Annotated in this window: 209 protein-coding genes, 4 tRNA genes and 3 pseudogenes (1 of these 216 running past the window's edge); 132 read left to right on the forward strand and 84 right to left on the reverse strand. The window is 67.1% G+C overall.

Features of this window, described 5'->3' with window-relative positions:
* From AC5WS7_RS30395 to AC5WS7_RS30405, 3 genes are all read right to left on the reverse strand, one after another.
* Window positions 1-1,052: the 5' portion of a saccharopine dehydrogenase family protein gene (locus tag AC5WS7_RS30395; RefSeq protein WP_495958039.1), read on the reverse strand. The gene continues 226 nt to the left of window position 1, outside the view; 1,052 of the gene's 1,278 nt are visible here — the first part of the coding sequence; its start codon is at window positions 1,050-1,052; its stop codon lies off the left edge, out of view.
* A 13-nt stretch (window positions 1,053-1,065) separates the two neighbouring features.
* On the reverse strand, window positions 1,066-2,598 hold the full coding sequence (locus AC5WS7_RS30400; protein ID WP_495958040.1) for an ABC1 kinase family protein: 1,533 nt from the start codon (window positions 2,596-2,598) through the stop codon (window positions 1,066-1,068).
* A 406-nt stretch (window positions 2,599-3,004) separates the two neighbouring features.
* On the reverse strand, window positions 3,005-3,745 hold the full coding sequence (locus AC5WS7_RS30405) for a TetR/AcrR family transcriptional regulator (RefSeq protein ID WP_495958041.1): 741 nt from the start codon (window positions 3,743-3,745) through the stop codon (window positions 3,005-3,007).
* Window positions 3,746-4,071: 326 nt separating this feature from the next.
* Between AC5WS7_RS30405 and AC5WS7_RS30410 the strand changes: the two genes are divergently transcribed.
* From AC5WS7_RS30410 to AC5WS7_RS30435, 6 genes are all read left to right on the forward strand, one after another.
* The gene (locus AC5WS7_RS30410; RefSeq protein WP_495958225.1) at window positions 4,072-5,334 is read left to right on the forward strand and encodes a DUF445 domain-containing protein; all 1,263 of its coding nucleotides are present in this window, start codon (window positions 4,072-4,074) and stop codon (window positions 5,332-5,334) included.
* Window positions 5,335-5,426: 92 nt separating this feature from the next.
* On the forward strand, window positions 5,427-5,963 hold the full coding sequence (locus tag AC5WS7_RS30415) for a helix-turn-helix domain-containing protein (RefSeq protein ID WP_495958042.1): 537 nt from the start codon (window positions 5,427-5,429) through the stop codon (window positions 5,961-5,963).
* On the forward strand, window positions 5,960-6,631 hold the full coding sequence (locus tag AC5WS7_RS30420; RefSeq protein ID WP_495958043.1) for a heparin-binding hemagglutinin: 672 nt from the start codon (window positions 5,960-5,962) through the stop codon (window positions 6,629-6,631). The genes AC5WS7_RS30415 and AC5WS7_RS30420 overlap by 4 nt, the downstream gene beginning before the upstream one ends.
* A gap of 93 nt (window positions 6,632-6,724) precedes the next feature.
* Window positions 6,725-7,006 (forward strand): DUF2516 family protein, encoded by a 282-nt coding sequence (locus AC5WS7_RS30425; RefSeq protein WP_067896437.1) that lies wholly within the window; start codon window positions 6,725-6,727, stop codon window positions 7,004-7,006.
* A 72-nt stretch (window positions 7,007-7,078) separates the two neighbouring features.
* The gene (locus AC5WS7_RS30430; protein ID WP_495958044.1) at window positions 7,079-8,098 is read left to right on the forward strand and encodes an alpha/beta fold hydrolase; all 1,020 of its coding nucleotides are present in this window, start codon (window positions 7,079-7,081) and stop codon (window positions 8,096-8,098) included.
* 213 nt (window positions 8,099-8,311) lie between these two features.
* The gene (locus AC5WS7_RS30435; protein ID WP_495958045.1) at window positions 8,312-9,328 is read left to right on the forward strand and encodes an alpha/beta fold hydrolase; all 1,017 of its coding nucleotides are present in this window, start codon (window positions 8,312-8,314) and stop codon (window positions 9,326-9,328) included.
* A 209-nt stretch (window positions 9,329-9,537) separates the two neighbouring features.
* Here the strand turns inward: AC5WS7_RS30435 and AC5WS7_RS30440 are convergent, their stop codons facing one another.
* From AC5WS7_RS30440 to AC5WS7_RS30455, 4 genes are all read right to left on the reverse strand, one after another.
* Complete coding sequence (locus AC5WS7_RS30440) at window positions 9,538-9,771, reverse strand: DUF4351 domain-containing protein (protein WP_495958046.1); 234 nt, start codon at window positions 9,769-9,771, stop codon at window positions 9,538-9,540.
* Between the two features lie 9 nt (window positions 9,772-9,780).
* Window positions 9,781-10,755: an Rpn family recombination-promoting nuclease/putative transposase gene (locus tag AC5WS7_RS30445; RefSeq protein WP_495958047.1), complete on the reverse strand. Its 975-nt coding sequence runs from the start codon at window positions 10,753-10,755 to the stop codon at window positions 9,781-9,783.
* Window positions 10,756-10,979: 224 nt separating this feature from the next.
* Entirely contained in the window at window positions 10,980-11,861 is an 882-nt protein-coding gene (purU, locus tag AC5WS7_RS30450) for a formyltetrahydrofolate deformylase (RefSeq protein WP_495958048.1), read from the reverse strand.
* Between the two features lie 150 nt (window positions 11,862-12,011).
* Window positions 12,012-12,527 (reverse strand): GNAT family N-acetyltransferase, encoded by a 516-nt coding sequence (locus AC5WS7_RS30455; RefSeq protein ID WP_495958049.1) that lies wholly within the window; start codon window positions 12,525-12,527, stop codon window positions 12,012-12,014.
* A gap of 204 nt (window positions 12,528-12,731) precedes the next feature.
* Here AC5WS7_RS30455 and deoC point away from each other — a divergent pair, with 204 nt between their 5' ends.
* Entirely contained in the window at window positions 12,732-13,418 is a 687-nt protein-coding gene (gene deoC / locus AC5WS7_RS30460; RefSeq protein ID WP_495958050.1) for a deoxyribose-phosphate aldolase, read from the forward strand.
* 9 nt (window positions 13,419-13,427) lie between these two features.
* On the opposite strand, the gene AC5WS7_RS30465 is transcribed toward deoC, so the two are convergent.
* Window positions 13,428-14,162: an LmeA family phospholipid-binding protein gene (locus tag AC5WS7_RS30465; RefSeq protein WP_495958051.1), complete on the reverse strand. Its 735-nt coding sequence runs from the start codon at window positions 14,160-14,162 to the stop codon at window positions 13,428-13,430.
* A 115-nt stretch (window positions 14,163-14,277) separates the two neighbouring features.
* Between AC5WS7_RS30465 and AC5WS7_RS30470 the strand changes: the two genes are divergently transcribed.
* Entirely contained in the window at window positions 14,278-14,961 is a 684-nt protein-coding gene (locus AC5WS7_RS30470) for a type IV toxin-antitoxin system AbiEi family antitoxin (RefSeq protein ID WP_495958052.1), read from the forward strand.
* Between the two features lie 106 nt (window positions 14,962-15,067).
* Here the strand turns inward: AC5WS7_RS30470 and AC5WS7_RS30475 are convergent, their stop codons facing one another.
* The 3 genes from AC5WS7_RS30475 to AC5WS7_RS30485 form a co-directional block, all read right to left on the reverse strand.
* Window positions 15,068-15,802: a class I SAM-dependent methyltransferase gene (locus AC5WS7_RS30475; protein ID WP_495958226.1), complete on the reverse strand. Its 735-nt coding sequence runs from the start codon at window positions 15,800-15,802 to the stop codon at window positions 15,068-15,070.
* A 176-nt stretch (window positions 15,803-15,978) separates the two neighbouring features.
* Complete coding sequence (locus AC5WS7_RS30480) at window positions 15,979-16,494, reverse strand: DUF2505 domain-containing protein (RefSeq protein WP_495958053.1); 516 nt, start codon at window positions 16,492-16,494, stop codon at window positions 15,979-15,981.
* 22 nt (window positions 16,495-16,516) lie between these two features.
* Window positions 16,517-17,008 carry a DUF2505 domain-containing protein gene (locus AC5WS7_RS30485; protein ID WP_495958054.1) on the reverse strand — a complete coding sequence of 164 codons (492 nt, stop codon included), beginning with the start codon at window positions 17,006-17,008 and terminating at the stop codon, window positions 16,517-16,519.
* A 26-nt stretch (window positions 17,009-17,034) separates the two neighbouring features.
* On the opposite strand from AC5WS7_RS30485, the gene AC5WS7_RS30490 reads away from it, so the two are divergent.
* Together AC5WS7_RS30490 and AC5WS7_RS30495 are read left to right on the forward strand one after the other, a co-directional pair.
* Window positions 17,035-18,141 carry a UDP-N-acetylmuramate dehydrogenase gene (locus AC5WS7_RS30490; protein ID WP_495958055.1) on the forward strand — a complete coding sequence of 369 codons (1,107 nt, stop codon included), beginning with the start codon at window positions 17,035-17,037 and terminating at the stop codon, window positions 18,139-18,141.
* Between the two features lie 110 nt (window positions 18,142-18,251).
* The gene (locus AC5WS7_RS30495) at window positions 18,252-19,448 is read left to right on the forward strand and encodes a L,D-transpeptidase (protein ID WP_495958227.1); all 1,197 of its coding nucleotides are present in this window, start codon (window positions 18,252-18,254) and stop codon (window positions 19,446-19,448) included.
* A 506-nt stretch (window positions 19,449-19,954) separates the two neighbouring features.
* Here the strand turns inward: AC5WS7_RS30495 and AC5WS7_RS30500 are convergent.
* Window positions 19,955-20,689, reverse strand: a complete 735-nt coding sequence (locus tag AC5WS7_RS30500; protein WP_495958056.1) for an SDR family NAD(P)-dependent oxidoreductase — start codon at window positions 20,687-20,689, stop codon at window positions 19,955-19,957.
* Window positions 20,690-20,904: 215 nt separating this feature from the next.
* On the opposite strand from AC5WS7_RS30500, the gene AC5WS7_RS30505 reads away from it, so the two are divergent.
* The 9 genes from AC5WS7_RS30505 to AC5WS7_RS30545 all read left to right on the forward strand — a co-directional run bounded on the left by AC5WS7_RS30505 (window position 20,905) and on the right by AC5WS7_RS30545 (window position 31,273).
* Window positions 20,905-21,729, forward strand: coding sequence for an alpha/beta fold hydrolase (locus tag AC5WS7_RS30505; protein WP_495958057.1), 825 nt, complete (start codon window positions 20,905-20,907; stop codon window positions 21,727-21,729).
* 399 nt (window positions 21,730-22,128) lie between these two features.
* Complete coding sequence (gene mshA / locus AC5WS7_RS30510; protein ID WP_495958228.1) at window positions 22,129-23,499, forward strand: D-inositol-3-phosphate glycosyltransferase; 1,371 nt, start codon at window positions 22,129-22,131, stop codon at window positions 23,497-23,499.
* Window positions 23,496-23,993, forward strand: coding sequence for a type III secretion system chaperone family protein (locus AC5WS7_RS30515; RefSeq protein ID WP_495958058.1), 498 nt, complete (start codon window positions 23,496-23,498; stop codon window positions 23,991-23,993). Before mshA ends, AC5WS7_RS30515 begins: the two co-directional genes overlap by 4 nt.
* A 162-nt stretch (window positions 23,994-24,155) precedes the next feature.
* Window positions 24,156-24,833 (forward strand): nitroreductase family protein, encoded by a 678-nt coding sequence (locus AC5WS7_RS30520; protein ID WP_495958059.1) that lies wholly within the window; start codon window positions 24,156-24,158, stop codon window positions 24,831-24,833.
* Between the two features lie 209 nt (window positions 24,834-25,042).
* Complete coding sequence (locus AC5WS7_RS30525) at window positions 25,043-25,954, forward strand: ROK family protein (protein ID WP_495958060.1); 912 nt, start codon at window positions 25,043-25,045, stop codon at window positions 25,952-25,954.
* 174 nt (window positions 25,955-26,128) lie between these two features.
* Window positions 26,129-26,869, forward strand: a complete 741-nt coding sequence (locus tag AC5WS7_RS30530; RefSeq protein ID WP_495958061.1) for a phosphoglyceromutase — start codon at window positions 26,129-26,131, stop codon at window positions 26,867-26,869.
* A gap of 82 nt (window positions 26,870-26,951) precedes the next feature.
* Window positions 26,952-29,003: a CocE/NonD family hydrolase gene (locus AC5WS7_RS30535; RefSeq protein ID WP_495958062.1), complete on the forward strand. Its 2,052-nt coding sequence runs from the start codon at window positions 26,952-26,954 to the stop codon at window positions 29,001-29,003.
* Window positions 29,004-29,312: 309 nt separating this feature from the next.
* Complete coding sequence (locus AC5WS7_RS30540) at window positions 29,313-30,587, forward strand: sensor histidine kinase (RefSeq protein ID WP_495958063.1); 1,275 nt, start codon at window positions 29,313-29,315, stop codon at window positions 30,585-30,587.
* The gene (locus tag AC5WS7_RS30545) at window positions 30,584-31,273 is read left to right on the forward strand and encodes a winged helix-turn-helix domain-containing protein (protein ID WP_495958064.1); all 690 of its coding nucleotides are present in this window, start codon (window positions 30,584-30,586) and stop codon (window positions 31,271-31,273) included. The genes AC5WS7_RS30540 and AC5WS7_RS30545 overlap by 4 nt, the downstream gene beginning before the upstream one ends.
* On the opposite strand, the gene AC5WS7_RS30550 is transcribed toward AC5WS7_RS30545, so the two are convergent.
* From AC5WS7_RS30550 to AC5WS7_RS30570, 5 genes are all read right to left on the reverse strand, one after another.
* Complete coding sequence (locus AC5WS7_RS30550; RefSeq protein WP_495958065.1) at window positions 31,255-32,496, reverse strand: acyltransferase family protein; 1,242 nt, start codon at window positions 32,494-32,496, stop codon at window positions 31,255-31,257. The genes AC5WS7_RS30545 and AC5WS7_RS30550 overlap by 19 nt on opposite strands.
* The gene (locus AC5WS7_RS30555; RefSeq protein ID WP_495958066.1) at window positions 32,493-33,443 is read right to left on the reverse strand and encodes an SGNH/GDSL hydrolase family protein; all 951 of its coding nucleotides are present in this window, start codon (window positions 33,441-33,443) and stop codon (window positions 32,493-32,495) included. The genes AC5WS7_RS30550 and AC5WS7_RS30555 overlap by 4 nt, the downstream gene beginning before the upstream one ends.
* 13 nt (window positions 33,444-33,456) lie before the next feature.
* Window positions 33,457-33,831, reverse strand: a complete 375-nt coding sequence (locus tag AC5WS7_RS30560) for a hypothetical protein (RefSeq protein WP_495958067.1) — start codon at window positions 33,829-33,831, stop codon at window positions 33,457-33,459.
* Window positions 33,832-34,013: 182 nt separating this feature from the next.
* Window positions 34,014-34,340 carry a hypothetical protein gene (locus tag AC5WS7_RS30565; protein WP_495958068.1) on the reverse strand — a complete coding sequence of 109 codons (327 nt, stop codon included), beginning with the start codon at window positions 34,338-34,340 and terminating at the stop codon, window positions 34,014-34,016.
* Window positions 34,341-34,540: 200 nt separating this feature from the next.
* The gene (locus AC5WS7_RS30570; protein ID WP_495958069.1) at window positions 34,541-35,407 is read right to left on the reverse strand and encodes a DUF3109 family protein; all 867 of its coding nucleotides are present in this window, start codon (window positions 35,405-35,407) and stop codon (window positions 34,541-34,543) included.
* Between the two features lie 104 nt (window positions 35,408-35,511).
* Here AC5WS7_RS30570 and AC5WS7_RS30575 point away from each other — a divergent pair, with 104 nt between their 5' ends.
* The 9 genes and pseudogenes from AC5WS7_RS30575 (at window position 35,512) to AC5WS7_RS30615 (ending at window position 44,172) form a co-directional block, all read left to right on the forward strand.
* Window positions 35,512-36,507, forward strand: coding sequence for a Ppx/GppA family phosphatase (locus AC5WS7_RS30575; RefSeq protein ID WP_495958070.1), 996 nt, complete (start codon window positions 35,512-35,514; stop codon window positions 36,505-36,507).
* Window positions 36,508-38,081: 1,574 nt separating this feature from the next.
* Window positions 38,082-38,336 (forward strand): annotated as a pseudogene (locus AC5WS7_RS30580) (Rv0497 family membrane protein); the annotation flags it as partial.
* A 15-nt stretch (window positions 38,337-38,351) separates the two neighbouring features.
* Window positions 38,352-39,257: a sugar phosphate isomerase/epimerase family protein gene (locus tag AC5WS7_RS30585; RefSeq protein WP_495958071.1), complete on the forward strand. Its 906-nt coding sequence runs from the start codon at window positions 38,352-38,354 to the stop codon at window positions 39,255-39,257.
* A 192-nt stretch (window positions 39,258-39,449) separates the two neighbouring features.
* Window positions 39,450-40,265: a thioesterase family protein gene (locus AC5WS7_RS30590; protein WP_495958229.1), complete on the forward strand. Its 816-nt coding sequence runs from the start codon at window positions 39,450-39,452 to the stop codon at window positions 40,263-40,265.
* 50 nt (window positions 40,266-40,315) lie between these two features.
* Window positions 40,316-41,125, forward strand: coding sequence for a pyrroline-5-carboxylate reductase (gene proC, locus AC5WS7_RS30595; protein WP_495958072.1), 810 nt, complete (start codon window positions 40,316-40,318; stop codon window positions 41,123-41,125).
* A gap of 192 nt (window positions 41,126-41,317) precedes the next feature.
* Window positions 41,318-41,542, forward strand: a complete 225-nt coding sequence (locus AC5WS7_RS30600) for a helix-turn-helix domain-containing protein (protein ID WP_051193761.1) — start codon at window positions 41,318-41,320, stop codon at window positions 41,540-41,542.
* Between the two features lie 275 nt (window positions 41,543-41,817).
* The gene (locus tag AC5WS7_RS30605; protein WP_003402602.1) at window positions 41,818-41,919 is read left to right on the forward strand and encodes a 30S ribosomal protein bS22; all 102 of its coding nucleotides are present in this window, start codon (window positions 41,818-41,820) and stop codon (window positions 41,917-41,919) included.
* 166 nt (window positions 41,920-42,085) lie between these two features.
* Window positions 42,086-43,159 (forward strand): NAD-dependent epimerase/dehydratase family protein, encoded by a 1,074-nt coding sequence (locus AC5WS7_RS30610; protein ID WP_495958073.1) that lies wholly within the window; start codon window positions 42,086-42,088, stop codon window positions 43,157-43,159.
* A complete protein-coding gene (locus AC5WS7_RS30615; protein ID WP_495958074.1) occupies window positions 43,156-44,172 on the forward strand; it encodes a lysophospholipid acyltransferase family protein in 1,017 nt (338 codons plus the stop codon). Before AC5WS7_RS30610 ends, AC5WS7_RS30615 begins: the two co-directional genes overlap by 4 nt.
* Window positions 44,173-44,473: 301 nt before the next feature.
* On the opposite strand, the gene AC5WS7_RS30620 is transcribed toward AC5WS7_RS30615, so the two are convergent.
* Entirely contained in the window at window positions 44,474-45,508 is a 1,035-nt protein-coding gene (locus AC5WS7_RS30620; protein WP_495958075.1) for an HAD family hydrolase, read from the reverse strand.
* A gap of 95 nt (window positions 45,509-45,603) precedes the next feature.
* Window positions 45,604-45,861: a glutaredoxin family protein gene (locus AC5WS7_RS30625; RefSeq protein ID WP_495958076.1), complete on the reverse strand. Its 258-nt coding sequence runs from the start codon at window positions 45,859-45,861 to the stop codon at window positions 45,604-45,606.
* A gap of 566 nt (window positions 45,862-46,427) precedes the next feature.
* On the opposite strand from AC5WS7_RS30625, the gene AC5WS7_RS30630 reads away from it, so the two are divergent.
* The 5 genes from AC5WS7_RS30630 (at window position 46,428) to AC5WS7_RS30650 (ending at window position 51,682) form a co-directional block, all read left to right on the forward strand.
* On the forward strand, window positions 46,428-47,321 hold the full coding sequence (locus tag AC5WS7_RS30630) for a redox-sensing transcriptional repressor Rex (RefSeq protein WP_495958077.1): 894 nt from the start codon (window positions 46,428-46,430) through the stop codon (window positions 47,319-47,321).
* Window positions 47,318-48,682: a glutamyl-tRNA reductase gene (locus AC5WS7_RS30635; protein WP_495958078.1), complete on the forward strand. Its 1,365-nt coding sequence runs from the start codon at window positions 47,318-47,320 to the stop codon at window positions 48,680-48,682. The genes AC5WS7_RS30630 and AC5WS7_RS30635 overlap by 4 nt, the downstream gene beginning before the upstream one ends.
* A 14-nt stretch (window positions 48,683-48,696) precedes the next feature.
* Window positions 48,697-49,713: a hydroxymethylbilane synthase gene (gene hemC / locus AC5WS7_RS30640; RefSeq protein WP_495958230.1), complete on the forward strand. Its 1,017-nt coding sequence runs from the start codon at window positions 48,697-48,699 to the stop codon at window positions 49,711-49,713.
* A complete protein-coding gene (locus AC5WS7_RS30645; protein WP_495958079.1) occupies window positions 49,714-51,279 on the forward strand; it encodes a bifunctional uroporphyrinogen-III C-methyltransferase/uroporphyrinogen-III synthase in 1,566 nt (521 codons plus the stop codon).
* 241 nt (window positions 51,280-51,520) lie between these two features.
* Window positions 51,521-51,682 carry a hypothetical protein gene (locus tag AC5WS7_RS30650; protein WP_495958080.1) on the forward strand — a complete coding sequence of 54 codons (162 nt, stop codon included), beginning with the start codon at window positions 51,521-51,523 and terminating at the stop codon, window positions 51,680-51,682.
* Between the two features lie 727 nt (window positions 51,683-52,409).
* On the opposite strand, the gene AC5WS7_RS30655 is transcribed toward AC5WS7_RS30650, so the two are convergent.
* Together AC5WS7_RS30655 and AC5WS7_RS30660 are read right to left on the reverse strand one after the other, a co-directional pair.
* The gene (locus AC5WS7_RS30655) at window positions 52,410-52,682 is read right to left on the reverse strand and encodes a hypothetical protein (RefSeq protein WP_495958081.1); all 273 of its coding nucleotides are present in this window, start codon (window positions 52,680-52,682) and stop codon (window positions 52,410-52,412) included.
* A gap of 135 nt (window positions 52,683-52,817) precedes the next feature.
* Window positions 52,818-53,987: an alpha/beta hydrolase family protein gene (locus AC5WS7_RS30660; protein WP_495958082.1), complete on the reverse strand. Its 1,170-nt coding sequence runs from the start codon at window positions 53,985-53,987 to the stop codon at window positions 52,818-52,820.
* A 107-nt stretch (window positions 53,988-54,094) separates the two neighbouring features.
* Here AC5WS7_RS30660 and AC5WS7_RS30665 point away from each other — a divergent pair, with 107 nt between their 5' ends.
* The 6 genes and pseudogenes from AC5WS7_RS30665 to AC5WS7_RS30690 all read left to right on the forward strand — a co-directional run bounded on the left by AC5WS7_RS30665 (window position 54,095) and on the right by AC5WS7_RS30690 (window position 58,373).
* Window positions 54,095-54,814, forward strand: coding sequence for a TetR/AcrR family transcriptional regulator (locus AC5WS7_RS30665; RefSeq protein ID WP_495958083.1), 720 nt, complete (start codon window positions 54,095-54,097; stop codon window positions 54,812-54,814).
* Window positions 54,815-55,377: 563 nt separating this feature from the next.
* Window positions 55,378-56,349: pseudogene (hemB, locus tag AC5WS7_RS30670) on the forward strand (porphobilinogen synthase); the annotation flags it as partial.
* A gap of 104 nt (window positions 56,350-56,453) precedes the next feature.
* The gene (locus tag AC5WS7_RS30675; protein WP_495958084.1) at window positions 56,454-56,942 is read left to right on the forward strand and encodes a hypothetical protein; all 489 of its coding nucleotides are present in this window, start codon (window positions 56,454-56,456) and stop codon (window positions 56,940-56,942) included.
* Between the two features lie 298 nt (window positions 56,943-57,240).
* Window positions 57,241-57,834, forward strand: coding sequence for a transport-regulating membrane protein Mce1N (mce1N, locus tag AC5WS7_RS30680; RefSeq protein WP_495958085.1), 594 nt, complete (start codon window positions 57,241-57,243; stop codon window positions 57,832-57,834).
* Window positions 57,831-58,076: a hypothetical protein gene (locus tag AC5WS7_RS30685; protein ID WP_495958086.1), complete on the forward strand. Its 246-nt coding sequence runs from the start codon at window positions 57,831-57,833 to the stop codon at window positions 58,074-58,076. Before mce1N ends, AC5WS7_RS30685 begins: the two co-directional genes overlap by 4 nt.
* A gap of 75 nt (window positions 58,077-58,151) precedes the next feature.
* A complete protein-coding gene (locus AC5WS7_RS30690; protein ID WP_495958087.1) occupies window positions 58,152-58,373 on the forward strand; it encodes a hypothetical protein in 222 nt (73 codons plus the stop codon).
* A gap of 4 nt (window positions 58,374-58,377) precedes the next feature.
* Here the strand turns inward: AC5WS7_RS30690 and AC5WS7_RS30695 are convergent, their stop codons facing one another.
* Complete coding sequence (locus AC5WS7_RS30695) at window positions 58,378-58,764, reverse strand: hypothetical protein (protein ID WP_495958088.1); 387 nt, start codon at window positions 58,762-58,764, stop codon at window positions 58,378-58,380.
* Between the two features lie 176 nt (window positions 58,765-58,940).
* Between AC5WS7_RS30695 and hemL the strand changes: the two genes are divergently transcribed.
* From hemL to ccsB, 6 genes are all read left to right on the forward strand, one after another.
* Window positions 58,941-60,263 carry a glutamate-1-semialdehyde 2,1-aminomutase gene (gene hemL, locus AC5WS7_RS30700; protein WP_495958231.1) on the forward strand — a complete coding sequence of 441 codons (1,323 nt, stop codon included), beginning with the start codon at window positions 58,941-58,943 and terminating at the stop codon, window positions 60,261-60,263.
* Between the two features lie 134 nt (window positions 60,264-60,397).
* The gene (locus AC5WS7_RS30705) at window positions 60,398-61,003 is read left to right on the forward strand and encodes a histidine phosphatase family protein (protein ID WP_495958232.1); all 606 of its coding nucleotides are present in this window, start codon (window positions 60,398-60,400) and stop codon (window positions 61,001-61,003) included.
* A gap of 422 nt (window positions 61,004-61,425) precedes the next feature.
* Window positions 61,426-62,013, forward strand: a complete 588-nt coding sequence (locus AC5WS7_RS30710) for a TlpA disulfide reductase family protein (protein ID WP_495958233.1) — start codon at window positions 61,426-61,428, stop codon at window positions 62,011-62,013.
* Between the two features lie 76 nt (window positions 62,014-62,089).
* The gene (locus AC5WS7_RS30715; RefSeq protein ID WP_495958089.1) at window positions 62,090-62,926 is read left to right on the forward strand and encodes a cytochrome c biogenesis CcdA family protein; all 837 of its coding nucleotides are present in this window, start codon (window positions 62,090-62,092) and stop codon (window positions 62,924-62,926) included.
* Window positions 62,927-62,928: 2 nt separating this feature from the next.
* Window positions 62,929-64,581, forward strand: a complete 1,653-nt coding sequence (gene resB, locus AC5WS7_RS30720; RefSeq protein WP_495958090.1) for a cytochrome c biogenesis protein ResB — start codon at window positions 62,929-62,931, stop codon at window positions 64,579-64,581.
* Window positions 64,581-65,552, forward strand: coding sequence for a c-type cytochrome biogenesis protein CcsB (gene ccsB / locus AC5WS7_RS30725; RefSeq protein WP_495958091.1), 972 nt, complete (start codon window positions 64,581-64,583; stop codon window positions 65,550-65,552). Before resB ends, ccsB begins: the two co-directional genes overlap by 1 nt.
* Here ccsB and AC5WS7_RS30730 read toward each other — a convergent pair.
* The 7 genes from AC5WS7_RS30730 to AC5WS7_RS30760 form a co-directional block, all read right to left on the reverse strand.
* A complete protein-coding gene (locus AC5WS7_RS30730; RefSeq protein ID WP_495958092.1) occupies window positions 65,545-66,765 on the reverse strand; it encodes a tyrosine-type recombinase/integrase in 1,221 nt (406 codons plus the stop codon). The genes ccsB and AC5WS7_RS30730 overlap by 8 nt on opposite strands.
* A gap of 2 nt (window positions 66,766-66,767) precedes the next feature.
* Window positions 66,768-66,983, reverse strand: a complete 216-nt coding sequence (locus AC5WS7_RS30735) for a helix-turn-helix transcriptional regulator (protein WP_495958093.1) — start codon at window positions 66,981-66,983, stop codon at window positions 66,768-66,770.
* Window positions 66,984-66,994: 11 nt separating this feature from the next.
* The gene (locus AC5WS7_RS30740; protein WP_495958094.1) at window positions 66,995-67,894 is read right to left on the reverse strand and encodes a DUF2637 domain-containing protein; all 900 of its coding nucleotides are present in this window, start codon (window positions 67,892-67,894) and stop codon (window positions 66,995-66,997) included.
* Window positions 67,891-69,003 (reverse strand): hypothetical protein, encoded by a 1,113-nt coding sequence (locus AC5WS7_RS30745; protein ID WP_495958095.1) that lies wholly within the window; start codon window positions 69,001-69,003, stop codon window positions 67,891-67,893. The genes AC5WS7_RS30740 and AC5WS7_RS30745 overlap by 4 nt, the downstream gene beginning before the upstream one ends.
* Before the next feature lie 109 nt (window positions 69,004-69,112).
* Entirely contained in the window at window positions 69,113-69,850 is a 738-nt protein-coding gene (locus AC5WS7_RS30750; protein ID WP_495958096.1) for a hypothetical protein, read from the reverse strand.
* Entirely contained in the window at window positions 69,847-70,326 is a 480-nt protein-coding gene (locus AC5WS7_RS30755) for a hypothetical protein (RefSeq protein WP_495958097.1), read from the reverse strand. The genes AC5WS7_RS30750 and AC5WS7_RS30755 overlap by 4 nt, the downstream gene beginning before the upstream one ends.
* The gene (locus tag AC5WS7_RS30760) at window positions 70,323-70,559 is read right to left on the reverse strand and encodes a hypothetical protein (protein WP_495958098.1); all 237 of its coding nucleotides are present in this window, start codon (window positions 70,557-70,559) and stop codon (window positions 70,323-70,325) included. Before AC5WS7_RS30760 ends, AC5WS7_RS30755 begins: the two co-directional genes overlap by 4 nt.
* Before the next feature lie 331 nt (window positions 70,560-70,890).
* Between AC5WS7_RS30760 and AC5WS7_RS30765 the strand changes: the two genes are divergently transcribed.
* A complete protein-coding gene (locus AC5WS7_RS30765; RefSeq protein ID WP_495958099.1) occupies window positions 70,891-71,583 on the forward strand; it encodes a GntR family transcriptional regulator in 693 nt (230 codons plus the stop codon).
* A 14-nt stretch (window positions 71,584-71,597) separates the two neighbouring features.
* Here AC5WS7_RS30765 and AC5WS7_RS30770 read toward each other — a convergent pair whose 3' ends face one another.
* Complete coding sequence (locus AC5WS7_RS30770) at window positions 71,598-72,434, reverse strand: hypothetical protein (RefSeq protein WP_495958100.1); 837 nt, start codon at window positions 72,432-72,434, stop codon at window positions 71,598-71,600.
* 845 nt (window positions 72,435-73,279) lie between these two features.
* Here AC5WS7_RS30770 and AC5WS7_RS30775 point away from each other — a divergent pair.
* Both AC5WS7_RS30775 and AC5WS7_RS30780 read left to right on the forward strand, forming a co-directional pair.
* A complete protein-coding gene (locus AC5WS7_RS30775; RefSeq protein ID WP_495958101.1) occupies window positions 73,280-73,567 on the forward strand; it encodes a hypothetical protein in 288 nt (95 codons plus the stop codon).
* A 290-nt stretch (window positions 73,568-73,857) separates the two neighbouring features.
* Window positions 73,858-75,339, forward strand: a complete 1,482-nt coding sequence (locus tag AC5WS7_RS30780; protein ID WP_495958102.1) for an ATP-binding protein — start codon at window positions 73,858-73,860, stop codon at window positions 75,337-75,339.
* Between the two features lie 623 nt (window positions 75,340-75,962).
* Here AC5WS7_RS30780 and AC5WS7_RS30785 read toward each other — a convergent pair.
* Window positions 75,963-76,661 (reverse strand): hypothetical protein, encoded by a 699-nt coding sequence (locus tag AC5WS7_RS30785; RefSeq protein WP_495958103.1) that lies wholly within the window; start codon window positions 76,659-76,661, stop codon window positions 75,963-75,965.
* Between the two features lie 432 nt (window positions 76,662-77,093).
* On the opposite strand from AC5WS7_RS30785, the gene AC5WS7_RS30790 reads away from it, so the two are divergent.
* The 3 genes from AC5WS7_RS30790 (at window position 77,094) to AC5WS7_RS30800 (ending at window position 77,982) form a co-directional block, all read left to right on the forward strand.
* On the forward strand, window positions 77,094-77,303 hold the full coding sequence (locus AC5WS7_RS30790; RefSeq protein ID WP_495958104.1) for a hypothetical protein: 210 nt from the start codon (window positions 77,094-77,096) through the stop codon (window positions 77,301-77,303).
* An 88-nt stretch (window positions 77,304-77,391) separates the two neighbouring features.
* Entirely contained in the window at window positions 77,392-77,700 is a 309-nt protein-coding gene (locus AC5WS7_RS30795; RefSeq protein WP_495958234.1) for a type II toxin-antitoxin system VapC family toxin, read from the forward strand.
* 96 nt (window positions 77,701-77,796) lie between these two features.
* Window positions 77,797-77,982: a hypothetical protein gene (locus tag AC5WS7_RS30800; protein ID WP_495958105.1), complete on the forward strand. Its 186-nt coding sequence runs from the start codon at window positions 77,797-77,799 to the stop codon at window positions 77,980-77,982.
* A 125-nt stretch (window positions 77,983-78,107) separates the two neighbouring features.
* On the opposite strand, the gene AC5WS7_RS30805 is transcribed toward AC5WS7_RS30800, so the two are convergent.
* Complete coding sequence (locus tag AC5WS7_RS30805) at window positions 78,108-78,305, reverse strand: hypothetical protein (RefSeq protein ID WP_495958106.1); 198 nt, start codon at window positions 78,303-78,305, stop codon at window positions 78,108-78,110.
* Complete coding sequence (locus tag AC5WS7_RS30810; protein WP_495958107.1) at window positions 78,302-78,610, reverse strand: hypothetical protein; 309 nt, start codon at window positions 78,608-78,610, stop codon at window positions 78,302-78,304. Before AC5WS7_RS30810 ends, AC5WS7_RS30805 begins: the two co-directional genes overlap by 4 nt.
* Before the next feature lie 181 nt (window positions 78,611-78,791).
* Here AC5WS7_RS30810 and AC5WS7_RS30815 point away from each other — a divergent pair, with 181 nt between their 5' ends.
* Window positions 78,792-79,952 carry a helix-turn-helix domain-containing protein gene (locus AC5WS7_RS30815; protein WP_495958108.1) on the forward strand — a complete coding sequence of 387 codons (1,161 nt, stop codon included), beginning with the start codon at window positions 78,792-78,794 and terminating at the stop codon, window positions 79,950-79,952.
* 46 nt (window positions 79,953-79,998) lie between these two features.
* Complete coding sequence (locus tag AC5WS7_RS30820; protein ID WP_495958109.1) at window positions 79,999-80,565, forward strand: flavoprotein; 567 nt, start codon at window positions 79,999-80,001, stop codon at window positions 80,563-80,565.
* Window positions 80,566-80,593: 28 nt separating this feature from the next.
* On the opposite strand, the gene AC5WS7_RS30825 is transcribed toward AC5WS7_RS30820, so the two are convergent.
* Together AC5WS7_RS30825 and AC5WS7_RS30830 are read right to left on the reverse strand one after the other, a co-directional pair.
* Complete coding sequence (locus AC5WS7_RS30825; RefSeq protein ID WP_495958110.1) at window positions 80,594-80,899, reverse strand: helix-turn-helix domain-containing protein; 306 nt, start codon at window positions 80,897-80,899, stop codon at window positions 80,594-80,596.
* The gene (locus AC5WS7_RS30830; protein WP_495958111.1) at window positions 80,896-81,228 is read right to left on the reverse strand and encodes a type II toxin-antitoxin system RelE/ParE family toxin; all 333 of its coding nucleotides are present in this window, start codon (window positions 81,226-81,228) and stop codon (window positions 80,896-80,898) included. Before AC5WS7_RS30830 ends, AC5WS7_RS30825 begins: the two co-directional genes overlap by 4 nt.
* Before the next feature lie 391 nt (window positions 81,229-81,619).
* On the opposite strand from AC5WS7_RS30830, the gene AC5WS7_RS30835 reads away from it, so the two are divergent.
* Window positions 81,620-82,027 carry a hypothetical protein gene (locus AC5WS7_RS30835; protein WP_495958112.1) on the forward strand — a complete coding sequence of 136 codons (408 nt, stop codon included), beginning with the start codon at window positions 81,620-81,622 and terminating at the stop codon, window positions 82,025-82,027.
* Between the two features lie 55 nt (window positions 82,028-82,082).
* Here the strand turns inward: AC5WS7_RS30835 and AC5WS7_RS30840 are convergent, their stop codons facing one another.
* Window positions 82,083-83,009 (reverse strand): LysR family transcriptional regulator, encoded by a 927-nt coding sequence (locus AC5WS7_RS30840; RefSeq protein ID WP_495958113.1) that lies wholly within the window; start codon window positions 83,007-83,009, stop codon window positions 82,083-82,085.
* A gap of 70 nt (window positions 83,010-83,079) precedes the next feature.
* Here AC5WS7_RS30840 and dapA point away from each other — a divergent pair, with 70 nt between their 5' ends.
* Window positions 83,080-84,042 (forward strand): 4-hydroxy-tetrahydrodipicolinate synthase, encoded by a 963-nt coding sequence (gene dapA / locus AC5WS7_RS30845; RefSeq protein WP_495958114.1) that lies wholly within the window; start codon window positions 83,080-83,082, stop codon window positions 84,040-84,042.
* Here dapA and AC5WS7_RS30850 read toward each other — a convergent pair.
* Together AC5WS7_RS30850 and AC5WS7_RS30855 are read right to left on the reverse strand one after the other, a co-directional pair.
* Entirely contained in the window at window positions 84,006-84,209 is a 204-nt protein-coding gene (locus AC5WS7_RS30850) for a hypothetical protein (protein ID WP_495958235.1), read from the reverse strand. The two genes, dapA and AC5WS7_RS30850, sit on opposite strands and share 37 nt — an antisense overlap.
* Window positions 84,210-84,278: 69 nt before the next feature.
* Window positions 84,279-84,512: a BldC family transcriptional regulator gene (locus AC5WS7_RS30855; RefSeq protein ID WP_040828156.1), complete on the reverse strand. Its 234-nt coding sequence runs from the start codon at window positions 84,510-84,512 to the stop codon at window positions 84,279-84,281.
* 234 nt (window positions 84,513-84,746) lie between these two features.
* Here AC5WS7_RS30855 and AC5WS7_RS30860 point away from each other — a divergent pair, with 234 nt between their 5' ends.
* From AC5WS7_RS30860 to AC5WS7_RS30875, 4 genes are all read left to right on the forward strand, one after another.
* Entirely contained in the window at window positions 84,747-85,079 is a 333-nt protein-coding gene (locus AC5WS7_RS30860) for a DUF4229 domain-containing protein (protein ID WP_495958115.1), read from the forward strand.
* 146 nt (window positions 85,080-85,225) lie between these two features.
* The gene (locus AC5WS7_RS30865) at window positions 85,226-85,447 is read left to right on the forward strand and encodes a helix-turn-helix domain-containing protein (RefSeq protein ID WP_495958116.1); all 222 of its coding nucleotides are present in this window, start codon (window positions 85,226-85,228) and stop codon (window positions 85,445-85,447) included.
* The gene (locus AC5WS7_RS30870; RefSeq protein WP_495958117.1) at window positions 85,447-86,037 is read left to right on the forward strand and encodes a Clp protease N-terminal domain-containing protein; all 591 of its coding nucleotides are present in this window, start codon (window positions 85,447-85,449) and stop codon (window positions 86,035-86,037) included. The genes AC5WS7_RS30865 and AC5WS7_RS30870 overlap by 1 nt, the downstream gene beginning before the upstream one ends.
* Window positions 86,038-86,101: 64 nt before the next feature.
* The gene (locus tag AC5WS7_RS30875; RefSeq protein WP_495958118.1) at window positions 86,102-86,491 is read left to right on the forward strand and encodes a phage holin family protein; all 390 of its coding nucleotides are present in this window, start codon (window positions 86,102-86,104) and stop codon (window positions 86,489-86,491) included.
* A 17-nt stretch (window positions 86,492-86,508) separates the two neighbouring features.
* Here AC5WS7_RS30875 and AC5WS7_RS30880 read toward each other — a convergent pair whose 3' ends face one another.
* Window positions 86,509-87,378, reverse strand: a complete 870-nt coding sequence (locus AC5WS7_RS30880; protein WP_495958119.1) for a 1,4-dihydroxy-2-naphthoate polyprenyltransferase — start codon at window positions 87,376-87,378, stop codon at window positions 86,509-86,511.
* A gap of 284 nt (window positions 87,379-87,662) precedes the next feature.
* Between AC5WS7_RS30880 and AC5WS7_RS30885 the strand changes: the two genes are divergently transcribed.
* Window positions 87,663-90,968 carry an AfsR/SARP family transcriptional regulator gene (locus AC5WS7_RS30885; RefSeq protein ID WP_495958120.1) on the forward strand — a complete coding sequence of 1,102 codons (3,306 nt, stop codon included), beginning with the start codon at window positions 87,663-87,665 and terminating at the stop codon, window positions 90,966-90,968.
* Between the two features lie 76 nt (window positions 90,969-91,044).
* Here the strand turns inward: AC5WS7_RS30885 and AC5WS7_RS30890 are convergent, their stop codons facing one another.
* The 5 genes and pseudogenes from AC5WS7_RS30890 to AC5WS7_RS30910 all read right to left on the reverse strand — a co-directional run bounded on the left by AC5WS7_RS30890 (window position 91,045) and on the right by AC5WS7_RS30910 (window position 95,557).
* On the reverse strand, window positions 91,045-91,887 hold the full coding sequence (locus AC5WS7_RS30890) for an ABC transporter permease (protein WP_495958121.1): 843 nt from the start codon (window positions 91,885-91,887) through the stop codon (window positions 91,045-91,047).
* Window positions 91,884-92,900: an ATP-binding cassette domain-containing protein gene (locus AC5WS7_RS30895; protein ID WP_495958122.1), complete on the reverse strand. Its 1,017-nt coding sequence runs from the start codon at window positions 92,898-92,900 to the stop codon at window positions 91,884-91,886. The genes AC5WS7_RS30890 and AC5WS7_RS30895 overlap by 4 nt, the downstream gene beginning before the upstream one ends.
* A 153-nt stretch (window positions 92,901-93,053) precedes the next feature.
* The gene (gene menE / locus AC5WS7_RS30900; protein WP_495958123.1) at window positions 93,054-94,244 is read right to left on the reverse strand and encodes an o-succinylbenzoate--CoA ligase; all 1,191 of its coding nucleotides are present in this window, start codon (window positions 94,242-94,244) and stop codon (window positions 93,054-93,056) included.
* 65 nt (window positions 94,245-94,309) lie between these two features.
* Window positions 94,310-95,038, reverse strand: a pseudogene (locus AC5WS7_RS30905) (inorganic phosphate transporter); the annotation flags it as partial.
* Window positions 95,039-95,161: 123 nt separating this feature from the next.
* On the reverse strand, window positions 95,162-95,557 hold the full coding sequence (locus AC5WS7_RS30910) for a VOC family protein (protein WP_495958124.1): 396 nt from the start codon (window positions 95,555-95,557) through the stop codon (window positions 95,162-95,164).
* A gap of 101 nt (window positions 95,558-95,658) precedes the next feature.
* On the opposite strand from AC5WS7_RS30910, the gene AC5WS7_RS30915 reads away from it, so the two are divergent.
* The 4 genes from AC5WS7_RS30915 (at window position 95,659) to menD (ending at window position 99,580) form a co-directional block, all read left to right on the forward strand.
* Window positions 95,659-96,570: a 1,4-dihydroxy-2-naphthoyl-CoA synthase gene (locus AC5WS7_RS30915; RefSeq protein WP_495958236.1), complete on the forward strand. Its 912-nt coding sequence runs from the start codon at window positions 95,659-95,661 to the stop codon at window positions 96,568-96,570.
* Between the two features lie 84 nt (window positions 96,571-96,654).
* The gene (locus tag AC5WS7_RS30920; protein WP_495958125.1) at window positions 96,655-97,311 is read left to right on the forward strand and encodes a PaaI family thioesterase; all 657 of its coding nucleotides are present in this window, start codon (window positions 96,655-96,657) and stop codon (window positions 97,309-97,311) included.
* Between the two features lie 86 nt (window positions 97,312-97,397).
* Window positions 97,398-97,844, forward strand: a complete 447-nt coding sequence (locus AC5WS7_RS30925) for a DUF6918 family protein (protein WP_495958126.1) — start codon at window positions 97,398-97,400, stop codon at window positions 97,842-97,844.
* Between the two features lie 110 nt (window positions 97,845-97,954).
* Window positions 97,955-99,580 (forward strand): 2-succinyl-5-enolpyruvyl-6-hydroxy-3-cyclohexene-1-carboxylic-acid synthase, encoded by a 1,626-nt coding sequence (gene menD / locus AC5WS7_RS30930; RefSeq protein ID WP_495958127.1) that lies wholly within the window; start codon window positions 97,955-97,957, stop codon window positions 99,578-99,580.
* Between the two features lie 11 nt (window positions 99,581-99,591).
* Here the strand turns inward: menD and AC5WS7_RS30935 are convergent, their stop codons facing one another.
* Together AC5WS7_RS30935 and AC5WS7_RS30940 are read right to left on the reverse strand one after the other, a co-directional pair.
* The gene (locus AC5WS7_RS30935) at window positions 99,592-99,801 is read right to left on the reverse strand and encodes an Rv3202a family protein (protein WP_495958128.1); all 210 of its coding nucleotides are present in this window, start codon (window positions 99,799-99,801) and stop codon (window positions 99,592-99,594) included.
* Window positions 99,802-99,954: 153 nt separating this feature from the next.
* Window positions 99,955-100,188, reverse strand: coding sequence for a DUF8836 family protein (locus AC5WS7_RS30940; RefSeq protein WP_067896564.1), 234 nt, complete (start codon window positions 100,186-100,188; stop codon window positions 99,955-99,957).
* Between the two features lie 160 nt (window positions 100,189-100,348).
* Here AC5WS7_RS30940 and AC5WS7_RS30945 point away from each other — a divergent pair, with 160 nt between their 5' ends.
* Window positions 100,349-100,924, forward strand: a complete 576-nt coding sequence (locus AC5WS7_RS30945; RefSeq protein ID WP_495958129.1) for a TIGR03086 family metal-binding protein — start codon at window positions 100,349-100,351, stop codon at window positions 100,922-100,924.
* Window positions 100,925-101,136: 212 nt separating this feature from the next.
* On the opposite strand, the gene AC5WS7_RS30950 is transcribed toward AC5WS7_RS30945, so the two are convergent.
* A complete protein-coding gene (locus tag AC5WS7_RS30950; RefSeq protein WP_495958130.1) occupies window positions 101,137-101,742 on the reverse strand; it encodes a TetR/AcrR family transcriptional regulator in 606 nt (201 codons plus the stop codon).
* Window positions 101,743-101,825: 83 nt separating this feature from the next.
* Here AC5WS7_RS30950 and AC5WS7_RS30955 point away from each other — a divergent pair, with 83 nt between their 5' ends.
* Window positions 101,826-102,860: an aldo/keto reductase gene (locus AC5WS7_RS30955; RefSeq protein ID WP_495958131.1), complete on the forward strand. Its 1,035-nt coding sequence runs from the start codon at window positions 101,826-101,828 to the stop codon at window positions 102,858-102,860.
* A 196-nt stretch (window positions 102,861-103,056) separates the two neighbouring features.
* Here AC5WS7_RS30955 and AC5WS7_RS30960 read toward each other — a convergent pair whose 3' ends face one another.
* From AC5WS7_RS30960 to AC5WS7_RS30975, 4 genes are all read right to left on the reverse strand, one after another.
* The gene (locus tag AC5WS7_RS30960; protein ID WP_495958132.1) at window positions 103,057-107,154 is read right to left on the reverse strand and encodes a bifunctional nitrate reductase/sulfite reductase flavoprotein subunit alpha; all 4,098 of its coding nucleotides are present in this window, start codon (window positions 107,152-107,154) and stop codon (window positions 103,057-103,059) included.
* Window positions 107,155-107,273: 119 nt separating this feature from the next.
* On the reverse strand, window positions 107,274-107,978 hold the full coding sequence (locus AC5WS7_RS30965) for a demethylmenaquinone methyltransferase (protein WP_495958133.1): 705 nt from the start codon (window positions 107,976-107,978) through the stop codon (window positions 107,274-107,276).
* A gap of 68 nt (window positions 107,979-108,046) precedes the next feature.
* Window positions 108,047-109,189 carry a glycosyltransferase family 4 protein gene (locus AC5WS7_RS30970; protein ID WP_495958134.1) on the reverse strand — a complete coding sequence of 381 codons (1,143 nt, stop codon included), beginning with the start codon at window positions 109,187-109,189 and terminating at the stop codon, window positions 108,047-108,049.
* Between the two features lie 83 nt (window positions 109,190-109,272).
* Window positions 109,273-109,749, reverse strand: coding sequence for a DUF3592 domain-containing protein (locus AC5WS7_RS30975; protein ID WP_495958135.1), 477 nt, complete (start codon window positions 109,747-109,749; stop codon window positions 109,273-109,275).
* A 40-nt stretch (window positions 109,750-109,789) separates the two neighbouring features.
* Here AC5WS7_RS30975 and AC5WS7_RS30980 point away from each other — a divergent pair, with 40 nt between their 5' ends.
* The gene (locus AC5WS7_RS30980; protein WP_495958136.1) at window positions 109,790-110,296 is read left to right on the forward strand and encodes a DUF2505 domain-containing protein; all 507 of its coding nucleotides are present in this window, start codon (window positions 109,790-109,792) and stop codon (window positions 110,294-110,296) included.
* A 62-nt stretch (window positions 110,297-110,358) separates the two neighbouring features.
* Here the strand turns inward: AC5WS7_RS30980 and AC5WS7_RS30985 are convergent, their stop codons facing one another.
* From AC5WS7_RS30985 to AC5WS7_RS30995, 3 genes are all read right to left on the reverse strand, one after another.
* On the reverse strand, window positions 110,359-110,808 hold the full coding sequence (locus AC5WS7_RS30985; protein WP_495958137.1) for a VOC family protein: 450 nt from the start codon (window positions 110,806-110,808) through the stop codon (window positions 110,359-110,361).
* 684 nt (window positions 110,809-111,492) lie between these two features.
* Window positions 111,493-111,918 (reverse strand): helix-turn-helix domain-containing protein, encoded by a 426-nt coding sequence (locus AC5WS7_RS30990; RefSeq protein ID WP_495958138.1) that lies wholly within the window; start codon window positions 111,916-111,918, stop codon window positions 111,493-111,495.
* A 19-nt stretch (window positions 111,919-111,937) separates the two neighbouring features.
* The gene (locus AC5WS7_RS30995) at window positions 111,938-113,212 is read right to left on the reverse strand and encodes a geranylgeranyl reductase family protein (protein WP_495958139.1); all 1,275 of its coding nucleotides are present in this window, start codon (window positions 113,210-113,212) and stop codon (window positions 111,938-111,940) included.
* 181 nt (window positions 113,213-113,393) lie between these two features.
* Here AC5WS7_RS30995 and AC5WS7_RS31000 point away from each other — a divergent pair, with 181 nt between their 5' ends.
* Both AC5WS7_RS31000 and htpX read left to right on the forward strand, forming a co-directional pair.
* Window positions 113,394-114,416 carry a polyprenyl synthetase family protein gene (locus AC5WS7_RS31000; protein ID WP_495958140.1) on the forward strand — a complete coding sequence of 341 codons (1,023 nt, stop codon included), beginning with the start codon at window positions 113,394-113,396 and terminating at the stop codon, window positions 114,414-114,416.
* 350 nt (window positions 114,417-114,766) lie between these two features.
* Window positions 114,767-115,648 carry a zinc metalloprotease HtpX gene (gene htpX / locus AC5WS7_RS31005; protein WP_495958141.1) on the forward strand — a complete coding sequence of 294 codons (882 nt, stop codon included), beginning with the start codon at window positions 114,767-114,769 and terminating at the stop codon, window positions 115,646-115,648.
* A 30-nt stretch (window positions 115,649-115,678) separates the two neighbouring features.
* Here htpX and AC5WS7_RS31010 read toward each other — a convergent pair whose 3' ends face one another.
* On the reverse strand, window positions 115,679-116,170 hold the full coding sequence (locus AC5WS7_RS31010; protein WP_495958142.1) for a YajQ family cyclic di-GMP-binding protein: 492 nt from the start codon (window positions 116,168-116,170) through the stop codon (window positions 115,679-115,681).
* 160 nt (window positions 116,171-116,330) lie between these two features.
* Between AC5WS7_RS31010 and AC5WS7_RS31015 the strand changes: the two genes are divergently transcribed.
* From AC5WS7_RS31015 to AC5WS7_RS31145, 27 genes are all read left to right on the forward strand, one after another.
* Window positions 116,331-116,411, forward strand: a tRNA-Tyr gene (locus tag AC5WS7_RS31015).
* A gap of 260 nt (window positions 116,412-116,671) precedes the next feature.
* Window positions 116,672-116,744, forward strand: a tRNA-Thr gene (locus AC5WS7_RS31020).
* Window positions 116,745-116,810: 66 nt separating this feature from the next.
* Window positions 116,811-116,883, forward strand: a tRNA-Met gene (locus tag AC5WS7_RS31025).
* Between the two features lie 45 nt (window positions 116,884-116,928).
* Window positions 116,929-117,099 (forward strand): 50S ribosomal protein L33, encoded by a 171-nt coding sequence (gene rpmG, locus AC5WS7_RS31030; protein WP_011211653.1) that lies wholly within the window; start codon window positions 116,929-116,931, stop codon window positions 117,097-117,099.
* Window positions 117,100-117,379: 280 nt separating this feature from the next.
* On the forward strand, window positions 117,380-118,372 hold the full coding sequence (locus AC5WS7_RS31035; protein ID WP_495958237.1) for a fused (3R)-hydroxyacyl-ACP dehydratase subunits HadA/HadB: 993 nt from the start codon (window positions 117,380-117,382) through the stop codon (window positions 118,370-118,372).
* 238 nt (window positions 118,373-118,610) lie between these two features.
* Window positions 118,611-118,683, forward strand: a tRNA-Trp gene (locus AC5WS7_RS31040).
* A gap of 25 nt (window positions 118,684-118,708) precedes the next feature.
* Window positions 118,709-119,086, forward strand: a complete 378-nt coding sequence (secE, locus tag AC5WS7_RS31045; protein ID WP_495958238.1) for a preprotein translocase subunit SecE — start codon at window positions 118,709-118,711, stop codon at window positions 119,084-119,086.
* Between the two features lie 112 nt (window positions 119,087-119,198).
* Complete coding sequence (nusG, locus tag AC5WS7_RS31050; RefSeq protein WP_495958143.1) at window positions 119,199-119,984, forward strand: transcription termination/antitermination protein NusG; 786 nt, start codon at window positions 119,199-119,201, stop codon at window positions 119,982-119,984.
* Between the two features lie 170 nt (window positions 119,985-120,154).
* The gene (gene rplK / locus AC5WS7_RS31055) at window positions 120,155-120,589 is read left to right on the forward strand and encodes a 50S ribosomal protein L11 (protein WP_040828125.1); all 435 of its coding nucleotides are present in this window, start codon (window positions 120,155-120,157) and stop codon (window positions 120,587-120,589) included.
* 73 nt (window positions 120,590-120,662) lie between these two features.
* Window positions 120,663-121,376: a 50S ribosomal protein L1 gene (gene rplA, locus AC5WS7_RS31060; RefSeq protein ID WP_495958144.1), complete on the forward strand. Its 714-nt coding sequence runs from the start codon at window positions 120,663-120,665 to the stop codon at window positions 121,374-121,376.
* Window positions 121,377-121,791: 415 nt separating this feature from the next.
* The gene (gene rplJ, locus AC5WS7_RS31065; protein ID WP_495958145.1) at window positions 121,792-122,328 is read left to right on the forward strand and encodes a 50S ribosomal protein L10; all 537 of its coding nucleotides are present in this window, start codon (window positions 121,792-121,794) and stop codon (window positions 122,326-122,328) included.
* A 94-nt stretch (window positions 122,329-122,422) separates the two neighbouring features.
* Entirely contained in the window at window positions 122,423-122,809 is a 387-nt protein-coding gene (gene rplL, locus AC5WS7_RS31070; protein ID WP_067896649.1) for a 50S ribosomal protein L7/L12, read from the forward strand.
* Window positions 122,810-123,311: 502 nt separating this feature from the next.
* Complete coding sequence (locus tag AC5WS7_RS31075) at window positions 123,312-124,427, forward strand: ABC transporter ATP-binding protein (protein WP_495958146.1); 1,116 nt, start codon at window positions 123,312-123,314, stop codon at window positions 124,425-124,427.
* 11 nt (window positions 124,428-124,438) lie between these two features.
* Window positions 124,439-125,233, forward strand: a complete 795-nt coding sequence (locus AC5WS7_RS31080; protein WP_495958147.1) for an MlaE family ABC transporter permease — start codon at window positions 124,439-124,441, stop codon at window positions 125,231-125,233.
* A gap of 2 nt (window positions 125,234-125,235) precedes the next feature.
* Window positions 125,236-126,093: an MlaE family ABC transporter permease gene (locus AC5WS7_RS31085; protein WP_495958148.1), complete on the forward strand. Its 858-nt coding sequence runs from the start codon at window positions 125,236-125,238 to the stop codon at window positions 126,091-126,093.
* Complete coding sequence (locus tag AC5WS7_RS31090) at window positions 126,090-127,439, forward strand: MCE family protein (protein ID WP_495958149.1); 1,350 nt, start codon at window positions 126,090-126,092, stop codon at window positions 127,437-127,439. The genes AC5WS7_RS31085 and AC5WS7_RS31090 overlap by 4 nt, the downstream gene beginning before the upstream one ends.
* Before the next feature lie 8 nt (window positions 127,440-127,447).
* Complete coding sequence (locus tag AC5WS7_RS31095) at window positions 127,448-128,515, forward strand: MCE family protein (RefSeq protein ID WP_495958239.1); 1,068 nt, start codon at window positions 127,448-127,450, stop codon at window positions 128,513-128,515.
* Entirely contained in the window at window positions 128,515-129,525 is a 1,011-nt protein-coding gene (locus AC5WS7_RS31100; protein ID WP_495958150.1) for an MCE family protein, read from the forward strand. The genes AC5WS7_RS31095 and AC5WS7_RS31100 overlap by 1 nt, the downstream gene beginning before the upstream one ends.
* 338 nt (window positions 129,526-129,863) lie before the next feature.
* A complete protein-coding gene (locus AC5WS7_RS31105) occupies window positions 129,864-131,102 on the forward strand; it encodes an MCE family protein (protein WP_495958240.1) in 1,239 nt (412 codons plus the stop codon).
* 11 nt (window positions 131,103-131,113) lie between these two features.
* Window positions 131,114-132,319, forward strand: coding sequence for an MCE family protein (locus AC5WS7_RS31110; RefSeq protein ID WP_495958241.1), 1,206 nt, complete (start codon window positions 131,114-131,116; stop codon window positions 132,317-132,319).
* On the forward strand, window positions 132,316-133,557 hold the full coding sequence (locus AC5WS7_RS31115) for an MCE family protein (protein ID WP_495958151.1): 1,242 nt from the start codon (window positions 132,316-132,318) through the stop codon (window positions 133,555-133,557). The genes AC5WS7_RS31110 and AC5WS7_RS31115 overlap by 4 nt, the downstream gene beginning before the upstream one ends.
* A 52-nt stretch (window positions 133,558-133,609) precedes the next feature.
* Window positions 133,610-134,329 (forward strand): hypothetical protein, encoded by a 720-nt coding sequence (locus tag AC5WS7_RS31120; RefSeq protein WP_495958152.1) that lies wholly within the window; start codon window positions 133,610-133,612, stop codon window positions 134,327-134,329.
* Window positions 134,330-134,342: 13 nt separating this feature from the next.
* Window positions 134,343-135,101, forward strand: a complete 759-nt coding sequence (locus AC5WS7_RS31125; protein WP_495958153.1) for a hypothetical protein — start codon at window positions 134,343-134,345, stop codon at window positions 135,099-135,101.
* Between the two features lie 392 nt (window positions 135,102-135,493).
* Window positions 135,494-139,084, forward strand: a complete 3,591-nt coding sequence (rpoB, locus tag AC5WS7_RS31130) for a DNA-directed RNA polymerase subunit beta (RefSeq protein ID WP_495958154.1) — start codon at window positions 135,494-135,496, stop codon at window positions 139,082-139,084.
* 121 nt (window positions 139,085-139,205) lie between these two features.
* Window positions 139,206-143,168, forward strand: a complete 3,963-nt coding sequence (locus tag AC5WS7_RS31135) for a DNA-directed RNA polymerase subunit beta' (protein ID WP_495958155.1) — start codon at window positions 139,206-139,208, stop codon at window positions 143,166-143,168.
* Between the two features lie 300 nt (window positions 143,169-143,468).
* Window positions 143,469-144,167, forward strand: coding sequence for a Uma2 family endonuclease (locus AC5WS7_RS31140; protein WP_495958156.1), 699 nt, complete (start codon window positions 143,469-143,471; stop codon window positions 144,165-144,167).
* Window positions 144,168-144,582: 415 nt separating this feature from the next.
* Window positions 144,583-145,050 (forward strand): PaaI family thioesterase, encoded by a 468-nt coding sequence (locus AC5WS7_RS31145; protein ID WP_495958157.1) that lies wholly within the window; start codon window positions 144,583-144,585, stop codon window positions 145,048-145,050.
* A 65-nt stretch (window positions 145,051-145,115) separates the two neighbouring features.
* Here the strand turns inward: AC5WS7_RS31145 and AC5WS7_RS31150 are convergent, their stop codons facing one another.
* On the reverse strand, window positions 145,116-146,120 hold the full coding sequence (locus tag AC5WS7_RS31150) for an aldo/keto reductase (protein WP_495958158.1): 1,005 nt from the start codon (window positions 146,118-146,120) through the stop codon (window positions 145,116-145,118).
* Window positions 146,121-146,222: 102 nt separating this feature from the next.
* Between AC5WS7_RS31150 and AC5WS7_RS31155 the strand changes: the two genes are divergently transcribed.
* Complete coding sequence (locus AC5WS7_RS31155) at window positions 146,223-147,101, forward strand: helix-turn-helix transcriptional regulator (RefSeq protein WP_495958159.1); 879 nt, start codon at window positions 146,223-146,225, stop codon at window positions 147,099-147,101.
* A gap of 157 nt (window positions 147,102-147,258) precedes the next feature.
* Here the strand turns inward: AC5WS7_RS31155 and AC5WS7_RS31160 are convergent, their stop codons facing one another.
* The 4 genes from AC5WS7_RS31160 to AC5WS7_RS31175 form a co-directional block, all read right to left on the reverse strand.
* A complete protein-coding gene (locus tag AC5WS7_RS31160) occupies window positions 147,259-148,233 on the reverse strand; it encodes a pirin family protein (protein WP_495958160.1) in 975 nt (324 codons plus the stop codon).
* On the reverse strand, window positions 148,230-148,541 hold the full coding sequence (locus AC5WS7_RS31165) for a GNAT family N-acetyltransferase (RefSeq protein WP_495958161.1): 312 nt from the start codon (window positions 148,539-148,541) through the stop codon (window positions 148,230-148,232). The genes AC5WS7_RS31160 and AC5WS7_RS31165 overlap by 4 nt, the downstream gene beginning before the upstream one ends.
* On the reverse strand, window positions 148,542-149,018 hold the full coding sequence (locus AC5WS7_RS31170; RefSeq protein ID WP_495958162.1) for a carboxymuconolactone decarboxylase family protein: 477 nt from the start codon (window positions 149,016-149,018) through the stop codon (window positions 148,542-148,544). It abuts the gene before it with no gap.
* A 61-nt stretch (window positions 149,019-149,079) separates the two neighbouring features.
* The gene (locus AC5WS7_RS31175) at window positions 149,080-149,541 is read right to left on the reverse strand and encodes a MarR family winged helix-turn-helix transcriptional regulator (protein WP_495958163.1); all 462 of its coding nucleotides are present in this window, start codon (window positions 149,539-149,541) and stop codon (window positions 149,080-149,082) included.
* Window positions 149,542-149,636: 95 nt separating this feature from the next.
* On the opposite strand from AC5WS7_RS31175, the gene AC5WS7_RS31180 reads away from it, so the two are divergent.
* Together AC5WS7_RS31180 and AC5WS7_RS31185 are read left to right on the forward strand one after the other, a co-directional pair.
* Entirely contained in the window at window positions 149,637-150,266 is a 630-nt protein-coding gene (locus AC5WS7_RS31180) for a GTP cyclohydrolase II (RefSeq protein WP_495958164.1), read from the forward strand.
* An 11-nt stretch (window positions 150,267-150,277) separates the two neighbouring features.
* Window positions 150,278-151,063 carry a dioxygenase family protein gene (locus tag AC5WS7_RS31185; RefSeq protein WP_495958165.1) on the forward strand — a complete coding sequence of 262 codons (786 nt, stop codon included), beginning with the start codon at window positions 150,278-150,280 and terminating at the stop codon, window positions 151,061-151,063.
* 218 nt (window positions 151,064-151,281) lie between these two features.
* On the opposite strand, the gene AC5WS7_RS31190 is transcribed toward AC5WS7_RS31185, so the two are convergent.
* Both AC5WS7_RS31190 and AC5WS7_RS31195 read right to left on the reverse strand, forming a co-directional pair.
* Window positions 151,282-152,025: an MBL fold metallo-hydrolase gene (locus tag AC5WS7_RS31190; RefSeq protein WP_495958166.1), complete on the reverse strand. Its 744-nt coding sequence runs from the start codon at window positions 152,023-152,025 to the stop codon at window positions 151,282-151,284.
* 10 nt (window positions 152,026-152,035) lie between these two features.
* Window positions 152,036-152,341 carry a hypothetical protein gene (locus AC5WS7_RS31195; RefSeq protein ID WP_495958167.1) on the reverse strand — a complete coding sequence of 102 codons (306 nt, stop codon included), beginning with the start codon at window positions 152,339-152,341 and terminating at the stop codon, window positions 152,036-152,038.
* Window positions 152,342-152,500: 159 nt separating this feature from the next.
* Here AC5WS7_RS31195 and AC5WS7_RS31200 point away from each other — a divergent pair, with 159 nt between their 5' ends.
* The 4 genes from AC5WS7_RS31200 to AC5WS7_RS31215 all read left to right on the forward strand — a co-directional run bounded on the left by AC5WS7_RS31200 (window position 152,501) and on the right by AC5WS7_RS31215 (window position 154,980).
* A complete protein-coding gene (locus tag AC5WS7_RS31200; protein WP_495958168.1) occupies window positions 152,501-152,935 on the forward strand; it encodes a hypothetical protein in 435 nt (144 codons plus the stop codon).
* 79 nt (window positions 152,936-153,014) lie between these two features.
* Complete coding sequence (locus AC5WS7_RS31205; RefSeq protein WP_495958169.1) at window positions 153,015-154,097, forward strand: LpqN/LpqT family lipoprotein; 1,083 nt, start codon at window positions 153,015-153,017, stop codon at window positions 154,095-154,097.
* Window positions 154,098-154,240: 143 nt separating this feature from the next.
* Window positions 154,241-154,558 (forward strand): NIPSNAP family protein, encoded by a 318-nt coding sequence (locus AC5WS7_RS31210; RefSeq protein WP_495958170.1) that lies wholly within the window; start codon window positions 154,241-154,243, stop codon window positions 154,556-154,558.
* A gap of 230 nt (window positions 154,559-154,788) precedes the next feature.
* Complete coding sequence (locus AC5WS7_RS31215; RefSeq protein ID WP_495958171.1) at window positions 154,789-154,980, forward strand: hypothetical protein; 192 nt, start codon at window positions 154,789-154,791, stop codon at window positions 154,978-154,980.
* A 33-nt stretch (window positions 154,981-155,013) separates the two neighbouring features.
* On the opposite strand, the gene AC5WS7_RS31220 is transcribed toward AC5WS7_RS31215, so the two are convergent.
* The 5 genes from AC5WS7_RS31220 to AC5WS7_RS31240 all read right to left on the reverse strand — a co-directional run bounded on the left by AC5WS7_RS31220 (window position 155,014) and on the right by AC5WS7_RS31240 (window position 158,500).
* Complete coding sequence (locus tag AC5WS7_RS31220) at window positions 155,014-155,793, reverse strand: ESX secretion-associated protein EspG (protein WP_495958172.1); 780 nt, start codon at window positions 155,791-155,793, stop codon at window positions 155,014-155,016.
* Complete coding sequence (locus AC5WS7_RS31225) at window positions 155,783-156,529, reverse strand: hypothetical protein (RefSeq protein WP_495958173.1); 747 nt, start codon at window positions 156,527-156,529, stop codon at window positions 155,783-155,785. Before AC5WS7_RS31225 ends, AC5WS7_RS31220 begins: the two co-directional genes overlap by 11 nt.
* Window positions 156,529-156,900 (reverse strand): hypothetical protein, encoded by a 372-nt coding sequence (locus AC5WS7_RS31230; RefSeq protein WP_495958174.1) that lies wholly within the window; start codon window positions 156,898-156,900, stop codon window positions 156,529-156,531. The genes AC5WS7_RS31225 and AC5WS7_RS31230 overlap by 1 nt, the downstream gene beginning before the upstream one ends.
* 512 nt (window positions 156,901-157,412) lie before the next feature.
* Window positions 157,413-157,619: a DUF397 domain-containing protein gene (locus AC5WS7_RS31235; RefSeq protein ID WP_495958175.1), complete on the reverse strand. Its 207-nt coding sequence runs from the start codon at window positions 157,617-157,619 to the stop codon at window positions 157,413-157,415.
* Window positions 157,616-158,500, reverse strand: a complete 885-nt coding sequence (locus tag AC5WS7_RS31240; RefSeq protein WP_495958176.1) for a helix-turn-helix domain-containing protein — start codon at window positions 158,498-158,500, stop codon at window positions 157,616-157,618. Before AC5WS7_RS31240 ends, AC5WS7_RS31235 begins: the two co-directional genes overlap by 4 nt.
* On the opposite strand from AC5WS7_RS31240, the gene AC5WS7_RS31245 reads away from it, so the two are divergent.
* Window positions 158,499-158,654, forward strand: a complete 156-nt coding sequence (locus tag AC5WS7_RS31245; protein WP_495958177.1) for a hypothetical protein — start codon at window positions 158,499-158,501, stop codon at window positions 158,652-158,654. The genes AC5WS7_RS31240 and AC5WS7_RS31245 overlap by 2 nt on opposite strands.
* Before the next feature lie 565 nt (window positions 158,655-159,219).
* Here the strand turns inward: AC5WS7_RS31245 and AC5WS7_RS31250 are convergent.
* From AC5WS7_RS31250 to AC5WS7_RS31260, 3 genes are all read right to left on the reverse strand, one after another.
* On the reverse strand, window positions 159,220-159,972 hold the full coding sequence (locus AC5WS7_RS31250) for an isocitrate lyase/PEP mutase family protein (protein ID WP_495958178.1): 753 nt from the start codon (window positions 159,970-159,972) through the stop codon (window positions 159,220-159,222).
* Between the two features lie 85 nt (window positions 159,973-160,057).
* Entirely contained in the window at window positions 160,058-160,213 is a 156-nt protein-coding gene (locus AC5WS7_RS31255) for a hypothetical protein (RefSeq protein WP_495958179.1), read from the reverse strand.
* 52 nt (window positions 160,214-160,265) lie between these two features.
* A complete protein-coding gene (locus AC5WS7_RS31260) occupies window positions 160,266-160,766 on the reverse strand; it encodes a hypothetical protein (RefSeq protein WP_495958180.1) in 501 nt (166 codons plus the stop codon).
* Window positions 160,767-161,326: 560 nt separating this feature from the next.
* Here AC5WS7_RS31260 and AC5WS7_RS31265 point away from each other — a divergent pair.
* From AC5WS7_RS31265 to AC5WS7_RS31285, 5 genes are all read left to right on the forward strand, one after another.
* The gene (locus AC5WS7_RS31265; protein ID WP_495958181.1) at window positions 161,327-161,872 is read left to right on the forward strand and encodes an MspA family porin; all 546 of its coding nucleotides are present in this window, start codon (window positions 161,327-161,329) and stop codon (window positions 161,870-161,872) included.
* 57 nt (window positions 161,873-161,929) lie between these two features.
* Window positions 161,930-162,625, forward strand: a complete 696-nt coding sequence (locus tag AC5WS7_RS31270) for an MspA family porin (protein WP_495958182.1) — start codon at window positions 161,930-161,932, stop codon at window positions 162,623-162,625.
* A gap of 240 nt (window positions 162,626-162,865) precedes the next feature.
* Window positions 162,866-163,747, forward strand: a complete 882-nt coding sequence (locus tag AC5WS7_RS31275) for an IclR family transcriptional regulator (RefSeq protein WP_495958183.1) — start codon at window positions 162,866-162,868, stop codon at window positions 163,745-163,747.
* Between the two features lie 218 nt (window positions 163,748-163,965).
* On the forward strand, window positions 163,966-165,933 hold the full coding sequence (locus AC5WS7_RS31280; protein ID WP_495958184.1) for a glycosyltransferase family 39 protein: 1,968 nt from the start codon (window positions 163,966-163,968) through the stop codon (window positions 165,931-165,933).
* A 277-nt stretch (window positions 165,934-166,210) separates the two neighbouring features.
* Window positions 166,211-167,074 carry a P1 family peptidase gene (locus AC5WS7_RS31285; RefSeq protein ID WP_495958185.1) on the forward strand — a complete coding sequence of 288 codons (864 nt, stop codon included), beginning with the start codon at window positions 166,211-166,213 and terminating at the stop codon, window positions 167,072-167,074.
* Window positions 167,075-167,279: 205 nt separating this feature from the next.
* Here the strand turns inward: AC5WS7_RS31285 and AC5WS7_RS31290 are convergent, their stop codons facing one another.
* Window positions 167,280-167,891, reverse strand: coding sequence for a TetR/AcrR family transcriptional regulator (locus AC5WS7_RS31290; protein ID WP_495958186.1), 612 nt, complete (start codon window positions 167,889-167,891; stop codon window positions 167,280-167,282).
* Between the two features lie 97 nt (window positions 167,892-167,988).
* Here AC5WS7_RS31290 and AC5WS7_RS31295 point away from each other — a divergent pair, with 97 nt between their 5' ends.
* The 6 genes from AC5WS7_RS31295 to fadD11 are packed head-to-tail and all read left to right on the forward strand — an operon-like array spanning window position 167,989 to window position 174,642.
* On the forward strand, window positions 167,989-168,870 hold the full coding sequence (locus tag AC5WS7_RS31295; protein WP_495958187.1) for a metal-dependent hydrolase: 882 nt from the start codon (window positions 167,989-167,991) through the stop codon (window positions 168,868-168,870).
* Window positions 168,867-169,979 carry a PDR/VanB family oxidoreductase gene (locus AC5WS7_RS31300; RefSeq protein WP_495958188.1) on the forward strand — a complete coding sequence of 371 codons (1,113 nt, stop codon included), beginning with the start codon at window positions 168,867-168,869 and terminating at the stop codon, window positions 169,977-169,979. The genes AC5WS7_RS31295 and AC5WS7_RS31300 overlap by 4 nt, the downstream gene beginning before the upstream one ends.
* 22 nt (window positions 169,980-170,001) lie before the next feature.
* Entirely contained in the window at window positions 170,002-170,502 is a 501-nt protein-coding gene (locus AC5WS7_RS31305) for an SRPBCC family protein (RefSeq protein ID WP_495958189.1), read from the forward strand.
* Complete coding sequence (locus AC5WS7_RS31310) at window positions 170,499-171,953, forward strand: flavin-containing monooxygenase (protein WP_495958190.1); 1,455 nt, start codon at window positions 170,499-170,501, stop codon at window positions 171,951-171,953. Before AC5WS7_RS31305 ends, AC5WS7_RS31310 begins: the two co-directional genes overlap by 4 nt.
* The gene (locus tag AC5WS7_RS31315) at window positions 171,953-172,822 is read left to right on the forward strand and encodes a short-chain dehydrogenase/reductase (protein WP_495958191.1); all 870 of its coding nucleotides are present in this window, start codon (window positions 171,953-171,955) and stop codon (window positions 172,820-172,822) included. Before AC5WS7_RS31310 ends, AC5WS7_RS31315 begins: the two co-directional genes overlap by 1 nt.
* The gene (fadD11, locus tag AC5WS7_RS31320) at window positions 172,819-174,642 is read left to right on the forward strand and encodes a fatty acid--CoA ligase FadD11 (protein ID WP_495958192.1); all 1,824 of its coding nucleotides are present in this window, start codon (window positions 172,819-172,821) and stop codon (window positions 174,640-174,642) included. The genes AC5WS7_RS31315 and fadD11 overlap by 4 nt, the downstream gene beginning before the upstream one ends.
* 221 nt (window positions 174,643-174,863) lie before the next feature.
* On the opposite strand, the gene AC5WS7_RS31325 is transcribed toward fadD11, so the two are convergent.
* Window positions 174,864-175,754, reverse strand: a complete 891-nt coding sequence (locus AC5WS7_RS31325; RefSeq protein WP_495958193.1) for a Sco1979 family transcriptional regulator — start codon at window positions 175,752-175,754, stop codon at window positions 174,864-174,866.
* A 359-nt stretch (window positions 175,755-176,113) separates the two neighbouring features.
* Window positions 176,114-177,016, reverse strand: coding sequence for an alpha/beta fold hydrolase (locus AC5WS7_RS31330; RefSeq protein WP_495958194.1), 903 nt, complete (start codon window positions 177,014-177,016; stop codon window positions 176,114-176,116).
* Between the two features lie 404 nt (window positions 177,017-177,420).
* On the opposite strand from AC5WS7_RS31330, the gene AC5WS7_RS31335 reads away from it, so the two are divergent.
* A complete protein-coding gene (locus AC5WS7_RS31335) occupies window positions 177,421-178,014 on the forward strand; it encodes a hypothetical protein (RefSeq protein WP_495958195.1) in 594 nt (197 codons plus the stop codon).
* Between the two features lie 12 nt (window positions 178,015-178,026).
* Here AC5WS7_RS31335 and AC5WS7_RS31340 read toward each other — a convergent pair whose 3' ends face one another.
* The 4 genes from AC5WS7_RS31340 to AC5WS7_RS31355 form a co-directional block, all read right to left on the reverse strand.
* Entirely contained in the window at window positions 178,027-178,839 is an 813-nt protein-coding gene (locus tag AC5WS7_RS31340) for an SAM-dependent methyltransferase (RefSeq protein ID WP_495958196.1), read from the reverse strand.
* A 155-nt stretch (window positions 178,840-178,994) separates the two neighbouring features.
* Window positions 178,995-179,240 carry a hypothetical protein gene (locus AC5WS7_RS31345; protein WP_495958197.1) on the reverse strand — a complete coding sequence of 82 codons (246 nt, stop codon included), beginning with the start codon at window positions 179,238-179,240 and terminating at the stop codon, window positions 178,995-178,997.
* A 217-nt stretch (window positions 179,241-179,457) separates the two neighbouring features.
* Window positions 179,458-179,643, reverse strand: coding sequence for a hypothetical protein (locus AC5WS7_RS31350; RefSeq protein WP_495958198.1), 186 nt, complete (start codon window positions 179,641-179,643; stop codon window positions 179,458-179,460).
* Between the two features lie 138 nt (window positions 179,644-179,781).
* Entirely contained in the window at window positions 179,782-182,259 is a 2,478-nt protein-coding gene (locus AC5WS7_RS31355; protein ID WP_495958199.1) for a 2Fe-2S iron-sulfur cluster-binding protein, read from the reverse strand.
* Window positions 182,260-182,412: 153 nt separating this feature from the next.
* On the opposite strand from AC5WS7_RS31355, the gene AC5WS7_RS31360 reads away from it, so the two are divergent.
* The 5 genes from AC5WS7_RS31360 to AC5WS7_RS31380 all read left to right on the forward strand — a co-directional run bounded on the left by AC5WS7_RS31360 (window position 182,413) and on the right by AC5WS7_RS31380 (window position 188,358).
* Entirely contained in the window at window positions 182,413-182,985 is a 573-nt protein-coding gene (locus AC5WS7_RS31360; protein WP_495958200.1) for a TetR/AcrR family transcriptional regulator, read from the forward strand.
* A 263-nt stretch (window positions 182,986-183,248) separates the two neighbouring features.
* Entirely contained in the window at window positions 183,249-184,769 is a 1,521-nt protein-coding gene (locus AC5WS7_RS31365; protein ID WP_495958201.1) for a serine/threonine-protein kinase, read from the forward strand.
* Window positions 184,770-184,806: 37 nt separating this feature from the next.
* Window positions 184,807-186,024: a DUF7373 family lipoprotein gene (locus AC5WS7_RS31370; RefSeq protein ID WP_495958202.1), complete on the forward strand. Its 1,218-nt coding sequence runs from the start codon at window positions 184,807-184,809 to the stop codon at window positions 186,022-186,024.
* A gap of 4 nt (window positions 186,025-186,028) precedes the next feature.
* Window positions 186,029-187,501, forward strand: a complete 1,473-nt coding sequence (locus AC5WS7_RS31375) for a serine/threonine-protein kinase (RefSeq protein WP_495958203.1) — start codon at window positions 186,029-186,031, stop codon at window positions 187,499-187,501.
* Between the two features lie 134 nt (window positions 187,502-187,635).
* Window positions 187,636-188,358, forward strand: coding sequence for a class I SAM-dependent methyltransferase (locus AC5WS7_RS31380; protein WP_495958204.1), 723 nt, complete (start codon window positions 187,636-187,638; stop codon window positions 188,356-188,358).
* Window positions 188,359-188,379: 21 nt separating this feature from the next.
* Here the strand turns inward: AC5WS7_RS31380 and AC5WS7_RS31385 are convergent, their stop codons facing one another.
* From AC5WS7_RS31385 to AC5WS7_RS31400, 4 genes are all read right to left on the reverse strand, one after another.
* Entirely contained in the window at window positions 188,380-189,834 is a 1,455-nt protein-coding gene (locus AC5WS7_RS31385; RefSeq protein WP_495958205.1) for an amidase, read from the reverse strand.
* A 160-nt stretch (window positions 189,835-189,994) separates the two neighbouring features.
* Entirely contained in the window at window positions 189,995-190,738 is a 744-nt protein-coding gene (locus AC5WS7_RS31390) for an SGNH/GDSL hydrolase family protein (protein ID WP_495958206.1), read from the reverse strand.
* 145 nt (window positions 190,739-190,883) lie between these two features.
* Entirely contained in the window at window positions 190,884-191,015 is a 132-nt protein-coding gene (locus AC5WS7_RS31395) for a hypothetical protein (RefSeq protein ID WP_495958207.1), read from the reverse strand.
* A 96-nt stretch (window positions 191,016-191,111) separates the two neighbouring features.
* Window positions 191,112-192,047 (reverse strand): NADP-dependent oxidoreductase, encoded by a 936-nt coding sequence (locus AC5WS7_RS31400; RefSeq protein ID WP_495958208.1) that lies wholly within the window; start codon window positions 192,045-192,047, stop codon window positions 191,112-191,114.
* Window positions 192,048-192,123: 76 nt separating this feature from the next.
* Between AC5WS7_RS31400 and AC5WS7_RS31405 the strand changes: the two genes are divergently transcribed.
* From AC5WS7_RS31405 to AC5WS7_RS31415, 3 genes are all read left to right on the forward strand, one after another.
* Entirely contained in the window at window positions 192,124-192,558 is a 435-nt protein-coding gene (locus tag AC5WS7_RS31405) for a winged helix-turn-helix transcriptional regulator (protein ID WP_495958209.1), read from the forward strand.
* Window positions 192,540-193,016 (forward strand): FAD-dependent oxidoreductase, encoded by a 477-nt coding sequence (locus tag AC5WS7_RS31410; protein WP_495958210.1) that lies wholly within the window; start codon window positions 192,540-192,542, stop codon window positions 193,014-193,016. Before AC5WS7_RS31405 ends, AC5WS7_RS31410 begins: the two co-directional genes overlap by 19 nt.
* 535 nt (window positions 193,017-193,551) lie before the next feature.
* Entirely contained in the window at window positions 193,552-195,009 is a 1,458-nt protein-coding gene (locus AC5WS7_RS31415) for an adenylate/guanylate cyclase domain-containing protein (RefSeq protein ID WP_495958211.1), read from the forward strand.
* 40 nt (window positions 195,010-195,049) lie between these two features.
* On the opposite strand, the gene AC5WS7_RS31420 is transcribed toward AC5WS7_RS31415, so the two are convergent.
* Window positions 195,050-195,379, reverse strand: a complete 330-nt coding sequence (locus tag AC5WS7_RS31420) for a hypothetical protein (RefSeq protein ID WP_495958212.1) — start codon at window positions 195,377-195,379, stop codon at window positions 195,050-195,052.
* Window positions 195,380-195,576: 197 nt separating this feature from the next.
* On the opposite strand from AC5WS7_RS31420, the gene AC5WS7_RS31425 reads away from it, so the two are divergent.
* The 3 genes from AC5WS7_RS31425 to AC5WS7_RS31435 all read left to right on the forward strand — a co-directional run bounded on the left by AC5WS7_RS31425 (window position 195,577) and on the right by AC5WS7_RS31435 (window position 197,684).
* Window positions 195,577-195,900 carry a Smr/MutS family protein gene (locus tag AC5WS7_RS31425; protein WP_495958213.1) on the forward strand — a complete coding sequence of 108 codons (324 nt, stop codon included), beginning with the start codon at window positions 195,577-195,579 and terminating at the stop codon, window positions 195,898-195,900.
* An 81-nt stretch (window positions 195,901-195,981) separates the two neighbouring features.
* Complete coding sequence (locus tag AC5WS7_RS31430) at window positions 195,982-196,926, forward strand: ATP-binding cassette domain-containing protein (RefSeq protein ID WP_495958214.1); 945 nt, start codon at window positions 195,982-195,984, stop codon at window positions 196,924-196,926.
* A complete protein-coding gene (locus AC5WS7_RS31435) occupies window positions 196,923-197,684 on the forward strand; it encodes an ABC transporter permease (protein WP_495958215.1) in 762 nt (253 codons plus the stop codon). The genes AC5WS7_RS31430 and AC5WS7_RS31435 overlap by 4 nt, the downstream gene beginning before the upstream one ends.
* Here AC5WS7_RS31435 and AC5WS7_RS31440 read toward each other — a convergent pair.
* The gene (locus tag AC5WS7_RS31440) at window positions 197,668-200,892 is read right to left on the reverse strand and encodes an ATP-binding protein (RefSeq protein WP_495958216.1); all 3,225 of its coding nucleotides are present in this window, start codon (window positions 200,890-200,892) and stop codon (window positions 197,668-197,670) included. The genes AC5WS7_RS31435 and AC5WS7_RS31440 overlap by 17 nt on opposite strands.
* Before the next feature lie 157 nt (window positions 200,893-201,049).
* Here AC5WS7_RS31440 and AC5WS7_RS31445 point away from each other — a divergent pair, with 157 nt between their 5' ends.
* The 4 genes from AC5WS7_RS31445 (at window position 201,050) to AC5WS7_RS31460 (ending at window position 205,140) form a co-directional block, all read left to right on the forward strand.
* Window positions 201,050-201,694, forward strand: coding sequence for a DUF4097 family beta strand repeat-containing protein (locus AC5WS7_RS31445; RefSeq protein WP_495958217.1), 645 nt, complete (start codon window positions 201,050-201,052; stop codon window positions 201,692-201,694).
* Window positions 201,695-201,872: 178 nt separating this feature from the next.
* Complete coding sequence (locus AC5WS7_RS31450) at window positions 201,873-203,099, forward strand: cytochrome P450 (protein ID WP_495958218.1); 1,227 nt, start codon at window positions 201,873-201,875, stop codon at window positions 203,097-203,099.
* 349 nt (window positions 203,100-203,448) lie between these two features.
* The gene (locus AC5WS7_RS31455; RefSeq protein WP_495958219.1) at window positions 203,449-203,940 is read left to right on the forward strand and encodes a DUF2231 domain-containing protein; all 492 of its coding nucleotides are present in this window, start codon (window positions 203,449-203,451) and stop codon (window positions 203,938-203,940) included.
* Between the two features lie 204 nt (window positions 203,941-204,144).
* Complete coding sequence (locus tag AC5WS7_RS31460; RefSeq protein WP_495958220.1) at window positions 204,145-205,140, forward strand: helix-turn-helix transcriptional regulator; 996 nt, start codon at window positions 204,145-204,147, stop codon at window positions 205,138-205,140.
* Here the strand turns inward: AC5WS7_RS31460 and AC5WS7_RS31465 are convergent.
* Window positions 205,088-206,293 carry a cytochrome P450 family protein gene (locus AC5WS7_RS31465; protein ID WP_495958221.1) on the reverse strand — a complete coding sequence of 402 codons (1,206 nt, stop codon included), beginning with the start codon at window positions 206,291-206,293 and terminating at the stop codon, window positions 205,088-205,090. The two genes, AC5WS7_RS31460 and AC5WS7_RS31465, sit on opposite strands and share 53 nt — an antisense overlap.
* Window positions 206,294-206,750: 457 nt before the next feature.
* Between AC5WS7_RS31465 and AC5WS7_RS31470 the strand changes: the two genes are divergently transcribed.
* Window positions 206,751-207,503 carry a Mut7-C RNAse domain-containing protein gene (locus AC5WS7_RS31470; protein ID WP_495958222.1) on the forward strand — a complete coding sequence of 251 codons (753 nt, stop codon included), beginning with the start codon at window positions 206,751-206,753 and terminating at the stop codon, window positions 207,501-207,503.
* The last annotated feature ends 498 nt before the right edge of the window (window positions 207,504-208,001 follow it).

A 208,001-nucleotide genomic window follows, 5' to 3' on the forward strand; every position in this document is an offset into this window, starting at 1 on the left:
GTTTTCATGGTGAACCAGCCGCTGTTGCGGGCTTTCTCGTCCGGCCCGGTGCCCGGCGCGGGCAGCAGGCGGTCCAGCAGCCGACGGCCCAGCGGAATGCGCGACAGCAGCGCACCGGCCACCATCGTGACGGCCACGCCGCCGGAGATGCCCGCCGCCAGCAGCGGGGACAGCGCTGAGCTGCCCGCGCTCATCACCTCGCGGTACCGGAAGTTCTTGCCGTACACCCAACCCAGCAGGCCGTTGGTGCGACGCACGATCTTGGTGTTGTGACTGGCCATGACGAAGGTCGCGACCCAGCCGCGCAGACTCGGATCGATCGCCGAGGCGCGCTGCAGCGCCTGATCGGTCTGCCGGCCCACATCCGGTTCCCTCGCCTTGTCCGGGCTGAGTGAATACGGGTGGGACAGAATGGATCCCCGGGAGGGGTCCTGGACGATCTCCTCCATCATGGCCCGTCCGGAATCGATCGTGCCGCCGCTCGCGCCGCCCTTGAGCCAGGCGACCAGCGTGGTGTCGGTGAGCTCGCCGGCGTTGTCCTCGACGCTGCGCCGGTACAGCCGGTACACGCTCAGATCCGACGGAATCGAGTCGTAGCCACAGGAATTCACGATCTTCGCGCCCGTCTCCGCGGCGGTGTCGTGGAATTGGTCGATGCAGTCGCGAATGAACAGCGGCTCACCGGTCAGATCGGCGTAGTGGGTGCCCGCCGCGGCGCACGCGCGCACCAGCCCCTTGCCGTAGCGCAGATACGGGCCGACGGTGGTGACCACGACCCTGGTCCGGGCGGCGAGTGCGTCCAGCGCGTCTTCGTCGGTCGAATCCGCCACCAGCAGTTGCCAATTCGCGGCGACCGGGCCTAGTTCCGCACGCGTGGCGGCCAATTTCTCCGCCGAACGCCCGGCCAGTGCGATGCGCGCGCCCGCGGGGGCCGCCTCGGTCAGGTACCGCGCGGTCAGTGCGCCGACGAAACCCGTCGCGCCGTACAGGACGAGGTCGAATTCCCGGTCGGCGTCGTTCTCGGTGTTCTCCGGGGTCATGGACATTCCCATCTGATGAGGCGAATCATGCCTTGCCGTGCCGTTTTCCGGACTTCGGCACGGATACCTTCGGGTTCGGCGCGGGTGCGGGCCGCTGGGCCAGCCAGGCCTGATGGGCTTTGCCCAACTCGGTGACCGGTGCGTCGCCGTAGATCCACTCCCGTGCGATCCGATGCCAGTTGTTCGTGGCCCGCAACTGACCCAGCACCCCGAACGTCATGAAATCCGCGCGCCGGGAGAACAGGTGTTCCGGGGGCAGGGTCTGCTGCTTCATCCCGGCGTGCTCGGTGGCGCGCGGGTCGATCGCCAGCACGGCCGCACCGCTGGCCAGTTCGGGGGTGATGGTCAGATCCTCGTCCAGCAGTGCCCACTCGATCGCGGACAGGCAGTACTCCAGACATTCCTCGGCCGTCACCTCCTCGGGCGAATCGATGATGCCGTGATCGATCATCAGCGTACGCAGATCCTCCGCTCGGTCCTCGGCGGCGGCCCGGATGCAGGTCAGCTCGAACTGCACGTCCTGCGGACGCATCCGGTTGTAGAGCCCGAAGTCCAGGAAGGCCACCCGCCCGTCCGCGCCGAGCAGGATATTGCCCGGATGGGGGTCGCCGCAGAATTCGCCGAAGGTGTAAAGCGAACCCACGTAGAAGCGGTAGATGATCTCGCCGACCCGGTCGCGTTCGGCCGCGGGCAGTTCCCGGATCTCCTCGAATCCGCGGCCGGGGAAGAACTCGCTCACCAGCACGTGGGTGCTGGACAGCTCCGGCATGCTGGCCGGGATCGCGATGAACGGGTGGTCGGCGTAGAGCTCGGCGATCTGACGCTGGGTGGCCGCCTCGGTGGTGTAGTCGAGTTCGCTCTCCAGGTGCAATCGCAATTCGTCCAGCACGGCCGGGGTCACCCACGGCATCGCCGAGGCCAGGATGCGCCGGAACATGGCCAGATTCTTCAGGTCCGCGCGCACGGCGGCGTCGATGCCCGGATACTGCACCTTCACCGCGACCTCGCGCCCGTCGTGCAGGCGAGCGCGATACACCTGGCCGATGGAGGCCGCGGCGATCGGCTCGGGTTCGAATTCGGCGAACAGTTCGTTCAGCGGGCGGCCGTAATCGCTCTCGATGAGTTCGCGCATCGTCTCGAAGGAGACCTTGGGCGCGCTGTCGCGCAGCACCGCGAGCCGATGCTGGAACCGTTCCCGGTGCTGGGTCGGCACGACGTCCATGTCCAGGACCGACAGGATCTGACCGAGCTTCATTGCGACACCCTTCATGGTGCCCAGCACGATGACGAGCTGCTCGGTCGCGCGGATCGTGGACTCCTCGGCCATACGGGCGCGCACCTCTTCGGAGCGGCCGCGCATCGAACGCCGAGTCTTCTGCGCGCGCAACACATTTCCGGCGACAGCGACACCGAGCTTGGTTCCCCGCGCGATCCTGGAGGTGGGGATCTCCTTGCCGCGCTTGCGGGCCTTGGCCCCCTTCGCTTCGGAAGAATCCACATCGTCCGCGGCCACCACGGTCTCCACCTGCTCCTCGGGTTCACCGGCTGAATTACCCATGTGCTCGTCCGCCTCTCCGCGACGTCGGCGTGCCGTGGGGTGCGGCGAGATTCGTGTTCCGGGCCGACGGCCGGGTTGCCGCTCGAGTTTCGGGCGTTCCCGGTGAGTTATCCATGTGCTTGCCCGCCTCTTCGCGACGTCGGCGTGCCGTGGGGTGTCGCGAGATTCGCGTTTCGGGCCGACATCCGGGTGCCCGCTCGAGTTTCGGGCGTTCCCCAGGAGTTACCCATGTTCTCCCTGTTGCTGCACGTCTTTTTACACCGGTCGTGGGGTGCGCGGCTGGTTTGCTGCCGGGCTGGCGGCACCCGGAGGTCCGGGTCTCGGAATGCTCGCAGCTCACCTTCGGCAGTCGGTGGGCTGATGGCGCGGCCTCCCGACATCAGATTTGCCGATGTCGGGGGCTGGGTCAAGCGTCGCCGGGTTCGGGCAGGCTGTGCGGGGCGGAGTTGAAGCGTTCCGGGGAGCCGCCCGCGCGGACCATGCCCTCGATCGCGCTCCACGCCATCATGGTCATGTGGTCGAGCATGGTGTCCGCCGACATGCCGCGATTGCCGATCCACCAGTCCGTCGCCAGTTGGACGCCGCCGACCAGGACGTAGGAGTACAGCTCGATGCCCTCGGTCTCGATGTGGCGGCCGAATGCCTTGTCGCGCAGGACCGCGGCGACGATATCGGCGAAGAGCTTCTCGAAGTCCGCCAGCGTGGATTTGTCGGTGGAGGAGCCGTAACCCATGATGAACCGGTACACGTCGGTATCGGCGTCGACGGTGTGCACGTACGCGGCCAGGGTGTTGCGGACCAGCTGATACTCGTCCAGATCGTCGCTGATCGCGTCGTAGATGCGCGGCATCAGCGTGGTCTCGATGAACCGCTCCATGGTGGCGCGGGTCAGATCGTTCTTGTCCGAAAAGTACCGATACAGAACGGTTTTGGACACGCCGATCTCGCCCGCGATCTCGTCCATGCCGACATCGCCACCCCGCTTGCGAATCGCTGCCAGGGTGCCGTCGACCAATTCCTCGCGCCGGTCGATCTTGTGCTGATGCCAGCGCCGCTTGCGACCGTCCACCCGGACCGTACGCGCCGGGCTGGTTTTGGGGGCGGCTTCGGTGGACAGGGTGACTCCTCGTGTCGGGTACGGGGCCACTCCAGCTTAGGTCCTTCCGATCGGCGATGTTCCGAGTTCGTGGAGGCCACTTCGAGCGGGTATCGAACGCAGCCCGAACCGTACGAGTCGGAACAGCGGATCAGAATGGAAATATGGAGCAATCTCCCGGCAGTGCCTCACGCGGGGCCGATGCAGTGTCGACGGGCCCGGATCCGGTGCGGACAGGCGTTACCGGCACGACGCTCGCTATGCCCGAATCGCCCGTTCCGAACGGTTCGGACGGCCGACCCGGACCGTCCCGGGGAGTGGGAAATACCACAGGTGGGCCGGTCCGGCGGGACCCGCCCGGCTCCTTCGCCGAGCTGATGGACGATTCGGGTAAACGTCGCGATCTGCGCCGGATGAAGTTCGTCGCCACGGCCTTCCTGGCCGCCGCGACGATCATCTATCTGGTGTGCTGCTGGATCGCCTCGCGCGGTGCGGGCGGCAACTGGGTGGGGTACGTGCGCGCGGCCTCGGAAGCGGGCATGGTCGGCGCGCTCGCGGACTGGTTCGCGGTGACCGCGCTGTTCCGGCATCCGCTCGGGCTGCCCATTCCGCACACCGCGATCATCCGGAAGAAGAAGGATCAGCTCGGCGAGAGCCTCGGCAATTTCGTGCGGACGAATTTCCTGTCCCCGGAAACCGTTGTGGCCAAGGTGGATTCGGCGCAGATCTCACTGCGGGTGGGGCGTTGGATGGCCGATCCGGTGCACGCGGCGCGGGTGTCGGAGGAATCGTCCACGATTCTGCGCGCGGTGATCGACGCGCTGCGCGACGAGGACGTCGAGCAGATCATCGACCAAACCATCGTCAAACGCATCGCCGAACCGCTGTGGGGTCCGCCGATCGGCCGGGTGCTGACCGAGTTGCTGTCCGAGAACCGGCAGGCCCCGCTGCTGGACCTGCTGGCCGAGCGCGCGCATCAGTGGGCGCTGAACAGTCAGGAGACCCTCGACCGGATCGTGACCACCGAGGCGCCGTCCTGGGCCCCGAAATTCGTCAATGTGATGCTGGCCGAACGGGTTTACCGGGAATTGGTCGAGTTCACCTGGAAGATCCGCTCGCAGCCGGATCACGAGGTGCGGCTGGCGGCCAATCGCTTCCTCGAGCAGTTCGCCGACGATCTGCAACACGACGAGGCGATGATCGCCAAGGCCGAACGGATCAAGGCCGAGATCATGGGCCGCGAGGAGATCACCGGGATGGCTCGCGCGACGTGGCGCGCGGCCAAGCGGCTGGTGCTGGAGTCGGCCGACGATCCGAACAGCACGTTGCGGCGCAAGATCACCGAGAACGTGCAGCAGCTCGGGCAGCGGCTGGTCCGCGAGACCGAGATGCGCGAGAAGGTGGACGGCTGGCTCGAGCGCGGTGTGCGCTATCTGGTGGCCAACTACGGGTCCGAGATCGCGACGTTGATCAGCGATACCGTGGCCCGGTGGGACGCCGACGAGGCGAGTCGCAAGATCGAATTGCAGGCCGGGCGCGATCTGCAGTTCATCCGGATCAACGGCACGGTGGTCGGCTCGCTCGCCGGGCTGGTGATCTACGCCGCCTCGCATCTGCTGTTCCCCGGCTGGTCGGGGTAGTTCCGACACGCTCGAAAGAAGTGCTAACAGGGTGCTTGCAAGAGCTAGCACCCTGCCCTAGAATTGATCGCACAACCGCCGGAAGGTGAGTGATGGCACAGGATCCCGAGGGTCCCGAGCAGAACGTCGAGCAATCCGCGCAACCATCCGCGGATCTCGGCGAGAAGGTGGCCCGCGTAGCCAACGCGGCGCACGACATCGGGAGCTTCATCCGGTCGCAGCGAGAGGCCGCGCAGGTCTCGCTGCGACAGCTCGCACAGCTGGCGGGGGTGAGCAATCCGTATCTCAGTCAGATCGAGCGTGGACTGCGAAACCCGTCCGCCGAGGTACTCGCGCAGATCGCCAAGGGTCTGCGGGTGTCCTCGGAGGTCTTGTACATACGGGCCGGCTACCTCGAGCAGAGGCCGCACAGCCCGGTCCGGGACGCGCTGCTGGCCGATTCGGTGATCACCGAACGGCAGAAGCAGGTGCTGCTGGACATCTACGAATCGTTCCGCCGTGAGAATGCGGGGAACGAATTCGCAGGGGACGCAACGGAATCCGAAGGGGGCGTTCCCGGGGGGACCAGGGACAACGCCGTTCCGAGCACTACCACCGACGTTCCGCCACGCCAGGAGAACGAACCATGACCGAAGCAACACTCACCGTGACCAAACCGCTCTACGCGACCGTCGGCGCCGGGGATGCCCTCTACGCCGCCGTCAACGACCTGGTGGGCAAGGTGCGCGAGCGCGCCGCCACCGTCGATGTCACCGGCCGCGTGGACGAGGCCCGCGAGCGCATCGCGAACCTGCCCGCCGACGCGCAGGAGCAGTTCGAGACGCTGCGTCAGCGGCTCAGCGGCCTGCCCAACGAGCTCCCCGAGGATCTGGCCGATCTGCGTGACCGGCTCAGCCCCGAGGAACTGCGCAAGGTCGCCGACCAGTACTACCGCCAGCTGGTGGATCTGTACCAGGATCTGGCCTCGCGCGGCGAGGAGACCGTCGACCGGCTGCGCGCCAACCCGGCCTTCGAGGAGCGTTTCGAGAAGGTCGAGGGCATCTACACCGACGTCGTCACCCGTGCCGAGGACGTCATCGGCAAGGTGTCCGACCAGGCCCGCGGCCTGCTGGGCACCGTCGAGGAGCGGGTCGAGTCCGAGCCGGTCGTCGACGCCGAGGTCGTTCAGGTGACGCACGAGCCCGCCCCGGCCGAGGAGGCGCCGCTCGACGACGTCCAGGCCAAGAAGGCCGCGGCCAAGAAGGCTCCGGCCAAGAAGGCGCCCGCGAAGAAGGCCACCACCACGGCCAAGCAGTAATCTCGGCTCCTGGTTCGAGAGCACGCCCCCGCGCACCATCCGGCTGCGCGGGGGCGTTTCTCCTATCATTGGGGTGTGTACTCCCTGATCGGCATGACCATGTTGGTGATTCAGATCGCCGCACTGGGTGCCTGCCTGTTCGCGTTGGTCCACGCCATCCGTCAGCGTCGTGACGCGTTCACGGCGGTCGACAAACTCACCAAGCCGATCTGGATCTCGATTCTGGCCGTCGCCACGGCGGTGGTCGGGCTGCCGCTGCTGGGCTGGTTCAGCCTCGGGATGTTCGGGCTCATCGCGGGTGTCGTCGCGACCGGCGTCTACCTGGCCGATGTCCGCCCGAAGGTCGATGAGGTGCAGCGCGGTCCGCGCTGGTAGAGCGCTTGCACTAGCAAGCACCCCCTGAGTGGCGTTACTGTATCGGTAAGTAACACACAAGGGAGTGTCCCGATGCAGGCAACGTTGCCTACTTGGATCGCTGGTTCGCTGGAGTTCGTCCGCGACCGGATGCGCGCCCATCGCACCGGCCTGCGCACCCGGACCTATGCCGATGAACGGTTCAATCCGCCGACCGCGCCGTGCGCGGTCGTGCCGGTGACCACGTCCGACGGCACCACATTGCGGGTACACGCCTACGGTCCCGACAGCCGAGACGTCATCGTGCTCGTGCACGGGTGGACCTGCTGTATCGAGTATTGGAATCCGCAGATCAACGCCTTCGCCGGGCGGTATCGCGTCATCGCCTACGATCAGCGCGGCCACGGCGGAAGCGAATTGGGTCACAGCCCCCTCACGACCGATCTGCTCGCCGAGGATCTTTCCGCGGTGCTGGCCGCCACCCTGCGTCCCGGTCAGCGGGCCGTGCTGGTCGGGCACAGCCTCGGCGGAATGACGATCCAGGCGTGGGCCGGCCGGTATCCCGATCAGGTGGCCGCTCGCGCGGTTGCGGTGGTGCTGACCAATACCGCCGCCGGTGATCTGGTCGTGGAGACCAGCGTCGTCCCGCCGCTGCGCGGGTTGCCGGTGCCGCTGCTGCTTCCGCTCGGGAAGTTCCTACTCGGCGCGCCGCTGGTGTTCCCGCCGATCGGGCCGGTGCGGTGGATCTTCCGGCGGCAGGTGATGAGTCTGGCTTCCACCGGAGACGTCGCAGATTTCGCGTTGTCCATCGTGCGGTCCTGCCCGGCTCGGGTGCGGGCGTTGTTCGGGGTGCTGCTGGCGGACCTGGCGCTGCACCGTTCGGCGGCGTCGCTGCGGGTGCCGACAACCGTGATCGCCGGCAGCGCCGACGATCTGACGCCTCCGGTGCATGCCGAGCGGATCGCGGCGATCCTGGACGAGATCGGTTCGCTCGATCGCCTCGCGGTCCTGCCGACCGGGCATCTGGGCAACGTCGAGGCGGTCGAGGCGTTCAACGGCGAACTCGCCCGCGTGCTGGGTACCGCGTTCCCGAGGCGGTCGGCCACGGCGTAGAGATCGCGCCGAGGTGTTCCGATGACCGATTCGTGGGTAATTCATTACCAGTGATAACGGTAGCGCTCGCCGGGACCGCCGCGATATCCAGAGCAGAGAGGTGAATGTTCGAGTTCGGAGTGCTGCCGAATACTCGCCGCCGAGGCGGCGGTGCTTGCACTAGCAAGCACTGTGTTAGCGCGGTAATGTGCGAGAGGACACAAAGGAGTGCTCATGCTGGCGAAGTTGCCCGAGGTGGTGACCGGATTTCGCTCCGGTGCCGACGCACTGGCCGCGGCCCATCGCGGACGTCTGCGTGGCCGGAAGTATCGGACCGCATCGTTTAATTCGCATCCGTCGGCCGAGGAGATTTCGGTCGTCACCGAGGACGGCGCCCGGCTGCGAGTGCACGCCTACGGTCCCGAACAGGGCGATGTGATCGTGCTGATCCATGGCTGGTCGTGCTGCGTCGAGTACTGGAATCCGCAGATCAACGAGTTCGCCGGCGAGTTCCGGGTCATCGCCTACGATCAGCGCGGTCACGGTGAAAGTGAATGGGGCACAAAGCCTTTCGGTGCGGAGCAGCTGGCCGGCGATTTGTCCGCGGTGCTGGACGCGGTGTTGCGTCCAGCTCAGCGGGCCGTACTCGTCGGGCACAGCATGGGCGGGATGACTATTCAGGCCTGGGCGCAGCACTATCCGAAGCAGGTCGCCCAGCGGGCCTCGGCGATCGTGCTGGCCACGACCGCCGCGCGGCAGATCCCCGGCCGCGCCACCATCATTCCGATGCTCGGCGGCGGGCACCTTCCGGCCCCGGTCTGGGTGGCGCGAAGCGTCTTCGGCGCACCGGTACCGCTGCCGGGATTCGCTGTCGCCCGCAAACTGTTCCAGTCCCGCATCATGACTCCCGATTGCGATCCCGAGCTGGTCGAGTTCGCCCTCTCCATCGTCCGAGGCTGTTCCCCGACCGTCCGCGGCGCGGTGGCCCGCGACCTGTCCGTCATCGACCTCGGCGAGGCGGCGTCGCATATCACCGTCCCCACCAGCGTCATCGCCGGTGAATACGACAAACTCCTGCCCACCCTGCACTCGATCGAGATCGCCGACCTCCTCGCCGAGAAGGGTTCCCTCGACCGTCTCCTCACCCTCCCCACCGGCCACCTGGTCAACCTCGAGGCGCCCGCGGAATTCAACGCCGAAATCCGCCGCATGATCCACGTAGGCCGCCGTAAGTCTTCGCTGGCCAGTTAGAGAAGCCGTCGCCGAGAGCGACGGCCCGCAGGAAAAGCCGGTGGCGGGGCCCAGCTCCACCACCCGCCAAGGCCGGTCAAGGGCGCCCGGTCTTGGCCCTGAGGCCCGGCCGATCAGTCCAGCGCCAGAACCTCACTCGAGCGGCCCATCCACCCAACCGCTTGCGCGGCCTGCTGCTCGGTACCCGTCGGCTGTTGTCATGACGTGTCTTATGCGAGCGCTTCATCGATGGTGGATGCGGTGAGTATCTGTTCGGCCCAGGTGTCGATTTGGTCGGTGTCTGCTGCGCGGATCTTTCGCTCGATCGCAGGGCTTATCGGGCCGAATTTATGGGTCAACTGCTTGAGCAGGAGCTCGGCCCCTCCTTCTGCGCGTCCCTCTGCCCGTCCTTCTGCCCGTCTGAGTGCTTTGCCCTCTGCTCGGTACCTGTCAGCGGTTGTCATGAAGGGGCCTTATGCGAGCGCTTCATCGATGGTGGATGCGGTGAGTATCTGTTCGGCCCAGGTGTCGACTTGGTCGGTGTCTGCTGCGCGGATCTTTCGCTCGATCGCAGGGCTTATCGGGCCGAACTTGCGAGTCAAAAGCTTGAGCAGCAGCTCTGCTCGTCCTTCTGTGCGGTATCGCTCAGCGGTTGTCATGAGGATCTCCTTGGCGACGGGGCCGAGTTGGTCGGCGAGGGCTGCGAGTTCGTCTGTTGTCAGATCGCCTACGCCGTCAATATACGTGACCAGGGTTTCGAAATCCTCCTTGCCGTTGGGGCCGTCGAGGATCTCGCGGATGTCGTCGACCAGGGAGAACAGGATGTCCGGCAGGGACTTTCGGCCTTGGCCGGCGGTCTTGACGAGGATCATGCTGAGTCGGCTGCGGGGAGTGCCGCGGCGGGCCAGCAGGGCGGACGTGTCGATCTGGTTGGTGTCGTCCAGCAGGTAGCGCATACGGGGGAGGTAGTCCCGCATCGCGGTATGCGTCTCGGGATCCAGATCGAACAGGTCGCCGACTTCCAGCGGTGCGTTCCACCGCAGCCCCTTCGGGCCGGCATGGATGACAAGCGGCAATACGGCGGGGATACGCTTCACCTTCTGGCCTTGTTTCGCGCAGTCCCGCAGATGTTTCCGGATGATCGAGACCTGATACTCCAGGATGCGGAAGGCCATCAGCGCATCCGGGCTGCTCTGGTGTTCGATCAGCAGGTAGACGTATGCCGCTCGCGGTTCGCGCGTGAGATTGGTGCGGAACAGCAGATCGCTGTAGCGCGTAGAGAGATCGGCCGAGACGAAAGAGGCGTCGACCCGTTTCATGGCTTCCCAATCCAGGCTGCGCTCAATATCTTCCGGCACAACCGCACGAATCGCGGCCGCGGCGTCATCCGGGTCGGAAAGCAATTTCCGCACCAGTACGTCATGTGGATTGGATGGGTTGGATGTCATGTTTCGACACCGTACTCGAAATTCACGAAAAACGCCCAAATATGGTGTGCGACAACAATATTGGTACTCTGCAAATTTGAATTGTTTTTAATGGATCAATATCGGAAGTGCGCTTTCTTAAAATGAATTTCGCTCATAACGGTTCATCTCTGAATGGAGCTGTTCCGTTTGTATGAGATAGGTGTGCGCCCAGAACCCTTGGTGCGGTCAGGGTTTCGGCAGGGTCAGTTGAAGACGACGGTGCGGCGCCCGTGGACCAGGACACGACCTTCGAGGTGCCAGCGCAGGCCGCGGGCCAGGACGACGCGTTCGATATCGCGGCCCTGGCGGACCATGTCGCGGACCTCGTCGCCGTGATCGATACGGATGACGTCCTGTTCGATGATGGGTCCGGCGTCGAGTTCGGCGGTGACGTAGTGGCAGGTCGCGCCGATCAGTTTGACGCCGCGGGCGAAGGCCTGGTGGTAGGGGCGGGCGCCGACGAACGACGGCAGGAAGCTGTGGTGGATGTTGATCGCGCGGCCTGCCCAGTGTTCGCACAGGTCCGGCGGCATGACCTGCATGAATCTGGCCAGCACCACGGCATGGGGATCGTGGGCGTCGACGAGTTCGCGCACCCGGGCGAAGGACGGGCCGCGTTCGGCCGGGTCCTTCGGGAACGGTACGTAGTGGAATTCCACGCCGTGCGCCCTGGTCAGGTCGGCCAGGTCGGGATGGTTGCCGATCACCGTCTCGATGGTCGCGGGCAGCTCACCGCTCGTCGCGCGGCCCAGCAGATCGTGCAGGCAGTGCGCATCCCGGCTGACCAGTAGCACCGCGCGCCTGCGTACCCCGGAATCGAGCAGCTGCCAATCGGTCTCCGGCCCGAATTCCGTCGCGACGTCGCCGAACCGCGCGCGCAACTCGTCCAGCCCGAACGGCACGGTCGCCGCCTTGATCGCCTGCCGCGTGAAGAACCACCCGGACTCGATATCCGAGTGATATCCGGCTTCCATGATCGATCCGCCGAACCCGGCGATGAACGAGGTGATCCGGGCGATGATTCCCGGCCGGTCCGGACATCCCAGCGTCAACACGAAACGCCGATCCTCATCCGCCGCGCTCATGCCGCGACTCCTCGACGGCCGGATTCGCTCGTGCACACGACCACGTTTGCCGCGGATCCACGTGTGCACGCGCGCGCCCTTCGTTCCGGCAGATGACTCAGACGCTCGCACATGGCCCCCATCCTCGCAGGCGGCGAGGACTCCTCGAGTTCAGAGTGCGTGGAACGGCTCCGGATAGCGGAATTCGCCGGTGATGCCGGACTCGTAGGCGGTGAGGAGGCGGACCTGGAAATGGGCGGTCCAGGAGGGTTCTTCGGGGACGATGCCCACCTGGGAGCCGGGCTGGAAACCGAAGCGGGGGTAATACTCCAGGCTGCCGAGCAGTCCGACCAGCGGTTCGTCGAGAGCGTCGGCCGCGCCGAGGGCGGCATGCATGAGCGCCGAGCCGACGCGGTTGCGCTGGTGTTCGGGCAGGACGCCGATCGGGCCCAGCGCCAGCACCGGATAGGGCCCCACACCGGCGCGGGTGAGGCAGACATGCCCGACCACCCGGTTGACGACCTGTGCGACCAGCGACAACGTCGGCATCCAGCCCGAATCGGTGCGCAAGCGATGGACCAGGCCGACTTCGGCAGGATCGGCATCTGCCCCGGACCGTGCGAACGCGGCTCGATGCACCGCATCGATCGCGGGAATGTCGCCGGTCCGTTCACGACGGATCAGCACGCTGACCGCTCCTCCCCTTCGACTGAGCCCGGCCGCATCCGTGGTGATACGACACTGCCCGCACGACCGGCCATCACGAGTGTGCGGGACGGGCGGTCCCGAACGCAACGAAATTCGTTCCGTCCCAGGCGCGTGCGGAAGGCGGGTAGCCGTCGGCCCGCACGCGCGGAACGCCTCGCGGGCGATGTGCCAGACTCTGTGCCCATGGCCGAAACCTCGCCGCAGTCCGGAGATCGTGTGCTCACTCGCGCGGAGGTGGCCGCGATGATCGACCACACCCTGCTCGCCCCGGGGGCGAGCGCCGCCGACGTCGCCGCGACCATCGATGAGGCGCGCGAACTGGGCGTCTACGCGGTATGCCTGTCGCCGTCGATGCTGCCGGTGCGCGCGCCCGGACTCGTCGTGGCGACCGTCGCGGGATTCCCTTCGGGTAAACATCATTCGCTGATCAAGGGCAGTGAGGCGCGGCTGGCGGTGGAGCAGGGCGCGGCCGAGGTCGACATGGTCATCGACGTCGGCGCGGCGCTGGCGGCGGATTACAACGCGGTGCTCGCCGATATCGTCACCGTGCGCGAGGGAGTCGGTGACGACACCGTGCTGAAGGTGATCATCGAATCCGCGGCCCTGCCCGATGCGACGATCGCCGAGGTGTGCCGCGCCGCCGAACGCGCCGGCGCCGATTTCGTGAAGACCTCCACCGGTTTTCATCCCGCGGGCGGCGCCGAGGTGCGTGCGGTCCGGATCATGGCCGACACGGTCGGCGGGCGACTGGGCATCAAGGCCAGCGGCGGCATCCGCACCGCCGAATTCGCGGCCGAGCTGATCGCCGCGGGGGCGACCAGGCTCGGTATGTCCGCGTCTCGCGCTGTGCTGCAGGGATTTCCGGAATAGGTACCGGGCTCAGCAGCTCACCTGGGAGTTGGGGTCGCCCTGCATGGTGCTCGCGCCGCCGGCGAGTTTCACATCGATACCCGAATCGGTGACGGTCACCTGCTTCGGATGCATGTCGAGCGGATAGTTCTGCAGACTCTGGGTCATCGACTTGACGATGTTGTCGACCAGATCGTTGGGTATGCCGATCACGCCGAGCAGTGTGGCCTTGTTGGTGTCGACCTGGATCTGATCGCCCACGATGTGCGGGGTCAGCTCCAGATCCGCCAGTCCGCCGAGCACCTTCACATCCAGGGTGCCCGCGCTCGGATTCGAGGTCACACCCGAGACCAGGCCCTGCAGCGTCTGGGCGATCCCGTCGTCGCTCCAGTTGGCCTCCGCATCGGACCTGGCGACGGTGGCGCTGTTGCCGTTCATCGTGACGTCGTGAATCGTGGCGCGCACCTTCATATCGACCGCCGGGCCGAACTTGGCGTCGTCACTGGACACCGTGACCGAGCCGACCTTGTGGTCGAGGTAGGTCAGCAACAGTGGTTTCGCGCCGAAGCTCACCGAAACCCTGGTGCCCAGGCTCTTTTCGAGCTGGGTCGCGATACATTGCGAAAAGTGTTTGCGGGCATAGGTTTCGAAGCCGACCGCGGTGCCGACGACAGCCAGCACGATCACGATTCCGACGATCAGCACAATCCTGCGCACGTTCCGGCCGCGGCGCGGCGCGGCGGTCGCGGTTTCTGGAAGGCTCATGGGTGCGATTCTTCCCGAACTTTCTGAGTTCGTTCTGTGGAACGGTTGAAGGAGCGATTGCGAGTCGCGGCCGATTGTGACGTAAGGCACACGCTCCGGGCGTAGCCTGGATCGCATGTCCAGGGAAGCCGGCGCCGCCAGTAGCGGGCCCGGAGGCCGTAATCCGCGCAACAACGCCGGCCCGCGCGAACGTCGGCAGACCAGTGTGGGCGGCCGGGTGCGCGATCCGGAGCAGGCGTGGTCGGTGTTGCGGCGGCTGGCGGGCCGGTACGCCGGTTACTTCACCACCCGCACGGTGGTCCGGGCCGGATGTGAGGAGCTGATCCGCGCGGCGCTGGTCGAGGGGCGGGCGATGCGGGTCGGCGTCGGGCTGATGCGGCTCGGCGATTGGCCGCCGGGGCCGCTGGACGATTACGCGAAGTGGTCGGCATGGTTCGACGGCGCGGCCGCGGTCTCCCACCACAGCGCGGCCGAACTGCACGGCCTGGGCCGGTTGCGCCCGCGTTTCGTGCACCTGTCCGTCAGCGGCGGGCGGCTGCCCAGCTCGGCCGGACTTGTCGTGCTGCGCCGGACGCTGCGCCGCGACGACGTCGAATCGGCGGGCGCGTTCCTGGTGACCACGCCGCTGCGCACCGTCCTGGATCTGGCCGAATCCGGTATCGGCCAGATCGCCCTGGATGAACTGGTCGCCGACGCGGTCGCCATCCACCGCTGCGACGGCGACGAAATCCGCACCGCCGCAGCGTCTTTGCCTTCTCACGCGGCCGAACGGCTCAGGCGGTCGGTGAACCGAGCCTGAACGTCATCGCGTTTGGCCGGACACTCCGGCGCCTGCCGCAGCCGACACCCTGCCCGTCCGCCTTGCCGCTCACAGCTGGTCGGCGAAGCGCGAGTATCACTGTGAGTCAACGGTTTACGGGAGCGACCGTGCTCCACGGGACCGACAGTACGCAGTCGCGCATCCGGCGGCGGTAGGGCCGGACCGGAAATCCGTTCTCGCGCAGGATCTTCGCGGTCTCGCGCCAGCGGATCCGCGGGCCGTAGGGCGCGTGCGGGGCGGCCCGGGCCCACGCCCGGTCGGCAGCGGTGAGCAGGGTGTGGATCGGCTCGCCGGGGATGTTGCGGTGGATCAGCGCCTTGGGCAGGCGTTCGGCCAGGTCCGAGGGCCGGTCGACGGTGAACGGATCCCAGGCCAGCGTGAGGGACAGCGGGCCGGAACGGTCCAGCAGAATCCAGGCGCAGCGGCGGCCGAGTTCGTCGCAGGTGCCCTCGAGCAGCAGTCCGCCGGGTGCCAGCCCGCCCAGCACTGTGGCCCACGCCGAGGCGACGGCGTCCTCCGGATATTGCCGCAGTACATTGAACGCGCGCACCAGGACCGGGCGCAGACCCGCGAGTTCGAAACCGCCGCGGGCGAATCGCACACCGTCGCGGCCGGGGACGACGCGTTCGGGATCGATCTCGAGTCCGACCACCCGCACGTCGGGGCGCACCCGGCGCAGCCGAGCGGCCAGCTCCAGCGTCGTCACGGGGCTCGCGCCGTAACCGAGGTCGACCACGAGCGGATCGGCAGCCTCGCGCAGCCGGGTGCGGATCAGTTCGTTGTGGACCAGCCATCGATCGCTGCGCCGTAAGCGGTTGATGCCGGTCGTTCCCCGGGTGATCGAGCCGACCGGCTTACCTGATGTACCGGGCGGTCTGCCGGACCTGCCGAGCGGCTGGCCGGACGTGCCTGGGGGCTTATCGGACGTGCTGGGCGGTTCGCCGGATGCGCTGAGCGGGTTGCCAGGGATGAGCGGACTATCCGATCCGGCGCCCCTCAGCTCGTCGGGTTCTGCTCTTCCAGCCATTGCGTGGTGAATTCGGCCTCCGCGCGCAGCAGATCGATCAGATTGATCAGCATCAGCTGTTCGAGTCGGGCTCCGAGCAGGGGGATGGTCACCCGTGCGGTCGGCGTGGTGCGCAGCGTGCAGCCGGTGTCGGTGGGGAACAGGTGCATCTTGCCGGACAGGGTGCCGGGGGCGGACGGAATCGTCGCGTCGAATGTGCCGGTGACCTCGGGGCCGTACGGCCCGTAGGACTCGGTGCGGGTGATGATCATGTCCTTGCGCATCACGGTCTGCGCCAGATCGGGCAGCATGTGCCGCGGCAGGACGTGCTCGAGCACCACCTCGATACCGCCGTCGCCCGCCTCCAGTGAGATCACCTCGTTGGGTGAGTACTCGCGCATCTTGGCCATCCGCGCATCCCAGTAGGCGCGATCGCCCAGCGCCGCGTACACCTCCTTGGTGGTGTGCAGCGGATAGCGGGCTGAGTAGGCGAGTCGGCGGGGCATGGGGAGTTAGGTTACTGCCCGATCAGCGGTTGGCGATCCAGGTGCTGGTGAATTCCGCCTCCGCGGCGAGCAGCTCTAGCAACTTTTCGGCTACAACGGCCTCGATCTTCTTGCCGAACAGCGGGACGCTCACCGCGACGGTGCCCTCGACCACAGCCTGCACATGGGTGTCGTCACCGCTGAGGGTGACCGTGCCGCGCACCTCCGCCGGCGCGCCCTCCACATGGGCCTCGAAGACGCCGGCCTCGCGGGATTCGGAGTACGTCTCGGTGCGCGGGATAATCAGATCGCCGGGCCGGACCGAGGTCAGCGCACTGGGCAGTTCGGCCTCGGGGATGGACTGCACCATCGCCACCCGCAGCTGTTCACCGTCGTAGTGGAAAGATTCCAGGCGTGCCTCCGGGCCGCCGACCTCGGCGAGACGGTCCTTCCAGTACTGTTCCTCCGCGAACGCCGCGCGTACGGCCGCGGTCGAGAATTGGTAGTTCGCGGTGAAGGCCAGAGGTGTCGCCATGGTCGAACAGGCTACCGTCTGTGGCTGTGCGTACATCTCAGGTGGTGCCGTTCGAGGACGTGACCGAACTGCTGGCCGCAACCGGTGCGCGGGTGCGCAATTCGGTCCGGCTGGCCGAGCTGACCACGCTGCGGGTCGGCGGTCCGGCGACGGTCGCGGACTGTGGCACCGTCGAGGCGCTGGTCTCGACGGTGCGCACCCTGGACGCGGCCGGGATTCCGGTGCTGCTGCTGGCAGGCGGGTCGAACCTGCTGATCGCGGACGCGGGCTTCGGCGGGGTCGTGGTCCGGATCGCCACGCGCGGAGTCGAATTCGGCCCGGACGGGGTCGTGGCCGAGGCGGGCGCCGTCTGGGACGAGGTGGTCGCGGCCAGTGTCGCGGCCGGATTCGGCGGACTGGAATGTCTGTCCGGAATTCCCGGTTCGGCCGGTGCGACGCCGGTGCAGAACGTCGGCGCGTACGGCGTGGAGGTCGCGCAGCTGTTGCGGCGGGTGCGGCTGCTGGATCGGGCGTCCGGCGAGACCCGCTGGGCCGCACCGGAGGAGCTGGGCTTCGGCTATCGGACCTCGGTGCTCAGGCACAGTGACCGGTCGGTGGTGCTGGCAGTCGAGTTCGCCCTGCATCCCGACGGGCGCAGCGCACCGCTGAACTATCGCGAGCTGGCCGCCGCGCTCGAGGCCGCCGAGGGGCAGACCCGGCCGGCGGATCAGGTGCGTGAGGCGGTGCTGCGGTTGCGCGCGGGCAAGGGCATGGTGCTCGACGCCGCGGATCACGACACCTGGAGCGCGGGATCGTTCTTCACCAACCCGGTGGTGCCGCCGGAGCGGGAGGACGAGGTGCGCGCGGCCATCGCACGTCATGTGGGCGATGTCACAGTGCCTTCCTACCCATCGGTAACAGGGGTGAAGTTCTCCGCGGGCTGGCTGATCGAGCGGGCCGGATTCGGCAAGGGGTACCCGGGTGAGTCCGCCCGCGCCCGGCTGTCCACGAAACATACGTTGGCACTGACGAACAGGGGTGATGCCGGTGCCGAGGACCTGCTCGAGCTGGCTCGTACCGTGCGCGACGGCGTCGCGGAACGCTTCGGGATCCGCCTGGAACCCGAGCCGGTCATCGTCGGCTCGACACTCTGAGGGCGTGGCGCGCGGCACCGGAAAGTCGGTCGGAGCCGGAAAACTTACGCGGTAGATTCGCGGAAGTGAGCATTCGAAGGGTTACCAGCCGCCGCGCCGCGCTCGCGGGGATGGCTCAGCTGGCGGCGGCCGCGTTCGTGGCCGGATGTTCGAGCGGCAGCGGTGGCGGTGGTTCCGCGCAGCAGAAGGCTCCGGTCGCCAAGGTGACCTTCGAGCCGGGCGCCGGCACCACCGATGTGAATCCGGTCGCGCCGATCTCGGCCAAGGTCGCCAACGGCACGATCAAACAGATCGCGTTGAGCAATGCCGGCGGTAAGCAGGTCACCGGCACGCTCTCCCCGGACAAGACCAGTTACAAGATCGGCGAACCGCTGGGCTACGGCGCGACCTACACCTGGTCGGGCACCGCGGTCGGCACGGACGGCAAACCCGTCGCGATCGACGGCAAGTTCACCACGGTGTCGCCGAAGCAGACCGTGCCCGCGACGGTGAATGTCGGCGACGGCCAGGAGGTCGGCATCGCCGCGCCGATCATGCTGCAGTTCAAGAGTCATGTGACGGACAAGGCCGCGGTGGAGAAGTCGTTCACCGTCACCACCACTCCGCCCACCGAGGGCGGCTGGGCGTGGCTGCCGGACGACAACGGCGGTTCGCGGGCGCACTGGCGGCCCAAGGAGTACTGGGCGCCGGGGACGACGGTCGAATTCGCGGCCAAGCTGTACGGGCTGGACATGGGCGGCGGCAACTACGGCGACTCCGATCTGACCTCCTCGTTCAAGATCGGCCGCAGTCAGATCGTCCGGGGCGCCGCGCAGACGCACCGGGTGCAGGTGATCCGCGACGGTTCGACGCTGTTCGATTTCGCCTGCAGTTACGGCGAGGGCAACGAGAAGCGCAACGTGACCCGCTCGGGCATCCACGTGGTGACCGAGAAGTACGAGGATTTCACGATGTCGAATCCGCCGTTCTACACCAATGCCCGCGAGCGCTGGGCCGTGCGCATCTCGAACAACGGCGAGTTCATCCACGCCAACCCCATGTCGGCTGGCGCACAAGGTAATTCGAACGTCACCAACGGCTGCATCAACCTCAGCACCGCCGATGCCCAGAAGTACTTCCCGACCGCCCTCTACGGCGATCCGGTCGAGGTCACCGGCACCTCCATCGCGCTGTCGGCCGCGGACGGCGACATCTACGACTGGACGATCTCCTGGGACAAGTGGCAGTCGATGTCGGCGCTGCACGGCCAGCCCGCGCCCGTCGTCTCGGCAACGCCGGTCGCTCCCGGGCCGCCGGGAGGGAACTGAGTTTCTGGGGCGGAGCATTACCTGGGTTGCGAAGGCCGATGTGCGCCAAAGGTATTCGCCGGCGAAGCGCCGACCGACAGGTCCGGCCTTGCGAGTCGGCGGGGCGCCCCGCCGGTGAGCAGGGCCTGTAGCCCCCGGCGCGGTCTCCAGCGCAAGCCGCGCACTACGCGTCACCAGATCGGCGGGGGCAGGCCGCATCGTGTCGAGTACCGACGGTTCCAGTGCGCGGATTCCCTTGTGTCGGTAGCTGATAATGTTGCGCGCCAACGGTATTCGTTTCGGACGAGGCCCGCGGCGTTCGGAATGTGGCGGGATCACCCTGCTCATGATCATCACGATGCGCGGATTCGGCTGACCACCCGCGACTCGGCGGCGCGAAGCTGGTAATAGACGGTGAGCCGGCGCGAACGCTCGCTGGGTTCGCTCTGGCGAGTGTGCGGGCCCCGCCGGCCGGCGTCGACCGGCGGGCGAGCCGGTCAGCGAATTATATTGTGCTGCTGTGGAATTCAGGCGCGGCGGGCGAAGCGCCCCGGCCCGGCCTGATCGCGCGGCTTGACCACGATGGTGTCCAGATCGACGTGCGGCGGACGGCCGGCGGCGAAGGCGATGATCTCGGCGATGTCCTGCGCGAGTAGCGGATCGATGCCCTCGTAGACCTTGGCGGCGCGCTCGGCGTCGCCGTCGAAGCGGACCAGGGAGAATTCGGTTTCCACTGCGCCCGGGGCGATTTCGGTGAGCCGCACCGGCTGCCCGAGCAACTCGCCGCGCAGGGTGCGGTGCAGCACGCCCTGGGCGTGTTTGGCCGAGGTGTAGCCCGAGCCGTTGTCGTAGGTCTCGAGGGCGGCGATCGAGGTGACGGTGACGATCAGTCCGTCACCCGAGGCGATCAGTTTCGGCAGCAGCGCCTTGGTCAGCCGCAACGTGCCAAGCACGTTGGTCTCCCACATCCACCGCCAGTCGTCCAGGTCCGCCTCGGCCACCGGGGCCAGCCCCTTGGCCCCGCCGGCGTTGTTGACCAGCACGTCGACCCGCTCCACCGCATCGCAGAACGTCCGCACCGACTCGTCGTCGGTCACGTCCAGCGCCAGCGCCGTCCCCCCGATCTCCTGTGCGAGCCGCTCGAGCCGATCCACCCGTCGCGCTCCCACGTAGACGTGGAACCCTTGTTTCGCCAGCTCACGCGCGGTGGCTTCACCGATCCCCGAACTGGCGCCGGTGACAACAGCGCTACGACTACTCATATCCGAAGCTTATGTGCCCGGGATCGGCCACGCTGCGCGGCCACCACCGCGGTGCGCGCGGACCTCGGTGTCGACTCGGCGGCTGCGTACCGGGCCGCCGCAGCGGATGCCGGGCGCGTCGGCCCGGCGCGATCCGGTGCAGCACGTGTTTCGATCCGGGACGCGACGGGCAACCGGGAAATTTCGGGCGGCGACGGGCTGGCTAACCTCGCCGCATGGGTATTCGGGAAGTGGTCAGTGCCGACGGTGTCGGAATCGTCTACCGGGTGAGCGGGCCCGCGGACGGGCAGCCGCTGGTGCTGCTGCACGGGTGGGCGGGCAATCTGCGGAACTGGGGGACGGCCGGACAGGAGCTGGCTCGGCGGTTTCGGGTGATAGCGGTGGATCTGCGAGGACACGGATATTCCGACGCACCGGAGGACGGTTATGACGATCCGGCGAACTGGGCCGCCGATGTCGCCGCAGTGCTGGCGGCGGAGGGTGTCGAGACCGGGGCGGTGCTGCTCGGGTGGTCCTACGGCGGAATCGTGCTCAGCGACTATCTCGCGGCGAACGGCACGGGGGCGGTCGCGGGGGTGGTGTATTGCGGGTCGCAGGCCGGGATCGGGCGCGGGGTGCCCGGCGCGGAACCCGGTCCGGCCATGCAGAAGGCCATTCCCGACGTGTTCTCCGAGAGCGCGGGCCGGGCGATGCGCGGATTCGCCGCCTTCGGCAGCGCGAACACCGGTACCGCGCGGGACAAGGGCGGTGATGCGCAACGCCTGTTCGGCGGCAGCCTGTCCACCCCGCCTCAGGTGCGCAAGGCGCTGTTCTACCGCACCGTCGACAACACCGCGATGTTGCGCGCCCTGGACGTCCCGGTGCTGGTCCTGCACGGAACCGCCGATCCGGTGGTGCCGATCGACAACGGCCGCTACATCGCCGAGGCCGCACCGGACGTGCGCACTTCTTATTGGGAAGGCGCGCAGCACGGGCTGTTCATCGAGGATCCGGACCGTTTCGTGGCCGAGGTCACCGAGTTCATCGATTCGCTCGACTGAAGTTTCACCGCGCCGATCGTCGCGAATGGACGAAAGTCCAACCGTAGCAAGGGCTTTCGTGCCAATCGAATGCGCTCGGGCGATCTGCGCGAATGTCCGGTTCGGTGCTGGTGTGCCGGATGTTGCGGATGTCGCGGATTTGAACCCTGCGGTGCGCGGCCGCGTCGGTCTGGTGTGGGTGAGCGCATATTCATGCCGGGCGCACAGGCCGCGCTGCGACCGGGTAGGCGAACCAGGTTCGCGATGGCGGTGAAACCGTTTGCGCGACTGGGGATCCGCCGTGGTCGGTGGCGTGCGGACCCAGCGGCCGCACCGGTTCGCCGCGCCCTGCGTACCGGGAAACGCATTGTGACGACTCTCACTTGGTGGTCCGGCCCGCATCGGCATGCGGTGCCGGACGTGCACACTGGAAAGGTGGTGAGTCAACGTGCGGACCTACGGCCGAATCGGATAGCCGTGTTGTCGGTGCATACCTCGCCGCTGGCGCAGCCGGGTACCGGCGACGCGGGTGGGATGAACGTCTACGTGCTGCAGACCGCGATTCAGCTGGCCCGCCGCGGGGTCGAGGTGGAGATCTTCACCCGCGCGACCTCCTCGAGCGACGAACCGGTGGTCGAGGCCGCGCCGGGCGTTCTGGTGCGCAATGTGGTGGCGGGGCCCTTCGAGGGCCTGGACAAACATGATCTGCCGACGCAGCTGTGCCCGTTCGCGGCCGAGGTGCTGCGGCAGGAGGCCCGGCAGTTGCCCGGCCACTACGACCTCATCCACTCGCACTACTGGCTGTCCGGGCAGGTCGGCTGGTTGGCGCGGGATCGCTGGCGGGTGCCGCAGGTGCACACCGCGCACACCCTCGCCGCGGTCAAGAACGCCTATCTCGCCGAGGGCGACGCACCCGAACCGAAGGCCCGGGAGCTCGGCGAACGTCAGCTCGTCGAGGAGACCGACCGGCTGATCGCCAATACCGCCGAGGAGGCCCGGCAACTGGTCGAGCTGTACGGCGCGGAACCCGAGCGCATCGACGTGGTGCTGCCGGGCGCGGACCTGGCGCGTTATCGTCCCGGCGACAAGGCCGCCGCCCGCGCCGAGCTGGGTATCTCACCCGACGAGCAGGTGGTCGCCTTCGTCGGCCGGATCCAGCCGCTCAAGGCTCCCGACGTGCTGGTGCACGCCGCCGCGCAGGTGTTGCGCGCGGAACCCGGGCGCGCGCTGCGGGTGCTGATCGTCGGCGGCCCGTCCGGATCCGGACTCGAACGTCCCGACGCGCTGATCGAACTCGCCGCCTCCCTCGGTATCGCCGACCGGGTCACCTTCCTGCCGCCGCAGGCCCCGCAGCGGCTGGTCCAGGTCTACCGGGCCGCGGATGTGGTCGCGGTGCCCAGCCACAACGAATCGTTCGGCCTGGTCGCGATCGAGGCGCAGGCCAGTGGGACGCCGGTGCTGGCAGCGCATGTCGGCGGGCTGGGAACCGCTGTGCGCGACGGGGTTTCGGGCCTGCTGGTATCCGGTCACCGGATCGGCGACTGGGCCGGATCGCTGCGCTCGATGTTGGACGATCCGCGGCGTCTGCACCGGATGGGCATCGCGGCCACCGCGCATGCCGCCGAATTCTCCTGGGAACATACCGCCGAGGGTCTGCTGGACAGTTACGGCGAGGCGCTGTGGAGTCATCGGGGTGTGCGCTCTCGGCACGCGGGTAGCCTACTGTTCGAGGGCAATCAGACCAGGTCGCGCGCCTTGTGGCGGCGACGGACGGGAGTGGTGCACAGGTGAGCGCCGTCGAGACCGCGGAGCTGATCGAACGGACGCTGCGCGATCGCGAGGTGGAGTACACCCGCAACGGGGAACAGACGTTCGTCGTGGTGCTGCCCGGTGAACGCAAGCTGAAGACCTCGGTCATGCTCACCGTCGGCAGGCACGGGGTGCGCACCGAATCCTTCGTCTGCCGCAAGCCGGACGAGAATTTCGAGGGCGTCTACAAATTCCTGCTCCGCCGCAACCGGCGGCTCTACGGCGTCGCCTACACCCTCGATCGAGTGGGCGACATCTATCTCGTCGGCCGGATCGCGACGCACGCGGTGACCGAGGACGAGCTGGACCGGATCTTCGGCCAGATCCTCGAGGCCGTGGACGCGGACTTCAACGTCCTGCTCGAACTCGGCTTCGCGGAATCCATTCGGCGGGAATGGAAATGGCGGGTGTCGCGGGGCGAGTCGCTGAAGAACCTGCGTGCCTTCGAACATCTGGTGGACGCGGACGAGTCCTGAGACCGCCGAGTTCGGGACCGAGTATCCGCGGCTAGTCGAATTTCTTCTCGTCGCACGTATTACGGACTTCCGCCTTCCCGCAGGCTGTGGTTCGCGGGGTAACCGATGTGAATCCGAGGGGCGGTCGGCCGATGGTGGCTCGCCGCGGCCGACAATGGCCGTATGGAGCTCAGAGATGCGATGCGGAGTACGGGAGCGGTCCGGGAATTCACCGATGAGGTGGTGGACGATCGCACGGTCTACGAAATTCTCGATGACGCCCGGTTCGCGCCCAGTGGCGGTAATCGACAGGGTTGGCGGGCCGTCGTGGTGCGGGATCCGCAGCTGCGGCTCGGCCTGCGGGATCTCTATCTGCCGGGGTGGGACGAATATCTCGCGATGGGCCGGGCCGGTCTGGTGGCGTGGGCGCCGGTCACCGATCGGGAGGCCGAGGCCCGGGCGCTGCAGGATGCCCCCGCCAGTGCGGCGAGGCGGGGTGCGTTCGCCGAACATCTGCATGAAGTGCCCGTCCTGATCGTGCTGCTGGCCGATCTGCGCGCCCTCGCCGCCTCCGACCGCGACCTGGAGCGGTACACCCTGGTCGGCGGCGCATCGGTCTACCCGTTCGCCTGGAACATTTTGCTGGCCGCGCGCGACCGCGGTCTCGGCGGCGTCATGACCACGATGCTCACCCGGCAGGAGGCACAGGTCCGCGCTCTGCTCGGCGTTCCGGACCAATTCGCGGTGGCCGCGGCCCTTGCCCTCGGCCACCCTGTGCGGCGCCCGACCAAACTGCGCCGCGCCGCGGTCGAGGATTTCACCACCCTCGACCGCTTCGACGGCCCGGAGTTCACCGGCTGATCCATGCCGTAGTGGGCCGTGCGTCGGCGGCCGACCTCGTGGTGCTCCGCCGGGCGACGGAGCGGCTTTCCCCTTCGGGAACAACGTATTTCGATGATCGTTGGTGGTGGTCACGCCACTGGTGCGCGCTGTGCCGCGGGCGGGCGACGGGACGGCAAGGCTCCGGTTCCGATGCGGTGAATGGGTCCGGGATGCGAGGATTTCGGGCTGTGATCGGTGTGGCTTTGGATATCGGGGCGACGAAATTCGCCGCGGGGGTTGTGGGCGCGGGGCAGCAGGTGCTCGATGTGCGGCAGATCGCGGTGCCGAAGCAGGGCGTGTGGGATGCGTGCCGGGAGTTGCTGCTCGAGGTGGCGGGCCAGGAGCGGGTCGCCGCGGTCGGGATCGGGGCCGCGGGCCCGGTGGATGTGCGGGCCGGGACGACCTCCCCGTTCAACATCCCGGCGTGGAGTTCCGGATTCGCGCTGGTGGACGCGGTGCGGGAGCTGTTTCCGGGCGCCGGGGTCCGGCTCGCGGTGGACGGCGCCTGCTTGGCGCTGGCCGAACATCACATCGGCGGGTTGCGCGGGGTGCGCGACGGCCTGGCCATGACGGTGTCCTCTGGGATCGGCGGCGGCTTCATCATCGACGGGAAGGTCGCGCTCGGCCGCACCGGAAACGCCGGACACGTCGGACACATCGTCGTCCCCGGCTCGACCGAACGCTGCGGCTGCGGCGGTACCGGCTGCGTCGAGGCGGTGGCCAGCGGTATGTCCTCGGTGCGCTGGGCCCGCGACCACGGCTGGACCGGCCGCTCGGGCATCGAACTCGCCCTGGCCGCCCAGGGCGGCGACACGATCGCGCTCGCGGCCTTGGAACGCGCGGGAACCGCTCTGGGCCAAGCGATTTCGTCCGCCGCCGCACTGCTGGACATCGACCGCGTCGTCATCGGCGGCGGCTTCGCCGAATCCGGTGAGCCCCTGTGGAATCCGATGCGCGCCGCCATCGCCGAACACGCCCGCCTCGGCTTCCTACGCGACCTGCGCGTCGTCCACTCCCAAATCGCCAACGGCGCAACACTTGTCGGCGCGGCAGTCCTGGCCACCGAACAACTCGGCACAACGGCAGAACTGTCGAAGTAAATCCCGAGAATGGACCACTGATTCAGCAAAGGCATGGACAACTCGCCGGAAATCTCCAACCCCGAACCGAAGGAACGACGCTCAAATCTCCCCGCGCCCGACTCGCACGCTGAAGGCGCGTAGAGGCGGACGATGCCCCGAGAGGCGGACGAGCACCCCCGCTACGATGGCCGCATGACGTACACCCTCGTGTTGCTGCGCCACGGCGAGAGCGAATGGAATGCCCTGAATCTGTTCACCGGCTGGGTGGATGTGCACCTGACCGAGAAGGGTGCGGCCGAGGGACGGCGGGCCGGGGAACTGCTGGCCGAGCGGGGGATTCTGCCCGATATCGTGTTCACTTCGCTGCTGCGCCGGGCGATCGGCACCGCCAATCTGGCGCTGGACGCGGCCGATCGGCACTGGATTCCGGTGATCCGGGACTGGCGGCTCAACGAGCGGCACTACGGCGCGTTGCAGGGCAAGAACAAGGCCGAGATCCGGGACAAGTACGGCGACGACCAGTTCATGCTGTGGCGGCGCAGCTACGACACCCCGCCACCGCCGATCGAGGCGGGCAGCGAATTCAGCCAGGACAACGATCCGCGCTATGCCGGTATCGAGGCCCCGGCCACCGAATGCCTGAAGGACGTGGTGGCCCGGATGGTGCCCTACTGGGAGTCGGACATCGCCCCGCAGTTGCGCACGGGCAAGACGGTTCTCGTTGCGGCACATGGCAATTCGCTGCGCGCGTTGGTCAAGCACCTGGAGGACATCTCGGACGAGGACATCGCCGGGCTGAACATCCCGACCGGCATTCCGCTGCGTTACGAGCTGGACGAGAACCTGCGTCCGATCGGTCCGGGGGAGTACCTGGATCCGGAGGCGGCCGCGGCGGGCGCGGCGGCGGTGGCGAACCAGGGCGGCTCGAAATAAGGGGTTACCGGTTGTTTGCAACTTACTGACCGGTAGCTAAACTCTCGATCGTTTCGCTCGATCGAGAGGTGGATCACGTCCGATGAAGTACGCGCTCCGCGCTGCGGCGGTGCTGACCGCGGCGACCCTGGCCCTTCCGTTCTTCGCCGGAACGTCCTCGGCGGCGCCCGAACCGACCGGGCCCGACGGCGGCGCCGCGGGCGCCGCCTGGACGGCCACCGAGGACGGTCCACAGCAGTATCCGAACATCCACATCGACTGGGATGTGCCGATCACCATGAGTGACGGCACGGTGCTGAAGGGCAATGTGTACCGTCCCGCCGATCCGGCCGGACGCCCGATCGACGTGCGAACGCCGGTCGTGCTCAACATGACTCCGTACACCAAACTGGTGTCGAATCTGGCCGATCACGCGGGCTCGGTTCCGGGACTGTCCGATGCCCTGCTGAACCTGTTCCGGCAGATCGATCTGTCCGGTACCCCGCTGTCCGGCGTCACCGATCTGACCAAGGCGTTCGGCGGCGGCGAACTGCGCAACTTCTCGGTCGACCGGAAACTGGTCGAGAGCGGTTACACGCAGGTTGTGGTCGATGTGCGCGGAACCGGTTTCTCCCAAGGGAATTGGGACATGCTGCGTCAACGCGAGCAGCAGGACACCGTCGAGACGATCGATTGGGCTTCGCGCCAGCCCTGGTCCGACGGCAAGGTCGGGATGAACGGGCTGTCGTACTCCGGTATCAACCAGGTGCAGGCCGCCGAACAGCATCCACCCGCGCTGAAGGCGATCTTCCCGGTGGTGCCCGGCAGCGATCTGGTCGATGACGTGCTCGCGCCCGGCGGCGGCTTCGGCTTCAACTTCATTCCGTTGTGGCTCAGCGCGATCAACGGCCTCAAATGGGTGCCGGATCTGCAGTCGCTGGTGACCGGCAAGTTCGATACGACGTGGCTCGACGATCGCATCGACGACCCGTTCACCTATATGGACGTGCTGGTCAGCGCCTACACCCGAACTCGCATGCAGGATCTGGATCCCCGGGTGCGGCAGATGCTCACCGACATGTCCGCCGAACGTCGAGCGTGGCTGGGGGATCCGAGCCGGATCACGATCCCAACCTTCGTCACCGGCGGCTGGCACGACCTGTTCACGTATTCGGAATCCAAGATCTACAACGAGATTCCGCTCGCGCCGGGACACAAGCAGTTGCTGATGGGCAACACCTACCACCTCAACTCGGGGAGCGAATCCGGGAAGCCGGGCCTGCCGCCGCGCTTGGACGTGTTGCAGCGCGCGTGGTTCGACAAGTGGCTGAAGGGAATCGACAACGGCATCGATCGGTACGGTCCGGTGACGTTGCGCGAACAGGGCGGGGGCTGGGTCACCCAGGGCGGTTTCGGTCCGTCGGCGCCGGCCGAGGAGGCCGCGAAGTATCGCCGAATGTACTTGTCCGCCAATCGGAGTGGGACCGCCGCCAGTGTGTACGACGGATCGCTGAGCGGTACACCCACCGGCGAGTCCGCCCGGCTGACCGTCGCGCCCGGCCTGACCACGCTGTGTTCCAACGACGCCGCACAGGCCACCGCGGGCGTGCTCGCGGTCATCGACGCGTGCGGTGAGGACGCCAGAATCGCCGAGACCGGCGCGCTCACCTTCACCACTGCGCCGGTGCCGGGTACGACCACGATCTCCGGACCGGTCGCGGTCCACCTCGAGACCGTGCAGGACGCCGCGGACGGGTACTGGGTGGCGACGCTGAACGACGTCGCCCCCGACGGGCAGTCGACGGTGCTGTCCTCGGGCCAGCTGATGGCCTCGCTGCGGCAGGTGGACGAGGCACACAGCTCGCGCTCGGCCAACGGCGACTACACCGACCCGCGCGCCTACACCTCGCTGGACCGGCGGCAGCCGACCGTGCCGGGGGTGCCGACCACCCTGGATATCGCGCTGCCCGCCACCCGGGCGGTACTTGCCCCCGGACATCGCCTGCGCGTCGACGTGTTCGCCGGAAATTTCCCCAAGGGCCTGCCGATCCTGCCGATGCTCGTCGACACCGGCGTGAAACCCGAACATGTCCAGCTCGATCCGCGTAATCCGAGTTTCGTGAACGTTCCCGTGCGCGGCGACGACGGTTGGTGACCGACTCCGTTTCGCGGTAAAAGAGGCAAACTTCACATATGACACAACCAGCCGGACGCGTCACAGCCGCCGGCCGCGCCGCCGGACGAGTTCACGTGTGCTTCGCGCGTTCTCCAGATGTGCGGCGTCGCAACGCAATGTCGTCGCGGGATCGTCGAGGGGTGCGGGGAGCGGCGCGGCCGGTGCGGGCCGACTCGCCGATAAACACCGCGTGAACGGCTGGCTAACACCGCCGTAATGCCCTGCGACCTGCGTGAAACTTCGCCGTCCGGCACTCGCCGTGTCGGTCCGCGATCGTACGATTCACCTGTGAGCGTTCCCCAGGCCGTGCTGCTGGCAGTTCTCGCGGCCATCGTCGGGCTGGCCGTGGGCGGGCTGCTCATTCCGTATGTGAATGCTCGCCAGGCGCAGCGGCGCGAGGCCGAGAGCGGCCTGACCATGTCCCAGGTGCTCGATCTGATCGTGCTCACCTCCGAGAGCGGTATCGCGGTCGTGGACGAATATCGCGACGTGGTGCTGGTCAATCCGCGTGCCGAGGAATTGGGCGTGGTCCGCAATCGCCTGCTGGACGAGCGTGCCTGGGCGGCGGTGGAGAAGGTCATCTCCAGCGGCGAGGACGTCGAATTCGATCTGACGCTGAAGAATCCGGTACCCGGCCGCGGTCGCATCGCCGTGCGCGGTATGGCCCGGCCGCTCTCGCGCGGGGAATCCAATTTCGTCGTGCTGTTCGCCGACGACGATTCCGAGACCGCCCGCATGGAGGCCACCCGCCGCGACTTCGTCGCCAATGTGAGCCATGAACTCAAAACGCCGGTCGGCGCGATGAGCCTGCTCGCCGAGGCGTTGCTGGAATCGGCCGACGATCCGGATTCGGTGCGGCACTTCGGCAATCGGCTGCTGGCCGAATCCGGGCGGATGGGCAAGATGGTGACCGAGCTGATCGCGCTGTCGCGGTTGCAGGGCGCGGAGAAGCTGCCGCAGCTCGAGGCCGTGGAGGTGGACGTCGTGGTGAACGCCGCGATCGAACGCTCCCGGACCGCCGCGGAGGCCGCCGGAATCACCGTCAGCACCGATTCCAACAGCGGGCTGGAAATTCTCGGCGACGAGACGCTGCTGATCACGGCGTTGTCGAATCTGGTGGAGAACGCCATCAACTACTCCCCGCGCGGCTCGCACGTGTCCGTGAGCCGCGCGCTGCGCAACGGCCACGTCAACATCGCGGTCACCGATCGCGGCATCGGCATCGCCAAGGAGGACCAGGAGCGGGTCTTCGAGCGGTTCTTCCGCGCCGACAAGGCTCGTTCGCGCGCCACGGGCGGCACCGGGCTGGGACTGGCTATCGTCAAACACGTGGCGGCCAATCACAACGGCGAGATCACGCTGTGGAGCAAGCTGGGCACGGGTTCGACGTTCACACTGCGCATTCCCGCGGTCGAGACCGAGGATCACGGTGCCCGCGGCGCGGCGGGAGCGACCGTCGCCGCGGACAAGAGAATCCCGCCGGGATCTCCGGCGGGCAAGAAGGAAACCGGCTCACGCCCCCCGGGGCGAGCCAGACCAAACGGTGTGGAGGCAACCCGATGACGAGTGTGCTGATCGTCGAGGACGAGGAGTCGCTGGCCGATCCGCTCGCCTTTCTGCTGCGCAAGGAGGGGTTCGAGGTGACCGTCGTCGGCGACGGACCTTCCGCGCTGGCCGAGTTCGACCGCTCCGGTGCGGATATCGTCCTGCTGGACCTGATGCTGCCCGGAATGAGCGGCACCGACGTCTGCAAGCAGCTGCGCATCCGCAGCAGTGTGCCGGTGATCATGGTGACCGCCCGTGACAGCGAGATCGATAAGGTCGTCGGCCTGGAACTCGGCGCGGACGACTACGTGACCAAGCCGTATTCCTCCCGGGAGCTGATCGCCCGGATCCGGGCCGTGCTGCGGCGCGGTGCGGGCGAGGAGATGGACGGCGGCAGCGAGAACGCCGTGCTCGAGGCGGGCCCGGTGCGGATGGACGTGGACCGGCACACCGTGCAGGTCAACGGCAAGCCGGTGACTCTGCCGCTCAAGGAGTTCGATCTGCTCGAATACCTGCTGCGCAACTCCGGTCGGGTGCTCACCCGCGGGCAGCTCATCGACCGGGTCTGGGGCGCGGATTACGTCGGCGACACCAAAACTCTCGACGTGCACGTCAAGCGTTTGCGTTCGAAGATCGAGACGGATCCGGCGAAACCGGAACATCTGGTGACCGTCCGCGGCCTCGGCTACAAACTGGAGGCGTGAGTCCTGCGCCGCGCGAAGCGGCGCATCACCGGCTGATCGACGAATCGGTAGATCGCGGCCGCGGCCACGATCGAGCCGATCAGGCACAGCCCCGCGCAGCCCAGCCAGCCCCACAGGCCGAACCGGCGCCCGCCGATCACGAATCTGGTCACCAGCACCATGACCGGGAACTGGATCAGGTAGAAGGCGTAGGAGATCTCGCCGAGCCACACCATCGGCCGGGACGGGGTGCGAGCGGACGGTCCGCGCTGATCTCGCGCGGCCATCGTCGCGATCAGCGCGGCCATCGGCCCCACTTCCAGCGCCGACATCTTGAAGTCCACCGGGACCACCCAGGTGGCCAGATAGGACAGCGTCACCGCGAGCAGCGGCAGCGTCAGCCGGGTGTTGCGCCAGCGGCCTTCGATCACCATTCGAGCGGTAAGCACGCCGACGTAGAACTCCGGCAGGCGCGAGAGCGGGAAGTTGTAGCTGAACCAGTACGAGCGCAACACCGGAATATCCGGCTGCTGGAACCATATCCGCGAGGCGTGCAGCTCGGCGTGCGGTGAGACATCACCGGCGACCAGCCGGGGCGCGAAGACGTTGCCGATCGCGGTGGGGCCGTCGAAGGCGATCAGGTATCCCGCGTGCAGCGCGAGGACGAGCACGAGCGAACCCGCGATCCACCACGCCAGCCGAGCCGGCGGAATGCGCCGCACGAGCGGCAAGAACAGCGGAAAGCTCAGGTAGAACAGCATTTCCGAGCACAACGACCAGGACGGAACGTTGAGCCCGCCGACCGTGGTCCACTTCGGCACCCAGTTGTGAACCAGCAGCAGGTTCGGCAGCCACACCACCAGCCGGTGCAGGGGCACGCTCGCGGCGAGGATGAACACCGCCGCGGCGATCAGGTGCGTCGGATAGATCTTGAGCACCCGGCGGCGGTAGAAGGCCAGCGCCGAACCCCCTTGTCCGGCAGACCAATAGATGATGAATCCGGACAGCACGAAGAAGAAGGTCACCCCGGCCGCGCCGAACTGCATCGGCACGAAGTCCTGATGGATCCGCCGGAACAGCTCGGTCTTCTGAAAGGGGTAGGCGGGCAACAGGATCAGGGCGTGCGCGGCGAACACCGCACAGGCGGCCCACCAGCGAGCCGCGGTCAGCGACGGCAGACGCCCCGAATGCCGTCGCTGACCCGCCGCGGGATTGTCCACAGCCGGTGACTGCAGCTGGGTCATTGTGAGATCCGGCGGTACAGTGCCTGCGCCGTCACCGAATCCCCCTGTGCGCTCGGGTGGAACGGGATGCCGATGAAGTCGGCGCGCGGGTCGAAGAACCCGTTGAGCCACGGCTGCGGTGAGCACAGGCCGTGTCCGGCCGTGATCGCGCGGACGTCGAGGAACTCGATGTCCATCAGCTTCGCGGCCTCGATCTGGGCCTGCTGCAACTGGTCCAGGTAGTCCACGACGCCCGCGCCGCGGTCCTGGATGATGTTGCCGACACCGAGGACGCTGGTGCAGACCGTCCCGGAGTGCGGCGGGAACAGTTCCGGGTATCCGACCAGGAGGATGCGCGCGTTCGGCGCGTAGTAGCGGACGTAGTCGACGACATTGCGGATCCGGTCGGCGTACGCCTGCCCGGTCATCGCTCGGAAATCGGCGAGCCGGCCCTGCGCCGCCGCCTCGGGGCCGCAGCCGTCGCGGAAGTTGAATACGCACGGTCCCATCGAGGTCCACAGCATCGTCTTGCTCGAACCCCAGGTGTCGTTCATACCGAACTGCAGGGCCACCGCCTTGGTTCGCGGACCGAACGCGCCCGCGGCCGCCGCGATCCGTGCCTCGGACACGATGTCGTACGCGGTGCGGCTCTGCAGTGACGCCCCGGAACACGAGACGTCCTCGAAGTCCGGCGTACCCGCGATCTTCAGCAGCCGGCTCAGCTGAATCGGCCACGCGGTCGGACCGTGGTTGCAGTCTCGCGAATCACCGTCCAGGCGAATGCCGTTCGCGGTGTACGAGTCGCCCATCACGACCAGTTCACTGCCCGAGGGGTGCGCCGTGGAGCCGCCGGCGGGCGAGTCGGCACGGGCCGGGCCGCTCACGGCGACGGCGAACAACGTTGCGCAGGCGGCCAATACGGCACCGCCGAGGCGGCCGCGGACCGCGGTGAAGATATTCGTTCGCATCGTTCGTGGCGCCTCAGTAACCCGCTCGCGGAGTGAAACCGGGATCGGACAGTGTCGGTGGGGGTTTCGGCGCAGCGGTCTGCGGATGAGTCTGCGGCGCTTGGGGTTGCGGGGTCTGAGGCGGTGCTGCCTGGGGTTCGGTGACCTGGGGCTGCGCGGTCTCCGGCGGCGGCGCGACGACCGGGGCCGACGAGACCGGGACCGGGGGCGCGGTGGTCGCGGTGGTGCTCGTGGGGACTGCCGAGGAAGTCACCGGCGGCGCCACGGTGGTCGTGCTGCCCGGCGCGGTTCCGTGCCCGGAATTGTCGCAGCCGGTGAGCGCACCCACTCCGATGATCGCCGAAGCGGCGAACAACAGTGCGCTGGAAGCCTTTTTCAACGTGCTCATAGTCCATCTATCGAATCGCAGAACCTTGATCGCTACAAGCCAGCGGTTCGGGGGTCCGGGAAATGGGTTCGATGATGGAATGTGTTGTCGGTAACGATCTTCCGCGTCCGCGCGACACACGAACACCCGACGCTCCGCGGATCATCGGGAGCGCCGGGTGTCGCGGATCTCACAGCGGCGTACTAGGTCAGGTGAACCCAGACGGTGCCGATCTGGGGCAGCTGGGTCTGGTTGAGGTGGAACCAGCCGAACTCGTCGTGCTGCATGCAGTCGGTGAAGGGGCCCTTGGGGAACGCGCCCTTGCAGTAGATCGGGTGGCTGGTGCCGTAGATGCTGGCGACGACCTGCTTGCCGTTGGCCTTGGCGTTGATCGCGGCCGGGTCGGTGTACAGCACGAAGTTCGAGGTGGCGTCGTTGTAGTCGCGGTAGTCGTCGGCGTGGGCGGTCGGGGCGACGATCGCGGCGCCGGCGACGGTGAGCAGAGCGGTGGTGATCAGTTTCCTCATCATGGCGGAGGTTTCTAACATTGAAAGATGACATCCGCATGGCGAAAGGGTGTCGCGCAGGGTTCGCTCGGGGCCTTGCCGATCCGGCCGCGGATGCCGGGAACAGCTGATCGGCCATCCAGCAGCTCCTTAGCCGGGCGATTGCTGAATCGAATTGATTTACCCGATCCGATGTCCCGCTCCGCATCGGCCGCCGGACCGGTTCAGGCGGTGCGCTCGTCGGCCCCGTGCTGTGCCCGCGCCGTGGCCGGATGTACCGCGATCAGGCCCAGGCCCTCGCGGCGCTTGCAGTGCCGGGCCAGTTCGTCGTAGGCCGGCCGGCCGATCAGCTCGATCAGTTCCGGTGCGTAGGACTGCCAAACCGGTCGCGTGCCGACGTGCGCGTCGGGCGAGCCGGAGCAGTACCAGTTCAGGTCCTCGCCGCCGGGCCCCCAGCCGCGGCGGTCGTATTCGGTGAGCGTGGTGCGCAGGATCTGCACGCCGTCCGGGCGGTCCACCCAGTCCTGCGTGCGGCGAATCGGCAACTGCCAGCACACTTCCGGTTTGACCGTCAGCGGTTCCACACCGGTGCGCAAAGCCATCGAATGCAGCGCGCAGCCGATCCCGCCCTCGAAGCCCGGCCGGTTGAGGAAGATGCACGCGCCCTCGTAGCGACGGGTCCGCAGCGCCGGCTCGTCGTCCAGTTCGTCCTCTTCCAGATACAGCTTCTTGCGCACCTTGCCCTCGGCGTCGGTGGCCTCGCTCATCAGCTGCCAGTCCTGAGGTGTGAGCTTTTTCACAGCTTTGGCGAGCTTCTTGCGATCGTCGTCGTCGCACAGGAACGCGCCGTGCGAACAGCAGCCGTCGTCCGGGCGGCCCTCGATGATGCCCTGGCAGGCGGGCGTGCCGAAGACGCACGTCCAGCGCGACAGCAACCAGGTCAGGTCGGCCGCGATGGTGTGCTCGTCGTTCGCCGGATCGGTGAATTCGATCCACTCGCGCGGGAAGTCGAGGCCGACCTCGGGGCTGGGGTCGATCTTCGTCGCTGGTCGCAGCCCTGTCGGGGCGCTCGCGGAAGCTCCTGCCGTCACAGATGTGAGTGTATTGCTCCTGCGGGGATCCGCGCGGACCGGCCGGGTAACCGAGTACCAGCCGTATTCCGACACGTCACAGCGCCACCCAGTACCGTGTTGTTGTGCGGCTCGGTGTGCTCGATGTGGGAAGTAATACCGTCCACCTGCTCGTGGTGGACGCGCATCGGGGTGGGCACCCGATGCCGATGAGTTCGACCAAGGCGACCTTGCGCATGTCGGAGAATATGGACGACAACGGTCGCATCACCGGCCAGGGCGCGGATCGGCTGATCGCCACGGTGGCCGAATTCGCAAGCATCGCAAAGACTTCCGGTTGCATTCAGCTGATGCCGTTCGCCACCTCGGCGGTGCGCGAGGCGACCAATTCCGAAGAGGTGCTGCTGCGCGTGCGCCGGGAGACCGGCGTCGAGTTGCGGGTGTTGTCCGGTGTCGACGAGGCTCGGCTGACGTTCCTGGCCGTGCGCCGCTGGTACGGCTGGAGCGCGGGGCGCATCCTGAACCTCGACATCGGCGGCGGCTCGCTCGAATTGAGCAACGGCGCGGACGAGGCGCCGGATGTCGCGCTGTCGCTGCAATTGGGCGCGGGCCGGCTGACCCGGGAGTGGCTGCGCGAGGACCCGCCGGGTAAGCGTCGCGTCGCGGTGCTGCGCGACTGGCTCGAGGCCGAAATGGTGGCCCCGGCGAAACAGCTGCTCGAGCCCGGTCGACCGGATCTGGCGGTGGGCACCTCGAAGACGTTCCGCTCGCTGGCCCGGCTCACCGGTGCGGCCCCCTCTGCCGCGGGACCCCGGGAGAGGCGTATTCTCACCATCTCCGGTCTGCGGCAGCTGATCGCGTTCATCTCCAGAATGACCGCCTCGGACCGGGCAGAATTGGAGGGCGTCAGCTCCGATCGGTCACAGCAACTGGTGGCCGGCGCACTGGTCGCGGAGGCGAGTATGCGTGCGTTATCGCTGGATACTCTCGAGATTTGCCCATGGGCGCTGCGGGAGGGATTGATCCTGCGCAAACTAGATACCGACCTGGACAGCGATCCGTCGACCGGTAACGGCCGGTCCTCGGATGTGCCGGGCCCGACGGAAACGGTTTTGCGATGAGTGAAGATTCGACTCAGCTCTCGGTCGCCGAGCTGCTGGCCCGCAACGGTCAAGGCGCGCCCGCGTCCGGCGGGGGCGGGCGCCGGCGGCGCGGCGGCCGCGGTGTCTCGGTCAACGAGTTCACCGGCGATATGCCTGTGGTGCGGGCGGGCGGTTCCTCCCATGCCGCCCCCGAGGAGCCCGCCGGGTACGAGGCGCCGCCGTCTCCGGACCCCGCGCTCGCCTACTCCGCGACGCCGGAATCGGACTATTCGCCGCTGTCGGGGCCGATCGCCTACTACGACCCGCTCGCGCCGAGCGGGACCTCGCCGAGTGAGCCGTCCGGATACTCCTCGGCCGGTTTCGGGGCCGGCTCCTTCGGTTCCGGCGGTTACGGGTCCGGCTCGTCGGACCTCGGTTCAGGTTATGGCGCAACCGATTTCGGCAGTTCCCGTGCCGCCCCACCGACGCCGGGCGGTCGCCGGGCCCGTCGCGAACTCGCCGAATCGCTTGCCGCGCAAGATGAGCCGTCCGCCGATCCATTCGGTTCGGCGCCGATGCCGGAAGTGCCCTCGTCGGGTGGCGGCGGGCGCAGGCGTCGTCGCGAACCCGATGAACAACTGACCGAGGTGCAGCCGTTCCGCGGGCCGCAGGGGCCGGACGCCTACGCGCCGGGCCCCGACTCCCGCGGGGTCAACGGTTTCGCGCCGGGCCCGGATTCTCGTGGGCCGGGCGCGAATCCGTTCGGGCCGGATTCGCGCGGGCCGGGCCCGAATTCGTTCGGGCCGGATTCGCGCGGGCCCGGCGGCGCGCCCTTCGGTCCCGGTGCGGACTCCCGCGGACCGGGCGTCAACGCGTTCGCGCCCGGCCCGAACGCTCCTGCCCCGAACGGTAATTCGTTCCCTCCGGGCCCGGAGGGGTGGGGGCAGCCGCGCGGTCCCGAGCCGATGGCGCAGCCGGGCCGCGGACCCGGCCTCGATCGCGGCGAGTCCGGCCCGCCGCCGCGGATGGGGCGGCGCAACGGCGCCGACGGTCCGCCCCCGCCCGGTGGCCTGCCGGCCTGGTCCGCGCGTCGGCGTGCGCCCGCCGACTTCCCGCCGCCTCCGGAACGCAACGGCGGCGAGCCGCCCCGCAACGGTTCGGAGGTCCCGGCGACCGCGGTGTGGTCCCTGGCCGATCAGGCCAAGCCGGGCCCCGGCCCCGGCGGCGATCCGCGCGAGGATTTCGACTACCGCCGCGGCGGGCGGCCGCTGCCCTCCGATCCGCTGCCTCGCGACGTCCGGCCGGTGACCGATCTGCTGGCCGTGGACGCGCACGGCCGCACCGAGATCTACCCCGCGGTCGGCCCGGATTTCGATCCCGTCGAGGACGACGATCTCGACCTCGACTACGACGAGGACGAGGAGGACCTGCTCGACTTCGACGAGGACGAGGACGAGGAGGACGACGATTTCGACGAGCGTCCGGCCCGCCGGTCCCGTCGCGCGCCGGGCCGCTCCTCGCGCGACCGGTCGCTGAGCTCTCGCTCCAAGGCGTTGTTGCAGGGCGATCGGCCGCAGTGGCTGAGTTTCGGCGGCGGTCAGGAGTCCGGCCGTCGGCAGTGGCTGGTGCTGGCCGGTCAGGTCGTCGGCGCGGCGGTGGCCGGAATGCTGCTGTTCAAGGGCTTCGAGAAGATGTGGGATCTGCTGCCCTTCGTCGCACTGGCGCTGGCGGTGGTGGTGATCCTGGGATTGGTGGCCCTGGTACGGGTGCTGCGTCGCACCGACGATATGTACAGCACGGTGATCGCGGTCGTCGTCGGCATCTTCGTGACGCTCGGGCCATTGGCTTTCCTGCTCAGTACGAACTGATCCGGGGGTGGGCACGTGGGGAACAGCGACTCACCGGTGACCGGGGTCAAGGTCGGATTGTCGACCGCGTCGGTCTATCCGGAGAACACCGAGGCGGCCTTTCGCTATGCGGCCGAAATCGGTTATGACGGTGTGGAATTGATGGTCTGGGCCGAGCCGGCCAGTCAGAACATCGCCACCGTGCGGGAGTACGCGCGGCGTTATGCGATGCCGGTGCTGGCCGTGCACGCGCCGTGTCTGCTGATCTCCCAGCGGGTTTGGGGTGCGGACCCGGTCGCGAAACTCGAGCGCAGCGTGCGCGCAGCGGAGACGCTGGGTGCGGCGACCGTGGTGGTGCATCCTCCGTTCCGCTGGCAGCGCCGGTACGCCGAGGGATTCGCCGCGCAGGTCGCCGAGTTGGAGCAGGACAGTCAGGTGGCCGTCGCGGTGGAGAATATGTTCCCGATGCGTGCGGATACTCTGTTCGGGCGGCGCGCGGGGTCGGCGCGGCGGCTCGAGCGCCGGGGCGGGCCGGGACTGTCGGTGACGGCGTTCAGCCCGTCCTACGACCCGACCGACACCGGTTTCCAGCACTACACCCTGGACCTGTCACACACGGCGACCGCGGGTATGGATGCGATGCGGTTGGCCGCGCGCATGGGCGAGGGGCTGACCCATCTGCATCTGGCCGACGGACGTGGTGCCGCGCACGATGAGCACCTGATTCCGGGCGATGGCACGCAGCCGTGTGCGCTGGTCTGTGAAACATTGGCGCGCAACGGTTTTCGCGGTCAGGTCGTCATCGAGGCGAATACCCAGAACGCTCGCACGACCGCAGCCCGCGCGGCCATGCTGGCGCGGGCGCTGCATTTCGCGCACACCCACCTGAACCGGCACGAACCGGCGTCCTCGCCGGAACCCAGCGGCGTCGGGGGAAAATAGGGCGCCGATGCGGCGCTGGCGAGTTGGTCACATCCGGTTCGGGAATCGCGGCGGCCGCGCTATTCGTTGTACGGTGTAAGAGCCACGTGGCGGGAAGGAGCGGCGGTGACGGAACTGGCCATCGATGCCCAACGATCGGACAGCGGAGCTGTGCCGGAATCCGATGACGCACCCTTCAGCCGGGTGTGCGCACTGACCGACCTGCCCGGCCGGGACCCGGACATCGGCCGTTACCGCGGCACGATCGAGCCGATCTGGACCATCGGCAGGAAACTGCACGGCGGCACCATGGTCGCCGCGAGCGCCGCGGCCGCCACCCGGCGGCTTCGCGCCACCGCGCCCGATCTGTCCGAGATGTTCCCGATCGCGGCCAGCACCGACTTCCTCGGCGCGCCCGAGGCGGGCGAGGTCGAGTACGAGGTCCGCATCCGCAAGACCGGCCGGCAGATCTGCCTGGTCGACACCGGTCTGGTCCAGGGTGGGCGGACGCTGGTGCACACCGCGTTCACCTTCGGTCACCTCGACGACGACGCCCCGGCCTACACCGCCGACCGCCATACCGACATGCCCGCCGAACCGCCCGCCGCCGCGGCGATCTACACGCCCGATTCGCCGATGGGCCGCCTGGTGCACGTCTCCGAGGGCGCCGCGGTGGCGCTGGACCCCGAATGGGCCCGGTTCCTCGAGCAGGAGCAGGGCGAGCCGCGGCTGCGGCTGTGGATCCGCGCCCGCGAGGGCGACCAGCAGGATCCGGACGTCGCGGCCTATTTCGCGATGATGGCCGGGGATATGAGCCCGCCGGTGCCCATGAATCTTGGCCGCTTCGGCTGGGCTCCGACCGTGCAGATGACCACTTATCTGCGCCGCCGCCCGGCGCCGGGCTGGCTGCGCGTCATCGCCACCGCCCACGAGATCGGCGAGCGGATGTTCGACGAGGATCAGCTGGTTCTGGACGCCACCGGTGCGGTCGTGGCGCAGTCGCGTCAGCTCGCGCTCATCCCGCGCTGATCGTCGGCGTGCCCGGAACCGGATCGCGCGGCACCGATAGCCTTGACCCCATGACGAGAATTGCGGTGATCGGTGGCGGACGGATCGGCGAGGCGTTGCTCGCCGGTTTGATCGAATCCGGCTGGGCGAGTAAGGATTTGGTCGTCGTCGAGTCGATGGCCTCGCGTGCGGAATTCCTGAGCGAGCGCCTGGGCATCCGGGTCACCGACGCCGTCACCGACGCCGCGAGCGGTGCGGATCTGCTGGTCGTCGCCGTGAAGCCCGGCGATGTGGACGGCGTGCTCGCCGAGGTGAGCAAGGTCGATCTGGACGACGCCCGCGATCGCGTCCTGGTCTCGCTGGCCGCCGGGGTGACCACCGCGCGTCTCGAGGCGAAGCTGCCCGCCGGATTCCCGGTGGTCCGCGTGATGCCCAATACGCCGATGCTGGTCGGGCAGGGCATGAGCGCGATCGCGGCCGGCCGGCACGCCGACGCGGCGCAACTCGAGCAGGTGTCCGAGCTGCTGTCCGCGGTCGGCAAGGTGGTCACCGTCAACGAATCCCAGATGGACGCGGTGACCGCGGTGTCGGGTTCGGGTCCGGCCTACTTCTTCCTGGTGGTCGAGGCCATGGTCGAGGCGGGCGTCGGGATGGGCCTGAGCCGCGACGTGGCCACCCGGCTCGTGGTGCAGACGATGCTCGGTTCGGCGGCGCTGCTGGACGAGTCCGGTCAGGACGCGGCCGAACTGCGCGCCGCGGTCACCTCGCCGGCGGGCACCACGGCCGCGGCGGTGCGTGAGCTCGAACGCGCCGGAGTACGCTCGGCGTTCATCGAGGGGCTCAACGCGGCGCGCGACCGCTCGGCGGCACACGACGGGTGACCCCTGATTCGCGCAGGTAATTGAACACCGCGCGTCCGTAGCCTGACCGGCCGGTTATCTGCCCGGCAAATCCGATTTCTCACACCCGTCGCAGCAATCCCACTGGTCCCGCTAAGCTTCAAGGAGCACGTGCGTGTCTGTTCCGCCGGTGGGGAAGCCGGCGGCGCGGACGTGCCGGAGGTCGGTGACGCAATGATGTCTGGAAACAGCTCTGCGAGTACGGGACCCGTGGTCGGTGGAGGAACGCAGTTCCTCACCGTCGCCGAGGTGGCGAATCTGATGCGGGTATCCAAGATGACGGTGTATCGGTTGGTGCACTCGGGCGAGTTGCCCGCGGTGCGAGTCGGCAGATCGTTCCGGGTGCACGCCAAGGCGGTGCACGACTATCTGCAGACCTCCTACTTCGATGCGGGGTGAGAAGCCCGCGGCTGGATTCGAAGCCCCGGTGACCGGGGCCGGGTAGACCTCGCGGTTCGCGCGGCGAAGCGGAGGCCGGAAACATCGCCGGGCAGCGGCCCGGTACGATGAATCACCGTCGTGTTCGCCTGCCGGTGCCCGAGAGCCGAGGTAGCGGTGAGCGCGAATACCGGTAGCGCGGAAACCGGGAGCCATGCGGGCCGGGCGACCCGGGAAGAGAGCGTACGTGAACCGGCGTGCGCGCCGAGTAGAGAGAGAACGCGAGGAACAACCCTATGGGTTCTGTGATCAAGAAGCGCCGTAAGCGGATGTCGAAGAAGAAGCACCGCAAGCTGCTTCGCCGCACCCGAGTGCAGCGTCGCAAACTCGGCAAGTAGGCCGTAGCCGCGGACAGGCCCGTCATCGACAGATGGCGGGTTCTTTCGTTTCCGGTGGCGAAAGTCATCGTTAGATCCTGGTAAATACCCTCTCCAGGCGCCTGTGGAACCCGTTACTCTGGAGCGCGGGGACAGGCCGCAAAGGGGTTCAGTTGGGATTTTCGGCGTGAGCCAGAACGAGCGCGACGGGCACCGTGCGAGAGTTGTGCTGGTCACCGGTGCCAGTCGATTCTTCGGCGGCAACGTGGTTGCCGCCCTAGCCGCCGACCCCGCTGTCGAGCGGATCATCGCGGTGGACGCCCGCCAACCCGGCCGGGAGCTGCTGCGTCGTATGGGCCGCGCCGAATTCGTCCGGGCCGATATTCGTAATCCGTTGATACGCAAGATCGTCGACGGTAACGAGGTGGATACGGTCGTACATCCCGCGGTACTGTCCCGGCCGCCGTCCAGTGGCGGGCGCGCGGCGATGAAGGATTTCAACGTACTCGGCGCGATGCAACTGTTCGCGGTCTGCCAGAAATCCCCGAGCGTGCGCCGGGTGGTCGTGCGCTCCTCCTCGGCGGTCTACGGATGCAGCGCGAAGGATCCGGCGAAATTCACCGAGGAAATGAGTGCGAGAACCCCGCCGAGTGGGTATTTCGCGCGCGACATGATCGAGATGGAAGGCTATGTGCGAGGGCTCGCCCGGCGACGCCCGGATATCGCCACGGCAATTCTGCGTTTCCCGCCGATCGTCGGAGCTCGGCTGGCCGACCGTGGCGTGCAGTATTTCCGGTCTCCGGTGACGCCGACGGTTCTCGGCCGCGACCCGCGGATGCAGTTGTTGCACGAACAGGATTCGATCTCCGCTCTGGTGCATGCCGCTCTGGCCGCGCCGGGCGGGACGTTCAACGTCGCCGGTGACGGTTCGTTGACGTTGTCCCAAGCGATCCGCCGAGCCGGGCGGATCGCGATGCCCATTCCGTTCGCGCTGTTCCGCACCGTCGGCCGCAGTTTCATGGGCCCGGTGATGCAGGAGTTCACGTCCGAGCAGATCGACTACTTCCATTTCGGGTGCGGTCTGGATACCACCCGAATGCGCGCCGAACTCGGGTTCGAGCCGCGCTGGACCACGATGCAGGCCTTCGACGATTTCGTCGGGGGTACGGCGTTGCGGCCCGTCCTGGATCCGCGTTGGATCGACGCCGCTGAAACGAGACTTCTCGGCCTCGTCGGGGCCGAAGAGGGAGCACACCGATGAACGACGTGGCCAAGGTCATTCAGCTGAACGACATCGACTTCGAAGCCCGGCAGCGTGCCGCGTCGCGGCGCTGGCCGCAGGAGAGTGTGGCCAAACCGGTGACCTCGCTCACCGAACGCCTGGCCGAGACCACGCCACCGCCGCCGCGCTCCCTGGGCGATCTGGTGCGCGATACCGTCGCCGACGGTATCCGCGGCACAGCCGATTTCGCCCGCCGCCGACTCACCGGCGACTACCAGGTCGACGAGTTCGGTCTCGACGAACACCTGCTGGAATCGGTGTTGCTGCCCGCGTTGCGGCCGCTGGCCGAACAGTGGTTCCGCGTGGAGGTCAACGGAATCGAGCAGCTGCCCGAATCCGGTGGCGCGCTGATCGTCGCCAATCACGCGGGCGTTCTGCCGCTGGACGGACTGATGTTGCAGGTGGCCGTGCACGACCGGCAGCCCGCGCGGCGCGTGGTGCGCCTGCTGGCCGCCGACCTGGTCTTCGAGACGCCGGTCCTGGGCGGATTGGCGCGCAAGGCCGGACATACACTGGCCTGCCCAGCCGATGCCGAGCGGTTGTTGCGCGGCGGCGAGCTGGCCGGAGTATTTCCCGAGGGCTTCAAGGGCATCGGGAAGTCCTACGGGGATCGGTACAAGCTGCAGCGGTTCGGGCGCGGAGGTTTCGTCTCCGCGGCGGTGCGCACCGGGGTGCCGATCATCCCGTGCTCGATCGTGGGTTCGGAGGAGATCTATCCGAAACTCGCCGACCTCAAGCCGCTGGCGCGATTGCTCGGCCTGCCGTATTTCCCTGTGACGCCGCTGTTTCCGCATCTGGGCGTGCTGGGAATGATGCCGCTGCCGTCGAAGTGGTACATCGAATTCGGCGAGCCCATCCCGACCGGCGGATACGATCCCGAGGCCGCCGACGACGCGATGACGATGTTCGACATCACCGACCAGGTCCGGGAGACCATCCAGCAGACGCTGTACAAGCGTTTGGCCAAGCGCCGCAACGCTTTCAGCGGCTAGCTGGATTTTTGGCCTCCGCTTCGCTCCGGCGGGGTTTTCGGCGCTGTAAGGCTCGTCGTTCAGCCCTCGAGACTCGGCCTTCGGCCATGCGCTTCGAGGGCTGAACGACGAGTCCGCGCCGAAAACCTTGGGGGTTGGTGTTGCTGAACCTATCGCTTCGCGGGCGACTCCCAGCCCGACAGAGACGCTTCGCCGCTGGGCACGTCAGCCTTTCGCCTCGCTTCGCATCGGTGGGGTTGGTGCGGCCCACGTCGGGGACCTTTGTCGCTCTGGAGGCACCGGACCGCCGCCTTTTGCGGCGCTAGTTCGCACCTCGTTTGCGGGTGAGGACTGCCGCCGCGGCGCCGCCGGCCGCGCCGAGGGCGAGGGCGGTGGGGACGCCGATCTTGGCCGCCTTGCGGCCGGTGCGGAAATCGCGGATCTCCCAGCCTCGGTTCTTGGCCACCTCGCGCAGGTCCGAGTCGGGGTTGATGGCGACAGCGGTACCGGTGAGCGAGAGCATCGGGATGTCGTTGTGGCTGTCGGAATACGCGGTGCAGCGCTTCAGATTCAGGCCCTCGCGGATGGCGAGGGTACGCACCGCGTGCGCCTTGCCGAGGCCGTGCAGGATATCGCCGACGAGGCGGCCGGTGAACACGCCGTCCTCGCTTTCCGCGACCGTGCCCAGCGCGCCGGTGAGGCCCAGTCGCTTGGCGATGACCTGAGCGAGTTCGACCGGAGTGGCGGTGACCAGCCAGACCTGCTGACCCGCGTCCAGGTGCATCTGCGCCAGTGCGCGAGTGCCGGGCCAGATCTTGTCGGCGATGATCTCGTCGTAGATCTCCTCACCCAGTTCGGCCAGCTCGGCGGTGGAGCGGCCCGCGATGAAGGCCAGCGCCTTCTCCTTGCCACTGGCCATATCGCCCTGGCTCTCCCTGCCGGTGACCCGGAACTTGACCTGCTTCCAGGCCATATCGGCCAGATCCGAGGTCTTGAAGTACTTGCGCGCGGCCAGGCCGCGGGCGAAGTGCACGATCGAGGCGCCCTGCACCATCGTGTTGTCCACGTCGAAGAATGCCGCCGCGGTCAGGTCGCGGGGCGGGCGCACCTGTTCGGGAGGCTGCGAAACATCTTCCGCCGCAACCGATTCCGCCAGCTCCGCATCGTGCAGAGCGAGCGCCGCGTCGGCGCTGGCCTCACCCGCGACGTTGGCGCGCAACTCCTCCTCGCTCGGCCCGAACGGGCTGCGAGTGATGCGAGTGAGCTGATCGGACAGACCCTGCCCCCACCGTGCCGGGAATTCTCCGAATCTGCCCGCGATGAAACCTGTCCTCGCATCTTTGGATCGTTCCGGCACCGCTAACCTCCGCCCGTCGCGCGAACATCCCAACATTAACCGAGTGGGGTGACCTGTTGCCGAACGTAACGACGAGGCGCTGCCCACACCGGCGCTCAGCGGTTCAGATCGGCCCGCAACCGCAATTCGTCGACGTCGAAATAGCTGTGTTCCTTGCCGTCGAGCAGCACCACCGGCAATCGGTCGCCGTATTCGGCCCGCAGCCCCGGATCGGTCGCCGCGGCGCGGTCCACGTCGACCGATCCGGGTTCGATTCCGAAATCCGCACAAATCGAACGCAGCTGCTCCCAGGCGACGGTGCACAGCCCGCAACCCGCTCTGGTCAGCAACGTCACCGCATGTCGATCACTCATAAGCACATTAAAGCTGTCAGGATGCCTGTGTGTTCCCCCACATCTGTACGGTAACGCCGAGACGGGTCGATCACACTGAACTCCCGGGATCACCTGGTCCAGTTGACCCCGGGCAACGCCGCCTCCGATGGCCGCGGCCCGGTGCGCGCAGCCGGTAATGCAGCACAACCGCCGGGCCACCCATTTCCGTTCACTCCGGATATACCACTGGGCTGACCTAGGCCCGGTCACCTTGGAAAACGCCGACAGCGAGGCCGCGGCCCGGGTCGATTCCGGACCGACCGGAGCGCCAGGAGCGAAGCGGGGCAGCGGAGGGCGGGAAGAATCGGCCCTCGGGGGTCGTGGCCTCGCCGGAGCGAAGCGGAGGCCGATAAACACAGTGACTGAATTCACCGACTTTGTGCAGGGCTTCACAAGCGGTTACGGTGGTGGCACGTAAGCCGCGCGCTTCCGGCAGCGGAAGCAGCCGACAACCCCCGATGGACGCCCGGCGGCGCTGGCCGCAGGCGTCGGCGGCGGAGAGACACCGGATACCTGACCCCCGGCCGGACGAGGAGCCGAACGACGTGACAGAGCAGCATGAGACGCCCGAAGGCGTCTCCGGCAGGGCTCTGCGATCGAACGCACCGTACAAGGACATTCCGCAGGCTACGGTCACGCGGCTGGCGACCTATCTCCGGGTCCTCGCCGTCCTGGCCGACGAGGGCGTGCTCATCGTATCGAGTGAGGAACTGGCTGTCGCGGCGGGTGTCGGTTCGGCGAAGCTGCGCAAGGATCTGTCCTTCCTCGGCCCCAACGGTGTGCGCGGCGTCGGCTACGACGTGGCCAAGTTGCATGCCCGCATCGAGGATGTGCTCGGGCTGTCCGAAGGACATCGGGTGATCCTGGTCGGAGCCGGCAATCTGGGTCGTGCGCTGGCCGGATACGGCGGTTTCCGCCGTCGCGGATTCGCCATGGTCGGCATCTTCGACCGGGATCCGGGGGTCATCGGCACAACGATCAGCGGCCTGCCGGTGCGCGATGTGGCCGAACTGCACGACGCCGTCGCCGAACTCGAGCCGACCATCGCGGTCATCACCGTGCCGGACGCGGCCGCGCAGGCGGTCTGTGATCGGCTGGTGGCCGCCGGGATGCAGTGCGTTCTGAGCTTCTCCCCGATCGCGCTGGACGCGCCGCCGTCGGTGGAGGTGCGCCGGGTCGATCTGGCCGTGGAGATGCAGATGCTCTCGTTCGAGCGCGCGCGCAGCGCCGAGGCGGCGACCGAGGACGACCGGGAGATCGGGCGTCGCCCCGCGTCCGCGGCGATACACACATCAGCGTCCGCGATCCGCCCAGCGGGGGTCGTGGTTTCGGCAATGGAGCCAAACAGCCGCGGCGGGTCCGGGGGAGGCAGTCTGCGCAACCGCGCGGGGGCCTCGGACACACCGCATATGAGTAACGGATCGGTGGTCGCGCAATGAGCATCCTTCTAGTCGGAATTTCGCACCGCAGCGCTCCGGTCGCGGTGCTGGAGAAGGTTGCCGTCACCGAGGACGATCGGCCCAAGCTGCTCGACCGGATCCTGAAGTCCCAACACGTCTCGGAGGCGATGATCGTCTCCACCTGCAACCGCGTCGAGGTCTACGCGGTGGTCGACGCCTTCCACGGCGGTCTTGCCGAGATCGGCGACCTGCTGGCCACGCACGCTGATCTGCCGCTTCCGGAACTGACCAGACACGCCTACGTGCGCTACAGCGAGGCCGCGGCGGAGCATCTGTTCGCGGTGGCCAGCGGCCTGGATTCGATGGTGGTCGGCGAGCAGCAGGTGCTCAGCCAGATCCGTGCCGCCTACGCGGCCTCGGACGCGCAGCAGGCCGCCGGACGCACCCTGCACGAGCTGGCGCAGAACGCGCTGCGCGTGGGCAAGCGGGTGCATTCGGAGACGGGAATCGATCGCGCGGGCGCGTCGGTGGTGTCGGTCGCGCTGGACCGGGCGCGGGCCGAACTCGGTGATCTGACCGGACGAACGGGTGTCGTGGTCGGCGCGGGCGCGATGGGCGGGCTGTCGGTGGCGCATCTGGCGCGCGCCGGGATCGGCCGCATCATCGTGGTGAACCGGACCCTGGAACGCGCGCAGCGGCTGGCGCGCACCGCCGAGAGCATGCACGGCGTCGCGGCGACCGCGCAAGACCTGTCCGACCTGGTCGGCGCGCTGGCCGCCGCCGATATCGTCATCACCAGTACCGGCGCGGTCGGTGCGGTGGTGACGCTCGCCGATGCGCACCGGGCGCTGAATTCGGCTCCGGCCGGACATCGGATGGTCGTCTGCGATCTCGGCCTGCCGCGCGACGTGGATCCCGCCGTCGCCGGGCTGCCCGATGTCACGGTGATCGACATGGAGACGTTGCAGCGTGATCCGGCGGCCGGCGCGGCCGCCGACGACACCTCCGCAGCGCGTGCCATCGTCGCCGACGAACTTTCCAAATACCTTGCGAGCCAACGGGTTGCGGAGGTCACCCCGACGGTGGCGGCGCTGCGGCAGCGCGCGGCCGACGTGGTCGAGGCCGAGCTGATGCGGCTCGAGTCGCGGCTGCCGGGGCTGGCCGACCCCGAACGCGCCGAGGTCGCCCGCACGGTGCGCCGGGTGGTCGACAAGCTGCTGCACGCACCGACGGTGCGGGTCAAGCAACTGGCCTCCGCGCCCGGCGGCGGCACCTACGCCGAGGCGCTGCGCGAACTGTTCGAACTCAAACCCGGTGCGGCACAAGCTGTTGCGGTGCCGATGGAGATCGCCACCCTCGGCGACGACCGGACAACAGGTAATGAAGGGGCGCCAGCGTGACCGCAACCGATGCCATGGTGCACGAGAACGACACGACACGTCGGGGTACCGCCGACGCGCCGTGGCGGATCGGCACTCGCGGCAGCCTGCTGGCGCTGACCCAGGCCGGAACCATCCGGGACGCGCTGATCGCGAGCGGACAGCAGGCCGAACTCGTCGTGGTGAAGACCGCCGGGGACAAATCCTCCGAACCGGTGGAGAAGATCGGCGTCGGGGTGTTCACCGCCGCGCTGCGCAACGAACTGGCCCTCCGCACCGTCGACATCGCCGTGCACTCCTACAAGGATCTGCCCACCGCGCCGGACCCGCGCTTCGTCATCGCGGCCATTCCGCCGCGCGCGGATCCGCGCGACGCGCTCATCGCCCGCGACGGTTTGGTCCTGGGCGAACTGCCCGCCGGTTCGCGGGTCGGCACCTCCGCCGCGCGCCGGGCCGCGCAGCTGCGCGCGCTCGGTCTCGGCCTCGAGATCCTGCCGCTGCGCGGCAATATCGACACCAGAATTCGTAAGGTCGCCGACGGTGAACTCGACGCGGTGGTGATCGCCCGGGCCGGAGTCGCCCGTATCGACCGCCTCGACGAGATCAGCGAATCGCTCGAGCCGGTGCAGATGTTGTCCGCCCCGGCGCAGGGAGCGCTCGCGGTCGAGTGCCGCGCCGACGACCCGGATCTCGTGACCATCCTTTCCGCCCTGGACGATGCGGGCACACGCGCCGCGATCGAAGCCGAGCGGGCGTTGCTGGCCGCACTGGAGGCCGGATGCACCGCCCCGATCGGCGCGTTGGCCGAGGTCGTCGAATCGCTCGACGACGACGGCCGGGTGGTCGAGGAATTGTCGCTGCGCGGTTGCGTGGCGGCGATCGACGGCTCGGACGTGCTCCGGGCATCGGCGGTCGGTTCGCCCGACGAGGCCGAGGAACTCGGCCGCGCACTGGCCCGCGAGCTGGTCGAGCTGGGCGCGCGCGAGCTGCTCGGCGCCGACCGCGAGGGCAGCACAGACTTTCACCCATCCCAGCCCAATGGAGAACGATAAATGAGCCGAGCCACTAAGAAGCATCCTGGTCGGATTCTCTTTGTCGGGTCCGGCCCCGGTGACCCGGCGCTACTGACCGTTCGGGCCCGCGAGGTGCTCGGCCGGGCGACGCTGGCTTTCACCGACCCCGATGTGGACAAGGGTGTGCTCGCCCTGATCGGTATCGCGGTGGAGCCGAATCCGGACGGAGAACGCCCGGTCGACGTGCGCCCGGCCCTGGGCGAGCCCGCCGAGGTGGCCAAGACCCTGGTCGCCGAGGCGCGCAACGGTCACGATGTGGTGCGGCTGGTCTCCGGTGACCCGCTGACCACCGATTCGGTGATCGCCGAGGTCAACGCCGTCACCCGATCGCACATGGTGTTCGAGGTGCTGCCCGGACTGCCGTCCGGTGCGACGGTGCCCGCCTACGCGGGGATCGCACTGGGCTCGAGTCATACCGAGGTCGATGTGCGCGGTGAGGTGGACTGGGCCTCCGTCGCGGCCGCACCCGGCCCGCTGGTGCTGCACGCGACGTCCGGACATCTGGCCGAGACCGCCAGCGCCCTCACCGAGCACGGCCTCGCGGCGCAGACCCCGGTCGCGGTGACCGTTCGCGGCACGACTCGCCAGCAGCGGACCATCGAGGCCACCCTGGCGACGTTGAACAGCGCCGCCTCGGAGCTGGTCGGGCCGCTGGTGGTCACGGTCGGTAAAGAGGTCGAGAAGCGTTCGAAGATGTCCTGGTGGGAGTCGCGTTCGCTGTACGGCTGGACCGTTCTGGTGCCGCGCACCAAGGAGCAGGCCGGTGAGATGAGCGAGAAGCTCGTCACCCACGGCGCGATCCCGATGGAGGTGCCGACGATCGCGGTCGAGCCGCCGCGCAGCCCCGCGCAGATGGAGCGCGCGGTCAAGGGCCTGGTCGACGGCCGCTACCAGTGGGTGGTGTTCACCTCCACGAACGCGGTGCGCGCGGTGTGGGAGAAGTTCGCCGAATTCGGCTTGGACGCGCGGGCGTTCTCCGGGGTGAAGATCGCCTGCGTCGGCGAGGCCACCGCGGAGCGGGTGCGTTCGTTCGGCATCAATCCGGAACTGGTGCCCAGCGGGGAGCAGTCCTCGGAGGGTCTGCTGGCCGACTTCCCGCCCTACGACGACGTTTTCGATCCGGTCAACCGGGTGCTGTTGCCGCGCGCGGACATCGCGACCGAAACCCTCGCCGAGGGCCTGCGCGACCGCGGCTGGGAGATCGACGACGTCACGGCCTATCGCACGGTGCGCGCCTCGCCGCCGCCCGCGGAGACCCGCGAGATGATCAAGACCGGCGGTTTCGACGCGGTCCTGTTCACCTCCTCCTCCACGGTGCGGAACCTGGTCGGCATCGCGGGCAAACCGCATGCCCGCACCATCGTCGCCTGCATCGGCCCCAAGACCGCCGAGACCGCCATCGAATTCGGCCTGCGCGTGGACGTGCAGCCCGAACTCGCCCAGGTGGGCCCCCTGGTCGAGGCCCTCGCCGAACACGCCGCCCACCTGCGCGCCGAGGGCCTGCTGCCTCCGCCGCGCAAGAAGAGCCGCCGCGGCCGAGCCTGAGGCTGCATCTCCGCACTCCCGCTCCGGCGAGCCCGCAACCATGCGTGTCTCACTGTTCGGTCCCCGTCCGTGTCGGGTACTTGTTGCTCGTACTCGCCACGCGTCCGGCCGCCGAGGCCGCCGGGTATGTGCAGATTGCCTCTGCCGCGCTCCGGCGCGTTCGCTGTCCCTGAAGTCTCGCTGTTCGGTCCCGTGTCGGGCACTCGTTGCTCGCACTCGCGCCACTCGTCCGGTCGGCGAGATGTGTCGCGAACAACTGCGCGCCGCCACCGCGGCGCCGCTGCGCCAAGTCGAACTCGCCCCGCAGTACGCCGGTTCGCCCCTGGCGCAGATCGAGCGAGGAATGCATCTGGGCATGGTGCCGACCGCCGCTGCCGTTCTGTCCGCACCACTGCTGCCGTGAGGTGTATTGCGGATTGCCTCTGCTGCGCTCCGCCGGGTTCACGGTGCCCCGGAAGCTTCGCTGTTCAGTCCTGTGCCGGGTACTTGTTCCTCGTGCCCGGCAGCGTTCGGCCGGCGCTGGTCCCGAACTGTGTGAGATTGCCTCCGCTTCGCTCCGGTTCGCGGCCCCGAAGTCTCATCGTTTGGTCCTGTGTCGGGCATTCGTTCCTCGTACTCGCCGTGCGTTCGGCTGGCGATGCGTGCCGCGAGCCGTGTTCGATTGTCTCCGCTTCGCTCCGGCGTGTGCGCGGCCTTCTGAGGTCTCACCGGTCGGTCCCGTTTCGGGGGCTTGTTGCTCGCACGTGCCACGCGTCTGGGCGGTGAGACGGGCCGCGAACCTGGTGGCGGCGTAGTCCAGGGTGTCGGAACAGGTGCGAGGTCGGCGTTCGGCGAGTGCGAGACGGCTTGTGTATCAGCGTGACTCGTCTGCAACGTGGCAAGCGGCAGCTGGCTCGCGTTGAGCGCGGGCCAGTTCGGCACGGGTTCTTCGCATCTGCCACGTGTCCGGATGGCGAAATAGATCGCGGACTCCAGGTGTGCGTCGGTGCGCTTGCCTGATGTGAAATAGGCTGTGCCTCAGCACGATTCGCCCCTGCTGCGGGCGCGGAAATGAATCGTGCCGAGGACAGGCCGGATCGGCGCGCTCGTTCCGGCTGCTCGATGGGCGTTCGGAACGCGCCTGCGTGACCTCAGCGGCGGTTGCGCATGAGGTCTCGGACGAGGCGGCAGGTTTTGTCGGAGGGCGGGCGAATGCCGACGAGATCTGCTGTGTGGCGGATCTTTTCGTTGTCGGCGAGGTCGGCTCGGTAGACGCCGGAATCCAGCAGGGCGATGGCCAGGCGCATCGCCTTGAGGCGGCGATTGTGGGTGACGTACCACGAGCGCGGGCGGCCCGCGGGCAGACGGCGTTTGGTCAGCGGAGCGTACGGCTGGACGATGCTGAACGATGAATCTGTGGCCACGAGACCCTCCCCGTCGGTGGTGGAAACGAGTGATCGAGGGCCCGCGAGACTCTCGAACACACCTTCGATTATAGCGCTCGGCACCGACAAGAACCGCCGGTCGCTTTGTGCGACCGGCGATTCCGCTGCGCTGGGTCAACGGCCGAGGACGCCGTCCAGCCAGTCGAATGTGCGCTGGTGGAACAGGGCCGTCGCGCCCTCGTGGCAGTGTTCGCCGCCGCCTTCGTTCTCGCGGAAGACGATCAATTCCTTCGGGCAGGTCAGCGCGTCGAAGATCTGTTGCGGTTGCCCGGCGAAGAACTGGTCGTTCTCGGCCTCGAGTACCAGCGTCGGGCAACTGACCCGATCCGCGATGCCCGCCATCGTGTACGACTCGATCGCCTTCAGCAATTCCTCGGGACCGGATACCCCGAAAGTCCACAGTCCGTTGCGAATTCCCCAGCGCGCCTGGGTGTTCTGCGTCATCAGGCCGTCGAGCCCGCCGGGCAGCTGCTCGGCCGAATCGCCGATGGCCGCGAAGGGTGCGTGGAAGTCGAAGACCCCGTCGTGCAGTACGCATGCGGCGATCCGGTGTTCGAAGGCGGCGGCCCGCGCGGCGAGGTAGCCGCCCAGGCTGGTGCCGACCAGTGCGAGCCGGTCCGCATCCACCTCGGCCAGGCCGAGTGCGAAATCCACGACCGGGGTGACGACCGCCTCCCAGTCCGGCCGGAAGTGCAGACCCTGATCCCGGACGGTGCTGCCCTGGCCGGGACCGTCGAATGCGAGCACGTGGTAGTCGCGACGCAGTGCCCCCGCGGCGATCGCGAAGTAGGCCTCTTCCAGCGTGGAGTCGTATCCGCCGTGGTAGATCAGGGTCGGGCGGGGTGTGCCGGAATCGTCTGCGAGGAAAAGATAGCCGGGCAGGGTGGTGTCTTCGTACGGAATCCGCACCTTGCGGGCAGGGGTGTCGAGCAGAGCGGCGGCTTCGGCGAAGGTCTGCTGGGACGCGCGGGCGAGGCGAGCGGATTCGGGGTCGTGCGCCGGGTCGTCACGGCGGTAGAAATCGGCGGTCCGGTAGTAGTTCGACGCGCGCAGCAGCGCTTCCCGCGCGCTCACCCGATGGCCGGCGGCCAGGGCGTCGCGGCCGATGCGCTCGACTCGGGTGGCCGTGGCGGCCCACTGCGCCGACCAGGCGTCCTCGTCGCCCTCCGGGATCTGCCGGCACGTCACCAGGACCTCCCCGAGTTCCGCGCCGCCGTAGGTGGCATAACCCGCGGCGCGCAATGCCTCGAAGGAGAAGGACTCGTCGTCGTAGAGGAATTTCATGATCGAACACACCTTCCGTGAAGAACGATACAGTTCCGTTCCGTTGAACCGACGCTAACACCGGACACAATGGAACGCAACGGTTCCGTTTCGGTTAGTCTCGATGCATGGCAAAGGAGCGGACAGTGCCCCGGCCCGCCACCGGCGGGGCCGCCCTGCGACAGCGCGTCACCGACGCGATCACCCGGGCGGCCTTCGCCGAACTCGCCGAATCCGGCTTTGCGCGGCTGTCCATGGAGGCCGTCGCCCGCCGCGCCGGAGTCGGCAAGGCCGCGCTGTATCGACGCTGGCCGTCCAAGGAGGGGATGCTCACCGAGTTGATCCGCCAGGCCGTCCGCGACACTCTGCCCCCGATCCCGGACACCGGAGCCCTGCGCTCCGATCTGCGCCGGCTCCTGGACACATTCCGGGAGCAGTTGTCGAATCCGACCGTCCGGAATATCGGCGCGAGCCTGTTGGCCGAGGCCCACCACAACGAATCCCTCGCCGAAGTCCTGCGCACCACCGTCGCGGCGCCGCGCCGCGACAACGCCCACCTGGTCCTGCGCGCCGCCATCGACCGCGGCGAGCTCCCCGCCGACCTCGATCTCGAACTCGCCTCGGATCTGCTCATCGCCCCCTTGGGCTTCCGCATCCTCGTGCTGTCCGGCGACAGCGACGACGCGTACCTCGAAACACTCACCGCCGCACTCGAAGCCGCCTTGCAGGCCGCCCGCCCCCGTCCATCGGCGGGCTCGGCGAGCGGCGGCGCGCCGGACGCAATGTCGGGCGCGCGCACGCGCCATGGGGTGCGGCATCCCGACCATGACAGCGGTGCGGCCCGGTAGGGATGCGCTCCTGACGGGGACCTCGATGCCGCGCAGGAAGGTGACGACGGTTCCGTGCGGGAACACGCGGTCAGGCCTAGGCGGGTACGGAGCCGCGCGCGGCTGCGGTGAGATGTCGACGGTGTGACATCCGCAGACGGTCGCTGGGAGGCACTGGCATATTCGCGGCCAGGGGTCCCGCTGTCCGGCCGACGGCCGAGCGGTAGCTGAGTCCGGTGGTGACAATCGACCCCCTTCAAACGTTCCTGTTCGCACATACGAGCCGGCTGCGCCGCACTGTCGCCGAGCCGGTCGTGAAGGTCGCGCTGTGCGGCCGGATCGGCCGCGTCGGTGTGTGATTGGTCATAGTTGTGCGGGTGTGCCGCGCGCGGCGGAGTACGCGCGGGCATGTCTCGATCGCATCGGCCCGCAGAGGCGTCCCGTCGTCGCGCGCATGTCCTGTGTTGCCCGGTGTATGCCTGGTCACGGGGCGGCGACGGTTGTTCCGGGGCCCTCGCGCGGGGCGGCGGTCCGGTGCGGAGGCGGTGCGGCACAGGCCCGGACCGGGGCGTATCGTGCGCATCATGACCGGAATGGACCGCCCGCGGCGGTTGCGTCGTACCCCTGCTCTACGGCGTCTCGTTGCCGAAACCACTTTGGAACCAAGGCATTTGGTGCTCCCCATGTTCGTCGCCGACGGGCTCGGCGAACCGCGCGAGATCGGCTCGATGCCGGGCGTGCACCAGCATTCGATGGATTCACTGCGCAAGGCCGCCGTAGAGGCGGTCACCGCCGGCGTCGGCGGGCTGATGCTGTTCGGAGTGCCGCGTCCGGAGGACAAGGACGCGGTCGGCAGCCTCGCCAGCGACCCCGAGGGCATCCTGAACCGCGGTCTGCGCGCGCTGTCCGAGGAGGTCGGCGACGCGACGGTGGTCATGGCCGACACCTGCCTGGACGAATTCACCGATCACGGCCACTGCGGGGTGCTGTCCGCGGACGGCGCGGTCGACAACGACGCGACCCTCGACCGCTACGTCGAGATGGCGCTGGCCCAGGCCGAGGCGGGTGCGGACCTGCTCGGCACCAGCGGCATGATGGACGGTCAGGTGGGCGCGATCCGCGACGCGCTGGACGAGGCCGGCCGCATCGACACCGGCATCCTGGCCTACGCCGCGAAGTACGCCTCCGCGTTCTACGGTCCGTTCCGCGAGGCGGTCTCCTCCTCCTTGCAGGGCGATCGCCGCACCTACCAACAGGATTCGGCCAATCGCCGCGAGGCGATCCGGGAGCTGGAACTGGACCTGGCCGAGGGCGCGGATCTGGTGATGGTCAAACCCGCGATGTCCTACCTGGACATCCTGCGCGATGTCGCCGACCGTTCCACCGTGCCGGTGGCCGCGTACCAGATCTCCGGTGAGTACGCGATGATCACCGCCGCCGCCGCGAACGGCTGGATCGACCGTCGCGGCGCGATTCTGGAATCGCTGATGGGGATCCGGCGGGCGGGTGCGGATATCGTGCTCACCTACTGGGCGACCGAAGTCGCGCAGTGGCTGTCGCACGGCAGGCAGATCGCGGTCCGGCCCGGGGCGACCGAGGTCGCGCACCCGCTGTCGTGAACCAGTGGACTCCGCCGGTCCCGCCGGCTCCTGATCGGCCGATGCCCGACGACGTTCGTACCGCGTCCCAATTATGGTGGGGCGCGGTAATTTTGGGCGTGGTACGGCTGTTCGCCGGGATGTGGACGCGGTTCGAGCATCGGCACACGATCGCCCGGAACATCTACGACCAGTTGCGTGCCCAGGAACCGCAGACCCCGATCGCGACCTACGACCTGATGGTCACCATGTTGATCGTGCTCGGCGTGGTGTTCGGGCTGGCGCTCGCGGCCGCGGCGCTGGCCGTGGCGCATCAGCTGCGCCGGGGTAAACCATGGGCGCGCACGCTGTTCGACGTGGCAGCGGTGGTCCTGGTGATCGGCGGGGTGAATTCGATGTTCGGTCTCGGTGCGATCTCCGGCACCGGTGAGATGCTCGCCGGGGCCGCGGCCATCCTCCAGGGCGTTCTGGCCGCCGGAGCCGTATTCCTTTGCCACCGAAGCGAATCCAACGCCTACTTCGTCGTGAACGGCGGTCGGCCGCCCCGGTGAGTTTGTTACCGGCGGGTCAACATGTATGGTGAGGGTTGTCACAGAGGACCTGGGAACCGGATGTCGTGGGTCGTGCGTTCCGCATCGGATCGCGCGAGGCGTTCCGGAGAAGCGGAGGCAATGATGCGAGTGGTGATTCAACAGCCGCAGAGCCTTCGGCGAGACGTTCTGATGATGGGCCTGGTTCTCGTTCTGGGTCTGCTCACTCTGGCCGTTCTGTTGCTGCCCGGTATGGTCGGCTGATCGTTCGCCGCTTCCGGAGAATCACGCGGGCGGGCGAGACAGCCTGGAGGTTTCCGTGACCGATACCCGAGCCCCGGCCGACGTGCGGTTCGCCGAGCCCGGTGCGCATTGGCGTGCCGTCACATACGGCCCGCTGATCTGCCTGATCGTGTTGATTCTGGAACTGACGCTCGGTCACGGCCCGGTGCACTGGTTCGGTCTGGCCTTCTGCGCGCTGCTGCTCGCCGGATTCGTCTCGTTGCAGGTCGTCGCGGGAAAGCGGCACGTCAGCGTGGAACTGACCGGTACTTCGCTGCGTGAGGGCACCGAGACGCTGGACCTGGACCGGATCGCGGCGATCCTGCCCGAACCCGACGAGGAGTCCTGGGACGACGAGGACTGGCAGTCCGCACGTGCCCTCGGCGAGCTGGCCGGGGTGCCACGACGGCGCAAGGGCATCGGTTTGAAACTGCGCGACGGCGGTCTGGTGCAGGCGTGGGCGCGCGATCATCGGGGTCTGCGCGAGCAGCTCACCGCTGCGGTCGAGGAACGCGCGGTCGGTGCTTCGAAGCAGAGCGGTTCCGGCGCTGATGCCGCCGGACGCGAGGTCACCTCCGGCGAGGGCGCCGCGCTCGAAGGCACTCGCGACGCCGGGGAGGACGCTCGATGACGCACCGGCTGTGGCTCGCCGTCGACGTGGTCGTTCTGGTGCTCTGCCTCGCCGCGATCGTGCCTGCCTGGCACGCCGGAATCGAGTCGGTTTCGTTCGCCGCGTCCGGTGACCTGCCCGCCTTCGAGGCGACCCGCTACAGCGGGCCCTGGATCGGCCTGGCCGCGCTGCTGGCGGCGGTGGCCGGATTGGCCCTGATCGATCTGGTCGCGCGGGCCGTCGAGCGATACCGGCGGGTCTGACCGGCCTGGCCTGTGGATCGCGGCCAACTTTCGGCAATCGGTGCCAACCCGGCGATCGGTGCGGACACTGGAGGTATGTCCCGCACGTCTCCCGTGCAGCGCCGAGTGATGGTGATGCTGGCCATCGCGATCATCGGGCTGGCCACCGTGGCCTTGGACGTGGTCACGGCGATGGATGCCGGCCCCGCTCCGGAACCGGTGACCCGCTCCCGGCTGGTCGACGGGCTTCCCGGCCCGATGGGTTGCCTGGTCAGGACCGGGTTCTCGCTGTCGTGTCTGCGGCCCTCGCGCTGGTAGCGGGTCAGTTCCAGTGCTCGTAGATGTCGAGCAGGCGAGAACCGTGCGTGCCCGGGGCGTCGAGGAAGACGACCACGTTCCCGTTCGGATGTGCGGCCGATTCGAGCAGCAGCTCGCGTGGTGAGGCGTGCACGCCGCCGTGCGGGTCCCGGTAGATCTGGCTGCCCGGATGCAGGCCCGCGCCCATGCGATTCAGCGGCACGACCTTGCTGATCAGCGCGGGAAGCGGACCGTCCGCCAGGGCGGCGGTCTCGGCGTGCGACAGGCTGATCCCGATCCGCCCCTGATCGGGCTGGGCGACGATCTCACCCGCCGAGGCCGCGGTCGCGGCGCAGGTCAGTGCGGTGCCCGCGAGTGCGGTGAGGGTGGCGCCGACAATCAAGGTTCGCATGCGTCTCTCCCGGCCGGATTGCGGATGATGGACCGAGGGTACGCAGTAGCAATCATCGAGCGACCGAATTGGGCGGGAACGGCGCTCCGGCGTGTTGCGACGAATCCGGACATAGGGTGTGGGGTGGCTCACCCCACTACACCCTGTCGTCGACCGGTGCGGACCGGGCTGCGACACTGGAGGCCGTGAGTTCTTCTCCGGCCTCCGCGCACCTTTTCGATCGCGCCGCTGCGATCATTCCCGGCGGCGTGAATTCGCCTGTGCGAGCGTTCCGTTCGGTCGGCGGTACGCCGCGGTTCATCACTTCCGCACGCGGGTGCACGCTCACCGACGCCGACGGCGCCGAATATGTGGACCTGGTGTGTTCGTGGGGACCGATGATTCTGGGCCACGCGCATCCGGCCGTCGTGGAGGCGGTGCGCAAGGTCGCGGTCGACGGCCTGTCCTTCGGTGCGCCGACCGAGGCGGAGATCGAACTGGCCGAGGAGATCGCCGCGCGGGTGGAACCCGTGGAACGGGTGCGGTTGGTCAACTCCGGCACCGAGGCCACCATGAGCGCGGTGCGGCTGGCCCGCGGCTTCACCGGCCGCAGCAAGATCATCAAGTTCGCCGGGTGCTATCACGGGCACGTCGACGCGCTGCTGGCCGACGCGGGTTCGGGCGTCGCCACGCTCGGCCTGCCGACTTCGCCCGGCGTCACCGGCGCGCAGGCGGCCGACACGATCGTGCTGCCCTACAACGATCTGGACGCGGTGGCCGCCGCGTTCGCCGCGCATCCCGGGCAGATCGCCTGCGTCATCACCGAGGCCGCGGCGGGCAACATGGGCACGGTCGCCCCGCAGCCGGGTTACAACGCGGGCCTGCGGCGGTTGACCTCCGAGAACGGCGCGCTGCTCATCATGGACGAGGTGATGACCGGATTCCGGGTGAGCCGCTCCGGATGGTTCGGGCGCGACGGCGTGGCGGGCGATCTGTACACCTTCGGCAAGGTGATGAGCGGCGGGCTGCCCGCGGCGGCGTTCGGCGGCCGCGCCGAGGTGATGAACCGGCTCGCTCCGATCGGGCCGGTCTATCAGGCCGGGACGCTGTCGGGTAATCCGGTCGCGGTCGCGGCCGGACTGGCCTCGCTGCGCGCGGCCGACGCGGAGGTCTACGCCGCACTCGATCGCAACGCCGAACAACTCGGGAAGCTGTTGAGCGGCGCCCTCGATACGGCGGGCCTGGCTCATCAGGTGCAATTCGCGGGCAATATGGTGAGCGTGTTCTTCGCCGACCGCCCGGTTACCGACTACGCCGCCGCGAAGGCCAGCCAGACCTGGCGTTTCCCGGCATTCTTCCACGCTCTGCTCGATCGCGGCGTCTACGCGCCGCCGAGTCCGTTCGAGACGTGGTTCGTCTCCGCCGCGCTCGACGAGGACGCATTCGACCGCATCGCCGCCGCCCTGCCCGCCGCTGCCGCGGCCGCGGCGGCCGCCACACCCGAAGGATCCGACGCGTGAACGAGCGCACCGAGCCAGCCGACGAGACGACGCCGCACACACCGCAGGACATCACGTCCGAGGCGGTCGCCGACATCCCCGACGAGCACGCCGAACTATCCGGCGTCGCGGACACCGAGACGATCGTGCACGTGATGCGGCACGGAGAAGTGCACAACCCCAAGGGCATCCTCTACGGCCGGCTACCCGGCTTCGGCCTGTCGGTGACCGGCCGGTCCCAGGCCGCGGCGGTCGGCCGCGCGCTCGCCGATCACGACATCACCCTGGTGGTCGCCTCCCCGCTGCAACGCGCGCAGGAGACCGCCGGTGCGATCGCCGGGCCGCACGAGCTGATCGTGCGCACCGACGACAATCTCATCGAGGCGGGCAATACCTTCGAGGGCCTGCGCGTCGCGGTCGGCGACGGCGCGCTGCGCAAGCCCCGGCACTGGTGGAAGCTGCGCGACCCGTTCACCCCGTCCTGGGGCGAGCCGTACCTGCAGATCGCGCACCGCATGCTGGCCGCGGTGAACAAGGCGCGGGTGGAGGCGGCCGGTCACGAGGCCGTCGTGGTCTCCCATCAGCTGCCGGTGTGGACGCTGCGCCGCTTCCTCGAGGGCAAACGCCTCTGGCACGACCCGCGCCACCGCCAGTGCTCCCTCGCCTCCCTGACATCCCTTGTCTACCAAGGGGATACGTTGATCGACATCGTCTATTCCGAACCCGCGGGGGAGTCGGATCCGCGGGTGACCGGAGCGTGAACGGCTCGGCACACGAGAGAACCGGTGGGCACCCGGACGCTCCTGCCGGCGATGTTCGCGCGCGCCGCCACGGTCACATCGCCCAGGATGCGGCGCATGTGAAGTTCACCGCGCCGGCACAGCACGGCGTACGGGACAGGCCGGGACGATTCGGCGGTGATCGCCTGTTCCGCGGTTCCGCTGGGCGTCCTGAGTTCGCCCGCCGCGGTGCGGGTTTGGCCTTCGAGCGCCGAGGCGAGCGTTGCTCGGCCGAAGTCTCGGCGGAAAGGCGGGCGCCCGGCCGTTTCGGCGAGCTTGGTACGGCCGCCGGCTCCGGTGAGCGCCCCTCGCACGATCGCGGTATCCCGGCTCGTTCCGGCGCGGGGCGACTCGGGAGATGGTTCCGTACGCGTCGCGCGCCGGGTGAGCGCACGCCGGTGCGGATCGTGGCGCTGGTATTGATCGCATGCGCGGCGCTGGCCGCGGCGCTCGCCGGATGTTCGACCGGCAGCGATGCCGTGGCACAGGGCGGGACGTTCCAGTTCGTCTCGCCGGGAGGCAAGACCGACATCTTCTACGATCCGGCGGACAAGCGCGGGACGATCGGGAAGCTGTCGGGGCCGAATCTGCTGACGAACAAGACCGTTTCGGTGAACGATTTCTCGAATCAGGTTGTGGTGCTGAATGTCTGGGGGCAGTGGTGCGGGCCCTGCCGGGCCGAGGCGCCCGAACTCGAGAAGGTCTACGAGCAGTCGAAGGCGCGCGGGGTCGCCTTCCTGGGGATCAATGTGCGTGATCCGGAGCAGGACAAGGCGCAGGATTTCGTCAGCACCAACCACATCCAGTATCCGTCGATCTACGATCCGGAATTCCGTAGCCTGCTCGCCCTGGGCGGAAAGTTCCCGACCAGCGTCATCCCCACCACGCTGGTGCTGGATCGCCACCATCGGGTGGCGGCGGTATTCCTGCGTTCGCTGCTGGCCACCGATCTACAGCCGGTGGTCGATCGTCTCGCCGCGGAGAGTGCGTAGTGAGCGGTGAGGGTGGCGCCGGGCTTTCGCGGTCCACGCGGTGTCGTGCGCGGCCGGGTGCGCTAGGTCGGTCGACATGCAGGTGAGTGTGCTCGCGTCGGTGGGAGATTCGTTCCAGCAGACCGCCGCATCCGGTCCGCTGCTGCTGGCCCTCGGGGCCTGTCTGCTCGCGGGTCTGGTGTCGTTCGCCTCGCCGTGCGTGGTGCCGCTGGTGCCGGGATATCTGTCCTACCTGGCCGGGCTGGTCGGCGCGGAGGCGCCGCCGGTGACCGTGACGCAGGCCCGGGAGACCAGGCGCTCGGATTCCGCGACGCTCGCCAAGGCCGGCCGGATGCGGGTGGCGGGAGCGGCGGGTCTGTTCGTGTCGGGATTCACCGTCGTATTCGTGCTGGCCTCGGCGACGGTGTTCGGGCTCATCCAGACCTTGAACGTGAACCGCGAACTGCTGCAACGTCTCGGCGGCGTGGTCACCGTCGTGATGGGACTGGTGTTCCTGGGCCTGGTCCCGGCGTTGCAGCGGGACACCCGGATGCATCCGCGGCGATTGACCGGTCTGATCGGCGCGCCGCTGCTGGGCGCGGTGTTCGCGCTCGGCTGGACGCCCTGTCTCGGGCCGACGCTGTCCGGGGTGATGGCCGTGTCCGCCGGGACCGAAGGGACCACGGCCGTGCGCGGGGTGGTGCTGATCGTGGCGTACTGCCTGGGTCTGGGCCTGCCGTTCGTGATCCTGGCCTTCGGGTCGGCCAGCGCGTTGCGCGGGGTCGGCTGGCTGCGTCGCCATTCGCGCACCATTCAGGTGATCGGCGGCATTCTGCTCGTCGCCGTCGGTATCGCGCTGGTGACCGGTATGTGGGACCAATTCGTGGGGTGGGTCCGCAATATGTTCGTCTCCCGAGTGACTCTCCCGATCTGACTATGACTGCAACCATGACGGCCCCCGCGGCCCCCGCCCGTCCCCCTCGCCAGTCGCCGCTGCGCAGGATTGTCGCGTTCATCCGGAACACCTGGCGCGGGCTGACCAGTATGCGCACCGCGCTGATGCTGCTGTTCCTGCTGGCGCTCGCGGCGATTCCGGGCGCACTGCTGCCGCAGCGCAGCCTCAACGCGCAGAAGGTCGACAAGTACATCGCCGACCGGCCCACCCTCGGACATCTGATGGACCGGGTGCAGCTGTTCGACGTGTTCTCCAGCTTCTGGTTCACCGCGATCTACGCGCTGCTGTTCATCTCGCTGATCGGCTGCATCGTGCCGCGGGTGTTCGACCACTACAAGGCATTGCGCACGCCGCCGGTCGCCGTGCCGCGCCGGCTGTCCCGGCTGCCGCACCACTATTCGACCGAGGTCGAGCAGAGCCCGGAAGATGTTGTCGCGCAAGCGCGTAAGCAGTTGCGCGGCTGGCGGGTGATCGAGCGTCCGGCCGACAACGGGGTCACCCTGTCGGCGGAGAAGGGGTATTTCCGCGAGTTCGGCAATCTGGTCTTCCATCTGGCGCTGGTCGGTCTGCTGGTGGCGATCGCGGTCGGCAAGATGTTCGGCTACGAGGGCAACGTCATCGTCATCGCCGACGGCGGTCCGGGATTCTGCACGAGTTCGATCTCCGCCTTCGATTCGTTCCGCGCGGGCAATCTGATCGACGGCACCGGACTGACCCCGCTGTGCGTGCGCGTCAAGGATTTCCGGGCCGACTATCTGCCCAACGGCGAGGCGCAGATGTTCACCGCGGACGTCTCGTATCAGACCGCGCAGAACATCGCCGACGACACCTGGCGCGATACGACCGTGCAGGTGAACCATCCGCTGCGCGTCGAGGGCGACCGGGTGTACGTGCAGGGCCACGGTTACGCGCCGACGTTCACCGTCACCTATCCGAACGGGCAGACCCGCACCCAGACGGTGCAGTGGGAGCCGACGGGTGGTGCGACGTTCCTGTCCAGCGGCGTGATGCGCTTCGATCCGCCCGGCGGGATGTATTCGTCGGAGGCGGAGAACCGCAAGCAGCAGATCGCCATCGAAGGGCTGTTCGCGCCGACCGCTTTCATGCACGGGACCTTGCTGAGCTCGTCGTATCCGGCGTTGACCGATCCGGCCGTTGCCATCGACATCTATCGCGGCGAGACGGGTCTGGACACCGGTCGCAGCCAGTCGGTGTTCTCGCTGGACCCGGAGATGATCAAGCAGGGCCGGCTGGTCAAGCAGACGCGGGTGAATCTGCGGCCCGGTGAGTCCTCGACGCTCTCCGACGGGACGAAGGTGCGGTTCGACGGGGCCAAGCAGTGGGCGAATCTGCAGGTCTCGCACGATCCCGCGCAACAGTGGGTGCTGGTCTGCGCGATCACGATGATGGCCGGGCTGCTGGTTTCGCTGTTGGTCAAGCGCCGCCGGATCTGGTTGCGGGCGTATCCCGCCGATGAGCGGGACCCGGGGGAGACTCCGGACGACAAACGACGTACCGTAGTAGAAATGGGCGGTCTGGCCCGTACCGACCAGGCCGGGTGGGGCGGTGAGTTCGACCGCCTGCGCGTTCGCCTGCTGGGCGGGTCGCCGACCGAGAGTACGGGAGAGAAGTAATGCCGATCGACGAGAACATCGCCTCCTACAGCGATCTCGCGTTCAAGTCGGCGATCGTGGTGTACGTCCTGGTCTTCGTGATGCTGCTGGTGCAGTACGCCATGGCCTACACCCGCAAGGCCGAGCAGCGCGAACTCGTTGCGGTGGGCGCGGATTCACCCACGAGGCCACAGGGCCCGGGGCGGATCGTCGAGCCCGCGGGCAAACCGGCGTCGGAGCGGATCGGCAATATGGCCTTCGCCGTGCTGCACGTCGCGCTCGGACTGCACATCATCTCGATCGTGTTGCGCGGCTTCGCGACTCATCGTTTCCCGCTCGGCAACATGTACGAGTTCGTGACGATGGCGACCGGTGCTGCCATCGCGCTGGGCGTGGTGCTGCTGCGGCAGGAACGTTATCGCGGGATGTGGGCGTTCCTGCTGGTTCCCGTGCTGATCCTGATGTTCCTGGCCGGCACGGTGCTGTATGCCGATGCGGCGCCGGTGGTTCCGGCGCTCAAGTCCTATTGGCTGCCCATCCACGTCACGGTCGTCAGCATCGGCAGCGGCGTCTTCCTGGTCGCGGGCATGTCGAGCCTGCTGTTCCTGCTGCGCCTGGCCCAGCCCGCGGGCGAGGAATCCGACAACCTCCTCGGCGCGATCGCCCGCCGCCTCCCCGACGCCCGCTCCCTGGACCGCCTCGCCTACCGCACCACCATCATCGGCTTCCCGATCTTCGGCACCGGCATCATCCTCGGCGCCATCTGGGCCGAATCCGCCTGGGGCCGCTTCTGGGGCTGGGACCCGAAGGAAACGGTCTCCTTCATCGCCTGGGTGATCTACGCGGCGTACCTGCACGCTCGTGCGACGTCGGGTTGGCGCGAAACCAAGGCCGCCTGGATCAACCTGGCCGGGTTCGTGGCGATGTTGTTCAACCTGTTCATCATCAACATCGTGGTGAGCGGTCTGCACTCGTACGCGGGGCTCAATTAACATCGTCTACCTGTGCTTTCTCTGATTTATCTGGTACGGCTGTTTCGGAATCGGGTCCGCCGGTACGCAGTGGGTACGCAGTAGCATCGAGTCGTTCCTTCAGGACAGCTCCGATCGCAGTGCGCGTGGTCTTGTCGGCATCGGGCCACAGATGCGCGTAGTACCGCAGCGTGGTCACCGCGCTACCGTGTCGGACGCGGGTCTGCACGGTCTTGATATCGGCGCCCTGGCGGATCAGCAGGGACGCGTAGTAGTGCCGTAGGTCCTGGAAGCTGAAACCCGCGGGCAGGCCGGGGATTTCGTTTCTCACTTCGCGTAGCGTCCAGCCGATCACCCACGGCGACGCGGCCACGCCCAGCTCGTCACAGACGACATGTTTGCCGGGCCGTTCGGTGATCGAGATCTTCAGCATCTCGCGCAGCTCAGGCGGAATCGGTACAGGCGTATCGCTGGCCTTCGTCTTGAGCGGCCGGTCCGGCCACTGGCGCTGCGGGAACACCATGTCGTCGACCAGGTCGAGGTCTTCCACCCGCAGACCGGCGGCCTCAGAGATCCGCAGGCCGACAAAGGCACCCAGCAGAATGGAGACCCGAAGCCGCGCGGGCATCGCGTCGTACAGCGCCCATACCTGCTCGGTGGTAGCCACGTAGACCTTCTGCTGCCCGGAACTCGGCGATGTTTTGCGCGAGCACGGGTTTCGGCTCAGTAGGTTGTCGTGGACGGCGTCACCGAAGATCTGAGACAGCCGTGAATGCAGCGCGTAGACGTAGCTGTCGGCGAGCCCTTCCTTCTTCAGCTCGACCATCCAGGTCTTCACCCCGGACGGCCGGACCGAAGGTAGCGGCTGGTTGCCGAACTTCGCCTTGATCTTCTTGACGTGCCACGTCGCCAGCTGAACGGTCTTCTCTCGCTTCGCATAGCCCGTCAGCCATTCATCGCACCACTCGCCGACTGTGCGCTGTGCATCGCGCGGCGCGATATGGGTTCCCTGCACGAGCGCCGACAGTTGGTTGTCCAGCCAGGTCTGGGCATCGGTCTTGCGGGTGAACCGCTTTGAGTGCTCCTTGCCTGCGTCGTCGACGTACCGGGCGCGCCAGCGCTTGCCGATGCCGTGCAGCTTCGATGGAACGCGGCTTTCCGTGCCGTCGCTGGCGCGGACGGTCTTGGACCAGAGGTCTTCGACACTGCCGCGCCGGTTCCGGTGGCCGGCCATTGTCAGGCCACCTCCCCATCTGCGGCGGCCTCCTGGGCAGCGATCCACGCCTGCACGACGCTCTCGCGCCAGACCCGGCGGCGGCCGAGTTTGAAGCTGGTGGGCTTGGACTTGTCGCCGATGTGCGCCCAGTACCGCCACGTCGAGGCAGGGATACCAGTCAGCGCCTCGCAGTCGGGGGCCTGCAGGAGACGGTCGTTTGCGGTGGTGGTGTTCATGGCGCGGTACCTCACTTCTGTTCGATGCTGGGAGTGGCGATTTCGCGGGCGGCTGTGACGGTGCGGGTGACCGCCGAGGAGGACATTTCGACGTGTTCGGCAATGCGGGAGTGCGACCAGTTTTGGTCGAATTTGAGGTGCAGGATCGTGGCGACCTTGTTCGGATCGCGGCGCCCGGACGGGTCCGCACCGCACACTGATTCAGCGATCTGCACCCAGCGGTCGTGCGCACCGCGCACCTCGATCGGTGCGTATCGGGCCGCTTCGATCTCGGTTGTCGGCTCGGTCGCGGCCAGTTCCGCCGCCGCGGAGAACGTTTCGGTCCGGACCTCGCGCACCGACACGGTGCGTACGGGTTCCTCGCTGCGCACCGGCTCCGGATCGGTGCGCACCACCGGATCGGGGCCGGTGCGGTCGGTGCGCGCGAGCACGAGCAGCGCGATCGTGGCCTGTCCGATCGCTCCGTCCACGATCAACGGGAACAGCCACGCCAGATCTTTGCTCATCCCCACCTGCACCGACAGTTGACTCAGGGCGTTGAACGACAGACTGAACGCGACCCCGGCGATAGCCGCTGTAAGTGCGACAACGACCCAGTACGCGAGCTTCGCTTTGTTCTGCGCCCGCACCAGCAGCCCGACGCCGTGGGTTGCTGCGAGCAACGCGATCGGCGGGAAGCAGGCCACGAACGCGGCGATCCAGCGCTTGTCGTGCGGTGCGTTGATCCAGGCGTGGATGATGTTGCCCGCGATCGACATCGCCGCGACCAACAACAACTCGCCCCAGAAGAACCGGATCGCGGTGACCTCGTCGGGGGTCCGCGCACCGGTCTGCGCACCGGGCGGTGCGTGGCGGTGCGCAGGCTCACCGCTGCGCACCGAGTTCGGTTCGACGGTGTTCAAGGTGTTCATCGGGTGCGCCCTCCTGCGCCTTGATGGTCTAGAGATGGCTCCGGCGCGGCCGTGCGCCGGAGCGGGTTGTTGCGCATGCGTTCGCGTCTCTGTGCCTCGCGCATGGCGTTGTAGTCCGCCAGGAACTGGGTCCAGTGCCCGTCGAAGTCGGCGATCTCGACCTTGAAGTTGGTGATGTTCTTGAGTTCGCCTGGAAGCCGTTCGCGCGCTGCGTGCACGGCTCGATAGACCTCACTGCCCCGGCACAGGTACAGCAGTCCGACCATCGGACCGGACTCGACATCGCGGGCGGCCCGGATCGCGCCCTGAAGGGCGCTGTCCAGGTTCTTGGCCGACTTGGCGGTCAGCTCGACTTCCAGGGCCCACCAGCCGAATCGCCCTTCGACTACGCCGTGGAACCGGCCGTCGTGGATGTGCACGCCACCGCCACCCGCGTCACCGCCCCGCCCGCGGCGAGATCGGCTTTGGCGGGCCCGGGCTGCGGCATCGTGGCGTAGCTGGCGCTCGGACACCCACGCCTCCCGCTCGGTGGCGCCCACGATCAGGCGGGCCTGGGCGACGGCACGGTAGTGGCCGGCGTCCTTCTCTCGCGGACGCCACACGGTATGGGGCTGCCAGCCCAGATACGATGCCGCGGCCTCGCCGGTGGGGACCACCCACTTGTCGCCCAGCTGGACTGGGATCAACGGCATGATGAGGCGATCGCGGTGCAGGGTGCGAATCAGCGGGTAGACACGCTTGCGGTCGGTGCCCAGGAACATCGCCAGCAGATCCACCTGCAGCCCGTACGAATCGGCCAGCAGCGTCATCGCCTGAGTGGTCCGCGGCGCGGCCGTGACCACCCGGCGACGAGTGCCACCATCGGGAGCCGACAGGCGTTGCACTGACGAGCGCGGCAACCCGACCCGTTCGGCGATATCCCTGACCCGGCACCCGGCCGCACGCAACGCGGTGACTTCACCCAGAACCGCCTCCACCTCGCGAGCAGTGATGCGCAGACGATCGGCGATGTCGCGGTAACCCGCACCGTCCTCACGCAATCCCACAACGACCTGCCGGAAAGCCTCGGACCCCAGATCGGCTCGGGAACCTCCACCTTTGTGGTCCATCAAAACCTCCATGATGTGCGAAATACATTGCTCCCCAGCAAAACTCGCTCGACCTGGCATCGGTAGCGCACAACCGGGGGGACATTGACGCACCGGGGGGCACATCGGCTCATCGCGACCGCCGATGGTCCGCCGGGGGCACTGCGCTGCGCCGCCAGGGATGGCCCGCTGCGGGCCCGGACTGCTGCGGCGTGGTCGCCGAATCCGTTCGTGCAGCGCCTGTTTCGGGTGTGCCCGGAACCGAGTGGTGGACCTTGATCACGCGGTCACCCACCACGAAGTTCTCTTGGACGAGCCCGTCATTGCCGAACACGCGCAGCCCGCGCCGGACCTGCTGTGGCTGTTCGGCCTGCGGGACTGTCGGGGCCCGGTCGATGTCGCGTTCCCTGACCGGCGCACCCTGATCGACCCAGGACATCAGCGCCCGCATCCGGGCCGTGGGATCGCCGGACTCGGCAGCCGGAACAGCCACCGGAGTTTCGTAACCGCTGACTGCCATCGCCGCGGTGGTGTTACGAAACTCCGGCGTGCGCGCGGGTGCGGCCTCACGCTCGGCCGGGGCCGGTTCCTGGCGCTGCCGAATCGAGTCGACCTGCTCGAACAGTTCCTCAACGGTGTAGCCGGGCAACATCGCTTCCAGAACCTGGCAGTGATGCGGATACGGCAACTCTTTGATCTGGCCGTTGAGCCACCGATAGAACTGCGCCTTTTTCGGCCCTTGCCCGACCAGATCGGGATCGATACTGGCTGCGACCCGGTCGTACTCACGATTGAACGTGGACACCGTCTGCCAATGCTTCTCCCGCAGCAACGATTTCAGCTGCGTCCCGCTCAGATTCCTAGTCATCGCGCCCGCCGCCGATCCGACACTGGCTCGCGGTCCTGCGCGAGTTCCGTTACACCGGCGTGGATGTCGCGTTCCTTCACCGGGGAATTCACCTCGACCCACGACATCAGCGCACGCATCCGGCCCGGGGCCTCGCTGGTCCGGTTGAATGTCGGCTGATGACGGGTCGGCTCGTATCCCGGCTGCGGTTCGGGAATCCCGGCAGTCGGATCGAACGCGGAGAACAACTGCTCGGCCCGGTAACCCGGGTACATGTTCTCAATCACGTAGCAGTTCTCCGGATGCGGTCGTTCGCTGTCGCCAGCGAACCAACGCCGCACAGTACGAACACCAGGCGGCAGTCCGGCCCGGTCGCCGTACAGGCTTTCGGCGGTCTTGCCGTACTCGGCCGAGAACCGCGCCTGTGTCCACCGATCCCGACGCGCGATCGCCCGCAGCACCGTCCCGTGCTCGGGGTTTCCTCCGGGGCGGCTCATCGCGACCGCCACCGATCCGCACGAGCCGAACGGATCTGTTCCGCTTCGGCCGCGTGGCCGAGGTCCTGGAAGTGGTACGACGCGGCCTGCCGGATCTGGTGTTCCTTGACCGGCGCGGTCTCATCGACCCATGCGAGAACCTTCGACAGGTCGACACCCGCGGCATCTGCCACCCATCGGGCCGTCGCCTCACGCTCACTACGAGCGCCGACATTGCGTTCTACACTGGACATGCTTCAGGGACCTTCCTCAATGGGTCTGAAGTGCAGGAATGCCGGAAGCAGCTGGACACTGCTTCGGGCGCTCACTCCCCGGTAGCTGGACACTGCCGGGGAGTTCTTCGTTTTGCGGGGCGGCGTAACCAACGCCACCAACCTCACTGTATATGTACAACTGGATATGTACAAGCTTTGTATATGTCCAGCATCTTGACCGAAGCTTCGATGCGTGAGAATGGCCTGGTCAGCCGAGTTTGCTCAAGCATCTAACGTGTGCATATACAGTTGTGTATAGTAAGAATGGTTTTCAATAAGGGACGGCTCGAGTCTTGGAGGGACCTGGTTCATGCCTGAACCCGCCTACGTTGCAATCGCTGCGGACTACGCTCGCCAGATCCGAAGTGGTCGACTCTCCGCTGGTACTCAGCTGCGGAGTCTGAACGAACTGGTAGCCCGACACGGCGTATCGAAGATCGTGATCATTCAGGCCATCGAGCTGCTTGAGCGCCAGGGACTCGTGCGGACAGTTCCGCGACGAGGGACTTTCGTGACGGATCATCCGAACCTGGTTCGTGTTGCACCCGAGCGTCAGATGGAAGATCCGGAAGAAACATTCGGTCACGAGTCTGACCAGGATGTTCAAATCGACCGCGACACCCAGGAGTTGGCTGCTTCGGAGGAGCTGGCGGAAGCCCTTGGTATCGCTGTTGGAGATCGAATTCTCTACACGGTCACGCGGGCACGGGAAGGCGATCGGCCAATCTCGATCTCCGACACCTATCAGCCGATAGGTCGTCCCGACATCACGGCCGCGACTGCACTTGAGGAGACGGTGGCCGATCGCCTTCCGTTGGACACGCATGGTGACTGGCTGGGTATACCAGCGGGGGATCTGGTCAAGGAGGTATCGCAGCGGTATCTGGGACCGGATGACGCAGTTCTGATGCTCTCGCGGATCTCGTATCCGCGAGATCGCTACGACGCCTTCGTGTTTCGGATGGAACTCAAGCAGCAGTTGAAGCAGTCGCCGACCGAGTAGTTACTTTCTGCGGCCTATCTGCGGACCCAGCCTTGCGCGACATCGTTGAGGTTCCACCATGAGACGTACTGCGCATCTTCGGTCTGAAGTTTCCATCCGTGCTGCAAGGCATCGAAAAAGGCGTCATCGCCAGTCTTGCCGCCCTTGGGCTCACCGACGAAGATCAGCCGCTCGCCTCCTGCAAGCTCGAAGTCGCGAAGTGCAGTCGATGCCATCGCGTTGCCCCATCCAGGCGGCCAGCAAAGAAACAAGGTGTGGTCTGATCGTCCACGAACGCGCTCGGCGTACGAGGCCAGATCGTTGACCGTGTACCAGACATCACGTTGCCCGGAAGCGCCTGGAAACGAAACGTTCTCGGTCGTGTCTGGTGGTTCGGAGTCGTATGCATCGACCTTCAAGCCAGCATTCGCCAGCTGCGCGGCCCAGTAGCCGCGGCCGGCACCGAGTTCGACCACCGGTGCCTCGGCGGCAAATTCTGCGATCCAGGCAACCGTCTGTGGCGACGGAATCGCATAGGCGTAGGCCGCTTGCAGGATGGTTTGCGCGAACCCGAGCCGCGCACTGCCATTAGACCGTCCGCCATCGACCACTCGGCGCCCGTCGCGTTCCGAGACCGAAGGACTCAGGATCTCCCAGTAGGGGTTTCGGCTTTGGTGGTCACCGCCGGTCATGTAGTTGACGAACCTGAGATCGAATGCCGCATCTGCCTGATCGTCCCCAGTGCCCAGCAGCATCGGAGCTGTGTCCAGGTACTCCGCAGTCTTCGGATACTCGGCTTGTAGACGATCAGCGTCGCCGAGAAGAGCGGCAAGTTGATCGCGACGTTCGGGTGTCAGTACCAAGTCGGCCATGGCTCGATTCTCCCGTGTGCGAGGCAGGCTCGGCGAGGTATTACCGAAAATCGTGTTCAGTAACCGTGGTCGGTCGTGCCTGGGACACGCGGGTTGTCCTGCGGTTGTCCTGCGGACTGTGATTCCGATCAGATTCCGATTCGTTCACGTTGAAAACCTGTCCTGATCTGCGCCTTCGGCGCAGGCTCTTGCTCTCCCCCCGCCCCCGATTATCTACCACCACGGAGAGCGTGTGGTTGCAGATAATCGGGGGCGGGGGGAGAGCAAGAGCCAGTAGGGGGACAGGTAGGTGTGAAAAGTGAGAGATGACCATAAGGGGGAGGACCACAAAAGAGGGGTTGGGAGCGTACGTCACCTTGGTAGAGCTGGGCGCGTCAGGCAGGACCACAAGAGGGGTTGGGAGCGCATGTTGCGTCGGTAGAGCTGAGCACGCTGGGCAGTGGCGTGGTTAGGTTTTACCGCTTGGGCGGCAGTTAGGTAGAGCGGTTTCCGCTTGGGAGGTAAGCGGCGCGTCCGAGGTGGTTCAGGGCGATGAAGTGTCCAGTTTTCTAGACAGTTGGCAGAGGAGATGGACCACAAGAAGAGGGTTGTCTCTGGACAGCATTACCGCTTGGGAGGTAGGTGGTTGCTACCGCTTGGGTGGGAAATTACTGCTTGGAACCGGGCTACCGCGCGCACACCCTCAGCATGTGTGTCCGGCCGGACGAACCCTGCGGGGGAGGGGCACTGGATGTGCGTCGGTGTAACGGGGGCGGGCCCCACGGTATAAGGCATGTGCATCAACGTGGTTGCGACCCCGATGCACTGCACTCTCTGTTGCTCAGCTGCCAAAGGAAGGCTATCCAGTGGCCCCGTTTTTCACCCAACTGCCGACGGCGATCCATCGGGAGACTGTTCCGGTCGGGCATACGTTCGATCCCAACGACCACCGGCCGTTGTTCATCGAGGTCGACGTAGCCGAAGTTCGAGGGCGCAAGTACCAGCGTGCGATGCAAGTGAAGCGCGTTGAGATGGTGGACCCTTCGGAGCGGTCCGACGATCGCTTTTGGATGGTTCACTTCACGGATGGTTCTGTGGAGCCGCGGTACTACGGGATCGCTGAAGACGTGGTAGCGCTCCATCTCGTGCCCTGAAGGAGGATTGGGTCGGTACCTCGTGAGGTACCGACCCCGATGGTGCTCCTGGTGATGACGGGTGGAGTCTCCCGGGAGGTGTTACCGCTTGTGAGGTGAGTCCGTAAGTACCGCTTGGGCGGAGACTGTGCCTCACCGTCGTTCCGGCCAGTGTCGTCCTCTCGGGGGCGGCTGGGCCCGCCCGCTTTGTGTGCAGTTCAGGCGATGGGGGAGTATTCAGCCTCAACTAGAGGGCTCCTCAAGGCACGTGACTGTGCTCTCAGACCTGACCGCAAGGTAGCTTAGGGCCTGTGAGAACCAGTCGAACCAGTGCGGCTGAATTCGTTCAGCTCGTTGAGACGCTGCGAGCGCAGCCGGTCGAGCGTGAGTGGTTGGAGTTTAAAACCAACCTTGCCGACCCTGACCAAATTGGCGAATACGTTTCTGCACTGTCAAATTCGGCCGCTCTCTGTGGTGAGACTCGGGCGTATCTTGTGTGGGGAATAGAAGACGAAACGCATGAGATAATTGGAACAACTATTGACCTTGAAGAAAAGAAGGTTGGTAACCAATCGTTTTGGCTCTGGCTCCTCGCTTTGCTTGTTCCAGATATGGGAATCAATTTTAGGGCAGAGCAGGTTCAAGGTAAGCGCGTCGCAATCCTTGAGATCCCAGCTGCTAGCCACTATCCGGTGCAGTTCAAAGGTGTAGAGTATATCCGCATCGGCAGCCACAAGAAGAAGCTGCGTGAGCACACGGCGCAGGCCAAGCAGCTCTACAAGATACTCGATGAAAATCCTTTTGAGTACCGTTCTGCTGAAGTCGCTCTGAGCGAGACGCAGGTTCTAGCTGAACTGGACTACGGTGCATACTTCCAGCTCCAGGGTAGGATGGTTCCTCGATCTCCGCTGGAGGTCTTGAACAGTCTTGAATCCGATATGATCGTTCTCAAACAGAATTCAAGCCTGTATGACATAACCAATCTTGGCGCACTGCTATTTGCGAAAAATCTGCATAGCTTCGACTCCTTGTCGCGTAAGGCTCCGCGTGTAATTAAGTATCGCGGCAATAGCAAGGTCTTCGCAGAGCGTGAGCAGGAGGGGCAGTATGGATATGCCAGTGGGTTCGAGGGATTGATCCAATTCATTGACAACCTTCTTCCAAGGAATGAAGTCATAGGTGAGGTTTTTCGTGCCAACGAAAGCATTTATCCACCTCTCGTTATTCGAGAAGTAATTGCAAATGCACTTATTCATCAAGACTTCTCGGTGAGCGGCGCAGGGCCGTTGATTGAAATATTCGATAATAGAATGACGGTGACCAATCCTGGAGTTCCACTCGTTGAACCTTCGCGGTTTGTTGACGCACCACCGAGGTCCCGAAACGAGAAGCTCGCTAGCCTGATGCGCCGATGCCATCTGTGCGAAGAACGGGGAAGTGGTTGGGATCGCATAGCGTTCGAGATCGAACTCGCTCAGCTCCCGGCTCCACTCGTGCGCATCGTCGAAGGGCAGACGGAGGTGACGCTGTTCGCCCATCGCAAGCTGGAGGACATGGACCGAAACGACCGAGTTCGAGCTACCTACCTGCATGCATGCCTGCGGTACGTCATGAACGAGAAACTAACGAACAGTAGCGTTCGTGAAAGGTTTGGGCTCGGTAACAAGGCATCGTCGACGGCTTCAAGGATCATCGCAGAGACAGTCGATGCTGGACTGATCACACTGTATGACCCAGCGGCCGGCAAGAAGGCGATGCAGTACGTTCCGATCTGGGCGAAGGTTGACGAATAGCGTCCCTGCGTACAGCTCGGCGTTTCTTTGCAAAGTAACTGGCTTGACAGGCGGAACAGTGCTCTGACCTGCGGATCTCTTTTTCCACTGTAAATTCTGCTGGCGTGTACTGGCATGGCCTTACGTGTCCGCTGCTGAACATCCTTCACGAGCAGCAGCGGTCCTGCCTTCTCAAGCGGCAGTCGTGAACCCTGACAACACAGTCCATGCGACGTACCTGCGTCGCTGTCTGCCTTCAGGTCCTGGCCAAGCAGTCAAAATTTCTTTGCAGCTCGCATGCGAAAGCTTGCAGAGTACGCGCCTGACCTGCGGTTTCCTTTTTCCACTGTAAATTCCAGGGCTAGCCACTCGGTCCGACAAAGACGTCCCAGACGTTACAGACGGGGCGAACCTGCTTGGGAGGGTGGCGCCGCTCGTGCGACCTGCTTCGAAGTCCCGTTTCTGGCAAAGGCTGCGGCGACACGCCGGGAAGCATGGCTCGAAATGCGAGGTCGGTGCACTATGCTCGCACGCATCTTCCTCATTTGCGAGGCGCGAGCATAGTGCACCGAGGGTGCAATGATGGTCATCATTGCAGGTCAGAGCTTGTTTCTTGCGAAGCTTAGCGAATTCGATCCTTACATCTAGCCACAGTTGACGGTGGCTGTGAACGGACCTTTGCACACCCCACACAGGATCGAGCCGCCTTCGATGATCTTCTTGTGGGCTCGGATTCGGCGGGGTGGCGTGCAGCTGCACGCGAGCGGCTGGCCGTTCCGGCTGCGGGACTTGCGGCCCGGCTCGGATTCGGCGTCACCGCCGTCGCTGTCGTCGTCACTGCCGGATTCTGGGTCGGCCTGGTCGACGGGCCGCCGGTGCGCCACGATCGCCCGCGTCAACGTACCGATCTGATCGGTGTATCGGGCTGCGGTCTCGTCCGGCAGTGCGGTGAGCGACCACCCGAACCGCTGATGTCGTTCCGGGGTGAGGCCCACCTCTTCGGCGAGGGCCTTGTACTTCTTGTTGTGATACCGGCCGTTGTCGCTGGCCTCGGCGATTTCCCGCGAGGAGGCGAGGCCATGCGCGGCTTCATGCAGGAGGGTGCCGAGCACCTCGCGACCGCCGTCCGCGAGACCTTCGGCGCCGACGAACAACTCGGGCAGCCACAGGCCGCCGGCGCGTTCCCACCGATCGGGCCCGAACTGCCCCAACCGGGGTGCGCGACCGCGGCCCATCGATCCGGACGCCATCGTCACGACGACATCTGGGATCTCTGGGTGCTGGACGCGGATGTTCTCCCACACCGAATCAATCGCCGTCGCCAATGGCCCGCCGATACCCATCACAGAACCTCCGTTCCCAGTGCGCACGGAGATCCGAGGCGAGGCCACAATGAGGTGAGAGAGTTCGAGGTGTCTCCGGCCGTCAGGCTCGCAACGAGAGCACCCGTTCGGTACGCAGTGAGTACGCAGCAGGGCTCAGAACACCTATCATTCGCCCAACCGTGCCAACACGAAAGTTGCAGGTAGATACGTTGTTCGTCATCTGCTCTGCATTGCAAACAGCGGGATCGCTTTTCATCATCAACATCGTTGTGAGCGGGTTACACAGCTACGCGGGCTTGAACTAGGCGGGACATCTCTAGATCCGGTACGCCCAGTCTGCCGGGGAGCGCCGGTCCCCGACAATGGATGTGTGGACCGGCCGACCTGGCGACCGGATAGGGCTGCGCGCTGGTGATTCGTATGGCTCACCGCAATGCCTACACTGTACGTATGAGTGTCACTCATGAGGAATTGATGAGGCTGGCCGAGGCCGTGCCTGATGATCAGGTGCCGGCCGCGGCCGCGCTGCTGCGTCAGCTGGTCAGGAAGTCGGGTCGGCGGACGTTCCGTAGTGAGGGGATAATTTCGGCCGAACCCGACTTGGGTATGCGGGCGAAGGAGATCGTTCGGGAATCTCTCGACCAGGACGCGGCTGAGTGATCGTTGTAGATACGGGGCCGATTGTCGCCTTGACCGAGACAACTATCACGTCGCATGTCGAGATCTGCTGAGGAATGCTCCGGGGCCGCTGCTCGTGCCCGCGCCGGTATTCACCGAAGCGGCGATGCTGCTGGAACGGCGCGCCGGCCCAGCAGCCGAGCTGGCGTTTCTGCAGGACGTGGCTGACGGGGCATACACCGTGGTCGACACAACCGCAGAAGATCTCGAGCGCATCTGCGACCTTGTGGACAAGTACTCTGATCTACCGCTCGGCACAGTGGACGCGTCCGTAGTCGCTGTCGCCGAACGCTTTCCGGTGACCGCTGTGGCTACGTTGGACCGCAAGCACTTCTCGATCGTGCGATCCAAGGCCGGTCGGCTTGTGCTTGTGCCATAGCCGATCGAGAGTGTGCCGACAGCTACGCGGGACTCGGGGGAGGGCCGGAAGACGGCCAATGCTGGCTGGGAAACGCTGTAGGAAGGTGGGTGAACGATGCGCAAGGGCAAGGAACACAAGCTACTGCCAGGGGACCGTGTCCGTGTACAGTTCGGGCACCGCATCGTTGAAGGCACTGTGACCAGTGTGGATGGTGGCCGGGTTCATGTCGCGCTCGACATCGACGGTACCGACGAACCGGTAGCCGGACTGTATCGCGAAAGCGAACTCTTATCCGCATAGACCCGCGTCTAACCTAGTTGTAGCTCGTTCCATGTGCGTCTGAACTATTTGCGTGGCATCCACTCGTGTGGGCTGAACTAGGGTTTGCGTCGAAGTGCGGTGAGGGCGGGCCGAACGGCCCGCCCTCACTCATGCCGTAGCCATTGGTTGATGGCGTCTTTCGGGATCGGCTTTCGGCGTTGTCGTGGTGAGTTGTTCGGCTCGGGCCAGACGACGGCGGCTACCAGTACCGCCAGGGGTATGCCGGTCGCCAGTAGTAGGCCCAGGGCTTGTGGGACGGTGATGAATCGGTTCGGGATGAGGTCGGTGCAGTATGTCGTCATCCGATTCCGCCCGATGGGTGTGCCCAGCGGGCGAAAGTGAGGCGGGGACAGACGGTTTCGACGTCGACCACCGACATGATCGCGTTGAGTGTGATCGCGTCGAGGTGGTTCGGTGCGGGAGTTATTACGATGTCGACTTCGGCGGCGCGGACCTGGTCTACCAGGGGGACCACGGATTCGATGCGGGGCCAGGTCAGGGTGTAGCCCAGGTGGCGGGCCAATCGTTGGATCCGGGCGCGGTCCCATTCCGGAGCGATGCTCGTTTCCGGGTTGATCCAGGCGAGTGCTGTCGGTTCGAATCTCATTGTCGCCCATCCCCTCTGCGTTCACGGATTGCGCCCACGGCCGCGGATCCGGGTGTGGGATCGACGCGGCTGGTGGGGCCTGCACCTACGTTCGTTGTCGGCAAGCCGCTCGGGGGCCAGTCCAGGGACAGTGCTGCCGAACAGGGATCGCGGAGGGCCGCAATCGAATTACCATTGCGACATGGGCCGGCACCTCGGTGAACGCATCGCGAACGAGCGCAAGATCGCTGGACTGACGCAGCTCGCGCTGGCGGCACGCACCAACTACTCGCTGTCGATGGTCAAGGCCGTTGAGCAGGGACGAGAACCGGCGGGACCCGGATTCATCTCCGCGGTCGCCAAAGCCATGCGCATCACGCCGGAGCAGCTCACCGGTGCGCCCTATGACGACGGCAAGCCGCTGTCGGATGCCGTGAATGCGCTCTCGATTCTTTTGACGGAAGGGCGATTCGCCCGTGCCGTCGAACCGGGCGCCCTGGCGGAAATCGAATCCGAACTTCGAGCCGCGCAACATCTCTACCGCTCCGATCGCACGCGGCAGGCCATCGAAGTGCTACCCGGCATCATCCGCCGGGCGCACGGCGCTGTCCGCGAGACGACCGGCGACGACAAAGCTCGTGCCTACACCCTTCTGACCTCGGCCTACGTGTTGGCGGAATGGTCGGCCCGCCGCACCGGCCATCTGATGCTCGCCCTCCCCGCACTGGACCTGGCCGACACCTACGCGCCCATGGCCGACGATCCGAACTACGGTGCGTTTTCCGCACTCGCCCGCGCCCGCGTGCTCACCCACTACGGCGAAAGCGAGGTGGCCGCTCAGCTGATCGATTCGGCGATCTCCACTGCCGACGACACTCGCGCGGGGATCGTCATGGCGGGGTATTCGCATCTGGCCGCAGCGGTCAACGAAGCCCGCCAACTGAATCATGCGGGTGCCGTCGAACATATCGGTGAAGCTCGCGAATTGGCCTCCCGCACAGAGGAAACCGATCTCTACATGACTGCGTTCGGCCCGCTGAACGTCGAAATTCATGCGCACGCAGTCGAACTCGAATCCGGCGATCCCAACAAAGCGGCGATCGCGGGCTCGCAACTGACGTATTCGGCCGGTGCGCCGCCGACGCGAATCGGTCACCACTGGCAGGACAACGCACGTGCGTGGCTGATGTCCGGAAAGCCGGACCGGGCACTGACCGCGCTCAACAAGGCTCGCGCCGCGGCACCTCAACAGACCCGTCTGCATCCCGCGGTCCGGGAGACCGTGTACGGCATCGCCGCAGCACAGCGCCGCCAGTCGGACAGCCTGCTCGGGTTCGCGTCCTGGTTGGGTGCATCGCTGTGAACTCCGGTGCCGTGCCCCGACGGCGTTCGGCTGGGACGATGAACCCGTGAACGACAACGGCCGTCCCGTCCTGTACGCGCTCGTCACCGGTACGCAGGTGTCCCACGATGTCGGCGTTCTGGTCGATTTGGCCCAGGCCGATGGTTGGGACGTGTGTGTGATCAGTTCACCGGCCGGTCGCCGGTTCATCGACGTCGATGCCCTGGCGGCCAAGACCGGTAATCCGGTGCGCAGCGAGTACAAGGACCCCGCGGCTCCCGACGCGCTACCTCGCGCCGACGGCATCATCGTCGCACCGATCACCTCCAACTCGCTCGCGAAATGGGCCGCCGGAATCTCCGACACCTTGCCGCTCGGGCTGTTGATCGAAGGTCTCGGGCTGGGCCTTCCGGTCGTGGCCGTACCGTTCGCGAACCGGGCTCTGATGAGCTTTCCGCCCATCGGTGCGGCGATCCGCGACCTGTCGCAGTGGGGCGTCACGGTGGTCGCGGAGGACGTGCCACACGAACCGAGGTCGGGAGGTGCTGCGCGCGAACACTTTCCATGGGCAAAGGCGTGGCGTGCCCTGCTCGATCATCCCCGGCTCGAACTGCCGCGATCGCTGCAGTCGTGATGGCTGGGCCGCGAGCCTGACTACCAGATCACGCGACCGGCGCGAGCGAGATGTCGAGGTGACGGCCAACCGCCACGGCCAACCGCTCCAGCATGTCCAAGGTGGGCATGCGGCCGCCGCCCTCGATCCGGGCGATGGTGGGTTGAGTCGTGTGCATCCGGCGGGCGAGTTCGGTCTGAGTCAGACCCGCCGCGGTGCGAGCGTCGTAGAACAGTTCGGCCAAGCGCAGCGCCAGCCCGGCGCGTTCATACGCCGCGTCATGCTCGGCACGCTGTTCGGGGCTCATCTCCGACAAACGGTCAGCAACGATGTCCTGGTATTTCGTGGTCTTCATCGGTCGCTCTCCTTGCCGTCACGGTAACGCTGCAACACGCGTCGGGCGCGGGTTACTTCGCGGGCCTCGTTCTGCCGTTGCTTGCGAAAGGTCGTCAAGGTGATCACCTTCGTGCCCTCGTCGAATGTGTACGTGATCCGCCGGTTTACGCTCTCCAATGCGAACCGCAGTTCGTACAACTTCTGGCCGAGATACTTCGCGTGCGGCATTCGAAGCATCGGCCCCTCGGTGGCGAGCAGGTCGAGTTTGCGGCGAGCGGCAACGAAATCCGTGTCGTTGAGCGCGGACAGCCATTCGGCTACCTCCTCCGATAACTCGATCTGCCACATATCAACACTATATCGCCGCAGGAATATTCCCGGGGCGATATAGTGGCAGCTGGTCGGTTCCAGCCCGGGATGCCATGCGCGAGTTGTCCCAGTGGGTGTTGCGGGGCGCGACGTCGAGTCGACAAGGAGCCCACGGTGAGCAAGTTTCGGGGAGGTGGGGGCTGACTTGGGGCGTATTTGGTACGCGGCGTACGGGTCGAATCTGTTTGCGGCGCGGTTCGATTGCTATCGCGCGGGTGGGCGGCCGCCGGGGGCCGCACGGATGTATCCGGGGTTCCGGGATCGCACGCCGCCTCGGGAGGTTCGGGGGTTGTGGTTGCCGGGGACGGTGTATTTCGCTTGCGAAAGTCCGGTGTGGACGGGCGGGGTCTCGTTCTATTCACCTCGGCCGTTGGCGGGTTGGCCGCAGCGGGCGGCTTCGCGCGGGTACCTGCTCGAGGTCGGGCAGTTCGAAGACCTTGTCGCACAGGAGATGCACCGGGAGCCGGGGACCTCGGAGCGGATCGATCCGGATGCCGTTGTGCGCGATGGGTCGGTTCGATTGGGGGAGGGGCGATACGAGACGTTGGTGTATCTCGGTGAGTGTGACGGATTTCCGGTGCTGACCTGTACCGCTCCCGACGATCCCGCGGCCGTCGAAGTGCGTCCTCCCGCACCGTCGTACCTGAAGATGCTGGCCGAAGGGCTGCGGGAGTCGCACGGGTGGTCGGGGGAACAAATTCATGCGTATCTCGGTGAGCTGCCGGGGGTTCGGGGCCTCTGGGACGTCGGCGAGCTTCGTGCGCTGATCGACGCCTGATCGGCGTCGCGGCGCGCCCGTCGGTCGCGAACGCGTGCAGGGGCCATTGTGCCGGTCAGCGGCGACTCCGGCCCGCGGCGAGAAGATCGGTTCGGCGGGGCGATCCGATCCTGTCCAGACCTCTTGCGGCAGAGTGCAAGGCGGTGCGTGCGGCGGCGATGACGGGGTGGTCGCCGTGGCCTCGCCGGTACGCCAGGTGGGTGCGGCGGCGGGTGGGCAGCGGGGTGAGGTGGACGGCCGGTGGGGCGGTCAGGAGGCCCAGTTCGGGGACGAAGGCCACGCCCTGCCCGGCGGCGACCAGGGCCAGGACGGTGCCGAAATCGTCGGCGTGGTGGCGGATGCGCGGAGTGAAACCTGCCGCCTGGCAGACTCGTTGGGTCATTACGTGGCAGAGCGTGCCGGGCGTCCCGGCGATCCAGGTCGAATTGCGTTGTGCGGGAAGTGGTTCGGTGTCCGGAGCCGCGAGGTAGACGGTTTCGGTGAGGAATTCCTCGGTATCCAAACCGGTTTCGGGTTCACGCGGGACGTAGTCGTATTCCTGGACCAGGGCGATGTCCAGGCTGTGCGCGTGCAGGGCCGAGGGGGCTCCGGCCGGATCCAGTTCGGTGACGGACAGTTCCAGCCCGGGGTGTTCGCGGCTGAGGGCGACCAGTGCGGGAGACAGGATCGCGTGCACCGCGCTCGGGAACGCGCCGATGCGAAGCGTACCGGTGAGTTCGGTTCGGGCCGTGGCCAGTTCGGCGGCGGCCTGTTCCAGAACCGCGAGCACCGTGTCGGCATGTTCGACCAGACGTTGTGCGGCGGGCGTGAGAGTCACGCTGCGACCGGTCCGTTCGAGCAATGCCACCCCGGCCTGGCGTTCGAGTGCGGACAGTTGCTGAGAGACCGCGGACGGGGTGTAGGACAGCGCCTCGGCCACCCCGGCGATGGTGCCGCGCCGGGCCAACTCGCGCAGTAATCGCAGTCTTCGGACGTCGAGCATCAGTTCAGCTTACGTTCGCCAGCAGAAATGTGTAATAGACGTAACGGATTGATTCCGCGATGCTGGGCTCATGCGACTCACCGGCCTGTTCGTCCCACTGATCACGCCCTTCACCGCGGCGGGCGAACTCGCCGGCGACGCGCTGGAGGGACTGGCCCATCACGTTCTCGACGAGGGCGCGACCGGACTCGTCGCACTCGGTACTACGGGTGAGCCCGCGACGCTCACGAATGCCGAGCGCCGCAGGGTGCTCGACATCTGCGCGAATGTGTGCCGGACTCGCGGCGTCCCGCTGATCGCCGGGGCCGGATCCAATTCGACCGAGGATTCGGCCAACGCGCTGGCCGAACTGCCCGCCGAGGTTTTGGCCGCGCTGGTGGTGGTCCCGTATTACACCCGCCCCTGCGAGGACGGCGTGGTGGAACATTTCCGCCGGATCGCAGCGGCCGCACCGGTTCCCGTGCTGGTCTACAACGTTCCGCAGCGCACCGGCCGCCCGCTCGGCGCGCGAACACTGTGCAGGCTGGCCGAACTGCCGAACGTCGCCGGATTCAAACACGCTGTCGGCGGCATCGACGAGGCCACGATCGGCTTCCTGAGCCGCGTGCGCGGCCGAGTGTCCGTACTGTCCGGTGACGATCTGTTCGCCGCGCCGCTACTGGCTCTCGGCGCACAAGGGGCAATCCTGGCATGCGGAAATGTCGCCCCGGCGGGCTATTCGAAACTGATCGGGTGCTGGCGTGCGGGCGCGATCGAGCAGGCTCGTGATCTGGGGAATCGTCTCGCACCCCTGGCCTCGGCATTGTTCGCCGAGCCGAATCCCGTTGTGCTCAAAGCGGTTCTGGCGGCACAGGGCAGAATTCCGAGTGCGGCGGTGCGACTGCCGCTGCTCGCGGCGAATGATGCGGCGGTGCATGCCGCTCTGGAGGCATACGATCTGGTCGGGAAAATCAACCGATACCCGGCATGCCTCGGAAAGAGTCGGACGGGCGAGGTCTACTCGCCCGATCCGGCGTCGCCGTCGCGTCCCTGATGTGAGATCCGCCAGAGGAATTCTGGGTCGTCATCAGGGCCGATGGCGCGTTTGCGTTGGGAACCCGCACGGCCGGCACCGATACGGTTCGTTTGCTGCGGTCCGAATGCCTTCCAGCACAGCATCGCAACGGCAATCACTGCGATGAGTGCCAACAGGTACGTCACGTCGCTCACCTCCTGTATCGAGGGTAATCCCGTCAACGTACCTGCGGCACCGCGGACATCGAAATGAGGTTAAACGCGGGTAGCCTCAGTGGTCAGCGACCTCAGCAACTGCATCACCTCGGTCTCGCGAAAGCGCCGGTGGCCACCCGGCGTGCGCAGTGAGCCCAGTCGCCCGGCATGTGCCCAGCGGGTGACCGTCTTCGGATCGACGTGGAACAACGCCGCAACTTGGCCTGGGGTCAGGAGGGCCTCCTGGCCGTTGACGGAACCAAACGTGCGGCTCGCCGCGGTGATCGCAGTCATTCGCAAACCTTTCCGTAATCGACAGTTCCCTCATCAGATAGCGACATCGTTGCACCGGACCCCCCACGTACTCGAATGATCTAACGTTGGTAAAGGGGAAGTAATAGACAAATCGGATAAGCGTACGGCTTTATCGTTTGGAACGTTTCACTCTTCTGGCGAATCCGCAGCGATCGCTCTGGGTGAGCCGTGGCCGATCGAGCGGGTTCGGGCGCGTCGCCTAGGCTGGGGGGCGTGAGTGATGCAGCATCCCGGTCGGACGACGCGCCCGCCGGTGGGGTCTCCGGGTCGCCGGGGCGGCGGCTGGCGCGCAATCTGGCGCTGTACACCGTGGCCCGATTGGCGCTGGTCGCGATCATCGCCGCCGTCATCGTGCTGGTGGCGCACGCGGTGCGGGTCGATATTCCGGTGATCGTCGCGCTGCTGTTCGCGTTGATCGTCGCCATGCCGCTGTCGCTGCTGCTGTTCAAGCGGCTGCGCTCGCGGGTGAACCAGGATATCGCCGCGGTCGACGAGCGTCGCCGCACCGACAAGGCGCAGCTGCGCGCCCGCATGCGCGGCGAGTAGCACCCGCTCACGCCGGCTCCCTCGAACGCGGCGTCCGGGCCGCGCACCCTCGCCATATTTCGCTATCGGTGAACGAGTTTCCAACGAGTTTCCTGTGATGTCAATTTTTATTGACGCGCCCGGCGCGTCAACGTAAATTGACGTCCATGAGTGAAGCGACAACCTTGGCGGCCGCCGCGGGCAGTCCCGACCCCACGGTCGGCCTGCGCGCGGTTCTGGCGTTGCGCCGGTTGCTCGAGCGGCTCGAAGCGATCCAGGTGGGCAACGCCCGCGCCCAGGGATGGTCCTGGCAGGCGATCGCGGAGGCGCTCGAGGTCAGCCGGCAGGCGGTCCATCAGAAGTACAACCGGAGAGGCGGAATCGGCTGATGTTCGAGAAATTCGGCAGGGCGGCGCGATATGTGGTCGTACTCGCGCAGGAGGAGGCGCGCATGCTGCGGGCGCCGAACATCGACGTCGAACATCTGCTGTTGGGGCTCGCGGCGGGTCCCGACGACGGAATTCGGAAAGTTCTGGCGGACGGTGGAATTACCGCAGCAACGATCCGGGAATCGCTGTCCGCCAAGCGTTCCGCCGAGCCGTTGGGTGAAGATGACGCTGCCGCACTGCGATCCATCGGCATAGATCTGGACGCCGTGCGCGAAAGTCTGGAGGCCACCTTCGGCGCGGATGCGCTCGATCGCGCGGCCGTACCGGAAAAACCGCGTGGGCGTTTCGGTTTCGGTGGAAATGGTGGGACGAATTTCGGGCACATTCCGTTCACCAAGCAGGCGAAGAAGGTGATCGAATTGTCGTTGCGGGAGGCAATCGCCCGCAGCGACAACCGAATCGAGGCCGCGCATATTCTGCTCGGGGTGCTGCGTGCGCCCAACCCGCGCACCGTCGAATTGCTCGGGGGTGACCAGGGAACCGAGGCGGTGCGCCGCGCGGTACACGATCTGCTGGATCGGGTCGCCTGAGCCGAGGGGGCCCGATTGTTTCGCGCACCCGGTGGCCGGGCGTCGTGCCGGTTAGCATGGCGCCATGGCCCTCTTGCTACGCCTGATCATCAACGCCATCGCGATCTGGGTCGCGTCCGCCCTGGTGAGCAATATTCAGCTGATCAGCCCCGCAGACAAGGGCACCACCGGCAAGGTGATCGTGGTGCTGATCGTCGCGGTCATCTTCGGATTGGTGAACGCGCTGGTCAAGCCGATCGTCAAACTGCTGTCCCTGCCGCTGGTGATCATCACCCTCGGTCTGTTCCTGCTGATCATCAACGCCCTGATGCTGTGGCTGACCGCCGCGATCACCGCCACCACCGATTACGGTCTGCGCGTGCACGGCGTCTTCGCGGCGGTGGTCGGGGCCATCATCATCACGGTGGTCAACTGGGTGCTGGGCATCTTCGTGCCCGAGGGCGGGCGGGACTGAGCTGCGGGCCGCCGCTGTCAGCCGACTGCGAGCGCGATTCCCGTCAGGATCGACCACAGCAGCATCGCCAGGCCCGTATCGCGCAGCGAGGGAATGAGCCCCGGGCCCTGCTCGCCGCCGCGCACCGGGTTGTTGGAGCGCACCGCGAGCGGCACGGCCAACAGGCCCAGCAGGGTCCACGGGGTGCGCGCGGCCAGCGCCAGCGAGGCGATGAACGGCACCACCATCAGCACCAGGTGCAATGTGCGGGTGCGGGTGTCGCCCAGCCGGACGGCGAGTGTCGTCTTACCGGTCACCGAATCGGTGGGGATGTCGCGCAGATTGTTGGTGACCAGTACCGCGCTGGAGAACGCGCCGACGGCGACCGCGCCGACCGCACCGGCCCAGTCGATCCGGTGCGCCTGTACGAATTGGGTGCCGAGCACCGCGACCAGACCGAAGAAGACGAATACCGCGATCTCGCCGAAACCGCTGTAGCCGTACGGTTTCCGGCCGCCGGTGTAGAACCAGGCTCCGGCCAGGCAGCCCGCGCCGATCAACAGCAGCCACCACGCGGTGGTGAACACCAGCACCAGTCCGACGACCGCTCCGACGCTCAGGCTCGCGATCGCCGCCGCGCGCACCGCGCCCGGCGTGGCCACGCCCGAGCCGACCAGGCGCAGCGGCCCGACCCGCTCGTCGTCGGTGCCGCGGATGCCGTCGGAGTAGTCGTTGGCGTAGTTCACGCCGATGATCAGGGCCAGCGAGACCACCAGGGCCAGCAGGGCCTTCCACCAGACCGCCGCATCCAGGGATGCGGCCGCACCCGTGCCGACCAGGACCGGGGCGATCGCGTTGGGGAGGGTTCGCGGTCGCGCTCCTTCGAGCCACTGTGCTGCACTAGCCATGGGTCGAAGCCTATGCGCATCGCGGTGCCGATGACGGACCACGGGTGGGATGGCAATGGCGTCCCTATCGGTAGCGTTATTTCGATATATCGGAGTATGATGGCGAAGTTCGCGGCGCATGCTGCTTGGGGGTGGTCCCGGCGCTGTGAGCCGAATAACCGGTGGACCGCTCACATACGATGGTGAACGGCATGATTCCTGATCAGAGTGGCCCCGCGGGCGCCGGGACGACGAACACCCGATCGGGTCGAGACCGGGCCGGCGGGCTACCCGGGGGCGCCTCGGTGCGAGTATCGGTCCTGGGTGAGATTGCCCTGTGCCGCGCCGATTCCGGCCTGGCCGCGGTGCCCGGCGCTCGCGCCAGGCTGCTGCTGGCCGCGCTTGCCCTGCATCCGGGCCGCAGCCGCAGCGCGCAGGGGCTGATCGGGGACGTCTGGGGTGAGCAGCCGCCGCGCGCCCCGATGAACGCCCTGCACACTCAGATCTCCCGGTTGCGTTCGGCGCTGCCGGACGGCGCGCTCGAGGTCGGTCCGGCGGGTTATCGGCTGGCCCTCGGCGAGGAGCAGGTCGATCTGACCCTGGCCCGCCGTCTCGAACGGCAGGCCCGGGAGATGCACGCCGCCGGCAGAGACGACCACTGCCTCGATCTGGTCGCGCGCGCCCGCGGGCTGTGGCGCGGTGAGCCGGGTGCGGATCTGCCGCCCGGACCCGTCGCCGACGAACTGGCCGAACTGGCCGCGACCCGCTGGCACGCCCTGGACGGGCTGGAACTCGCCTCGCGGGAGGCCTCCGGGGATCTGGACGGCGCGGTGCGGATCTCCCGGCGGATCGCCGCGGCGCGGCCGCTGGACGAACCCGCGCACGGCACGCTGATGCGGCTGCTCGCCGCGGCCGGACGGGCCAACGAGGCGCTGGAGGTCTTCGCAACCCTGCGGGCGGGCCTGGTGGACGAACTCGGCGCGGATCCGGGGCCGGCGCTGGTCGAGCTGAACGCGGCGATCCTGCGCGGTGAGCCGATGACCGGAACCCAGCACTCGCCCGCGCTTCGGACCGAACCCGTGCCGAACGTCGAACCCGGTGTCGCACAAGAGAATTACGGCCCGCACGGCACGGCGATCGGGTTGCGTGCCGCGCCGAATCAACTGCTGGGCCGCACGGTGGATCTGGGCGCGCTGCAGGATCTGCTCGGCGCGTCGCGGGTGACGACCGTGCTCGGTCCGGGCGGCACCGGAAAAACCAGGGTGGCGAACGAATTGGGCCTGCGGATGACCGCGGTCCTGCCGGTGGCGCTGATCGAGCTGGCCTCGGTGCGGGCCACGCCCGAGGAGGCGCGCGCCGAGGTGGAGGCCGCGATCAGCGCGGCGCTCGGCGTGGCAGAGGCGGCCCGGGACGCATCGGGCCTGTTGCCGGGTCGCAAGGTCGATGCCCGCCGGCGTCTTCGGGACGCGGTCGCAGCGCGGCCGATGCTGCTGATCCTGGACAATTGCGAACATCTCATCGACGCCGTCGCCGAGGTGGTCGCCGACCTGGTCGGCGCCTGTGACCGGCTCACCGTGCTCACCACCAGCCGCGCGCCACTGGAGATCACCGCGGAGACGGTATATCCGTTGCCGCCCTTGGCGATCGACGCGCACGGCTCACCGGCCACCGAACTGTTCGCCACCCGCGCGCGGGCGGTCCGGCCGTCGGTGCGACTTGCCCCGGAGGTGGTCGCGCGGCTGTGCCGCACGCTCGACGGGCTGCCGCTGGCGATCGAACTGGCCGCGGCGCGGGTGCGCACCATGAGCGTCGAGGAGATCGACGCGCGCCTGGAACACCGATTCACCTTGTTGCGCAGCGGAGATCGCACCTCGCCGCAACGTCATCGCACGCTGCACGCGGTGATCGAGTGGAGCTGGAATCTGCTCGACGAGCCGCAGCGGATCGCGCTGCGGCGGCTGTGCCGGTTCCCGGCCGGATTCACCTTCGGCGCGGCGGAGATCGTCGCCGCCGGGCCCGAAATCGGCGATATCGCCGCCGCCGTGGACGGTCTGGTGAGTCAGTCGCTGCTGTCGGTGCTGGACGACGAGGGCGGCGGGATCCGCTACCGAATGCTCGAAACCGTCCGGGAATTCGGCGAGGAGCAGTTGGGCATCGCCGGTGAAGCCGATCCGGTGATGGACCGGATGTCCGAGTGGGCCAGGGAATTCGCGAGCGCGGTGCTGACGAATTACGCCGCCGAGCAGCAGGTTCGGATGGTGGGGCGGGTGAGCACCGAACTGGACAACCTGCTCGCGGTGCTGCGCCACGCCGGCGAAATCGGCGACGCGGCGACCGTCTACACGGTGTTCCCGCTGCCCGGCATGCTGTGGGTGATGCGCGGGGCGCACGGGGAATTCACGGGCTGGTCGGCCCGGGTGCTGGCCGTTCCGCCGCCTCCCGCCGCCGGAACGACGGCCGATGATCTGCAGGTGATCGCGCATGCGCTGGTGGGGATGCACCTGGTGTTCGGCGATACCCGGCTGCGCGATGCGGCGTTGCTGCGAATCCGGTTGCGGCGCTTGCTGCGATCCCCGGCCGCGGTGGTGTCGCCGAGCGCCCGCTTCATCGCGGAGCTGATCTGCGAGCGCCCGACCGCGGTCCGCGTGGCGCGCCGGCTCACCATGGGCGTGCGCTCCACGGACCGCGAGATTCGTTGGGCAGCACGGTTGTTGCGCGCGAACGTGCGAGAGAACGCCGGTGACGTGACCGGGTCGATGCGGGATGCCCAGGGCGCCCTGCGGGATCTGTCTCCCGGTGACGTGTGGGGCTCGGCGATGCTGTATCAGCATCTGGCCCAGTTGATGTCGCAGACCGCGCGATACGGCGAGGCGGCGGTGAACTACCGGCGTTCGGTCGAGGCGCTGCGGCAGTTGCACTCGTTCGACGAGGTCGCCGAGATAGCCAGTTACCTCGCCGTCGTGCTGGTCGGTACGGGCGATCTGGAACGGGCCCGGTGGGAGCTGGAGATGGCGGCCGGATTCGTCGAGGGTGGTGCGGGCCCCGACGATCCGGTCCCGCGCCCGAATCATCGCCGGGCGACCGTTCAGGTCGGTTGGTCCGAACTCGCTCTGGCACAGGGTGATCGGGAGGCCGGGCTGCGGCGCTCGCGCAGTGTGCTGGAGATGCACGGCTGGCCGGACATGCCCATGCGGGGCGGTCCGGGCGCGATCGCCGTTGCCGCCGGAGTACTGGACGCGCACGTGCTGTACGACGCCCTGGACGCGGTGCCCACCCTGGCACAGGAATTGATCGACAACGGCCGCGAACATCTGGGCCACTACATCGATATTCCGCAGATCGGCTCGGTCGCGTTGGCGATCGGCTCGTATCTGCTTGCTGTACAACGTTTTCCGGACACCGCGCGAGAACTGATCGCCCTCGCCCCGAAGGCGATGGCCCGCCAGGACACTCCCAGTATGCGCATCGACCGGCACCTGGCTCACCACGCCGCGGCGACCGCACCGGACCTGATGGCCGAACCGGCCGGCCGCGCCGCGCGGATGGGACGCCGTACGGCCGCCCGGCGCATCCTGGCTCTGCTGGAAGAGGTTTCGGGCAAGGTCTGCTGAAATACCGCTCGGCAGACCCGCGATCGCCCGCCGGAAGGAGCAAAGCCCTTCCGGCGGGCGGTTATTCGGGGAGTCATCACGCTTTGCGCATGTACATCCGCACTGTCAGTGGCGCGAAGACCAGCACCACGACCACCGCGCCGAGCAGCGACCAGGCCAGATGCGGACTGGTGAAGTTGCCGTTGTTCATCAGTTCCCGGCAGGCGTACACCAGATGGGTGACCGGGTTGACGTTCACGAAGCCCTGCAACCAGCCCGGCATGGTCTTGACCGGGACGAACGCGCTGGACATGAACGTCAGCGGGAACAGAATCAGCATCGACACGCCCTGCACCGACGAGGCGCTGTTCATCAGCACGCCCATCAGGGCGAAAATCCAGCTGACCGCGAACGAGCAGGCGACGATCACCACGGCCGCGGTGACGACCCCGAGTACGCCGCCGCCGGGCCGGTAACCCATGATCAGGCCCATCACGATGGTGAGCACGGTGGCGATGCCGTAGCGGACCATATCGGCGGTCAGCGCGCCGGCCAGGGCCGCGATCCGTGCGATCGGCAGTGACTTGAACCGGTCGAATACGCCCTTGTCCATGTCCTCGCGCAGCTGGGTGCCGGTGACGATCGAGGTGGTGATCACCGTCTGCACCAGGATGCCGGGGATGATGACCGGCAGGTAGGAATGCACGTCACCGGAGATCGCCCCGCCGAAGATGTAGGTGAACATCAGCGTGAAGATGATCGGTTGCAGCGTCACGTCGAACAACTGCTCGGGGTTGTGCTTGATCTTCAGGATTCCGCGGTAGGCCATGGTGAGCGAATTCGCCACCGCCTGACGGATCGGAATGTGGTTGCTGACGGCGGGTATGGCGGCACGGGCCGCGCGCCCGCCGACCGCGGGGGAAGCGACAGTGGTGGTCACGCCGCGCTCCTCTCGGAATCGGTTTCGGTGGTATCGGATTCGGCGCCGTGCCCGGTGAGCGCGAAGAACACCTCGTCCAGGCTCGGCTTGCTGACGTTGATCTCCTCGACGCGAATATCGTTGTCCCGCAGCCAGATCAACAGGTCTGCGGTGATGCTCGCATCGTGCAGCGGGGTGGTGATCCGTCCGGCTTCCGGGCTGACGGCGGTTTCGACCGGCTTGCCGCTGGAGCGGGTGAGGAACTCGTCGATCAGCTCGCCCGCCCTGGTGAGCAGTGCACGATCGGACAGGGTCAATTGCAGTGTGGACAGACCGACCGACGCCTTCAGCTCGTCGGAGGTGCCGTCGGCGATCAATCGGCCGTGGTCGATGACCGCGATCCGGTCGGCGAGCTGATCGGCCTCGTCCAGGTATTGGGTGGTCAGCAGCACCGTCGCGCCCTCGCGGACCAGCCGCCGGATGGTCTCCCACATCTGCGCGCGGGTGCGCGGATCCAGGCCGGTGGTGGGCTCGTCCAGGAACAGCAGCGGCGGGGTCGAGATCAGACTCGCGGCCAGATCGAGCCGCCGCCGCATACCGCCGGAGAAGTTCTCCAGCGGTTTGGTCGCGGCGTCGGTCAGCCCGAATTCCTCGAGCAGATCGGCCGAACGACGTCGCGCCTCGGACCGGCTCAGCCCCAGCAGCCGGGAGAAGATGATCAAATTCTCTGTGGCACTGAGCTTTTCGTCCACCGAAGCGTACTGCCCGGTGACGCCGATCAGTGAGCGGACCGCGGTGGGCTCGGCGACGACGTCGTGGCCGAAGATCCGGGCGCTGCCCCCGTCCGGGCGCAGCAGGGTGGCGAGCATGCGGATGGTGGTGGTCTTACCGGCTCCGTTGGGTCCGAGCACGCCGTACACGGCGCCCTGCGGCACCGCCAGGCTCACGCCGTCGACGGCCCGCTGTTCCCCGAAGACCTTGACCAGCCCGTCCGCCTCGATAGCGAGTGCATCAGCAGGTGCGTAGGAAGTCATGGCACCACTGTGCGGGGCCGGTCTTGCATACCCCTTGCGTGCATATTGCGTGAGCGCCACGTTGCGGCGATAACGCCGACCTCGAGAGTCGGGGCCCGGGTCGATTCTGGACTGACGGAGCGGGGGCGAAGCGGAGAAGGGCGGAATCGGCCCTCAGGGGGCCCCGACTCCGCCGGAGCGAAGCGGAGGCCGAATATCAGTGCTGAGCAGTCGTTCGCGCAGTGCCGCGCGGTCGGGTTTGCCCGGTCCGCGCATCGGGATCTCTTCCAGCAGCGCCAGCTCGCGCGGCGCGGCCGTGGCATCGAGTTCGGCGATCACGAAATCGCGGATCTCCTCGAGCGTCGGGGCCGCGCCCGGCACCGGAACCACCGCCACGGCCACTCGCTGGCCGAGGCGCTCGTCCGGAAGGCCCAGGATCACACATTCGGCGATGGCCGGATGGTGCGCCAGTACGGCCTCCACGACCTGCGGAATGACCAGCAGGCCGCCGGTGGTGATGGCCTCGTCCAGGCGTCCGGTGATGGTGAGCACGCCGTCGGTGAACGTGCCGGCGTCGTCGGTGCGGAACCAGCCCGGTTCGGCGAAGGCGGGATGGTCCGGGATACCGCGATACCCCTTGGCGAGCATCGCGCCGCCCAGCAGTACCCGACCGTCCTGGATGCGCACGTTCATCCCGGTCAGCGGAACCCCGTCGTAGACGCAGCCGCCGCAGGTCTCACTCGAACCGTAGGTGCGCACGACGGTGATTCCGGCGGCCCGGGCTCGTTCGAGCACCGGACGCGGGGTCGCCGCGCCGCCGACCAGAACAGCGTCCAGGGTGGCCAGGGCCGCCGCGCACGCCGGATCGTCCAGGGCCTTGATCAGCTGCGTCGGGACCAGGGATGTGTAGCGGCGCTCGCCGGTCATCCCGGCGATGGCGCTGGCCAGACCGCCGGGCAGGAATCCGTCCGAGACGTCCAGGACAGCGGGTTCGGTGCCGGCCTGGATGCCGCGCATCAGCACCTGCAGTCCGGCGATGTGATGGGTGGGCAGCGCCAGCAGCCACTGGCCCGGTCCGCCCAGACGTTCGTGCGTGGCTTCGCCGCTCGCGCGCAGCGCCGAGGCGGTGAGCATGGCGCCCTTGGGCACGCCGGTGGTGCCGGACGTGGTCACCACCAGGGCGACGTCGTCATCGATCGGTTCGCCCGGGCTCAGGGCGCTGGACAGCCGGGTGGTCTCCCGCCGGTCGCCGCCCGGTACGGGCAGCCATGCCGGACCGCTGCCCGCCAGGGCGTCGCGCAGATGCGGCAGGACATCGCCGACCGCGGCTCCGGTAGGCATGGGGAGGGTCCGCAGAGTGCTCACGTTCGCGATGGTGTCATGTCGGGGCCGACGACCCGGTCAGGGGTCCCCGCCTCCCTTCGGTTAACTCAGGGGTCGAGGGGGCAGTCCGACGTCGGTGTCGCCAGTGGCCAGCCGCCGGCTTCGAGCCGGGAGGTCACTCGTGCGTTATCGTCCTCGCCCGGCAGCTCTTTGGCAACTCGGCCGATCGCGTCCCCGATCTCGTGCGGGGCGATCCAACGGTCGTTGACGTTGCGCGCGTGCACCGGATCACGGCGCGAACGCGGATACATGTATCCCGACAGCAACACCAGCAGCGCGAACACCACCGCCACGCCGGGCAGACCGCCGATGACCTGGGCCAGCGCCCAGCAGGTCGCCCCCGCCACCCCGGCCAGCGGCAGGGTGGACAACCAGGCCACCACCATGCGGCCCAGGACGTTCCAGCGCACCTCGGCCTCCGGACGGCCCAGTCCGGTACCCAGGATCGCGCCGGTGACGGTCTGCGTCGTCGACAGCGGCAGCCCGAAGTGCGCGGAGGTGAGGATGATCGCCGCACTGGTCGATTCCGCGGCCAGACCCTGGGGCGGGCTGATGTCGACCAGACCTTTGCCCAGGGTGCGGATGATTCGCCAGCCGCCCAGGGCGGTTCCGGCCGAGATGGCCACCGCGCACGCGACGATGACCCACAGCGGCAGCGAATCCGACGGCGTGCGCGAGCCGTAGGCGATCAGGGCGAGAAAGATGATGCCCATCGTCTTCTGCGCGTCGTTGGTGCCGTGGGCGAGTGACACCAGTGACGCCGAACCGATCTGACCCAGCGGAATCCGCGATTCACCACCCCAACGTGCGCTACGGCGATCGGAACCGACCATCGGGTCTGTTCGGCCGAGATTCTTCGAGTCGACGTCCAGCGCTGATTGCCAATAATTAGCTGCCATTCAGTCCTTCTGCGGCCGCGTGTCCCGCCGCAGTGGATGGTCCGCCGGCACCTCGACCAGCACGATCGGCACGTCGTCCGGATCGTGCAACCACATCTCGATCAGGCCCCACGGTTCCCGCACCGGTTCGCGGTCGAGCGCGACGCCTCGCCCGGCCAGTGCGGCCGCCGTCTCCTTCGCGTCGCGCACCTGCAACCACAGCGCACCGGCGAATCCGGTGCGCGCATCGGCGGCGCGTGCGTGGCCGGCCACCTCGATCAACGACTGTCCCGCGAAGAACACCGTCCCGCCCGGATACTCCCGCGCGACCGCCAACTCCAGCCCGTCCCGATAGAACCGTACGGTTCGCTCGTAATCCACCGGCCGCAGAATGACGCGACTGCTCAGTATGTCCACTCTTGAAGCGTAGGGGCGAGTTGCCCGGCGCGAACCGCCTTTCGCCCTCGCCCGGCAGCGATCCGCGAGGCGTGTCGGCGGGTGCGGGCCGCGGCGCGGTGATGCGGGGGCAAGATGGCGATGTGTTCAATGCGAAGCTGTGGGAGCCCGTGGAGGGGTTCGAGGATCTGACCGACATCACGTATCACCGGCATATCGAGCAGGGGACCGTGCGGGTGGCGTTCGACCGGCCCGAGGTGCGCAACGCGTTTCGGCCGCACACCGTGGACGAGCTGTATCGGGCGCTGGACCACGCGCGAATGACCTCGGACGTGGGCGCGGTGCTGCTGACCGGCAACGGGCCGAGCCCCAAGGACGGTGGCTGGGCGTTCTGTTCGGGCGGAGATCAGCGGATCCGGGGACGTAGCGGATATCAGTACGCGTCGGGGGAGACCGCGGAGACCGTGGACAAGGCCCGGGCCGGGCGGTTGCACATCCTGGAGGTGCAGCGGCTGATCCGGTTCATGCCCAAGGTGGTCATCGCGCTGGTGAACGGATGGGCCGCGGGCGGCGGGCACAGTCTGCACGTGGTGTGCGATCTGACCCTGGCCAGCCGCGAGCACGCCCGGTTCAAGCAGACCGACGCGGATGTGGGCAGTTTCGACGCCGGGTACGGCAGTGCGTATCTGGCGAAGATGGTGGGGCAGAAGTTCGCGCGGGAGATCTTCTTCCTCGGCCGTGCGTACACCGCGGAGGAGATGCACCACATGGGTGCGGTCAACGCGGTGGTCGACCACGATCGGCTCGAGGACGAGGCACTGGAGTGGACCGCGCGGATTCTCGGCAAGTCGCCGCAGGCCCAGCGGATGTTGAAGTACGCGTTCAATCTGACCGATGACGGGCTGGTCGGTCAGCAATTGTTCGCCGGTGAGGCAACCCGCCTGGGATACATGACCGACGAGGCCGTCGAGGGCCGTGACGCGTTCCTGGAGAAGCGCGCACCCGACTGGTCGCCGTATCCCTGGTACTTCTGAAATCCCAGTTCAGCCGTCTGTCTGATGGATCACCTACCGGCCAGTTCGATTGGACGGTGTAAGAATGCGAGCTACCGTGCAGATATGAGTGAACGCACCGAGCCGTTGATCGACAGGAGTGCGATCGATCCGGATCGTTACGCCGAGCACGGCGGATTTCCCAAGGTCGCCGAGGCCGAGCCGGGCCCGAACTTCGCGCCGTTCGTGGACGCCATGCGTACGCTGCAGGATCTCGCGGTCTCGGTGGACTGCCCGGACGAGGTGTTCGGCGAGGCGCTCGAGCGAGTGCGCCGGCTCAACGATCTGCTCGAGCCGTATCGCGCGCCGGAGACCGTCGGCCCGGCCGGACGGGTGAGCACTTTGCCAGGGCGGGGAAGTCTGCTCATGCCGCCGTGGCAGATCGTCGAGGCGGGCCCGACCGGCGTGTCGATGCGCGGCGAATTTCGTCGCTACCACCTCGGCGGCAACAGCGCCGTGCACGGCGGCGTCCTGCCGCTGCTGTTCGACGATCTGTTCGGCTCGCTCGTGCACTACGCCGGGCGGCCGATCAGCCGCACGGCGTTTCTGCACGTCAACTACCGCAAGGTCACGCCGCTGCACACTCCGCTGACGGTCGAGGGAACGATCGATCGGGCCGAGGGACGCAAGAGTTTCGTCAGCGCGCGGCTGCGTGACGAATCCGATAACTTGCTCGCGGAATGTGAAGGGCTGATGGTGCAATTGCTGCCCTGGCAGCCATAGTTGGTGCAGGACAGTGTGCCTGGATCGTCCGGTGCGTATAGTTGCGTGCGCTCGCTCATCGAAAATCAATCCGGAGGAACCTGAAAGTGGTTGCAGCACTGTCTGAATCCCTGCTCGACGACGCCAAGCGTCCGGCATTCCTGGCCGACGCCAAAGAGGTGCTGGACGCAGAGGTGTCGGATAAGGGTGGCGCCTCGGGCCTCGCCGTCAAGGGCGGATACGCCGCGGTGAAGAAGGTCAGCCCGACGATCGTCTCGGATGCGCTGGAATCGTTCGTGCCCAAGTTCGTCGAGAAGCTCGAGCCGTACTGGGCCGAATTCCAGAACAACGGCGGCGGCAGCTTTGCCGATCTGCTCGTCGCCAAGCAGGACGAGGTCGCCGAGGCACTGCTGGCAGTGACCGACGCGCGGGCCGAGAGCTCTTCGCGTCCGGCGCTGCAGAAGGTCTACTCCTCGCTGCGGTCCTCGGCCAAGAAGAATGTCGTCGAGGCGCTTCCGCGGGTCGGCGACCTGGTTCAGCGTCACGCTGGCTGATCGGCGCACAGCCTTCGGTGTCCGCTTCCCGGCGGCCCGAAGGCTCACCCCTGGCCCGCTGTGAGCGGGTCCACGCACCACGACCGGGAACAGTCTGACAGGGTGGTGGTGTGAATCCTTCGACAGCGCAGGCCCAGGTCGTCGTCGACGAATTGGCGCGCGGTGGCGTGCGGGACGTCGTGCTGTGTCCGGGCTCGCGCAACGCGCCGCTGGCTTTCGCTCTGCAAGCAGCCGATGCCGCGGGCCGGCTGCGGCTGCACATGCGCATCGACGAACGCACCGCCGGATTCTTGGCGATCGGCCTGGCGGTGGCCAGCGGCTGTCCCGTGCCGGTGGTGATGACCTCGGGCACCGCGGTGGCCAATCTGGGCCCGGCCGTATTGGAGGCCAATTACGCGCGCCAGCCGCTGATCGTGCTCAGCGCCAACCGTCCCTACGAGATGCTGGGCAGCGGGGCCAATCAGACCGTCGAGCAGTTCGGCCTGTTCGGCTCGCAGGTGCGGTTGTCGAACAGTCTGGGGCTGGCCGAGCAGGAGGACGGCTATCGGCGGCAGAACAGCGTCTGGCGGGCGGCGGTGTGCCGGGTTCTGGCCGCGGCGCGCGGCACTCGTTCGGGCAATGCCGGTCCGGTGCAGCTCGATATCCCGCTCCGGGAGCCGCTGGTTCCCGATCTCGCGCCGGGCGAACTCGTCCCGCCCGGACGCCCCGACGGGTCCGCTTGGACCGCAACGCAATACGCGACACTCGACGTTCCGCTGGAACTCGATCTGACCCCGGACACCGTGGTCATCTCCGGGCACGGCGCGGGCCTTCGCCCCGAACTCGCCGATCTGCCGACCGTGGCCGAGCCGACCGCCCCGCGGCACGGCCCGGCTCTGCATCCGCTGGCGTTGCCGCTGCTGAAGCCGCGTCAGGCGATCATCACCGGGCGGCCGACCCTGCATCGGCAGGTGTCCCGGGTGCTCGCCGATCCGGAGGTCGACGTGTTCGCGCTGACCACGGGTCCGCGCTGGCCCGACGTGTCCGGCAATGTGATCGGCACCGGGACCCGCGCGATCACCCGCGGCGCACCCGATCCGGCATGGCTGGAACGCTGCCGCACGCTCAACGCCAAGGCCGCCGGCGTGGTGCGCGACGAGCTGGCCCGCCACCCCAAGCCGACGGGCCTGCACGTTGCCGCGGTCGTGATGGACGGGCTGCGCGAGGGTGATCAGCTCCTGCTGGGCGCGTCGAATCCGGTACGGGACGCGGCGCTGGTCTCCCATCCGCGGCCCGGGATCACGGTGATGTCCAATCGCGGCGTCGCGGGTATCGACGGCACGGTGTCGACTGCGGTCGGCGCGGCGCTGAGCCATCCCGGCCGCACCATCGCCCTGATCGGCGACCTGACCTTCCTGCACGATGCCTCGGGCCTGCTCATCGGTCCCGGCGAGCCCCGTCCGGAAGACCTCACCATCGTGGTCGCCAACGATGACGGCGGTGGCATCTTCGAACTCCTCGAACAGGGCGACCCGCAATACGCGGGCGTATTCGAGCGCGTCTTCGGCACGCCGCACGGCATGGATCTGGCGGCCATGTGCGCGGCCTACCGCGTCCCGCATCGCCAGGTCGACCCGGCCGAACTCGCGGTCGAGCTGACCGGGCACGCACACGGGATGCGGGTGCTAGAGGTGGCTACCGAACGGTCGAGCCTGCGCGAGTTGCACGCGACCGTGCGTTCGGGCATCGACGGGTAGGCCCGCCGCGGTCAGTACTCGCTGTCGGATTCCTCCACGTAGTCGTCGTCGAGCGGCACTTCCAGGGCCTGCTCGATGACGTCGGCCTCGGCGGCCTCGCGGTCGGCTGCGGTCGAAGGGAGTTCGGGCGCGGACTCCTCATCCTCGCGGTATGCCGGGGCGGACTGCTCGGCGAGATCGGCTTCGGGAACGTCGTCGATGGCGGCGATGTGATCGGTCATCGGGGTGCTCCTGTCCGTCGTGGGCTGTTCGCCCGCAATTGCGGTACCTACGAGAATCCTCCGTTCGGGAGAAGCTGGCAACCAGCGGGCGATCCGGCGTGGTCCGCGCAGGGCCGTCCTCAGCGCTGGTCGGGACGGATTTCCGCGGGCCCGTCATTCGCCCGGCATCGGTCCCGCCTCGGCCGGATATTCCACCAGTGCGAGCGTGCGGCCGGCCATGAATCGCGCCGTCCGCACGGGCACGCCGGTGCGTGTCACCTCGCTGACCTCGACCACGCCGCGCGCGATCCGCACCTCGACCCGCCGACCCGCCCGGGTGGCGGCCACCTCGTAGTTTCGAGAACCGCCGCCGATATCGACGACGATCTCCACGCGATCACCCTTCATCCTCCAATTCTCCTCGCTACCAGGGGTTTCCGCGCTAACGAGTGTGTTGCGGGATGGTGCTGCACGCACATTCACGCCCGCACCGATGAAATCGGCCCCGGCGGTTCGTCTGCATTGCCGAGGGCCCGGTGCGTCCGGGCCGACGCACGCGAGGAGAGCCATGACCACACCGATGTTCGATCTGGAGCATGCCGCGACACTGCTGGGGCAGGTGGTGGCCGGTATCGACGACGATCAGCTCAGCGCCCGCACGCCCACCGCGATGACGGTCGGCGAGATGGTGCAGCACGTGCTCGGATTCACCGAGGGGTTCCGGCAGGGAGCTACGAAGGAGAGCGTCGGCGCGTCGGTGCCGCCTTCACAGGCCGCCCCGCAAACTCTGCCGCAGGATTGGCGCTCCCGGGTCCCGGCGCAGTCGAAGGCGCTGGTCGCGGCGTGGCGTGAACCGGCTGCCTGGGAGGGCGAGACCGAGGTCGGCGGCGCCACCGCTCCCGCGCCGCAGATGGCTCGTTTCGCCTTGGACGAGCTGATCGTGCACGGCTGGGATCTGGCCAGAGCCACCGGACAAGGTTTCGCGCCCGCCGAGCAGGACCTGGTGATCCTGCTCGAAATGCTCGGCGACACTCCGCCCGAGGGCGTCCCCGGCCTGTTCGGTCCCAGAGTCCCCGTCCCCCCGGACGCCGCACTGCTGGACCGCGTGATCGGACTCACCGGCCGCGACCCGGCCTGGCACTGAACTCCGCCCGGCCGATCTTCGCACCCGACCGCGCCAACGTCGTCGGCCCGTCGCGCTGCAGACTCGTGACGCGTTGGCGCACAGGGCAGATCGAGTTAGGCAGCGGGCTCGCTCACCGAGGCGCGGTGACGACTACATCCGGGGCGCAGGCAGCCGCCATGCCGCGGCTGTGAGCGCTCCCGTCCGCGGCTGGATAGCTGCCCGAAGCGCGGTCAGTGAATGAACAGTCCGGCGCGGGCGGCGAGGGTTGCTGCTTCGGCGGCGGTTGTGGCGGCGGCGTCGTCGATGGGGTCGCCGGTGGTCAGGAGGCGGTAGTACAGCGGGGCGGAGACCGCGGAAAGTACTGCGCGGGGGTTGGTTTCGGGAGGGATCTCTCCGCGGGACACCGCCGCGGCGATGCAGGGAGACCATTCGGCGAGGCGGGTGTCGTAGAAGTGGCGCAGGGCCGCGGCGGTACCGGGGTCGGCCGTGGCGGCGGCGATGAGCGAGGCGAACAGCCTTCCCTGGCGGGGGTCGTCGAGGGTGTGCGCGACCAGGCGCGCGTTGGCGAGTAGATCCTCGCGCAGGGATCCGGTGTCGGCGTGGGGGAGCGAGGTTTCGGCCATCTCGGCGAGTAGATCGGCGACCAGGCCCGCGGGGGTGCGCCAGCGCCGATAGACGGTGGTCTTGCCGACGCCCGCGCGGGCGGCGACCTCGGCCGGGTCCAGACCGGCGAATCCGTGCTCGGCCAGCAGATCGCCCGCCGCTCGCAGAACCGATTCGCGGACTCGGGCGGTGCGGCCGCCCGGACGCACCGAGCCGGGGGTGTCCTGATTCATAACGGTTCTCCAGTTCCATTAGTCACGAATCGAGTGTAGCGTTGGCGATGTTAATGAAACTCAGGTCCCGTTAGGAGATGGACATGGAGTATCGGCGGTTGGGCGCTTCCGGATTGACGGTTCCCGCGCTCAGTTTCGGTGCGGGCACCTTCGGTGGTCGCGGTGAGCTGTTCGGTGCCTGGGGTGACACCGATGCCCGGCAGGCGCGCCGGATGGTGGACGTCGCGCTCGACGCGGGTGTCACGATGTTCGACACCGCGGACGTGTACTCCGAGGGTGCGTCGGAACAAGTTCTGGGCGAGGCGATCCGGGGCCGGCGGGACCGAGTGCTGCTGTCCACCAAGGCGTCTCTGCCGACCGGCCCTGGCGCGCAGGAGGCCGGTTCCGGCCGGTCCCGGTTGATCGGCGCGGTGGAGGGCGCATTGCGTCGTCTCGGCACCGACCACATCGACCTGTTCCAGCTGCACGCCTTCGACGCGGGCACGCCGGTCGAGGAGGTACTCGCGGCACTGGACGATCTGGTGCGCAGCGGCAAGGTGCGTTACCTGGGCGCCTCCAATTTCGCCGGGTGGCAGCTGATGAAATCCCTTGCGGCGGCGGATCGGCACGGCCGGGCGCGCTATGTCGCGCACCAGGTGTACTACTCGCTGGTCGGCCGCGATTACGAGTGGGAGCTGATGCCGCTGGGCCTGGACCAGGGTGTCGGCGCGGTCGTGTGGAGTCCGCTGGGCTGGGGACGGTTGACCGGGAAAATCCGTCGCGGACAACCACTTCCGGACACCAGCCGACTGCACAAGACCGCCGGCGCCGGTCCGCCCGTGGACGACGAACTGCTGTACGCGGTGGTCGACGTCCTCGACGATCTGGCTGCCGAGACCGGCCGCACGGTTCCGCAGATCGCGTTGAACTGGTTGCTGTCCCGGCCCACCGTCTCGACCGTGATCGTCGGCGCGCGCACCGAGGAGCAGCTGCGCCAGAACCTGGGGGCGGTCGGCTGGCGACTCGACGACGATCAGATCGCCCGGCTGGACAAGGTCAGCTCGCGCACCCCGCCGTACCCGTACTATCCCTACTACCGGCTGCCGGACTTCGCCCGTCTGAACCCGCCCGTCGTGTAGGCAGCGCGGTATTCGCCAGGTTTCCGTGCTCGGGCGCCGAGCGCCGGTGAAGTGAATCTCGTTGTGCGCCAGGGCCTGCCGCCGCCGTCCGTCCGCCGAAGCTCGACGGCTTCGCGGTCGAGTAGTGCGAAACCTGTTGTGTCGAGGTACTTTCACCGTGCGGTTGCAATCGGGGGCGCCGATCGGTACGCGCCGCTCAGTAGACGTCGCGAACGTAGCGCTTCTCGGTCGTGAGTTGTTTCTTGTACGCGGTGGCGGCCTCGGGGGTCAGGTTGCCGTGGATCTGGGCGATGGTGAGGAGGGTCTGGTCGACGTCGCGGGCCATGCGGCTGGCGTCGCCGCAGACGTAGATGTGCGCGCCGGACTGGAGCCAGGACCACAGCTCCGCGCCGTGCTCGAGCATGCGGTGCTGGACGTAGATCCGTTCTCGCTGATCACGGGAGAAGGCCAGGTCGAGCCGGGTCAGGAAGCCGTCACGGAACATGTCCTCGAGTTCGGTGCGGTAGTAGAAGTTGTCCGCGGCGTGCTGGTCGCCGAACAGCAGCCAGTTGCGGCCGCGGCAACCCAGCGCGCGGCGTTCGTGCAGGAAGCCGCGGAAGGGGGCGATACCGGTGCCGGGGCCGATCATGATCATCGGGGTGTTCGGGTCCAGCGGCGGCCGGAAATGCGGTGCGCGCTGCAGGAAAATGGGGATCTGCGCATCCGCGCCGCGGTCGGCCAGGAAGGTCGAACAGACGCCGCCGCGCGGTGCGGCCGGATCGCCGTAACGCACCACCCCGACGGTCAGCTGCACCTCGTGCGGATCGACCAGCGGGCTGGACGAGATCGAATACTGCCGTGGCTGAAGCTTTTTCAGCACGCCCAGCCAGTCCACCGGATGAGCGCGGACCGGGAAGTCGCGCAGCACGTCCACGGCCTGCCGGTCCCACAGGTAGCCGTCGAGTTCGGTGCGGTTGTCGCGGCGCAGCAGTTTGGCCAGTTGCGGGTTGGGATTGCGTGCGGCGACGAAATTCAGCAGGTCGCCACTGATCCGGGTGATGTCGTAGTGGGTGCGCAGGGCCTGTTCGAGCGGCACTTCCCGGCCGTCGATCTCGGTCGCGTGGCGTGGGTCCAGTCCGGTGGCGTCGAGCCATTGCGCGACCGATAACTCGTCGTTGGTGGGCCAGACGCCGAGGGAATCGCCGACCTCGTAGGCGGCGTCGTGGTCGCGCAGGTCGAATCCGAAGTGCCGCACCTCTTTCGGCGACCCGGGGCGGGAGAGGAGTTCGTTGCGGACGAGGGCCGCCGGAGTGGGCGCGCTGCGGGTGAAGGCGGGCGCCGGCCGGCTCGTCTTCGGTGCGGGCGTCGAAACGGTCTCGGTGCGAGCGGGAGCGCCGAGCACCCCGACCACCTTCTCGATCCACTGCGCGGAGAGTTCGGCGTGATCGGGCTCGCTGTCCACCCGCGCGAGCAGTCGGGTGGCGCCGCAACGCGCGAACAATTCATCGAGCTTGCGGCCGTGACCGCAGAAATCGTCATAGGAGGAATCGCCGATCGCGAACACCGCGTACCGCAATCGGTTCAGCCGGGCGGTGCTGTCGGACAGCGCATCCCAGAACTCCGCACCGTTGTCCGGAGGTCCGCCGTCGCCGAACGTGCTGGTGATCACCAGCACGTCACCGGTGAGGTCGGCGGGCTCACAGGCATTCATCTCCAGCAATCTGGGCGCACAACCGGATTCGGTCAACCGCTGGGCGGCCTCGGCGGCGAACTCCTCGGCGGTGCCGGTCTGCGAAGCCCACAACACGGTGACGGCGTGCGGTTCGGGCTGGGCCGCAGCCGGTTCCGATTCGCCGGCGCCGCCGCCCGCGGCGCGCGAGTACATTCCCGCCAGCAATCCGTCGATCCACAGCCTGCTGTTGCGAGCCAGCGGTGCGGATTCGGGCAACACCGGCTGCCCCTGTACCGGAAGGGAATCCAGTGCCGCGAGATATCCGCTCAGATAGATCCGTTCGGTATCGCTCAGCGTCGGCGCGGCGGTGGTATCCAAGCCGAGCATGCGAGCCAGCGGATGCCCGCCCGCCGAGACCGCGGGCGCGGCGAGCGTCGGCGTTCGCTCGGGTGCGGCGGGCTCGGCAGCGATACGGCGCAGGGCTACCGCGCACGCCTTGAACTCCGGTTGCAGCGACGCATCGTCCACCGCGTCGTTGGTGACCGCGTTCACCGTCAGGTATTCGCCCTGTTCGTCGTTCCAATGGAACGGCGCGAAGCAGTTGCCCGGCCGCACCCGGTCACTGATCTGCACCGGCAGCACAGCACGACCACGGCGAGAGGTGATTTCGAGGTGATCCTCCGGCCGCACGCCCAATCGCCCGGCGTCCTCGGGATGCACCTCGACGAACGGTTGGCCGTTCAACTTGGTCAGTTTGGCGACCTTGCCGGTCTTGGTCATGGTGTGCCACTGATGCGGCAGACGCCCGGTGTTGAGCACGAAAGGGTAATCGTCGTCGGGCATTTCGCGCGGTTCCATATGCGGCCGCGGCCAGAACACCGCGCGGCGGCTCGGCGTGGCGAAGGCCAGCTCCGGAGTATTCCCCGATTCGTCGGTGAACAAATCCTGGCTCACTCCGTCGTTGCGATAGCGAATCGGGTTGCGGCGCTGCGCGGGATCCGGACACGGCCACTGCATCGGCCCGGAACGCAATCGTTCGTAATCGATCCCGCGCAGGTCGTATCCGGTGGCGGGATTGGCGAATCGCTTGATCTCCTCGAAAACCGCGGCACTGGAATCGAATTCGAACCCCGCGAAACCCATCGCCGTGGCCACCTGCGCGATCAGCGACCAATCCGGCCGCGCGTCACCGACCGGATCGATCGACCGCTGCAGCAGGCTGACGTCGCGCTCGGAATTCACCATGACGCCGTCGGCCTCGGCCCACAGCGTCGCGGGCAGCAGCACATCGGCATAGGCGTTGGTGGCCGTCTCCGCGTAGACGTCCTGTGTGACGACCAGTTCGGCCGCTTCCAGCCCGGAGATGACGGTCTTCCGGTTCGCCACGGACGCAACGGGATTACTGCAGATGATCCAGCACGCGCGGACCTTCCCATCGGCCAGTTCCCGGAACATCTCGATGGTGCCCGGCCCGGATGCGGTGCGAATCGTTCCCGGCTCGAGCTGCCAGGCGGTTTCGACGAACGTGCGATCTGCCTCGGACAGCACACTGCGCTGTCCGGGCAGGCCGGGGCCCATGTAGCCCATCTCCCTGCCGCCCATGGCATTCGGCTGCCCGGTCAGCGAGAACGGCCCGCTACCGGTGCGGCAGATCGCGCCGGTGGCCAGATGCAGATTGCACAGCGCGTTGGTATTCCAGGTGCCGTGTGTGGACTGGTTCAGGCCCATCGTCCACAGCGACATCCATTCGCCCGCTTCGCCGATCCACCGTGCGGCGGTGCGGATGTCCTCCTCGGCGAGACCGGTGATCTCCACGACGCGGTCCGGGGGATAGTCGGCGAGGAATTCGCCCATCGCCTCCCATCCCTCGGTGTGCGCGGCGATGAAATCGGCGTCCACAGCATCATTTTCGACCAGCAGATGCAGCAGGCCGTTGAGCAGCGCGAGGTCGGTGCCGGGAGTGATCTGCAGGAAAAGGTCCGCGTTGCGGGCGGTTTCGGTGCGACGGGGATCGACGACGATGAGTTTGGCGCCCGCGCTCTTGCGGCGGTCGGCCAGACGCAGATACAGAATCGGATGGCAGTCGGCCATATTCGCGCCGATCACCAGGAACAGATCGGCGTGGTCGATGTCGTCGTAGGAGCCCGGCGGCCCGTCCGCGCCGAGGGACTGCTTGTAACCGGTGCCCGCGCTGGCCATGCACAGCCGCGAATTCGATTCGATGTGTACGGTCCGCAGATATCCTTTCGCCAGTTTGGTGGCCAGGTACTGCGCTTCCAGGGACATCTGCCCCGAAACGTAGAGCGCGATGGCATCCGGGCCGTGCGTGTCCAGAATGGCCCGCAGCCGCCCGGCGACCTCGCGAACCGCGTCGTCCACGGCGATCGGGACCGGTTCGTGCCCACGCTCCGCGCGGCGCAGGGCGGTGGTCATCCGGCCCGGCGCGCGCATCAGCTCGGCGTGGGTGGCCCCCTTCGTACACAGCCGTCCGGCGTTGACCGGATGCAGTTTGTTACCGCGCACGGCCGCGATGACGGGCGCGCCGGATTCGTCCACGCTGGTCTCCACCGTGATCCCGCACCCCACGCCGCAGTACGAACACGTGGTGTCGACATTCGTCCGGTCGGAGGGAGAAGGGGACATGAGTCGATCATCGCCACCGGCGATTGCGCCGGATTTACCGCACGTTATCGGCGAGTGACAAAGGTCCGCACGGCCCGAAGTCGATCTTGTGAGGAGTGGAGAGATCACCCCGCCGGGATTCAACCGAGGTTGTAGCCGCGATGCAGGGCGACGATGCCGCCGGTGAGGTTGCGCCATTTGACCGCGGACCAACCCGCGTCGGCCATCCGCAGCGCGAGTTGGCGCTGGTTCGGCCAGGCGCGGATGGATTCGGCGAGGTAGACGTACGCGTCCGGATTACTGCTGACCGCGCGGGCCACCCGGGGCAGCGCCTTCATCAGATATTCCATGTACAAGGTGCGGAACGGACCGAACACCGGGGTGGAGAACTCCGCGATCACCAGGCGTCCGCCCGGTTTGGTGACGCGCAACATCTCGCGCATCGCCAGATCCGGCTCGGAGAAGTTGCGCAGCCCGTAGGAAATGGTGACCGCGTCGAACGAATCGTCGGCGAACGGCAGTCGGGTGCCGTCCGCGGCGACCATCGGCACCTTGCGGAAACGGCCCGCGTCCAACATGCCCCGGGAGAAGTCCGCCGCGACGCACCAGGCTCCGGACTTGCCGAACTCCAGGGTGGACACCCCGGTCCCGGCCGCCAGATCCAGCACTCGCTCACCGGGCCGCAGCGCCAGCGCCTGACGGGTCGCCCAGCGCCAATACCTGTCCTGTCCCGCGGAGATCACGGTATTGGTCAGGTCGTACCGCTTCGCGACCCCATCGAACATCGACGCGACCTCGTGCGGTTCCTTGTCCAGCGAGGCGCGGAACGAGTCAGTTTTCGCCACATCTGCGACCCTAGCGTGATCCGCGCGAGGGGCCGAGGCGGGCCGGATCTCCGCCGGCGGGAGCGAAGTTACGCGCTACGGCAGATGTGATCGGTGGTGGTGTCGAGCACATCCGCGTAATGCCCCATCAGCTCGGTGCAGATCGCGGGCCAGGTGCGGTGCAGCACGGATTTGCGCGCGGCGGCGGCGAATCGGGCGCGGTGCGCCGGATCCTGCAGGGCTCCCACGGCGCTGGGCAGCAGTTCGCCGAAACGGTCCACCGGCAGCAGATAGCCGTTGCGGCAGTGCGCGATCAGATCGCGCGGACCGCCCGCATCGGGTCCGACGACCGGCAGGCCACTGGCCAGCGCCTCCTGCACGCCCTGGCAGAACGTCTCGTGCTCACCGGCGTGCACCATCACGTCCAGGCTCGCGTAGGCCCGGCCCAATTCGTCACCGCCCAGTTCACCGGTGAAGATCGCCGAGGGCATCAGCTCGGCCAGGCGTTTGCGTTCCGGGCCCTCACCCACGATGACCAGTTGGATCTCCGGATCGCCGTCCAGCACGGCGAGGCGTTCGACATGCTTTTCCGGGGCGAGCCGCCCGACGAAACCCACCACCAGACGCTCGTGCGCCGACCACGCCTCGCGCAGCCGCGCCGAGCGCGCCGAGGGGGTGAAGCGCGCGATGTCCACGCCGCGCGCCCACCGGTGAACTCGCGGAATCCCATGCCGCGCAAGATCTTCCGCGGCCGCCGAGGACGGAGCGAGAGTGCGGGCGGCGCGTTGGTGGATGCGCCGTGTCCACGCCCACGCCGCCCGCCGGGCCGGGCCGAGCCCGTAGCTCTGTGCGAATCCTGCGACATCGGTCTGGTACACCGCCACCGCGGGCAGATCCAGTCGCAGCGCTGCCGACATGCCACCCGCTCCGAGTAGGAACGGCGAGGCCAGATGCACGATATCGGCGTCGAATTCCCTGATCGCCGCGGTGATTCCGGGCTGCGGCAGCCCGACCGGCAGCGAACTGATCTTCGGCACCATCACCGCGGGCACCCGTACCACCGGAAACCGGCCGTACGAACGCGGCGCGGGCGCCTGTCCGCGCAGGGTGTCGGGGGCGATGACCAGCGCGTCGTGGCCGTGCCGCTCCAGATGCCCGAGCACCTGCAGCACGGAGTTGACGACGCCGTTCATATTCGGCAGGAACGACTCCGCGACAATCGCTACACGCACACCCCGAGTGTGTTCGATCGGCGACGCCACGCCGCCAAGACCGTGTGACACGTATGCGAAGTTCCGGCGAACATCTGCGGTCGTCAGGCCGATCGGGCGACTTCGACGCGCTGCCGCGGTTCGCGCCGCCGGAACCGGCGCACCAGCCACAACGACGGCAGCGCGATCAGCCACACCACCACGATCACCGACAACGCGGGCACGATCGCGACCCGCGCGTCGCGGCCGGCCACCCGCACGAGTTCCGGATCGGCCCGGCTGTACTCGACGTTGATGCGCTCACCGGCGGTCAGCTTGGTCGGGTACAGCACACCCAGCCGCGGATTGCGAGTGACGCCGTCGGGGGTGACGAACGTCACCGCGGAACGCAATCGACCGGCCGAGAGCACCTCCGCGCTGGCCACGCCCCTGTTCGAGCTGATCAGCAGGTCGTCGCGCCAGGCCGCCAGGACCAGCAGTACCGCGAGGGCGCTGATGGCTGTCGCGGCGATGAGCACACCGATTCGAATCCGTCGCAGACGCCGCGTACGCCGATGTGCGGGCTGACTGTTGTCCGACACGGCTTCAGGCTATTGCATCGCTCCGATAGCGTGTGCGCCCATGTCCCGAAAATTCAGCTTCACCGTGTCATACAGCGTCCCGGTCGAGGAGCTCCACCGGGCGATCATCAGCGACGAGTTGTGGCGGGACCGTTTCGACGGCGCGACCACGGCCACCCTCGACCTGTCCCACGACGACGGTCCCGGCACCATCCGCGTGCACATGACCGAAAAGGCGCGGCCGGACAAGATTCCGGCGCTCGTGCGCAAGGTGCTCAAGAACGATCTCGTCGTCGAGCGCACCGACAACTGGGGTCCGCTCGACGGTGACACCGCCCGGGGCGTGTTCACCGGCACGTCGCAGGGCATCACCAGCAAGATGTCGGGAACCTATGAGATGCGCCCCGCCGCAACGGGTTCGGAGATCGTGGTCGCGGGCACGGTCGCGGTGAAGGTGCCGCTGGTCGGCGGTGCGATCGAGCCGCTGGCCGAACAGTTGCAGCACCGCGTCGTCGAGAGCGAACGCAAGTTCATCGAGAAGTGGTTCGCCGACAAGGCCGGCGCCTGAGCTGAATACCTTGCATGCGAGCAGATTTCGAGCAGCTCGCATGCAAGGGACCGGGCGGCCCGCTACTGTGCTCCGGGCCCGAAATCGCCGCCCTCGAACTCCTTCGGTTCGACCAGGACCAGCCAGTTTCCGGAATTGTCGCGGATGATCGCCTCGACACCGTACGGCCGGTCCGACGGCGGCTGCACGAATTCCACCCCCTTGGCGGTCAATTCCTCGTAAGCCTTGTGGCAGTCGTCGGTCCGCAGCCCGAGCCCGCCGTTCGTGCCGTTCGCAAGCGCCCGCCGAATCGCCTCCGCCACGTCCTCGGCCAGCGGCGGCCCCGGCACCATCAGGGTGATCTCCAGCTCCCGGTGGTCCGGATGCGCGATGGAAACCCAGCGGAACCCGTTGTCCCCCATGGTGATATCGGTCATCTCCACGAAGCCCAGCTTCTCGATGTACCAGTTCTTCGCCGCCGTCTGATCGGTGACGTGGACAGTGACCAGAGACACATTGGTAATGGTTGTCATGCCCTCAGGCTATTGGGGCGAAACCGCTGAGCGCTTCTTCGAAATTGCTCTATCTTTGGTCTCCGCTCCGCTCCGACGGGTTTTCGGCGCTGTAAGGCTCGTCGTTCAGCCCTCGAGACTCGGCCTTCGGCCATGCGCTTCGAGGGCTGAACGACGAGCCCGCGCCGAAAACCTTGCAGGTCTTGTTGCTGAGCCTTTCGCTTCGCGGGCGACTCCCAGCGGACAGAGACGATTCGCCGCTGGATGCGTCAGGCTTCGTCTCGCTTCGCTTCGGCCGGTTTCGGTGGCTGGAGGGAAGCGTCGCGCGGGTCGGGATTCGGTTTTCGGCTGTGCGCTTCGATAGCTGAGCTATGAGTCCGCGCCGCAAACCTTCGCGGTTGGCGTTGCTGAACCTTTCGCTTCGTGGGCGAGTCCCAGCGCGACGTAGACGCTTCGACGCTGGGCACGTTGATTTTTCGCCTCGCTTCGCTCCGGCCGGTTTTCGGTCAGCGGAGGGAAGCGTCGCGCGGGTCGGCGCCCGGCTTCGGCCAGGCGCTTGGTGGGCCGAACGACGAGCCCGCGGAGAACCTTTCAGGTTGGAGTTGCCGAACCTTTTGCTTCGTGGGCGAGTTCCAGCGGGACGGAGACGCTTCGCCGCTGGGTGCGTGGTGTTTCCTCTGGAACGTGCCGTTGCCTTTGCGTGCTTCAGGTGTGCTTCCGGTCGGAGAGGCCGTGCATGAAGATGTAGCAGCCCGGGATGCGGGGTGTGCCCTCGGCGGCGAATTTCGCCTGGTAGGCCGAGGGGGACATGCCGACCAGGTCGGTGAATTTGCGGCTGAACGAGCCGAGGCTGCTGTAGCCGACGAGCACGCACGCCTCGGTGACGGTGACGTTGGTCGCACGCAGCAGATCCTGGGCGCGCTCGATCCGGCGTTCGGCCAGGTACAGGGCCGGTGTCTTGCCGTAGGTCGCGGCGAAACACCGCAGGAAGTGGTACTTCGACACCCCGGCCGCGGCGGCCAGGCCGTCCAGGTCCAGCGGTTCGGCATAGTTCCGGTCGGCCAGGTCGCGTGCCCGGCGCAGGTGCGGCAGCAGGTCCTCGGGGACCGGTCGCGGCGGGGGTGGGGCCATACCGTCTCCTCGTCGCCGGTCAGCTGAACGGGGTCAGGTCGTCGAATCGCATGGAGACGCGCCCCGCGGTGCGCCACAGCCGGGCGGTCAGATCCGCGTCCTCCTCGGTGACCAGATTGCCCATCACCCGAACGGCAGTGTGCTGCAACAACTTCGAACGCATCATCGGCGGGCCGCCGGTCGGCACCATGCGCGGGTGGGTGGCCAGCGCCGCGATCCGGCGCGCGACCGAGAAGGTGCGGCCGTAGCGGGCCCGCAGCAGATCCGGCCACAGCGCGGTCAGATCCGGTTCGTCGAGCAGCCCGGCCAGCAGATGCCCGCCCTCGAGGCCGTAATCGATACCCTCGCCGTTGAGCGGGTTGACGCAGCCGGCCGCATCGCCCACCAGTGCCCAGTTGCGTCCGCTCACACCGGAGACCGCGCCGCCCATCGGCAGCAGCGCCGAGGCGACCGCGCGAGCCTCGCCCTCGAACTCCCACTCCTCCCGGCGCAGCGAAACATAATGCTGCAGAAGGGGTTTCAGGGAAATGTGCGAGGGGCGCCGTTCGGTGGCCAGCGAGCCGACGCCGATGTTCACCTCGCCGTTGCCCAACGGGAACACCCAGCCGTACCCGGGCACCAGCGTCCCGTCGGCATCACGCAACTCCAGATGGGAGGTGATCCACTCGTCCTCGCTGCGCGCGGAGCGGATGTAGGCGCGCGCGGCAACCCCGTAGGCGAATCGGCGATGCCAGGTGCGCCCGAGCAGTTTGCCCACCGGCGACCGCACGCCGTCGGCGACGATCAATGTCCGGCAAGTGATTTCCTGCACACCCGCGTCGGTGCGCACGCTGACGCCGGTGACCCGGTCGCCCTCGCGCGAGACCTCGACGACCCGCGCCCCGTCGACCATCCGGGCGCCCCACTTGACCGCGGTCTCGCGCAACTTGTCGTCGAGTTCGAGCCGGGGAACGGCACTTCCGTAGGCGGGGAACGACCCGACCGGCCACGGCAGCAGCGCCTCGCGGCCGAATCCGCCCATCCGCAGACCGCGGTTGACCGTATGCGCACGCAGCCATTCGCCCAGCCCCAGATGTTCCATCTCCGCGGTGGCGCGCGGGGTCAGCCCGTCGCCGCAGGTCTTGTCGCGCGGGAAGACCGCGGCGTCGGTGAGCAGCACGTCGCGCCCGGCGCGCGCGGCCCAGGCCGCCGCCGCCGACCCCGCCGGTCCCGCGCCCACGACCAGCACGTCGGCATGTGCGGGCAGCGCGTGCGGCTCGCGCTCGCTCCCGATGGCGGCATCCGGTGAACCCATGCACCCCATCCTCGCAGGGCTGTGCGGAGGGTGTCGACGCGGCGGTAGGGGCGACCTGCGGAGGCTGCGCCGGTGTCGGATTCGTCCCACAATGGCGATGTTGGGATGGTGTTCACGGGACCCCGGGACCCGACACGCTAGGTTGTGGGGCGTGGGGACGGACGCGGCATTGGGAGACGACATGAGTGCATCGGCGATCAGCGATGAGAGCACGGTGGTGGCCGGGGTCGACCTCGGCGACCACGAGCTCGCGTCGACCGTGCGCAACGGTCTGGTCGAGGTCGAGAAACTGCTGATCGCCGAGCTGTCCGACGGGGAGGAATTCCTCCAGGAGGCGGCGCTGCACCTGGCTCGCGCGGGCGGTAAGCGGTTCCGGCCGCTGTTCACCATCCTGACCGGACAGCTGGGCCCGCGCCCGACCGATCCGGATCTGATCACCGCGGGCACCGTGATCGAACTTGTGCATCTGGCCACGCTGTACCACGACGACGTCATGGACGAGGCCCCCATGCGCCGCGGCGCGCCGAGCGTGAACTCGCGCTGGGGCAACAGTGTGGCCATCCTGTCCGGGGACTACCTGTTCGCACACGCCTCACGGCTGGTGTCCACCCTCGGCCCCGGCGCGGTGCGGATCATCGCGGAGACCTTCGCCGAGCTGGTCACCGGTCAGATGCGAGAGACGTTGGGCGCCAAGCAATCCCAGGACCCGGTCGAACACTACCTGCGCGTGGTGTGGGAGAAGACCGGATCGCTGATCGCCGCCTCGGGGCGTTTCGGCGGCACCTTCTCCGGCGCGGATCGCGATCACGTCGAGCGCCTGGCCCGGCTTGGCGATCTGGTGGGTACCGCCTTCCAGATCTCCGACGACATCATCGATATCTCCTCGGCCTCGGAACAGTCCGGGAAGACGCCGGGCACCGACCTGCGCGAGGGCGTGCACACCCTGCCCGTGCTGTACGCCCTGCGCGACGAGGGCGTCGAGGGCGATCGCCTGCGCACCCTGCTGGCCCGCCCCCTGGAGACGGACGAGGAGGTCGACGAGGCACTCGATCTGCTGTCCCGCTCCCGAGGCATGGTCCTGGCGAAGGAGAAGCTGCAGAGCTACGCCGACCTCGCCCACGCCGAACTCTCCGCGCTCCCCTCGGGCCCGGCCAACGCCGCCCTCGAACACCTGGTCCGATACACCATCGAACGGTCGGTGTAATCCCGGCTCGCGCATGCGGCGAACGGGCTCGATTCTCGACTTCGCTGGCTGCGAATCACGTGAGTTCGACCGGTAGGGCAGGTCGCGGCGGCCCGTACCCGGCCTTGCCTTCGAATCGCGCGGCTCGTCCGCACCTGGAGACGCCGGCTCCAAGGCCGCGGCCCGGGTCGATTCCGGAGCGGGGGAGCGAAGCGGAGTAGCCCCAGGAGGGAAGAATCGCCCTCGAGGGGCCGCGGCCCCGCCGGAGCGGAGCGGAGGTCAAAGATACAGCGGAACTCGGGGCGGGACCTCACTCGTTGACCTGGTGTAACAGATAATCGATCACGGGGTGCTGAAATGGAGGTCCGATCATGCACGGCGGGTATGCCAACGGGCTGAAGACGTTCGGGCTGATGGTCGGCATGTCGGCGCTGATCGTGTTCATCGGCGCGCTGTTCCGAAACCCCACGATTCTGGTGATCGCCATTCTGCTGGCCGTGGGCATGAACGCCTACGCCTACTTCAACAGCGATCGGCTGGCGCTGCGGGCGATGCACGCGCAGCCGGTCTCCGAACTCGAGGCCCCGGTGATCTACCGGATCGTGCGCGAGCTGGCCACCGCGGCGCGCCAGCCCATGCCGCGGCTGTACATCAGCCCCACGGCCGCACCCAACGCCTTTGCTACCGGCCGCAACCCCCGGCACGCCGCGGTGTGCTGCACCAGCGGCATCCTGCAGCTGCTCGACGAACGCGAGTTGCGTGCGGTCCTGGGCCATGAGCTATCGCACGTCTACAACCGCGACATCCTGATCTCCTCGGTGGCCGGCGCGCTGGCCGCGGTGATCTCCGGCCTGGCCAATCTGGCCTTCTTCGCGGGCCTCGGCGGTGGCGGCAACCGCGATGGCGAAGGTCCGAACATCCTTGGCGTACTTCTGATTTCGCTACTCGGACCGATCGCGGCGACGCTGATCAAACTGGCTGTATCGCGGTCCCGGGAGTACCAGGCCGACCAGGACGGCGCCCAGCTCACCGGCGACCCGCTGGCCCTGGCCTCGGCGCTGCGCAAACTCGAACGCGGTGTGGCGGCCGCTCCGCTCCCGCCGGATCCGAAGCTGACCGCGCAATCCCATCTGATGATCGCCAACCCGTTCCGGGCCGGCGACAAGATGGCCCGCTGGTTCTCCACCCACCCGCCCATGGCCGAGCGGATCGCCCGCCTCGAACACATGGCGGGCGGCCCCCGCCGCTACTGACAGCACCGGCATGAATGGGCATAAATGAGCCTACCGGTAGTTGACGAACTGCAGCGCCAGGTCGAAATCGCCGGCCTTGAGCAGGGCGATGACGGCCTGCAGATCGTCCCGCTTCTTACTGCTCACCCGCAGCTCGTCGCCCTGGATCTGAGCCTTGACGCCCTTGGGACCCTCGTCGCGGATCTTCTTGGCGATCTTCTTCGCATTCTCGGTGGAGATGCCCTGAACCAGGGTTCCTGTGATCTTGTACACCTTCCCGGACGCCTGCGGCTCACCGGCGTCGAACGCCTTGAGCGAGATGTCGCGGCGGATCAGCTTTTCCTTGAACACGTCCAGCGCGGCCTTGACCCGGTCCTCGGACTCCGCGGACAGCACGATCTTCTCCTCACCGGACCATTCGATGCTCGCGCCGGTGCCGCGGAAGTCGTATCGGGTCGAGAGCTCCTTGACCGTCTGGTTGAGGGCGTTGTCGACCTCTTGACGGTCGACCTTGCTGACGACATCGAATGACGAATCGGCCACACTGCGCTCCTGTCTCGCGATTTCCGGCTTCGACGCTAGCCTCGTGGGCACCGGCCCGCCACTAGCCGCCGAGGGCCCGACGCTACCCCGCTGGCCTGCCGGTTTGCATCCAGGGGCCCTGATCGTTGTATTCTGCTCACCGCGCTTACTCAGCGTGTCCGGCGGATTGCCCGAGCGGCCAAAGGGAGCTGACTGTAAATCAGCCGCGCAAGCTTCGGAGGTTCGAATCCTTCATCCGCCACCCTCGCAGGGCCCTTCCCAATCGGGAAGGGCCCTTTCGGTATGCGCGGGTGCCGTGGAGGCCGCGCTGCCGCCGCCGGAGGTCTTCGCCCCCGCCCTCGCTTCCGGTCGGCGGTCATGCCATTCGCCGGCAGCGTATCGAGGTTTGAAAAATCTGCCCTGAACAGCCAGTTTGGTAAGTCTTCGGTGTAGTGTGTAACCTCGTTCAAGGCTTCGGCGCCCCGGGTGCGAGCGATCGTGATCAGGAGCGCGTGTAGTCATGCCCCCTTAGCTCAGTCGGCAGAGCGTTTCCATGGTAAGGAAAAGGTCAACGGTTCGATTCCGTTAGGGGGCTCGCCGGATTGCCGGTGGTGACCGACGGCATCTCCAGGGTCAGGCACCATCGCAAGCCGACCCTTATGGCGGTGTAGCTCAGTCGGTAGAGCAAACGACTCATAATCGTTGTGTCGCCGGTTCAAGTCCGGCCATCGCTACAAAGACCGATACCTCCCGTCAGGTAGACCGAAAGAAGGCATATCGTGGCCGCGAAGTCCACTGATGTCCGGCCAAAGATCACCTTGGCCTGCGAGCAGTGCAAGCACCGCAACTACATCACCAAGAAGAACCGGCGCAACGACCCGGATCGGCTGGAGCTGAAGAAGTTCTGCCCGAACTGCGGTACTCACCGGGCGCACCGCGAATCTCGCTAGTACTCCACGTGTGCCACTGCCGCACGCGACGTCGGTGAGATCGAGGCGGAAGTTTGCGTAACTGCCAGGTCCAGCGCGTGTCGCAACTCGAGTCAGCCTTCGGTGCCGGAGCAGGGTGTCAACCCTCTCCGGCATTTGGTGTATCCGCGGCAGTGTGTGCTTCGGCAGATCCCGTAGCGGGGTCAGATAGGGACATTCTTCCGTGACTACACAAGCCGCGACCACCGATACCGGAACCGGCTCCGTCGAGGATTTCGACGCGGCCGCGCACGCACGTGACATGGTCGGTCATCATTATCGGGTGGACGACTACTACGAGGTCGGCCGCGAGAAGGTGCGCGAATACGCGCGCGCGGTGCAGGACTACCACCCGGTGCACTGGGACGAGGACGTCGCCCGAGAATACGGCTACGACGGCCTGGTCGCCCCGGTGACCTTCATCTCGCTCGTCGGCATCCTGGCTCAGCGCAAGCTGTTCGAGCAGGTCGTCACGGGTTACGACCTGAGCCAGATCATGCAGACCGATCAGATCCTGGAATTCCACCGGCCGATCGAGGTCGGCGACCAGCTGGTCTGCGACGTGTATCTGCACTCGTTCCGGCAGGCGTTCGGCGGCGACATCATCGTGACGAAGAACATCGTCACCTCGCGGGACGAATTGGTGCTCACCACGTACACCACCCTGGTCGGCCGCAGTGGCGGCGACGTCGACCCGAACATCGCCGAGGCCGTGCGCAACGTGCTGATGCACGGAATCGGCGAGGCTCCCGGACAGCACCCGCGCACCACGCCGCCGGTCACCGAACCGCCCGTGCCGGTCGCCACCGTGCCCGAGCTGCCGGTCAGCACGCATGCGCTGCGTTTCGAGGACGTCAGCGCAGGTGACGAACTGCCCGCGCGCACGGTCCGGCTCACCCGCGGCGATCTGGTCAACTACGCCGGCGTCTCGGGCGACGCGAACCCGATCCACTGGAGCGACGAGATGGTCAAGCTCGCCGGCCTGGACAACGTCGTCGCGCACGGCATGCTCACGATGGGCCTCGGCGGCGGCTTCGTCAGCTCGTGGCTGGGCGATCCGGGCGCGATCAAGGAGTACAACGTCCGGTTCACCAGCCCCGTCTACGTCGCGGCCGACGAGCCCGCCGAGATCGAGTACACCGGCAAGGTGAAGTCGGTGGATCCGCAGGCCCGCACCGCGGTCGTCGCGATGGTCGCCAAGTCCGCCGGACGCAAGATCTTCGGTCGCGCGACGGCCACGGTCCAGCTGGCCTGAGCCGCGCGTCGCGGCGCGGACCCGGCGGTTTCGTGTCCGCCGGGCCCGGATTGGCGGTGCGAGGGGGGCGTACCGTACACTCGGGAACCTGGGGTCACCAGCCGCTGCGCGCTGCTCCGAAGGGGCCGGTTCCGGGTGGATTTCCGCCGGTGCCGGAACACCGCAGGGGCGGCGCGTGTGTTGTGTGGCGACCCGAGTACAACTGAACAGCACCGTGCTGGATCCCGAGTCCAGCCGAAGGGGTGTAGCTCAATTGGCAGAGCAGCGGTCTCCAAAACCGCAGGTTGCAGGTTCAAGTCCTGTCACCCCTGCAAGGATGCCCAGCGACGAGAGAGGATCGACGTGTCCGATGACGATGACACCCGCGCGGTGAGTCGTCCGACCGGCAAACGGTCGTCTCGGCGAGCTCGTTCCGATTCGTCGGATCACGAGACGGGTTCTGTCGCGACGATCGAGCGGGACGACGCTGGATCGCGCAAGACGTCCAAGTCTTCCGGTAAGAAGAAGGCCGGTGGCGGTAAGGGTAATCCCCTCAAGCGCCTGGTGAAGTTCCTGAAAGAGGTTGTTCAGGAACTGCGCAAGGTGATCTGGCCCAACCGCAAGCAGATGGTCACCTATACGAGCGTGGTCCTGGTGTTCGTGATCTTCACGGTCGGGTTCATCTTCTTGTTGGATATGGCGTTCATCAAGGGCGTCAACTGGCTGTTCGGCTAGCTGGCCGTCGGCGCCGGTGACCATTCCGCACGGATGGGTGCTGGATCCATCCGCCGGAATCGACGTCCGGAACGCAGAGGAAGTTAGTGACGACACAGGAAGCGAGTGCCCAGTGAGCACCCCGGAGAACGGCACAACCGAGGAATTCCCGGTCGACGACGTGGCAGACGAGAGCGCCGCGCCGGAGGTCGAGGAGTCCGCGGATTCCGCGCCGATCGCGGAGTCCGCCCCTGGCGACGCGCCTGCCGAGGAGGCCTCCGCCGACGACGAGGTCGACCCCGTCGCCGCGATGAAGGCCGCGCTGCGCCGCGCCCCCGGCGACTGGTACGTCATCCACTCCTATGCCGGTTACGAGAACAAGGTCAAGGCCAACCTCGAGACCCGCGTGCAGAACCTCGGACTCGAGGACTACATCTTCCAGGTCGAGGTTCCGACCGAGCAGGTCACCGAGATCAAGAACGGCCAGCGCAAGAACGTGCAGCGCAAGGTGCTGCCCGGCTACATCCTGGTCCGGATGGATCTCAACGACGAGTCGTGGGGCGCGGTGCGCAACACCCCGGGCGTCACCGGGTTCGTCGGCGCCACCTCGCGGCCGTCGCCGCTGTCCATCAACGACGTGGTGAAGTTCCTGGTCCCCGCCGACCAGCAGCAGCGCAAGCCCGCCGCCGCGGCCGCCGCCAGCACCGAGACCGCCGCCGCCGAGCCGCTGACCAAGCCCGCCATCGAGGTCGACTTCGAGGTCGGCGAGTCGGTGACCGTGATGGACGGCCCGTTCGCCACGCTGCCGGCCAGCATCTCCGAGGTCAACGCCGAGCAGCAGAAGCTCAAGGTGCTGGTGTCGATCTTCGGCCGCGAGACCCCGGTCGAGCTCGCGTTCACGCAGGTCGCGAAGATCTGATTCGGCCGGGGGCGATTTCGGGCCCCCGACTGCGTTCGACTACACTTGCCGGGTTGCGCCTCGGCCGACCGTATTCGTCGTGCGGTCGATTCTGGCCGGGGCGTCATCCGGAGAAGGCTTACGGGAATCCGTAATGACCGAAACAAGGAAGCCCTAACCAAGGAAGAAAGATGCCCCCCAAGAAGAAGAAGGTCGCTGGGCTCATCAAGCTCCAGATCCAGGCCGGCGCCGCGAACCCGGCTCCGCCGGTCGGTCCCGCGCTGGGTCAGCACGGCGTCAACATCATGGAGTTCTGCAAGGCGTACAACGCCGCGACCGAGTCGCAGCGCGGCAACGTCATCCCGGTCGAGATCACGGTCTACGAGGACCGCTCGTTCGACTTCAAGCTGAAGACCCCGCCCGCCGCCAAGCTGCTGCTCAAGGCCGCCGGTGTGCAGAAGGGTTCGCCCGAGCCGCACCGCAACAAGGTCGCCACGGTCTCCATGGACCAGATCCGTGAGATCGCCAAGACCAAGCAGGAAGACCTGAACGCCAACGACATCGACGCCGCGGCGAAGATCATCGCGGGCACCGCCCGTTCGATGGGGATCACCGTCTCGGACTAGTCGCGGCTCTCGCGCAGTGGGAGGGATGGCCAGTCCCGCTACCACTTCTGACTCCAGAACAGGACAGATAATCATGGCAAAACGAAGCAAGGCTTATCTCGAGGCGGCGGCCAAGGTCGACCGTTCTCAGCTGTACTCCCCGCTGACCGCCGCGCGGCTGGCGAAGGAGACCGCCACCAAGAAGACCGACGCCACGGTCGAGGTCGCCGTGCGCCTGGGTGTGGACCCGCGCAAGGCCGACCAGATGGTCCGCGGCACCGTCAACCTGCCGCACGGCACCGGTAAGACCGCTCGCGTCATCGTGTTCGCGGTCGGCGACAAGGCCGCCGAGGCCGAGGCCGCCGGTGCGGACGCCGTGGGCGCCGAGGATCTGATCGAGCGCATCCAGGGCGGCTGGCTGGACTTCGACGCCGCGATCGCCACCCCGGACCAGATGGCCAAGGTCGGCCGCATCGCGCGCGTGCTGGGCCCCCGCGGCCTGATGCCGAACCCGAAGACGGGCACGGTCACCCCCGATGTGACCAAGGCCGTCAACGACATCAAGGGCGGCAAGATCAACTTCCGCGTCGACAAGCAGGCCAACCTGCACTTCGTGATCGGCAAGGCGTCCTTCGACGACGCCAAGCTGGTGGAGAACTACGGCGCCGCGCTCGAGGAGATCATGCGTGTGAAGCCCTCGACCGCGAAGGGCCGCTACGTCAAGAAGGTGACGATTTCGACGAACACCGGCCCGGGCATCCCGGTGGACCCGAACCGCACCCGCAACCTCACCGAAGAGGACGCGTAGTCGCAAGCCGAATCATCAACGGCCGGTACGGATTTCCGTACCGGCCGTTGGTGTATCCACGTCGCGATCGATTGATGATCGTCTGTCGCGGTCGGCGATATTACGTGTTGAGTAGTGGTTATGCTATCGTGGTCGATGGTCACTGACGAGTTCAGTGATCACCCCAAATCGTTCTACCGAAGACCGTTGGTCGCTGTCCGTGTTCTTGTGAGCGCAGGCAGCTGAAGGTCCGGCGATATTGCCGGCGGCCCACGCAGGGAGAGCCGAGGTCGGGAAGCCGTGAGTCCCTTTGGGATTCGCGATGTTTCTTGTGCGCCCCGGAACGCTCTGCGTCCGGGGCGTTTGCTTTGTCACCTCACCTCTGCGGACTTCGGTCGTTCATCAACGAACCGATACCCCTGAGAGGAGGCGAAGTATGGCAATCCAGTGGAAGCACGACCAGGTCGAGGCGATCACCAAGCAGTTCCAGGACGCGACCGCCACCGTGATCACGGAATATCGTGGTCTGTCCGTCGGTAAGCTCACCGAGCTGCGGCGTGCTCTCGGCGACAACGCCACCTACTCCGTCGCCAAGAACACCCTCGTCAAGCGCGCTGCCGCCGACGCGGGCGTCGAGGGCCTGGACGAGCTGTTCGTCGGGCCGACCGCGATCACCTTCATCAATGGTGAGCCGGTCGACGCGGCCAAGGCGCTGAAGACCTTTGCCAAGGACAACAAGTCGCTGGTCATCAAGGGCGGCTACATGGACGGCGCGCCGCTGTCCGTGTCCGAGGTCGAGAAGATCGCCGACCTGGAGTCCCGCGAGGTGCTGCTGGCCAAGCTGGCCGGTGCCATGAAGGGCAACCTCACCAAGGCCGCGGGCCTGTTCGCCGCGCCCGCCGGACAGGTCGCGCGCCTGTTCGCCGCGCTCGAGGACAAGCAGCGTGCCGCCGGCGGCGAAGCCGCCGAATAAGGCACTGCTGGCGCGTCCGTTGAGTCGCCGAATAACCAACCACCCCAACACTTTTCCCGCCTGTGCGGGGAGACCCCACTGAAAGGAGGCCATCATGGCCAACGTTGACGAGCTGCTGGAGACCATCGGCGGCATGACCCTGCTCGAGCTGTCGGACTTCGTCAAGAAGTTCGAGGAGAAGTTCGAGGTCACCGCTGCTGCTCCGGTCGCCGTGGCCGCCGTTGCCGGTGCCCCCGGCGCCGGTGCCGCCGAGGCCGCCGAGGAGCAGGACGAGTTCGACGTCGTCCTCGAGGGCGCCGGTGACAAGAAGATCCAGGTCATCAAGGTCGTCCGCGAAATCGTCTCCGGCCTGGGCCTGAAGGAGGCCAAGGACCTCGTCGAGTCCGCGCCGAAGCCGATCCTGGAGAAGGTCGCCAAGGAGGCCGCCGAGGCCGCCAAGGCGAAGCTGGAAGAGGCCGGCGCCAAGGTCTCGGTCAAGTAAGCAGGCTGAGTCTGCGGCCTCCGCTCCGCTCCGGCGGGTTTGCTGAGTCTGCGGCCTCCGCTCCGCTCCGGCGGGTTTGCGGCGCTGTAAGGCTTACCGCCCGGCCCCGTGTCGGGCACTCGTTCCTCGCACCCGCCACGCGTCCGGGCGGCAAGCCCGCGCCGCAAACCAGGTTGGCGTTGCCCAGGGTTGGCGGACCGAGGTGATGAGGCGCTTTTCCGGCCGGTGTGGCGGTTCGCTTGCGAGCGGGCGGTTCCCTTTGCGGGAGCCGCCCGCTTCGTCTTTCCGAAGCCGGAGAGGTTTTTCACCTCTGGGAGGTTTGCCCAGGTGGGGAAGTGCGTCCGAATAAACCGGAACGTATTACTTCTTACTCTCCGGTAGGGAGGGATGGGAATGCCGGTTTACATGCGATACAGTGACCGCACCCAGTGTGACGCGTCACATCGTGCTGTGTTGTATCGGCCCAGCGCTGGAGCGGTTTCGCACCGAGCGGTGACACGGCATGGGACGGCTCGTTGCAAAGATTATTGTGGAGGTAGGCGTGGGCGTCGAGGTCCGGACCGAAGGTGTCACCAAATCCTTCGGGTCTCAGCGTATTTGGCAGGATGTCACCTTGACTCTGCCCACGGGGGAAGTCAGCGCCCTGCTCGGCCCCTCCGGTACCGGTAAGTCCGTATTCCTGAAGTCGTTGATCGGTCTGCTGCGCCCGGAGCGCGGTTCGATCTTCATCGATGGCACGGACATCACCACCTGCTCCAACAAGGAGCTGTACGAGATCCGCAAGCTGTTCGGCGTCCTGTTCCAGGACGGCGCGCTGTTCGGTTCGATGAACCTGTTCGACAACACCGCGTTCCCGCTGCGTGAGCACACCAAGAAGAGCGAATCCGAGATCAAGAAGATCGTCATGGAGAAGCTCGAGCTCACCGGTCTGCTCGGCGCGGAATCCAAACTGCCCGGCGAGATCTCCGGCGGTATGCGCAAGCGCGCCGGTCTGGCTCGCGCGCTGGTGCTCGATCCGCAGATCATCCTCGTCGACGAGCCGGACTCGGGTCTGGACCCGGTCCGCACCACCTACCTGTCGCAGCTGTTGATCGATATCAACGCGCAGATCGACGCGACGATCCTGATCGTCACGCACAACATCAACCTGGCCCGTACCGTGCCCGACAACATCGGCATGCTGTTCCGCCGCCAGTTGGTCATGTTCGGCCCGCGTGAGGTCCTGCTGACCTCCGAGGAGCCGGTGGTGAAGCAGTTCCTCAACGGCCGCATGGTCGGTCCGATCGGCATGTCCGAGGAGAAGGACGAGGCGCAGATGGCTCGCGAGCAGGCGCTCGCGGAGGCCGGGCACTACGACAACGGCACCGAAGAGGTCGAGGGCATCATCCCGCAGATGAAGGCCACCCCCGGTATGCCCGTGCGCCAGGCCGTGGAGCGTCGTCGTCGCCGGGTCCTGGAAATCATGCACACCCTGCCGCATTCGGCTCAGGTGGCGATCCAGGAATCGATGCAGGAGAACGGCGATACACAAGTTCTCCCGGCCTATACGGGTAATCAGAAGGAATACCCGGGCAACGCGTACGACGCCACCGCTAGACACAACCCAACCAACGGGTAACATACGCTCCCGTGAATCTAACCCTGACGCGGCTGCGCACCCCGGTCGAGTCGGGTTTTGCTCAGGCGGGCAATATCTTTGCGCTGCTCATCAGCGTTGCGCGTAAGACATTCGTCCGGCCGTTCCAATGGCGCGAATTCATCGAACAGTCGTGGTTCATCGCGAGTGTGTCGATCCTTCCCGCGTCCCTGGTGGCAATCCCGTTCGGTGCCGTTGTGGCGTTGCAGACCGGTTCACTGATCAAGCAACTCGGTGCCGAGTCCTTCACCGGCGCAACCAGTGTGCTGGCCACCGTCCAACAGGCCGCCCCCGTCGTCACCGCGCTCATCATCGCCGGTGCGGCGGGTTCGGCCGTCGCCGCGGATCTGGGCTCGCGGACCATCCGCGAGGAGATCGACGCCATGGAGGTGCTGGGCATCGACCCGGTGCAGCGCCTGGTCGTTCCCCGCGTGCTCGGCATGATGCTGGTCGCCCTGCTGCTCAACGGCCTGGTCTCGGTCGTGGGCATCTGCGGCGGCTACTTCTTCAACGTGCTGTTGCAGGGCGGCACGCCGGGTGCGTACCTGGCGTCGTTCTCGGCGCTGGCCCAGCTGCCGGACCTGTGGATCGGCGAAATCAAGGCGCTGTTGTTCGGCCTGCTCGCGGGCGTCATCGCCGCGTACAAGGGGCTGAATCCGAAGGGGGGACCGAAAGGAGTGGGTGACGCGGTGAACCAATCCGTGGTGATCACCTTCCTGGTGCTCTTCTTCGTCAATCTCGTGCTGACGTTGGTGTACCTGCAGATCGTCCCGGCCAAGGGCGCCTGACCATGGTTGTTTCGCAGCGATCCACCAAGAATTTGCGCCGGATCGGCGGTGCCCTGCGGGCTCCCGTCGATGTGATCGATCGCGCCGGCGATCAGATGTCCTTCTACTCCAAGGCGATTGCCTGGATTCCCCGTACCGTCGTGCACTACCGCAAGGAGGTCATGCGGCTGCTGGCCGAGGTGACCTTCGGCTCGGGCGCGCTGGCGGTCATCGGCGGAACCATCGGCGTGGTCGTGATGATGTCGGCCTCGGTCGGTGTCGTGGTCGGCCTGCAGGGCTTCAAGGCCCTCGACGCCCTGGGCTCCTCGGTCCTGACCGGATTCCTCACCGGGTACATCAACACTCGCGAGCTGGCCCCGCTGGTCGCGGCGCTGGCCTTGTCCGCGACGGTCGGGTGTGGTTTCACCGCGCAATTGGGCGCCATGCGGATCTCCGAGGAGATCGATGCGCTCGAGGTGATGGCGGTGCCGGGCGTGCCTTTCCTGGTGACCACGCGCGTGATCGCCGGATTCGTGGCGGTGATTCCGCTCTACATCGTCGGTCTGCTGGGCACGTTCGTGGCCTCGCGGCAGATCAGCGTGTGGTTCGAGGGGCAATCCACCGGCTCCTACGACCACTATTTCAATTTGTTCCTGCCACCACAGGACGTGCTGTATTCGTTCCTGAAGGTGCTGATATTCGCCTTCGTGATCATCCTGATCCACTGCTACTACGGATTCAACGCCTCCGGCGGTCCGGCGGGCGTGGGCGTGGCGGTGGGCCGTGCGGTCCGTGCCTCGATCGTGTTGATCAACATTCTCGATTTCTTTCTGAGCCTGGCTATCTGGGGGACGACGACCACCGTGCGAGTAGCCGGATGAGCGCGGCCGGAATTCAGTTCTGGCGATCGACGGAGAAATTGCGCACGCGCACGCTCGGTGTGCTGTTCTTCGTGGTGATGGCCCTGTTCCTGGGAACGACGGTCGCCATGTACAACAAGGCGTTCACCCCTGTGGTGAAGGTCGATCTGATCACCGACACGGTCGGAAACGCGTTGACGCGCAATGCCGATGTGAAGGTTCGCGGCATCACCGTCGGCGAGGTCCGGTCGAGCCAGCCGCAGGGCAGCAAGGTCACCCTGCATCTGGCGTTGGATCCGGACAAGGCGAAGAGGATCCCGTCCAATGTCACCGCGCGGCTGCTGCCCAAGACGTTGTTCGGCGAGCGGTACGTCGATCTGGTCTGGCCGCAGGATCCCAGCGGACATCTGACCGCGGGACAGACCCTGTACCAGGACGCCAGCGGTAACGCCATCGAGGTCAGCCAGTTGCTGGACAGTGTGCTGCCGCTGCTGCAGGCGATTCCGCCGCAGTATCTGGCCTCCACGCTGGGCGCGCTGTCGCAGGCGCTGGGTGGACAGGGCGCCGAGCTGGGGCGCACGGTGGACCGGCTGGACACGATCTTCCGCGGGCTCAACGGCGTCATGCCGGCCTTGCAGGACGACATCCACAATTTCGCCACCGTCGCGGACACCTACTCCGACGCGCTGCCGCAGCTGGTGGACGCGTTCAACGATCTGCGCACGCTCAACGCCACGATCGTGCAGAAGCGTTCGCAGATCGACACGCTCTACTCGACGCTGACCCCGACCTCCTCGCGGCTGGCCGATTTCCTGACGGCCAACCACGACAACATCATCGACGTCGCCGCCGATTCGCGGCCGGCGTTGCAGTTGCTGGCCACCTATTCCCCTTCATATGCCTGCACCATGCGGAATTTCGCGCAGCAGAAGCCGCGGATCGACCAGATCTTCGGTAAGGGAACCGATCTGCCCGGCTCGCGGGTGTCGATCAAGCTGATCAACCCGCGCGGCCGGTACCTGCCGAATCAGGACGAGCCGCGCTGGTTCGACACCCGGCCGCCGGTGTGTTTCCCGGAATATCCGCTGGGCACCGACGCCGGCCAGTATCCGACCGGTTCGGCCAACGACGGTTCCTACCAGCCGCCGACCCGCAATCCGGGTGATCAGAACATCGGCAAACTGCCGCCGGCGCAGTTCTCGGTCTTCGGCGCGCAGCCGGCCTCGCTGGCCGGTTCACCGTCCGAGGAGCACGCGCTGGGCGCGATCTACGCCGCGGCGAACGGGGTTTCGCCGGACAAGGTACCCAGCTGGGTGAGCCGGATCGGCGCGCCCGCGCTGCGCGGAAGCGAGGTGAGTGTGAAGTGAGCGGCACATTGCGCGGACTGGGTGGGTCGCTGACCAAACTCCTCATCTTCGTCCTGGTCACCGTTCTGGCGACGGTTCTGCTCGGCTTGACGATCGCCAACTATTCCGGCGGCGGTACCGGATTCAAGGCGCGCTTCAGCGATGTGACCTCGCTCAATCCGGGCGACGAGGTGCGCATCGCGGGTGTGCGCGTGGGCAAGGTCACCAAGGTGTCGGTCGTGGATCACGACCAGGCGATGGTGGATTTCCAACTGACCGACCGGGATTGGCTGCCGGCCTCGGTGACCGCGACCATCCGCTACCGGAACCTGGTCGGCGAGCGCTACATCTCGCTCGAGCAGGGCACCGGCCAGCAGGGCCGAAAACTCAACGCGGGCGGCACGATCGGCTTGGACCACACGCGTCCGGCGCTGAATCTGACGACGCTGTTCAACGGGTTCCGCCCGCTGTTCCAGACCCTGACCGCGGACGACGTGAACAAGTTGTCCTACGAGATCATTCAGGTGTTCCAGGGTGAGAAGGGCACCATCAGCGATCTGGTGAGCAATACCGCCGGCTTGACGAACAAGATCGCCGACAAGGATGCGGTGATCGGTCAGATCGTCAAGAACCTCAACGCGATTCTGGATTCGGTGAACAAGAAGAACGGCGCGCTCAACGATCTGATCGTCAACACCGAAGCGCTGGTGAGCGGACTGAACGCCGAACGCGGCACGATCGGCTCGGCGGTCAGCTCGCTGGGTAATCTCGCCTCGGCAACCTCGGATCTGCTGGTGCCGACGGTGCCGACGCTGCAGGGTTCGATCGCGGGATTGAACCAGCTCACCGGCACGCTGAACGACCGGTCGCCCGAGGTGAACGAGGCGCTGACGAATCTGCCGATCAAGATGGAGAAGCTGGGCCGCGCCGCCAGTTACGGCTCCTGGTTCCAGTTCTATCTGTGCGGTATCGACATCGTCGCCGGCCCGGGGATGAAGGACGGCCAGAATCTGAACCTCCCGGCGAATATGCCGACGGTGAATCAGCCGGTCTACACCAATCCCGCGCCGCGGTGCCATGGGAAGGGTGGTCGCTGATGGATGAGCGCAAGCTCCTGGGCCGGCGCAGTCCCGCGTTCATGGGTGCGCTGGGCCTGTTCCTGGTGCTGTTGGTCGCGGTGTCGACGTTCTACCTGGATCGATTGCCGATCATCGGCGCGGGCACCAAGTACACCGCCGAATTCTCCGAGGCCGCCGGGCTGAAGAAGGGCAACGAGGTGCGCATCGCCGGCGTGAAGGTCGGTGATGTGACCGACGTCGGGCTCGACGGCGATCGGGTGCTGGTCTCCTTCCGCACCAAGGACGCCTGGGTCGGTAACGACACCACCGCCTCGATCCAGATCAAGACCGTGCTCGGGCAGAAATATCTGGCACTGGATCCCAAGGGCACCCGCCCGGCTGATCCGTCCATGCGGATTCCGTTGTCGCGCACCGTTTCTCCCTACGACGTGACCGAGGCGTTCCAGGACGCGGCGAAGGATCTCGAGCAGACCGACACCGCGCAACTGGCCAAGAGCATGCAGGTGCTCTCGGACGCGTTCTCCGAGACGCCACCGGAGATCCGCAGCTCGATCGACGGTGTCGCGCGGCTGTCGGAGACGCTGGCCAAACGTGACGAGCAGCTCAAACAGCTGTTCGCGGCGACCAACAAGACCACCAAGGTGCTCGCCGATCGCAATGTCCAGTTCGAGCGGCTGCTGGCCAACGGCGGTCAGCTGCTCGCCGAGCTGAACGTTCGCCAGCAGGCGATCGCGCAGCTGCTGACCGGCGCGAAAACCATTGCGACGGAACTGACCACGCTGGTGCACGACAACGAGAAGCAGATCGGCCCGGCGTTGACCAACCTGCAGAAGTCCATCGACATGCTCAACGACAACCAGCAGAACATCTCCAAGACCCTCACGCTGGCCGCGCCGTTCTACGGGCTCTACGCCAACGTTCTGGGTAACGGCCGCTGGTTCGACGCGGTCATCGTCAACCTGATTCCACCGGCTCTGCCGGACGTCCCGGGCAACCGTCCGCCCATCCGGACCCTGGGAGGCCGCTGATGGAACCCGAGTTCGGGAACGATTCCCCGACCGAGAAAGTCCCGGGGCGCAATGCCGCGCCGGACAAGAAAGACGTTGCGGGAGGCGGTGATTCGCCGACCGAGCAGTTGCCCGTGCAGCAGGCGGGGACGGAAAGCGCCGCGGCCGATGGTGATTCGCCGACCGAGCAGATTCCGGCCCAGTCGGCGAAGGGATCGCCGTCCGGCTCCGCCGCCGGTGGGCGCGAGTCGTCGAAGGGCGAGTCGGCCGAGGCCGCTGCCGGAGCATCCGGCGCGGCGGCGGGCGGATCCGCGGCCGCGGCGTCGTCGGGCGGCGGCCGGCGCGATCCGCTGGGCGCGCTGCGTAAATTCAGCGGTCCCACGAAGATTCTGATCTCCCTGGTAACCGTCGTGGCGGTCGTGGCGGCCGGAGTCGTCTGGTGGCTGTTCGACAGTTTCGACAAGACTCGGATCACCGCGTACTTCGACAAGTCGATCGGCATCTACCAGGGTTCGGATGTGCGCATCCTGGGCGTGCCGGTGGGCAAGGTGGATTCGATCACGCCGATGGGTGATCGGGTGAAGGTCGTCATGTCGGTCGACCGGAAGTACGACATACCGGCCGACGCCTCGGCCGCGCAGATCACCCCCTCGGTGGTCTCGGACCGGTACATCCAGCTCAGCCCGGTCTACAAGGGCGGGCCGAAGATGGCCCGCGAGGCGACCATCCCGAAGGAGCGCACCGCGACGCCGGTCGAGGTGGACCGGCTCTACAAATCCATCGCGCAGCTGTCCGACGAGCTGGGCCCCAACGGCGCCAACAAGAACGGCGCGGTCAACCAGCTGGTCGAGACAGGCGCGAAGAATCTGGCCGGGAACGGTGACGCGCTGGCGAACAGCCTCACCCAGCTCTCGCACGCGGCCAGTTATCTGTCCGACGCGCGCGGTGACATCTTCGGCACGATCAAGAATCTGCAGATCTTCGTGCACACCCTCGCGGTGAACGACGCACAGGTGCGGCAGTTCAACACGCAGCTCGCGGATCTGGCCGGATTCCTCTCCAACGAGCGGCACGATCTGGGGCAGGCGCTGAATCTGCTGTCGGTCGCGCTCGGGGATGTGGCCCGGTTCATCGACGACAACCGCGAGTTGGTCGCGAGCAACGCCGCGTCGCTGACCAAGCTGACCCAGACCCTGGCCGATCAGCGCAACGATGTGGCCAACCTGCTGCCGGTGCTGCCGCTGGCGCTGAGCAACCTGATCAACGTGCACAACGGTGAGACCGGCACGCTGGACATGCGGGCCAACTTCACCGATCTGCAGAATCCGTTCGGGACGATCTGCAAGCTGCTCGATCTGGGGCAGTTGCGCCCGGGTGACCCGAAATTCGACGCGATCAGCCGTCAGATGCGGCCGATCCTGGACAAGTGCAAGACGATCACCGACCAGATCAAGGCGGGCGTGGTGACGCCGACGCTGAACCTGCCGTTCGGCATCCTGAGCGGTGAGAACCAGCAGCGCGCACCGGTGCCGGGGACCGTGCCCGGGACGCCGTCGAATCAGCAGCCGCCCTCGCAGAAGCCGGGAGGCCAGAGGTGAAGTCGCTCAAGATGGCCTGTGCCGCAACGGTTCTGGGCGTCACAACGTTGCTGGTGAGCTCCTGTGGTTCGGCCGGGATCTACAGCGTTCCGCTGCCCGGCGGTGCGAACGTCGGCGATCATCCGCTGCATCTGGACATCCGCTTCGACGACGTGCTGGATCTGGTCCCGCAGTCCGCGGTGAAGGTGGACGGCATTCCGGTGGGCCGGGTGGACAAGATCCAGGTGGCGCCGGACGGCTGGACCGCGAGTGTGCGTGTCGTGGTGAACAATTCGGTGAAACTTCCGTCGAACGCGCACGCCGAGGTGAAACAGACGAATCTGCTGGGCGAGAAGTTCATCGAACTGACCCGGCCCCCGTCGGACGCCTCGGCGAAGCCGTTGCACGACGGCGAGGTGATCCCGGTGCAGAACACCCGGCACGCCACCGAGGTGGAACAGGTCCTGGGCGCATTGTCGTTGCTGCTCAACGGCGGTGGCGTCGCGCAGCTGCAGCCGATCGTCACCGAGCTGAACAAGACTCTCGGTGGTCGCGAGGACCGGGTCCGCTCCCTGCTGAACCAGGCCGACACGCTGATCAAGGGCCTGAACGATCAGGTCGGCGATATCCAGCACGCCCTGGACGGGCTGGGCACGCTGTCCGAGCGGGTCGGTCAGCAGAACGATCAGATCGCCAAGATCCTGGACGAGCTGCCCGCGGGCATCCACATCCTGGATCAGCAGCGTCCCGAACTGATCGGGCTGTTGCAGCAGCTGAATCGGGTCGGCACGGCCGGAATCTCGGTGCTCGACAGGTCCAAGGACAACCTGATCGACGATCTGACCGCGTTGCGCCCGACACTGCAGGAACTGGGACGCTCCGCGCCGGATCTGGTGACGGCCTTCCCGCTGATCCCGACCTATCCGTTCCCCGACGAGGCGATCAAATCCGAATTCGGCGGCTCGGTGAACACCTGGTTGTCGGTGGATCTGCAGATCGGAACCATGTTGAAGGGGCTCGGTGTGGGCGAACCCAATCCGGTCTACATTCCGCCGAAATGGGGTCGTCCGGTACCGGTCGATCCGACGAACCCCTACTACAACGGCAACGGCCCGCGGCCGGCCTGGCCCACGGTTTCGCTGCTCCCGCTGCCGCCGACCGTGGTGGCCCCCGCCAACGCCAAGCCGGGTGATCCGATCGGTTCGATTCTGAATCAGTTGGGAGTGAAGCCGAGATGAGCAAACTCGTCCGCTATCAGCTGATCGCGTTCGGCCTGATCGCCGTGCTCGGCGTGGTCTTCGTCGGCGCGAAGTACGTGCACCTGGACCACATGCTGGGCTTCGGCCAGTATCAGGTGCGGTTGAAGATGGCGACCACCGGAGACGTTTCCAAGGGCTCGGAGGTCACCTACCGCGGCGTGCCGGTCGGCACGGTCGGCGCGCAGGACATCACTCCGGACGGTGTGGTCGTCTACCTGCAGATGGATTCCGGTAAGCCGAAGGTGCCCGCGAACGCCAAGGCGGTCGTGGCCAACCGGTCGGCGATCGGTGAGCAGTACGTGGATCTGGTGCCCTCCAGCGCGGGCGGGCCCTATCTGCGGGACGGTTCGATCATCGTCGGCGGCGAGACGCCGCTTCCGGTGCAGGACCTGTTGGCGAGTGTGAACACCCTGGCCAGCACCACGGATCTGAAGGCGTTGAGCACGACGGTCACCGAGCTGGGCAAGGCGTTCGACGGCCAGGGCGACAATCTGCGCGTCCTGATCGATTCGCTGAACAAGTTCTCCGTGACCGGAGCGGACGCGCTGCCGCAGACGGTGGAGCTGATCAAGGACGCACAGACGGTCCTGCAGACCCAGGTCGATCAGGGCAGTGACATCCGGCAGTTCAGCGACGGCCTGGACAAGGTGGCCGCGCAGCTGCGCGCCAACGATCCCGATATCCGCCGCCTGATCGGCACCGGCACCGACGCCGGTAACGCGGTCGGCAAACTGCTGCAGGAGAGCGGCGCTCCGCTGACCAAGGATCTGGCGAATCTGCGGACGGTGCTGCTGGCGGTCTCGCCGAAGTACTTCGCCCTCAAACCGCTGCTGCAGATGCTGCCGCTGCTGTCGATCGGCGGTTCGGCCACCGCGCCCGGTGACGGGACCACCCACTTCGGGCTGGTGCTGGAAACCAACAATCCGCCGGCCTGTACTCTCGGGTACGAGGGCACGCAGAAGATTCTCGCGCAGATGAAGGCGCAGAATCCGAACTTCGACGACACCCGCGACGATTTCCCGTTCAACAAGGACGCGAAATGCACTGTGCCGCAAGGTAATCCGACGGACGTGCGGGGCGGGGCCCGGGCCCAACTGGCCGATCCGAGCGTTCCACAGCCGTGGGACAACAAGCCCAAGACCGATCCGGACAAGCTGAACCTGACTCCGGTCGCCACCCAGCTGGCCACTCTCATCGGAGTGACGCCGAAGCGGTGACGGCCGGGCAGGGGTGGCAAGTCCGGGAAAATAACGACGCTAGGGTGTCGCTGTGAGTACTGACCTGTCCAATGTCGCGCCGGAAGCTGCGCAGATACCGCCCGAAGAGGACGGCTCGAAGGTTGCCGGAACCTCGCTGACGCTGCGAACGGTGCTCACCTGCGTGGCCGCCGTCTGGCTGGTCGCGGCGGTGGTCGCGGCCGCCTGGTTCGGCGTCGGGTGGGTGCGCGCCGGATTCTTCACCGACGGGCCCCGGACCGAGGCCCGCGACAGCGCGTTGGACGCCGCGCGGCAGGCGGCGCTCAACCTGAGCTCGATGAATCCCGACGACGTGGACGGCTCGATCAAGCTGATGCAGTCCTCGATGACCGGGCAGATGCTGGACGAGTTCAACCAGAACCACGACCGCATCAAGCAGACCGCGCAGCAGGCCAAGACGCGGTTGGACGCCAAGATTCTCGGCGCCTCGCTGACCTCGCTGGACAGCGAGCGGGACAAGGCCGCGGCGATCGTGGTCGTCCAGCAGACCCAGACCGCGCCGAATGTTCCGGTGCAGTCGTTCCGGGCCACCTGGACCCTGGACCTGACGAAGGTCGGGGACCTGTGGAAGACCGATCAGGCCAATTCGCTGGGACAGCTGGTTCCGCTGGACAACGCGGGTTCGGCCGCATCGCCGCAGGCCAACCCGCCGGCCCAGCCGGGGCCGTCGACGCCGGCGCCCGCACCGAGCGGTACTCCCGCGCCCGCGCCGCAGAGCCAACCGGGTTCGTAGGAGGTACCCGTCAATGACTTCACGTCGTCCCGTCAACAGGATCTCCTCGCGGATGCGGCCGGCGCAGCGCGCCGTTGAGAACACCCCGCGCAAGCGGACCTCGCGCGTCACCGCTCGCGCACCGCGTTCGGACGCGTCCTCGGGCAATATTCCCGCGAGCGAGACGCCGGTCGCAGGCTCCGGCCCTGCCGAATCCGTCGCGAGCGCGGGCCGGTCGCTGCGGCTGCCGACTGTGCGGATGCCCGCACTGCCGCCGCGGATGCCCACATTTCCGCGAGCGCGCGTGTCCGGCTGGGGCGCGGGGGCGGGCATGCTGGTCGCCGCGATCGTGCTGACGGCGTTCGCGGTGGTGGCCTTCCTGCGGCCGGGAGTGGGCGACGGCAACGCGGCATTCGTGAACACCGCGGCCACCCAGCAGGTCACCGCCGCCGCCGACAACGCGCTGAAAACGATCTACTCGTACGACGTCAAGAACATCGACGGCTACAAGGACACGGTGCACAAGGTGGTCACCGGCAAGATGCTGGGCGATTTCGACAAATTCGCCGACACCACCGTCTCGGCGGTGAAACAGGCGCAGTCGACCGCGACGGCGACTCCGGACCCGATCGGTGTGACTTTGCTCACCGACGATCGCGCCGAGCTTTTGGTAGATCTCACAGTCGCCGCGACCAAGAACGGCGTACCGCAGGAGAGCGCCTCGGGCCCGATCGTGCTGCGCATGCAGAAGATCAACGGACGCTGGCTGGCCAGCGAAATCGCCGACCGCTGAGCCGTCCCGCGCGGCGGAGCCGCTGTTCAGGGCACGATTATCGCGGTCGAACGGCGTCGGTATCGCGTGAACGTCCAGCGCCCCAGGCGATCTCGCGGGTACCGGGGCGGCCCCGCCACTTGACGAGTTCCGTCCGAACCGTCACGCTATTCACAACAGCGGCAGCTGTCACAGGGTCCAGGACCCGAGGTGATCAGGCAGCCGCCGACCCTGACGCAGCCAGCGAACACGGGTACGGCGCGCCGATACCCCGAAGCTGGGCCTTGGTGGTACTTTGACACCCCTGCTTCGGGGGTGTACGTTTGGACTTTGCGCTGGCTGCCTCCTGTCCACACCTTTGATCGCACACTACGAAAGTTCCACCGTCAGGTGTTACTTCCGTTGTCTGCTGTATGGGGCTCGTTCGGGTTGCGACCAGCGGGAATCTCACACAACGAAGCAGACAAGCGACGGTCGCAGGCCCACCGTGCGACTCGCGTGAGGTGCTGGAAGGACGCATCTTGGCAGTCTCCACCCAGACCAAGGCCGGAATCCCCGGAGCCCCGAAGCGGGTGTCTTTCGCGAAGATCCGCGAGCCTCTCGAGGTTCCGGGGCTTCTCGATCTACAAACCGATTCGTTCGCCTGGTTGGTCGGCTCCCCGCAGTGGCGGGAGAAGGCGATCGCCCGTGGTGAGGTCACCCCATACGGCGGGCTCGAGGAGGTGCTCGAGGAGCTCTCGCCGATCGAGGACTTCTCCGGGTCCATGTCACTGTCCTTCTCCGATCCGCGCTTCGAAGAGGTCAAGGCCTCCATCGAGGAGTGCAAGGACAAGGACATGACCTACGCGGCGCCGCTGTTCGTCACCGCGGAGTTCATCAACAACAACACCGGTGAGATCAAGTCCCAGACGGTCTTCATGGGTGATTTCCCGATGATGACCGACAAGGGCACGTTCATCATCAACGGCACCGAGCGCGTGGTCGTCTCGCAGCTGGTGCGTTCGCCCGGCGTGTACTTCGACGAGTCCATCGACAAGGCCACCGAGAAGACGCTGCACAGCGTGCGCGTCATCCCGAGTCGCGGCGCGTGGCTGGAGTTCGACGTGGACAAGCGCGACACCGTCGGCGTCCGCATCGACCGCAAGCGTCGTCAGCCGGTCACGGTGCTGCTCAAGGCGCTGGGGCTGACCGCCGAGGAGATCACCGAGCGCTTCGGTTTCTCCGAGATCATGATGTCCACCCTGGAGAAGGACAACACCGCCGGTCAGGACGAGGCGCTGCTGGACATCTACCGCAAGCTGCGCCCGGGCGAGCCGCCGACGAAGGAATCGGCGCAGACCCTGCTGGAGAACCTGTTCTTCAAGGACAAGCGTTACGACCTGGCTCGCGTCGGCCGCTACAAGGTCAACAAGAAGCTGGGCCTGAACCTGGGCGAGCCGGTGATCGGTTCGGTGCTCACCCGTGAGGACATCGTCACCACGATCGAGTACCTGGTCCGCCTGCACCAGGGCGACAAGCTGATGACCGCCCCCGGCGGCACCGAGGTCGTCGTCGAGGTGGACGATATCGACCACTTCGGCAACCGTCGTCTGCGCACCGTCGGCGAGCTGATCCAGAACCAGATCCGGGTCGGCCTCTCGCGTATGGAGCGTGTCGTGCGCGAGCGCATGACCACCCAGGACGTCGAGGCGATCACCCCGCAGACCTTGATCAACATCCGCCCGGTCGTGGCGGCGATCAAGGAGTTCTTCGGCACTTCGCAGCTGTCGCAGTTCATGGACCAGAACAACCCGCTCTCGGGCCTGACCCACAAGCGCCGCCTCTCGGCGCTGGGCCCGGGTGGTCTGTCCCGTGAGCGTGCCGGCCTGGAAGTGCGCGACGTGCACCCCTCGCACTACGGCCGTATGTGCCCGATCGAGACCCCGGAAGGCCCGAACATCGGCCTGATCGGTTCGCTGTCGGTGTACGCGCGGGTCAACCCGTTCGGTTTCATCGAAACCCCGTACCGCAAGGTGGAGAACGGCCGCGTCACCGATGAGGTCAAGTACCTCACCGCCGACGAGGAGGACCGCGAGGTCCGCGCGCAGGCCAACTCGCCCGTCGCCGCCGACGGCACCTTCCTCGAGGACCGGGTGCTCGCGCGCCGCGGCAACGAGGAGATGGAGTTCGTCTCGCCCAACGAGGTCACCTACATGGACGTCTCGCCGCGCCAGATGGTGTCGGTCGCGACGGCGATGATCCCGTTCCTCGAGCACGACGACGCGAACCGCGCGCTGATGGGCGCGAACATGCAGCGTCAGGCCGTGCCGCTGATCCGTTCCGAGTCGCCGCTGGTCGGCACCGGCATGGAACTGCGCGCCGCGGTGGACGCCGGCGATGTCGTGGTGAACGAGAAACCCGGTGTGGTGGAAGAGGTTTCGGCGGACTACGTCACCGTGATGCACGATGACGGCACGCGCCGCAGCTACCGGATGCGCAAGTTCAACCGGTCCAACCAGGGCACCTGCTCCAACCAGCGTCCGATCGTGGACGAGGGCCAGCGGGTCGAGCACGGCCAGGTCCTGGCCGACGGCCCCTGCACCGAGAACGGTGAGATGGCTCTCGGCAAGAACCTGCTCGTCGCGATCATGCCGTGGGAAGGTCACAACTACGAGGACGCGATCATCCTGTCGCAGCGCCTCGTGGAAGAGGACGTCCTCACCTCGATCCACATCGAGGAGCACGAGATCGATGCCCGCGACACCAAGCTCGGCGCCGAGGAGATCACCCGCGATATCCCGAATGTGTCCGATGAGGTTCTGGCCGATCTCGACGAGCGTGGCATCGTGCGGATCGGTGCGGAGGTTCGTGACGGCGACATCCTGGTCGGCAAGGTCACTCCGAAGGGTGAGACCGAGCTGACGCCGGAGGAGCGCCTGCTGCGGGCGATTTTCGGTGAGAAGGCGCGTGAGGTGCGTGATACCTCGCTGAAGGTGCCGCACGGTGAGTCGGGCAAGGTCATCGGTATCCGGGTGTTCTCGCGGGATGACGACGACGATCTGCCTCCCGGCGTGAACGAGCTGGTGCGTGTCTACGTTGCGCAGAAGCGCAAGATTCAGGACGGCGACAAGCTGGCGGGTCGGCACGGTAACAAGGGCGTGATCGGCAAGATCCTGCCGAAGGAGGACATGCCGTTCCTGCCGGATGGGACTCCGGTCGACATCATCCTGAACACGCACGGTGTGCCGCGCCGTATGAACATCGGCCAGGTGCTCGAAACCCATCTGGGCTGGATCGCCAAGGCCGGCTGGAAGGTCGAGGGCTCCGACACGGGCAGCATGCCCGAGTGGGCGCAGGCGCTGCCGGAGGAGATGTGGGGTCAGGAATCCGACACCAACATCGCCACCCCGGTGTTCGACGGCGCCCGCGAGGAGGAGCTGACCGGTCTGCTCGGTTCGACCCTGCCCAACCGCGACGGCGAGACCATGGTCAACGCCGACGGTAAGGCGGTCCTGCTGGACGGTCGCTCCGGTGAGCCCTTCCCGTACCCGGTCGCGGTCGGTTACATGTACATCCTGAAGCTGCACCACCTGGTGGACGACAAGATCCACGCGCGGTCGACGGGTCCGTACTCGATGATCACCCAGCAGCCCCTCGGTGGTAAGGCGCAGTTCGGTGGTCAGCGTTTCGGTGAGATGGAGTGCTGGGCCATGCAGGCCTACGGTGCGGCGTACACGCTGCAGGAGTTGCTGACCATCAAGTCCGATGACGTGGTGGGCCGGGTGAAGGTGTACGAGGCGATCGTCAAGGGCGAGAACATCCCCGAGCCGGGTATCCCGGAGTCGTTCAAGGTTCTGCTCAAGGAACTGCAGTCGTTGTGCCTGAACGTGGAGGTGCTGTCCTCGGACGGCGCGGCCATCGAGATGCGCGACGGCGACGACGAGGACCTGGAACGGGCCGCCGCGAACCTGGGCATCAACCTGTCCCGCAACGAAGCCGCCACGGTAGACGATCTGGCGCAGTGATTTTGGTCCCGTTCGCCCTGCTCACCCGGCCGCGCGCCGGGCGGGCAGGGCGCGCGGGGCACCTGTTCACGACGATTGAGAACTTGCTCGAAATCAATCCCGACAGGGGAAAGGAAGTTACGTGCTAGACGTCAACTTCTTCGATGAACTCCGGATCGGCCTGGCTACCGCCGAAGACATTCGCAACTGGTCTTACGGCGAGGTCAAGAAGCCGGAGACCATCAACTATCGCACGCTCAAGCCGGAGAAGGACGGCTTGTTCTGCGAGAAGATCTTCGGTCCCACCCGGGACTGGGAGTGCTACTGCGGTAAGTACAAGCGGGTCCGCTTCAAGGGCATCATCTGTGAGCGCTGTGGCGTCGAGGTGACTCGCGCCAAGGTGCGCCGTGAGCGGATGGGCCACATCGAGCTGGCCGCCCCGGTCACCCACATCTGGTACTTCAAGGGCGTGCCCTCGCGTCTGGGCTACCTGCTGGACCTGGCGCCGAAGGATCTCGAGAAGATCATCTACTTCGCCGCCTACGTCATCACCGCTGTCGACAACGATCTGCGCCACAACGAGCTGTCGACGCTCGAGGCGGAGATGGAGGTCGAGAAGAAGGCCGTCGCCGATCAGCGCGACGCCGATCTCGAGGCCCGCGCGCAGAAGCTCGAGGGCGACCTGGCCGAGCTGGAGGCCGAGGGCGCCAAGTCCGACGTGCGCCGCAAGGTCAAGGACGGCGGCGAGCGTGAGATGCGTCAGCTGCGCGACCGCGCCCAGCGCGAGCTGGACCGGTTGGACGAGATCTGGACCACGTTCACCAAGCTGGCCCCCAAGCAGCTGATCGTGGACGAGGTGCTCTACCGCGAGCTGCAGGACCGCTACGGCGAGTACTTCACCGGTGCGATGGGCGCCGAGGCGATCCAGAAGCTGATGGAGACCTTCGACATCGCGGCCGAGGCCGAGAATCTGCGCGAGACCATTCGCACGGGTAAGGGCCAGAAGAAGCTGCGCGCGCTCAAGCGCCTGAAGGTCGTCGCGGCGTTCCAGACCAACGGCAACTCGCCGATGGGCATGGTTCTGGACGCGGTTCCGGTCATCCCGCCGGAGCTGCGCCCGATGGTTCAGCTCGACGGTGGCCGTTTCGCCACCTCCGACCTGAACGACCTGTACCGTCGCGTGATCAACCGCAACAACCGCCTCAAGCGACTGATCGATCTGGGCGCGCCCGAGATCATCGTCAACAACGAGAAGCGGATGCTGCAGGAGTCCGTGGACGCGCTGTTCGACAACGGCCGTCGCGGCCGCCCGGTGACCGGTCCCGGTAACCGCCCGCTGAAGTCCCTGAGCGATCTGCTCAAGGGTAAACAGGGTCGTTTCCGGCAGAACCTGCTCGGTAAGCGCGTCGACTACTCCGGCCGTTCGGTCATCGTCGTCGGTCCGCAGCTGAAGCTGCACCAGTGCGGTCTGCCCAAGCTGATGGCGCTGGAGCTGTTCAAGCCGTTCGTGATGAAGCGCCTGGTCGATCTGAACCACGCGCAGAACATCAAGTCCGCCAAGCGGATGGTGGAGCGGCAGCGGCCGCAGGTGTGGGATGTCCTGGAAGAGGTCATCGCCGAGCACCCCGTGCTGCTGAACCGCGCGCCCACCCTGCACCGGCTGGGTATCCAGGCCTTCGAACCGCTTCTGGTGGAAGGCAAGGCAATTCAGCTGCACCCGTTGGTGTGTGAGGCGTTCAACGCCGACTTCGACGGTGACCAGATGGCCGTGCACCTGCCGCTGTCGGCGGAGGCGCAGGCCGAGGCCCGCATCCTGATGCTGTCCTCGAACAACATCCTGTCCCCGGCCTCGGGTCGTCCGCTGGCCATGCCCCGTCTGGACATGGTCACCGGCCTGTACTACCTGACCCGCCGTGTCGAGGGCGCGAAGGGCGAGTACCGCGCGGCCACCAACGACGAGCCGGAGTTCGGCGTGTACTCCTCGCCGGCCGAGGCGCAGATGGCGGTCGACCGCGGTGAGCTGACCGTGCAGTCGCAGATCAAGGTGCGGCTGACCGATCAGCGTCCGCCGCGGGCGCTCGAGGCGGAGCTGTTCCCGCAGGGCTGGCAGCCCGGTGACGCGTGGACCGCCGAGACCACCCTGGGTCGTGTGCTGTTCAACGACCTGCTCCCCGCGGACTACGCGTTCATCAACGAGCCGATGCCGAAGAAGCGGCAGGCCACGATCATCAACGATCTGGCCGAGCGCTATCCGATGATCGTGGTCGCGCAGACCGTCGACAAGCTCAAGGACGCCGGGTTCTACTGGGCCACGCGTTCGGGTGTGACGGTCTCGATGTCCGACGTGCTGGTGCCGCCGGAGAAGGCCGACATCATGGAGCGCTACGAGGGTCTGGCCGACGGGATCGAGAAGAAGTACCAGCGTGGTGCTCTCGATCACCAGGAGCGGAACAACGCGCTGGTCAAGATCTGGCAGGAGGCCACCGAAGAGGTCGGCGCCGCGCTGCGCCGCCACTACCCGGCCGACAACCCGATCATCACGATCGTCGACTCGGGCGCCACGGGTAACTTCACCCAGACCCGTACCCTCGCCGGTATGAAGGGCCTGGTGACGAACCCGAAGGGTGAGTTCATCCCGCGGCCGATCAAGTCCTCCTTCCGTGAGGGCCTGACGGTTCTGGAGTACTTCATCAACACCCACGGTGCGCGAAAGGGTCTGGCCGACACCGCGCTTCGCACCGCCGACTCGGGTTACCTGACCCGTCGTCTGGTGGACGTGTCGCAGGACGTCATCGTGCGCGAGACCGACTGTGGCACCGAGCGCGGTATCACCGTCGCGATCGCGGAGAAGCAGGCCGACGGCTCGATCATCCGCGACGCTCACGTCGAGACCAGCACCTACGCCCGGACGCTGGCCGCGGACGCGCTCGACGCGAATGGCAACGTCGTGGTGGAGAAGGGTCACGATCTCGGCGACCCGGCCATCGAGGCGCTGCTGGAGGCGGGGGTCACCGAGGTGAAGGTCCGCTCCGTGCTGACCTGCACCACCGGCACCGGCGTGTGTGCGACCTGCTACGGACGTTCGATGGCGACCGGCAAGCTGGTCGACATCGGTGAGGCCGTCGGTATCGTCGCCGCGCAGTCCATCGGTGAGCCCGGTACCCAGCTGACCATGCGTACCTTCCACCAGGGTGGTGTCGCGGGTGACGACATCACCGGCGGTCTGCCCCGAGTGCAGGAGCTGTTCGAGGCTCGCGTGCCCAAGGGCAAGGCGCCGATCGCGGAGGTCTCGGGCCGGATCCGGCTCGAGGACGACGACCGGTTCTACAAGATCACCATCATCCCGGACGACGGTTCGGACGAGGTGGTCTACGACAAGTTGTCGAAGCGTCAGCGTCTGCGGGTGTTCAAGCACGACGACGGCTCCGAGCGTCTGCTCGCCGACGGCGATCACGTCGAGGTCGGCCAGCAGCTGCTGGAGGGCTCGGCCGATCCGCACGAGGTGCTGCGCGTGATGGGTCCGCGTCAGGTGCAGGTCCACCTGGTCCACGAGGTCCAGGAGGTGTACCGGTCGCAGGGTGTGTCCATCCACGACAAGCACATCGAGGTCATCGTCCGGCAGATGCTGCGGCGCGTCACGATCATCGATTCGGGTGCGACGGAGTTCCTGCCCGGTTCGCTGGTGGAGCGTTCGGAGTTCGAGGCGGTCAACCGCCGCGTCATGGCCGAGCACGGCGATGCCGCGTCGACCGCGTCGGGCCGCCCGGTGCTGATGGGTATCACGAAGGCGTCGCTCGCGACCGATTCGTGGCTGTCGGCGGCCTCCTTCCAGGAGACCACCCGCGTGCTCACCGATGCCGCGATCAACTGCCGCTCCGACAAGCTGATCGGCCTGAAGGAGAACGTGATCATCGGTAAGTTGATCCCGGCCGGTACCGGTATCAACCGCTACCGCAACATCCAGGTGCAGCCGACCGAGGAGGCCCGCGCGGCCGCCTACGCGGTGCCGTCCTACGACGACACCTACTACACCCCGGAGGGCTTCGGCCAGACCACGGGTGCGGCGGTTCCGCTGGACGATTACGGTTTCAGCGACTACCGGTAATCCGGTAGGAGACAACGCAATCCGCCCCGCCTCGGGTTATCCGAGGCGGGGCGGTTGTCGTATGCGTGGGGTTGTAGGCCTGTGTGGTTCGGTAGTTACGCATTGGACCAATGCCACTGTGCCCCTGTGTATTTTGATACCGCTTTAAGGTAATCCATTGTGTCGCATCAGCATTCGAATTCCTAGGGTGGACTCTCGATGAGTGTGGCTGTATGCTTCGGAACTGCTTGCCGACACGATGCGATCGCGTCGGGAGCCCGAGATGGACTGCCGTGAGATCGTCGAGCAGCTACGTGAGGGGTGGCCAAGTTGGCGGCGAATCCTGATTCATTCCGCGGCTATCCTCGTGAAGACTTGTTGCGGGAGGTTTCTTTCGACCGGCACTCTGCTGCTATGGCCGTCGCCGCGCACTGTCGATCCGAAGAGCCGATCCGGTCTCGGTTGGTGTCGGTGCCGGTGCCTCCGCCCGAAGGGTTTACCGCCGCAGACCTGCCTCGCCTGACGGAAGTGGTCGACGGAAGCTTCGCGTTGGAGGATGGGCAAGTCGTGATGATGATGCCTGCGACACCTTGGCACGGTGAGGTGGCCCATACGGTCAAATATGCGTTGCGGGCGATCGCCCCTCGTGAGTTTGTCATCGCGACAGGAAAAGGCATCGATCTTGTCGAAAGCGTGCCGACGCCCGACGTGCTCGTTGTATCTCGCGAGGCGGTTACCGGCAGCAGCCTGATGTTCGATCCTTCGGATGTGCACCTCGCCGTCGAGATCGTCTCACCCAATACGAAGACCAAGGACCGCAAACTCCGGCCGGTGCAATACGCCGAAGCGGGCATCAAATGCTTCTGGCGGGTGGAGAACGAGGACGATGAAATGGTCGTCTACACCTTCGAATTGCTTCCCGAGGGTGGGCAGTACACGCCCAGCGGTGTCTTCCGCAAGCAACTGCGCCTCGACCGCCCGTTCCCGATCGATGTCGAGCTACCCGAAATCACCTGGTGACCGAAGGTTGCCCGGCAGGGCATATCGGTAAATGGAAAGGCTCCGGCACGCAAGGGGTTCAGACGCGAATCGCTCGAGCGTGCGCTGCGATCTGAACGCCCGCAAGGGTTTCGGCGCGTCGGAGGGTTTCGTAGATCGAACTCGCAACGGCGTGAATGCACTCGCGCCATGTGGTCCAAGGTGAAAATGCCGCGGATAGGCCATCTTTCGTATCCGGCGACGACCACTCGATGAAAGCCGGAGCGGATTCGGCATCAGTTCGTGGGGCCGAGGCCAGGGCACTCGGCGGAGCCCACGGCCCCTGCTTGCACTCGGTTTTGGCGGAACCGAGTGGAGAACCAGCTTCACCCATGGACAACGTTCCGCATTCACTGTATGAAAAGTAGAACGTGTTTCAGTCGGGATGGGAGTGGTCGTGGACAGTGCCGTGGGTGAGCTGGTGTGGGGCGGGTTTCAGAAGTTGGGGTTTATCCGGTACGCGGGGATGGAGAACGTCGAGTATCGGGAGGGGCGCAATGTCGTGCAGATGGCGCCCAAGCCGGAGCATTTGAACCACAACGGTGATCTGCACGCGGCGATGCTGTTCGGGCTGGCCGAGACCGCGGCCATGGGGGCGTCGATCTCCGGGATCGTGGACCTGATGGGGGACGCCTTCATCGTCGCGCGGGACGGGCGCATCGAATACCTGGCGCGCGCCAAGGGGGAGGCGGGGCCGATCCGCGCCACCTCCGAATTGAACGCGGAGGAGTTGAAACAGCTGCGCGAGGACATTCTGGCCGGCGCACCGGTCGAGCTATCGGTGCCGGTGGACATCACCGACAACACCGGAAAGTCCGTCGCCGCAGCGGCTTTCACCGCCGTCATCCGCCCGCGCCGGAAATAGCGGCTTGCTCGGTCCTTGCCCGATCGTCCAGGCGAGGGCCGAGCACAACCTACGACGGCCGAGACTCAGCTCTCGCTGTCCAGCAGCGCCATCTGCGCGGCCGCGTACCGATCACCGGCGACCTGATCGGCGGGTACGGCTGCCTCGATCGCGGCGAGTTCGTCGGGCGACAGGCTGATGTCGAGTGCGCCGAGCGATTCGGTGAGGCGGTCGCGCCGACGCGCGCCGATCACGGGCACGATATCGCGGCCTTGTGCCAGCACCCACGCGATGGCCAGTTGCGCGACGCTCACCCCGCGGCGTTCCGCGATGGCGGCCAGCGCGTCGACCAGACGCAGATTCGCCGTGAGATTCTCGCCCTGGAACCGGGGGCTGAACGCACGGAAGTCACCCGCGCCGAAGGTCCGGTTCCCGCGCAGCGAATCGCTCAGCAGTCCGCGCGACAGGACGCCGTACGCGGTGATCGAGGTGCCGAGTTCACGGGCGGTCGGCAGGATCGACTGTTCGATACCCCGCGAGATCAGCGAATATTCGATCTGCAGATCCGCGATCGGATGTACGGCCGCCGCCCGGCGCAACGTATCGGCCCCGACCTCGGACAGCCCGATATGCCGCACGAATCCGGCCTGAACCATCTCCGCGATCGCCCCGACGGTGTCCTCGATCGGCACGTTCGGATCCAGCCGGGCGGGCCGGTAGATATCGATATGGTCTACGCCGAGACGTTGCAGGGAGTATCCCAGGAAGTTGCGGACCGCCTCGGGCCGCGCGTCGGTGCCACCCCAGCTGTTGTCGGGCCCGCGCAACGCGCCGAATTTCACGCTGAGCAGGTAGTCCTCGCGCTTGTGATCGGCGAGGGCGCGTCCGATCAGCATTTCGTTGTGGCCCATGGCGTAGAAGTCGCCGGTGTCGATGAGGTTGACGCCCGCGTCGAGGGCGGCGTGGACGGTGGCGACGGATTCCTTCTCGTCCGCGTGGCCGTAGGAACCGGACATCCCCATACCGCCGAGGGCGATGCGCCCGACCGACGGTCCGGTGGCGCCGAGCTGAACTTCTTCGATCGTGGTCATGGCACTCATCGTGCGGGCGGATCCAGGGATCGGGGAGGGACGACACATCGGGGGATCGGCGATCCCTGGCTGCGCGCCCGGTGACAGGGCACAGTGGAACTCATGGACCGCGACGAACTGGCCGACTTCCTGCGACGCCGCCGCGACCAGTTGCAGCCCGCCGAGGTGGGTTTGCTGCCCGGTCACCGGCGGCGCACGCCGGGACTGCGCCGGGACGAGGTCGCGCTGCTGGCGGGTATGTCCACCGACTACTACACCCGCTTGGAACAAGCGCGCGGTCCGCGGCCGTCGGAGCAGGTGCTCGGTGCGCTGGCCCGGGCGCTGCGCTTCACCGACGACGAGCGCGACTACCTGTTCCACCTGTGCGGGCATACCGCACCGCATCGCGGCGGCGGCAACCGGCACGTCGGTCCGGGCCTGCTGTATCTGCTGTCCAAACTCGAGGACACCCCTGCGGCGGTGTGCTCGGACCTCGGCGAGGTACTGGCGCAGAACCGAATGCACGTCCTGCTGATGGGCGACCACACCGGATTCACGGGCCTGTCGCGGTATCTGCTGTGGCGCTGGTTCACCGACCCGGAGGAAGTCCGCCACAAATTCCCCGAGGAGGACCGAGAGCGCCTGACCCGCAAGCACATCGCCGATCTTCGCGCCACGGCCGCACGCCGTTCCGGGGATGCGGACGTGGTCGAGCTGATATCGCGATTGCGTTCGGCAAGTGCGGAATTCGAGACGTTGTGGACCGAACACGAAGTCGCGGTGCGGCTTTCGGATTCCAAGCGGATGATCCACCCGCGGGTCGGCTTGATGGATATGGTGTGCGAAACGCTGGTCACCCCGAACATCACCCAGAAACTGCTGGTCTACTATCCTCGCCCCGGGAGTGACGCCCAAGAGAAACTGGACCTCTTGCGCGTCATCGGCGTTCAGTCCATGGATTCCGAATCCGATATCGGTACAACAATATTCGGTACGCCCTGAGCTTTACCTCGCTCGGATGACGCTCCGCCAGGTAGCCGCGTCCGAATTGGCGCCGGTAACGAGCTGCACCGCAATCGGACCGACATTGGGTGTGCCGAGCTGTGCCGCGCGGTGGCAGCGCACGACCGGCGTGTGACAACCTTGGCAGAAGCCGCGGCTAACCGGCCCGGCGCTTGCGCGGCTTCAAGCGGAGGTTGGGCAGGGGCGGCGCCGGAATGCGTTGTTCGGGAGGATGTCCCGCGATATCGGCGAAGCGATCCAGATCTCGCTTCTCCCAATCGTTTCGAGCCTGCTGGATCTCATCGTGGCTGCGGGCCACGAAATTCCACCACATCACCAGATCCTCGCCGAACGGTTCGCCGCCGATCAGGATCGCATGTGCGCCGGCGCTGCTGGACAGCGACAGGTCGGCGCGGTCGCTGCCCAGATACAGCAGCGGTCCGGCGGGCGCGGGGACGCCCGCGGCGGTCAGCTCGCCGTCGATCACCAGCAGCGCGTGCTCGAATTCCGTTGCCAGCGGCAGATTCACCGCACTGCCGGGTTCGATGCGCAGATCAGCGCCGACGATCGGGCTGTAGACCGTCGCCGGGGAACGTGCCCCGGCGAGGGATCCGATCAGCACGGTCGCCCGCAAGCCGGGAAGTTCCACGACGGGCAGTTCGCGATGCTGATCGAAATGCGGCGCGATCTGCCGGTCACCTTCGGGCAGGGCGATCCAGAACTGGATGCCGTGTCCGGCGGGCGCGCCCGGCACCGTGTATTCCGAATGGGCGATGCCGTGTCCGGACGTCATCAGGTTCAGCTGACCGGGCTCGATCTCGACATCGGAGCCGATGCTGTCACGATGCCGGATCCGCCCCTCGAACGGCCAGGTCACCGTCTGCAGTCCGATATGCGGATGCGGATCGATATCCGGCGGCAGGTCCGGGCTCGGTGCGGTGGAGCCGAAATGGTCGAGGAAGCACCACGCGCCGACGGTCGGCAGATCCCGCTGGGGCAGGACGCGATGCACGGTCACTCCGCGCACGCCGCCCAGCGGCACCTCCCGAGACGGATAGCTGTCGGTTCGCGGTCCGGGGCCGGGGGTGGCTTCACAGATCGCGGCCTCGGGGTGCGCCTCGAGGTCGCTCAACGCTGGATGCCTTTACCTACCACGTGATCATCGTATTCCGGATGCTTGTCCAGCCAGCCCTTGATGAACGGGCAGCGCGGAACGATGGCCCGCCCACGCTCCACGACATCCTTGATCGCGGCCTCGGCCAGCACCCCGCCGAGGCCCTTACCCGCGTATTCGGTGTCGACCTCGGTGTGGATGAAGACCGTGTCGTTCCCGCGCTCGCGGTACTCGGCGAATCCGGCCAGCCTGTCCTGGTACCAGATCTCGTAACGCAACTGCGCGTCGTTGCGCACAACCGATGCCGGTGTGGCCTGCTCGCTCACTCAGTTCTCCTTCCGCACTCGCACCGGATGCCTGCTCATGATCGACACGCGATTGAAGGCACCGATGGTCGTCGCGGCCCAGATGACCACGGATACTTGGTCGTCCGACATGTGTTGTCGCGCAAGAGCATACTCACGCGTCAGGTTTTCCTCATCCGGGAGAGCGGTGGTCGTCTCGGCCAGGACGAGGGCTGCTCGCTGCACCGGTGTGAACAGGTCGCTGCGCCGCCACGCGGGCAGCACGTCGAGTTGCTGCTGAGTCACTCCGGCCGCGATCGCGGCGCGCGAATGCAGGTTGAGGCAGAACGGGCAACCGTTGAGCTGCGAGACGCGGACGTTCACCAGTTCCATCACGTCCCGATTCAGGCCCGCGGCCTCGGCGGCGTGCTGCACGGCGAGAGCTACCGTGCCGAGTGCGTGGAACGGCTCGGGGGTCTGCTTATCGATCCAGATGCGGGCTTCGGGTCCAGGTTGCATAGCGGTCGAATCGTAACCGCGCCCGGCGTCGAGCGCTCACCGCCCGAGTCGCCGGCGGTGCTCAGTGCTCGCCGCGGAGTTTGCGGCCGACCTCGCCCAGGCCCTCGGCGATGGCGGTGAGTTGTTCGGGAGTCAACGGATCGAGGAACATCTCCCGTACCGCTGCGACATGTCCGGGCGCGGCTCGTTCCAGAGCGTGCAGCCCGGATTCGGTGAGCACGGCGTAGACCGCGCGCATATCGGTCGGGCAGGAGCGCCGGCGCACCAGTCCGGCCTGTTCGAGCCGGTCGATCTGATAGGTGAGTTTGCTCTTGGAATCCAGCAGCGCACCGGCCAGTTCGCTCATCCTCAGTTCGTGGTCGGGGGCGGCGGACAGGCGCACCAGGATCTCGTACTGCAGATGTGAGAGCCCGGAGTCGCGTTCGAGTTGCTGATCGAGGCGGCGGTTCAGCAGGGCGGCAGTGGTGAGGAACGTCAGCCAGGCGTTCTGCTCCTGCTGGTCGAGCCAGCGCGGACCACTCATTATCCCAGGTTACCGGCCGATCGTTCGAAGTGGAATAACCTCGCGGCTCCTGATGTTCAAATTTGAACGGAACAGTTACCGGACCCGGAGCAGCTATGACATCCATCCTCGCAGGCGACAATGCCGCGGCCGCGGTGCGGACCCGGGTGCGCATCCCGCTCACCTTCGCCGACGGGTACTCGACCTCCGCCGAGGCGGTCACCTTCGACGGATTGGCCGACGGCCGCGAACATCTGGCGCTGATCCTGGGCGATCCCGGCCCGACGCCGCTGGTGCGACTGCATTCGGAATGTTTGACCGGGGATGTATTCGGTTCGGCGCGTTGCGATTGCGGGCCGCAGCTGCGCGAGGCGGTACAACTGATCGCCGAGGCCGGCGGATACCTGCTCTACCTGCGGCAGGAGGGTCGCGATATCGGGCTGTACAACAAGCTCGACGCCTATGCGCTGCAGGATCGGGGGCTGGACACCTACCAGGCCAACGTCGCGCTGGGCCTGCCCGAGGACGCCCGTGACTACACCGCCGCCGCGCAGATGCTGCACGCGCTGGAGGTCGGCGCGATCGAGCTGCTCACCAACAACCCGGACAAGCCGCGGCAGCTGCGCGCGCTCGGTGTCGACGTGCGCGTCACGGTGCCGACGGGGGTGCACTCCACGACGCACAACCTTCGCTATTTGCGCGCCAAGGCCCAGCACACCGGACATACCATTCGATTGATCGGTTGAAAGGGTTCGCCATGTCCACCGCCGAGACCTCCGGGCGGATGCCCGCGTTGTATCTGAGCCACGGCGCTCCGCCGCTGGCCGACGATCCGCTGTGGCCGGGGCAGCTGGCTGCCTGGTCGGCCGAATTGCCCAGGCCCACAGCGATTCTCGTGGTATCCGCGCACTGGGAGGACGCGCCGGTGACGCTCGGCGCGACCGCGACCGTGCCGCTGGTCTACGACTTCTGGGGTTTTCCGGAGCACTACTACTCGGTGTTGTACCCCGCGCCCGGCGCGCCCGAGCTGGCCGCGAAAGTGCGTGCGCTGCTGGGAGACTCGGTGCACGAGGCGCCCGATCGAGGCCTGGATCACGGAGCGTACGTGCCGTTGGTGGAGATGTTCCCCGAGGCCGATGTCCCGGTGCTGCAAATGTCGATGCCGACATTGGATCCGGTCGGCCTGTTCGATCTCGGGCGTCGCCTCGCACCGCTGCGAGACGAGGGTGTGCTGATCATCGGCAGCGGATTCTTCACCCACAACCTGCGCGAGATGACGCCCGGGGCCGGGGACGGCGAGGCCCCTGCCTGGTCGCGCGAATTCGACGCGTGGGGCCGGGAAATGCTGGATGCGGGGGATGTCGACGCTCTGCTGAACTTCCGCCACACCGCACCTGCCGCGCGCCTGGCCCATCCCCGGATCGAGCATTTCGCCCCGCTTTTCGTCACTCTCGGCGCGGGCGAAGCCGACCTCGATGCCCGCCGCACGCCGATCGAAGGATTCTGGCTGGGTCTGGCGAAGCGGTCGATTCAGCTCGGTTGATCGCGGGTTCGGTCTGTTTCGACGCGGTGCGTGTGGCGTGGCCGCGGATCGGGGTCATCGGACGACCTCGGGATGCGGCGGCCCGGTCGAGACGGAATCGCGCATCCGCCGCCGAGTTCGCGCACGGCTCGTAGCCGCGGCAGGTCTCAATGGTTCGCCGAACGTGTGCCGCGCGATTGCCGTGCAGTTACCAACCGAACTCGGGCATGCGGCCCCTGTTATTCGGCCGCCGAGCCGAACAGGCGGGTGAGGTCCGCAGGATCGTATTCGGCGGGTTCGCCGTGACCGGGGACGAGGATGTGCGCCGGTTGAGCTGCCAGTGCGGCGGCGCTGGCCCGGGTGCCGGATTCGTTGTGGTTGAAGAAGCTCGGCAGCAGTTGCAGGCCGGTGCGCCGGGACAGCGGGTGGCCGGTGACGAGAGTGTCGCCGGAGAACAGTACGCCCTCCGAAGGCAGCAGGTAGGCGGTGTGGCCGTCGGTGTGGCCGGGGGTCGGAATCGCGACGATGCCGCCCGGCAGGGCCGCGAGAGTCGCCTCGTCGGCGGTGGCGGCCGACGGGACCGAGGCGTTGACGTGGCCGTAGACCGCGCGGACGGTCTGTGCCACCCAGCGGCGGCCCCTGCCGCTGAGCAATTGCGCGGCCATCTGGGTCGGTGAAATCTGTTGCAGATATTCGCGTTTCGCGTGCCGGACTTCCTCGGCGCCGGTGTAGACGGGCACCCCGAGACGTTCGACCAGGGTCGGGATCGCCCCGATGTGATCGAGATGGGCGTGGGTGAGCAGGACCGCGGCGATATCGGTGAGCTGATGCCCGATCTGCTGGACCGATTTCAGCACGTCCGCGGTATCGCCGGCGTATCCGGCGTCGATTACGGTGACGCCCGAACCATCGCTGACCAGCGCCCAGTTGACATTCGTCCCGGCGACGACGTGGACGGAGCCGGAAACCTGCTCGATCTTCACCCGCGCAACGCTAGCGCGCCTGATCGGCGCGCTGGAACTCGCGCCACGCCTTCTGCGTCTCGGTCAGTTTCGGGCGCGGGGTGCGGTTGCGGAAGAAGTTCACCACCATCAGCATCGGCAGCAGGAACGCCTGGAAGAAGATCAGGTACGAGCCGCCGTCGAAGAGGAAGCCGAGATAGATCGCGTAACCGAGGTAGACGGCACCGAAGATGCCGTTGATCGAGCGCGAGACGACGCTTTGCCCCTGTTTCAGCGCGGCCATCGCGAGCATGACGATGCCGCTGATCGCGAGCAGGGCTACATACCAGTTGAACATCAGAATCCCCCGAGGTCGCATCCGGTCGTTCCGGTTGGTGCGAAACCATAGCATCCGTTGTGGCGGTGCGCGATCGAGAATACGACGCTCGGCGCGCGCACCGCTCGCGGGCCAGTTACGCTGTGCGCGAGGACAAGTCGTTGAGGGAGGCGACGGGGTATGGGGCTGTTCTTCGAACATCCAGCGCAGCGGGTTCCCGCGGACGTGGTGTGCGCCGAGATCCGGCGCGCGCTACTGGATTCCGGGGCGGGCGATGCGGCCGCGGTGGCGGGGCAACGCATGAGCATGCTCGGGGTAGAGGATCCGCGGCTGAAATCGGCGATCAGCACCGCGCTGCAGATCTCGCCGCCGTCCGAATCCGATGCCGACGCACAGGCCCGCGCGGCGGCCGCGACGCTCGCGACTCCGCCGCCGTCGCAGTTCTTCTGGGGGCGTGCGTCATTGGCGATCATGCTGTTCGCCGTGCTCGCTGCCATGGGGTTCTGCTCGGACGCCACCCGTCACCCGATGTCCGCCACCGCGTTCTTCGGCTTCGCCGGTGCGGTGTTCGGCGTCGTGACCGCGCTGCTGTCCGCGGAGAAGGCGCGCTCCTGAGATATCCGTCCGGCGGAGGATGGGCGTGCCGGATATGTGCGGTACGGTCGGGTGCGCGAGAAGGAGGGGATTCGGCGCGATGAACGTGATTTCACCAGACGAGATTCCGTGGGAGCAGGACTCGGACGGCCAAGCGCAGCTCGAGCAGACATTGCCCACGATCGGGGAGTTTCTGGCTGCCGTCGGCGCGACGCCGGTCGTGGTCCATACCGAGTATCCCGGAGTTCCCGTCGTGCTGCTGGATATTCCGGGAGATTGGCACGAGGTGGTGCGCGAGGTGCTGCCGAATGCCTTCGGGGCGTGGGCATTACCGGCCGAGGCGGGGAGTGTTTCGGAGGAGTCCGGGTGGGTCGAGAACGCGGTGCTGATGGTGTGGCGGTTGTCGCTGCCGGTCGATCCGCGTGCGGTGATGCGTTGTGCGTACACCGATTCGCGGCGCCTGCCGGATTGGGTGGAACTCGGCAGCGATGCCGAGGATTACGACGGTTTTCCCTCCGCGGCGATCTGGGGTACGTATTCCTATGCGGGACTGAGCCTGTGGATGTCCACGCGGTATCTCGTGGCGAGTACTCCCACCGGTCAGTATCTGCTGCAATTGACCGTGACGACCTTCGCCGAAGAGATCTCCGAAGGGGTGTTCATCGCCGAATCCTTCACGGTGCAGGTGCCGCCCGCGCGTCCCGGGCCGGGTGCGCACGAACAGCGGTTCGAGCCGGACACCGCACCGCAGGCGCCGGTGGATGACGGTGCCGCCGAATTCCGGTCCGGAATGTATGACCCGGAGCCCGAATCGCGCTGGCGGCAGGCGGATTCCGGTGCAGCGGTCGAGTCTTTCGCGCCGCAGGCGGCTGCGCGGCCGTACGAATTCGAGCATTTCACGGAGCCTGATTCGCCGGGCACCGGTTCGCATTCGGTGGTGCGAGAGTTCGAATCGGTGGTTTTCGTGCAGGAAACGAGCGTCGGATTCGACACTGCTACAGAGGGTTACGAGTCTTTCGGCGGGCAGCTGGATTCGACCGCGCACGAGCGCGAATCGCGGGATCCCGATGCCTATTCGGCTATCATGGGTATCGAACCGCCACCCGCGGATAGCGATCCGCGTGAGCCCTATGGCCGAGAACCCGATGCTCCGAGCACCGGGAATATGGAATTTCGTATCTGAGTCGCTGGGGCACAGATACTTTCGCTCACCTGCGACTTCGCGAATGAATATGACTGTCCGGCAATGAAGCCGGGTCGAATGTGGAAGTATGGGGCCGATTGTCGGCGGAACGACCGGTTGGATGGGGCGTTGTGATCTATCGGATGCAGATCTATCAGGCGGTGGGGGATAATCTGGCGATCTTCCACGACTATTTCCGGATACATCTGCTGCCGGTGGAGCTGCGGCACGGGGCGCGGTTGGTGGGCCGATGGGAGACCGAGGACGGTCGCGTGGTCGCGGTGTGGGAGTACGACGATCGCGAATCCTACGAGCACATTCAGGCCGAGGTGGCGGCCGACCCGGCTACCCGATGGGCGGAGGAGCTGCGGCGAGAGCTACCGCCGTTCTTCACCCAGCGCGACGAGGTCTTCATGCACGCCGCACCCGCTTCGGATGCACCGCGAGATCCGGCCGGGTGAGCCCGAGTCGGGTTCGTCGACATGGGTGATGGAGAGCCTGGCCAGGGGGTATCGGTGGTGACTCGGATCAGGCTGCGATATCGGGGTTGGCGGGGGCGTCGAACGGGTAACGTTCGGAACAACCGAGCACGATTCTCGGCCTGCGCACGGTGTAGCGGGTCGTGGTCGAGTAACGGTCCTCGATCGCGGGCATCAGGCATTTCGGTCGAGGCTACCCGCAAGGAGCCTTCATGACCTCGGCCCATAACACTCGTGTCGTCGACCCGGCAGTCGCATTCGCGGACATCCGTGCCGCTGAGAAAGCAGCGCACCTCGAGCGGAACGCGCTGGCCGCGAAAACCGTCGCGGTTTACGCGCACGACGCCGCCGAGTGCGTGGACCTGCTGGCCATGCTCGGGCTCGATCTCTCCGAGTTGAAGTAGCCGAAGAGGTACGCGCCGCGGCCCGCGGCCGGGTCAGGGGCGGCGGGTGCGGAGGTGGGCCTCGTGTTCGCGGTCGGCGCGGTAGTGGGCGGCGGTCAGGGCGGTCAGGCGATTGATCTCCGCGGCAAGGGCTTTCGGGGCCATCGGTTTGGCTGTTATGGGGTCCGTGGTGCGCACCTGGTAGCGGCCGTCGGGGTAGTCCATCCACCAGAGGGAGCGGCCGGGGGAGCGGCGGGCGTCCAGTGCCGGGCCGGGGAAGATCATCACTTCGCCGTAGGCGGTCCGGGGGCGGTCGAAGACGCGGGCGAGGCGGTCGGTGAGGGAGGGGCCGTGATGGACCGGCTCGAGGCGGTCGCGCTCGAGGTCGTCGCGGTGGATTTCCAGCGGCGGCAGAGTTCCGGGTTTGCGTTTGGGCAGGGATGCTACCGCGTACTCGCCGATTCGAGTTGCGGTGCAATACTTTACGGTCACATCGCCGCCGGAGTCGGGGGCGGCGCCGGGGAGTTGCACCACGACCGCGCCGCCGTTGTCGCGAACCGCGCCGTGGAAGCGGTAGATCCGGTCGTGGTCGGGACCACCGAAACCCTTGGCCTCCACGCGCGCATCGGGACCGATCAGGATGGCCAGGGCGCGATCGAGGTCCGGATGGTACTTGGTGAGCAGCGCGTCGACCGCTGCCTCGCGCGCCCGCTTCAGCGCGTCGAAATCCGCTATGTCGGTGCGGTATTGCAGCGGATAGGGCAGCCGGTCGCGACCGTATGCGGCCCAGAGGATCTCGAATTCCAGGCCGGTGAATCTGGTGCTACGGGACATCGTGCTCTCCCGGTCCGGATGCCGCCGGAGTCGGGCCCGAGGCGATCCGCGGGGCCCTGGGCAGATACGGGACGCCGGTGTCGGTTCGACTGGCCGCGGGTCCGTAGACGGTGTTGAGGATGCGTCGGGCCTCTTGCGTGGCCTCGTCCCGGTTGTGGTCGTTCGCCTTCATCACGCCGTCGGTGGGGAGGGCCTTTCCGGCCGGTGTCGTCATCGCGGTGACGCCGGGCATCAGCTTCCGCGTCTCTTCGAGGCCCGTTGTCATCTCGGCGAGTGCGAGGCCGATCAGAGTCGTGGCTTCGGCCAGTTGTTCGGCTTCGGTGGAATAGTCGGTGACCGCGTCGACCGCTGCCTTCGCGGCGGCTCCGCGCCAACCGGAATGCCGGCCCCGGCCGTTGATCGTGCGGGCGAACTCCTGCCCGAACCGAGCGAATGTGGCGGTCAGGGTCGTGCCGATATTCGCCCAGGCCGTGGCGGCCTCGTGCACGGTCGAGGGGTTCATCTTGTCCACCGACTTCTGCATGGTGGCCAGATCCATACTGTCGAAATTGTCGGGCGAGGTCAGTTTCCGAGGTTGAATGTCACCGCTGAATCCGGAGCGGAAATCACCCCGCTGCTCGGCCTGGTGGATCCAGTCCCGGTCTCGGTGCCATTGCTCCTGGGCCCGTACGACCTTGCGCTTGTATGCGTCATAACTGTCGCCGAAGAGATGCTGGAGGTCCTGAATGCTTTCCATTACGGCTTCAACTTCTCGATCTCCGCGCGCTGCTCGTCATCGAGTGCGACATAGTTTGCAATCGCCTTGGCGACTACTTCCTTCGTGATATTGATGGCCTCGATGTGCTGCTCGAGCACGGTATCGAGAGCACGATCGTCGCCCGAGGCCAGCGCGGAAAACTTCTTCTCCAGTATGCGGCCGGAGTCGAAATCGCCGAAGCCGGTTATGCGGCTGAGGAATCGAGCGGACCGCAGGACGGACTCGAGTTTCCGAACGTGATCGTCGCATACCTTGTCGAGCCCTTTGCCGGTCTCCGGGTCCAGATACAACTCACCGGAGTCGGCTCGGCCGAGCAAATTACGCCACACGCCGGGATCGGCACCGTCCATTGTCTTTCCCTCTCATACGCCGGGTAGATACCGGGCCGGTCCGTCAGCGAGGTGGCGAACATGAGCCTGGCGGTTGCCAACAGCAGTAGGGGTGAAGTCGCTCATCTGCTGCCCTCCTCATCGGCGAAGTCGTGGCAATGAGGGGCTGATCAAAACGTCCCCCGACTCTGGACGAACCTTACCGGGAATTCCAGTACCGTGACAACGGCCCGGGGTCGTTCCGGACCGCTGGGCAACGAGCGCAATTATGCGTTCTCACTTCTGCGTAGAAATAACTGCGCCGCCGCTGGTTTGCGCGCCTCCAGTAATCCGGAACCACGATTTCCCCGCGGCGTGGTACCCGGTACCCGGTACCCGGTACTCGGGCAGTCATCAGGTGTGCAGACCGTGCCGACCATGATTGCCGCGAGACCGGCGAACACGCAGTGGACCTGCCGAGTCCGCCTGCGGGGAATTCCGTCGGATCGGATGGGGGATCCAGGAGTGTCGATCCCCCACCGGTCCCTGTCCGGTCAGGCGTGGTCGAGACTGCCGTTCTGGAGGGTCGTGGTGAAGGTATCCCATTCTTCAGGGGTGAAGACCAGGGCTGGGCCGGTTCGGTTCTTCGAGTCGCGGACGCCTACCGAGCCGTTGGTGAGGTGGGCGATCTCGACGCAGGCGGTGGTCTCTTTGCTGCGGCTGGATTTGAACCAGCGAGCTTGGGAGAGTTCGTGGTTCACGCTCGGTACTCCCTTGCGATCCGACCCATCAGCGTCCGGGATCGATCCTCGTCCAACGCTACCCGGCTCAGCTCCGTGATCGCGTTGGTATACCGATCCACCTCCGTGTCACGTTCCAGATAGAGGTCTCCGGTGAAACCTTCCACATACACGACCGGCGGTTCGGCCAAACCGGTTGCCGACAGCCTCTCGAACTCCAGCAGTACGAACGAACCCAGGTGCAGACCGAGATGGCTGCCCCTGTCGCGCGGGATGACTCGGATCGCGACATTGGGCAGGTGGCTGAGCCGCTCCAGATGGAGCATCTGCCGGTTCATCACCGGCGCACCGCCCACAGGGTGGTGCAGGGCCGCCTCCAACATGAACATATTCACTTCGAACTTGTTGTCCTGCAGACGTTCCTGTCGGCGCATCGTCATTTCGACACGTCGTTCCACATCCGAACTCGAATCCTGTGGATGTATGGTCCATTCTCCGGCGCGCCGGTAGTCGGCTGTCTGCAGCAGGCCGGGAACCATCGCGTTCTGGAACGACGTAAATCTGCTGGCGACCTCCTCGAGCGAGAGGTAATGCTCGAACCCGTCGGGCGACAGATCGGCATATGCCCGCCACCACTTCCCACCGGATTTGGTTGCCTCGCGGGCCTCCTGGGCCAGTTCCAGCAGCAATCGGCGCTCCTCGTCGGAGACGCCGTACAGGTTGCACAACGCGTTGATGTGCAGCCCGGACACTCGGGTCGCCTGTCCGTCCTCGAGTCTGCCGATGGACTGTGGGGACAACTCGACGGCTCGGGCGGCCGCGGACTGGCTGAGTTTGGCCGCGTCGCGGAGCTTTCGGAGCCGGCGGCCGAGCGATCGGCGCGCGAGCGTTGGTCCTGTCATGGCGTTGCCTCGCAATCTGGTGTCGTACGTGCCGCCCTCGCCGGAGGAGTCCGTACCGGAGGTGGTGATTCTGGAATACGGTGCGTCGCAATGCATTGCCGTACGACAGCTTTTCGAGGGGCGCATTCTGGAATGCGCCGGTTCGGAAAACTGAATTACGGAAAAACAATGTATTGGATGCGTCCGTACCGGAATGCTCCGTGCTGGAATATGATTCGCGGGGGAGGATCGCAGTGGATATCTTTCGTGTCTCAGCCGACATGGTAGGTCGTGCTGTTCTGCTTCGCTATAACTTGGCGTAGAACGGAATCCGTTCGTACATCAGTAGTTCCGAAGGGGGTGACATGTCCAGAGAAATGGAACGTGTCCGAAAGCACCGCGATGCTGTATGAACCGTTGCCAATGAAATACGAAGTGCTGCAAGCGTGCCGGGGTGTCGAGTTCGACCGTCACCCGATTCTGCGTTCCGCGCCCGCGCGGGTCGATCGCCTCGCTCAATTCACCGCCGCTGCCTCTGCGGCACTGGCGAATTCGACCGACCGGCACCTCGGTGATGCCTGGGAGCGCCCGGCCGAACCGGCCGTGGGCTACGAGGGGCCGGTCACCGGGGTGCAATCCGACCGCCGTCGTCTGCCGGGTGGGACGTGCGGCGCTCGTAGGCGGTTCCGACCAGGTGACGAGCGCATCGCCCGGTCGGACCGCTCCGGGGGCGAGTGGAATCAGCTCCAGCGCTGCAACAGGCGGTTCGTCTCGGTCGCCAGCGCGGCCTGCAGGAAGGGACCGAAACTGACTCGCGCAACGCCCAGTTCGGCGAAGTAGGCCCGGTCGCTCTGGTCGGGCGTGGAGATGGCGTTGACCGGCAGGGGCAGTTCGGAGGTCAAGCGCCGCAACGTTTCCGGGGCGTGCCGGCCGACCGGGTACAGGACGTCCGCGCCCGCGTCGGCGGCCAGGCGCAGACGGGCGATGGCGCGGTCGGTGCGATCGGATTCCTCGCCGTCCTGACGCAGGAACAGGTCGGTGCGGGCATTGATCACCACGTGCACGCCCGAGGCGTCCGCGGCCTGACGCAGGGCGGCGACGAAATCGGCGTGCTCCTGCGGCTCACGCAGGCGGCCGCCCTCGCTGTGCACGGTGTCCTCGATGTTGAGGCCGACGACGCCGGTCTCGACCAGGCCCTCGATGAGTTCGGCAGGCTTTTGCCCGTATCCGGCCTCGATGTCCAGCGAGACCGGAATGTCCACGGCACTGGTGATCTCACGGACGCGGGCCAGCGACTCGGCGAAGGTCATCCCCTCTTTGTCCTGCTTGCCCAGCGAATCGGCCAGTGGGTGGCTGCCCACGGTCAGTGCCGCAAATCCGGCCTGCTGCACGAGGTTCGCCGACCAGGCGTCCCAGACGGTCGGCAGGATCGCCGGTTCACCGGGCTTGTGCAGGGCGAGGAATTTCGTGGCCTTGTCGGCGAGTGCGTTCACGGCGGTCAGTTCTCCTGAGGTGAGGTGATGGTCTCACCGACACCGTAATAGGTGCGGAGCGTCGTTGTGCGCCCCCGCGCGAACCTCAGCGGTCGTGGTCGGCCGGGGCGGGCGGCGCGGCGGGTGCGCTGCTGAAGACGGGGCGCTGCGCCTTCGCCTCGGCGGTGGGGTTCGCCGGAGTGGGGACTGCGACGGTGCTGTGACTGAACAACTCGGGTTTCGGCCCGTTCTCCTGGTCCATTCGATGAAGTTTGCTCGCCGCGGGCGGTAAAAGCGAATTTTCTACCGAGTGGTCACGTCAGATCGCCGTCGTGGCACAGACTCGAGGTACGCGTCGTCGGGGCCGGACGCGTCGTGCCGGGATCGAAGGACCACTGCGAGATCGGGGCGACCGCACGCCAGTAGAGGTTGCCGTCGCCGCCGGAGTAGGACCGATACACGTCGTCGGTGCCGGGAACGAGTTGGTCGCCGACGCAGTGGTCGTCGTAGGCGGTGCCGGGTTGGCGCGCGCCGACGCTGAACAGCCCGGTCGGATTGGTGGCTGCGCCGGGCGTCGGCACCGTGCTGTGCGCGCCGGTGCGTCCGGCCGGCCGCCAGGTCGGCGTGCCGTGGTCGTCGGCGCAGCGAAAGTCCCAGCCGCCGGAGACGACGGCCGAACCTTCCGTATGCGGCGACCCCGCCCACAGGCAGTCGGCGGAAGATGTTGCGGCGTGGGCGCTTCCGCAGCCGAGGAGACCGGCGCCGAACACAAGGCCGAGGCCGGCCACGATCGGGATGGGAAGGACGCGTCGCACGGCAGCCTGCTTTCGCCTGGGGGAGAGGGGAAGTCGCGTGCCCGCCGAAACATGATGAGGGGACATACATTTCGGCGGGCACGCGCGCAGGCCCGGTGGTCTTACGGTGGCAGGTCGCGAGGTTCCGGCTGCAGTACCGGGTGCGTGCTCGACGAGTGCTTGTCCTGCCCTCCGTACGGGCCGCTACCAGCATCGCCTCGAATTCACCGGCCTCGCCACCGCGATTTCCTTGAAGGAAGGATTTCATTGATGGAAACGGCGGTGTACGAATTTCGATCATACTTTCTGCAATGAAAGAAAGTTCGACCGATGTAAATAGTGACTCGAGCTACCGTTCGGGACGGTGCGTGTTCGGCGGATTGCGAATTCGAAGGCGTAACCGTCCACGTGCCACACGATTGCCGCGCCTGTGCGGGGCATACCGATGAAGGTAGTGAGGGACAAAGATGAGGGAATATTGTGGTGTCGGCGCCCGGATTTTCCGGGCCGCCGGCACGGCCGCGGCGGTCAGCGCCGCGATCGGCTTCCTATCTACGGGAGCCGCGAACGCAGACACGTTTGTGCCGTTGCCGGACGAACACATCGTGGACCCGGGTGTTTCCATCGACAGTGTCGGGAACAGCGTGAACATCTCGCCGTCGCTGGCGGCGAACGGGGCCGGCCGGGTCGCCTGGCTGAGCTCGCACATCACCGCGAATGTGACGACTCCGCCCGGCACAGTCGGCCCTTGGAACGGGCCACACAACGATGCCGGGACGAACAATTCCTCGACCCACGGCGCCTCGACGATGGCCGTCGGCTACCTCGTGGGCTGCCAGGTGTCGCTGGGTAGCTTCTCGGCGGCGCTGTCGGGATCGATCAGCACGTCACCGACCCTGTCCGGGTCGCTGTCGGTGCCGCTCGCGCCCGGACAGGTGAAGTGGGTGAATTTCGACGAGAAGGATATGACCCGGTCGGGTCGATACAACTTCGATCTTCAGGATCAACAGGTCGAGATTCAGGGATGCGGGGGTTACGCCCAGGCGCGCCAGGTGGTGACGGTGGAAATCGTCGGGCCCGATTACGCCAAGACGACCCTCTACGGCCAGCCGTTCAGCCTCGGCTGATTTCGCCTGCAACCCACGGCATTTCGCTCCGGCGAAATCGAATCGAGGAATACTCACATGAATACTGTTCGCATGGGCCTGATGGCCCGGATGGCGGGTATCGGACTCGCGGCCACCGCCGCGTTCGGATACTTCTCCGTGGGTGCGGCCGACGCCGACACCTTCGTCCCGCTGCCGGGCGGGCACATAACCCGGACCATCGGTGACGGGACCGTCGTGAATGTCGACATCACGGGAGAATCGGCGAATATCAATCCGTCGCTGAACGCGACTCCGCTGAGCCGCAACGCGTGGACCAGCGGCCGTGCCGAGGTGAATCTGACCGGCGGCTCGGCGAAGGATCCGCAGACCTCGACCAGATTGGTCGTCGGCTACATCGTCGGCTGCCAGGTCGATCTGAGCGGCGGAATCGTGCCCGGAGTGGATGCCGGCGGCACCGCGGATCTGAGCACGAATCCGGCCACCGTGTCGGCGACCGGCGGTGCCTCTACCACGCTGACGCTCGCGGCGGGGCAGGCCAAGGTGCTGAATCTGCTGGATGTGGAGGTGCCGGACGACTTCGGCGCCGATTCGCACAACCCGTACCAGTCGGTGAAGGGGCCGCACCAGAGCCTGACCTGGCACGACGAGACCTTCGCGGTGGACGGTTGCGGCGGGTACGCCCAGGCCCGCTCGTTCGCGCAGGCGAAGGTGTACACCCCGTCGTCGATCGGATATGTGACGGTTTGGGGCAAGCCGTTCAGCATCGGATAATCCGGACAAAAAGAAAGCAAACCCCCACCTGGTCGTGTTTTCGATCACGGTGGGGGTTTCTTTGTATGAAATTCCGCCGACAATAGCTTTCCTTGGTTACAACGAAGCGCGACGCACAGAAAATTCTAAGCATTCGAGCAGGGGACAGCCAGGGCGATACGACAAAGTCGAGACCCGTCGCGTCCGCAACGCAGCGGATCGATGCTGCGTGTCCCGGATATACCGGAAGGTAAGTCGTAGATGGCCAGATATTCCAACGGTGAGTCCGTCTTTTCTCGATTGGCTCGCCTGCTCGAGGCGTTCGAGGACGACAGTCCGGTCATCACCGTCTCCGAGTTATCGAAGCGGACGGGTCTTTCGTTACCGACGGTTTCGCGGATGGTGTCCGAACTGGTCGAGCGCGGCTGGTTGCAGCGCGATGCCGACCGTCGGGTGTGGATCGGGCTGCGCATGTGGGAGCTGGTCTCCCGGGCGGCGCCCACCCGGGAGCTGGTGCGGACCTCGGTGCCGTACATGACCGAACTCAGCGCGCGGATCGGGCAGAACGTGCATCTGAGCGTCCGGCAGGGTGCGGAGGCGATGTTCATCGAGACGTTGTCCGCGCCGAACGCTGTGCAGACCGTGCTGCGCGGGCCCGGCTCGCGGCTGCCGCTGCATGCCAGTGCTGCCGGGCTGGTGCTGCTGGCCTACGGCCCCCCGGCGGTGCAGGAGAGCGTGCTGGCGGGCCCGCTGCCCGCGCTCTCGGCGCGGACGGTGACCGAGCCGAACGCCCTGCGCGCCTTGCTGAGTGAGATCCGCCGGACCGGTGCGGCGTTCTGTCCAGGACTGATCGATCCCGCGAACGCCGCGATCGCCGTGCCGCTGCGCTCGAACGGGCGCGAGGTGGTGGCCTCGTTGTCGGCGATCGTGCCCAATACCGATGCCGCGCGGGCGATGGTGCCGTTGTTGCGCACCACGGGCGCGCAGATATCGCGTGCGCTCGCGGTGCGGAATACCCCGGCGTGGCAGCCGGATTCGGACGATGCGCCGGAATCGGAGGATTCCCGGCGCAATGCCGGACCGGCGCGGTCGTTACGGAACAATGCGTCGGTGTTCGCGCTCGGCCGGGTGGCGATGCCCTGATCCGCGAGGCCGCTCGGTTATTGAAGGAAATAACGCCGGCGTCGGAGAATCCAGCGATTACAGTCTATTTCGGACGCCCGCCGGAAAGGGAACCTCGGAATTTTTCGTCCGGCGGGTGCCCGTATTCCTCGGCACGATTTCGGTGCGGCCGAGGCTCACAGGGTTCTCCCAGTGCCGGCCCAGAACCCTGGCAGGGTGATCGCGCAGGATTGCTGACCATGACCGAGACTGCCACCGCGGAGCCCGGCGCGGCCGCGCGCCCGGCCCCCGCAACCGCCTCGCCCCGGGCCGGAATCCCACGGGAACGTCTGCTTCTGGCCGTGCTGCTGATCGGCACGGCCGCGGCCTACTGCTGGAATCTCACCGCCGGTGGGTGGGCGAACGAATTCTATGCCGCCGCGGTGCAATCGGGAACGTTGTCGTGGAAGGCGTTCTTCTTCGGGTCGCTGGATCCGGGAAATATCGTGACGGTCGACAAAACGCCGCTGTCCTTGTGGCCGATGGAATTGTCCGGGCGGATCTTCGGATTCAGCAGCGCGAGCATGCTGGTTCCGGAGGTGGTGCTCGGCGTCGGCTCGGTGGCGTTGCTGTGGGCGACGGTACGCCGGGTGTTCGGCCCCGCCGCGGGGCTGCTGGCCGGGCTGGTGCTGGCGTTGACTCCGGTGGCGGTGGTGATGTTCCGGTTCAACAATCCCGATGCGATGCTCACCTTCCTGATCATCGCCGCGGCGTGGGCGATGACGCGGGCGCTGGGCGACGGGCGCTGGCGGTGGCTCGTGCTGTGCGGTGCGTTCGTCGGATTGGGTTTCCTGGCAAAGCAATTGCAGGTGATGCTGGTGGTTCCCGGGCTGGCTGCGGCCTATCTGTTGGCCGGTCCGCCGCGCCTGGGCAAGCGGATCGCGCAATTGTGCGCCGCGGGTGTGGCGCTGTTGGTCGCCGCCGGATGGTGGGTGCTGATCGCGCAGCTGTGGCCGGCCGACGCGCGGCCGTATTTCGGTGGCTCGGAGAATAATTCGATTCTGGATCTGACCGTCGGTTACAACGGGATTCAGCGGCTGGACACCTCCGGATTCGGGCCGCGTGCCGGGGATCCGGGTATCACGCGACTGTTCGGGCCGGAGCTGGCCGGTCAGATCACCTGGCTGGTCCCGGCGGCGCTGGTCCTGCTGGTGGCCGGAATCGTGTTGTGCGGCAGGCGTTCCCGCATCGACGAGGCGCGCGGCGCGCTGCTGATGTGGGGTGTGTGGCTGGTGGTCTCCGGCCTGGTGTTCAGCTTCATGAACGGGACGTTCCACCAGTACTACACGCTGACGATGGCCCCGGCGATCGCCGCGCTCGTCGGCGGCGCCGGCGTGCTGGCCTGGCGGGCGCGCGAAACAGGCTGGGTGCGTGGCGTATTCGCGGCGAGTGTGGTGCTCACCGCGGTCATGGCCTGGCTCACGCTCTCGCGCACACCGGATTTCGTGCCGTGGCTGCGGTGGGCGGTGCTGGTCGCCGGGCTGGTGGCCGCGATGGCGCTGGGCCTGTGGTCGCGCGGCAGGATCGCGATGGCGGCCCTCCTCGCGGCGGTGCTGGCCGGGTTGGCCGGGCCGGTCGCGTACACCGTCGACTCACTGGGGAAGTCGCAGGGTGACGGGGGGATGGCGAGTGCGGGTCCGCAGGTGCCCGGATCGGGATGGGGGCATCCGGGCGGGCACAAGGTCGGCGGACGTCCGCGGAACAACGCGGAGCCGGGGAACAATTCCGGCCCGGGGAACAACGCGCAGCCCGGAGCCGGTGCGCAACCGGCCGACGGCGCGCAGCCGAAACCCGGAAATGGCGGGCCGGGCTGGGATTCGGGTCCCTCTTCGCAGATCGTCGCCATGCTGAAAGCCGATGCGGGCCGGTTCACCTGGGCCGGTTCGGCGGTCAGTTCGCACGGGGCGAACAGCTATCAGCTCGCCGCGAATGTCCCCGTCATGTCGATCGGCGGATTCAGCGGCGGCGACCCCGCCCCGACTCTGGCGCAATTCCAGCGGTATGTGGCGCAGGGGCGCATCCACTACTTCATCGGCGGTGACAACCGCGGTCCCGGCGGCGGCGACGACTCCGAGTCGGCGAAGATCACCGCCTGGGTCGAGCAGCACTACACCGCGGCGACGGTCGACGGCACGAGCGTCTACGACCTCACGGCGCCGCGCGGATAGCCGTTGCCGCAGTGCGAGTCGCTTGTCGATATCGCGAGTGCGCGCGAATTACCCGGCGGCAGTAGGAGCCGATCTCGTCGGCGGTATCGATCATGCTGCCGCCCGCCACGGCGAAGGCGTCCAGTGCGGCGAACGACTCGTCGCGATCGGCGGTCCGGCCGAACGCAGGCCGCCGAGAACGAGAGGAAGCGCGCCGACCCGGTGCTCTCGGGACGGGCGCGCGCCCACCGGTAGTGCGATGATCGCCGGGGACGATCACGAGCGGAGGAGGGTGCGTATGACGATCGGAATTGCGGGCATCCGGGTCGGGCACTGGTCGGATCCGGCCGCGCAGACCGGCTGTACCGTGCTGACGTTGCCGGAGCACACCATCGCCTCGTGCGAAGTGCGCGGCGGGGCCCCGGCCAGCCGGGAGCTCGACGCGCTCGCGGTGGACAAGTCCGCGGTCACGATCGATGCGATCGTGCTGACCGGCGGGTCGGCCTTCGGCCTGGCCGCCGCCGACGGTGTGCTGCGCTACCTGGAGGAGCGAGGACGCGGCGTGCCCACCCCGGCCGGGCCGGTGCCCCTGGTGCCGACCATGGCGCTGTTCGATCTCGCCGTGGGCGATCCGTCCGTCCGGCCGAAGCCCGAACACGGCTATGCCGCCGCACAGGCCGGTGCGGGTGAGCAGATCCTGCACGGCCGCGTCGGCGCCGGGACGGGTGCGTACACCTCGCAGTGGCGCGGTGAGCAGCGGCGTCCGGGCGGAATCGGTTATGCCGAGCGAACATCGGGGCCGTTGGTGGTCGGCGCGCTGTGTGCCGTCAACGCGTTCGGTGATATCGACGACGGCCACGCGGACACCCCGCTCGACGCCGTCGCGATCATGGGCGAGCCCTTCGAATTCGACACCGCCCGCACGCACACCACGATCGGCGCGGTCCTCACCAACGCTCGGCTGGACAAGACCGGCTGTCTGATCGCCGCCCAGGGCGCGCACGACGGCCTGGCCCGCGCCCTGACCCCACCGCACACCCGCTACGACGGCGACGGATTCATCGCCGCGGCAACGGGTTCGGTCGAGGCACACGTCGACACCGTGCGGTTGATGGCCGTCGCGGCGGTCGCCGCGGCGATCCGCTCGGTGGCCTCGGCGTGAGGCCGATCGTTGCGCACGGCGTGTTCCATGCGGTCCGGTGCATCTCGGTTGCCGTCGCCGGCTGTGAGCGCACCCCTTGTGGCGGTGCGGTTTTCGACTGCCGCGCGCGGGACAGCTCCGGCTGACGTTCTCGTGGCGATCCGGCCGGGAACGACGGCATCGTCGTCGGCGGTCCAGTTTTCGCTGTGGCAGAGTGGATTCGCGCTCAGCCGACGACGATGGGAACGATGTAGTCGCGGGCGAACGTCTCCAGATCCTCGGTGGTGTCCAGGGGGACCGTGCCGACCGGCTGCAGGATGAGGGAATGCACTATGCGGCAGGAGATTTCGACGCGGGTGCTCAGATCGGGGATCTCCGGCAGGCCGCGATCGCGCAGGGCCTGGCGCAGGATGGTGGTGCTGGCCGTGGAGGCCATGGTGAAGAAGGACGCCCCATCGGTGGTGAGTTGGGGTAGCAGCCGGTCGGGTTCGAGTGCGATCATGCGCTCGACGAGTGGATGGGTGCGCCAGCGCGTGACGACCGTGACGAAGACCGCGGCGATCACGGATTCGATGGTGTCGTGCTGTGCGGGCAGATCGCGCAGTTCGGTCAGGACGGCCTGCACCTCCCGCGCGGTCACCGAACGCACCAGATCCTCCCGGGAGCCGATACGCCGATACACCGTGACCCGATCGACCTCGGCTTGGCGGGCGACGTCCTCGATGGTCGTCTTCTTCACGCCGAGGCGCTGGAACTGGATCAGGGCGGCGTCGAGGATGCGCCCCTCGATGGACTCGGTCTTCGGCGCTTCTTTCGAGGTCCGGGAGGCGGTGGGCATATATCGACGCTAGCAGCTCCGGCTCCGATTGCAACAATCTTCACCAGTTTGTGGCTGCAACATTGCAATACGATTTGTGGTCTTGTACGGTCGGGGCATGGCTGATAACGGTGCTATGCCGCACCCCTACCGGGAAGAAGCGCACGCGATCCACGCGCGGGACGTCCACTTCGACTTCTCGTCCGTACCGATGCACTACATTCCCGGAGAAGTTCTGGCAACCCATGTCACGAATGTGATGCATCTGGTTCTGCCGGAGGGGGAGCGGGCGATGGCCGCCTGCCTCGGCGAGGCACTGCCGTACATCGACGACGAGCGGCTGCGCGAAGAGGTGACCGGATTCATCGGCCAGGAGTCGATGCACGCCAGCAGTCACGAGGGCGCGCGAAAGCATCTGCAGGCCATCGGTCTCGATGTGGAGTCCTACGTGTCCAAGGTCACCTGGCTGGTCGACCGGGTCCTGGGTGATCACGGTCTGAGCGGGCGGGCCAAGGAGCAATGGCTGCGCGAACGTCTCGGCCTGTTCGCCGGGATGGAGCATTTCACCGCCGTCATCGGCGAATGGCTGCTCGAGTCCCAGGTGCTCGAGGATCTGGGCATGCACCCGACGATGCTGGACCTGGTGCGCTGGCACGGCGCGGAGGAGGTGGAACATCGCAGCGTGGTCTTCGACGCCTACATGCACGTCGACGGCGGATACGCGCGCCGGTTCCGCACCGGCCTGCTGGCCTGCGGACTCCTGCTGCCGCTGTTCATCTTCTCGACCGCGTACCTGTACCGCAAGGATCCGAGCCCGGCCAAGGGCCGGTACTGGCTCTGGCAGTTCGCCAGCGCCACCAAGCGGGGCGTGATTCCGAGTTTCACCACGTTCTTCACCGAGATGCCGCGGTATCTGGGCCGCAATTTCCATCCCTCCCAACTGGGCTCGATGGACAGCGCACTGCGGTATCTGGCGCACTCCCCGGCGGCTCGCGGATGAGCGGGTCCGATGCGGCGGCCGAGGCGCCCCGCACGCCGGAGCAGCGCACCGGCACCGGATCGACGCTGACGGCCGAACGTCCGCGCCGGGGCGTGGATATGTCCATGGTCGGCCTGCGGGCGCTGGGCGTGGTGATGGACGTGTACAAGAAGGTCGTCACCGCGCCGGCGGTGTCCCGGCCGAATCCGGTGCGGCGCAGCGGTTTCGATCTGGACGTCCTGGTCGAATCGGTTCGTGACGAGGCCGACGACGTGGTGAGCCTGACCTTGATCCGTCCCGGCGGCGCACCGCTGCCGTCGTGGCGGCCCGGATCGCACGTGGATGTCTTCCTGCCTTCGGGGCGGCAACGGCAGTACTCGCTGTGCGGTAGTCCGCGCGATCGGTTCCGCTATCGAATCGCGGTGCGCCGCATCGCCGATGGCGAGGGTGGCTCGCGCGAGATGCACACCCTCGAGCCGGGTGAGCGGCTGCGGCTGCGCGGCCCGCGCAACGCGTTCACCTTCGTCGAGACCGCGCCGTCCTATCTGTTCGTGGCCGCGGGGATCGGCATCACGCCGATCCTGCCGATGGCGCATGCGGCCGGATCACGCGGGCGGCTGGTGTATCTGGGCCGGTCCCGCGCGAGTATGCCGTTCCTGGGCGAACTGCCCGAGGGCGCGGAGGTCCGCACCGACGACGAGCACGGCATTCCCGATATCGCCGCCATCCTCGCCGAGGCCGCACCCGGTGCGGCGGTGTACGTGTGCGGTCCGCCACCGGTGCTGGACGCCGCGCAGCGCAACCTGTTCGAGCTCAATCCCACGGGATCGCTGCACACCGAGCGCTTTTCGCCGCTGCCGGTGCTCGACGGCCGCGAATTCGATGTGACACTGGCGCGTTCGGGCCGCACCGTCCGGGTGGGCGCGCAGGAGACCACACTCGCGGCGATCCAGCGGGTGAAACCCGATGCGCTGTACTCCTGCCGCCAGGGTTTCTGCGGCACCTGCAAATCCGGTGTGCTCTCCGGCGCGGTCGATCACCGCGACCGGCTGCTCTCCGACGCCGACCGCGCGGACCACATGCTGGTGTGCGTCTCCCGCTGCGACGGCCCTCTCGTACTAGATCTGTAGATCCGAAAGGCTCACGGCCACAATGACTCCACGATTCACGCTGGCGGCCTCGGACGATGCGTTCCTGGCCGGCGCCGCCCGGCGCTACGTGCACACCGTCGACATCGCCGCCGGTCCACAGGACGTCTGGGACATGTTGACCGCCGACGACGCGCTGGTGTCCTGGTCGGCGGTGATCACCGCCTCGAAGTGGACTTCGCCGCGGCCGTTCGGCGTCGGAACCACCCGCCTGGTCACCCTCGGCGGTGTCGTGCGGCTCGAGGAGCGGTTCTATCGCTGGGAGGAGGGCGAGCGCATGACGTTCACCGTCGACGCCGCCTCGATTCCCGGGCTGAAGCGCTTCGCCGAGGATCTGGTGCTGCGGCCCGCATCCGGCGGAACCCGATTGACCTGGACGTTCGCGTTCGAGGGTAATCCGCTGCTGCAACCGCTGCTGGGTGTGGCGAGTCCGGTGAACAACATCGTCACCCGCACCATCGCGCGCGGCATCGCCGGCAAGGCGCGGCAGGAGGCGCGGCGATGAGTACCGAACATCACCGGATCGTCATCCTCGGCGCGGGCTTCGGCGGGATCGGCCTGGCGATCAAGTTGCGCGAGGCGGGATTCGAGGATCTGGTCGTGCTCGAGCGCGCCGACGATCTGGGCGGCACCTGGCAGGCCAACACGTATCCCGGCTGCGCCTGCGATGTGCCCTCGCAGCTGTACAGCTACTCGTTCGCGCCCAATCCGAACTGGTCGCGCACCTACGGTCAGCAGCGCGAGATTCTCGACTACATCCGTTCGGTGGCAACCGAACACGATGTGGTCCGGAATATCCGGCTGGGCACCGAGATGCTCGGCGCGCGCTGGGACGAGCAGGCGTCGCTGTGGCGCATCGAGACCTCGCGCGGCGACCTGACCGCCGACTTCTTCATCTCGGCCGCGGGGATTTTCGCCGAGGCGAAATACCCGTCGGTCCCCGGACTGGACGTCTTCGAGGGCAAGACCTTCCACTCGCTGCACTGGGATCACGAGCACGATCTGTCGGGCGAGCGCGTCGCGGTGATCGGCACCGGCGCCTCGGCGGTGCAGTTCGTGCCGGAGATCGCTCCGAAAGTGGCCGAGCTGACGGTGTTCCAGCGTTCCGCGCCCTGGATCGTGCCGCGCATGGACCGGGCCACCTTTGGTTTCGAACGCTTCCTGCTGCGTCGGCTTCCGTTGGCGCAGAAGACGATTCGCGGCGCCTGGTACACCATGATCGAGAGCTTCGGCCTGGTCGGCTTCGTGGACAACCGGTTCCGGCATCCGTTCGAACTGATGGGCCGCTATCAGCTGCGGCGGCAGATTCGCGATATCGCGTTGCGGCGCAAGGTGACTCCGGACTACATCATCGGCTGTAAGCGGGCGATCTTCTCCGATGCGTATCTGCCCGCGCTGGGCCGTGACAACGTCGAGGTGGTCACCGACGGTATCGCCGAGGTTCGGGCGCGATCCATCGTGACTCGCGCCGGGGACGAGATCCCGGTGGACACCATCATCTTCGGTACCGGATTCACCCCTATCCCGACCGCGTTCGGGCGGATCATCGGGCGCGAGGACGAATCCATCGCGGATCTGTATCACAAACGCCCGCAGACCTATCTGGGCACGAGCGTCGCCGGATTCCCCAACTTCTTCTGCACCCTGGGACCGTTCGGTGCGGCGGGTAACCAGTCGGCGATCTTCATGATCGAATCGCAGATCGCCTACATCGTGGACGCGCTGTCGACCGTGCGTGAGCGCGGTGCGTCGCGGGTGGAGGTGCGTGCGGAGGTGCAGGACGCCTTCGTGGCGGAGATGCGTGAACGCAGTGCGGCCACGGTATGGCTCACCGGCGGCTGCCAGGGCTACTACACCACGCCCGACGGGCAGAACGCGGGCCTGTATCCGAGCTGGAGTTTCGAATATCGCCGCCGCACAGCCAAATTCGATGTCGACGCCTACGAGGTGGCCTGATGAGTCTGCTGCGAACCCTGGGCTTCGGCTCGACCGGTTACGACGTGGCGGGCAAGGTCGCACTGGTCACCGGCGCGGGGCAGGGCATCGGCCTGGAACTCGCGCGAATCCTGCACGCGCGCGGCGCGATCGTCGTCGTGGTCGACATCGATGCCGAAGCGGCGTTGCGGGCGGCGCGTGAACTGCGCACCCGCGCGCTGTCGATCGGCGCCGACGTCGCCGATCGCGCCCAGATGGCCGCTGCCGTCGAGCAGGTGATCGAACAGTACGGCCGCCTTGACGTGGTCGTGGCGAACGCCGGTGTGACGCCGGTGCCCTCGACCGTGCGCGCGATGGACCCGGATGATTTCGACCGGGTGATGAGTGTCAATCTCACCGGCGCGTTCAACACCGTGCATCCGGCGCTGGACCACATCGTGCGTTCGCGGGGGCATGTCGTGGTGGTGTCCTCCTGTGCTGCCTTCGCACCCGGGATGGGCGGCTCGCCGTACATGATCAGCAAGGCCGCGGTCGAGCAGATGGGCCGGGCGTTGCGGGTGGAGCTGTCCGCCTCGGGCGCGAGCGCCGGGGTCGCGTACTTCGGCATTGTCGAGACGGCCATGACCCACGACATGCTCGACGCGGACGACCTGGGCCGCCGCATCGACGGCCTGCTGCCCTGGCCGCTGAACATCCGCATCACCGCTGCCCAGGCCGCCCGCACCATCGCGGACGGCATCGCCCGCCGCGCGGCACGTACGGTGGCCCCGGCCAGCTGGGAGCCGTACGCGCTGTTCCGGGGCGCGATCAACGTCGTCCTGGATGCCAAACTCGCCGCGGACTCCACCGTCCACCAGCTCCTCCACGAGATCGAGGAGCGGCGGAAATGAGTACCCCTCGCTTCCATACGCTTCCCGAGGCGTTCCAGGCCACCGCGGCCCGTGCGCCGGAGTCGGTGGCGTTGCGGACGCCCGGGGACGGGCAGACCCTGACCTGGGGTGAATACGCCCGGCAGGTGCGGATGCTGGCTGCCGGACTGGCCGGGATCGGGGTGCGACGGGGAGACACCGTCGCGTTGATGATGTCCAATCGGCTCGAGTTCTATCCGCTCGAGGTCGCGGCGCAGCATCTGGGAGCGACGTCGTTCTCGGTGTACAACACGCTGCCGCCCGAGCAGTTGGCGCATGTGCTGGGCAATGCCGGTGCGCGCGTGGTGATCTGCGAGCCGCAGTACGCGGATCGCTTGCGGGCCGGCGCCGCCGGGCTCGAGCACATCGTCTGTGTGGACAAGGTGGTCGAGGGGACGTTCTCGATCGACGAGCTGATCGGCTCGGGCGCGGCGGATTTCGACTTCGAGGCGGCCTGGCGGGCCGTGCGCGCCGAGGACGTTGCGACGCTGATCTACACCTCCGGCACCACCGGCAACCCCAAGGGCGTGGAGACCACCCACGCGAACATCCTGTTCCAGGTATACGGAGTCGCCGACGTGCTCGGCATCGAATTCGGCGACACCATCACCTCTTTCATGCCCAGCGCGCATATCGCGGACCGGCTCACCGGACTGTACGTACAGGAGGTGCTGGGCACCCAGGTCACCTGTGTGCCCGATCCGAAACTGATCGCTCCCGCGCTGGCCGATCTGCATCCGACCATCTGGGGCGCGGTGCCGCGGGTATGGGAAAAGCTTAAGGCCGCAATCGAATTCAGGGTCGCGGGCGAACCCGACGAGAAGCGTCGCGCCGCGATGGAGTGGGCGTTGGCGGTCGCGCAGCGGCGCAGTGCGTTTCAGCTGGCCGGCGAGCCGGTGCCCGATGACGTCGCGGCCGAATGGGCACGCGCGGACGAGTTGGTGCTGCGCGGCTTGCGCGCTGCGCTCGGTCTGGACCGCGTGCGCTGGGCGATGTCCGGGGCAGCGCCGATCTCGCCCGGCACGCTGGGCTTCTTCGCCGGGCTCGGCATTCCGGTGACCGAGATCTGGGGCATGTCTGAGCTGTCGTGCATCTGCAGTGTCAGCCATCCGCGCGATGCCCGGCTCGGCACCGTCGGCAGGTTGCTGCCCGGGATGCAGGCGCGTCAGGCCGCCGACGGTGAATTGCAGGTGCGCGGCCCGCTGGTGATGAAGGGCTACCGCGGCTCGGAACGGCAGACCGCCGAGGCCATCGATCCCGAGGGCTGGCTGTCCACCGGCGATATCGTCCGCATCGACGCGGACGGCTACCTCACCGTCGTGGACCGCAAGAAGGAATTGATCATCAACGCGGCGGGCAAGAACATGTCCCCGGCCGTCATCGAGAACACCGTCAAGGCGGGTGTGCCCCTGATCGGCGCTATCGCCGCCATCGGCGAGGGCCGCCCGTACAACACGGCCCTGATCGCCCTGGACGCCGAGGCCGCCGAAGCCTATGCGCGCCAACATGATCTCGCCGCCGCGTCCGCCGCCGCCCTCGCCGCCGATCCGTCGATAATCGAGACGATCCGCACCGCTGTCGCCGCAGGCAACGCCCGCCTGTCCCGCGTGGAACAGATCAAACGCTTCCGCATCATGCCCGTGTTCTGGGAACCGGGCGGCGAGGAGATGACGCTCACGATGAAACTGAGGCGCCGAGTCGTCACCGAGAAATACGCCGACCGGATCGAAGCGCTCTACAGCGAGCCGCTCTCGGCGGACGTGTACGAACCCGTCGCCGCGGCGGCGGTCGCGGCGAATTGACCGGGGTCACCGAGATCGTGGGCTACACAGAGAGTTTCGCCTCGCCCGGCCCCCGCACCGGGCGCGCGATGCGGAACCCGCGCCGGGAGAGGCGAGCGTCGGCGGATCGCATCCGTCGCCGACTCGAGCAGTGCGGTCGCGCTGCGAATCCGTCCTGTGCATGTCCGAACGGCGAACCGATGGGCCGAGGCCGATGGTCGCGATCTTCGTCGGCGGGGACCTCAGTCCAGTTCCGCCGCGGCGGCGCGCAGGAGTTCCTGGGATTGACCGGGCGGGTCGGCCTGGATGCTGAGCCGGTCCATGACCTCGCGGTAGAGCTCGAGATCGTCGGGGCGGTCGAGGTAGAGGGCGCTGGCCATCTGCTCGAGGTAGACGACGTCCGGGATCTCCTGCTCGTTGAAGCGCAGGATGGTGAACGAGCCGCCGACCGCGGCGTGACCACCCGCGCGGTAGGGCAGGACCTGGATGGTGACGTTGCTGCGGTGCGACATCTGCTCCAGGTAGATCAGCTGCTCGCGCAGGACCTCGCGACCGCCGACCGGTCGGTGCAGCACCGATTCGTCCAGGACGGCCCACAGCGTCGGGCCGTTGTGCCGATCCAGGATCTGCTGACGCCGGCGCCGCAGTTCCACGCGACGATCGACCTCCCGCTCGCCGTGTGCCAGCGAGACGACCGCGCGAGCGTAGGCGTCGGTCTGCAGCAGGCCCGGGACCAGTTGTCCCTCATAGGTTCTGATCGATTTCGCATCACCCTCGAGGCCGAGATAGTTCTCGAACCAGGACGGCAGCAGGTCGCTGTAACCGTGCCACCAGCCCTGCTCGTTGGCCATCGCGACCAGCCGGAGGAAGGATTCGCGCTGGGTCGGGTCGGTGACGCCGTAGAGCGACAGCAGATCGTTGACGTCGCGGATCTTGTATCCCGTGCGGCCGAGCTCGAGTCGGCTGATCTTGGCGTGCGAACCACGGATGTGCTCACCGGCGACCTGCGGAGTGATCCCGCGTGCCTCACGTAGTTTGCGCAGCTGGCCACCGACCATGATTCGCAATGCTGTCGGGCCGCGCTGCTCCAAAGGAGTGGTGACGAGGTCGATCTGGGCCTGTTCTGCCGTCATGAGGCTTTCTCCGCTGCTCTCCGATCACTGGCACACACCGCATCGGTACATGCGCAAGTGCGTGCCGTCATCACCGCACCCGCTCATGGTAACGCCGGGACAGGCGAAAAACCGAGCGCGGCGAGGAGAATATCCGACGTTTTGCTGTGACCCTGAGTAACTGTTGCATCGAATCCCCTCGGCGTTCCCCTTGCGTCACCGACCATACCGGTCCGGGCAGGTCGTTGCCACTTCCGCCGGGTCGGGGGCGTGCCGACCCGGCGGAGGGCGGTCCGCCGCAGCGGATCTGCTGGAGTATTGCCGAATGCTCGTGCGGGCGTTGATTTTCGGCTTCTCAGCCGTGGGTGGGCGATCCGATGTCAGTGTCCGACCGTGGAATTCAGCCAATCGATGAGTGCGGACTGGTACGCGCCGGTGTTGCGCGCGAGGTTCACCGAGTGGCCGCTGCCGGGGAGTACGAAGGTCTGCAACTTGGCCGCGGGCGCGAAGTACGGAGCCTCTTCGGCTTTCAGCGTCGCGGCGGACCGGCAGACGGAATAGCCGGTGCCGCAGGACAACCGGTCCAGGCTGCCGTCGACGATGAGCACCGGGGCGTTGATCTCACTCGACATGCCGGGCAGGGTCGACATCAGCCCGTCCGGGTATTCCGAGAGCGAGAAGATCTCCTTGGTCTTCTCGTCCTGCGCCACCACCGCGGGATCGGCGTCGCGGGGATCGAAGAAGTCGTGCATGCGGGTGCCGGGGCGCGTGGTCAGGTATCCGGCGTCCAGGCCGCGTCCGGCGAAGGCCGGATCGTCCACGGCGCGGTGGTAGGTCGAGATCACGCCGAGAGTTTCCGGAATGTTCAGCGCGTGCGAATAACCAGTCAGCACAACGCCGTCCACGTCGTGATAGGAACTGGCCTCCATGACCGAGGTACCCGAGGTCAGCGAATGGCCGACGGTGACGACCTTGGCGTAGGGCGCGGCCCCGGCGAGGCCGTGTCGCAGGCCCTGGACGATGCCGTGCAATGCCTGGGCGGTGTCGTTGGCGGTGAGCGACAGCGCCGCCGGGTGAGTACTCGCGCCGTTACCGAGGCGATCGACCACCAGGGTCGCGTAACCGGCCCGGTTCATCGCCTCGCGGAAGTTGTAGGTCTGTGGCTGGTAGGCGAAATCCCAGTAGGTTCCGTTGTAATTGGAGCCCGACATCAGCACCATGACGGTGTCGGCGGGTTTGCCGGCGGGTGTGCAGAGAGTCGCGGCCAGGCGTCCCTTCGCCACCGGGACCGGAAAGGACCGGCAGGCTCCGGAATCGGCGTCGGCGTGCGCCGAAACCGCTGTGACGCAGGACAAGAGGATTGCAGCGAATAAGGCAAGTGTCCGCACCGAGGCTCGCACGCGACGCGCTCCCTGTCATGAAATACGAGGAGCTCCCGAGGGTGCCCTCGTGAATTGATCGATTCGAATGGATTAGTCAGCGAGGCTATAGCGCCGCGCAACGACATGCAAGAAATCCGGAGAATTCCCGGCAATCGTATCGGCCGGAATGGAAAAAGCCTGCCGGGCAGTATGTTTCGATTCGCTGCGAGTGCCGAATCCGGTCGTGCGGGTCGGGTAACCGCGCATCGTGGCTGGACAGACGACCGAACGGGCGAATCGGACGCGATTGCCGTTAGGATGCGGACATGGCCGACAGAGCCGTGCACCTGGTTGGTAGCTTCCCGGCCGAGAGCACCGAAGAAGCGATGCGGGCGATGCTGGACGGCGCCGGTGGACGCCTGCGCACGCTGCCGACCGGCGAGGTCCGGCGGCACGAGTTCTACATCCTGCCGATCATCGAGGACCTGGTGAATCAGGGCGTGCTCGAGGCCAAGCGGCCGGTGCTGCCCGGTGCCGGTCACCGCACCGTGCACCGGCTCACGCGTGACGGCGAGCCGGTCGGCGGCACAATGGATCTGGGATATCTGCGGGAGACGCAGGAGGCGCTGCCGATCTTCGGTGCGTTGGTGCCGGCGAGCGAGCGTGCCCGTCCGGTGCTGCAGATCGGCATGCCGACCGATTTCACCCTGGGTTTCATCGCCATGGGGCTGTCCGGGGCGCGGTCGCACCGCCGGATCTTCACCGAGGCCGACGAGCAGACCCGAACGTTGCACATGATCGAGCGGGCGCTGGGCCGTGCGGTCGACGCGGTTGCCAGTCCCTGTGGCCTGGGCCGCGATTCCCGCGAACTGGCCGAGGCGCATATGGCGCGCGCCCGCGTCCTGGCCGCGGCGGAGTGATCCGATCGAAGCTCAGCCGTTACCGGTCGGCCCCTCGGGCTTGCGCCCGACGCCGGCCAGAATGACCAGCCGGGTGGGCGGCAGGTTGTCCGCCAGCCACTTCTGTACGGTCACGACTCCCGGATCGAGGATGTCGAAGCCGTCGAGCAGCTTCTCCACCTCGGACTTCGGCCGGAAAACGAATTGCGCTGTGCTGCCCTTGGTATCGCTCGCGGTCTGGTCGACGAATTCGTCGACGGTCTCGGGTGATCCGTGCGTGAAGGCCACATAACTGCCCGGCGCCATCACATCGCAGAATCGTGCCATGATGTCGGCCGGGCGTTCGTGATCCATGATGAAGTGCAGGACCCCGACGACCAGCAGCGCGACCGGCTGACCGAAATCGATGCCTGCCTCGGCGCGCAGGCGCGCGATGAGATCCTCGGGCTCGCGGAAATCCGCCAGCATCGGCGTCACGCCCGGCTGGCTCGCCGTGATGGCATTGGCGTGCACGTGCACGACCGGGTCGTAGTCGACCGAGGTCACGCGCACCTCGGGATCGACCTCGACGACCGTTTCGTACACACTCGGTGAGGTCGGGATGCCCGCACCGATATCGATGAACTGCCGCACCCCCGCCTCGGCGGCCAACCGCGCCGCGCCGGTGAGGAATTTGCGACTGAACCAGGCCAGTGTCCGATTTTCCGGAGCGACCTCCAGCATCCGCTTGGCAACCTCGCGGTCGGCGGCGTAATTGTCCTTGCCCCCGAGCAGATAGTCGTACACGCGGGCGGCATTGGGTTTCGTCGGGTCGATACCCTCGGGTGCTGGCCTGTCGCCTGACACCACACCTCCTGACATCGTGATCAGAAAACAATTCGCCGCCGGCGGTGTCCGCCCGTAGGTCTGTTCGCGCCGTGGTGTGCTCCGGCCCCGGCCGGAAAATGCACGAAACCGGCCGAATTCCAGCAGAACCCAAGAATTGGACGGTGTCAAGCAGGTCAGGGGAACCCGTACCACTCCCAGAGGTAATCGTCCGGCCGGCCGGTCAGCAGGTCGGGGTATGTGCCGCGAGGTGCCTGGCGAGTGCCGGGCAGGTTCGGTGCACCGCCCCCGATCGCGATGGCGGCGACCTCGCTCCCGAGCTCGCGCAGGAGTTTCTCCTCCGCGCGAATCACGGACAGCAGATCGGCGAGGCGCTGCGTATTCGGCATTCGGGAGCCCGGGGTGGGTGCGGCGTGCTGCATGTGGCAGGTGACTCCTGGCTGGGGAGATGCGCTGGGTGCGCATGAGGCGCGGAGCACGCTCGCGTCAACACCGGCGATGAGCATGCCGGTAGGTATGGTGACACATTCTTGCGAAGTTCGCGAAAAATGTACCAGTGCAAGAACATTCGAAAACGCATCTGCACAAACATCGGATGCCGGAATGTTGCTGCCAGTTGGAAGAACCGGTGGCGGGCGGTTAAACCCAGAGTTCCTCGTGCGGCAGATCGGCCAGGCCGGTGCGCAGATTGTCGTCGATGGACACGTCGACGCCGTGTCGGCTCAGCTCGGCGGCCACTCGGTGGGCCACCGATCTCTCGGCACGGTAGTCCAGCACGGCTCCCCCGAGTGGGAATCGCAACTGCAGATGAACCTTTTTCGCCATATCGCCGGTACCGCTGAATCCCTTGGGGCGCAACCTGACAGGTACTTACTGAAGATCCACAGTGTAACAGCGGATGCAAGTGCATATGCAAGACCTCTCGCGGGGAAATCGGGCGAATGCGGCCCGGGTCACGCCGGCTCAGCGGCCGAATCGCAAAGTGACCACGGCGGATTCGGGCACGGCGCGGCAGGTCAGCACCGCGCCGTCGGCCAGTTCGGCCGGAGTGAGCGCTGACATCGGGTCCTGGTCCATGTGTACCTTGCCGGAACGCACTGTGGCGATACAGGTTCCGCACGATCCGCCGAGGCAGGAATACGGCAGATCCTCGCGGTGCGTGAGAGCCGCGTCGAGGATGCGGCCGCCCCGCGGCATGGTGAATACCAGGTCCTCGCCGTGTCCGGTGAGGGTGATCGTGCACGGCTGCCGATCCGGTTGCGGGACGGCGGGTTCGGGCTCGCGGGAGGCGAAACGTTCGGTATGGATCCGGGATCGGGCGACGCCGTCGTCCAGGAGTGCGTCGCGGGCGGCCGTGATCAGGGAGTCCGGTCCGCACAGGTACCAGTGGTCGGCGTCCGAACCGGTCAGTTCGCGAAAATCCATGCGGCCGCGGCGGTAATCGAGGCCGGGGGCGGTCGGCGGGAGCGCTGTGTCGTGTTGCCGGGACAGGTGGTGGACGATGCGCAGCCGGCCGGGAAACCGGGCGGTCAGTGTGGTGAGGAGATCGCCGAGCATCAGCGTCGTGTCGTCGCGCCCGGCGTGGTGCAGAGTGAAGCGACTGCGCGGCTCGTGCGCGAGCACCGCCGCGGCGATCGCGGCGATCGGCGTGATCCCGCTGCCCGCCGCGACGGCGGCATGGTGGCCGGAATCGGTGTGCGCGATGAACTCACCCGACGGTTCGCCGACGTGCAGAACCGCTCCCGCACCGAGTCGTTCGAGCGCGTACTCGGAGAAGAGGCCGCCGCTCTGTCTTTTCACCGCGATGCGCAACCGGCCCGCATCGGGTGCGTCGCACAGCGAGTAGCTGCGCCGGATCGGACGGCCGTGCGCGGTGCCCCGGATCGCGACGTGTTGTCCTGCGGTATAGCGGAATCGGTCGGCGAGCCGATCGGGAACCTCGAATTCGATCAGCACGCTGTCGGCGGTATCGCGTTCGACCGCGCGAACCGTGAGCGGATGGAAGCCCTGTGCCGGAGTCCGCGGATTCGGGTCGAATCCGTTGTCCCGCAACGGTGGTGCGGATTTCGTGGCCGCACGCAGCAGATTCGCGCCGACCACCGCCCCGTTCGCGGCGATCCGGGTCAGCAGGGCCGGACGGGCGATGGCCAGCGGGCTGTCGAGCAGTCCGGCGATGCGTGAGATCTGCTGTCCCACAGCGGGGTCCCGCGCGCCGATGGCCATCGCCGTGCGCGTGGCCGGACCCAGCAGCCGCATCGTGGCCGCGGCGTCGACGTGCGGCATCGCGAGGTCGAACAGCCGGGTGATGAGCCACGGATCGTCGATGACGCGGGCCGCGGCGCGGAAGAACCTGCGCGCGAGCCGGTCATCGCCGGCGGCGAGCACCTTGCGCAGTTCCATCGCCTGTAATGCCGAGACCGACATGCCCTGTCCGAACGCCGGGCTGAAGCTGCACACCGCGTCGCCGAGGACGAGCAGGCCGTCCGGGAAGCGCGACAGGCGCTCGTAGCGGCGGCGTTGATTGGCCGGGTAGCGGTAGGTGCTGATGTCGGTCAGCGATTCGGCCGACAGCAGTGCCTCGGCGACGTCCGGCGGTGCGACCGAGGTGGCGAATCGCCAGAACCCGTCCGGGTCGGTCGGTGGATGGTCGGCGCCGTAGCCGATCAGGGTCAGGATGTGCTTGCCCTCCTCGACCGCGAACAGGGCCAGGCCGCGTGCGGGATCCTGGTGCGCGACCACGATCTCCTTGTCGCCGCCGAGGTTCGCGGCCGCGTCGTCCGGCAGCCGGATGTAGCGGCTTGCGTACATCATGTCGATGCGCACGCCCTCCCCGGCGGGGCGCGGGTAGCCGAGCGCGTCGAGCCAGTCGAGGATCGGGCCGTGCCGGCCCAGGCAACTCACCACCAGATCCGCGAAGATCTCCTGCGGTCGGTCGGCGTGCTCCGGCTGGGCCACGACTCCGGTGACCCGGGTTCGCGCGGGATCGGTCAGCAGCTTCAGCACCGTGCAGCGGTCCCGGATCTCGACATTGGGCAGGGCCCGGACCCGTTGCCGCACATGCCATTCCAGAAACGGACGGCTGGCCTGTAGCAACGAATAGCCGGCGTCGGATCGCGACAGTGTGTATCCGGCGATGCTCATCCGCATCTCGGTCAGCGAGCGGCAGCGCACCGCGCCGTCCGCGAGCAGTTCTGCGGTGATACCCGGAAACAGTTCGGCCAGAACGCGTTCGCCGCGCGCGAGCAGGGCGTGCACATGTCTGCCCTGGGGCACTCCGCGGCGGTCTCCGGGTGCGGCCAGATCGTCGCGTTCCAGGACGGTCACCGAGGCGAAACTCTCGCTCAGCACTCTCGCGGTGAGCAATCCGGCCATGCTCGCGCCCAGGACCACAGCATGTCCGCGCCGGGTGTTCTTGGCATCGTCCGGCCCGCGTGCGGTCATCGTGTCCTCCGGCGTTGTCGCGGCGCATCCGGTGGTGTGAAACCGCGGATTACTGATACGGAATCGGAGAATAGTCTCAATAAGTTGGTTGTCGCAACCATTGTCATCCGGTTCGCACGCGGCCGGGCTCGGCGTGCAGGTAGAAAAATAGGCATGACCTCACCGACCCGATCCTCGGAGGCGCTGCACGAGGCCGCGCTCGAGCTGATCGCCGAAAGCGGTCTGGGCGCTCTGACCATCGGCGGCGTGGCGGAACGCGCGGGAGTTTCCCGGGCGACGGCCTACCGCGAATTCGGCGACAAGGACGGACTGGTCGCCGCGGTCGGCCGCGGCGAGGTGGTCAAGATGATCACCGCCGCGTACACCGAACTCGACCTGTTCGCCCCGCCCGCGCGAATCGTCCACGCCGTCACGCTTTTCGCGCTGGGCTATCTACGCAAGCACGCGGCGTTCGGCTATATCCGCAATCACGAACCGGCCTGGCTGATCAACGTCGCGATCGCCCATGGCAGATCGGAACTCAATCTGGTCGAGACCGTGGCCGCGCTCGCAGCCCCCCTCATCGCCGCGCGCGCGGACGCCGTGCTGGCCCTGACTCCCGTCCAGGCCGCCGAGGTGGTGGTCCGCATCGTGCTGTCCCATGTGCTGTTGGCGCACAGCAACCTGAACGACGAAGAGGTCGCCGCCACCGCGACCCGGGCGGTGGTTCTCGACGCCGATGCGTGACCGCCGCTGCTGATACGGATGAGCCAATTCGTCTCACCAAGGCCTCGGATCGCGCGGGGCGCGGTCCGAGGCGGCTCGGATTTCGAGTGGATGGTCGGCAGCGAACCCGTGGTGCGGCAGCGCGATCGCGCGCAGCCGAAAGCGGCTTCGTACACCCGGCATTGCCGGTGGGCAGGCCGTGGAACCGCGACGGGCAATGCCCAGGGGGTGCACCGCTGGGAATCGCGGTTGCCGCAGCGGGAGTGGGTGAGCATACTGCCCTCTTGACGTGGCGGTACGGAGGATGCGGTCGCGTTGTCGAGGTCCGGGAGGTCGGCGGGGTGCTGCGCAGCGGCGAGGTGTTCGCGGGATATCGCGTCGTCCGGGAACTGGGGTCGGGCGGTATGGGCGCGGTATATCTGGTGCAGCATCCTCGATTGCAGCGGCTGGTGGCGTTGAAGGTGCTGGCCGAAGGGCCGAGCGCCGACCCGGAATTCCGGGCCAGATTCCTGCGCGAGGCGGAATTGGCCTCGCGGGTATCGCATCCCAATATCGTCGAGGTCTACGACCGGGGCGTCGAGGACGGCGTGCTGTGGATAACCATGCAGTACGTCGAGGGCAGCGATGCGTCCCAACTGTTGCGGGCGGGACCGAGCGGGCTGCCGCCGGATCGCGCGGTGGGGATCGTCGGCGAGGCGGCGCGCGGACTGGATGCCGCCCATGCCGCCGGGCTGCTACACCGTGACGTCAAACCCGCCAACATCCTGGTCTCCGCCGCACCGGGGCGAATGGATCGGGTGTTGGTCACCGATTTCGGAATCGCCAGGGCCGCAGAGGAATCCACTGTTCTGACCGGCGCCGGTGAGGTACTGGCGACGCTCTCCTACGCCGCGCCGGAACAGATCGAGGCGGGACGGATCGATCACCGGGCCGACGTCTACGCGTTGGGCTGCACGCTGTTTCACCTGCTCACGGGAAGTACGCCGTTTCCGCGGCCGACGGCGGCAGCGGTTATGGCGGCGCATCTGGTCGACCCGCCGCCACGGCCCAGCGCGGTGAATCCGGCGTTGCCGCCGCAGCTCGACGCGGTGCTCGCGCGAGCGATGGCGAAGAGTCCCGAGGACCGGTATCGCAGCTGCGGTGAGTTCGCGGCGGCGGCGTGGGCGGCGTTGCACGGAATTCCGGAGGCCCGACCACCGCGTCGACGTCGGCGACCCACGGTGATCGCGGTGATCGCGGTGGTGCTCGCGTTGGCCGCCGTCGCCGCGACAGTGTGGGCGCTCGCGCCCAATCGTGCCGCGCCGCGGACCGCGCCGGCGCCCGCACCGGCCCTCGACTATTCCGAAGGATGGGGGACGTACGGATATATCGTGAACGCGTTCCCGAAACTGTTGCCGCACTTGCCGATCAGCGCTGGGTATCAGGGCATCTGGTGCCGGGCGAGCGCCGGGGACGATTCGAAGGTTTCGTTCGATGTGACGCCGGCCGATGGCGCGCTGGACTGCTACGGTCAGGACGATCCGGTGTTCGAGGTACTCGTGCAGTGCGTTGCCGCGCGAATGCCCATCGGCGCCACGAGACCGACCGGAAATGTGATCATCCGCGGTGATGAGCGTTGGCAGCGGCCGTCCGGAAGCGGCCGGATCCTGTGGAGCGATTGGAGCGATGCGACCGGTAAGTCCTACGGCCGTTTGGATATCGGATTCGAGGATCCGAAACGATCCTTCTGCGGGGTGCGAGTGACCAGCGGCACCGAGACCGGCCAGGCACTGCACGACAGGTGGTGGCCGAGTGCGCCGCTGTGATCGCCGAACGCCGCGGGCCACGGCTCTGATCGCGGGTGTGGTGCTGCTGATCGCGGTGCTGTGCGGGTGCACGGTGCCCGGCCGGCCCGGACCCCAGGCCCTCGATCCGGGCGCCCTGAACGTCGGGGTGTTCGGTACCGAATCGGTACCGCAGCCGCCGGATACCGATGAGCGCTACGGTCGGGTACTGGAGGCAGTGCGGCTGGCCGAAGCCGTCACGGTGCCCGGTGACATCAATGCCGCGCTGCGCTACGGCGATGCCGCGCCGCTGCCCACCGCCCGGGATCTGGTCGGAATTCTCGCCAAAGCGGTTGCGCCCACGTTGCAGGCGCACCGTATGGTGACCGCGTTCACCACCGGAGGCATGGACGATGCTGTGCACAACAGGCCGATCCTCGGGCAGACCCGGGCGCTGCGCTTGTCGGTGCTGGAGTTTCCCGACGACGACAGCGCGCGTGCCGCCGCACAGGACATCGATTCGGTCGATTTCGCGGTCAGCGCCGACAACGTCTCGGTCCCGCTGGCGGAATACGCCGACGCACACGCGCATTGGCGGCCATCGGTACCCACTCTGGCCGCCACGCTCGCGCACGGTCCCTTCGTGGTGACCATGTACATCATGAATCCGGCGACCGACATCAACGCGATGACCGCGCTGGCCACCACCGCCTTCGGCGTCGAATTGCCGATGCTGGACCGGTACACGCCCACGCCGCCGGACCGGCTCACCACTCTGCCGCTGGATCGCGACGCGATGCTGCGGCGCATGCTGCCCGCGGACCCCGGTGCGTGGCCGTACCCGTCATCGGTACTGATCGACAACAATCAGGTCGCGGGTTGGGGCGGCTTCCGGCACACCAGCGGAATCATCTACGGCCCCAACGGTGTCGACCAGATCGTGCGAGAGGACGACCGGCAGCCGGGCAAGCATTCCCCGACGCGCCCCGACGCGATGGCGGGTATCGATACACGGTTTCTGGTCAGATATCCGAATGCCGTGGAGGCGCGGAAGTTCCTGGAGAGACGGCGCAAGGCCGCGGCGAGTACCGAGGACCCCATCCCGGGGCCGGAACACGTGCCCGACGTGGTGTGCGGCCGGATACGCGAGTTCGGTGATCCGGACTACGACCGTGCGCTGAAGTTCGATTGCTTCGTATTGGACGGCCGGTACGTGGCGAATGTGTACGGCGGCACCGAGCAGCTGGTATTGCAGCGCGCCGCGGCGCAATACGCCCTGCTGGTACGGAATCGGTAGCGTGATGCCGGAAATGCGGTCGGGCGCAACTGTTTCGGGGTACCGGATCGAGCGGAAGCTGGGCTCCGGGGCGATGGGCACGGTGTACCTGGCCGAGCATCCGCGACTGCCGCGCAGGGACGCGTTGAAGGTGCTGGCCGCCGAGCGCGGTGGCAATCCCGAATTCCGGGCCCGGTTCATCCGGGAAGCCGAACTCGCCGGCCGACTCGATCATCCCAATATCGTTCCGATCTACGACTACGGCGCCGATGGCGAAACTCTGTGGATCGCCATGCGATTCGTCGGCGGCTACGATGCGGCGGCGTTGTCTCGGCAGTGGCCGCAGGGCCTGCCGCCGGAGCGGGCAGTGGGAATCGTCGCCGCAGCGGCAGCGGGTCTGGACGAGGCGCATCGCGCCGGATTGCTGCATCGTGATGTGAAGCCGGCGAACATCATGATCGAACCCGGCGACGGCGGCCGGGATCGAGCGATGATCACCGATTTCGGCATCGCCCGCACCACGGGTGATCTGGACCCCGCCGCCACCACGGGAGGTCCGGTCGTCGCGACACTGGCCTATGCCGCGCCCGAGCAGATTCGCGGGGAGCGCATCGATCAGCGCGCCGATGTCTACGGGCTGGGTTGCACGCTGTACCAATTGCTCACCGGCACAGTGCCTTTCCCCCGTGACTCGGCCGGTGCGATGATGCGTGCACAGCTCACCGCACCGCCGCCGCGCCCGTCCCGGAGCGGTCACGGTGTGCCCGGGGCGATGGACGAGGTCATCGCTCGCGCACTGGCGAAGAATCCCGGCGAACGATACGGCAGTTGCGGTGAATTGGCGGCGGCGTCGATCGCGGCGTTGCAGAGCAGGCCGGGGCCGGTTCGTCGGCACGCCGGCCGTGTTGCGCTCGGCATCGGGGCGGTCGTGGTTCTGGCGGCGGCCGCGGTCGTCGGCGTGGTTGCGACCCGGCACGACGACCGGACGGGCCCGACCGCAACGCATGCGGCCAACTCTCCGGCGGCCGTGGACAATTCGAAATGGGAGGCGTACCAGTTCATTGTCGATGCCTTCCCCGGGCTGCTGCCTCGGACACCGAACTCGGCCGGTTATCAGGGCATCAAATGTCATTCATCGGATGAGCACGCACATGCCGTGCCGGTCACGAAGGCGCTGACTCCGGTGTCGTATATCGGTTGTAGTGGTGACCAGAATCCGGTCGTGGTGGTGTCGTTGCGATGCAACACGGATCGGTCGGAGATTTCGGAGTCCGACCGCGCGGAACTTGCCGGCGCCCCCGACAGCCAATCCTGGTCGCGCCCGTCCGGCACGGGTTTCATCGCGTGGCGCGACGAGAAGCAATCGGATCGAACTCAGGTCGGTCGCCTGGAGATCCGATTCGACGGTGCGGCAAGAGGTTTCTGCAAGATGGGTATCTGGGGTGGCGCCTCGGGCAAGGAACTGCTCGACACGTGGTGGCCGAACGCGCCACTGTGAGGAACGCTCGACTGGGCGAGTGCGCGACCGCGGCGGCAGCGGGTGCGGGCGGCGCCGACGCCCGCGGCGAACGTAAGAGTTCGGTCATGATTTGCGGGCTCCGGAAAGCCGCTGGGCGGCATAGCGTCGAACCCGTGATCGCGAATTCGACGGACAGCTCGGCAGTGCTGGGTATCGACCACGGCGGTATCGGACTTTCGACCCTTTCGGATATGTCGGTGGCCTATCTGAGTGGGCTGGCCGGTGAGCCGGTGTGGATTCGCACGTCCGCGGGGGCGCGCATGCGCCTGCCGATGCGGCGTTGGCTGGGATTCGCCGACGCCGCACACCGCGCCGACGCAGCGCTCATCCGCCGCTGTGCGGGCCCGACCCTCGACATCGGCTGTGGCCCAGGCAGATTGGTGGCCGAATTGCTGGTCCGTGGCGTACCCGCACTGGGCATCGATACCGATGCCATGGCGGTGGCGGTGAGCCGCCGTCGCGGTGCGCCCACGCTGTGCCGCGATGTGTTCGGTGCGGTGCCCGGGCGCGGGAGGTGGCGATGCGCCCTGCTCGCAGACGGGAATATCGGCATCGGCGGGGATCCGGTGCGGCTGCTCCGCAGGGTTCGCGAGCTACTTGCGCCGGGCGGTACCGCGGTCGTCGAATTCGACTCCCCGGGTGTGGGATTGCGTGATCGCCGGGTCAGGCTGGAGACCGGTGGGTGGTCCGGGAGCTGGTTCGGTTGGGCGCAGGTGGGCGTGGATGTCGCTGCCCTGGTGGCCGAATCCGCCGGGCTCCGGATGCTGGATGTGGACGCGGTGGACGGGCGGTACATCGGAGTGTTGAAAGCTGCGCGCATCGCGACGCGGGCGTAGCGGATCCGTGCCGGGCAGGCGCTACCGGGCTGGCTCCTGGAAACCGCCGATCTCCCGTTCGAGGAGTTCGGCCAGGCGCAGCGGTGTGCGGTCCTCGAACATCGGCCCGATGAGCTGGACGCCGACGGGCAGGCCCTCGGGGGAGCGGCCCGCGGGGATGGCGGTGGCCGGCAGGCCGGGCATGGTGGCCAGGCCCGGCCAGACGAGCTGATCGGCGAACGGGTACGCGACACCGTCGATGTCGATCTGCCGGGTGGCCAAATTCGTTCCGCTCTCGTGCGGGAACGCGGGCGTCGGGGTGATCGGACAGACCACGGCGTCGAATTCGCGGAACAGTTCGCGCCAGCCCTGCCGGTGCAGTTCGCGGCGGTTGCTCGCGGCGATCCAGTCGCGATGGCTGAATACCGCGCCGCGCAGGCGCTCCGCGTCCATACTCCGATCGGCCGGATCCAGCTTCGCGGCGTGCTCGCGCATCATCTCGTACGCTTGCTCGGGATAGCCGGAAGCCAGGTTCGCCAGCAGCAGCTGGGTATAGAGCGTGCCGGCCTCGACCAGGTCGGGCAGCAGTGGGCTGTGCCGCTCCACCCGGGCTCCGGCGGCGACGAGCGTATCCGCGACGCGATTCACCGCGGCCAGCACCGCCGATCCGGTCGCGATGCTCGGATGCTCCTGCAGAATCAGCACGCGGAAGTCGCCGAGACGTTCGTGCCGCGCGGGCGGCAGCGCGAGCCGGTATGCGACGCCCAGCGTCAGCGGGTCCGGTTCGGCCATCACATCCAGCAGCAGCGATAGATCGCGGGCGGTGCGTGCCATCGGTCCGACCACGGCGAGATCGCGATCCGACGGCAGGGCAGGTGCGGGCGGCGGTACGTGCCCGCGATTGACGGCCAGGCCGAAAGTTGGTTTGTGCGAGTAGATTCCGCAGAAATGAGCGGGCACGCGCAATGATCCGGCGATATCCGAGCCGAGCGACAGCGCGCCGAATCCGGCGGCCAGCGCCGCGGCCGATCCGCCGGAGGATCCGCCCGGCGTGCGCCCGAGGTCCCACGGATTGTTCGTGGTGCCGTAGATCTCGTTGAAGCTCTGCAGATCCGCCAGCATGAGCGGCACATTGGTCTTGCCGAGTATCACCGCGCCCGCGGCCTTTACCCGCGCGACCTGTACCGCGTCCTCGGCAGGCCGGAAATCCGCGAACTGCGGCATACCCCAGGTCGTCGGCAGTCCGGCGATGTTGTAGGACTCCTTGACCATCAGCGGAATACCCAGCAGCGGCCGGTCCTCACCCCGGGCGCGCGCCCGATCGGCTTCGCGGGCCGCATCCCGCGCCCGGTCGAAATCGGGTACACAGATCGCGTTGATCTCCTTGTCGTGCCGCTCGATACGAGCGATCGCCTCGTCGGTCAATTCCACCGAGGTCACCTCACCGGCGCGCAGTGCGGCAGTGAGTTCTTCAGCCGTCCGGAAGCTCCATTCCACCGGACCGAGCGTACCCGTCCGCGATGACCGCACAACCGAATAACGCGATGTTGGAGCGCTTGTGAGCCGGGTTCGGAGTGCCTTCGGAGATACCGAATCCGGGGCAGTGGCAAGGGATCCCGGTGCGCGAGGTCCGGGCCCGGTCCTGGCGGCCGTCGGGTCAGCGGTCGAACGGCAGGAGTTCCGGGCGTTTGGCTGTGCGGCCGTTACCGGTGGATATGCCGCGCAGTCGCCGCCACAGCCAGGGGCGGAGGGTGGCCGCCACCCAGGCGAGTTCGCCGGAAACGCTCCCGGCGCGGTGGTTTTCGGTATTCGCCGGTGGCACGGTCCAGCTGTGGTCCGCGCCGTACAGGCCGAGCGCCTCGGCGGCGGCCAGGGCGAATCGGTTGTGGCCCTCGGACGAGCCGTGTAATCGGTCCGCGCTCCACATGCGTAGGTCGGCCATCGAGGGAGCGGCGAACAGGTCGACCAGACGCAGGTCATACCTATTGGCGCACAAGCGGATTCGTTCGTTGATCAAATCGATGCGGGGGCCGATGAGGCGAGCGGCGAGCGGGACGATGCGGCGGGCGTCGGGAAATGTGGTGGTGACGACCGTCGCACCGCCGGCGCGCAGCTTCGCGTACAGCTCCTCCATGACATCCAGTGCCGCGCCGAAGTCGTTGCCGGGCGCGGTCACATCGTTCATGCCCGCGCAGATGCCGACCAGATCGGGTCGCATGGCCAGGGCCGCGTCGAGCTGTTCGTCGCGGACCTCGGCGACGCGGCGGCCGCGCACCGCGAGGTTGGCGTACCGGATGTCCGGATTGTCCCGCGCCAGCCGTTCGGCGAACCGGTCGGCCCAGCCGCGCACACCCGTTTCGTCGTCGCCGTCCCACAGACCTTCGGTTTGACTGTCTCCCATCGCGACGAACCGTTCGAAACGTGGTGCAGATGACGTCGGCAAGGCAGACCTCCGGAAGTGAAGAGGACGGTGTGGCAACGATCGGCTGCCGGATCAACACGCTACAGCGGGCCGCTGCGGACCTCGCGGGGCCCGACCGCCCACGTCACCGCGCTGCCCGATCCCGCTGGGTCGGGCTCAACGCGTCGGGCGCGTAGAAACGGCCGTAGAAATCCTGGTCGAGATCGGCGGCTTGATAGGCCAGTACGGTCCGGAACGGTCCATTGTTGGCGGGCACGCGGCCGTATCGCGTGTGGAGGTAGTCGAGGTAGGCGATCCTCGCGGCGATGGCGCGGTCGGAAGCCAGGTGTCGAGGAATCCGGCGGTGACCCCTTCATCGAGTCAGAACGAGCCGCCCGCGCAGGCCGCCCGCCTCCAGCCGGGCGTGGGCTTCGGCGGCATCGTGCAGTGGGAGGGTGCCGGCGACGCGGGCGGTGAGGCCGGGCTCGGCGATCCGGGCCAGGGCCGCGCCGTCGGCGTGAATCCATTCGTGGTGAACGGTGATGCCGCGCAAGGGAATCGGATGCACCCCGCCGACGACGGTGACATAGGAACCGCGATTGCGGACGGCCGCGAGCGCACGCATACCCAGCCCCGCGGCATCGAGCGCGGCATGCGCGCCGCCGGGAACGAGGCGGCGGACCTCGACGGCCGGATCGGCGTCCCGGGGAAGCGTCCAGCGCGCGCCGACGGCGTGCAGGAAGTCCGGATCGGACCCCTGCGCGATCACCTGAATCCCCTGCCGCGCCGCGAGTTCCACGGCGAAGCCGCCGACGGCACCGGTCGCGCCGACCACCAAGAGCGTCTCGCCTTCGCGCAGCCCGAGCAGGTCGAGCGATTGGGCGGCGGTGAGGCCGTTGAGCGGCAGGGTGGCCGCCTCGACGCCGGACAGCCCGACCGGCGCCGGCGCCGTCGCGGTGGCGTCGAGCACCACGTGGTCGGCGTATGCGCCGAGCGAGACGTCGAGCAGGTCGCGCAGGCCGATCACCCTCTGGCCCAGTGAGATCCGGTCCACGCCGGGCCCGAGCCGATCGATGGTGCCGACCACGTCCCAGCCGATGCCGGTGATCTCCCGCCGGGCCATCAGGCCCGCCTCGACCAGCGCGCCCGAGCGGGTGGCCAGGTCCACGGGGTTGACGGTCGCCGCCTCCATCGCGATGCGGACCTGACCGGGGCCGGGTTCGGGAATCTCGACATCGATCATCCGCAGCACCTCGGGCCCGCCGTATCCACAGGCCACCACCGCGCGCATCGTTTCTCTCGTGCTCATGCACACAACTATTGGAGAGTTACTCTTCAGAGGGAAGTACGCACCACGAAGTGCCCATCGCACCGGGAGGTAACCGATGCCCACCCGTACCGCCGCGCAGCTGCGCGCCGAACGCCGGTCTGATTACGACGCCTACCTGGCCGAATGCCCTGCCCGCAAACTCCTGGAGCGGATCTCCGACAAGTGGGTGAGCCTGGCGATCAACGCGCTGGCGGACGGCCCGCAGCGCTACAGCGAGTTGCAGCGACGGCTGGCCAGTGTGAGTCAGAAGATGCTCACACAGACGCTGCGCAACCTGGAACGCGACGGCCTGATCACCCGCACTGTGCAGCCGACGGTGCCGGTGCGCGTCGATTACGAACTCACCCCGCTCGGGAAGTCGTTGCTGCCGGTCATGCGGGCCGTCAAGACCTGGGCCGAAGAGCATATGGCAGAAGTCGAGGCCGCCCGCGCCGGGTCTTTGACATCCACGACTACAACGGACAACTCGCCGTGCGCGCGGCCGGTCTGATGGACGAGTTCGAGGGGCTGATCCTCGAGGGGCGGCAGGCGATGCGGTTCGTCGACCGGCACGGGAACGTGCTGTTCGAGAAGGCCGACGACGGCTCGGGCGGGCGGCCCGAGGTGCAGCGTGAGGAGTTGCGGCAGATGCTGCTGGATTCGCTGCCCGAGGGCACCGTGCGATGGGGGTGCAAGGTCGAGGGCGTCCGGGCGCTCGGCGGCGGCCGCCACGAGGTGAGTTTCGCCGATGGCGGCACCGTCGTCACGAGCCTGCTGGTCGGTGCGGACGGCGCCTGGTCGAAGGTGCGGCCGCTGCTGTCGGATGCCACTCCCGAGTACAGCGGCGAATCGTGCGTCGAGACGTATCTGTTCGATGCCGACAGCCGGCATCCGGCCGTCGCGAAAGCCGTTGGCGGCGGGACGATGAGCGCGCACGATGTTTTCGCCCGATCCGAGCGAACCCGCTGAGGGCGTTGCGACGGGAGGTGAGTCCATTTCAGCGGTGCGAGTCCCGACGTTCTCACCTGCGCCGGTCCCGGCCAGATACTCCGCTGGCCGCCGCCGACGGTACGCCCGCCCGCCACGGACCCGATCTGCCCGGACTGGAGGATCGTCTGCTCGAGGTGGCGCGCGGTCACGGTATCTGGATGGCCCACCGCTGAGCCGGGTCGCGGTCGCGGCCGATCTGCGCTGGATTCCGGTGTCCGACGCGGGGGCTTCCGATCTGGCCGTGGTGTGGACCGACCGCGCGCCGCAGTCGTTGATTGCCCGGATGATCGCGGAAGTTCGCCGCAAACCGAGGCGATATTTGTGGCCCGCCGATCGGCGTGGGGCCGAATCCGCCTGCGCGACCGCGCCTCCGGTCGCCGCGGCCCCGATACGCTGAGCCCGTGGCGAGCGATCAGGACGGAATCCGGCGATGAATTTGTCGCACAGCACAACCGAATACGGGTCGGTCCTGCTCGGTTCGCGCCTAGACTCCCCGGAACGGCGCCGGGGCCGAGTGCAGCTTTTGCTCACGCTGTGGGTGCTCGCGGCCAATGCGGTCGGGGTGGCCGTGGTGATTCTGCTGGCCACCGTCGGGATCCCAAATCCGGACGTGCTCGCGCCCGAGGTCCGCGACATCGTCTTCGTCTACCTGCCGATCTACGTGGTGGTCGCCTTCGTCGTGGGTGCGGCGCTGGGCACCGCGGTGGTGGTGCGGATGCTGCGCTGGGCCTCGGACGACGAACCGGCTCCGAGCCGGCAGCAAGCGCGTTCGGTATTTCGGGCGCCGTGGGTACTTGCGGCGATGCAGGCGACGCTGTGGATCATCGGCACGGCGTTGGTGGCCACCTTGTACGGCGTCCGCGATCCGGAGCTGATCCCCAAGGCGCTGCTGGTATCGCTGTTCAGCGCGGCGGTCGTGTGCGCGGCCTCCTACCTCTTCACCGAATTCGCGATGCGCCCGTACGCGGCGTTGGCCCTGGCCGCGCACCCGGATATGCGCCGCCGGGACCTGACCGTGCGCGCCCTGGTGACCTGGCTGCTCGGGTCCGGGGTGCCCGTGGCGGGCGTCGTGCTGGTGGTCGCGTTCGGCACCGCCGACGAGCGGACGACCAAGGGGGATCTGCTGCTGTCGGTCGGCATCATCGGGGTGATGTCCTTCTGCACCGGGCTGCTGCTGACCTATCTGGGAACCGAACGGATCGGCGCCCCGCTCCGGTCGGTGATTCACGGGATGGAGAACGTCCGCCGCGACGGCCGTACGGAAGCGATCGTCGTCTACGACGGCACCGAAATGGGCGAGCTGCAAGCGGGTTTCAACGCGATGGTCGACGGGTTGGCCGAAAGAGAGCGGCTGCGTGACCTTTTCGGGCGGCACGTCGGACCGGACGTCGTGCGCGCGGCACTGGACCGAGGCGTCCGGCTGGGCGGCGAAACCCGTTCTGTGGGAGTGCTTTTCGTGGACGTGGTCGGCTCGACGACGTTGGCGGCCCGGCGCCCGCCGCACGAGGTGGTCGAGACGCTCAACCGATTCTTCGGCGTCGTCGTTGCCGCGGTGAACCGCCGGGACGGGCTGATCAACAAGTTCGAGGGTGACGCCGCGCTCGCCGTCTTCGGTGCGCCCACCTCGCATACGGACCCGGCGGGGGCGGCGTTGGACGCCGCCGCGGAGATCGCGCGTGAGCTCGCCGCAGCCGATCTGGGCATCGAGGCCGGTGTCGGCGTCTCCTACGGCGAGGTCGTCGCCGGCAATATCGGCGCGGAGGACCGCTACGAGTACACCGTGATCGGCGATCCGGTCAACGAGTCCGCGCGCCTGTCCGAACTCGCCAAGCGCGACACCCGGCTTCCGCTCGCGTCCGAGCGCGCTGTCGCGGCGGCGTCGGGCGTTCGCGAACAATCCTGGAATGCGGCCGACGCCGTGGTGCTGCGCGGGCGCACCGCGCCGACCCAGCTGTACCGGCCCGAGGCGTGATACGAGAATTCGCCGGGCGCGCGCCGGCTCGGCGTGCGCGTTATCGCCGCTCGTTGGGCCGTGACGAATCTGGCGCGATATGCCCTGCGGCAACGAGGGTTTCGAAGGCGGCGCGTTTGCGCCCGCAGGAATGTTCGCGATGCGTCTGCATCGTCCGGTGCGCCTCGGCGACCGACAGCATCCGCTCGGGTGTCGAACACGACCGCCCCGGCAACCGGATCGCCGCCTCCCGGCCGCGCCGGGCCGGCGCGGCCCGATGCCCCGAAACGGCCGGCCACCACACCGGCAGCAGCGGCATCAGGCCGGCCAGCAGAAACCCGCAACCGGCAAGCGCGATCAGCACCACGGTCCCCGTACTCCACACGCCCATGACCGAAATCCTTCCGAATTCACTCGACTCGCACGCTGACGCTCGAATCCGAAACACCAAGGTGCACAACAGTTTCGAGCCCCATCAGGGCGACCCACAGCGGGATCGGGCGAGGCGAGGAGAATGCGAACGATGGCCATGGCGGCCCTCCTGCTCCGCAAACCGTGCCGCTGTTTTATGTAATATAACGCTGACTGATGGCATATAACAAGGGCGCTTCCGCATCGGCCGATGTGCAGGGGCAACGCCTTGCCGACCCAGGAGTGAGCATGTCCAATGTGGTGACCCTCGACCTGCATCCGGTGTTCCGGAGCGATCGCGATATCGACAATGCGGTGCGCTCGGCGATCTTCCGGGCTGCGGGGCAGAACGCGACGATGGTCGAGATCATTCCGGGGAAGGGGTCGGGCACGTTGAAGAAGCGTGTTCTGGCGCTGCTCCGGCAGCCGCACATGCGCAAGCTCTACCGGAAGGTCGAGTCGGATCCGCGGAACGGGGGGCGGGTACTGGTTCATCTGTGAACCGCACCCGGCCCGGCTGTGTCAGCGCGGCTGTCAGATCGGTGTCAGTCCGGTATCAGCCGGGCTCGCGACAGTACTCGCATGAACAGCACAGCGATCGCGGCTTCCGGGCTGCGGAAGGCATACGGGGACAGAACGGTTCTCGACGGTATTGACCTGAACATCGATACCGGCACGATCTTTTCTCTGCTCGGTCCGAACGGGGCGGGCAAGACGACGACGGTCAACGTCCTGACCACCCTGTTGAAGGCCGACGGCGGTACGGCGCGGGTCGCCGGGCACGACCTGGCGACCGAGACCAAGGCGGTGCGGGCGGCGATCGGCGTCACGGGGCAGTTCGCGGCCGTGGACGATCTGCTCACCGGCGAGGAGAACCTGCGGTTGATGGCGGACCTGCACCGGCTGCGAGGCGCCGCCGGCAGGCGGGTGGTCACCGAACTGCTGGACCGGTTCGATCTGGCGGAGTCGGCGCGAAAGCGGGCGGCGACCTATTCCGGGGGTATGCGCCGGAAGCTGGATCTGGCGATGACGCTGGTCACCAGGCCGCGGATCGTTTTCCTGGACGAGCCGACGACCGGCCTGGATCCGCGCAGCCGTCGCACGATGTGGGACATCGTGCGGGAGCTGACCTCCGACGGGGTGACGATCTTCCTCACCACCCAGTATCTGGAGGAAGCCGATCAGCTGGCCGACCGGATCGCGGTGCTGGACCAGGGCCGCATCGTCGCCGAGGGCACTCCCGGCGACCTCAAGCGCCGGATCCCGGGCAGTCATATCCGGCTGCGATTCGGCAGCGCCGACGAACTGGAGACCGCGGCACGGATCGTGACCGGTTCCGCCCCGGACGCCGACAGCCTGACTTTGCGAGTTCCGGGCAGCGGCGGGTCGAAACCGCTTCGCGCCCTGCTGGATCGGCTCGCCGAATCCTCGATCGAGGCCGAAGAGGTCTCCGTCCACACCCCTGATCTCGATGACGTTTTCCTCGCCCTGACCGGGCACGCCACCACGGAGGCCGAAGCACGATGAGCACCATTACCGCACCCCTGGCCGATTCGTCGATCATGTTGCGCCGCAACTTCACCCACATCACCCGGAGTCCGGTCACGATCTTCAACGCGGCTCTCATGCCGGTGGTGATGATGCTGATCTTCGTGTACGTGTTCGGCAACGCGTTCGATGTCGGCGGTCACTACATCGATTACGCGACACCGGGTTTGATCCTGCTGGCGGTGAGCTACGGGCTCTCGGGCACCGCGGTGTCGGTGAGTTCCGATATGGCCAAGGGCGTCATCAACCGGTTCAAGGTCATGGACGTCTCCCGCGGGGCCGTACTGACCGGCCATGTCGTGGCCACCATGTTGACCAACGTGATCGCCGTCGCGGCCGTGCTCGGTGTCGCCTTCGCACTCGGGTTCCGCACGCCCGCAACCACATTCGACTGGCTCGGCGTCGTCGGCGTGATCGCCGCGACCTCGTTCGGGGCCTCCTGGATCACCGTCGCGCTGGGCATGGCCGCCAAGACCCCGGAGTCCGCGGGCATGAGTGTGGTGCCGCTGATCATGCTGCCGTTCGTCAGCAGCGCGATCGTGCCGGCCGCCAAGATGGGGCAGGGCGTGCGGCAGTTCGCGGAGTATCAGCCGTTCACCCCGATCATCGAATCGCTGCGCGGATTTCTGACCGGACACCCCTCCGGCGGCTACACCGCGGCCGCGCTCGCCTGGTGCGCAGGCTTCGCCGTCGTCGGATACATCTGGTCACGGGCCACGTTCAACAAGCGAGCGTGATCTCGGCGAGTTCGTGCCAGCTCGCCTCTGCACCCTCCGCAGTCGCCTCGGTGAATCCCTTGTCACCGAGGCGATTTCGTGCTTCCCGCTCGATGCGGTCCTCGTCCGGGCAGGACCGGTCGGACAGTCCGCGCACGGCGGTCGCCGCCGCGAGCAGCCGGACGGCACGGTCGGGGCGATCCGTGCGCAAGGCCAGGTCGGCAATCCCGATGAGCACCTTGGCGATCAGGGGGGCCTGTCCGGTCTCGGCCGCTGCCCGGACGGCGGCGGCGTGATGTTCGCGGGCCTGGTCCGGGTCGTCCGCGAGGTAACCGAGCAGGCCGTGTACGACCGCGCCGATGGTCGGCTCTTGCGCATCACTGCCCAGCGCGGCCGTCGCGATATCGATCTGCCGGTATGCCTGCGCGGAGTCGCCGCTCCACCGGGCCAGTTCCGCCTTCGCCAGCGCCAGTTCGGCGGAGGCGTTCGGCCAAGCGGCCTGATCCGCGTACCGCTGCGCCTCGTCCATCGCCAGCGCGCTCGCCCGCGCATCACCCAGCAGCCGGTACAACTGGGCCTGCCGAGCCCGCATCATGACGGCGTCCTCGATCGCGCCGACCTCGACCACGACCGCAGTCGCTTCGTCGAAAAGTTCACAGGCGGAGGCGAATTCGCCCCGCATCGCGACGCGGTCCGCGAGCTCGCGCAGTGCGAACGAAATCCCCCAGCGTTCGCCGAGGGCCCGGAACTCGGTGAGCGCCTCCTCCAGGTAGGCGTCCGTATCCCGCCCGGCCCGGCCGAGCACGATCCGCATCTTGCCCATCTGCAGCCGGGCCAGGGCGCGCACCCAGGGGTCGTCGTCGGTGAGCAGCGGTTCGAATGCGGTCGGCAACGCCTCGGGTCCCTGCAGCATGCGTTCCAGCGCGGCGACGAAACCCAGCAGCGGGTAGCGGACCCGGCTGTGCCGGCTGAACCGGTACGCCTTGTGCACCCAGTCCTGCACCCGGTACTGGTCGTTCGGCCCGGAGCTGAGGAAGTGCACGACCAGGCCGTACACCATGGCCCGGGTCTGATCGTCCACCTCGCCGCCCGATTCGGCGGCCGCGGTCACCAGTTCCAGGCCCTCGGTCTTGTGTCCGCTGAGCCACCAGTACCAGCCCGCGGCCGCCGCCAGCCGCATCGCCCCGGTGCCATCGCCGGCCGCGAGCGCGCCTCGCATCGCGGAAACGATGTTGTCGTGCTCGGTGTCGAGCGTGGCCAGCCAATCCAGTTGCTCGGCGCGGCGCAACAGCGGTTCCGCGGTCGCGGCCAGCCCGGTGAAGTACGAAAGATGTGCTCGCCGAGTCGAATCCGCTTCTCCCGCTTCCGCCAGCCGGTCCGCGGCGTACTGCTTGATCGTGCCGAGCATCCGATAGCGCGGTCCGTCGTCCCGCGCGATGAGCACCAGCGATTTGTCGGTCAGCGCGGTCAGCAGATCGAAGACCTCCCACTGCTGGACCGCGGCGTTCTCGCGAACCCCGGTGGTCCCCGCGAGATCCGAATCTCCGTGGCCCTCCCCGGCGTCGGAGCAAACCTGTTCGGCCGCTTCGAGACTCGCGCTGTCGGCGAACACCGAGAGTCGGCGCAGGACCGCGCGTTCGGCGTCGGTGAGCAGCTCCCAGCTCCAGTCGACGACCGCGCGCAGCGTGCGATGCTGCGGTATCGCGGTGCGACTGCCGCCGGTCAGCAGGCGGAAGCGATCGTCGAGGCGGTTGGCGAGCTGGTCCAGGGACATGGTGCGCAACCTGGCCGCGGCCAGTTCGATCGCCAGCGGTATCCCGTCCAGCGCCCGGCAGACGCGGGCCATGGCCGCCAGGGCGCGGGCATCGGTCGCGAGGTCCTTGCGCACCGCGGCGGCCCGATCCCGCAGCAACCGCACGGCCGCGGCGGACTCGATCTCGCCGGCGTCCGCGTCCGCCGCCGGTAACGTCAGCGGCTCGACCTGCCACAGCGCCTCACCGGTGATGCCGAGCGGTTCCCGGCTGGTCGCGAGGATCCGCAGCCCCCGGCACTCCCCGAGCATCCGGTGCGCGAACGCCGCCGCTGCCTCGATCACATGCTCGCAGTTGTCCAGGATCAACAGCGTTTCACGCTCGCGGAGCGCGGCGATGAGTCGCTCGATCGGCTCCGCGTTCGGCGCCGCGCCGAGCAGCGCGTCGCGCAGCCGGAACGCCGCGAGTGCCGCCTGCGCAACACCTTTCGCATCCTCCTGGGCGCCGGACTCACTCGCCGCGGCGCCGATCGGCGCCAGCTCCACCAGCCAGGCCCCGTCCGGTAGATCGTCGAGGAGGGTTCGCGCGGTTTCCAGGGCCAACCGGGTCTTCCCCGAACCACCGGGCCCGGTGAGCGTGGTGAGCCGATGGTTCGCGAGTAGTTCGCGCACCACGGCGATGGTTGCCTGCTTGCCGACGAAGCTGGTCAGCTCGGCCCGCAGATTCGTCTTGCGGTCGTTGTCCTGCGCCCCCACTTCGCCGCGCAGCAGCGCGACGTGCAGCGCGGACAGCTCCGGCGAGGGATCCACGCCGAGGGTGTCGGCCAGCGCCTCCCGCGCACGCTGGTACACCATCAGTGCCTCGGGAGCGCGCCCGGCGGCGCCCAATGCCCGCATCAGGGCGGCGACGAGCCGTTCCCGCACCGGGTTCCGGGCCACCACCTCGGTCAGTTCGGTGATCAGCTCCGGCCCGCGGCCCAGCACGATCTCCGACTCGTAGCAGTCCTCCAGGGCAGCCAGGCGCAACCCCTCGAGCCGGGTGGTCACCGCGTCGAAAGCCTCGCTGTCGCGCATACCGACGTCCTGCACCGGCGCGCCGCGCCACAGGTCCAGGGCTTCGCGCAGCACCCGGGCCCGGTGGGCGTCGTCACCGCCGCGCGCCCGGTCCACGAGCCGTTCGAACCGCACGGCGTCGACGGCGGAGGGTTCCACCACCAGCCGATAGCCGCCGGCCTGCGCGTCGAGCGCGCCGTCCGGGAGCACCCTGCGCAGCCGGGATACCAACGCCTGCAAGGCATTCGCCGCGTCAGCGGGTGGCTGCTCACCCCAGATCCAGTCGACCAGAGTCGCTTTCGCGACCGTCCGGCCGGGGTCGAGCGCGAGGGCGATCAACAGCGCCCGCAACCGGGTACCCGGTATCTCGATCGATCCGCCGTCCTCTGTTCGGATCTCGAGCGGTCCAAGTATTCCGATCTGCACCGGCCCATTCTGCCTCGGGGGTGAGCGGCCGGACACCGTGTCAGCGATCGCATCAGATCGGTGTCAGCCCCGTATCAGCCCGGCTCGCGACAGTAGTCACGTGAACAGCGCAGGAACCGTTCACACCGATCCGATTCACCTGACGAAGGAGCCAGCCATGACCACATTCCAGACCCCGGAACCGATCGCCGTCGCCGTGGAGGTGCTGTCCGGCAGCGTGTCCGTGATCGCCTCGGACCGCACCGACACCGTCGTCGAGATCCGTCCCGCCGATGCCGCCAAGAAGGCCGATGTGCGGGCGGCCGAGCAGACCCGGGTCGAGTTCGCCGCGGGCACCCTGACCGTGCGGACGCCCAAGGACTGGCGCACCTACGCGCCGTTCGGCGGCAATCCGTCGATCGAGGTGACCATCGAGGTGCCCACCGGTTCCCGGCTGAAGGGGTCCGCCGCGGTGGGCCGGCTGCTGGGCTCCGGCGAGTTCGGCGAATGCGATCTGGAGATGTCCGCCGGTGACATCTCGGTCGAGCGCACCCACGGCTCGGTGACGGCGAAGACCTCGAAGGGGGACATCCGCATCGGCGAGGCCTCGCGCGGCGTGCTGCGGCTGGAGACCTCCATGGGCGAGTTGGAGGTGGGCATTCATCCGGGCAGCGCGGCGCGGGTGGAAACCAACGCCCCGCACGGCAGTGTGCGGAACACGATGCGGCCCGTCGACCGGACGGCGGACGGCGAGAACGTCGTGCAGGTGTACGCGCGCAACTCGTACGGCAACATCGTCGTCCGGCACGCCACCGCCGCTTGATCGCGCCGATCCGCCCGCCGCGAAGGCGGCAGTCCAGTTCGTTCGCGGCCGCTGCACGCCCGCCCGCAGGCCTCGTGCAGCGGCCGATGACCCGCCCTCGCAGGGCATCTCGTTCGCTCGTCCCGTATCGCGCACGCCCCCTCGGACGCCGGGCGACCGCCACGAAAGGAAAAATCCGATGAGTTCCACGGTTCCCGTCCCGCACGGGCTGCCCATGCAGCGCAACTGCGGCCCGTTCGACCCGCCGCGCGAGATCACCGAACTCCGTGACGTCCGTCCGGTCAGCCCGCTGATCTTCCCCGACGGTCACGAGGGCTGGCTCGTCACCGGCTACGACGCGGTTCGCGCGTTGCTGGCCGACACCCGGTTCAGCTCCCGCCTGGACATCGGCGTACTGCATGTGCCGTACGAGATCCCGGGCATGCCGACGCCGACCGAGCCGTCGCCGCAGATTCCCGGCATGTTCGTCGCCATGGACCCGCCGGACCATACTCGGTTGCGCCGCAAGCTGATCGGAGCATTCACCGTCAAGCGGATGAAGCAGCTCGAAGAGCGCATCATCGAGATCACCGAACGGCAGCTGGACCGGATGACCCGGCTGACCCCGCCGGTGGATCTGGTGGCCGAGTTCGCGCTGCCGGTGCCCTTGCTGGTGATCTGCGAGCTGCTCGGCGTTCCCTACGCCGACCGGGAGACTTTCCAGGCCGACTTCGCCAAGTTCATGGTCAAGGACCAGCCGCTCGAGGAGAAGATGGGCGCGTACGTCGCGCTGAACACGTACCTGGCCGAACTGGTGACCGGCAAGCGCGCCGAACCGAGCGAGGACATCCTGTCCGACCTCGCGCGCCAGGACGACCTGACCATCGAGGAGCTGACCGGCATCTCGTTCCTGCTGCTGCTCGCGGGCCACGAGACGACCGCGAACATGCTGGGCCTGGGCACCTTCGCGCTCCTGGAAAACCCCACGCAGGCAACCGAATTGCGGGCCGACCCGGACCTGATGCCCGATGCCGTCGAGGAGCTCATGCGCTACCTGTCGGTCGCGGACATCTTCTATCGCTACGCCACCGAGGACATCGAACTCTGCGGCGAGACCATTCCCGAGGGCTCGACCGTCGTGGTCTCCCTGCTGGCCGCCAACCACGACCCACGGCACTACGAGAACCCCGACACGCTGGACATTCACCGCGAGGCTCGCGGCCACCTGTCCTTCGGTCACGGTGTCCACCTGTGCCTCGGCCAGCAGCTGGCCCGCATCGAGATGCGGGCGGGCTTCGCCGGGCTGCTCCGTCGCTTCCCGACGCTGCGGCTGGCCGTTCCCGCGCAGGAGGTGAAGGTGCGGACCGATATGAATATCTATGGCGTGCACGAACTTCCGGTCACGTGGACGGAAACGGCCGAGTGAGGTCGCCGGGAGGTGCGCCTGGGTGAGAACGCGTTCTCGGGGGCGGTCCTCGCGGTGCGAAGAGTCCGGGGCTCGGATCCGGGCCCCGGCCTCTTTCGCTGTGCGCTGGGCCGATCTTTCGGGGTGAAACCGCTTGTGCTGCTTGCGGCTTCGTCCCGCTGCCGACTGCGATGCGGTGGCCGCCGCGCAACCCCGGGCAGGTATCCGGTGTGCTGATCGCGATTCGACGATGACGGCGCGGTGAGGTTCCGCTGTGGCAGGCCCTGGTTCGTTTATGCTCGAGTCGCTGTGGCGGGCCGGATCGCAGGCAGACGTCACCGCGCCATCGTGAACTGGTTTCAGGAGCGCTATGACCGTCATCAACAACCTGCCGGCGCACGTGCTGTTCGTGCACTTCGTCGTGGTGCTGGCGCCGTTGACCGCGGCGCTCGAGATCGTGTGCGCGGTGTGGCCCGCGGCGCGGCGCGGGCACCTGGTATGGCTGACGCTGATTCTGGCCGCGATCACGATGGTGTTGACTCCGATCACCATCCACGCCGGGGAATGGCTCTACGACCTGCGCGAGAACCCCGACCCGATCCTGCGCGAACACGCCGATCGCGGAGAGACGATGCTGTATTTCGCCATCGCGCTCCTGGTGGTCGCGATCATCCTGGCCGTGCTGCAGGTCGCCGAACGGCGCGGGACGAGACCGCGTGCGATCGTGACGGCGGTGGTGGCAGTGCTCGCGGTGGTGGTCGGTATCGCGTCGATGGTGCAGATCTATCGCATCGGCGACGCCGGGTCGCAGTCGGTATGGGGCAACGAGATCGCGCATCTGAAGAAGGCCAACGGCAGCTGAGAGCAGCCGGGACCAGCGGTTACCCGCCTTCGGCCCAGCGGGCGAACCGCGTCCAGCTGATCGGTGTCCAGTTGCTGTGATTCCTCGGCCGCCGATCACGCGCCGCTACCCAGCACCGGCAATGTCCGGGTCCGGCGGTCGGGCAGAATATTCGGCGCAGGATCCGTGTCGATCCGAATCTGCTGAGCCGATCGGGGTTTCGCGTTGAACTACGACGAATGGCATGTGACCGGCACCGCGGAATGGACCGAGCTGGCCAACAGCATCGTCCCGATGGATCACCGATATCGAGAGCGGGATCAGTGGCAGGTCGACCTGATCATGCAATGGTCGGCTACCTACAGCCTGCTGCGCTGGGACCAGCCGGGCGACCGTGTCGCCTTCCGCACGCCCGCGCATATTCGCCGGGTACCCGCGGAGCACTTCTACTGGCTGGTCGTCCCGGAGCGCGGCGGGTTCTGCGTCGGGGACGACGCCGAAATCGACAGCATCGCACCGGGTCAGGCGCTGCTGCTGGGATTGGACCGAGCCTGCCGGCTGCGGGTGCCCGGCTCGACGGCCTATGCCATGCAGATCCCGCGCACCGATGTCGACCACGCGATCTCGCCGATCGGAAGGGGGCGGCCGCAGTTCGATCTGAGTTCCGGCCTCGGCCGGATCGTGCACGGCATGATCCGCGACCTGCTTGCCGAACGCTCGCAGCTCACCAGCCGCCAATTCAACGCGGTCTGCGATCGGATCACCGAACTGGTCTGCATGATGGCCGAAGGCGACAACGGCCCGCAGTCGGCACATCTGGCGCAGATCGCCGAGTCCGTGCGCCGGTACGTCCGTGCCAACGTCGGGATCGCGGACCTGCGGATGCCCGCGGTGGCACAGGCGCTCGGCTGGTCGTCACGGCAGTTGCGCATCGCGCTGCGGCAAGCCGGGACCACGTATCGCGAAGTGCGCCAAGACGAATCACTGCGCGTAGCGCGCGATCTGCTCGAAAACCCGGATACGACAACGACTATCGGCGAGATCGCGTTGCGCAGCGGATTCACTGTCACCTGGTTCTCGGCCGCGTTCAAGGCGCGATACGGCGAAAGGCCAGGAGAATTCCGCAAGCGCCGGCTCGCCGAGGCGCTCGGCCGGCCGGCGCCGCCGGTCAGTCCGCCGGATGCAGCCGCACCGGCAGGGCGAGCGGGCCCGCGGTCATGATCTGCGGGCTGATCGCGAGCAGTGCCGACTCTTGTGCCAGGCGCAACCGCGGGAAGCGGCTGAACAAGGCCGACAACGCGATACGCGCCTCCAGCCGGGCCAGTGGGGCGCCCAGGCAGACGTGCGGGCCGCGCCCGAAGGCCAGCTGACCACGGTGGTCGTGATCGATATCGAAGACATCGGCGTCCGGGTAGCGTTCCGGGTCCCGTCCGACGTTGCCGTTCCAGATGACGATGGCGCCCTTCGGCAGGTCCACACCCGCGATGGTGACGTCCTGCTGCGCGTACCGGAGATTGGCGCTGTACACCGGAGACCGGTAGCGCAGCGCCTCCTCCACCACATCCGCCCAGCGGTCCTCGGTCAGCGCCTTGTCCAGCTGTTCGGGATTGTCGCTCAGCGCGGTGATCGCGTTGGCCAGCAGATGCACGGTCGTCTCGTGTCCGGCCATGATCACCAGCCACAACATGTTGACCATATCGTCGGTGGTGAGGTTGTCGGTGTTGGCCGCGAGCATGGCCGACGTCAAGTCGTCGCCCGGTTCGCGCCGTTTGGCCTCGAGGAATTCGCCCAGGAACGCCAGCATCTCGCCCATGGCCGCCTGCATCTGCTCGGCGGTGCTGGTGTGCGACATGAGGATGGCGGCCCAATCCCGCAACCGCGACTGATCCGCGTCCTGCACTCCGTACAGTTCGCAGATCACCCGCACCGGAAACGGAAGGGTGTATCGCGGAATGAGATCCACCTCGCCCCGCTCGTCCGCGAAGCCGTCGATGAGTTCCGATGCGATCCGTCGAATCCGCGATTCGAGCGCGGCGACCCGGGCAGGCGTGAACGCGGCGCTGATGGTCTTGCGTAACCGGCGATGGTCTTCGCCGTCCTTGTTCAACATGTGGTCGATATCGGTGAACGCGCGCATCGGCCAATCGGCGGGAATGGTGCCGTCGTGCAGGGCCGGACACTTCTGAGCGTTCTTGCTGAAAACGGTGCCGTCGCCCGCGAGCACTTCGCTCACGGCTCGATAGCTCATCGCTGTCCACGCCGCGACACCGCCGGTCAGCTCGACGGGAACCAGCGCCCCGCGCCGAGCGATCCGCTCGTAGGTCTCGAGTACCGTTTCTCCCGCGGTGGGCAGCTGGATGACCGAATCCGTCATGGTGTCTCCCCATGGTCTGATCGAACGAGAGCGCCGGACCTCTCCGGCCCGTGCCCGCTCAGTGTCCGATCACCGGCGCAGCCGTGGCGGAGCTAGTCCATTTCTCTGCCCCGCAACGGAATTCGTGGTCCTCGGAACGTAACGCCGAGCGCGGACTCCGCCGGGCGGGCACACGCCGGGTTACCTGCCCGCCGGGTCGAAAAGTTGGGATCGTCCGGCGGCGCAGGCCCAGCCTCGGATACTCGGGACCGGCCGGTGCCGCCCGATGTCGCATGGGCAGTTGCGCGGCCCTGATGCTCGGCTGTGGGACATTGCCGGGTCGCGGTCGGCGAACGAGTTCGGGCCCGCCCCGGCCTCTCGGCAGCCAGGACATCCACCGACTCCCGTCGGGCGTGGGATTGTTCGAGTGCGGATCGCCCTGGGCCGGGGCTGGACGCTCCGGGCGGACAATGGTCGTATGACCGCCGGTGTCGAGCTGCGGGCGTACGCCGAGCTGAACGACTTCTTGCCGCCGAGAGTGCGGTACGCGGCGCAGGTGCGGCCGGTCCGGCCGCACCAGAGCGTGAAGGACGTCGTCGAGGCCGCGGGTATTCCGCACACCGAGGTCGACCTGATACTGGTGAACGGCGAGTCCGTCGGCTTCGGCCGTCATTTGCGGCCGGGCGATCGGGTTGCGGTGTACCCGATGTTCGAGACGCTCGATATCGGGCCGCTGACCCGGGTGCGTCCTGGTCCGCTGCGCGATCCGCGCTTCCTCGTGGACGTCAACCTCGGCGGGCTCGCACGGCTGATGCGGCTGATGGGACTCGACGTGCGCGCCGATTGGGTTGCCGATGACGCGGCGCTGGCGAGGACGGCCGCGGCCGAGCATCGGATCCTGCTCACTCGCGACCACGGACTTCTCAAGCGCCGCAACGTAACCCACGGTGTATTCGTCCGTTCGAACCACCCCCTCGGGCAGATGGTGGAGGTTGTCCGGCGGCTCGACCTGGCGGATCGGCTGGTGCCGTTCAGCCGCTGTCTGCGCTGTGGTGGAGTTGTCGCCGAGGTGGCCAAGGATGACATCGCCGATCGGCTCGAACCGCTCACCCGCCGCTACTACGACACTTTCCGGCAGTGCTCGGATTGCGGTCAAATCTATTGGGAGGGTTCGCATCAGCGACGTCTCGACGCTCTGGTAGCCCGGATCCGCGCGGCCGTCTCGCCCTGATACACATCCGGTCCGGCCGGGCCGTCGCAGGGTTTCTGCCGGGCCTCGGGGCGACTCGGCAATCATTGCGATTTCAATGGGAAAACCGCATCCGTTCGGTCACGCCGCATCACACTCCGCCACGATCCGGGAAAATTGCGCAAAATAGACGCAACGGCGTGCTCGAATCGACGATGCCGACCCGCTGCCGAACTCGCGGATCCTACCGGGACACAACCGGGCGAAGCTTCGTTGTGCCGGAATGCGGGTACGAGAGTGGGATTTCGGGGATGTGCATCGATTTCGCCACATGCCTGCTGACCTGTGACCACAGACCCTTGATAAAGTCGCTCAGCACAGCTTCGTGACAGCACCCCCAGTCAGTTTTCGTCCGAACAAAGGATGTGGGCTTGTGAGAGGGTTTCTGGCAGTTATGGCAGCCATTGTCGTCAGTTGCGCGTTCGTGGTCGAACAGCCTGCTCGGGCGGATGTGGGCCCGAATGTGGCGTCACCGTCATC

It is taken from the genome of Nocardia sp. PLKS1-43 (assembly GCF_059510335.1).

Coding starts and splice junctions, on each gene's coding strand:
- hemC (WP_495958230.1), top strand. CDS start 48,697: ATGGTGCACGAGAACGACACGACACGTCGGGGTACCGCCGACGCGCCG.
- AC5WS7_RS31275 (WP_495958183.1), top strand. CDS start 162,866: ATGGCCAGATATTCCAACGGTGAGTCCGTCTTTTCTCGATTGGCTCGC.
- AC5WS7_RS31420 (WP_495958212.1), bottom strand. CDS start 195,379: ATGGGCGTGTGGAGTACGGGGACCGTGGTGCTGATCGCGCTTGCCGGT.
- AC5WS7_RS31295 (WP_495958187.1), top strand. CDS start 167,989: ATGGCTGATAACGGTGCTATGCCGCACCCCTACCGGGAAGAAGCGCAC.
- AC5WS7_RS30815 (WP_495958108.1), top strand. CDS start 78,792: ATGGGCCGGCACCTCGGTGAACGCATCGCGAACGAGCGCAAGATCGCT.
- AC5WS7_RS31245 (WP_495958177.1), top strand. CDS start 158,499: ATGGCGTTGCCTCGCAATCTGGTGTCGTACGTGCCGCCCTCGCCGGAG.
- dapA (WP_495958114.1), top strand. CDS start 83,080: ATGCGACTCACCGGCCTGTTCGTCCCACTGATCACGCCCTTCACCGCG.
- resB (WP_495958090.1), top strand. CDS start 62,929: ATGACTGCAACCATGACGGCCCCCGCGGCCCCCGCCCGTCCCCCTCGC.
- AC5WS7_RS30445 (WP_495958047.1), bottom strand. CDS start 10,755: ATGACATCCAACCCATCCAATCCACATGACGTACTGGTGCGGAAATTG.
- AC5WS7_RS31280 (WP_495958184.1), top strand. CDS start 163,966: ATGACCGAGACTGCCACCGCGGAGCCCGGCGCGGCCGCGCGCCCGGCC.
- AC5WS7_RS31285 (WP_495958185.1), top strand. CDS start 166,211: ATGACGATCGGAATTGCGGGCATCCGGGTCGGGCACTGGTCGGATCCG.
- AC5WS7_RS30990 (WP_495958138.1), bottom strand. CDS start 111,918: ATGGCCCCACCCCCGCCGCGACCGGTCCCCGAGGACCTGCTGCCGCAC.
- purU (WP_495958048.1), bottom strand. CDS start 11,861: ATGAGCGCGGCGGATGAGGATCGGCGTTTCGTGTTGACGCTGGGATGT.
- AC5WS7_RS31445 (WP_495958217.1), top strand. CDS start 201,050: ATGACCACATTCCAGACCCCGGAACCGATCGCCGTCGCCGTGGAGGTG.
- AC5WS7_RS30825 (WP_495958110.1), bottom strand. CDS start 80,899: ATGAAGACCACGAAATACCAGGACATCGTTGCTGACCGTTTGTCGGAG.
- AC5WS7_RS30520 (WP_495958059.1), top strand. CDS start 24,156: ATGGAGCTCAGAGATGCGATGCGGAGTACGGGAGCGGTCCGGGAATTC.
- AC5WS7_RS31215 (WP_495958171.1), top strand. CDS start 154,789: ATGACCTCGGCCCATAACACTCGTGTCGTCGACCCGGCAGTCGCATTC.
- AC5WS7_RS30690 (WP_495958087.1), top strand. CDS start 58,152: ATGTCCCGCACGTCTCCCGTGCAGCGCCGAGTGATGGTGATGCTGGCC.
- AC5WS7_RS30425 (WP_067896437.1), top strand. CDS start 6,725: ATGACCATGTTGGTGATTCAGATCGCCGCACTGGGTGCCTGCCTGTTC.
- AC5WS7_RS30880 (WP_495958119.1), bottom strand. CDS start 87,378: ATGGCTAGTGCAGCACAGTGGCTCGAAGGAGCGCGACCGCGAACCCTC.
- AC5WS7_RS31335 (WP_495958195.1), top strand. CDS start 177,421: ATGGCCGACAGAGCCGTGCACCTGGTTGGTAGCTTCCCGGCCGAGAGC.
- AC5WS7_RS31115 (WP_495958151.1), top strand. CDS start 132,316: ATGAGCAAACTCGTCCGCTATCAGCTGATCGCGTTCGGCCTGATCGCC.
- AC5WS7_RS31450 (WP_495958218.1), top strand. CDS start 201,873: ATGAGTTCCACGGTTCCCGTCCCGCACGGGCTGCCCATGCAGCGCAAC.
- AC5WS7_RS31125 (WP_495958153.1), top strand. CDS start 134,343: ATGACTTCACGTCGTCCCGTCAACAGGATCTCCTCGCGGATGCGGCCG.
- AC5WS7_RS30800 (WP_495958105.1), top strand. CDS start 77,797: ATGCGCAAGGGCAAGGAACACAAGCTACTGCCAGGGGACCGTGTCCGT.
- AC5WS7_RS30400 (WP_495958040.1), bottom strand. CDS start 2,598: ATGGGTAATTCAGCCGGTGAACCCGAGGAGCAGGTGGAGACCGTGGTG.
- AC5WS7_RS30485 (WP_495958054.1), bottom strand. CDS start 17,008: ATGGCGACACCTCTGGCCTTCACCGCGAACTACCAATTCTCGACCGCG.
- AC5WS7_RS30945 (WP_495958129.1), top strand. CDS start 100,349: ATGACCACACCGATGTTCGATCTGGAGCATGCCGCGACACTGCTGGGG.
- AC5WS7_RS30830 (WP_495958111.1), bottom strand. CDS start 81,228: ATGTGGCAGATCGAGTTATCGGAGGAGGTAGCCGAATGGCTGTCCGCG.
- AC5WS7_RS30955 (WP_495958131.1), top strand. CDS start 101,826: ATGGAGTATCGGCGGTTGGGCGCTTCCGGATTGACGGTTCCCGCGCTC.
- AC5WS7_RS31200 (WP_495958168.1), top strand. CDS start 152,501: ATGGGGCTGTTCTTCGAACATCCAGCGCAGCGGGTTCCCGCGGACGTG.
- AC5WS7_RS30550 (WP_495958065.1), bottom strand. CDS start 32,496: ATGACCCAGCTGCAGTCACCGGCTGTGGACAATCCCGCGGCGGGTCAG.
- AC5WS7_RS31400 (WP_495958208.1), bottom strand. CDS start 192,047: ATGAGCACGAGAGAAACGATGCGCGCGGTGGTGGCCTGTGGATACGGC.
- AC5WS7_RS30465 (WP_495958051.1), bottom strand. CDS start 14,162: ATGAGCCTTCCAGAAACCGCGACCGCCGCGCCGCGCCGCGGCCGGAAC.
- AC5WS7_RS30715 (WP_495958089.1), top strand. CDS start 62,090: ATGCAGGTGAGTGTGCTCGCGTCGGTGGGAGATTCGTTCCAGCAGACC.
- AC5WS7_RS30730 (WP_495958092.1), bottom strand. CDS start 66,765: ATGGCCGGCCACCGGAACCGGCGCGGCAGTGTCGAAGACCTCTGGTCC.
- htpX (WP_495958141.1), top strand. CDS start 114,767: ATGCACGGCGGGTATGCCAACGGGCTGAAGACGTTCGGGCTGATGGTC.
- AC5WS7_RS30545 (WP_495958064.1), top strand. CDS start 30,584: ATGACGAGTGTGCTGATCGTCGAGGACGAGGAGTCGCTGGCCGATCCG.
- AC5WS7_RS30770 (WP_495958100.1), bottom strand. CDS start 72,434: ATGGCCGACTTGGTACTGACACCCGAACGTCGCGATCAACTTGCCGCT.
- AC5WS7_RS31170 (WP_495958162.1), bottom strand. CDS start 149,018: ATGCAACCTGGACCCGAAGCCCGCATCTGGATCGATAAGCAGACCCCC.
- AC5WS7_RS31305 (WP_495958189.1), top strand. CDS start 170,002: ATGACTCCACGATTCACGCTGGCGGCCTCGGACGATGCGTTCCTGGCC.
- AC5WS7_RS31110 (WP_495958241.1), top strand. CDS start 131,114: ATGGCCTGTGCCGCAACGGTTCTGGGCGTCACAACGTTGCTGGTGAGC.
- AC5WS7_RS30685 (WP_495958086.1), top strand. CDS start 57,831: ATGACGCACCGGCTGTGGCTCGCCGTCGACGTGGTCGTTCTGGTGCTC.
- AC5WS7_RS30430 (WP_495958044.1), top strand. CDS start 7,079: ATGCAGGCAACGTTGCCTACTTGGATCGCTGGTTCGCTGGAGTTCGTC.
- AC5WS7_RS31220 (WP_495958172.1), bottom strand. CDS start 155,793: ATGTCCCGTAGCACCAGATTCACCGGCCTGGAATTCGAGATCCTCTGG.
- AC5WS7_RS31425 (WP_495958213.1), top strand. CDS start 195,577: ATGGCATATAACAAGGGCGCTTCCGCATCGGCCGATGTGCAGGGGCAA.
- AC5WS7_RS31175 (WP_495958163.1), bottom strand. CDS start 149,541: ATGAGTGGTCCGCGCTGGCTCGACCAGCAGGAGCAGAACGCCTGGCTG.
- AC5WS7_RS30765 (WP_495958099.1), top strand. CDS start 70,891: ATGCCTGAACCCGCCTACGTTGCAATCGCTGCGGACTACGCTCGCCAG.
- AC5WS7_RS30420 (WP_495958043.1), top strand. CDS start 5,960: ATGACCGAAGCAACACTCACCGTGACCAAACCGCTCTACGCGACCGTC.
- AC5WS7_RS30755 (WP_495958097.1), bottom strand. CDS start 70,326: ATGAGCCGCCCCGGAGGAAACCCCGAGCACGGGACGGTGCTGCGGGCG.
- AC5WS7_RS31180 (WP_495958164.1), top strand. CDS start 149,637: ATGACATCCATCCTCGCAGGCGACAATGCCGCGGCCGCGGTGCGGACC.
- AC5WS7_RS30740 (WP_495958094.1), bottom strand. CDS start 67,894: ATGAACACCTTGAACACCGTCGAACCGAACTCGGTGCGCAGCGGTGAG.
- AC5WS7_RS31205 (WP_495958169.1), top strand. CDS start 153,015: ATGAACGTGATTTCACCAGACGAGATTCCGTGGGAGCAGGACTCGGAC.
- AC5WS7_RS30530 (WP_495958061.1), top strand. CDS start 26,129: ATGACGTACACCCTCGTGTTGCTGCGCCACGGCGAGAGCGAATGGAAT.
- proC (WP_495958072.1), top strand. CDS start 40,316: ATGACGAGAATTGCGGTGATCGGTGGCGGACGGATCGGCGAGGCGTTG.
- AC5WS7_RS30415 (WP_495958042.1), top strand. CDS start 5,427: ATGGCACAGGATCCCGAGGGTCCCGAGCAGAACGTCGAGCAATCCGCG.
- AC5WS7_RS30865 (WP_495958116.1), top strand. CDS start 85,226: ATGAGTGAAGCGACAACCTTGGCGGCCGCCGCGGGCAGTCCCGACCCC.
- AC5WS7_RS30855 (WP_040828156.1), bottom strand. CDS start 84,512: ATGACTGCGATCACCGCGGCGAGCCGCACGTTTGGTTCCGTCAACGGC.
- AC5WS7_RS30745 (WP_495958095.1), bottom strand. CDS start 69,003: ATGGACCACAAAGGTGGAGGTTCCCGAGCCGATCTGGGGTCCGAGGCT.
- AC5WS7_RS30785 (WP_495958103.1), bottom strand. CDS start 76,661: ATGGGTATCGGCGGGCCATTGGCGACGGCGATTGATTCGGTGTGGGAG.
- AC5WS7_RS31430 (WP_495958214.1), top strand. CDS start 195,982: ATGAACAGCACAGCGATCGCGGCTTCCGGGCTGCGGAAGGCATACGGG.
- AC5WS7_RS31405 (WP_495958209.1), top strand. CDS start 192,124: ATGCCCACCCGTACCGCCGCGCAGCTGCGCGCCGAACGCCGGTCTGAT.
- AC5WS7_RS31470 (WP_495958222.1), top strand. CDS start 206,751: ATGACCGCCGGTGTCGAGCTGCGGGCGTACGCCGAGCTGAACGACTTC.
- AC5WS7_RS31100 (WP_495958150.1), top strand. CDS start 128,515: ATGGATGAGCGCAAGCTCCTGGGCCGGCGCAGTCCCGCGTTCATGGGT.
- AC5WS7_RS30940 (WP_067896564.1), bottom strand. CDS start 100,188: ATGAAGGGTGATCGCGTGGAGATCGTCGTCGATATCGGCGGCGGTTCT.
- AC5WS7_RS30605 (WP_003402602.1), top strand. CDS start 41,818: ATGGGTTCTGTGATCAAGAAGCGCCGTAAGCGGATGTCGAAGAAGAAG.
- AC5WS7_RS30650 (WP_495958080.1), top strand. CDS start 51,521: ATGTGTCGCGAACAACTGCGCGCCGCCACCGCGGCGCCGCTGCGCCAA.
- AC5WS7_RS30675 (WP_495958084.1), top strand. CDS start 56,454: ATGCCCGACGACGTTCGTACCGCGTCCCAATTATGGTGGGGCGCGGTA.
- AC5WS7_RS30435 (WP_495958045.1), top strand. CDS start 8,312: ATGCTGGCGAAGTTGCCCGAGGTGGTGACCGGATTTCGCTCCGGTGCC.
- AC5WS7_RS30840 (WP_495958113.1), bottom strand. CDS start 83,009: ATGCTCGACGTCCGAAGACTGCGATTACTGCGCGAGTTGGCCCGGCGC.
- AC5WS7_RS30560 (WP_495958067.1), bottom strand. CDS start 33,831: ATGAGCACGTTGAAAAAGGCTTCCAGCGCACTGTTGTTCGCCGCTTCG.
- AC5WS7_RS30760 (WP_495958098.1), bottom strand. CDS start 70,559: ATGTCCAGTGTAGAACGCAATGTCGGCGCTCGTAGTGAGCGTGAGGCG.
- AC5WS7_RS30480 (WP_495958053.1), bottom strand. CDS start 16,494: ATGCCCCGCCGACTCGCCTACTCAGCCCGCTATCCGCTGCACACCACC.
- AC5WS7_RS30995 (WP_495958139.1), bottom strand. CDS start 113,212: ATGGGTTCACCGGATGCCGCCATCGGGAGCGAGCGCGAGCCGCACGCG.
- AC5WS7_RS31240 (WP_495958176.1), bottom strand. CDS start 158,500: ATGACAGGACCAACGCTCGCGCGCCGATCGCTCGGCCGCCGGCTCCGA.
- AC5WS7_RS31325 (WP_495958193.1), bottom strand. CDS start 175,754: ATGACGGCAGAACAGGCCCAGATCGACCTCGTCACCACTCCTTTGGAG.
- AC5WS7_RS31255 (WP_495958179.1), bottom strand. CDS start 160,213: ATGGACCAGGAGAACGGGCCGAAACCCGAGTTGTTCAGTCACAGCACC.
- deoC (WP_495958050.1), top strand. CDS start 12,732: ATGGCCGAAACCTCGCCGCAGTCCGGAGATCGTGTGCTCACTCGCGCG.
- AC5WS7_RS30805 (WP_495958106.1), bottom strand. CDS start 78,305: ATGACGACATACTGCACCGACCTCATCCCGAACCGATTCATCACCGTC.
- AC5WS7_RS31225 (WP_495958173.1), bottom strand. CDS start 156,529: ATGGAAAGCATTCAGGACCTCCAGCATCTCTTCGGCGACAGTTATGAC.
- AC5WS7_RS30440 (WP_495958046.1), bottom strand. CDS start 9,771: ATGACAACCGCTGACAGGTACCGAGCAGAGGGCAAAGCACTCAGACGG.
- AC5WS7_RS30505 (WP_495958057.1), top strand. CDS start 20,905: ATGGGTATTCGGGAAGTGGTCAGTGCCGACGGTGTCGGAATCGTCTAC.
- AC5WS7_RS30895 (WP_495958122.1), bottom strand. CDS start 92,900: ATGACTTCCTACGCACCTGCTGATGCACTCGCTATCGAGGCGGACGGG.
- AC5WS7_RS30660 (WP_495958082.1), bottom strand. CDS start 53,987: ATGAAATTCCTCTACGACGACGAGTCCTTCTCCTTCGAGGCATTGCGC.
- AC5WS7_RS30705 (WP_495958232.1), top strand. CDS start 60,398: ATGCGGCACGGAGAAGTGCACAACCCCAAGGGCATCCTCTACGGCCGG.
- AC5WS7_RS30875 (WP_495958118.1), top strand. CDS start 86,102: ATGGCCCTCTTGCTACGCCTGATCATCAACGCCATCGCGATCTGGGTC.
- AC5WS7_RS30915 (WP_495958236.1), top strand. CDS start 95,659: ATGCGGGGGCAAGATGGCGATGTGTTCAATGCGAAGCTGTGGGAGCCC.
- AC5WS7_RS30665 (WP_495958083.1), top strand. CDS start 54,095: ATGGCAAAGGAGCGGACAGTGCCCCGGCCCGCCACCGGCGGGGCCGCC.
- AC5WS7_RS31090 (WP_495958149.1), top strand. CDS start 126,090: ATGAGCGCGGCCGGAATTCAGTTCTGGCGATCGACGGAGAAATTGCGC.
- AC5WS7_RS31270 (WP_495958182.1), top strand. CDS start 161,930: ATGAATACTGTTCGCATGGGCCTGATGGCCCGGATGGCGGGTATCGGA.
- AC5WS7_RS31310 (WP_495958190.1), top strand. CDS start 170,499: ATGAGTACCGAACATCACCGGATCGTCATCCTCGGCGCGGGCTTCGGC.
- AC5WS7_RS30790 (WP_495958104.1), top strand. CDS start 77,094: ATGAGTGTCACTCATGAGGAATTGATGAGGCTGGCCGAGGCCGTGCCT.
- AC5WS7_RS31195 (WP_495958167.1), bottom strand. CDS start 152,341: ATGTTCAACTGGTATGTAGCCCTGCTCGCGATCAGCGGCATCGTCATG.
- AC5WS7_RS30600 (WP_051193761.1), top strand. CDS start 41,318: ATGATGTCTGGAAACAGCTCTGCGAGTACGGGACCCGTGGTCGGTGGA.
- rplA (WP_495958144.1), top strand. CDS start 120,663: ATGGCAAAACGAAGCAAGGCTTATCTCGAGGCGGCGGCCAAGGTCGAC.
- AC5WS7_RS30935 (WP_495958128.1), bottom strand. CDS start 99,801: ATGACCGATCACATCGCCGCCATCGACGACGTTCCCGAAGCCGATCTC.
- AC5WS7_RS31455 (WP_495958219.1), top strand. CDS start 203,449: ATGACCGTCATCAACAACCTGCCGGCGCACGTGCTGTTCGTGCACTTC.
- AC5WS7_RS31210 (WP_495958170.1), top strand. CDS start 154,241: ATGCAGATCTATCAGGCGGTGGGGGATAATCTGGCGATCTTCCACGAC.
- AC5WS7_RS30985 (WP_495958137.1), bottom strand. CDS start 110,808: ATGACAACCATTACCAATGTGTCTCTGGTCACTGTCCACGTCACCGAT.
- AC5WS7_RS30980 (WP_495958136.1), top strand. CDS start 109,790: ATGTCCCGAAAATTCAGCTTCACCGTGTCATACAGCGTCCCGGTCGAG.
- AC5WS7_RS31035 (WP_495958237.1), top strand. CDS start 117,380: ATGGTCGGTCATCATTATCGGGTGGACGACTACTACGAGGTCGGCCGC.
- AC5WS7_RS30950 (WP_495958130.1), bottom strand. CDS start 101,742: ATGAATCAGGACACCCCCGGCTCGGTGCGTCCGGGCGGCCGCACCGCC.
- AC5WS7_RS31185 (WP_495958165.1), top strand. CDS start 150,278: ATGTCCACCGCCGAGACCTCCGGGCGGATGCCCGCGTTGTATCTGAGC.
- AC5WS7_RS30555 (WP_495958066.1), bottom strand. CDS start 33,443: ATGCGAACGAATATCTTCACCGCGGTCCGCGGCCGCCTCGGCGGTGCC.
- AC5WS7_RS31375 (WP_495958203.1), top strand. CDS start 186,029: ATGCCGGAAATGCGGTCGGGCGCAACTGTTTCGGGGTACCGGATCGAG.
- AC5WS7_RS30870 (WP_495958117.1), top strand. CDS start 85,447: ATGTTCGAGAAATTCGGCAGGGCGGCGCGATATGTGGTCGTACTCGCG.
- AC5WS7_RS30625 (WP_495958076.1), bottom strand. CDS start 45,861: ATGAGTGATCGACATGCGGTGACGTTGCTGACCAGAGCGGGTTGCGGG.
- AC5WS7_RS30535 (WP_495958062.1), top strand. CDS start 26,952: ATGAAGTACGCGCTCCGCGCTGCGGCGGTGCTGACCGCGGCGACCCTG.
- AC5WS7_RS31290 (WP_495958186.1), bottom strand. CDS start 167,891: ATGCCCACCGCCTCCCGGACCTCGAAAGAAGCGCCGAAGACCGAGTCC.
- AC5WS7_RS31000 (WP_495958140.1), top strand. CDS start 113,394: ATGAGTGCATCGGCGATCAGCGATGAGAGCACGGTGGTGGCCGGGGTC.
- AC5WS7_RS31360 (WP_495958200.1), top strand. CDS start 182,413: ATGACCTCACCGACCCGATCCTCGGAGGCGCTGCACGAGGCCGCGCTC.
- AC5WS7_RS31345 (WP_495958197.1), bottom strand. CDS start 179,240: ATGCAGCACGCCGCACCCACCCCGGGCTCCCGAATGCCGAATACGCAG.
- AC5WS7_RS31390 (WP_495958206.1), bottom strand. CDS start 190,738: ATGGGAGACAGTCAAACCGAAGGTCTGTGGGACGGCGACGACGAAACG.
- AC5WS7_RS30410 (WP_495958225.1), top strand. CDS start 4,072: ATGGACGATTCGGGTAAACGTCGCGATCTGCGCCGGATGAAGTTCGTC.
- AC5WS7_RS31300 (WP_495958188.1), top strand. CDS start 168,867: ATGAGCGGGTCCGATGCGGCGGCCGAGGCGCCCCGCACGCCGGAGCAG.
- AC5WS7_RS30750 (WP_495958096.1), bottom strand. CDS start 69,850: ATGACTAGGAATCTGAGCGGGACGCAGCTGAAATCGTTGCTGCGGGAG.
- AC5WS7_RS31315 (WP_495958191.1), top strand. CDS start 171,953: ATGAGTCTGCTGCGAACCCTGGGCTTCGGCTCGACCGGTTACGACGTG.
- AC5WS7_RS31085 (WP_495958148.1), top strand. CDS start 125,236: ATGGTTGTTTCGCAGCGATCCACCAAGAATTTGCGCCGGATCGGCGGT.
- AC5WS7_RS30615 (WP_495958074.1), top strand. CDS start 43,156: ATGAACGACGTGGCCAAGGTCATTCAGCTGAACGACATCGACTTCGAA.
- rplL (WP_067896649.1), top strand. CDS start 122,423: ATGGCCAACGTTGACGAGCTGCTGGAGACCATCGGCGGCATGACCCTG.
- AC5WS7_RS30500 (WP_495958056.1), bottom strand. CDS start 20,689: ATGAGTAGTCGTAGCGCTGTTGTCACCGGCGCCAGTTCGGGGATCGGT.
- AC5WS7_RS31075 (WP_495958146.1), top strand. CDS start 123,312: ATGGGACGGCTCGTTGCAAAGATTATTGTGGAGGTAGGCGTGGGCGTC.
- AC5WS7_RS31230 (WP_495958174.1), bottom strand. CDS start 156,900: ATGGACGGTGCCGATCCCGGCGTGTGGCGTAATTTGCTCGGCCGAGCC.
- AC5WS7_RS31155 (WP_495958159.1), top strand. CDS start 146,223: ATGGACCGCGACGAACTGGCCGACTTCCTGCGACGCCGCCGCGACCAG.
- AC5WS7_RS31350 (WP_495958198.1), bottom strand. CDS start 179,643: ATGGCGAAAAAGGTTCATCTGCAGTTGCGATTCCCACTCGGGGGAGCC.
- AC5WS7_RS30645 (WP_495958079.1), top strand. CDS start 49,714: ATGAGCCGAGCCACTAAGAAGCATCCTGGTCGGATTCTCTTTGTCGGG.
- AC5WS7_RS30735 (WP_495958093.1), bottom strand. CDS start 66,983: ATGAACACCACCACCGCAAACGACCGTCTCCTGCAGGCCCCCGACTGC.
- AC5WS7_RS30470 (WP_495958052.1), top strand. CDS start 14,278: ATGTCCAGGGAAGCCGGCGCCGCCAGTAGCGGGCCCGGAGGCCGTAAT.
- AC5WS7_RS30695 (WP_495958088.1), bottom strand. CDS start 58,764: ATGCGAACCTTGATTGTCGGCGCCACCCTCACCGCACTCGCGGGCACC.
- rpoB (WP_495958154.1), top strand. CDS start 135,494: ATGGGGCTCGTTCGGGTTGCGACCAGCGGGAATCTCACACAACGAAGC.
- AC5WS7_RS30810 (WP_495958107.1), bottom strand. CDS start 78,610: ATGAGATTCGAACCGACAGCACTCGCCTGGATCAACCCGGAAACGAGC.
- AC5WS7_RS30495 (WP_495958227.1), top strand. CDS start 18,252: ATGGCTCAGCTGGCGGCGGCCGCGTTCGTGGCCGGATGTTCGAGCGGC.
- rplK (WP_040828125.1), top strand. CDS start 120,155: ATGCCCCCCAAGAAGAAGAAGGTCGCTGGGCTCATCAAGCTCCAGATC.
- AC5WS7_RS30920 (WP_495958125.1), top strand. CDS start 96,655: ATGAGTGAACGCACCGAGCCGTTGATCGACAGGAGTGCGATCGATCCG.
- AC5WS7_RS30960 (WP_495958132.1), bottom strand. CDS start 107,154: ATGTCCCCTTCTCCCTCCGACCGGACGAATGTCGACACCACGTGTTCG.
- ccsB (WP_495958091.1), top strand. CDS start 64,581: ATGCCGATCGACGAGAACATCGCCTCCTACAGCGATCTCGCGTTCAAG.
- AC5WS7_RS30635 (WP_495958078.1), top strand. CDS start 47,318: ATGAGCATCCTTCTAGTCGGAATTTCGCACCGCAGCGCTCCGGTCGCG.
- AC5WS7_RS31150 (WP_495958158.1), bottom strand. CDS start 146,120: ATGACCACGATCGAAGAAGTTCAGCTCGGCGCCACCGGACCGTCGGTC.
- AC5WS7_RS31465 (WP_495958221.1), bottom strand. CDS start 206,293: ATGACGGATTCGGTCATCCAGCTGCCCACCGCGGGAGAAACGGTACTC.
- rplJ (WP_495958145.1), top strand. CDS start 121,792: ATGGCAATCCAGTGGAAGCACGACCAGGTCGAGGCGATCACCAAGCAG.
- AC5WS7_RS30565 (WP_495958068.1), bottom strand. CDS start 34,340: ATGATGAGGAAACTGATCACCACCGCTCTGCTCACCGTCGCCGGCGCC.
- fadD11 (WP_495958192.1), top strand. CDS start 172,819: ATGAGTACCCCTCGCTTCCATACGCTTCCCGAGGCGTTCCAGGCCACC.
- AC5WS7_RS31435 (WP_495958215.1), top strand. CDS start 196,923: ATGAGCACCATTACCGCACCCCTGGCCGATTCGTCGATCATGTTGCGC.
- AC5WS7_RS31355 (WP_495958199.1), bottom strand. CDS start 182,259: ATGACCGCACGCGGGCCGGACGATGCCAAGAACACCCGGCGCGGACAT.